The sequence below is a fragment of the Streptomyces sp. GSL17-111 genome (assembly GCF_037911585.1).
Classification (GTDB): domain Bacteria; phylum Actinomycetota; class Actinomycetes; order Streptomycetales; family Streptomycetaceae; genus Streptomyces.
In genome coordinates this window covers 3,452,638-3,683,323 of sequence record NZ_JBAJNS010000001.1, presented here as the reverse complement: position 1 = coordinate 3,683,323, position 230,686 = coordinate 3,452,638, and the positions used below count along the sequence as shown (strand labels likewise).

Sequence of the window (230,686 nt, the reverse complement as noted above, 5' to 3'; positions counted from 1 at the left end):
AGCGCGCGACGACGGGACGGCGACGAACGGCCGAGAGCGGACGGCCGAAGACGACAAGCGACGAGGACGAGAGCAGGAGGCGAAGCACCTTTGAGTACGGGACCCGGAGCACACTCCGCACCCGCACCGAACGTTCCCGACACCACCGACACCACCGACACGCGAGCCACCGAACCGGAGCCGCCGAAGCCGCCGAAGCCTTCGAAATCCCCGAAGACCTCGATGTTCAGCTCCCTGCGGGTCCGCAACTACCGCCTCTTCGCCTCCGGCCAGCTGGTCTCCAACATCGGCACCTGGATGCAGCGCATCGCGCAGGACTGGCTCGTGCACAGCCTCACCGGCTCGGCCACCGCCGTCGGTCTCACCGTCGCCCTGCAGTTCCTGCCCATGCTGCTCTTCGGCCTCTACGGCGGCGTCATCGCCGACCGGTACGACAAGCGGCGGCTGCTGCTCCTCACCCAGGTCACGATGAGCCTCACCGGCCTCGCCCTCGCGGCCCTGACGCTGACCGGCTCGGTGCAGGTCTGGCACGTCTACGGGCTCGCCTTCGCCCTCGGCCTCATCACCGTCGTGGAGAACCCGGCCCGGCAGACGTTCGTCGCCGAGCTGGTCGGCCCGAGCCAGCTGCGCAACGCCGTCTCCCTGAACTCGGCCAACTTCCAGTCCGCCCGGCTCGTCGGCCCGGCCGTCGCCGGTGTGCTGATCACCGCCGCCGGCAGCGGGTGGGCCTTCCTCGTCAACGGCCTCTCCTTCCTCGCACCCATCGCCGCCCTGCTGCTGATGCGCCGAACCGACCTGTCCCCCGCCGAGCCCGTGCGGCGCGCCCGGGGCCAGCTCCGCGAGGGACTGCGCTACGTGCGCAGCCACCCCGAGCTGATGTGGCCGATCATCCTCGTCGGCTTCGTCGGCACCTTCGGCTTCAACTTCCCGATCTGGCTCACGGCCTTCACCGAGCGCGTCTTCGACCAGGGCGCGGGCGTCTACGGGCTGCTCAACGTGCTCATGGCCGCCGGTTCGCTGACCGGAGCGCTGCTCGCCGCCCGCCGCAGCACCTCCGGGAGGCGCCTGCTCGTCGGCTCCGCCGCCCTCTTCGCGCTGCTGCTCGGCCTCGCCGCCGTGACGCCGTGGTTCTGGGTCTTCGCCGCCCTCATGGTGGCCATCGGCGTCATGGGGCTGACGTTCAACGTCACCGCGAACTCCAGCGTCCAGCTCGCCACCGACCCCGCGATGCGCGGCCGGGTGATGAGCCTGTTCATGATGGTGTTCATGGGCGGCACCCCGATCGGCGGACCGCTCATGGGCTGGATCACGGACACCTACGGACCGCGCGTCGGCCTCCTCGCCGGCGCCTTCCTCTCGCTGCTGGGCGCCGTGCTCGTGGGCCTGGCCCTGGCCAGGGCGGCGGGCCTGCGGCTCAGCATGGACCTGCGACGCGGCAGCCGCCGGGTGGCCTTCGTGCCGCGCGAGACGCGCGAGCCGCTGCCCGTCTCCCCAGTGGCCGGGCCGACGACCCCGGCGCCCGCCGCACCGGCCCGGGTGGGGGCGTCCCGGTGAGACTCTTCGCCGCGCTGATGCCGCCGCCGGACGTCGTCCGCGCCCTACGGCGGCAGGTCGATGAGCTGCGCGCGCTCCCGGGCGCGGACGCGCTGCGCTGGACGCAACCGGAGGGCTGGCACGTCACCCTGGCCTTCTACGGCGAGGTGCCCGACACCGCCGTGCCCGAGCTGGAGGCCCGGCTGGAGCGGGCCGCCCACCGCCGCGCACCCCTCGCGCTGCGGCTGCGCGGCGGCGGGCGGTTCGGCGACAGGGCCCTGTGGGCCGACGTCGCCGAGGACGTTCCCGGAGCGCGCGCCGAGCTCGCGCACCTGGCCGGTGCGGCAGCGGCGGCCGGACGCCGGGTCGGGGCGCCCGGCAGCGAGCACGGCCACCGCCCGCACCTCACCCTGGCCCGGGTCCGCCGGGGCGCGCCGACGCCGCTGGCCCCCTTCACCTCCGCGCTGGCCGACTTCGCGGCCCCGGCCTGGCCCGCCGACCGGCTCACGCTCGTCCGCAGCAGCCTGCCGCGCTCCGGCGTGCCCGGGGAGCAGCCGCACTACGACGAGCTGGCGTCCTGGCCGCTCGGCGGCTGATCGGGCCGCCCGCCCGGCGGCGGGCCCGGGCCGCTACCGTGGAAGGGTGAACGCCAAGATCAGAACGCGTGTCGTGACGCTCGGCCTCGTCGTGATGTTCGCCGTCGTGGCCGTGGCCGCCGCCTTCGGCCACTGAAGTCCGCCCCACCGCTGACGGCCGCCCCGGTGCGGGCGGGGGCGGACGGGTGCCCACCCCCGCCGCTCGGGCGGATCACCAGGCGAAGGCCTCCGGAGAGGGGCCCGGGCCGGGGAAGATCCCGTCCAGCTCCGTCAGCAGCTCCTCGCCCAGCTCCAGCTCCACCGCGCGCAGCCCGGAGGCCAGCTGCTCCTGCGTGCGCGGGCCGACGATCGGCCCGGTCACCCCGGGACGGCTGAGCAGCCAGGCGAGGGCCACCTCACCCGGCTCCAGGCCGTGCTTCTCCACCAGGTTCTCGTAGGCCTGCACCTGCTCGCGCAGGGCCGTGTCGCGCAGGGCGTCACCGGACCGGCCGGACGTCGAGCGGGCCGCGCCGCCCGACCTCTCCTTGCGGATCGCCCCGCCCAGCAGCCCACCGTGCAGCGGCGACCAGGGGATGACGCCGAGTCCGTACGCCTGCGCCGCCGGGATGACCTCCATCTCGGCCCGCCGCTCGGCGAGGTTGTAGAGGCACTGCTCGCTCACCAGGCCGAGGGAGCCGCGCCGCGCCGCCGTCTCGTTGGCCTGGGCGATGTGCCACCCGGCGTGGTTGGAGGAGCCGGCGTAGAGGATCTTGCCCTGCTGCACGAGGACGTCGACGGCCTGCCAGATCTCCTCCCACGGCGTCCGCCGGTCGACGTGGTGGAACTGGTAGACGTCGATGTGGTCGGTGCGCAGGCGGCGGAGACTGGCGTCCACGGCCCGGCGGATGTTCACCGCCGACAGCCGGTCGTGGTTGGGCCAGCTCTCACCGTCCACGCCCATGTTGCCGTAGACCTTGGTGGCGAGGACGACCTTCTCCCGGCGGTCGGGGCTGCCCGCGAGCCAGGAGCCGATGATCTCCTCGGTGCGTCCCTTGTTCTCGCCCCACCCGTAGACGTTGGCCGTACCCAAAGATCAATTTCGTCGCCGTGATCCGAGCTGCGTACTGTCACCTCGTGTGCACGATGAGTGCCACAGGGGAGAGGGAGAACAAGCATGGCGAGAGTTCTGGGTGTGGTCCGTCTGTCGCGGGTGTCGGACGAGACCACGTCACCGGAGCGTCAACGTCGGTCCATCCAGCGATGGGCCGATCAGGAGGGGCACATCGTTGTGGGGTGGGTCGAGGACATCGACGTGTCCGGCGGCGTCGAGCCGTGGAGGCGCCCGGAGTTCGGCAAGTGGCTTCCCTCGACCATCGGGAAGGAGACCAGCGCGATCGAGCAGCGGATCGCGATGGAGGAGTCGCGCGCCGATGAGTACGACATCATCTGCGCGCTGAAGATCGACCGTCTCTCACGGCGGGTGCTCCACGTGCACACCCTCCTGGAGTGGTGCGAGAAGACCGGTAAAGAGGTCGCGACCGTTGAGGACGGGATCAACCTCAACACGCAGATGGGGAAGCTCCTCCTCAGCCTGATTGCGTCCTTCGCGGAAGGGGAGCTCGACGCCATCAAAGCGCGGGCCAAGTCCTCGTACAACCACCTGGTGAAGGAGGGACGCTGGCGCGGCGGCCGCACTCCGTACGGCTACCGCGAGGAGAAGCAGGAGACTGGCGACGGGTGGAAGCTCGTCCCTGACGGTTACGGGACCGACACGGCCGGGACACTTCGTGAGATCGTCCACCGTCTCATTGCGGGCGAGTCGGCGAACAGTATCGCGCAGTGGCTCAACGAGGACGTGTCAAGGACCCCGACTTCACTCGACGCTCAGATGATCCGCAACGGCAAGCCCCCGAAGGGGAGCCGGTGGACCGCTGCCAACACGGCCAAGGTCGTGCGCTCCCGCTGCGTCCTGGGGCAGATGGAGGTATCCGAGGAGACGATGGTCGACAGGAAGAAGACGAAACGACGCCGGGTCGTCCGGGACGCGGACGGTCAGCCACTCCAGCGTGCGGAGCCTCTGATCACTCATGAGGAGTGGGAGCTGGCCAACAAGAGGCTGGACGAGAACACCAGCAAGCGAAACGGCAGCCGCAAGGGTGGGTCGCCCTTGCTCCGGGTTGCGTTCTGCACATGTGGGGAGCCGGCATATATCGCCCCCGGCCGTAGCTGGCCCTACTACCGCTGCGCCTCCCGTACCACGCACAAGCCGTGTCCGACCGGAGGTTCTGGCTCAGCTTTCGTGCAGTGGCCACGGTGAGTGACGGCTGAGCGTCTCCGGGCGGTATGCGAAGTCGCCCGAAAATGGATGGTGGTCAGTGCAGCTGGGCTGATAGTCCGGGCCGTGGAAGACGTTGCACTGCAGCTGAAGGAGCTGTTGTTCCCGACGATCGCGGACATCGCGGTGCGGTCGGTGGACGTGGATATCGAGAACGTGCGCCTTGACGCGCAGTGCACCACGGCCGGCGCTGACTGCCCGAAATGCGGAGTCTGCTCGACCCGGGTTCACAGCTCCTACCTGCGGTTTCTCGCTGATGTCCCGAGCGCCGGACGAAGCGTCGTACTCCAGCTGCGGGTCCGGCGGTTCCGGTGCGGGAACACCAAGTGCCCACGTCGGACGTTCGTGGAGCAGATATCCGGTCTCACCCGCAGGCACGGCCAGCGCACCGAACGACTGCGTTCCATCCTGACGGCAGTCGGCCTCGCCCTGGCTGGTCGAGCCGGTGCCCGCCTGGCTGCCGTGCTTGGCATGTCCGTCAGCCGGAGCACAGTCTTGCGCCTGGTCGAGGCGCTGCCCGAGCCGAAGGTGCCGATGCCTCGGGTGGTCGGCGTTGATGAGTACGCCACCCGTAAGGGCCGCCGCTACGGCACTGTCCTGGTAGACGTCGAGACCCGTCGTCCGATCGATCTCCTGCCTGATCGAGAGGCATCAAGCCTGGCCGCCTGGCTCGCACAGCGGCCGGGGATCGAGGTCGTCTGCCGGGATCGCGCGCCGTTCTTCGCGGAAGGCGCCACCGCCGGGGCACCCCAGGCGACGCAGGTCGCGGACCGTTGGCACTTGTGGCACAACCTGGGGGAAGCCGCTGAGCGGGCGGTGGCCCGCCACCGCCAGTGCCTTCGGATTCTGGTCCCCGATCCCGTGGCGAAGGCCGACGAACCGGCGCCGCCCGAGGAGAAGACGGAATCGCCATGGCGGAGCGAGCGGTTCGCCAACCGCGTCCGAGCCCGGCATGCCACGGTCCACGCGCTGCTGGAAGCCGGCCACAGCCGCCGATCCATCGGGCGTCAGCTCCAGATGACCCACCGCACCGTCAAGAGCCTCGCCGACGCTGCGAAGCCGGAAGACCTCTTCCGTGGCCAGTGGCAGCACAACAGGACCTCCGTCCTCGACGAGTACAAGCCCTACCTGGACCAACGTTGGGACGAGGGCTGCACCAACGCCTGGAAGCTCTGGGAGGAGATCGTTCCATTGGGCTATCGCGGCAGCTACGGCCGGGTCAGCGCCTACCTGCGAGAGAAACGCACTTCGCCACGGCCGGTCACCGCGCAACCGCCGGCACCCCGCGTGGTGACGAGATGGATCTTCAGCCGACCCGAGGCGCTGACTCAAATCGAACAGCTCAGGCTCAAGGCCGTCCTGGCCAATTGCCCCGAACTCGATGCCCTGACCGGTCATGTCCGGGCCTTCGCCCACATGCTTACCGAACGCCAGGGTGAACGACTCCCTCAGTGGCTCGACGCCGTCCGCCAGGACGACCTGCCCAGCCTCCACACTCTCGCGGCCGGCATCGACCGAGACCGCGACGCGGTCATCGCCGGCCTGACGCTGCCCTGGAACTCCGGAGTCGTCGAAGGACACGTCAACCGGATCAAAATGCTCAAGCGCCAGATGTTCGGCCGCGCAGGCTTCGGCCTTCTTCGTAAACGGGTCCTGCTCGCCCCGTAGTCGTGTTGTCAGTGCCTGATGCGAGGATCCGGGCGACCATACACAAGGAGATCAGCATGGGCACCTGGGATACCGGTCCCTTCGACAACGACACAGCCGCGGACTTCGCCAACGCGCTCGACGATGCCGAGCCCGAGGCGCGTGAAGCCCTGATCCGAGGTGTCCTCGTCCGGACGATCGATGCAACCGGCTATCTCATGGAAGCGGAAGAGGCGGTGGCCGCCGCCGCTTTGATCGCGGCGCAATGCCCGGGAGGCGAGCCCGTCGACATGTCCTACGGCCCGGAAAAGCCCATGCCCCTGTTCCCTTCCGACCTTCGGGTAATCGCCGACCAAGCCCTCACCCGCATCGTCGACGACGAAGATGGGCCGGCCTCAAACTGGGTCGACCCGGAGGACTGGAAGCAGTGGCGAGCCATACTGACGCGCCTTCGCGCAGTGCTTGCTCCGCCACCCCCGTCCCTTGCTCTCTTCGACGTACAGCCGTAACGGTGCGTCACTCAGCACGGAAGCTGAGCCAGAACCCGACCGGAAGCAAGGGCATCGCGGCGCACGCCCTGGAGGACGCCGTGGAAAAGGCGTTCCTCCTCGCTGCCGGGGACGTCGAGATCGTCCGGAAGGTCTTCCGGCCGGGCGTGGACCACACGCGCGACATCGAGGAGGTGAACCGCGCCCTGTCGGACCTGAGGGAGGACCGCGAGGCGGGTCTCTACTCTAGCGAGCTGGGCAAGCAGGAGTACCGGGAGGCCTACAAAAGGTTGGACGCGCGACGTGAGCAGCTCATCGCGCAGCCCACGCGCCCTGACGCCTGGGAGGAGTTCCCGACAGGAGAGACCTACCGGGAGCGGTGGAGCACGTTGTCGACCCAGCACGAAAAGGGCAGGGAGCTACGCGCCGCAGGGGTCAAGGCCGTCATCCATGCCAAGCCGATTCCCGGGATGACCGCCGCGCAGCTCATGGCTCCCGATGGCCATGACGGGATGTGGCAACACCCGGTCGAGAGGGTTCAGGTTCTGATCCCGGTGGACATCAAGCAGCGTCTGCGCAGCATGGCGGCGGTGCACAGCGAAGGCTGACCGACAACTGCACGTGACGAGGTGGCTGTCAACTTTGGCCATGGCCGCCCGTGGGGCGCAATCTCCCAGCGCGAGTACCAGCGCACGGCGCAACACCTCGGAACCGAGACTGGGGAGGCCGTCCGTCGTGAACGAGGACGTGCTGACCGTGGCTCGGGCGAGGAAGGCGGAGGGAGAAGGCGTCAGCTCCGTCGCCAAGGCTCTGGGCGTCCCCCGGGCCGCGTTGTACCGCCCACCTCTGAGACGACTCCAGACGACGGCACCGGATGCCCTTGCTTTAAGCGGGCTCGAAGCAGTTGGCTTGTGGCCCATGGAGTACACGCACCTCGGGCGCACCGGACTCAAGGTCAGCCGACTCGTTCTCGGCACGATGAACTTCGGTCCGCAGACAGACGAATCAACCAGCCACGGCATCATGGACGCCGCTCTCGACGCAGGTCTGAACTTCGTAGACACGGCCAACGTCTATGGGTGGGGTGAGAACAAGGGCCGCACAGAGGAGATCATCGGTACGTGGTTCGCCCAGGGTGGCGGGCGGCGCGACAGGACGGTCCTCGCCACCAAGGTGTACGGGAACATGGCGGGCGACGGGGACGTCTGGCCCAACCACGACAAGCTCTCCGCGGTAAACATCCGCCGTGCCGTCGAGGCCTCCCTCAAGCGGCTGCAGACCGACTACATCGACATCTACCAGTTCCACCACATCGACCGGTCGACGCCGTTCGAAGAGATCTGGCAGGCGATCGACGTTCTGGTCCAGCAGGGCAAGATCCTCTACGCGGGGTCATCCAACTTTCCCGGCTACAAGATGGCCCAGGCCAACGAGGCCGCCGCCCGGCGCGGGTCGTACGGCCTCGTCAGCGAGCAGTGCCTCTACAACCTCGCTGAGCGCCGCGCCGAGATGGAGGTCATCCCAGCCGCGCAGGACTACGGCCTCGGTGTCATCCCCTGGTCACCGCTGCACGGAGGGTTGCTGGGCGGCGTTCTCAAGAAGGAAGCCACGCAGGGGCGCCGGGCGAGCGGGCGCGCTGCCGACGCGCTCAAGGACGCCAAGACACGCGAGCAGATCCAAGCGTACGAGAACCTCCTCGACAAGCACAGCCTGGAGCCCGGTGAAGCAGCGCTCGCCTGGCTACTGACTCGCCCCGGTGTTACCGGCCCCATCGTCGGCCCCCGCACGCAGGAGCAGTTGAACTCGGCTCTGCGTGCGCTGGAGTTGGAGCTGAGCGACGAACTGCTGACGTCTCTGGACGAGATCTTCCCCGGCCCCGGACCGTCTCCTGAAGCCTTCGCGTGGTGAGGTAGCGGGTCCGTGCAACCGGCCGTCGCCTCTGCTTGCCCTCGAAGCGAGTTGGAGGCGGCGGCTTCGTCGTTTCCGCTCGGGTTCCACAGTTGCCGGTGAGCGTCAGTGATGCGTGCCGCCAGCCAACTGAAGCGCACCGGGGGCAAGACCCCACCCCGACGGCGGGCCACCGGGTCCCGCCTCAGTCGCGGGGGAACTCGCCGGTGGAGAGGGTCAGCCCGACGGGAGTGTCCCCGAGGTCGACGTCCACGCCGAAGTCGACGGTCAGCTCGCTGGCGTAGTCCCCGTCCTTGGGCTGCGTGAAGACCCGGCAGCGGCCGACGTACGGGTCGACGACGAGGTAGACGGGCACCTTCGCCGTCGCGTAGGCGGCCTTCTTCGGGCCGTAGTCGTTGACGGCCGTTCCCTTGGAGATCACTTCGGCGACGAACTCGACGTCCTCGTGCCGCCAGCGGCCCTCGGGCGTCTTCGTCGCCCCCTCGACGAAGGCCGCGACGTCGGAGGCGAAGCCGTTGAGGTGCCCGGGGAAGTCGATGCGGACGTCGGAGGCGGTGCGGCTCTGCGGGTACCGGGCGAGTAGCTGTTCGACGAGGCCCAGGGTGATCTCCCAGTGCGTCTGCCGCTGCGGGAACAGGAAGACGTTCCCCTCGACGATCTCGACCTTGAATCCCTCGGGGACGGGCATCCGTTCCAGCCGCTCGAACCACTCGTCGAGGCTGAGTTCGTCGCTGTCCGCCATAGCGGTCCTGTCATCGTGCAGTGCGATGGTCACCGTGGCGCTCCCCTCCGCCGCCGCGTGGTCGCGGCGGCCGCGCGGTACAACGATACGCACGGCGACGGGGTCACGCCGGGACGGCGGGGGCGGGTTCGGCCTGTGCGGTGTAGGGCGCGCCGAGGGCGAAGGCGGCGTGGAGGGCGGCGGCGAAGGCGGCGGCCAGCCGGTGCTCGCCGGGGGCGGCCGGGTGGGTGCCGTCGTAGGTGTCGCGGGCCAGGTCCCAGTCGGCGGGGGGCGTTGCCAGGACCAGGGGCGCGGCGGGCGTCGTCAGTTCGGCGACGAGGGCGGCGAGGAGGGTGTTGAAGCGGGCGACCTCGGCGGCGAAGGGCGCGTCGGTGACGGCCCGCACGTTGGGTATGACGGGCAGGACGACGGCCCGGATCGCCGGGTCGGCGCGGCGCGCCTCGGTGAGGAAGTGGCGGGCGTTGCGGGCGGTCTGCTCCGCGTCGGTGTAGAAGCCGAGGTCGATGAGGCCCAGTGAGACGAGCAGGATGTCGGGGCGGTGGGTGCGGACGGCGTCGGCGATGACGTCCTTGTGGTGCAGCCAGCCCTCGCCCCACCCGGCGAGGTGGCCGCGTGCGCGGGTGGGGAAGGCCGGTTCGGCGTAGTGGTGGGAGCCCTCGTGGAGTGCGTCGCGGGGGCCGACGAGGTCGGCGGGCTCGGCGGCCTCGCGCAGGTGGGCCCACAGGCGGTAGCGCCAGGTGTGGTCACCGGCGCTGCCGATCGTCATCGAGTCTCCGACTGGCATCAAACGCACCCGGCACATTCTGCCGCGCACCCGCCCTGACCTGCGGCGTGATACCGGTCACGCCGTGCGGTAGGCAGCGGGCGGGGTCCGCCCGGCGGTCGCGGGGCGCTACATTCGGATCATGCGTCGACAGTCGCCCGGCCGGTGGCCGGGAAGCACCGGTGCCACCCGGGCGGCGGCCGGGCACGTTCCGGCCGGGCGGACAGGGGGTGGGCGGCGGAGGCCGCCGGTGCGCGGGGCCGTGGTGGCCCTCGGCACGGCGGGCGCGCTGCTGGTCGCGGCGGCCGGCGCGGTCGCGGCGGACGAGCCCGGGTTCACCGTTCAGGACCCCCGGATCACGGAGGCGAGCGGCCTGGCCGCCAGCCGCGCGCACCCGGGCGTGTACTGGACGCACAACGACAGCGCGAACGCGGCCGAGCTGTTCGCGGTCGACGGCGCGACGGGACGGACGCTCGCCACGGTGACGCTCACGGGTGTGGCGGGCCGGGACATGGAGGCCGTCTCCGTCGGCCCGGACGGCGACCTCTACGTGGGCGACATCGGCGACAACCTCGGCGGCACCTGGCCGCACGTGTGGATCTACCGGTTCGCCGAACCGGCCGAGCTGACGGACACGACGATCGAACCGGCCGTCCACACCGTGCAGTACGCCGACGGGCCGCGCGACGCCGAGTCGCTGGCCGTGCACCCGCGGACCGGGCGGGTCTACGTCGTCGGGAAGCGGGAGGGCGGGGACGGCCTGTACGCCGGGCCCGAGGAGCTGTCGACCGAGGGCGTCAACACGTTCACCCGGATCGCGGACATCGACCTGTGGGCCACGGACGCGGCGTTCTCCCCCGACGGCAGCCGGCTGGCCGTGCGCAGCTACTTCGGCGGCCGCATGTACGCGTGGGAGGGCGGCGGGCCGCGCGAGATCGGGCGGCTACCGGTGCCGATACAGCGGCAGGGCGAGTCGCTGGCGTTCACACCGGACGGCCGGACGGTGCTGTTCGGTTCGGAGGGCGAGGGCGAGGAGGTGCGCGCCGAGGAGCTGAGCGGCGAGCTGCTTCCGGAGGACGTGCGACGGGCGGAGGGTGACGCGGGGGACACGGGCGCGGCCGGGGACGGCGGCGGGAGCGGCGCGGCGGGCGAGGACGGCGACCGCGACGTGGACGGCGACAGCGTGGCCCTCGGTGGCGCCGGGCTCGCCATCGCGCTGGCCGTGTGGATCGCGGTGCGCGGTGGACGGCGGCGCCGGAGCGGCTGACGTCCGCCGGACGGGCCGGCGCACGCGGGGCGACTCGCGCGGGCGGGCCGCCCGTCAACCGGTCTCGGGGCACGCCCCCATGGCCGCGCCGAGGGTGTGCGCGGCGTCCGGCTGCGCGCCCGGGTCGTGGGCGCGGGCGTCGATGACGGCGGCGAACCCGTCCAGGAGGGGCGTCAGGCCGAAGGCCAGGATGTCCAGGCCGTCGGAGTCGAAGACGTCGGCGGGCAGCCCGGCGACCTCCGGGTAGGCGCCGCTGGACATCGCCGCGTTCAGGAACGGGGTCTGGGCGCTCCAGAACTCCTCGTCGCTGACGCCCGACTGTTCGGCGGACTGTCGGGCCAGGACGACCATGCGGGCGGTGCCGGTGACGAAGTTGTCGATCGTCACCAGCATCGAGACCTTCTCCCGGCCGGTCAGGCCGAGGCCGCGGAGCCCGGCGAGCGCGGCGTCGAAGGCGGCGAGGGAGCGGGGGCCGAGTACGGGCCGCGTCTGGTTGATCTGCAGCAGCCAGGGATGGCGCAGGAAGAGGTTCCAGGTCCCCTGGGCGACGAGCTCCAGGGTGGCGCGCCAGTCCCGGTCCTCCCGGTCCCCCTGGTCCACGCCCTCGGTGAGCGGGCCCTGGACGTGGTCGAGCATCAGGTCGAGCAGCTCGCCCTTGCCCGGCACGTAGCGGTAGAGCGACATCGTGCCGACGCCGAGCCGGGCGGCGACCTTCCGCATGGAGAGGGCCGCGAGCCCCTCCTCGTCGGCCAGTTCGACGGCGGCGGTGACGACGGCCGCCACACTCAGCCCCGGTTTGGGCCCGCGTGAGGGCGGTTCGTCGGTGCCCCACAGGAGGGCCATGCTCCGGCTGAGGTCGCCGCTTCCGGTGTGTTCCGTCGTCGCCATCGTGTCGAACATCGTAAGCCTCCGCGTCCCCCCGAACCTCTCTGCGTATGGTGTACGCTGTTTTAACTGAGTACATCGTACCCAGTTTTCACCGTTCAAGGGGGAGCTCCGTGCACCACGATCGACCGACCGACCACGCGGTCCTCGCCGAGGGGCTGCACAAGCGCTACGGCACGGGCCCGTCCGCCAAGCCGGCGCTGAGCGGCTTCGACCTCGCCGTCCCCGCCGGGTCGGTGTACGGCCTCCTCGGCCCCAACGGCGCGGGCAAGACCACGGCCGTCCGCATCCTCGCCACCCTGCTCACGGCCGACGGCGGCCGGGCCCGGGTCGGCGGCTACGACGTGGCGACCCAGCCGCGCCTGGTGCGGCGTCAGATCGGCTTCACCGGTCAGTACGCGGCGGTGGACGAGATCCTCTCCGGCCGGCAGAACCTGGAGATGTTCGGCCGCCTCTTCCACCTCCGCCCGGCCACCGCCCGGGCCCGCGCGCGGGAGCTGCTGGAGCAGTTCCGGCTCACCGACGCGGCGGACCGGGTCGTCTCCGGCTACAGCGGCGGCATGCGGCGCCGACTCGACCTGGCCGCCTCCCTCGTGCTCGCCCCGAAGGTGCTCTTCCTCGACGAGCCCACCACCGGGCTCGACCCCCGGGCGCGCAACGAGGTCTGGGACGCCGTGCGCGAGCTGGCCGCCTCCGGCACGACCGTCCTGCTCACCACCCAGTACCTGGAGGAGGCCGACCGGCTCGCCGACCGCGTCGCCGTGATCTCCGCACCCACCGGCGAGGGCGGCCGGACCATCGCCGACGACACCCCGGAGGCCCTGAAGAACCGCATCGGCGGGGACCAGGTCGAGGTCGTCGCCGCCGGGCCCGAGCACCTGGCGGCCGTGGAGAGGGTGGTCGCGCGGGTGGGCCGCGCCGCGCCGCGCACCGAGACCGAGGCGCTGCGGGTCAGCGCGCCCGTCGCCGACCGGGTCGACGCCCTCACCGAGGTGGCCCGGCGGCTGCGGGACGAGGCGGTGGACGTCGTCGACCTCGGCGTACGGCGCCCCACCCTCGACGAGGTCTTCCTGCGGCTCACCGGCTCCCCCGCCGAGAACGCCCCCCGCCCCGACACCGACCGCACGCACCAGGAGGTCCCCGCAGCATGAGCCTCACCCTCGACCCCGTGCGGGAGGACGGCCCCGGGCAGCGGCTGCGCTGGGCGCTCGCCGACTGCTGGACGATCGTCCGCCGCGAGCTGACGCACCTCGTCCGCCAGCCGACGATCATCGCCTGGCAGCTGGGCTTCCCGATCGTCTCGGTCCTGCTGTTCGTCTACGTCTTCGGCAGCGCCATGGACGTCGGCGGCACCACGGACTACAAGGACTTCGCGATGCCGGGCATGTTCACCATGACCATGGCCTTCGGTTTCATGAACACCGCCATGGCCGTCGCCGTCGACAAGGACCGGGGCGTCATCGACCGGTTCCGCTCCATGCCGATGGCCCCCTCCGCCGTCGTCACCGGCCGAGGCGTGTCCGACGTGCTGCACGCCGCGCTCGACCTCGCCGTCCTCGCGGGCATCGCTCTGGTCATCGGCTGGCGGCCGGGCGGCGGGATCGCGGCCGCCCTGGGGGCGTTCGCGCTGCTGCTGGTGCTGCGCTTCGCGCTCATCTGGGTCGGCGTCTGGATCGGGCTGCGGGTGAAGAACCAGGAGTCGGCGGGCAACCTGTTCGCCCTGGCGTTCCCCTTCGGCATGATCTCCAGCGTCTTCACACCGCCGTCGATGATGCCCGACTGGCTCGGCGCGATCGCCATGTGGAACCCCGTCTCCTCCACGGCGGGCGCCGTGCGGGAGCTGTTCGGGCAGCCCATGGTGACGTCCGGGGGCAGCTGGATCGAGACGCACCCGCTGCTCATGGCCTTCGTCTGGCCGGTGGTCGTCACGGCGGTGTTCCTGCCGCTCGCCGTCCGCACCTACGGCGGGCTGTCCCGGTAGAGGGCTGTCCCGGTAGGCGCGCCGTTCCGGGCCGCCGGACACGCGCGAGGGGCCCGTCCGGGCGGACGGGCCCCTCGCCGACGAACGTCGTCAGAGGTTCTCGATCACGTAGTCGACGCACCGGGTGAGCGCCTCGACGTCCGAGGGCTCGACGGCCGGGAACATCGCCACCCGCAGCTGGTTGCGGCCCAGCTTGCGGTAGGGCTCGGTGTCGACGATGCCGTTGGCCCGCAGCACCTTCGCGACGGCGGCGGCGTCCACCTCGTCCGCGAAGTCGATGGTGCCGACGACCTGCGAGCGCTGCGCCGGGTCGACGACGAACGGCGAGGCGTACTTCACGTCCTCCGCCCAGCCGTACAGGGCGCGGGCCGAGGTGGCCGTACGGCGCACGGCCCAGTCCAGGCCGCCCTGCCCGTTGATCCAGTCGAGCTGGTCGGCGAGGAGGAAGAGCGTGGCGAGCGCCGGGGTGTTGTACGTCTGGTTCTTGCGCGAGTTGTCGATCGCCGTCGGCAGGTCGAAGAAGGCCGGGATGTGGCGGTCGCTCGCGGCGATCCGCTCCGCCCTCTCCAGCGCGGCCGGGGAGAACACCCCGATCCACAGGCCGCCGTCCGCCGCGAAGGACTTCTGCGGGGCGAAGTAGTAGACGTCGGTCTCGGCGATGTCCACGGGCAGGCCGCCCGCGCCCGACGTCGCGTCCACCAGCACGAGCGAGCCCTCGTCCGCACCCGGCACGCGCGACAGCGGCGCGGCGACACCGGTGGAGGTCTCGTTGTGGGTGAAGGCGTAGGAGTCGACGCCCGCCTCGGCGCGCGCCTCCGGGTGCGTCCCGGCGGGCGACTCGACGACGCTCGGCTCGGCCAGCCACGGCGCCAGCTTGGCCGCCTTCGCGAACTTCGAGGAGAACTCGCCGAAGGACAGGTGCTGCGAGCGGTGCTCGATGAGCCCGTGCGTCGCGATGTCCCAGAAGGCGGTGGAGCCGCCGTTGCCCAGGACCACCTCGTAGCCCTCGGGCAGGGAGAACAGCTCGCGCACGCCGTCGCGGACCCGGCCGACCAGGTTCTTCACCGGAGCCTGGCGGTGCGAGGTGCCCAGCAGCGACGTGCCGGTGGCGGCCAGGGCGCTGAGCGCCTCGGTCCGCACCTTGGAGGGGCCCGAACCGAAGCGTCCGTCGGCGGGCTTGATGTCAGCGGGAATCTGGATCTCAGCCACGGGCCGAGCCTAACGGCTCGGTAGCCGGGCAACGGTGCTGTCCGGGGGCTGAGACGGCGGTCGCGCGCCGGGCGCGCGACCGACGCTCGTCCTTCGCTCCTCCGTCACGCGTCAGTCGAACCAGCGGGCCACCGTCAGCTCGCGCGTACGCTCCGGATCCTCCAGCAGGGCGGCCACTTCGAAGCGGCGCGGCCAGGCGCCCGCGGCCCAGGCCAGCCCGGCGGCGACGCCCTCCAGCGTGGCCGCGTGCAGCCCGCCCTCCCGGGTGAACCGCCAGTCCAGCTCCACGCCGTCGACGAGGAGTTCGTCGTGCTCGGTGTAGGAGTCCGGCGTCTGCGGGCCCAGCAGCGCGCCGACCCCGTCCGGCACCTCGCGCACCGCGCCGCCCGTCGGGGCGGGGGCGGGCAGGGCGTCGCTGAGCAGGCCGACGTCCAGGACGGACGCCAGCCGCGCGGCCAGCGTCGGACGCACCGGCAGCAGCGCGCGGCCCGCCGCGAGCGGCAGCAGGTCCGGGGCGTCGGCGACGAGCGCGCCCGCCGCGTCGACGACCCGCACCCGGCCGTCCACCACGGCCCGGACGTCGTCGGGGAGCGTCACCTCGTCGGGATCGAGCTCGGCCAGCAGGGTGTAGAGGCCGTGGAGCTGGGCCGGGCCCACCGGCAGCTCCGGGTCCGCGAGCCGCCCCAGCAGCTCGGCGGCGCCGCCCGGCTCGTCCAGCAGCGCGGCGGCCGACGTGCGGACGCCGAGCGCGTGCAGGAGGGCCGGGTCGTCGAAGCCCCGCGCGTCGGCCTCCTCGTACAGCCCGGCCAGCAGCGGGTCACCGCCCGCCGCCCGCAGCCCGGCCGGACGGCGGCCGTCCAGCACCGGATGCCCGCGCAGCCACCAGGCGGTGTAGGGCCGGACGGTCTCGGCCGTGCCGTCGGGCAGCAGGACGCGCACCGGCGTGGTCAACGCGTCCCGCAGCGGCGGCCGGGACAGCAGCGCGAGCGCCTGCGGCCACCGGTCGTCGTCCACCAGATCGAGGTCACGGACGGCCAGCAGCTCGGTGACGACCGGCGGCACGGGGGTCTCGGGCAGCTGGTCGAGCACGTCCTCGCACCACACGTCGACGACGTCGAGCAGCCCGGCGTCGTCGGGCTCCGCGTAGTCCGAGTCGCGCGGGTCGAGCTCGTCCGGGTCCAGGACGACGTCGGCCGCGCGGACCAGCGGGAAGCCGGCCAGCACCCCTACGGCCGTCAGCGTCTGCTCGCCCCAGCGGTCCGCCAGCCCGCCGTCGCAGACGGGAAGTTCACCCGCCCGGAGGACGGCGGCGAAGGCGCTGCCCGGATACACCAGCTCACCGGCCGGGGCCGGCTCACCGTCCTCGTCGGGCAGGGCGAGCGCCCCGAGCCACGGCTCGTCGCCGGGCGCGAGCCCCGCGTCGCGGACCAGGCCGAGCACGAGGTCGGCCAGCTCCTCCGCGTCCAACGCCGTGTCGTCCTCGTCCCACACCTCGTCGGCGTCGAGCGAGGCCGCGACCGCCGCGCGCACCTGCGGGGTGGTGAGGACGGCGCGCGGCGTGGCCGGGACGGCGCCCAGCTTCTCCAGCAGCGGATGCGCGGCCTCGGCGTGCGCCACCTTCAGCCCGAGCCGCGCCAGCCGGTCGGCCCCGGCCAGGTCGGGCAGCGGCAGCAGCACCTGCCGGGGGCCGATCGTCGTGCGGCCGTCGGCGAGCGGGACGGGCAGGCCCGTCAGCCGGTCGGGGTCCACCCCGGCCAGCGAGTCGTACAGCCGCCGCCACCACGCCGGGTCGCGCTCGACCCCGGCGAGCCGGTCGATGATCTCGCCCAGCGGGATGCGCGGCACGTCCAGCGTGCGCAGCTCGGTACGGCGTTCCAACCCGGCGGGCAGCAGGCTGGGGAACAGCTCCGCCAGCACGTCCACCGTCGCCGCCCCGGCGCCCTCGGCGATCTCCGCGTCCCGGGGCCGCAGCACGTGCGGCTCGCCGTCGTCGTCCTTCCCCGCACTCGGCAGGAACGGCACCCCCGGCAGCCGCTCCAGCAACCGCGCCCGCAGCGCGCCGTCCAGCTCCCCCCGGCCCAGCGGCCCGGGAACGAGGTCGATGACGCCCGGGTCCACCGGGTGCCACGCGCGCAACAGCTCGGTGTAGGTGTCGGCCACCCGATCCAGCAGGAAGTCCGTCAGCGGCCCCGGCGCCGTGTGCCGCCGGGAGGACTCCAGCGGGAAGGAGGCGATGAGCAGCGCGGGCAGCCCCAGCGGTTCGTCGGTGGGCGTCGGCGCGTGCACCACGGGCTCCGTCGCCGGACGCACCGGCGCCCCGGCGGCGTCAGCGTCGACGGGGACCGCCCACGTCACCGACCACGTGGGGCGGCGGCGCTCCTCCACCGGACGGTCCGCGAGCAGCGCCGCGTCGGTCGCCCCCCGCGCGGAGGCCACGCGCCAGCGGCGTCCCCCGATGACGGTGTACGGGCCGTCCTGGCGGCGCGTCAGGGTGCGCTCGCCCTCCGGCGTGTCCACGACGACCTCGTCCAGCCCCGGCAGGGCCAGCAGCAACGCGTCGTCCACCCCGTCCAGCAGCCGCGTCGCCAACTCGTGCGCGGCGGCGTCCCGCAGCGGCAGCACGACGGCCGTGTCGTACCCGGCGGGCGCCTGGCCCTCGGCGGCGAACGGCAGCCGCAGCAGCGGCACGTGCCCGTCCCGGCGCCGCAGCTCCTCGGCCAGCCCCGGCACGGCGGCGGCCAGTTCACGCGCCTCGGCCAGCGACCAGCGCACTCCCCCGCCGTGGCTGACCACGGCCGGTTCGTCACTGATCGTCAGCACGGCGGCGAACCCGACGCCGAACCGGCCGACCGTGCCGGCCTCGTCCCGCTTCGCGGACGCCCGCAGCGTCGCCAGCGACTCCACCCCGGCCGCGTCCAGCTGCGCCCCGGTGTTCGCCGCGACGAGCGTGCCGTCCCGGAGCGTCAGCCGCAGCCGGCCCGGCACCCCGGCGCGGGCCGCCGCGTCCGCCGCGTTCTGCGCCAGCTCCACGACGAGCCGGTCCCGGTAACCGCCGAGCGCCAGCTCCTCCTCGGCGTTGGCGTCCTCCCGGAACCGGGCGGGCGAGGCCGCCCACGCCGCCAGCACACGCCGCCGCAGTTCCCCGGCCCCGAACACATCACCGTCCATGCGGCCGACCGTACCGCTCCCCGACCCCGCCCCCTCCGCCGGAGGGGCCCGTCAGCCCTCCGGCGTGGCCGAAGCGGTCGGCGCGGGCCCCTCGATGTCGGCGGCGTCCGGGAAGTCCAACGCGTTCCGGCACCCGAACCCCTCAGCCGCCCTCTCCGCAGACGCGAGGAGGACGGAGAACGTGATCTCGAGGTTCAAGGCAAAAAGATGCTCGACGAGTTTCCCCTCAACCGTTCGAAGCTCGGAGGATTCATCGACCTGGCACAGGAATCGAATCTTGGACACACTGGGGTCGGGACGGCCACCGGCGATGATTTGAATGTCCTCTCCCGCACCGTAAACGTATCCATCCACATCGCTGCGCCGCTGACCCGGAGGAACATATTCATCACCGACATTCGCCCACACATAGGACATGGTGAATTTCAAGGTCTCATCATCAGTTCGACGAATAGAGCAGAATTCTCCTGGAAGCTGCACCGCTCCATTAGTCAGCTCTTCGATTTTTTCCGGGTTGAAGGTTCCCCTCTCTTCGATATGCGCTATAACGCGCGCATCGAATATTCCGTGACACAAGGCACGGATATCCACTTCAGCATCATCGCTTGATTCTCTGGTGCAACCGACGAGGGAGACGAGAAGGAGGACGACACACAGCAATTTCTTCATCATCAGTCTGCATCCAGATCCTCGGCGATCACTTGCCCATTGGTGTAAGCAGCCGCAGCCTCAGTATTCATCTCAGTGCCATCAGATACCTCGTGAATCTCCTGATAAGCGTAGCCGTTGCTCCAGGCCATCATCCGTCCCCTACTGCGGAACTCCTCAGAGGTCAGGCCCGCATCGACTGAGAGATTCTTCTCGCCTTCCTTCACGTTCTCGGCGATCTCGTTGCCGAAGTACGTGTCGAACGCCTTGACGCCCGCGTCAACGGCCAAGGGGACCGCGACGGCTGCGGCCACACCCGCGCCGGGGCCCGCTGCAGCGGTCACCCCGAGGAACGCGGCGGCGCTCACTCCCACACTGACACCGTATTTCTGCCACGAGGAGGCTTCCTCTCGCGCCTTGTTCGCCTCGTCCGCCTTGCCCTTGAAGTCCTCTTCGATCTGCGAGGTGCGCGCCTCATCGAGGACTCCGTGGTTGTACGCGCCTACGTTCTGCGCGTTGCGCGCCATGGCCGAGTCGTCGCCCTGCGCCTCCATGAGGCTTGCGGTGTAGGCGTGCTGCGCCACGGAGAGCGTCTCGTAGCCGCCCTCGTGTCGACCCACGTTGTAGAGGAACCTTCGGGCCGCCCCTTCGTCCAGGGAGATGTGGCCGGGCTCTCCTCGCTCGAACAGGTTCGCTCGGTCCTCGGGGTTCATGGGGCCGCCGTAGGGCGCGACGCCCCAGGCCAGGTCGTCGATATAGCCCGCGCCCATTTCGGCGAGGCTGTTGATCACGCCGGGGCGCTTTTCCACGAAGTCGGGGGTGTTGGCGACGGTGATGGCCACCTGCTCCATGACGTTGGCCGTGGCGTCGTCGCGCTGGAGGCCCACCTCGCGGTAGGGGACACCCAGCGTCGCCGACTCCAGGGCGCGGCCGAGCTCGTCGTAGGCGTAGCCACGTCGGGGGTCCTCGCCCTCCACCGGGTCGTGGGGCCAGTCACGTTCCAGGAGGAGGTATCTGAGGTCGTCGTCCAGCGCCTTCTCCCATTTGTCCTTGCGATAGTCCTCGTCCCAGTCCGGGGCCTGGAAGAACTCTTTGGAGGCTTCCGGGTTGTTACCCAGGGCCGTCAGGAAGCCGGCCATCGGGTCGTTGCCCTTGTCGGTGCCACCGACGTTCAGGTAGTGGGGCTCGACGCCGAGGGTCCAGACGTACTTGCTGTCCGCCTTCTTCTCGAAGTCGATGAGTTCCCGGCCGTAGGACTGGAGGAAGTCGGAGTCGTAGTCCCCCTCGTGCATGAGGCTGCTCAGCACCTGGAAACCGTAGGGGGTGCGAGCCTTCACCGGGTCGGCACCGGGGTTGGTGGGAGCGATCACGCGTTCGGCGCCCAGCTCGATGATGTCCTTCTTCCACTCCCGCATCTCCGGGCTCCCGGAGTGGGTGGCCGTCGCCAGGGTGTGGCCCAGGGACTCCTGCAGCCGGGTGAGGATCTTCTCCTGCTCCTTGCTCCGGTCCTGGTCGGCGGTGACGCCGGACCAGAACTCCAGGACGCCGCGCGGCCCGGCTTTGAGGGCCACCTGCTCGGCGAAGAACGGGTCGCCCTCGCGTCGGCTCAGGGTCCTGTTGAGTTGCCGGAGGTCCGCGGGGCTGGCCGCGGTGCCCTCGGCGAGGATGCGGGTGACGACCTCGGCGTCGCGGGCCGCCTGGCGCCTGCCCTCCGCCGCCGCCTCGACGCTGTCGTAGGTGCCCGCGTTGAAGCCCTGTTCCCGTCCGTTGCGGTCCTGCGTCAGGGCCCAGTGCAGGGCCTCGTCGGCGTCCGTGGCGTCGTTGACCGCGGCCCGGACCCGGGTGTTGTACCCGCTGACCGTTTCGGCGTAGAGCCGTTGCCGGCTGCCGTCGTCATCGTCGGCGGCGGCGGTCGCGGAGAAGGAGACGACGCCCTGGGCGGAGATGCTGAGGTTGCGGTCCTCCTCCACCTCATTCCGGACCGCCCGCGCCCGCTTCTGCGCGGATCTGAACGCCTCCAGTGCGCTTTCCAGGAGCCGGTGGATGGCGCCCGCCTCGTCCTCGGCGGCGAGGAACTGAGCGGTGACGGCGTCCAGCTTGACGAAGGCGGCGTCGGCCGTCTCCCCCGTCCAGTCGGAGCCGCGCAGCCGTCCGGCCACCTTGCCGTCGAACTCCCGGCTGATCGTGTTGAACTGGCCGGGCAGGTTGCGCCACTTCACGACGGCCTCGTCCAGCGGGCCCAGATCGGCGCTCGTCAGGTCCTGGTAGGTCACCATCCCCCCGCACACCCCCTCCGCATCGAGCCGTCACCCCTTGGGGACGTCGATGCCCTTCGCGTTGTCGGCCTGGGCGAGGTCCTCGGTGCGCATCAGCCCGGCGGCGTTCCGCAGGCTCTGGGCCACGCCCCGGTCCATCAGCTCGTCCAGGTGGGTCGTCTGCTCCGACCACCGCTCCTGGAAGACGGGGATCGCCCCGGCCGCGCTGAAACCGCTGAGGCCCTCGGGGATCCGCCCGGTCTCCCGCAGCGTGGCGTCGTCCGCCCGGCGCAGGGCGTCGCGGACCGTGTCGGCCTCACCGGCCCGGTTCTCCAGCAGGCTCGGGGTGACCTTCAGCTTCGGTCCGGGCGCCCCGCCACCGCCGTCGATCGGCGCCGCTCCCGCCAGGCGCAGCTGGGCGTGCTCGTGCAGCCTGGCCCACTCCTCCTCGAAGGACATCGCTCCCCGCATCTCCCCTCCGCGTTCGGCGCGTGCCGCGTGGCCGCCCGGCTACGCGGCGTGCGGGCGCCACTCTAGCGCCGCAGGGCGACGTCGTTCGGCGGAACGAACCGCTCCGGCGCGGGGAGGAAACGGGATGGGGTCAGCTGCCGGTTTCGCCGGGTTCGGTCTCCGTGGCGGCGTCCGGGGCCGGGGTGTCGTGCAGCGGCAGCGCGTCGACCCTGGTCTCGTCGATCACCGGCGGCGGGGGCTGCGGCGGCGTCGGCATGACGGCCGCCTCGGAGTGCCCGCCGCAGCCGTAGCCGAAGGAGACGACGCGGCCGTCGGCGGGGGCGTACTCATTGGCGCACACCCCGAAGGCCTGCTTGAGCGAACCGGCGAGCGGCACGAGGAAGCCGCAGGTCTGGCAGGAGGCGGGGGCGGCCTGGGCCATCGGCGTGCGGGGGCCGAAGTCGTCCTCCCAGCGCTCGGCGGCCAGGTGGAGGCCGAGCCGGGAGAGGACGCGGGCGCGGCGCAGGCCCAGTTCGTCGGCGACGGCGCCGATCTCGACGGGCCGGGGCGCGGTGGGCGGCTCCTCGGCCACGACGGAGTTGGGCGGCGGGGCGTCCTCGTCGGTGTAGCCCTGTTCGAGGCGCAGGTCGTCGGCCTCGGTGGGCAGGAGGTCGCCGGTGCCGAGGTCGCCGGGGCGCAGCCGTTCGCTCCACGGCACCCACTCGGGGGCCAGCACGGCGTCCGGGCCGGGCAGCAGCACGGTCTCGTCGAGGGTGACGACGCGGGCGCGGGAGGCGCGGGCGACGGTGACGGCCCAGCGCCAGCCCCGGTAGCCGAACTCCTGGCACTCGAAGAAGTGGGTCACGACGCGGTCGGCGTCGGCCACGGCCCCGAGGTAGTCGCCGACCGTCCCGGGGTGGGCGGCCTCGGCCGCGGCTTCGCGGGCGAGTTCCACTGCCTCGGCGCACAGCCGGTCGGGGGTACGGCTTCGCATCGCAGCACTCACAGCAATCGTCTCTTCCCTACGCCTTGTCGCGCCTGCGCGCACGACAGGAGCCGCGTGTTCGCCGTGGGGGGACGGAGCGGACCGGTGGACCGCTGCGACGTACCCGCGCCGGGGACACACAGGGGACGATGCCGTACGGGGCGCGCTGTGCACCCACGCTACCCCACCACTCCGCCGGGCAACCGCGCGAGGCGGTCGCCGACCGTCCGGCAGAGGTCCCGTTCAAGGCGCGCGCGGTGGGGCACACTGACGACGTGACTGACGAAGTGGGGGGCACGCGCCTGACGGACGGAGCTGGACGGCCGAAGCGCACCGGCACGCGGCTGCGGCCCGCGCCGCCGGTGCCGCAGGCTCCCGCGGGGGACGGGGACGGCGTCGGGACGGCGCGACGTCCGGGCGTGGCGCGGCGCGTCGCGCGGGGCTTCGGGCGGGCCGTGCACCGCCCTCCGGCCGCGCTCGGGCGCGGCATCCGCCGGGCGACGCACGCGCAGGGCGCCGGGGAGTCGGGGCTCGGCAAGCTCACCGAGCTGCACATGATCAACTCGGCCGGCGACATGCTCATCACGATCGCGCTGGCCTCCACCATCTTCTTCTCCGTCCCCACCGGCGAGGCGCGCGGCCGGGTGGCCCTCTACCTGGCGGTGACGCTGGCGCCCTTCATCCTGCTGGCCCCGGTGATCGGGCCGCTGCTGGACCGCATCCCGCACGGGCGGCGGGCCGCGATGGCCGGGGCGATGCTCGCCCGCGCGCTGCTGGCGCTCGCGCTCTCGGGGGCGGTGGCGGACGGCGGGCTGGAGCTGTATCCGGCGGCGTTGGGCGTGCTGGTGGCGTCGAAGGCGTACAACATCGTGCGGTCGGCCGTCGTCCCACGGCTGCTGCCCCCGCGCATCTCACTCGTCAAGGCGAACTCCCGCATCACCCTGGCCGGTCTGCTGGCGACGGGGGCGGCGGCTCCGGTGGGTGCCGGGCTGCACCAGTTGGGTCCGCAGTGGCCGCTGTACGGGGCGTTCGCCGTGTTCATCGTCGGGCTGTTCCTGGCGTTCACCCTGCCCCACCAGGTGGACTCGGCCAAGGGCGAGGCGCGCGCGCAGCTGGCGGCCGACCGGGGCGAGCCCGAGCCGTGGCTGGCCAAGCACAGCCCGGGCCACCGGCGCCGGTCCGAGGAGCGTCCCGGGCTGCGGACGGTCGGGGCCTCGGTGTTGAACGCGCTCATCGCGAACTCCTCGGTGCGCGCGCTGTCGGGGTTCCTCACCTTCTTCCTGGCCTTCCTGCTGCGCGAGCATCCGCTGGACGGCCACGGCGCCGCGTTCTCGCTGGGCCTGGTGGCCGTCGCGGCGGGTACGGGCAACGCGCTGGGCACGGCCGTCGGGGCGTGGCTGCGGGCGCGGGGTCCGGAGATCATCATCGCGACGGTGCTGGGGCTGGCCCTGACCGCGACGGTGGTGGCGGCCGTGCGGTACGACATCGTGACGGTGACGGCGGTGGCCGCGTGCGCGGGGGTGTGCCAGGCGCTGGCGAAGCTGTCGATGGACGCGCTCATCCAGCGCGACGTGCCCGAGCAGGTGCGCACCTCGGCGTTCGCCCGTTCGGAGACGCTGGTGCAGATGTCGTGGGTGGCGGGGGGCGCGGTGGGCATCGTGCTACCGCTGATCGGGACGCTCGGCATGGCCGTGGGCGCGGGCCTGATCGCGGCCGGGGCCATCGCGTCGGTGCGCGGGCTGCTGGGCGCGGCCCGCCGCGGCACGCCGCACCCCCGCGTCGCCTGAGGGACGCGGGGCGATAGCCTGCCCCCCATGACCAGCATGCTCTCCCGGCCCCGGGGCCGTCACACCCGGGCCCTCGCGGCGGCCGGCGCCGCCTTCGCGCTCGTCGCCCTGTCCGCGTGCGAGAAGCCGACGCCGATGACGACGGTCACCGTCGGCTCGGACAGCGTCTACGCCGAGGCGGCCTGCTACAACGACGGCAAGAAGCTGACCGAGGAATCCTTCGCCACGTGCGTCGAGGACGCCAAGGAGGCCCCCTCCATCTCCATCGACCGCAACGACAGCATCAAGGTCGGTGTGGAGCCGGACGTCGCGGAGCGCGGCTGGCAGATCTGGCTGGAGGGCCAGCCGTTCGACGCGTTCGCCGACTCCACCTACCAGTCGGTCGACGCCTCGATCATCGTGCAGGCCCTGCAGCGCGGCGGTCAGGAGGTGGACAGCGTCAACATGTCGATCGTCGAGACGCCGCTCCCGGACGCCGGTGAGCAGCAGGCGCAGCCCGGCTACTACGGCGTCTGGAACTTCGAGCTCGAACTGAGCGAGTAGCACGTCCCGGTTCCGGCGAGCGTGAACGTGCGCGTCCTGGTCGTCACCGCCGTCCCGCCCGAGCGGGACGCGGTGACCCGTGCCGCGCCGTGCGCACCGCAGCCGGTCGAGCTGCCGGGCACGGCGGAGCTGCACCGCGTCGTGTGGACGGTGCCGGGGCCGCCGGGCGCGGAGGTCGAGCTGGACGCGCTGGCGGCGGGGGTCGGTCCGGCCGCCGCCGCGGCGGGGACGGCCACGGCGCTGACGGCCGCCGTGCTGGCGGGCGCGCCGTACGGGCTGGTCGTCTCGGCGGGCATCGGCGGCGGCTTCGGGCTGGCGCCGGGCCGCGCCGTGGTGGCGTCGCGGATCGTCGCGGCGGACCTGGGCGCGGAGACGGCCGAGGGGTTCCTGCCCGTGACGGAGCTGGGTTTCGGCACCTCCGTCCACCTGCCGCCGGCCGGGGCGGCGGGCGAGCTGGCCGGGGCCGTGGACGGCGTCCTCGGGCCCGTGCTGACCCTCTCCACCGTCACCGGCACCGCGCAGGGCGCCGCCGAGCTGGTCCGGCGGTACCCGGACGCGGCGGCCGAGGCGATGGAGGGCTTCGGTGTGGCGGAGGCCGCCGCCGGGTACGGCGTCCCGGTGCTGGAGGTGCGGACCGTCTCCAACGCCGTGGGCCCCCGGGACCGGGCGGCGTGGCGCGTCCCGGAGGCCCTGTCGGCGCTGACCGGGGTGTTCCGTGCCGCCGCACCACTGCTGGGGACGTGGACGACGTCCGGGATGCCGAGGGGATCGCATGGCTGACACGCAGGGCTTCGCGGAGGGCCACGCGGAGGGCCGCGGGGAGGGCCACGGGGAGCCGCTGGCGGTGGCGTACTCGCCCTGCCCCAACGACACGTTCGTCTTCCACGCCTGGGCCCACGGGCTCGTACCGGGCGCGCCCCCGATCGACGTGACGTTCGCGGACATCGACGTCACCAACGGGCTGGCCGAGCGGGGGGCCGCGTGCCCCTTCGACATGCTGAAGATCTCCTACGGGCAACTGCCGTACGTGCTGGATGAGTTCGCGTTGCTGCCGTGCGGCGGGGCGCTGGGGACGGGCTGCGGCCCGCTGGTGCTGACCCGCGAGCCGGGCCGGGCGCTCACCGGGGGCACCGTCGCCGTGCCGAGCGAACGCTCCACCGCCTACCTGCTGTTCCGGCTGTGGGCGGCGGCCGAGGTGCCCGGCGGCATCGGGAAGATCGTGGTGCTTCCGTTCCACGAGATCATGCCCGCCGTGCGGGACGGCTCGGTCGACGCGGGTCTCGTCATCCACGAGGCGCGCTTCACCTACGGGCGGTACGGGCTGCACAAGCTGGCCGACATGGGCGAGCACTGGGAGAGCACGACGCGGCTGCCCATCCCCCTCGGCGCGATCGTCGCGCGCCGCTCGCTGGGCCCGGAGCGGCTGACCGCCCTCGCCGACGCCGCCCGTGCCTCGGTGCACAGGGCCTGGGACGACCCGGCGGCGTCGCGGGCGTATGTGCGGGAGCACGCGCAGGAGATGGACGACGCGGTGGTGGACCAGCACATCGGCCTGTACGTCAACGAGTTCACCGCCGGCCTGGGCGAGGCCGGGTACGCCGCCGTGCGCGGCCTGCTGACGCGCGCCGCCGCCGAGGGCCTGGTGCCGCCCCTGGCGCCGGACGCCCTGCGCCCGTGACGCGGCGCGCCTAGCGGGCCCGGCCGGGAGCCCGGGAGGGAGGGCGCGCGGAAGCGCGAACGGGGCACGCCGCAACGACGTGCCCCGGGAAACCGTCGCGCGGTCAGACGTCGAGCTGGTCGGCCACCGCGCGCAGCATTCCGGCGATCTTCGCCCCGTGCTGCTTGTCCGGGTAGCGCCCCCGCTCCAACTGCTGCGAGACGCCGTCCAGCAGCGTCGTCAGGTCCTGCACGATGGACGCCAGTTCGTCCGGCTTGCGGCGCTGCGCCGCCGCGACGGACGGCGCCGGGTCGAGCAGGGTGAGGGACAGCGCCTGGTCACCCCGCTGTCCGGCCACGACGCCGAACTCCACCCGCTGGCCCGGCTTCAGGGCACTGACGCCGCTCGGGAGCACGGAGGAGTGCACGAAGACGTCGCCGCCGTCGTCACGGGAGAGGAAGCCGAAGCCCTTCTCGCTGTTGAACCACTTGACCTTGCCGGTAGGCACGTCTGTCCTGTCCTCGCACTCGTGTGGCATCCGGATAACAGTCCGGCGGGCCGCTCTCGACCCGCCGTACCCAAGATTAATCTCCCCCTGCCCGGTGACAAGAGGCCACCGGAGAGTCAGCGACGGTCAGGACCGTGCACAGGTGCACCGGTCTTACCCTGGACGGGTGACCACTACACCTTCCGCTTCCTCCCCCGCGCCGGACGACGGGCGCCGGCCCGGGGACGTGCTGATCCGTGTCGGGATGGTCGTCTTCACGCTCGGGGCGCTGGCGACCGTCATCACGTTCCTCCCGCTGTTCCTCGGCACCGAGCCCTTCCCGACGGCGGCGTACGTGCTGTCCATGCTCATGGGGGTCGGGTTCGCGCTCGCCGGAGCCGGCTTCCTGCGCGGGGTGGCGGCGCAGCGGCGGGCCGCGCGCCGCCACGGTCAGGCGACGCCCGAGGGCTCGCCCGGGTAACCGTCCTCCGCGTGGTGGGCGGCCAGCCAGGCCGGGAACGCCTCCAGGCCGGGCAGGACGGCGTCCGCCCCGGCCGCCCGCAGCTCCTCGGCGGAGCAGGGCCCGGTCGTGACGGTGACCGACACCGCTCCGGCCGTCCGCGCTCCGCGCACGTCGCCGACGTGGTCGCCGACGTAGACGTGCGCGCCGTGCTCACGCAGCGCCGCCGCCTTGGCCTCCGCCCACAGCCCGCCGGCCAGCGCGTCGGGCAGCAGCCCGAGGTGGTCCAGGTGCAGCTTGGCGTGCGGCTCGTTCTTGGCCGTGACGACGAGGGTCCGGCCACCCGCCGCCCGGACGGCGGCCAGCGCGGCGTGGGAGCCGGGCAGCGCGCGGGAGGCCGCGATCGCGTGGTCCGCGTACAGCTCGCGGTAGCGCACCGCCGCCGCCGGGACGTCTCCGGCCGGGAACCAGTACGCCAGCTCCGTCTCCAGTGGGGGCCCGAGCCGGCTCACGGCGAGGGCGCTGTCGATGGGGGTGCCCGTCTCGGCGGCCAGCAGGTCGTAGACCGCCTTGATGCCGGGTCGGGTGTCGATGAGGGTCATGTCCAGGTCGAAGCCGACGGTGACGGCCTCCGGGGTCAGCTCGGGCATGCCGTCCATTGTGCGGGCCGCCCCCGTCACCCGTACGGGCCACCCGGAAGCCGGTGGACCGCACGCCCGGTCTCAGCCCCGGACGCGGCGGGCGCGCCAGAGGAGGAACACCGCGGAGGCCAGGGCGGCGGCGCGCACGAACCACGGGTAGCTCTCCTGAAGCACGTCCCCGAGCGCGCCCTCGGGCACGGGCTCGCCCCAGCGGCCCGTCGTACGGCCCCACAGCCAGACGGCGCCGCCGCCCGCGACGAGCGCGGGCATGCCGAGGACCGCCCACTTGCGCTCGGCGAGCGGCAACCGGGGCGACCACCAGGCCACCAGCCACCCGGCGGCGAGCGCCAGGAGGGAGCCGAGGACGGTACCGGCCACGAGCGCCGCGACGGCCAGCAGCTCCACCGGGCCACCGACGCGCGCCACGCCCGTGCCCCCCACCGGGACGGGCACGCGGGCCAGCCGCCGCAGCCGGGCCCACCGGCCGGCCGGTGGCGCGGGCTCCTCCGCCCCGGCCGGCTCCGGCGGCGCTCCGGACGGCCCGCCCTCCCGCGCCGGTGGCTCCTTGCTCAGGGGCACCTGGCCGGGCAGCGCCTCGCCCGGCAGCGCCTGGCCGGGGACGAGCTTGGGGGCGTCGCCGTCGGCCGTGGGCGGCACCAGCATCTCGGGGATCTCGATGCCGCCGACGAAGCCGTCGACGTGGCCGCCCCCGGTCTTGGCGAAGGGGCCGCCGTCGCCGACCCACCACTGCGGGTCCGCCGCCTCGGGGGGCAGCTCGTCCATGCCCACGAGGTGCGGCGGTGTGGGGCCACTCGGGGCGGGCGGCTCCGGCCGGGGCGCACGGCGGCGGCGGGTACGGCCGGACGACGGCCGGTCGGCGGACTCGGCGGACTCCTCTGCGGGACGCGGCACCGGGACGCCGCCCCCGCCGCGCGCCGCCGCGACCACGTCCTCCGGTTTGCCGAAGCGGCCGAGGATGCGCCGGACCTCCGCCACGGACTCCACGCTGCCCTCGGCCCGCATGCGTTCGATACCCGCCCGCAACTCGCCGACCAGCCGCGCCCGTTCGGCCGCCGTCATCGTCGTTCTGTGCGCCACGTCGCCGACCCGGCTGAGGTAGTCGAAGACGAGCTTCTCACTCTCGATCCCCACGCCCCGACCGTACAGGGCCGGGCCCGGTACCGTGGGTGGGATGACCCGTGAGACCGCCGCGCCGCGCACGCTCGCCGACGAGCTGCGCGGCAGGCCCGACGACGCGCTGGCCGAGCTGCTGCGGGCCCGTCCGGACCTGCTCTCACCGGTCCCCGGCGACGTGACGCAGCTGGCCACCCGCGCCGCGACGCGGGCCTCCGTCGTCCGCTCGCTGGAGCGGCTGGACCGCTTCGCGCTCCAGACCGCGCAGGCGCTGGCCGTGGCGCCCGACCCCTGCGCGCGCGAGGAGCTGGCCGCCCTCCTGCCGGGCGGGGAGGAGGCGTTGCCGGACGCGCTGGCCGCCCTGCGGGTGCGGGCGCTGGTGTGGGGCCCGGACGCACAGCTGCGGCTGGTCCGCACCGCCCGCGAGGTGCTGGCGCCGTCGGGGGCGGCCCCGTCGCCGACCGGCCTGGGCCCGACGCTGGCGGAGGCGGCGGCCGGGATGTCGCCCGGCCGGCTCCAGGAGATCCTGGCGCACGCCGGGCTGCCGACGACCCACGACCCGGTCAGCGCGCTCGCCGCGCTGACCGCGCTGTTCACCGACCGGGACCGGCTGGCGGCCCTCCTGGAGCAGGCGCCCGCCGGGGCCCGCGAGGTCCTGGGCAAGCTCGTGTGGGGCCCGCCGCTGGGCACCCTCGGCGGCACGGCGGCCACCGACGGCGGCACCGCCGACGGCGCCGCCACGGCCCCCGTGCGCTGGCTGCTCGACCGGGGGCTGCTGCTGCCCGCCGGGCAGGGCGGCGGCCGGACGGTCGTCCTGCCGCGCGAGGTGGCCCTGCACCTGCGCGGCGGCCGGGCGCACCGCGAGCTGGAGCCCGTCCCCCCGAAGGTCGGGGTCGGCCGCTCGCACGAGGTGCGCACGGTGGACACCACGGCGGCGGGCCAGGCGTTCACCGCGCTGGCCACCGTCGAGGAGCTGCTGGCGGGCTGGGAGCGCCTCCCGCCGCCGGTGCTGCGGGCGGGCGGCCTGGGCGTGCGGGACCTGAAGCGGACCGCCGTGGCGCTGGACCTGCCCGAGCCGGCGGCCGCGTTCTGGGTGGAACTCGCCTACGCGGCGGGCCTGCTGGCCTCCGACGGGGAGGCCGACGAACGGTACGCGCCCACCCCCGTCGCCGACCGGTGGCGGGACCTGCCGCCGCAGGAGCGCTGGGCGCGGCTGGTGGCCGCCTGGCTTCCCGCCACCCGCGTCCCGGGGCTCGTCGGCAGCCGGGACGCGAAGGGGCGGGCGCTGGCCGCGCTCGGCCCCGGCCTGGACCGGTCCCTGGCCCCCGAGGTGCGCCGCCGGGTGCTGAAGCTGCTGGCGGAGCTGCCGGAGGGCGGCGCCCCGCTGCCGGACGACGTGCTGGCCCGGCTGCGCTGGGAACGCCCCTCGCGCGGCCCCGAGGAGCTGCGGGCGCGGCTGTGTGCGGCGGCGTTGCAGGAGGCGGAGCTGCTCGGGCTGACCGGCCGGGGGGCGCTCGCCGGGTACGCACGCGGGCTGCTCGCCGTCCGCACGGCCGACGCCGGGACCGCCGACGCCCGGACCGTCGACACCGGGACGGCCGACGCCCGGACGGCCGATACCCGCGCGGCCGACGCCTGGGCGGACGCTGCGGACGCCGCCGCCGCGCGGCTCGCCCCGCTGCTGCCCGAGCCGCTGGACCACGTCCTGCTCCAGGCCGACCTGACGGCCGTCGCCCCCGGCCCGCTGGAACGCCCGCTGGCGGACGCGCTGGCGGTGCTGGCCGACATCGAGTCCAAGGGCGGCGCGACCGTCTACCGCTTCACGCCCGCCTCGGTGCGGCGCGCCCTGGACGCCGGGCGTTCGGCCACCGACCTGCACGCCTTCCTCGCCGCCCACTCCCGCACCCCCGTGCCGCAGCCGCTGACCTACCTCGTCGACGACGTGGCCCGGCGGCACGGCAGGCTGCGGGTCGGCGCGGCCTCCGCCTATGTGCGCTGCGACGACGCCGCCCTGCTGGCGGAGATCATGGCCGACCGGCGCTCGGCCGCCCTCGGCCTGCGGCTGCTCGCGCCGACGGTCCTGGCCGCCACGGCCGAGCCGGGCAGACTGCTGGAGACGCTGCGGGAGATGGGGCACGCCCCGGCCGCCGAGTCGGCCGACGGGGACGTGCTGATCGCCCGCGCCGGCGCTCACCGCACGCCCCCGCGCACGGCGCCCGAGCCGGTGCCCGAGGGACCGCCGCCGCCGAGCCCGACCCTCCTGGCGGCGGCCGTGCGGGCCGTCCGGGCGGGTGACCTGGCCGCCACCGCGCCCCACCGGGCGCCGGGCGGCACCTCGCCCACGGGCGAGCCGCCGCGCACGACGTCGGCCGACACCCTCGCCACGATGCAGTCGGCGGTGCTGACGGGGACGGCGGTGTGGATCGGCTACGTCAACGCGGACGGCGCGGCCAGCCAGCGCGTCATCGCGCCCGTCCGGGTCGAGGGCGGCTTCGTGACCGCCTACGACCACACGGCCGACGAGGTCCGCACCTTCGCCCTCCACCGGGTGACGGGCGTCGCCGAGCTGGCCGACGACTGATCCCCCGGTCGGACGCCGGATCTCAGGCCCCGGCCTCCGTCAGCAGGGCGTAGCCGGTCAGGCCGAGGGAGCTGCGACGGCTCCAGCTGCGGGCCGCGAGGACGGCGACGGCCGTCCGGGTCGCCCGGTCGAAGCCGAGGAACGCCTCGTGGCCCGACGTCGCACCAGGGTGGTAGAAGACGTCGCCGTCCCGGAACCAGGTCAGGGTGTGGGTCTGCCGGGGCCGCAGACCCCGCCGCAGGACCGGCCGGGTCACCTCCCGCAGCGCGGCGGTGAGCGGCGTCCGCTCCGGCGCGAGGTGCGCCTCCAGGAAGGTCAACAGGTCGTGCGGAGTGGCGCGGACGGCCCCCGCCGGGGCGAAGCCGCGCATGACCAGCGGCGGCACGGGCGTCGTGCCGTCCCGGCGGTGGCCCACGGCGTCCCGGCCGGGCGTCCCCGGGTGCAGGCCCGTGTTGCCGAGCCCGAGCGGCCCGAGGACGTGGTCGGTGAGCAGGTCGGCGTAGGAGGTGGCCGTCGTGCGGGCCAGGGCCTGCCCGAGCAGGGAGACGCCGAAGTTCGAGTACCACCAGCGGCTCCCCGGCCGGTGCCGGACGCGGGCGCGCGCGAAGGCGTCCAGCAGGTGCCCGGTGTCGTACTCGGCGTAGGGGTTGGTGCGCCAGGCGGGGACGGCGCGGCGCAGGAACTCCGCGTCGTGCGGCAGCCGGGGCAGCCCCGAGGTGTGGGTCGCCAGGTGGGTGAGGGTGATGGCGTCCCGGTGCGGGTCCGGCCGGCTGGGTGGCAGGTGCGCCACGACGGGGTCGTGGGCACCGACACGGCCCGCGTGCGCCAGCGCCGCCATGAGCAGCACCGTGTACGTCTTGGACGCCGACCCGATCTCGTACCGCAGCCGCTCCCGGTCGGCGTGCCGGGCGGGGCCGTGGCCCCCGCTGTGCACGAAGCGCTCCCCGTCGCGGCTGACGGCGACGACGACGTCGGGCCCGTCCAGCGTCCGCACCGCCGCCCGCACCCGCTCCTCCCAGCCCGCCGCGTCGGCCCGGCGCGGCGCCCCGACGGCCGGGGCCGGCCCGGCCATCACGCCGGGCCCGCCGGGAGCGCCGCCAGGGAGCGGGAGGTGGCCATGACGGAGGCGAACGCGGCGACGAGGGTGGGGTGGTGGAGGAGGTCGAACAGCTCGGCCGGGTCGGCGGCCTCCGGCATCCCACCCTCGATCGGCATAGCCCCGCTCCCGTCCTGGGCGGCCGCGTAGCGCCGCCAGACGTCCTCCTCCAGCGCCGGCTGCGGCAGACAGGCGTCGACGACGAGGAGTTCACCGAGCAGGTCCCAGTGCCCGCGCTCGGCCCAGTCCTCCAGCCAGGTGGGCAGCCACAGGCCGAGGTAGTCGGCGAGGTCGGACGGCAGCGCCTCGGGACGGGAGCCCCAGCGCGTGAGGTGGAAGACGGTGTGGGTCACGTCGTAGCCGATGTGGTAGCCCAGTGTCCACGGCTCCGGCCGCTGCCCCAGCCAGGTGCGGCGCGTCGCCTCGGCGATGGCCAGCGAGGGGCTCAGTCCGGCGCGTTCCTCGGTGACGGAGAAGCCGAGCCGGCGCACCGGCAGCATCTCCAGCGCGGCCCAGCTCCGCAGGGCACGGCCGTGGGCGATGCCGCGCTCCAGCCCCGGGTGGCGGCGGCCGTCCCCCCGGAACGGCGCGTACACCTCCAGCGGCATCGGGCTGAGCGGCTCGTCCCGCTGGACGCGGTCCAGGACGGCGCCGCCCTCCAGCACCTCCTCCCAGGCGAAGTCGAGGAGTTCGCGGGCCAGCCGGGCCTGCCGGCTGCCGGCGACCCCCTCGCGGAAGAGGGCCGTGCCGATGACGGCCAGCTCGCCGACGGGCTTGAGGCGGCCCAGGTCCGGCACCTCGCCGGGCTCCAGGCTGAGCCGGAAGTGCCGCCGGTGGTCGGACAGCCACTCCAGGGCCCGGACACCGACGTCGTGCAGGAGCTGGGGGCGGGTCGTCACGGTCGGCCTCCGGCGGACGGGCTGAGGACGGCGGGATCGGAAGCGGCGGGGGCTGCGGGGTCGGGCGTGGCGGGGGCTGCGGGGGTGCGGCCGGGGGCGAGGGTGAGGGCGGCGGCGAACACGGCGACCAGCGTGGGGTGGTAGCAGGCGCGGAAGGCGGCCTCGTCGGTGGCCCTCGGCGCCGGGCCGCGTGGCGCGACCACCCCGTCCGGGCCCTGCGCCGCCGCGTAGGCGGCCCACTCGGCCTCGGCGGGCGGCGGCTGCGGCAGGCAGGCGCGGACGGCGAGCAGCTCACCCGCCAGATCCCACGCCTCCTCCTCCAGGCAGGCCACCGTCCACGCCGGGAGCCAGGCCGCGAGGTGGCCGCGCACGTCGGCGGGCAGCAGCTCGGGGGCCGCGCCCCACCGGGTGACGTGGAAGACGTGGTGGGTGGCCGCGTACCCCGACCGGCTCTCGAACGCCCACGGCTCCGGCAGCCCGCCGAGCCAGGTGGCCGCCGCCACCGCCGCCGGGTCGGCGTGCGGGTCGAGGCCCAGTCGGCGCTCGGCGCCCAGCACGGCCAGCGTGCGCGTCGGCTCCCGCTCGGTGGAGCGCCACGACCGGGTCGCGGCGGCCGACCGCGCGAGCGCCTCGAAACCCGCGTGCCGACGGCCCGTCCCCGCGAACGCCGCGTACATCTCCAGGGGATAGGTGGCGTGCGGCTCGGCCCGGGCGAGGGCGAGGAACAGCTCCCCGCGCCCGGCCACCTCCCACGCCGCCTCCAGCAACTCCCCGGCCAGCGCGTGCTCCTGACCGCCGAGAGCGGTGCGGCCCAGGACGGCGGCCATCAGCTCCGCCAGCTCACCCAGCGGCTTGACGGTGACGTCCGGCTCGGCCCGCTCGGCCGCGTCCGGCGGCGGACGGAACCGCTCCCGGTGCGCGGACAGCCAGCCCAGCGCCCGGCGCAGCACGCCCGCCTGGACGCTGTCCTCGGTCGGGGCGCTCGGGGTCTCGCTCGGGGCGTCCGTGGGCCCGTCGGCGGCACTCATGCCGGGGCCCTGCGGACCGGCGCCGTCACCCGCATGAGCTGGGCGGCCCGCACGTGCAGGGCGACGCGGGCGTCGTCGGCGGCCCCCATGTGGTGGACGAAGTCCAGCCCGGCGTCCAGGCCCAGCGTCGTCGGCACCCCCGGGACGAGGGCGAGCCAGCGACCGAGCCCCGCCGCCTGGAGCCAGTCGCGGCGGCGGACGGCCCGCACGAAGCCGCGCCCGAGGTCCACCGGACGCTTGGCGGCCCCCGTGGCCAGCGCCGACTCCACGCCGGGGACGGCCAGCGGGGCGAGCTGGGCCATGCGGTGGGCGAGGCGCGGCCACGGCTCCCCCGCCACCCAGTCGGCGTCCGGCTGCGTCTCCCGGACGCCGCGCCCGGTCAGCGTCCGCAGCGCCTCGGCGAGCCCCCAGTGGCTCCACGCGGACGCCGCCGTCGCCTCGGGCGGGGGCGGGTAGGCGTCGCGTGCGGTCTCGGCGAGCGCGACGTCGGCCGGCGCGGCCGCGGCCCCGTACAGCAGGGCGGGGGCCAGCGCGTCCGCACCGAGCACCCGGACGCACGCGACGAGCAGCGGGTCGTTCGCGGACAGCGCGACCGACCCGGCGAGATCGGGGACGGACAGGTGATCGCCTCCGCCCGCGAGGGCGGAGGCAATCACCGAAGCGGTGTTCTGCACCGCGTCCGGCAGTCCGGACGCGGGCGACGGTGCTTCAGCCACGAGCGGTCAGCTCATCCCTTCTTCGGCCGCGGGGCGGGCGGAGAAAGGAGGACCGCACCGGCGAGCAGCAGCAGCCCGGCGCACTCACTGGTGTCGCGGAACGTACCGTCGGCCTCGGTCGCGTTCAGGGCCGCGTCCACGTCCTGTGCGAGCGCTTCCCTGGTGGCCTGGTCGGTCAGCGGTTCGTTGAGCGGCAGCATTGGATCATCCCCTTCGGGTTCGTCCCATTTGTACCTCTCGTCTATTGAGACCTCTGCCGCATCCACCCGCAACAGCACCCCCGCCCGGACGGCCCACCGCCCGGCCCGTTCGCGCATGAGGGGATCAGCGCTGTGGCGGGACACCGTGCCGGGCGGCCCGCAGACACTCCACGAGGTGGTCCACGTTGGTCCACGGGTTGTCGGACCACCCGCCGGAGCCGCGCCGCCTCAGCTCCTCCGCCCGCGTGCGAGCCTGCGGGTACCCGGCCCGCAGCGCCTCGTACTCCAGGTGCTTGCGCGACGTGACGTAGCCGCACCCACCGCTGTGCTCCAGCGCCTGCTGCATCTGCGCCGACGTGTGATAGGCCGTCACCGGTGCACTGTGCAGCAGCAGCCACAGCTCGAAGCACGGGTTGCTGTAGGCGATGGCGACGCCGTTCCGGTCGGCCAGCCTGCGCGCGGCCTCCAGCGAGGACTGGGCCACGGGGGCCTCCACGTCCACGACGCACCAGACCTCGTCGTAGGGGGTGTACCGGTCCGCTGCGGACCTCGGGGCCCGTTCCTGGTGCGCGATCGCCGCCTTCACCAAGGACTTCGGCTCACCGTGCTCGCCGCCGATGCAGATCGAGACGGGCAGGGCCCGCAACTCGCTGCGCAGCCCTTTGAAGTACTGGTTCTCGGTGCACTCGCCCTCGCAGTAGATGAGGAACCTACGCTGCTCCGGGCGCACGCCCTTCTTCCGCTTCAGCGGCTTGCCCCGCCCCACCCGCACTCCCACCTCGGCAGGCCGCGGCCAGGGACCGCAGCAGATCGTCGTCCAAATACGGCACGGCCCCGTAACGCCCCGCCAGGTAGCGCTTCTCCAGGTTCTCGCCACCCTGGTCACGCACGCGGAACTCGGTCATCGGGAAGAGCCGGGTGGCCAGCGAATCCGGGTCCTTCTCCGTGAACCACACCTGGTCGCGGTAGAGCTCGGTGCGCGCGTTGCGGCCGAGAAGGCCCGCCTCGTGGGTGCTGAACACGAGCTGCGCCCCGGTGCGGTTCGTCTCCGGCGACTGGAACATGCCGACGAGCGCGTCCACGAGATACGGGTGGAGGCGCGCGTCCAGTTCGTCCACGCACAGCACCGCGCCGCTGGCCAACGTGGTGATCACCGGCCCGACCAGCCCGATCCACGTCCGCGTGCCGCTGGACTCCTCCCCCAGACCCAGGCGATACGTCCCGCCCGTCGCCCGGTGCTCGACCAGCACGTCCTGCCGGGCCTGAGCCACCCTCACCTTGTCCCCCAGCGCCTCGCGCACCGCACGGGTCAGCCGCTCGTGCGCCGCACGTGACTCCTCGTCCGGCTCTTCGACCCGCAGGCCGGACACGCCCAGGTCGGCGTAGGTGAGCAGGGTGAGCACGGACCCACCGTCCTCCCGGGACGAGCCGTCCAGACACAGCCGCACCGTGTGATCGAGCCGGGAGGCGAAGTCCTCGTCCGTGGCCATGCGCATGCCCGACTGGAACCAGCGGTAGACCCGGCCCAGCTGTGGATGGCCCTGAGCGGCGGCGACGGACAGATAGAGGCTGTTGGGCCGTAGCAGCTCCGAGATGACCTTCCGGTGGCCCGTGAGCCACCGGCCGAAGGCAACGGGCTCACCCCGTTTCCGTTCGTACAGCCGACGCGCCCTCGCCTCCGGGTAGTAGTACAGCCATTCCTCCCGGACCTCGACGTCGTCCACGGAGAAGCCGTACTCGTGCCGCACCCCGTCGAGGGCGAAGTCCATCACGAAGGTGCTGGGGAACGAGGAGGGCCGCTCCCGCAGGGCGAAGGGCCGTCTCGGCACGCCGCCGCTGGGGTCCCACCGCCGGAACGAGGAGAGGATCGCCGCCCTCATCCAGCCCATGGCGTCGATCACGTTCGACTTGCCGGAGGCATTGGTTCCGTAGATCGCCGCGACGGGGACGGCCCGGTGCCCACCGCCCGCGATCTCACCCTCCGCCCTGCTCTCATGCCGGTCGGTCGCGACGAGTGAGAGCTCCTGCTCATCGCGCAAGGAGGCGTGGTTCGTCACCTGGAAGCGAAGCAGCACGACGGCTCCAAGCATCGGACGGTGTCGTTTGGTGGGCGGTATCGTCAAAGTTTGACGATACCGCCCACCAAACGACACTGCCTAGGCCACAGACTCCAACGAGTGACGCCCTCCTCCGTGGGCAAGGGCACACCCTGCGGGAGGGCGGACTCGGGCGCGCTGTGCGAGAGACTGGAAAGTCGACCGATCCCACGCGTGAGGACCGAACGGTGAACAGTGGCCCCCTGATCGTCCAGAGCGACAAGACGCTCCTGCTCGAGGTCGACCACGAGCAGGCCGACGCCTGCCGCCGCGCCATCGCCCCCTTCGCGGAGCTGGAGCGCGCCCCCGAGCACATCCACACCTACCGGCTGACCCCGCTGGGGCTGTGGAACGCGCGGGCGGCGGGGCACGACGCCGAGCAGGTCGTCGACGCCCTCGTCACCCACTCGCGCTACCCCGTTCCCCACGCGCTGCTCGTCGACATCGCCGACACCATGGACCGCTACGGGCGGCTGAGCCTGTCCAAGCACCCGGCGCACGGCCTCGTCCTCCAGACCACCGACCGGCCGGTGCTGGAGGAGGTGCTGCGCTCCAAGCGGATCAAGCCCCTGGTCGGCGAACGCATCGACGCCGACACCGTCGCCGTGCACCCCTCCGAGCGCGGCCAGATCAAGCAGGCCCTGCTCAAGCTCGGCTGGCCCGCCGAGGACCTCGCCGGCTACATCGACGGCGAGGCCCACCCCATCGCGCTCAAGGAGGACGACTGGGCGCTGCGCCCCTACCAGAAGCAGGCGGTCGAGGGCTTCTGGCACGGCGGCTCCGGCGTCGTCGTGCTGCCCTGCGGCGCGGGCAAGACGCTCGTCGGCGCCGGGGCCATGGCCGAGGCCAGGGCGACGACGCTCATCCTCGTCACCAACACCGTCTCGGCCCGCCAGTGGAAGCACGAGCTGGTGCGCCGCACGTCGCTGACCGAGGACGAGATCGGCGAGTACAGCGGCACGAAGAAGGAGATCCGGCCGGTCACCATCGCCACCTACCAGGTGCTGACGACCAAGCGGAAGGGCGTCTACCCGCACCTGGAGCTGTTCGACTCCCGCGACTGGGGGCTCATCGTCTACGACGAGGTGCACCTGCTCCCCGCGCCCGTCTTCAAGTTCACCGCCGACCTCCAGGCCCGCCGCCGCCTCGGCCTGACCGCGACCCTCGTGCGCGAGGACGGCCGCGAGTCCGACGTCTTCTCCCTCATCGGCCCCAAGCGCTTCGACGCGCCCTGGAAGGAGATCGAGGCGCAGGGCTACATCGCCCCCGCCGACTGCGTCGAGGTCCGCGTCAGCCTCACCGACTCCGAACGGCTCGCCTACGCCACCGCCGAGACCGACGAGAAGTACCGCTTCTGCGCCACGACGCCGTCCAAGCTCCGCGTCACCGAGGCCCTGGTCCGCCGCCACCGGGGCGACCAGACCCTCGTCATCGGCCAGTACATCGACCAGCTCGACGAGCTCGGCGAACGCCTCGGCGCCCCCGTCATCAAGGGCGAGACCAGCAACGCGCAGCGCGAGAAGCTCTTCGACGCCTTCCGCGCCGGGGAACTGTCCGTCCTCGTCGTCTCCAAGGTCGCCAACTTCTCCATCGACCTGCCCGAGGCGACCGTCGCCATCCAGGTCTCCGGGACGTTCGGCTCCCGCCAGGAGGAGGCCCAGCGCCTCGGCCGCGTCCTGCGCCCTAAGGCCGACGGCCACGAGGCGCGCTTCTACTCCGTCGTCGCCCGCGACACGGTCGACCAGGACTTCGCCGCCCACCGCCAGCGCTTCCTCGCCGAGCAGGGCTACGCCTACCGCATCATCGACGCCACCGACCTCCCCGAGCCGGACGCCACCGAAGGCGCGTGACGCCGCGCCACCCGCTCAGGTGTCGAGCGTCGCACCCAGGTAGAGCAACATGCCGAAGAGTACGAGGAAGAACAGGGCCGCGAGGACGGCCATGATGCTCCCGGCGATGGCGAGACCGCGCCCGCCGCGCTGATCCGGCACGACCCACCCGAGGAGGACGAACAACAGGCTCGGCGCGCAGAGGAACAGGAACGGATGGGTACCCAACGAGGACCCCAGGGCCAGCAGCGGCACGTCCACCACCGCCCCGAGCACGGAGGCGGTCACCCGGGCCCGCCGCCCTGACCGGACCGGCACGGTCGACGGCGCAGCCCTCCGGTCGTCGCCGGTACCCGCTGCGGACGCTGACGAGAATGCACTCATACGCCCATCCCACCGAACACCGGCTTCCCCGGACATCCGTGCTGATACTCAGGAGCTCCCGCGCCCGGGCTCAGAGGTGAAGCCGACGAACGCGGCCCACGCCTGCGGCCTCAACGACAGCACCGGGCCGGACCGACGCTTGGAGTCCCGCACGTGCACGGCGCCGGGACACTCCGCAACCTCGACGCACTCACCGCCAGCGCTTCCGCTATAGCTGGACGTGTGCCAGGCCATGGCGACCTCTACGCACTCACCGCCCTCACCACTGCTGTAGCTGGACTTGAACCAATCGAGTCGCGCATCGGCCCGCCCAGGCTGTCCGCCCATCAGTGTTCTCCCAGCAACTGTGCGATGAAGGTCATCGACTCACGTGGTGTGAGTGCCTGTGCTCGGATGATGCCATAGCGCGCCACAATGCCCTGGACTTCCGCTCGGTCAGTAACGAGCGTGCTCCTGGCCTGGGCTTCGAGATACGCGACCTGGTCACCGTCGGGCCGGTGGATGACGGTGAACGGTCCATCCAGTCCTGCGTGGTCCTCCACGTCGAGCGGCATGACCTGGACCTCCACAGTGCGGCGCTGAGCCACCCGGAGGAGGTGCTCCAACTGCCGACGCCACACAGTGCGGCCACCCAACGGGCGGCGGATCACTGCCTCGTCGACAACGAATCCGAAAAGAGGCTGAGGCTTGCCGGCGAAGACCTCCTGTCGTTCGATGCGCGCCGACGCTCGCTGCTCGACCACGTCATCGGCTAGCGGAGGGCGCATCATACCGATGACCGCCAATGCGTACTCGTCGGTCTGCAAGAGCCCCGGTACCGCCTGCGTGGCATACACGTGGATCTCGGTGGCGTTCGCCTCCAACTTCGCGGCATCACGGAAGAACGGTGGGTATTTAGCCCTCTTGACCTCCTCCTTCATCTCCAGCAGTACGCCGCCCGCGTCCAGGACATCGTCGGCCTTGTCGATGAACGTCGGCGGTGGAATGCGCCGACCCTGCTCGTAGGACGCGATGGTCGACACCGAGTACCCGGTCGCGGCGCCGAGTTCCGAACGCTCCATGCGGGCTCTCAGTCGCAATCGCTTGAGTTGGCGTCCGAAGACGGACAGGATGCCTGCACTCGGCTCGTGGTCAGCCTGGGTTCCGTCTTCGGTCGGCTCTTCGCTCATCCACGCCACCTCCACTGCCGCCAACGCGGCCCCGCGCGGCAGGTCACTCCGCACGGCTCGTACAGATGCCAGGCGCCCGCGTACCAGCACCGCCGGTACCCGCGTGCGGACATCACGTTACGCACCTATGGTCGATTGCTCTCAAGAAATCGTAAAATCCCCTGATGAGAGGGCTTCTCATTGGCGCTGCCCGCACAGGAATGACGTGACACACCTACGCGGGTCGCCGCTGGCGTACCACCGCATGTCGTAGGCACTTCACCTCTCGCCACGGAACGTTGCCAGGGGAGAACCTGCGGTGTATGGACCACATGAACGCCCACACGCACCGGGCGGTTGAGACCACTGCCGGGACGCCCGCCGTGCGGCGTTTCGGGATGCAGTTCACCTCCACGCCACGCGGGGCAAGGCTCGCACGGCGGCTGGTGTCACACCGACTGGACGAGTGGGGGCACCCCTACACGTCATCGGTCAACGAGACCGTGACGCTGATCGCGGCGGAGCTCGTGAACAACGCCGTGCGCCACGGGCACGTGCCGGGACGGGACTTCCGGCTTCAGCTCACCGATCACGCCGGCGTCGTTCGCGTCGAGGTGAGCGACGTGCGGGACGAGCGGCTGCCGGAGCTGTCCGGTCGGCAGCCGCCCGACAATACCGAGGGCGGTCGGGGCCTGTACCTCGTCGCTCAACTCGCCTCGGCCTGGGGCACCCGCCCCCGCGCCGCCGCACCGGGCAAGACGGTCTGGGCCGAACTCTCCACACCCCCGGCGTAGGCACTCTGCCCCCGTGCCACCTCACATGCGCAGCAACACGTAGGTCGGATACGGCAGGACGGCCCCGCCCCCCATGCACCGCTCAGAGGTCCCGACGTAGCGGAACCCGGCCTTCGTCAAGACACGGCCGGAGGCAGGGTTGGCGGGGTGGTGCTCGGCTTCCAGTCGGTCAAAGCGGACCACGGTGAAGGCGAAGGTCGCAGCCCGCTCCGTCGCCTCGGTGGCGTAGCCGTGACCCCATGCCGCCTCGCAGAGAATGTACCTGAGCGTGCCCGTGTGGCAGGAGCGTCGACTGAGGGCGATCTTGCCGACCAAGACGTCGTCAGCGACGATGCCCCAACTCCACCGCGTGCGGGGGCTCTCGTCTGTCTCGGCGAGCGCTGAGCGAATCTTCTGCTGCGCCTGACTGTAGGTGAGTGCACTTCCGGTGGTGAATCGGATGGAGGCGCCGCTGTAGACATGCTGAAGGGCAGCGGCATCTTCGGGAACAAAAGGTCGCAGAATCACCACGAGTCGGCCAGTTCACCAGCAGTGGGGCGATCGGCGGGGTCGGGAGCCAGGCACGCGGTGATGGCTTCCTCGAATGCGGGAAAGGACCAGGGGCGGAGATCGCTCAACAGCGAGGTCGTGCCCTTGGAGATCGCACGTAGCTTTTCCAGCCGCTCGGTGACGTCGTCGTAGGCGACAGGGCGGTGGCCGGTCCAGCACCAGAACAGGGAGGCGCCCAGGCTCCAGATGTCGGCACTCGGCTGCGCTTGAATGTGCGTGTCCGCAGAGGTGTCGAGGATGGCCGCAGCGATCTCGGGAGCGGTGGTGTGGGTGAGCGCCCCACGGTAGGGCAGGCGCCGATGAGTACCGGGACCGCAGGCCGAGGCGTAGTCGATGACCGCCACGCGTCCGTGCTCGGTGACGAGCGTGTTGGTGGGCTGAACGTCGGCGTGGGCCCAACCGGCGGCGTGCAAGGGCGCCATTTGGGCGGCCCACGTGCGGAGCGCTGCGAGAAGCCAGGACCGGACCAAGGGGGAGTCTCCATCAGCGCCTCGCGCACCGGCGAAAGCCGGCCACAGGGGCGCCCCGTCGACCCAGCGCACCGCCAGCCACCGGCCGTCCCGCCACCCTCCCGCGTCGATGCGGTAGCCGGGAGGTAGCACTCCGGCCGTGGTGAGTCGGACCAAGTGGTCGTCCTCCTGGCGGATCTCTGCGGCCCGTTTCCGTGAGCCACCGCTATCGGGGTTGTTCGCCTTCAACGCCGCAGCACCGCGCGGCCCATGGACGTGCCAGGCCCGTGTGCCGCGCCGGTCGCTCAAGAGCCGGGCGGTGACAGGCTCTCCGACCCGCTCAGCGAGGACAGTGACGGCTTCTTCGGGAGCGGAAAGCACTTCGCCCATCTCCGGATCTCACTCCACTGTTGAGGGATGTGCTCGAACAGATTCCGACCGTCGTCCTGAGCACCGGCGAGTGCGTCGGCGAGTCTCGGAGTCGCGTCAAGAAACCCAGGATCACGCTGACGGACGGCAGCCCTTACGGCGAGGAACGAGACGGGTGCGACCGAGATTGGCTGCCCGGACCTGGAGGCTTCCTCCGCACCCTCGTGAAACTTGCCGAACATCACACCGACCGGTCCATAGATGTTCTTGAGTACCCAGTGTGGCCAGGTCAGCACGTCGTGGTGCCGGACGGTCGGCTCCGCGCCCATGACGACCACGTTCTCGCACCGGAGGAAGCCGTGCGCCCGGCTCAGCAAGGGACGGAGCCATTCAGCCGCCTGAGCGCCCGCGTGGAAGAGCTCCGCCTCCACCGCATCGGTCTCGCCCACGGCCCGGTAGACCGTCCAGTTCGTCAGGCCCCGGCGCAGGGACGGCTCCAGGTAAGGGCAGTGAGCGCTCATCTCCCGCAGGTACGCACCGACGTCCACAGTGGTCGGAGTAGCGGTACTGGCTTCGACGAGTCGCAGCGCCCCGGCGGTGGCCCGGGGCGCTGCGACAGCGGGGGTGGTCACTGGTCGTCGACCTGCGGGGCGGCGTCGTCGTCGCCGCCTCCGCCGATAGGGGAGCAGTCCCACTCGGCGACCACGGTGCCGCTCTGCCGGTAGCTGGCCTCGGCATCGTGGTTCACGACGCCCTGAGCGTCGGTGAACCAGATCTGCGGCAGCGGGCCGTACATCTCCTCGTAGGAAGTCACCCACCCGATCGGTCCGTGGCCGTTGTTCGCGACGTGGCGGATCGGCTGTCCAGCAGTCTCCTGGCACAGGGCCACGTACTGGGAGGTTGCCAACATCTTGTGCCACGCCGCGTCCACGGCAGGGGAGAACATCTCGGGCGCGCTCTGGCCATTCCTGAGGCGCTGCCCGGTGATGGACAGAAAGCGGCACAGCTCGGTCATCGCGGTGCTCATGGTGGTGTCCCTCTCGGTGCCGGTGGTACTGCGGCCCCGGACTGAGTGGGCCCGGGGTGGTGCCGGCGCCACAGACCCGGGTCTCAAGACTCGAGCGCTTGGCGGGACCACTGACGCTATGGAGACGTGGCGACGAGGCTCAACCATGTTGCGGATGATTGCGCCGCCATCACCCAAGTGACTCGAGTGCAGCCCGGATGAGCGAGCGAGCCGCATTGCCGTGAACGGCCATACCGGACAGGCGGGTGAAGGCACGGGCGTAGTCAGCGAGCTCCCGAGGCTGGCGGACATGAATGCCTGCGGTCAGCGTTTCGACGACGGTGTGCTGGTCGTCGTAGAGGTAGAACGCCTCCAGCGGCCACACCGTCCGCTGCGCCGCCTGCGGAATGATGCCGAGGGAGACGGAGGGCAGCGGCATCACAGTGAACAAGTGTTGAAGTTGGCCTGCCATCGTCTCGACGGTGCCGATACGCGAGTGGAGCACCCATTCCTCAAGGAGGACGACGAAGCGATGACCGCCTTGGTACAGGTATCGGCTCCGGGCCAGCCGAGCAGCAACAGCCTGAGTGACGTCGTCGGGGGTCCCCTGGAAGTCCGTGATGGCGTGCATCAGGGCTTCGGCATAGGGCGCGGTCTGGAAGAAGCCTGGAATGACGTTGGAGGTGTAGGCGCGGCAGAGGCGAGCGGCAGCGTTGCGTGTGAGGACTTCCTCCTGAACTCGACGCATTCCGTGGCGGTGCAGACGCCGCCATTCCATGTACATCGACTCCACCGCCCTTGCGACAGCGATGAGATCGTCGACCTGGTCGTCGGCGCCGCACGCCGTGCACCAGGCGCGGATGTCGGCGTCGGAGGGCACAGCCTTCGCGTGGAGAATGCGGGAGGTCTTGGCCGGATGCCAGCGGCACCGGGAGGACAGCTCGCGCCCGCTGACCCCGGCGTCTCTCATCAGATGAGCCAGCCGCACGGCGAGAGCTTCGCGTGCGGCTTGGGCGCTGGAGGAGGGGGAAGCGGGCACGGGCTGTCCGGTTGCTGAGTCAGACGGAATACTTCTCGTGCGGGATCGCACGCTCCCACACCACGGCGAAGGCGCGCGAGCACAGCGCGGCCACTGCAGGATCGTCGGTGCGTTCCTTAGGCGGGGTGGCCCAGTCGCCGTCGCCGGTCCAGTGGTTGAACTGCACGATCCGGTCATCCAACAGCCAGAAGTCGTTCCCCGGGAGTGGGATGTCGCTCGCGTGACGACGGGGCAGCCAACGCACTTCCTCTCCCGCCTGCCGGTTCAGCTGCGTGATGGCATGCTCGTAGCGGATGTAGTCGGTGACCGGTTCGGAGACGATTCGTGCGCGGCGCATCACTACGCCGCGGTCGACGGCCTCAATCACCAGCGGCATCCACTGCGGCCAGAACGATTGCGCCGGGTCGGTGTTGGCGACGCCGGTCCGCAGGAACGTCTCATAGTCTTCGGCCTCGTCCCCCACCGCGTAGGAGTCACGCATCTCCAGGTGAACAGCACTATGCCGAGTCGCGGCGAGCAGTTCAGCGAATGTCGCGGTGCTCAGCGACATCACACGCCTCCCTCAGGATCGGCACCATACGGGCCGGGATTCGGATGACACGCTCGTGAGCCGGGACGCCGAGGGTGTGGCCGGGAACCCACTGTGTTGAACCCACCAGGGCCAGGAGAAGTTCGTCGGCCTCCTCACCCTGAAGAACGACGTCCGCACTCTCCTCTTCCACCCACACTGTCGGTGATCCTTCACCACCGGTGTTCGGGTCCATCCCGACGAACCGTAACGCCATCGCCATCTCCTTTGCCGGGCCGCTTGCGGCCAGTTGAGAAGGACCGTCCCGTACCGTCCCGCAGCGGTCAAGTCCATGGCCTGATCAAGTGCGTACTTGGCAAGGAGGCAGATCGACACGTTTGCCGACCTCGCCCCTGAGGGGCCGCGCTGATCGGGGGGGGGAAGGGACGCCCAGCGGCGTCAGTCGGCCAACTCCGGTGGTAGTGGGGCGGCGTGGAGGAGGGTGAGGGCGGTGACGGCGCGGGTGAGGGTGACGTAGAGGCGGCGCAGGCCGGTGCGGGTGTCGGGTTCGCCGTCGACGATGGCGGCGGGCTCGTCGAGGACGACGGAGTCGTACTCCAGGCCCTTCGCGAGGGCGGCGGGGACGAGGGTGAGGCGGGCGGTGGGAGTCGTCTCCTCGCCGGGGTCGAGGTAGGGCAGCCCGGCGGCGTCGAGGGCGGCGGTCAGTTCGGGGAGGCGGGCGGCGGCGGCGATGAGGCCGACCGAGCCTTCGCGCGCGAGGGCTTCGCGGCAGGCGGCCACGACGGCGTCGGTCAGTTCGGCGGCGGGGACGGAGCGGACGGTGAAGTCGCCGGGGGACTCGCGGACGGACGTGGCGGGGGCCAGTTCGGGGGCGATGGCGGGCAGCAGGCGAGAGGCGTAGGCGATGACGTGCCGGGGGACGCGGAAGCCGCGCGTCAGTTCCTCGACGGCGGCGTCGGGCTTGCCCAGGTGGGCGAGGGCGTCGGACCAACGGGCGGTGGACCAGGGCGTGGTGCCCTGGGCGATGTCGCCGAGGACGGTCGCGGAGCCGGTGGAGCAGCGGCGGCCGACGGCCCGGTACTGCATGGGTGAGAGGTCCTGGGCCTCGTCCAGGACGACGTGGCCCAGGGAGGGCGTGCGGCTGACGAGGTCGCTCGCCTCGTCGACGAGGACGGCGTCGGCCGGGCTCCAGGGCGCGGACTTCACGCCGCGCGCGGGCTTCGGCCACAGCACGGCCTTCTGCTCGTCGGGCGTGAGGACGCCGTCGGCGTGGGCGGCGAGGAAGTCCGCGTCGGAGAGGAGCCGCAGGACGAGTTTGGCCGGGTCGACGGGCGGCCAGAGGGACTTCACCGTCGCCTTGACGGCGGCGTTGCGGGCCACCGTGTCCTGCACGCGGTCGTCGGGGGCCTCCCCGGCCCGCTCCATGCGGACGAGCACGGCGTGCGCGATGCGTTGGGGCAGGGCCTCGCGGGCGGCGGCGTAACGGATGCCGCGCGCCCGGAGTTCGGCCATGATGGCGGCCAGTTCGTCGGTGGCGACGCGCCAGCGCCGGGAGCCGCGCACGACGACGCAGGGCTCGTCCGGCTCGCCGACGTGGGACCACAGGGCGCGACGCAGCACCTCCGCCATGCGGGCGTCGCCCTTGACGGCCGCCGCCCGCGCGTCGTCCTCGCCGCGCACGGGGACGTGGGCCACCAGCGCGTCGACGGTGGACTGCCGTACCTGGAGCTCGCCGAGTGCGGGCAGCACCTGCTCGATGTAGCGCAGGAACGACGCGTTCGGACCGATGACGAGGGTGCCGGTGCGGGCCAGCCGCTCCCGGTGCGCGTAGAGCAGGTAGGCGACGCGGTGCAGGCCGACGGCGGTCTTGCCCGTGCCGGGGGCGCCCTGCACGCACACCGTGCCCTCGACGCCGGCGCGCACGATCTCGTCCTGCTCGGGCTGGATGGTGGCGACGATGTCGCGCATCGGACCGACGCGGGGGCGTTCGATCTCCCGCTGGAGGAGCGCCCCGGCCCGCTCGTCGGCGGCTGCGGGGTCGGTGAGGTGCTCGTCCTCGTAGGCGGTCAGTTCCCCGGCGGTGTAGCCGAACCGGCGGCGCAGCGCGACGTGCTGCGGGTCGCGCCGGGAGGCCCGGTAGAACGGCTGGGACACGGGGGCGCGCCAGTCGACGACCATGGGGTCGCCCGCCGCGTCGTGGACGTGCCGGCGCCCGATGTAGTAGCGGTGGCCCGCGTGGTCGCCCCCCTCGTAGTCGAGGCGGCCGAAGAACAGCGGGGTGTGGGCCAGGTCGGCGAGGGCGGCGATGCGCTCGCCGACCTGCGCCTGGAGGACGGCGGCGTTCACCCAGTTGGCGGCCACGTCGCGGATGTCGAGGGCTTCGACGTCGGCGCGCATGGTGCGCAGGGCGGCTCGGGACGCGGTGAGGTGGGTCTGCTCGGCGTGGAGCGGGCCCTCGGCGGGGGCGGGCACGGGGAAGGGCCTCCGGTGGTCTGCGGTGCGGGTGGGAGGCGCCCGGTACCGACCGGACGCGGTCCTCCCCGGACCGGGAGGCGGCAAGACGCGCGATCATACCCGCTCCCGTCGCCCGGACGAACGGATTGCGCCGGCGCCCCCGCTGCCGCAGCCGCGCAGCCGGGTGCGGCCCGGTGCGGGGACGGGGGCGGGGACGGGGGCCCTCAGGCCGGGGCGGCGAGCGCGCGGGTCAGCCGGGGGCGCAGCAGCCAGCCGGTGGCGACGGCTCCGGCGATGAGCAGGCCGCCCGCGACGAGCGCGGCGCGCGCCCCGGCGACCTGCATGAGGACGCCGATGAGCGCGGGTCCGGCGAGGCCCCAGCCGGTACTGGCGCTGCGCCAGACGCCGAGGACGCGACCGCGCAGGTGCGGCGGCGGGTCGGTCTGGAGGACCGTCGTCCCGGCGGTGTCGGAGACCGACTCCAGCACGGCCATCGGGGCGACGAGGAGGACGAGGACGGCGAGGCTCGGGGAGAGGCCCGCCGCGACCTGGAGCAGCGCGCCGCAGGCGGCGAGCGCGCCGACCAGCCGCACGGACGGGTTCGTCAGCCGCCCGGCGAGTACGGCGCCCACGATGCCGCCCACGGCGAGGACCGTCGCGACGGTGCCGAAGGACGCGGCGTCGCCCGCCAGCGGTCCGGTGACGAGCACGACGAGCGTCAGCGAGTAGTTGCGGCCGAAGACGGCGCTGATCCCGGTGACGCAGGCCAGCGCCACCAGCCGGGGCCGACGCAGAAAGAACGCCAGGCCGTCGCGGCTGTCGCGCCCCGCCGAGCGCCGCTTCCCGCCGCCCCCGCCGCCCGCGCCGCCCGCTCGGCCCGGGGGACGCGCGGGTGCGCTCTGTTCGGCCTCGCGGCTGGGGTGCAGGCGCAGGAAGGGGATGACGGCGGCCACGACGAGGAACGACAGGCCGTTGGCCGCGTAGGCGGCGGACGTGCCGAAGACCCCGACGGCGGCACCGGCGGCGGCGGTGCCGAGGAGGCGGCCGGAGCTGCTGGCCACGGAGCCGACGGCGATGGCCGAGGGCACGTCCTTGACCGGGACGAGGTCGTTGCCGAGCAGGGAGCAGGCGGGCGAGTCGACGGTGGCGATCAGGCCCGTCAGGAAGCCGAGGGCCATGAGCACCGGCAGCGTGACGAGGTCCATGACGAGGAGCGCGGCGGTGAGGAAGGCCACCAGGGCGAGGACGGCCTGGCTGACGGACGCGGTGAGCCTGCGCGGCCAGCGGTCGACGGCCGCGCCGCCCGCGAGGCCCAGCAGCAGGCCCGGTGCGGCCTGGACGGACAGGTTCAGGCCGGTGGCGGCGGCGGAACCGCTGACCTGGAGGACGAGCAGGTTCTGCACGGTCAGCTGCATCCACGTGCCCGCGTTGGACACCAGGTTCGCCCCGGTCCACCACCGCATGCTGCGGTGCCGCAGGGAACGCCAGGGCGCCCGGTCCCGCCGGGGCGCGGGGGACGGCGGACGGCGCGGCGGCTCAGGCCACGGCTGCGACGGCTGCGACGGCTGCGGGACGTCGGGCGGCGGCGCGGTGGTGGTCGGGCGGGGCTCGGCGGAGGGCCGGGGCGCCGGGATGACGGCGGTGAGCCGGTCGGGGCGCGGCGCCGGGGCGGGGCGCGGGTGAGGCACGGGCCGCACGGCGGCGGGGCCGGGTTCCGGCAGGGGAGGGCGAGGGTTCATGGCGGAGGGGGTGCGGGGAACGGGACCGCACGGGTCGGTGGCAGGGCGCCTCGAGGGGCGTCGGCGCACCGGCACGAGGTGGGGAGCCGTAGACCGCCCGGCCCGCAGGGTCAGAGGCGTCCGGCTCGGCGTCCCATGCTCACAGACGCTCCCCGGCAGCGGGAGGACGCCACCGCGCCGAACGCCGCCGGGCGGGGTCAACACACGTCGCGCCAAGGGAGCTTGACGGCTCTATGCCGTTGCTCACAGGTCGGTTTCGGAGGGCCGGGGAACGCCGGTCACGGGCGTCGTCGTCGCTCCGGACGGTCTCGGGGGACGGCCGCCGCACGACCGGTGTGGTCCCGGAACGCGGCCGGGTTGGGCCGGACGGCGGGCGCGCACGTGCGCGCGTACGGCGGCGAGGGGAGTCTGCGACCGAGGCACTGTGCACGAGAACCCGGGAGTGGAGCGGAGCGAGGCGATGGCCACCGTGGAGGGCGAAGCGCGGGTCGGTATCTCACGGCCGGGGAGTATCCGGCTACCGGGCATCGTGCTCGGCGTGGGGCTGGGCGGGTTCGTCGACGGCATCCTGTTGCACCAGGTGCTCCAGTGGCATCACATGCTCAGCAGCACCGACACGGACAACGTCGGTGTCCCGTACTACAACCCGGACACCGTCTCCGGTCTGGAGATGAACACCGTGTGGGACGGGCTCTTCCACACGGTGTGCTGGCTTGCCGTGCTGTTCGGCCTGGCCGTGCTGTACTCGCGCGTCACCCACGACCGGCGCCGGGTGTGGACCTCCCGCGTGCTGTGGGGCTGGGTCCTGGTCGGCTGGGGCGTCTTCAACCTCGTCGAGGGCGTCGTGGACCACCACATCCTGGGCATCCACCACGTCTACGCCGGAGACGGCCGGCTCTGGTGGGACATCGGCTTCCTCGTCCTGGGCGCCCTCCTGGTGGCCGGCGGCTACCTGCTCCAGCGCGGCGGCCGGCCCGTCGACCCGGGCGCCCCCACCGCAGGTCACGAGCACGGGCGCGCCTGATGGGCCACCACGACGCGGGCGGCGGCCTCGGCGGCACCCTGGAATGGCTGCTGCCCGCGCTCGTGCTCCTCGCCGCTGCCGGCGCCTACCTGCTGCTCGCCCGCCGAGCGCACCACCGCAACCCGGCTCTGGGCTGGAGCCGGTGGCGGACGGCCGGCTTCCTGACCGGCGTCGTTCTGCTCGGCGTGGCACTGCTGCCGCCCGTGGCCCCCTTCGCGCACGAGGACTTCCGCGGCCACATGGCCCAGCACATGCTCATCGGCATGTACGCGCCCCTCGGGCTCGTCCTGGCTGCCCCGGTCACCCTCCTGCTGCGCACCCTGCCCGCAGCCCGAGGACGGCAGCTGACCGCCGTCCTGCACAGCACGCCCGCCCGCGCGGTCACCCACCCCGCCGTCGCACTGGTCCTGTCCACGGGAAGCCTCGCGGTTCTCTACTTCACCCCCCTCTACAACGCGGTCACGAGCACCCCGGCGGCCCACTGGCCGCTGCACCTGCACTTCCTGCTCTCCGGCTGTCTCTTCGCCCACGTGATCGCCGGGCCCGATCCCGCGCCGGCCCGGCCGACGGTGCGGGCACGGCTGGTCTGTCTCGGCGTCGCGATCGCGGGGCACGCGGTGATCTCCCAGCTGATGTACGGCGGCTTCCGGGTCGACATCCACGCCCCCGTCGCTCAGGTCCGGGCGGGCGCCGAGATCATGTACTACGGCGGCGACATCGCCGAACTGCTCCTGGCCGGTGCCCTGGTCGCCACGTGGCGTCCCGAGCCCCGGCGGGCGGCGATGCGCCAGGCCGCCGCCCGCCGGGAGGCGACGGCAGCCGCCTGAGCGTGCCGTCCGGCAGGATCGCCGGCCGAAGGAGTCTCCGGTGTGAGCCGCGTCCTGCCTCGGCGGCCCCTACGGGGTCGCTACACCCGTCGGTGGGGTTTCGCCAGTGGAGGGACGGGACCTTCGGCCGATGCGCGGGGGGCGTGCACTGCGCATGCTGGAGGCATGAGTACCGCATCTGTTACCCCCGCGATGGGCGGACCGGGTGACGGCGGTCGGTCGCCGTCACGTGCGCAGGGCGCCACCGCGGTCGGCCACACCGAGCACCACCCGCCGCACCGGCTCGGCAACGCGCTGCGGGCGGTCCGCGTCTTCGTCTCCTCGGCGTTCCGCGTGGCGGTGCTGGGTGAGACGGACGAGGCCCAGCACCCCGCCGCGCACCGCCCCCGCTGACGCGGGCCCGCCCACCGGCCGTCGGCGTGCGCGCCCGGGCCGGGTGGACGACGTGCGCCGCTCCGGGGCGGTGGTCAGCCGTCCAGGACCGTGCGCCACTGCCGGACCGCCGGGGCCTCGACGGGCGCGGACCAGCCGCCCGGCCGTGCGGCGCCGCCGATGTGGAAGGCGTCGACCCCCGCGTCGCGCAGGATCGGGACGTGCGGGAGGGCCAGCCCGCCGCCAGCCATGACGCGCGGCTCGTAGCCCAGGTCGCCCCGGGCCGACCGGCGTGCCTCGGCCCGCAGGACGTCGAGCCCGGCCGTGACGCCGGCGGCCGACCCGGCGGTGAGGTAGCCGTCCAGGCCGGGCAGCTCGGTGAGTGCCTTGCGCAGGGCCGCCCGGTCGGTGCTGTGGTCGATGGCGCGGTGGAACGTCCAGCGGCAGCCGTGCAGGACGTCGAGCAGGCCCCGGACGGCGGCCAGGTCGGGGCCGCCGGTCGCGTCGAGGAAGCCGAACACGAACTCCTCCGCCCCGGCGGCGCGCAGGGCGGCGGCACGGTCGCGCAGGGCGGCGCGGTCGACGGTGTCCCCGGCCGCGAAGCCGTCGGTGGCGCGCAGCATGACGCGCACGGGGATGCGGACGGCGGCGCGGACGGCGGCGAAGGTCTCCAGGGACGGGGTCAGGCCGTCCGCCGCGATGTCGGTGACCAGTTCGAGGCGGTCGGCCCCACCCGCTTCCGCCGCCACCGCGTCGTCGGCGGAGAGCGCGATCACCTCAAGGATTGGTCTAGACATGTGGGTTAGAGTGCCACACCCGTCCCTGCAGCGGTAGCCCCGCCCGCACCATGGATGCCATGTCCGAGACGCACCCCGCCTCCGCCGCCCTCCTCCTCCGCTGGAACGCCACCCTGACCGCCGCCCGCAGCGGCGACGCCGGCGGCGAGCCCGGCGGCGACGCCGACGCCGCCCCCGACCCCGAGCCCTACGGGCGGGACCTGCTCCGCCGCTGGGCGGAGCCGCACCGGCGCTACCACACGACCGACCACCTCCTGGCCGTCCTGGACCGCGTCGACGAACTGGCCGGGCACGCCGCCGACCCCGAGGCCGTCCGGCTCGCCGCCTGGTTCCACGACGCCGTCTACCGGCCCGACCGCAGCGAGAACGAGGAGCGCAGCGCCGGCCTCGCCCAGCGCGCCCTCCCCGAGGCCGGGGTCGGGCCCGCCCGCACGGCGGAGGTGGTCCGGCTGGTCCGGCTCACCGTCACCCACGACCCGGCGCCCGGCGACCGCGACGGCGAGGTGCTGTGCGACGCGGACCTCGCCGTCCTGGCCGGCTCCCCGGGCGCGTACGCCGCCTACGCGGCGGCCGTGCGCGCCGAGTACGCGTTCGTGCCCGACGAGGCGTTCACCGCCGGGCGCGCCGACGTGCTCCGACAGCTCCTCGCCCTGCCCCGGCTGTTCCGCACCCCGCACGGCGCCGCGCGCTGGGAGGCCCCGGCCCGGCACAACCTCGGCACCGAGCTGGCGCTCCTCGACGCCCGCGCCTGAGCCCGGCCGCGACGCGCCCGCCCGCGACCGGCCGGGCGCGTCGCGCGGCGACCGGCCGGGCGCGTCGCGCGGGCGCCTCACCCCGTGACGTCCAGGCCGGGGGCGTCCAGGTCCTGCTCCGTCCAGATGGTCTTGCCGGTGCGGGTGTAGCGCGTGCCCCAGTGCCGGGCGAGCTGGGCGATGAGGAAGAGGCCGCGCCCGCCCTCGTCCTCGGCGGCGGACTGGCGCAGGTGGGGGGAGGTGTGCCCGCAGTCGGAGACCTCGCAGACGAGGGTGCGCCCGTCGCGGATCAGCCGGAGCTGGATGGGCCCGTCGGCGTAGCGGACGGCGTTGGTGACCAGCTCGCTCACGATCAGCTCGGTGGTGAAGCCCAGCACGTCCATGCCCCAGCGTTCGAGCCGGCGGGAGGCCACCTTGCGGGCGTCGGCCACCGTCGCCGGGTCGGCCTCCAGGTCGTGGACGACGACCTGGTCCGGACCGAGCCGGTGGGTCCGGGCGACGAGGAGCGCCGCGTCGTCGGTGGCCGGGCCGGGGGGCAGCGCCGTCACGACGCGTTCGCACACCGCGTCCAGGTCCTCGGTGCCGTCGGCGGCCAGGGCGTCGTGCAGCGCGTCGAGCCCGGCGCCGAGGTCGTGGCCGACGCCCCGCACCAGGCCGTCGGTGAACAGCGCGACGACGCTGCCCTCGGGTAGCTCGGCCTCCGTCCTCTCGAACGGCAGCCCACCCACCCCGAGCGGCGGCCCCGGCTCCAGCTCCAGGGTGGTCACGCGGGCGTCGGGGGTGCGCACGACCGGGGCCGGGTGCCCGGCGCTGGCCGCCGTCAGGTGCCCGGACACGGGGTCGTAGACGGCGTAGAGGCAGGTCGCGCCCCAGCTCCCCTCCTCGGCCGACGCCGCCGAGGGGTCCTCCTCCGCCTCGGCCGTGCTCTGCCCGACGACGTCGTCGAGCCGGGCCAGCAGCTCGTCCGGGGCCAGGTCCAACCGGGCCAGCGCGCGGACCGTGGTGCGCAGCCGCCCCATCGTCGCCGCCGCCCGCAGACCGTGCCCGACGACGTCGCCGACGGCCAGGGCGACCCGCGTCCCGGAAAGGGGGACGACGTCGAACCAGTCGCCGCCGACCCCGGCCCGCGCGTCGGAGGGCAGATAGCGGTGGGCCACGTCGACGGCGGTCCGCTCGGGCAGGTTGCGCGGCAGCAGGCTGCGCTGGAGCGTCAGGGCGGCGTCGCGCTCCCGGGTGTAGCGGCGGGCGTTGTCCACGGCGACGCCCGTCCGGGCGACGAGCTCCTCGGCCAGCACCCGGTCGTCGTCGGCGAACGGCTCCGGGCCCGCCCGCAGGAACAGCGCCGCGTCGAGCACCGTCCCGCGCGCCCGCACCGGGACGGCCAGCACCCACCGGAACTCCGCCCGCCAGGCCCGTCCCGCCGGGTCCGTCGTCGCGTACAGCAGCGAGCTGCCGAGCGCCATGCAACGCACGGCGGGCGTGCTCGCGGCCAGCGGCTCCGTCACCTCACCGCCGCGTACGACGGCCTCCCCGGCGGCCGTCCGGCTCGCCGCGCGGCACAGCCCGACGTCCCCGGCGAGCAGCCCGTCGCGCCCCTCGACCGGCTCCCTCAGCAGGTGGACGTCGACCCGGTCGGCCAGCCGGGGCACCGCCAGCGCGGCCAGCTCCTGGGCGGTCCGGGTGGCGTCCAGCGTCGTGCCGATCCGCGCGCTGGCCTCGTTGAGCAGGACGAGCCGCTCCTGCGCCGCGTAGCGGTCGGTGATGTCGACGGACTCCTCGCAGACGCCCAGCGCGTTCCCGGCGGCGTCCCGCAGCAGGAAGTACGAGCACGACCACACCCGCTCGTCCTGCGGCGTCGCGGGCAGCCCCGCCCGGTAGTGCAGGTCGATGACGGGTTCGCCGGTGGCCAGCACCCGGCGCATCACCTCGGCCAGGGTGCGCGGGTGCTGCGGGCTGATGATCTCCCCGCGCGGCCACACCTCGTCCAGGGGCACCCGCGCGTACGTCGAGACGGCCGAGCCCAGCTCGTGGCCCGCGCGGGCGTTCACCCACACGGGGCTCAGCGAGGTGTCGTAGATGCCGAGCCCCACCGGGGACTCGTTGACCAGGCTGCGCAGCATCGCCTGCCGCGTCTGCCACGCCTGGAGGTCGTCCGCGTCGGCCATCAGGACGATCCGGGCGGGCGCCCCCTCCCGCGCCGACTCGGTGAGCGGGGCCGCCACGAGCGCCACCCGCAGCGCTCGGCCGTCCCGGTGCGTTAGGCGGAAGACGCGGAAAACGCTGCCCGCCAACGCGTCCAGCTCGGCGGGCCCGCCGGAGCCTCCGGGCCCGCCTCGATCCCCGGCGCCGTCCCGGCCCGCACCGGCGAACAGGTCCGTGAACGGGCGGCCCGTCACCTCGGCCGACTCGTGGCCCAGCAACGCCCGGGCCGCGGGGCTCCACCCGACGACCCGGCCCCGGGCGTCCAGCACCGCCACGGCCGCGACCCCGGCGTCCAGCGGACCCCGCAGGTCGTGTTCGGAGGCCCTCGCATCACTCATCGCACCGACCCGCCTCCGTTCGTCCCCTCCCATCCTCACCGCGCCCCCACCGGACCACCAACCGCGCCTCCCCCACGCGGCGCAGTGCGGCCGCCCGGCGGACCGGCGCCGCGCCCGGGCAGGTGGCACCCTCGGGACCATGGAACTCCTCGAAGCGTTCGACCGCGCCCTGAGCTCCTTCGACGGCCGCGTCCGCGAGGTGCCGGACGACCGGTGGACGGCGGACACGCCGTGTACGGAGTGGTCGGTGCGGGACGTGGTCAACCACGTGACCGGTGAGCACCTGTGGGCGCCGTGGCTGCTGCGCGGCGCCACCCTGGCCGAGGTCGGGGACCGCTTCGACGGCGACGTGCTCGGCCCCGACCCCGTCGGCGCGTGGGCGCAGGCGGCCGCCGCCTCCCGCCCGGCCTTCCACCGCCGGGGCGCGCTCGCCGGCACCGTCCACACCACCGGGGGCCCGACGCCCGGCCACGAGTACGCCTGGCAGATGACGCTGGACCTGGCCGTGCACGGCTGGGACGTCGCACGCGGCGCGGGCGTCGACGCCGGGCTGGACCCGCAGCTGGCGGCCGAGCTCCACGACCGCTTCGCCGGGCTCATCCCCGCCTGGCAGGACGCCGGGATCTTCGCCCCCGCCGTGGACGTCCCCCGCGACGCCCCCGCCGCCGACCGCCTCATCGCCCTCACCGGCCGCCGACCGTAGAGCCGGGGGTCGGGGTCCGGTGCCACGCGCGGCCCCGGTCGCGTGGGGGTCTCGCTTCTTACCGGGCGGTAAGGAAAGATGGCGACCGACCACGGACCGGCGGCGGACGGAGGCAGCGGTGACGGTTCCGGAGAAGCTGACCACGGTGCACACCTTCGGGGACGACGCGCTCGGCGAGGACGACGCCGTCGGGATCGCCGCACGGATCCGGCGCGGGGAGGTCGGCGCCGCCGAGGTGGCGCGGGACGCCGCGGCCCGGGTGCGGGCGGCGGACGCGGCGCTCGGCGCCGTCCGGATCCACCACGACCCGCCCGCCCCCGCCGTGAGGCCGGGCGGCGCGTTCGCCGGGGTGCCCACCCTCGTCAAGGACAACACCGACTACCTCGGCCTGCCGACCGGGCACGGCAGCGCCGCGTTCACGCCACGGGCGGCCCGGCGGCACGCGCCCTTCGTCCGGCAGTTCCTCGGCACGGGCGTCACGGTGCTGGGCAAGACGCGACTGCCGGAGTTCGGGTTCAACGCGACGACGGAGTTCGAGGACGCCGAGCCCGTCCGCAATCCGTGGCACACCGGCTATTCGGCCGGGGGCTCGTCCGGCGGCAGCGCCGCCCTCGTCGCCGCCGGCGCGGTACCCGTCGCGCACGCCAACGACGGCGGCGGCTCGATCCGCATTCCCGCCGCCTGCTGCGGCCTGGTCGGCCTGAAACCGACGCGGGGGCGGCTCGTGGCGAACGCGCAGAGCCGCCGCCTGCCCATCGACATCGTCTGCGACGGCATCGTCAGCCGCTCGGTGCGGGACACGGCGGCCTTCCTCGCCGCCGCCGAGACGCACTGGCGCAACCCGGAACTGCCCCCGCTCGGCCTGCTGGAAGGGCCCAGCGGGCGGCGGCTGCGCGTCGGGCTCCTGCTGGACTCGCCGACCGGTGCCGTCACGGACGCCGCCACCCGCGCCGCCGTCTCCGACACCGCCGCGACGCTGGAGCGGCTCGGCCACCGCGTCGAACCGGTGCGCATCGCCGTCGACCCCCGGTTCCGGGACGACTTCCTCACCTACTGGGGCCTGCTGTCGTTCCTGATCGGCGCGACGGGCCGGAGCCTCGGCACGCACTTCGACCGCTCCCGCATGGACGGGCTCAGCCGCGGCCTGCGTGCCGACTACCTGCGGGCGGCGCACCGCACGCCCGCGGTGCTGCGGCGGCTGCGACGCTCGCGGGAGGCGTACGCGGCGGCGCTGCGCGGGCACGACGTCGTCCTGACGCCCGTCCTCGCCCACACCACGCCGCCGCTCGGCCACCTCAGTCCGGCCGTGCCGTACGACACCCTGATCGAACGGATCTCGGCCTACGTCGCGTTCACCCCGCTGAACAACGTCGTCGGCACCCCGTCCGTCTCGCTGCCCGCCGCGACCACGACGGACGAGGGACTGCCGGTCGGCGTCATGTTCTCCGCCCGGCCCGGCCACGAACGGACGCTGCTGGACGTCGCGTTCACCCTGGAGGCCGAACGCCCCTGGCCGCGTGTCCAGGACGCCGCCGGGCACTGACCGGGCGGGCGCTCAGGCCGCCCCGGCGGAGCGGTCGACGTACTCGAACACCGAGCCGTCCGGATGGCGGGCCACGACGGCCCGTCCGATCGGCGTGGCCTGCGGGCCGACGACGATGTCAGCTCCGACGGCGGCCAGTTCGGTGACGGCCTGCTCGACGTCCCGCACGGCGAGGGTCGCGGTGATGCGGCGGAGCACGTCGACGTGCGCGGGCGGCCCGCTCATCAGCATGAACGGGCCGACGGCGGCGGCCTCCACCGGCCCGTTGCTGAACCGCATCCCCTCGGTGCCCGTCAGCCGCTCGTACACCGGGACGGCGGCGTCGAGGTCGTCCACGCAGACCCGCAGTGTGGTACCCAGAATCTCCATGGGTGCGAGCGTAGGGCGTCCGGCGCCCTCCCGTTCAACTTCCCTGTGGAGAAAGCCGGTTCGCGCCGGGTGGGGCGTCAGGGCAGGTGCGGGTGCGGCGCCGGGTCCGGGCCGTCGTCGCAGACGAGGAGAAGGACGCTCGCCCGCTCCTCGCTCAGCGAGCGGACCTTGTGCGGCGCGGTGGCGCGGAAGTAGACGGAGTCGCCCGGGTCGAGCTCCACGGAGCGGCGGCCGAGGAGGAGCTCGGCCCGGCCCGCGTGGACGAAGAGGAACTCCTCCCCGGGGTGGTCCCGGAAGGGCGTCGCCCGGACGTCGTGCGGCGGGTAGAGCATGAACGGCGTCATGCGCTTGGCGCCGGCCCGCAGCGCGATGCCCTCGTAGCGCGAACCGGGCTCGTCGCCGGGCGTGAGCGGCCGGCGCTCTCCCGCCCGGGTGACGGTGACGTCGGTGAGCTCGTCGGCGTCGGCGAACAGGGTGTCGAGGGGGACGCCGAGGGCGCGGGCCAGTGCGGCGCTGACGGCGATCGACGGCGTGCTCTGCCCCCGTTCGACCTTGGACAGGTAGCTCTTGGTCACGCCCGCCCGCGCGGCCAGGGCCTCCAGGGTCATCAGCCGCTCCTTGCGCAGCTGCCGTACCCGATTGATCACTGCTTCTTCCCCTTCGCCCACCCCGCCGGAGCCGTCGGCGGGGCCTGCGCATCCTACGTGCCGCACCCTCGGCCGACCTCCCGGCGTGTCACCGCTTCCTTCATGACACAAGGTGTCCTATAGTGAACACAGTTTCCTGCGGCGCCGGTCCCCGGCGTCGCGTCCACCGGACGTGCCCGCACGCCATCGAGGAGAGAACCGAGGAGAGATTCGGCCATGACCACCACCCTGCGCGAGACGAAGGACGCCCTCGTGCGCCGCGCCCAGCGGCAGATGAAGGACCACTTCGGCGACTCGCAACTCACCACCCGGCAGAAACTCGCCCTGACCTGCCGCATCCTGTTCGACGGCGGCCACGACGCGGGCCTCGCCGGCCAGATCACCGGCCGGGGCGAGGAGCCGGGCACCTACTGGACCCAGCGGCTCGGCCTCGGGTTCGACGAGATCACCGAGGACAACCTGCTCCTGGTCAACGAGGACCTGGACGTCCTGGAGGGCGAGGGCATGCCCAACCCCGCCAACCGCTTCCACTCCTGGATCTACCGGGAGCGCGAGGACGTCAACTGCATCGTCCACACCCACTCCCTGCACACCGCCGCCCTGGCGATGCTGGAGATCCCGCTCGTCGTCTCCCAGATGGACACGACGCCCCTCTACGAGGACTGCGCCTTCCTGAAGGACTGGCCGGGCATCCCGGTGGGTAACGAGGAGGGCGAGATCATCGCCTCGGCGCTGGGCGACAAGCGGGCCGTCCTGCTCGCCCACCACGGCCAGCTCGTCGCCGGAGGCACCGTCGAGGAGGCGTGCCACCTGGCGCTGCTCATCGAGCGGGCCGCGAAGCTCCAGCTCCTGGCCATGGCGGCGGGCACCGTCCAGCCGCTGCCGCCGGAGCTGGCCCGCGAGGCACACGACTGGACGTCCACCGACCGGCGCCACCAGGCCAACTTCGCCTACTACGCACGCCGCGCCCTGCGGAACCACCCCGACTGCCTCACCGAAGGGACCACCGCCCGATGACCACGCCGCCCCTCTCGGGGATCATCGCCTACCCCGTCACCCCCTTCTCGCCGGAGGACGGCGAGCTCGACCCGGCCGCCCTGCACCGGCTGACCGACGACCTCGTGACGGCCGGCAGCCACGCCGTCGCCCCGCTCGGCAGCACCGGGGAGAGCGCCTACCTCCGGGAGGACGAGTGGGACGCCGTGTGCGCCACCGTGCTCCAGACGGTGGACGGCCGCGTGCCGACCCTCGTCGGCGTCTCGCACTGGAGCACCGCGACGACGGTGCGCCGGGCCCGCCACGCCGCACGCCACGGCGCCACCGCGATCATGGTGCTGGCCCAGACGTACTGGAAGCTGACCGGGCCCGAGCTGGAACGGCACTTCGCCACCGTCGCCGGGGCGACCGACCTGCCCGTGATGCTGTACAACAACCCGGCCACCAGCGGCGTCGACCTGCCGCCCGAGACCATCGCCGCCCTGGCCCGGAAGATCCCGAACCTGACGATGGTCAAGGAGAGTTCGGGCGACGTGCCCCGGTTCTCCGAGATCCTGGACCGGTCGGAGGGGACGCTGTCGGTCTACAACGGCAACAACCCCGTCGCGCTCGACGCGTTCCGGGCCGGCGCCGCCGGGTGGTGCACCGCCGCACCCTGCCTGGTCCCCCGGTGGTGCCTGGAGCTGTACGACGCCGCCCGCGACGGATCGGCCGAGCGGGCGGACGCCCTGCTCGCGGCCCTGCTGCCGTTCCTGCGGTTCATCGTCGGCCACGGCCTGCCCCGCACCATCAAGGCGGGGCTCACCCAGCTCGGCCGCCCCGTCGGCCCGCCCCGGCCGCCCCTGCTGCCGCTGCCGGCGGCGGAACGGCGGGAGCTGGCCGAGCTGCTGGACCGGCTCGGCTCCCACCCGCTGCCGGACGGCGCGCCCGACGGCGCGCCGGTCACCGCCGGCTGAGCCGGCCCCGCCGGGCGGCGCGCCCCGCCGCCCGGCGGTCCCGCCCCACCCCGCCGCCGGTGCGGCGGCACCAAGGAGCACGCCCATGCACCCGCACACCCCACCGGTCCCCGGCCCACCGGGCGCCCCCGACGCCGCACCCGAGCCGCTGCTGCGCCGGACGCTGCGGCGGCACGCGGCCGGCGTCACCGTCGTCACCGTGCCCGGCCCGGCCGGCTTCACGGCCACCTCGTTCACGTCCCTGTCCCTGCGCCCGGCCCTCGTCTCCTTCTGCGTGGCCACCGCCTCCTCGGCGGCGCTCGCCGTGGCGCGGGCCGACCGCTTCGCCGTCCACCTGCTCGGCGTCGACGACGCGGCGCTGGCCGAGCGCTTCGCCCGCAGCAGCGCCGACCGCTTCGCCGGGACGCCGTACGCGTACCGGGACGGCGGTCTGCCCGTCCTCGGCACGGCGCCCGTCTGGCTCGCCGCCCGCGTCCGGGCCCGCCACCCGGTGGGCGACCACCTGCTCGTCGTCGGCGAGGTCGAGGCCGGTGCCGTCCGCACGGTGACGCCCCCGCTGGTGCGCCACGCCGGTGCCTACACGACCACCCACTCCCCGGCCGACGTCACCGCGGGTCCGGCGGTGACGAGGGGACCGGGCGGCCCTTGGGACGGCGCAGCCCGGCGGCCGTCAGCAACCGGACCAGGTCGCGGCTGCTGACCTCCGCCGCCCCCGCCCGGACGGCGTCGGCGTAGCGGGTGGAGGGGATGTCGTAGTGGTCGCCGTCGAAGGCACGCCGCGGCGCGCCCAGGTCGGCGGCGAAGGCGTGCAGCTCGGCGAACGAGACGTCGCTGATCAGGTGCGACCACATCCGGCCGTGCCCCGGCCAGGTCGGCGGGTCGATGTACAGCGTCACCCGCGCGCCCCCAGGGACCCGACGGGCGCGACGGCCCGTGCCGTCTTCCCGCAGACCCAGTGCGGGTCCTCGCCGAGCTCCGGTTCGACGTCCAGCGCGTGCGGGTCGGCGTCCCCGCACAACGGGCACAGCGGCCAGCGTCCGTACCGCTCCAGCAGGGCGTCCTGGACGTCCTGCGCGACGAGGCCCGGCAGGTAGACGGCGCCCTGCGGCCACTGCCCCACCCACCAGCGGCGGTGCACGACGGCGTCCTCGACCAGGGTGACGGTGTCGGCCCCGGCCACGTCGAGGGCCGCCAGGTCGGCGAGGATCAGCGCGCGCGCCGTGTGGAGGGCGGCCTCGGTGTCGTTGGCGTCCATGCCTCCCATTGGAACGCATCGCGCGGGACGTCTTGACGGACCCCGTGGCCGAAAATAGCTTTCGTCGCATGAGGAGTGTCATGAAGGAAACTTTCACCGGCCGGACCGGGCCGCCCCCGCAGGGCCCGCAGCCGCCACGCGGGCAGCAGCCCCCACGCGGGCAGCAGGCTCCGGCACGACGCTCGGGTACGCCCGGCGCCCAGCGGCCGGACCCGGCGGCGCTGGCCGCCAAGGTCCGCACGCTGGCCCCGACGATGACCCGCTCGATGCAGCGCGTGGCCGAGACGGTGGCCGGTGACCCGGCCGGGTGCGCCGCCCTGACCGTCACCGCCCTCGCCGAGCGGACCGGCACCAGCGAGGCCACCGTGGTGCGCACCTCCCGCGTCCTCGGCTACCCCGGCTACCGCGACCTGCGGCTCGCCCTCGCCGGGCTCGCCGCGCAGCAGGCCTCCGGGGCGGCGCCCGCCGTCACGGCCGACATCGCCGTCGACGATCCCATCGCGGACGTCATCGCCAAACTCGCCCGCGACGAGCAGCAGACCCTCGGCGACACCGCCGCCACGCTCGACCCGGCGCAGGTGGAGGCGGCCGTCGCCGCGCTGGCCGCCGCCCGCCGGATCGACGTGTACGGCAGCGGCGCCTCCGCCCTCGTCGGCCAGGACCTGGCGCAGAAGCTCCTGCGCATCGGCCTCATCGCCCACGCGCACGCCGATCCGCACCTCGCCGTCACCGGCGCCGTCCAGCTGCGCCCCGGGGACGTGGCCGTCGCCGTCACCCACTCCGGCCGCACGATCGACGTCATCGAGCCCCTGCGCGTGGCCTTCGACCACGGCGCGACGACGGTGGCGCTGACCGGCCGCCCGGACGGCGAGGTCACCCAGTACGCCGACCACGTCCTGACGACGTCCACCGCACGCGAGACCGAACTGCGTCCCGCCGCCATGTCGAGCCGGACGAGCCAGCTGCTCGTGGTGGACTGCCTGTTCGTGGGCGTCGCCCAGCGCACCTACGACGCCGCCGCCCCCGCCCTCGCCGCCTCCTACGAGGCGCTCGCCCACCGCCACTCCCCCGCCCAGCGCTGACGCCCGGGCACCGGAGGCCCGACGCAGGATGAGCCGTTGCCGACGGAAGAGAGCCCTCCTCGCATGACCGCAGAACGGGAGCTGCGCGCGCAGCTCGACGCGCTCACCACCGAGGCGTTCCGCCCCGACCTCGCCGAGATCGACCGGCTGCCCACCCTGGAGATCGCCGGTCTCATGAACGGCGAGGACGCGAGCGTCCCCGCCGCGGTGGCCGCCCGGCTGCCGCAGATCGCCGACGCCATCGACGCCGCCTCCCTGCGGATGGCCGACGGCGGGCGCCTGGTCTACGCGGGCGCCGGGACGGCCGGGCGGCTCGGGGTCCTGGACGCGAGCGAGTGCCCGCCGACGTTCAACACCGCGCCCGGTGCCGTCGTCGGCCTCGTCGCGGGCGGCGCCGACGCGTTCGCGACCCCTGTCGAGGGCGCGGAGGACCGTCCGGAGCTGGCCGCCGCCGACCTCGACGCGCTGAAGCTCTCCGCCGCCGACACCGTCGTCGGCGTCTCCGCCTCCGGACGCACGCCCTACGCCGTCGGCGCCGTCCGGCACGCCCGCGCGGTGGGCGCCCTGACGATCGGGCTCGCCTGCAACGCGGACTCCGCGTTGGCGCGCGCGGCCGACCACGGCATCGAGATCGTCACCGGTCCCGAGCTCCTGACCGGCTCCACCCGGCTGAAGGCCGGCACCGCGCAGAAGCTCGTCCTCAACATGATCTCCACGATCACCATGATCCGGCTCGGCAAGACCTACGGGAACCTGATGGTCGACGTCCGCGCCTCCAACGCGAAGCTCCACGCCCGCTCGCGCCGCATCCTGGCCCTGGCGACGGGCGCCGACGACGCGGCCATCGAGGCCGCCCTCGCCGCCACCTCCGGCGAGGTCAAACCCGCGCTCCTGATGCTGCTGACCGGCACCGACGCCGCGACGGCCACCCGTCTCCTCGCCGAGACGGGCGGCCACCTGCGCCCCGCCCTCGACCCCACACGCGGGTGACGCCGGGGGCGGTGCGTCGGTCGGGGCGCGCGCGTCAGACGGGGGTCACGGGCTGCTGGAGCTCCGTCACCCAGCCCCCGGCGTCCTCGGGGCACGCCAGGGTCACCTCGCGCGGCGGGCCCAGGGGGCGGTGGCCGCTCGCCTCGACCCAGCGGGCCAGGGCCTGCACGCTGGTCATCACCTCCGCCATGGGGCCGCGGTGCACGAGCGTCGCCGCCCGTTCCAGGGCGGGCAGGTCCACCACGGTGACGCCGGAGGACGGATCGGGTGCCGCCGGGACCGGCAGAGCGGCGTGGACGGTCACCGGGCCGTCGTGCTCCTCGTAGAAGGCGACGGCCGGGCCGCACGGGCGGACCCCGGCGGCGTCCAGGCGCCGGCACAGCTCGTCGAAGAGCGTCCGGACGACGGGGCCGATGGCCTCCGGCTCGAAGGTGTCGGCGGTGGCGGTGAGTTCCGCCACGCGGACGGCGGGGACGGTTTTGATCACGATGTCGTCGGACGGCATGCTTCCCTCGTTCTCGATCGACCGGAGCCTCGCCTCGACCTGCGTCAGCCGGGCGGCGTCGGCCGCCATGGCCGCCGCGAGTTCCGCACGGCGCAGCCTGAGCATGCCGCGCAGCTCCCGCGCGTCCACCTCCTCGTCGAGGACCGCGCGGACCTGCTCCAGGGTGAAGCCGAGGTCCTTGAGCGCGATGACCCGGTTGAGGCGGGCGAGCTGCGCCGCCTCGTAGAAGCGGTAGCCGCTGTGCGGGTCGACGTGGGCGGGGCGCAGCAGCCCCACCGCGTCGTAGTGGCGCAGCATGCGCACCGACACGCTGCCGTACGTGGCGAAGTCTCCGATACCGAACATGACGCCCTCACTCCACGGTCTGACACGGTGGCAGGGTCAAGCACCGAGATGCGGCTCGGTGACGAGAAGGCCGGTGCGGCCGGTGCGGCGGGCCTCGGCCATGGCGGCGACGCGGCGGTAGGCGTCGCGCGGCATGAGGCGTTCCCAGGTGGCCCACTCCTCGACCGCGTGGTGGTGGTGCTCGTCCGGGTCGAGCCGGATGCCGGCGATCTGCCGCTCGGTGAGGGTGCCGCCGTCGAAGCAGAAGCCGACCTTGGCGAGCGGCGCGTCCCGGGAGTCGGAGCGGGCGTAGTGCATGAGGAGGAGCGGGAGGGGGCCGGTGAGGCGCAGCCCGGTCTCCTCGTGGGTCTCGCGGACGGCGGTGTCGAACGGGTCCTCGCCGGGGTCCATGTTGCCGCCGGGCAGCTGCCAGGAGCGGGCCCCGAAGACGGAGCGGAGCTGGACGACGCGGCCGCGCCCGTCGGTGAGGAAGACACAGGCGTAGACCGTCGCCTTGGGGAGCGTGGCCAGGTAGTCCGCCTGGGAGAGGGGGAAGGGGCGTCCGGTGGAGGACGCGTCGCGCATCGTGGTCATGGGACCACTCCTATACCCGAACGGCCGCCGACACGGGGCCGTTCACCGTTCAGGCGATCTTGGCGCAGGTCGGCTGACGTGGGAAGGTGTGCGCTCCGCTGGACGGGGCAGGGGCACGACGGAGCTAAGGTTTGGCGCGGAGAAACAGCTTCGGGCTGAGAACGCTGATTCGGAGTGCTGCCATGGGCGAGAACGCCGCACCGTCGCCGCGCCGTGCCGACGCCGCCGCGCGGTCGGCGGCCGAGGTCACGGAGCTGCTTGAGGTGCTGTGGGAGCGGGGCAGGGACGCCGTGTCGTCCTCGCCGGTGTCCGCCTCCCAGCTGCGCGTGCTCTACAGCCTGGACCGCGAGGAGGGCATCAACCTCCGCACCCTCGGCACGCTGCTCGGTTCGGCCCCGTCCTCGGTGAGCCGGTTGTGCGACCGGCTGTCCGCGCTGGGGCTGGTGGAGCGGGCGCCGAGCCCGGTCAGCCGACGGGAGCTGGAGCTGCGGCTGACGGACACCGGTCGGGCCTACCTGACGGACCTGCGACGGCGCCGCGAGGAGGTGCTGCTGGCGGCGATCGACGCGATGCCCGAACCGGCACGGACGGCGCTCGCGGAGGGGCTGCGGGGTCTGCGCGACGCGATCCGGTCCACGGGCACGGGTTCGACGCGCGCCGTGCGGAGCCCGGCCCGGCCGGTCGAGGTGACGATCCCGGTGAGCCAGGACGGCCCGAGGACCACGGACGTCCCGGTGGCCCCCGACATCGCCGTGGCGCCGGACGTGCCGGTGGCCCCGGCCGCGGCCGCGACCGGCCCGGTCGGTCCGGACGGCCCGGACGGCGGCGAGGTCACGGCCGTGGCAGGCGCACAACCGTGACGAAGAAGTCGTCGATCTTCCGGATGGCGGCGATGAACTGCTCCAGGTCGACGGGCTTGGTGACGTAGGCGTTGGCGTGCAGCCGGTAGCTGCGCAGGATGTCCTCCTCGGCCGAGGAGGTGGTCAGCACGACGACGGGGATGTGGGTGAGGCTCTCGTCCGACTTGATCTGCTCCAGCACCTGCCGCCCGTCGTACTTGGGCAGGTTGAGGTCGAGCAGGATGAGGTCCGGGCGGGGCGCGCCCTCGTGGGCACCGCGCTGGTAGAGGAAGTCCAGCGCCTCCTGCCCGTCGCGGACGACGTGCAGGGTGTTGCCGATCTTGTTGTCCTCGAACGCCTCCCGGGTCATCAGCTCGTCGCCCGGGTCGTCCTCGACGAGCAGGATGTCGACGGGGGCGGGCTCGGCGGAGAAGGTCATCGGGTGGCTCCTGCTGCGTCGGGGGCGGCGGTGGTGTCCGGGGACGTCGGTGCGGGGAGGGACGGGCCGGAGCCCGCGGGGAGGGTGAAGCACACGCGGGTCCCCTCCGTGTGCGCGGTGTCGATCCAGATGCGGCCGCCGTGGTGCTCGACGATCTTCCGGCACAGGGCGAGGCCGATGCCGGTGCCGGCGTAGGCGTCGCGGCCGTGCAGGCGCTGGAAGATGACGAAGACCTTCTCGGTGAACTCGCCGGGGACGCCGATGCCGTTGTCGGTGACACAGTACGTCCACAGCCCCGACCCGTCACCGCCGACAGCGCCCTCACCGCCCTCACCGGCGCTTTCTGCGGCGCTTTCGGCGGGGACGGCCGCCCCCTCGGAGACGTCCGGGTCCGGGGGCCGTGCGGTGATGCGGACCACCGGGGAGCGGTCGGCGTGGCGGAACTTGACGGCGTTGCCCACGAGGTTCTGCCAGAGCATCGTCAGCAGCGTCGGGTCGCCGGTGACGCGCGGCAGCTCCGCCGGGCGTTCGACGCGTGCCCCCGTCTCCTCGACGGCGGTCGAGAGGTTGGCCAGCGCCTTGTCCAGCGCGCCGTCGAGCGGCACCGCGTCGCGGGCGTCGTGCAGGCGCCCGACCCGGGAGAAGGTCAGCAGGTCGTTGATGAGGACCTGCATGCGCTTGGCCCCGTCGACGGCGAAGTCGACGTACTGCCGGCCGCGCTCGTCGAGCTGTTCGCCGTAGCGCTTCTCCAGGAGCTGGCAGAAGGAGGCGACCTTGCGCAGCGGTTCCTGGAGGTCGTGCGAGGCGACGTAGGCGAACTGCTCCAGCTCGGAGTTGGAGCGGCGCAGCTCCTCCGTCTGGTGGTCGAGCTCGGCGGTGCGCCGGGCGAGGAGCTCCTCCCGGCTCCGGGCGGCGTCCAGCTCGGCGACGATCCGGCCGCGCATGGCCTCCACCGACTCCGCGACCTCGTGCAGGTCGGCGGGCCCGCCGGCGGGGATGTGGTGGGCGAAGTCGCCGTCGCCGACGCGCTGCACCGAGCGGCGCAGGGCGCGCAGCGGACGGGCCACCGCGTAGTGCAGCAGCACGGCGAGGGCGACACCGGTGATGACGAAGGCGGCGAGCACGCCGACGAACAGCCACAGGTGGGTCCTGCGGGTCTGCTCCAGCTCCTCGCGCGCCGCGTCGCGGGCCTCCTCCAGGTGCCGGTTCTGGTCCCGCCACGTGGCGCGCATCCGGTCGAAGGACTCCTTGCTGGAGCGCAGCTCGGCGGTGACGGCGGCGGACTGCGGGTCGGCCCCCGCCGTGACGCGGCGGATCAGGGGCTCGGCGTGTTCCCGGCGCCACTCCGCCGCGAGCCGTTCGATCTCGGCCAGGTCTGCCGCGAGCGTCTCGTCGGCCCCGACGGTCGGGCGCAGCTGCCGCAGTGCGGCCTGCTCGGCGCGCAGCCCGCTGGTGTAGGGCTCCAGGAACTCCTCGTTGCCGCTGACGACGTAGCCGCGCACGCCGGTCTCCTGATCCAGCAGCGCCTTCTGCAGCCGGTACGCCTCCACCCGGGCGGGCTGCACCCGGTCCACGAGGTCGTCGGTCTCGGCGGCGGAACGGGACAGCACGACGCCGCCCCCGACCGTGGCGCCGATGACGAGCAGGAGGACGACACCGAGCACGAGGTGCAGCCAGGTCTGGACGCGCAGCCGCGGCCGGGACGTGGGGGTGGTGCTCAAGGGTTCTGCTCCCATTCCAGGTGGACGACGGCGATGTCGTCGGTGTGGCCGCCGTGGCTCTCGGAGAGGGCCCGGCTCTCCGTGATCAGGGCGCCCACGAAGTCCGGCCCGCCCCGGGCGGCGTGGGTGCGCGCGAGGTCCAGCAGGCCGCTCTCGCCCAGCCGCCCGCCCCGGTCGTCGACGCGGCCCTCGAAGAGCCCGTCGGTGAACAGGACGAGGGCGCCGCTGGGCGGCAGGTCCACGGTCTCCTCCGTCCAGGTGGCGAAGTCCACGGGGAGCAGGCCGAGCGCGGGTCCGCCGGCCGTCTCCACGAAGTGGACGTCCTCGCCCGGCGCGCCCCGCAGCATCAGCGGCGGGTGTCCGGCCCGGAGGATGCGGGCGGTGCCCAGGACGGGCCGAAGTTCGACGGCGGTGACGGTGGCGAAGATCTCCGGGCCGGTGCGCTCGGCCTCCAGCAGCTCCTGCATCAGGCGCAGCACCTCCGGGCCCTTCAGCCCGGCGAGGGTGAAGGAGCGCCAGGCCACGCGGAGGCAGACGCCGAGGGCCGCCTCGTCGGGCCCGTGCCCGGAGACGTCGCCGATCACGGCGTGCACGGTGCCGTCCGCCAGGCCGACGACGTCGTAGAAGTCGCCGCCGAGCAGCGCCTGGGCGCGGCTGGGCTCGTAGCGGGCGACGACGTCGACGCCGGGGCCGCGCAGCAGCGGCGAGGGCAGCAGGCCGCGTTCGAGGCGGGCGTTCTCCTGGGCGCGCAGCTGTCCGGCCTGGAGGGCGGCGGCGGCCTGCTCGATCTGCCGGCGCTGGACGGCGTACCGGATGGCGCGGCCCAGCGCTGCGGGCTCGATGAAGCCCTTGACGAGGTAGTCCTGGGCTCCGGCGGCCACGGCGGCGAGGCCGGCCTCCTCCTCGGCCAGACCGGTGAGGACGACCACGGCGGAGCCGGGCGCCAGCTTCAGCATCTGCTCGACGACGTCCACGCCGCGTCCGTCGGGCAGATGCAGGTCCAGCAGGACGCAGTGCGGCCGGACGGCGGTGTCCCGCAGGGTGTCCTCGGCCTCGGCCAGGGAGCGCGCGCGGTCGAGGTTGACGGTGACGCCGCTGTCCAGCAGCAGTTCCTCGACGAGGAGCGCGTCGCCGTCGTCGTCCTCCACGAGGAGCACGTCGGGGACGGTGATGACCTGCGCGGGGACGATACGGGAGCCGGCCGACGCCTGCATCCCGGCGACGTTCGCCATGAGCCCCTCCGGGCCCGGAGCACCCAGTGTGCTCGCCACTTCCCACCTCCGGCTCCGCATCCGCCCGCCTGTCGGTGCGGAGCGACGGACCAGAGCGTACTTGTCGCGTGCGAACTATTGCACCAGTCACCCGAACACCGGGCCCCGGGGTGTGAGAAACCTCCCCTTCGGCCGCGCGGGCGTGTTGGCGTCGGGAGGCAGGTTCCGAGGTGAGCCGGGGCGGGGAACAAGGGATGCTGTACCCGTGGGGCGGTCACGTGGGCGTGCGGGACGCCCAGGGTCCGGCAAGGGTGAAGCTTGCCCTTTAACAAGGGTTTACACTGGAAATTTGGCCGAAGGAGGCGAGGAGCGGAATGTTCAGTGACACCGACAGCATCACCCTGACGGACGTCGTCCGGACCCAGGGCTGTGCCATGCTGCGGGTCGCCGGAAAGCTCGACGTCTCCACGGAGCAGCAGCTCCAGGAGCACGCCGGGACGCTCGTCGACGCGGGCCACCACCACCTCGTCCTCGACCTGACGGCCCTGGCCTTCTGCGACTCCCGAGGGCTGAACTGCCTGCTCTCCCTCAACTGGCTCTGCCAGCGCCTCAACGGCGAACTGCTCCTCGCGGCCGTCGGGAGCCGGGTGCTCCAGATGCTGGCCCTGACCGGCACCCAGCACGTCTTCCGGTGCTACCCCACGCCGGGCGCCGCCCTGGCCGCCGTCCCGGCGGAGCACCGCCCGGTCTGGCCGCCGACGGACTGACGTCCACCAGCCGCCCGTGCGGGCGTCCGGCGGGCCTCAGGGCTCAGGGCGTCACCGCTCAGGCCGGGCTCAGGGCGCCAGGTAGGCCCGGTAGTTCCGTGAGCTCGACCAGTCGGGGAGCGCGTGCTCCGGCCAGTCGCGGGCGTACGCGGGCGGACGGTCGTCCCCGGCGACGAGGACGGCCACCGGCCGCCGGTCCGCCTCCTCCACCAGGCCCTGCGCCGTGATGCTGCCGTCGTGTCCACCGACCTGGCGCGAGTCGCACCCCGCCCGGTAGGCCACCCGCACCGCGTCGTGCCCGGAGACCACGCACGGCGGGCGCACCCCCAGCCGGTTCAGCTCCTCGGCGACGTCGGCCACCGCCTGCGCCGCCGCCCCGCTGCGCCGCACGGCGTCCCGCAGCACGGCCGCCTGCACCGCCACGTGCCCGACCAGACCGAGGACGACGACGAGGACGATCGCCGGACGCCACGGCGTGCGGGCGCGGAAGAGCCGGTGCAGGCACAGCGCCACCGGCAGCGCGAGCAGGGCGTAGGCGGGCAGCAGGAAGCGCGGGGCGGCGTAGTCGATGAGCAGCAGGTACGGCACGGAGAGGGAGAGCCCGGCGAGCGTGGCCAGGAGCACGGGCGCCAGCCGCCGCACCCGGACGGCGGCGATGACGCCCGCGATCACCGGCAGCGGCAGCAGCAGCCACCACACCGCCGTCACCGGGTGCTCCCACCCGATCGTGCACGGGCGGCACAGCGACCGGCCCGCGAGCGCCTTGGCCTGGTCGTCGAAGGCGAGGCTCCAGCCGAGGCCGCCCTGGATCTCCCCGGCCCGCTCCAGCCGGGTCAGGACGCCGCCGTAGTGCAGTTGGGCCTCCACCAGCCACGGCGCGGCCCCGAGCAGGGCGCCGAGCGCGAGGACGGCCAGCAGCAGCGGACGCCGCCAGGCCCGCACGTAGAGCGCGGCGGCCACCAGCGGTAGCCCCAGCCACGCCGCGTCCCCCGGCCGCAGCAGGGCGACGCAGGCGATGCCGAAGCCGAGGCCGGCGAACGCCCACGGGTCGCGGTGCCGGCCGTCGCGGGCGGCGCGGAGGAAGCAGCCGACCGTCGCCAGCGCCGCGAAGGCCACCCAGAGGTTGGGCATGATCTGCGGGCCGTAGAAGAGCGTGATCCACAGCGAGGAGAACAGGGCCCCCGCGAGCGCGAGCACGGGCGCGGGGAGCAACCCGCGCCACACCCACAGCGCCAGGAAGAGCGCGAGTCCGGACAGCACGGCGAGGTACAGCCGTACGGCCAGGACGGAGGAGGTCAGGGCGGCGACGGGCGCCACGAGGAAGCTGACGCCCCGGGCGCGGGGCGCGCTGAAGTAGGCCGTCGTGGCGTCCGGCCCGACCTGGCTGAGGTAGACCGTCTCGTCCCAGCCGAGCCCGAGCCCGGGCACCACGAAGACGAGCTGCACGGCCGTGAACGCGAGAGCGACGAGCCCGATCCACAGGCCGGGCCGCTCGGGCGTCGCGTCGTGCAGGCGCAGGGCGGCGCGGAACCGGGCCTCCTGACGGCCGGCCAGGGCCAGGGGCGATGACTGCATTGCGGAGCCCTCACACGTCGGGCGGGTGCGCTTTCCGGTGCCGCACCCGTGTACCCGCAACACTCGGGCGAACCCGTGCGCTCGGCCACACACCGGCCGCCGTCCGGCGTAAGCGCTCCCCCCGAAGGAGACGACGGCGGCCGGACGGGTCGTCCGGCCGCCGTCGCTGCGGCGTCAGCTCCGCGCGGTGACGCGCGCGGTGACGCGCGCGGTGACGCGCGCGGCGTCCCGCGCGGTGTCCGTCGGTGTGTCCGTCGGGGTGCTCCCGGACGGCTCCCAGCAGGCGACGCCCCGCAGCCCGGGCACGCGGTCGCGGGTGAAGACGGGGTCGAGGCCCGCGCGGCGCTGGGCCTGGTAGTCGCTCAGCAGCCGGAAGGCCACGACGGACAGCGGCAGGATCGTCAGCAGGTTCACCAGCACCATCGCGCCCATGGTGATGTCCGCCAGGTTCCACACGACGCTCACCGACCCCATGGCGCCCAGCACGGTGCAGCCGAGGACGACGACGCGGTACCCCGTCATGACGGAGCGGTTGCCGGTCATGAACTCGATGTTGGACTCGCCGTAGTAGTAGTTCCCGATCATCGAGCTGAAGGCCAGCATGAAGACGATGAGGGTCAGGGCGTGCGCGCCCCAGTCGCCGAGGGTGGCGGAGAAGGCGGACTGCGTGACGTCCGCGCCGCCGCGCTCGCCCAGCGAGGGGTTCGCGCTCAGCACGACGAAGGCGGTCATGGTGCAGACGACGAGCGTGTCGAAGTAGACGCCGAACGTCTGGACGAGGCCCTGCTTGACGGGGTGGCTCGTCTCGGCCGAGGCCGCGGCGTTCGGGGCGGAGCCCATGCCCGCCTCGTTGGAGAACATGCCCCGCCGCACGCCCTGGAGGATCGCGGTGCCGATGGCGCCTCCGGCGACCTCCCGCAGCCCGAACGCGCCGCCGACGATGTCTCCCAGCATGGCGGGGATCCGGCTCGCGTTGAGGACGACGATCACGGTGCCCAGGAGCAGGTACAGGCCCGCCATCAGGGGGATGAGCGTGGTCGTCACCTTCGCCAGGCGCTTGACGCCGAAGAAGACGGCGAGCGCGAGGAGGCCCGCGAGGGCGATGCCGAGGAGGAGCGGGAACCAGCCGGAGTCCACGCCGCCCATGGAGCCCTCCACCGCGACGGCGATCGTGTTGGACTGCACGGCGGTCAGCACGAAACCGAAGGTCAGGGTGATGAGGACGGCGAACAGCACGCCGAGCCAGCGTTTCCCGAGGGCGCGCTGCATGTAGTAGGCCGGGCCGCCCCGGTAGGTGCCGGGCTGCTTGCCGCGCACCTTGTAGAGCTGGGCGAGGACGGACTCGACGAACGCCGACGCACCGCCGACGAGGGCCATCACCCACATCCAGAAGACGGCGCCGGGGCCGCCGAGCGTGATCGCCGTGGCCACACCCGCGATGTTGCCGGTGCCGATCCGGGCGGCGGCGGAGATGGTGAACGCGCCGAAGGGGCTGACGCCCCCGGCGGGACGGTCCTTGAGGACCCGCAGCATGTCCGGCAGCAGCCGGATCTGGGCCCCGCGCGAGCGGAGGGTGAAGTAGAGACCGGCGACCGCGACGAGCGGGATCAGCAGATAGGTCCAGAAGACGTCGTTGACGTCGACGATCAGGGCGTCAAGCGTGCTCATGGGCGTGGTGCGTCCCGTCCTCGTGAGTCGGGTGGACTGTCCGGGGTCCGACGGCGGGACGGTACGGATCGCGTACGCGGGCCGGTCGGCTCACGGGAGGTTATCCAGGGCCGGACACGGCTGAACAGACGCGCCTGACGTGCGCATTCTCACAGAAAAGCGGCGATTCGGGAGGTTCCTCGGAAAAGCCGCTGGGGCGGCACCCGGTGAGGGTGCCGCCCCAGCGCCCCGGAAAGGGGAGGACGCTGATCCGCGGGGATCAGAAGTCCATGCCACCGCCCATGCCACCGGTCGGGTCGGCCGCGCCGGCGGCCGCCTTCTCCGGCTTGTCGGCGATGACGGCCTCGGTGGTGAGGAACAGCGCGGCGATCGACGCGGCGTTCTGCAGCGCCGAGCGCGTCACCTTGGCGGGGTCGATGATGCCTTCGGCGATCATGTCGACGTACTCGCCGGTGGCGGCGTTCAGACCGTGACCCGGGGTCAGGTTGCGCACCTTCTCCACGATGACGCCGCCCTCGAGACCGGCGTTGACCGCGATCTGCTTGAGCGGGGCCTCCAGGGCCAGCTTGACGGCGGCGGCACCGGTGGCCTCGTCGCCGTCCAGCTCCAGCTTCTCGAAGACGCTGGACGCCTGGAGCAGGGCCACGCCACCACCGGCGACGATGCCCTCCTCGACGGCGGCCTTGGCGTTGCGCACCGCGTCCTCGATGCGGTGCTTGCGCTCCTTGAGCTCCACCTCGGTGGCGGCGCCGGCCTTGATGACGGCCACGCCGCCGGCCAGCTTCGCGAGGCGCTCCTGGAGCTTCTCGCGGTCGTAGTCCGAGTCGGAGTTCTCGATCTCGGCGCGGATCTGGTTGACCCGGCCCTGGACCTGGTCGCTCTCACCGGCACCGTCGACGATGGTCGTCTCGTCCTTGGTGACGACGACCTTGCGGGCGCGGCCGAGCAGCTCCAGACCGGCGTTCTCCAGCTTGAGGCCGACCTCCTCGGAGACGACCTGGCCACCGGTGAGGATGGCGATGTCGCCGAGCATGGCCTTGCGGCGGTCGCCGAAGCCCGGGGCCTTGACGGCGACGGACTTGAAGGTGCCGCGGATCTTGTTGACGATCAGGGTGGACAGGGCCTCACCCTCGACGTCCTCGGCGATGATCAGCAGCGGCTTGCCCGACTGCATGACCTTCTCCAGGAGCGGGAGCAGCTCCTTGACGTTGCCGATCTTGGAGTTCGCGATGAGGATGTACGGGTCGTCGTAGACGGTCTCCATACGCTCCATGTCGGTCGCGAAGTACGCCGAGATGTAGCCCTTGTCGAAGCGCATACCCTCGGTGAGCTCCAGCTCCAGACCGAAGGTCTGGGACTCCTCGACGGTGATGACGCCTTCCTTGCCGACCTTGTCCATGGCCTCGGCGATCAGCTCGCCGATCTGGACGTCGGCGGCGGAGATGGAGGCGGTGGAGGCGATCTGCTCCTTCGTCTCCACGTCCTTGGCCTGCTCCAGCAGGGCGGCGGAGACGGCCTCGGTGGCGCGCTCGATGCCGCGCTTGAGCGCCATCGGGTTGGCACCGGCGGCCACGTTCCGCAGACCCTCGCGGACCAGTGCCTGGGCGAGGACGGTCGCGGTCGTCGTGCCGTCACCGGCGACGTCGTCCGTCTTCTTGGCGACCTCCTTGACGAGCTCGGCGCCGATCTTCTCGTAGGCGTCCTCGAGCTCGATCTCCTTGGCGATGGAGACACCGTCGTTGGTGATCGTGGGGGCGCCCCACTTCTTCTCCAGCACGACGTTGCGACCCTTGGGGCCAAGCGTGACCTTGACGGCGTCGGCGAGCTGGTTCATGCCGCGTTCGAGGCCGCGCCGCGCCTCCTCGTCGAACGCGATGATCTTGGCCATGTGAAGTGGTCCTCCCAGGACTGGGGTGGATTGCTCCGGACCGCGCTGGCGCCCGCGACGGACGGCCTGCGGGGCCTGGCGTTCCTTCCGCCGGGCCTCGCGGACCTCACCGAACCGGTCCTTCTTTTTGTCACTCTCACGTGCAGAGTGCTAAGCCCAATGATTAGCACTCGACCCCTCCGAGTGCAAGCGCCCCCGCATCGGGAGCGCCCCGGCGCCGCGTCCTCCGCCACGCCGGAGCGGCGGCGTGAACCGTTCCACCCCGGCCGCCGACTTACCGGTGACGTGCCGGTCGAGCAGCGGGAACACCGCACCGGCACGACGGAGAGAAGGAGGGTCGGGTGCACGAGGCCAAGGCCAAGGACGAGGACGAGGCCGAGGGCGAGGGCGAGGCCGAGGGCGAGGGCGAGGGCGGAGCCCTGCTGGTGGTGCGCTGCCAACTCGGGGAGCGGCAGGCGTTCACCGAGCTGGTGCGGGCCTGGCACGGCCCGCTGTGGCGGTACCTGCGGGCCATGACCGGCGGGGACGGCGTCGCGGACGACCTCGCGCAGGAGACGTGGATCGGCGTCCTGCGGGGGCTGCCGAAACTGCGGGAGCCCGGCCGGTTCGCGCCCTGGTTGTTCACCATCGCGCGACGCGCCCTCGCGGATCACCTCCGGCGCAGCCGCGCGGCGCCGCTCGGGCCCGTGGACCTCGCCGACGCACCCGAGGTGACGGCCGAACCGGGGGACTTCCCGGGCGACGTCCTGGACCGGCTGGAGGTCCACGCCGGGCTGGCGGCCCTGCCGCCCGCCGAACGCGAGGTGCTGGTGCTGTTCCACCTCGCGGACCTGCCGACGGCCGCCTGCGCCGACGTGCTCGGCGTTCCGCCGGGCACGGTCAAGAGCCGGCTCTTCCGCGCCCGCCGCATGCTGCGCGACATCCTGACCGAGAGGGGTCACGACCGATGAACGAGAACGACCGCCGCATCCCGGGCGACCGTCGCACGGCACCCCGGGAGGTACCGGAGGAGTTGGCGCGCACGCTGGCGCGCGAGACCTCGCTGGGACGCCGGGTGCGCCACCTCGCGACCGGCCTCGTCGGGGGCTGCGGGGCCGCGCTGCTGACACTGCTGTGGGCGACCGAGCCGACGCCGCTTCCGGTGCGGACCCGCGTCGCGTTCGCCGGGCTGATCGCCGTCGGCCTGGCCTGGGCCGCCCTGGCCTGCTGGACCCTGACGCGGCGTCACCCGCTGTACGGGGCCGACCGGGTGCTTGCGGCGGGCGTCGCGCTCGCCGCCACCTCCGCGACCGCGCTGGGCGCCGTCGTCCTCACGGCCGTGCGGGGAACGGCCGCCCTGGCCGTGGGCACGGGGCTGACCGGCGCCCTCGCGGTGACGGCCGCGGCGCTGCTCCTGGGGCGGGCCCGGAGCCGTCGACGGGCCCTGCTGCGCCGGCGCGACGCCCTGCGGGCGGATTCCCGGACGGCGGGCTGACGGGGCGTCAGCGGATCGGGGAACGCCGAAGGGCCCGGCTGCGGCCGGGCCCTTCGAACGTGTGGTGTGTGGCGGTCGTCGCTCAGGCGCTGAGACGGACCATGTCCGCCTGCGGCCCCTTCTGCCCCTGCGAGATCTCGAACTCGACCCGCTGCCCTTCCTCAAGGGTGCGGTAGCCGTCCATCTGAATCGCGCTGTAGTGGACGAACACGTCCGCACCACCGTCGACCGCGATGAAGCCGTAGCCCTTCTCCGCGTTGAACCACTTGACGGTGCCCTGAGCCATTCCTAACTCCCCTATTACTGGCCCTTGCACGAGCCCGCACTCCGCGGACCCGGGTCAGAGTCACCCCCTGGGTCGTGAGGGTGTTGTGCGCCGGAACGCGTCGACCGCCGCTGAATGTATCTGGATGAACGCCCTGTGCAACAGGTCAATCAGACGAGAAATCCGCACAGGACACATCGGTCGACAACGGGCACACGGCATCGAACCGGTGCGATTCCGGCCGGGCATAGCCGGGCCAACGCGACAAAAGTCCCTGCGCTTCGGGCAGAACTTGGCGCACAACTTGTCGTTGTGTGTCACATCCGAAAGGGGGTTCGGGGCACACCCTACCGCTTCGCGGAAGTCGGAACGCACCCTTCCGGTTAGCGGAGCCGCGCGACGGGTCGCGCGCCGGGCCACCGCCGCCCGGGACGCCGTGCGGAACGCCGTGTGGTCCCGCACCCGGAAGGGGCGGGACCACACGAACGGGACGCGGCAGGACGTGCCTTACACCGCACCACCGGCGACGGCGGGGATGATGGAGACGCCGGCGCCGTCCGGGGTCGGCGTCGCGAGGCCCTCGGCGAAGCGGACGTCGTCGTCGTTGACGTAGATGTTCACGAACCGGCGCAGCTTGCCGGTGTCGTCCAGCACGCGGGCGCTGATGCCCGTGTGGTTCTTCTCCAGGTCGGCCAGCACCTCGCCGAGGGTCGCGCCCTCGGCGGCGACCTCGGCCTGACCGCCGGTGTAGGTGCGCAGGATGGTCGGGATGCGGACGTTGACGCTCATGTGCGGTTCACCTTCGTGGGTCGTGGGTGCGGGGTTCAGGCCAGGCCGGCGGCGCGGAAGGCGTCCAGCGAGGGGCGGATGACGGCGCTCGGCCCGGTCGTCGGCGCGACGGCGTCCAGCGTCTTCAGGCCGTCACCCGTGTTGAGGACGACGGTCGTCAGGGTGGGGTCGAGCAGGCCGTCCTCGATCAGCTTGCGGGTGACGCCCACCGTCACCCCGCCCGCCGTCTCCGCGAAGATGCCCTCCGTGCGGGCCAGCAGCTTGATGGCGTCCACGACCTGCGCGTCGGTGACGTCCTCCACGGCGCCGCCGGTGCGGCGGGCGATGTCCAGCACGTAGGGGCCGTCGGCCGGGTTGCCGATGGCGAGCGACTTGGCGATCGTGTCCGGCCGCACCGGGCGCACCACGTCGTGGCCGCCCTTGAAGGCCTGGGAGACCGGCGAGCAGCCCTCGGCCTGGGCGCCGAAGATCCTGTACGGGCGGTCCTCGACGAGCCCGAGCGCGATCAGCTCGCGCAGCCCCTTGTCGATCTTCGTCAGCTGGGAGCCGGAGGCGATGGGGACGACGAGCTGGTCCGGCAGGCGCCAGCCGAGCTGCTCGCAGATCTCGTAGGCGAGCGTCTTGGAGCCCTCGGCGTAGTAGGGGCGCAGGTTGACGTTGACGAACCCCCAGCCCTCACCGGCCGGGTCGCCGATCAGCTCGCTGCAGAAACGGTTCACGTCGTCGTAGGTGCCCTCGATGCCGACGAGGTCGCCGCCGTAGACGGCGGCCATGACGACCTTGCCCTGCTCCAGGTCGTGCGGGATGAAGACGCACGAACGCAGCCCGGCACGGGCCGCCGCCGCGCCGACGGCCCCGGCCAGGTTGCCGGTGGAGGAGCAGGAGAGCGTGGTGAAGCCGAAGGCGCGGGCGGCCTCGACGGCGATGGCGACGACGCGGTCCTTGAAGGAGTGCGTCGGGTTGCCGGAGTCGTCCTTGACGTGCAGCTCACCGGTGACGCCCAGCTCCGCCGCCAGGCGGTCGGCGCGCACCAGCTTGGTGAAGCCCGGGTTCAGGTTGGGCTTGGCGGCGACGTCGGCGGGCACCGGCAGCAGCGGGGCGTACCGCCAGATGTTGTCCGGGCCGGCCTCGATCCGCGCGCGCAGCGCCTCCGGGTCGCCCTCCGGCAGCTCGTAGGCGATCTCCAGCGGGCCGAAGCACGCCGTACAGGCGAAGTGCGGGCCCAGCGGGATGCGCTCGCCGCACTCGCGACAGGACAGGGCGACCGCCGGCCCCAGGGGGACGCGGGGGTGCGCGGAGTCGGATGCGGTGGTGCTTGCGACCGTGTTCACAGCCATGGAGGCGAGGCCCTTTCTCCTCATCTTCCCCACGACGACCTTCGCCGCAGGACGGAATTGGCACCTTCCCCACGGCGGCTTCGCCCCGAAATGAACCGGAATGACGTAATGACGCGCGGGAGGGTTGCCGGGGCTTCAACGGGCCGTTCCCTCTGCCCCTCTGGATGAGCTCTATGGCGCTTGTCAGGCGCGTTTGTCGGCGGCGACGCGCCCCGACATGCGGAGGTCACGTGCGCTGTTCAAGACTGTAACCGACGGCCCCGAGGGTGGATGGGGCCGTCCGAACCGCGAGACGCGGGATTTCGCGGCCGACGTCAGGAGGCGGACACGTGCTGGACGAGGTCGAGAGCTGGCTGCACCGGCGCTCCTGGAGCGCCGAGGAACGCCCGCTGGCCGGGCTGCTGGCCGCCAAGCGGGCGGCCGGGGCGCGCGGCAGCGTGAGTGTCGTCCTTCCCGCGCTGAACGAGGAGGCGACGGTCGGCGAGATCGTCGCGACGATCCGTGCGGAGCTGATGACGGCCGAGACCCCCCTCGTCGACGAGCTGGTGGTGGTCGACTCCGGCTCCACCGACCGGACGGGGGACGTGGCGGCGGCGGCCGGCGCGAAGGTCGTCCACCGCGACGCGCTGCTCCCCCGCGTTCCGGCGGTACCCGGCAAGGGCGAGGTGCTGTGGCGCTCGCTGCTGGCCACCAGCGGCGAGATCGTGTGCTTCATCGACGCCGACCTGCGGGACTTCCGCTCCCGGTTCGTCTCCGGCATCGTCGGCCCGCTGCTCACCGACCCGGAGTTGCAGCTGGTCAAGGCGATGTACGACCGGCCGCTCGGGGACAGCCCGGCCGGGGGCGGCCGCGTCACCGAGCTGGTCGCCCGCCCGGTGCTGAACCTGCACTGGCCACGGCTTGCGGGCTTCGTGCAGCCGCTGGGCGGGGAGTACGCCGCCCGCCGCTCGCTGCTGGAACGGCTGCCCTTCCCCGTCGGCTACGGCGTCGAGCTGGCCCTCCTCGTCGACTCCCTGCACGCGGTCGGGCTGGACGCGCTGGCCCAGGTGGACGTCGGCGTCCGCAAGCACCGCAACCAGGACGGGCAGGCCCTCGGCCGGATGGCGGCGGCCATCTACCGCACCGCGCAGCGGCGCATCGCCCGCGCCCCGCTCACCCACGCCGAGCTGACCCAGTTCGCCCGCGAGGAGGCCGGCGGCTTCGCGCCCCGCACGCACCCGGTGGACACGGAGGAGCGGCCGCCCATGGGCACCGTGCCGGAGTACACGGCCGCCCGCCAAGCGGCGTGACCGGGCCTTGCCCGGTCCAGGTCCGGGCATGGCGGGGTGGAGCGGGGCGGGGTCCCGTGACCGATTTCCGCCCGGCCGGGGCCCGCGGCAACCGCACGGCCGTTTGAACGACGCTCGATGCGGATACGCTCGCCGCATGGTCGCCGAGTCCCGCGTGCCCCAGGTCCTGGTCGCCTCCAATCGAGGTCCGGTCTCCTACGCGATCGCCGAGGACGGGTCGCTCTCCGCGAAACGCGGCGGCGGCGGCCTCGTCTCCGGGCTCTCCGCGATCGGGCCCGAGGCGGACGCCGTGTGGGTCTGCGCCGCCCTCGGCGAGGGCGACCGCGAGGCCGCCCGGCGCGCGGACGGGCTCCTGCCCCGGGAGGACACCGGCGGGCAGCGGGTGCGGATGCTCGACATCCCCGCCGAGACCTTCGCCGACGCCTACAACGGCGTCGCCAACTCGGTGCTGTGGTTCGTGCACCACATGCTCTACCAGACGCCGCTGGAGCCCGCGTTCGACACCGCCTTCGCACGGCAGTGGGGGGCGTACGAGGCGTACAACACCGCCTTCGCGCAGGCGCTCGCCCACGACGCGGAGGAGGGCGCGGTCGTCCTCGTCCAGGACTACCACCTGACGCTGGTGCCCGAGCTGCTGCGCTCCCTCCGCCCCGACCTGCGCATCGGGCACTTCTCGCACACCCCGTGGGCGCCCGCCGACTACTACCGGATGCTGCCCGACGCCACCGCCGCCGCCGTCCTGCGCGGCGTGCTCGGCGCGGACCGGGCGGCCTTCCTGACCCGGCGCTGGGCCGAGGCGTTCGCCGCGTGCTGCGCCGACGTGCTGGGTGCGACGGTCGAGTCCTCGGACGGGGACCTGCGCGTCACGTACGCCGGGCGCACGACGCGCGTCGGCGTGCACGGCCTGGGGGCCGACGCCGACTTCCTGCGCGAACGCGCCCACCGGCCCGACGTCGACGAGCGCGGAGCGGCGCTGCGGGCGCAGGTCGGCGAGGGCCGCCGGACCATCGTGCGGGTGGACCGCACGGAGCTGTCCAAGAACATCGTGCGCGGCCTGCACGCCTACCGCAGGCTGCTCACGGACCACCCCCAGTGGCGCGAGCGCGTCGTGCACGTGGCCTTCGCCTACCCCTCCCGGCAGGACCTGGCCGTCTACCGCGCCTACACGGCCGAGGTCTCCCGCGTCGCCGAGGAGATCAACGCCGAGTTCGGCACCGAGGGCTGGACGCCGGTCGTCCTGCACGTCAAGGACGACTTCGCCCGCTCCCTGGCCGCCTACCGAATGGCGGACGTCGCGCTGGTCAACCCCATCAGGGACGGCATGAACCTGGTCGCCAAGGAGGTGCCGGTCGTCTCCGACGAGGGCTGTGTGCTGGTGCTCTCGCGGGAGGCGGGCGCCGCCGCCGACCTCGGTGAGGACGCGATCCTGGTCAACCCCTACGACGTCGGCGCGACGGCCCGCGCCCTCGCCGACGCCCTCGCCGTCCCGCCCGGGGCGCGGGCGGAGGGGACGAAGCGGCTCGCCGCCGCCGCGACGGCACTGCCGCCCCGCGACTGGTTCCTGGCCCAGCTCACCGCGCTGCGCGAGGACTGAGCCCGGGCGGGTCGGCCGCCCGGCCCGCCCGGGCCACCCGAAATCCCCGCGCGGGCCGTCCCCGCCGGCGCTACTCTCGGCGCTCATGAGCTGGCTGCCCGACGCCTTCGTCCACCCGGTCCACGTGCCCGTGCCGGGCACCGCGCTGCACCTGCGGCCGATCCGGGAGTCGGACGCCCCGATCGACTACCCCGCCGTCATGGGCTCCCGCGAGCGCCTGTGGGAGGTCTTCGGCCCGGCCTGGGGCTGGCCCGCCGAGACGATGACCTACGAGGAGGACCGCCTCGACCTGCTGCGGCACGAGCGGGAGATCGCCGCACACGAGTCCTTCAACTACGCGCTGCTGAACGAGGACGAGACGGCGCTGCTCGGCTGCGTCTACATCGACCCACCCGAGCGCACCGGCTCCGACGCGGACGTGTCCTGGTGGGTGGTGGACGAGCTGGCCGGGAGCGAGGCGGAGCGCGCGCTCGACGCCCTGGTGCCGCGCTGGATCGCCACCGCCTGGCCCTTCCGGCGGCCGCGCCACCTCGGCCACGACCTCACCTGGGCACAGTGGCTCGCTCTGCCGCCCGCACCCTGACGGCCCGCAAGCTTGACCGCCCGCACGACGCGTTACCCGTCCGGCTCGACGAGCGCGGCCAGCAGGGCCGCGACGCCCGCCGGACCGGGCACGACGACGTCCGCCCGCTCGGCGAGTGCGGGCACCTCGGGGGCGGCGCCGACCAGCAGGGTCGGCCACCCGTCGGCGCGGCGCCGTTCGAGTGCGGCGAAGGCCGCCAGATCGCCCAGGTCGTCGCCCGCGTAGAGCACGGGACCGGCGTCCCGCTCGGCCAGGTAGGCGGTCAGGGCCACGCCCTTGTCCATCCCCGGGGGCCGCAGCTCCAGGACGAAGCGGCCCGGTTCGAGGTGGAGTCCGTGGCGGGCGGCCAGCTCGGCCAGCGGCGCGCGCAGCGCGGCGAACGCGCCCGCCGGGTCGGCGGACCGCCGGGTGTGGACGGCGACGGCCAGCCCCTTGTCCTCCGTCCTGACGCCCTCCGGGGCGCCGAGCCCGGCGAGGAGGCCGGGCAGTTCGGCGCGGACGGCGGCCACGCCCGGCTCGGGTGGGGGCGCCGAGAAGGTACCCGTCGCGGCGTCCCAGCGCTCGGCTCCGTAGGCGCCGAGAACGGTCAGCCCCTCCAGCCCCGGCACATCGGCGAAGCCCCCGTACCGCACGGCGACCTCGGCGGGACGCCCGGTGACGACGGCGATGCCCGCCAGCCGGGGGCCGAGCCGGGCCAGCGCGGGCAGGACGTCGGGGTGCGGCCGGGCGTCCTCGGGGTCGGGCACGATCGGTGCGAGCGTGCCGTCGAAGTCCAGGGCGACCACGGAGCGGCCCGGCTCGGCCCGGAGGGCCGCCAGCCCGGCCCGGCCGGCGGGGGTGATGGTGTGCGCGTCGAAGCGGACCATGGGCGCGAGACTACCGGCGGCGGCGCTGGGCGTCCCGCACGCGCCGGAGCCGGTTGACCGTCACCGGGTCGTGGGCGAGTGCGCGGGGGTCGTCGAGGAGGGCGTTGAGCAGCTGGTAGTAGCGGGTCGGCGAGGTGCCGAGCCGCTCGCGTATCGCCCGCTCCTTGGCGCCGGGTCCCGGCCAGCCGCGCCGCTCGACGGCGAGCACGGCCGCCTCCCGCGTCGTCAGGCCGTACCCCTGCGGCTCCCCGGCCGGGCTCTCGCACCCGTTCTCCGCCGGGCGTCCGTCCGCCCGCTCCCCTGTGCCCTCCGCCATGGCCCACACCGTAGTGCGTGGGTATGACAGCCGGTCCCCGGTCGCGGAAACGGTTCAGCGCAGGGCGCGGTAGCGGCCCTGGTAGTAGGTGAGCGGCTTGCCGTCGACGCCGGGCACCTCGGCCGTGAGGACGCGCGCCACCAGCAGCGTGTGGTCACCGGCGAGGTGCCGCTGCTCGGTGCGGCACTCCAGGTGCGCGAGCGCGCCGTGGACGAGCGGCGCCTGCGCCGTCTCCCCCCGGGTGTGCGGCAGCTCGCGGAAGAGGAGGTGGTCGCTCAGCCGGCCCTTCATCGCGAACCGGCCGGCCGTCTGGCGCTGGTTCTCGGCGAGCAGGTTGGCCGCCCACAGGTCGCGCCGCTCCAGCAGCTCGTCCATCCGCGAGCCGGTGCGCACACTCAGCAGCACGAGCGGCGGGTCGAGGCTGACGGAGAGGAACGCCGTCGCCGTCATGCCGACGTAGGCGCCGCGCGGTCCGTCCTCCGGGTCATAGGCCGTCACCAGCACGACACCGGCGGCGAGCCGCGCCATGGCCGCCCGGAACTGCTCCTCGTTCACCCCTCCAGCATGGGGGACGGCGCCGGGGGCGGAGCGGTCGGCCGGGCCCGGCCGGTGGGTCCCGGCATTGGCGGCGGCGCGGTGGGCTGCGGGCGGAGCTGTCGGATACACGCTCCGGACGGTAACGAGCGGCACCGCCCGACCGCATCGGGCGGGGGGACCAGACGGGTCCTACGACCCGGGTCGGGGCCCTCCTCCGGGCCCGCGTCCGCGCGGCGCCGCCGCCCCGCGCGACCTGCGGATACCCACGCACGGTGAGTTCCGGACAGCCTCTTGTGACATGAGTCACAGATGAGATTAATTGTTGACCCTGTGTACCGAGTGAGGAGCAGCCTGTGATTCAGTGGCGGGGACACTCGGACGAGTGGCATGTCGGATCAACGAACGAGCCACGGGGGAGGCAGATGGACACCGACTCTGAGCCGTACGTCCGCCTCACCACGCTGCGCCGTCTCCACCAGTCCGTGGCTCAGCTGAACACCGCCCGCAGCCTCGCCGACACCCTCCAGACGGTCGCCGACGGCGTCGTCACGGGCCTCGGCTTCGAGATGGCGGCGGTCAACCTCGTCCGTCCCGACGGCGACCTCGTCGTCGCCGCCGTCGCCGGGAGCACCGGTGCCGAGGCGATGATGGCCGGGCGCGTCGGCTCCCGCGCCTCCTGGGAGCGCCGGCTCGCGATGGGCGAGGCCTGGGGGGAGCTGCGTTTCGTCCCGTACACCGAGGGCTGGGTGCTCGACGACGACGACGTCCCCCAGTGGCACACCCCCGGCCCCGCCCCGCGCTTCGCCGACGAGTGGCACCCCATGGACCGGCTCTTCGCCCCCATGTACACGGCCGACGGCGACCTCCTCGGCGTCATATCCGTCGACAAGCCCCGCAACGGCCGCCGCCCCGGCGCCTGGGGGTGCGAGGCCCTCCAGATGTACGGCTTCCAGGCCGCCATCGCCATCAGCAACGCCCGGCTGCGCGCCAACATGCAGCGCGCGCTCGTCCGGCTGGAGCGCGAGCAGCAGGCGCTGCGGGCCAGCGAGGAGAGCTTCCGGGCCGCCTTCGAGTACGCGCCCAGCGGCATGGCCATCGCGGAGATGGGCGGCGACCAGCACGGGCGGCTCATCAAGGCCAACGACGCCCTGTGCCGCCTCCTCGGCCGCACGGCGTCGATGATGCGCCGCTACTCCTTCTCCGACCTCGTCCACCCCGAGGACATCGGCACCCTGCTGCGCACCGCCGCCGAGGGCGGCCGGGCCGAGCTGCGCATGAGCCGCAGGGACGGCAGCTACGTGTGGGTGTCCCTGCGGAACTCGGTCGTCGCCGACGTCGCCGACGGGCCGCGCTTCCTGCTCACCCACGTCGAGGACATCGAGGAGCGCAAGCGGCACGAGCTGCACCTGCGCCACCGGGCCAGCCACGACTCCCTGACCGGGCTGCCCAACAGCGCCGAGCTGCGCGCCCGGCTCAGCGCCCGGCTCTGCGAACGCCCGGCCCTGTCCTCCGTGCACACCGGTCCGGACCCGGACGCCGACCCGGCCTGGGCGGACGTCCACGAGATGGTGGCCGTCTTCCCCGACCTGCACGGTGTCGGCGGGGGCCCCGGCTCGGACGGTCCGTTCGTCCCGCCGCCGGTCGGGCCCGGGTTCGACCACCACGTCCACCTCACCGCCCCGTCGGGCGAGGACCCCTCGGACAAGGGCCTGGCCGTGCTCTTCTGCGACCTGGACGGCTTCAAGTCGATCAACGACCGCTTCGGGCACCACTGCGGTGACGCCGTCCTGGTCGAGGTCGCCCGACGGCTGGCGGGCGCCGTCCGCGACAACGACACCGTGGCCCGGCTCGGCGGCGACGAGTTCGTCGTCCTGGCCGACGGGCTCGCGTCCGCCGACGCGAGCGACCTCGCGGTGCGGCTGCGCAACGCGATCATCCCGCCGATACGCGTCGACGGCCGCCAGGTGCGGGTCGGCGCGAGCTTCGGCATCGGATGGGCCTCCTGTGGAGAATCCGTGGAGGAGATTTTGCAGTCGGCGGACCAGCGGATGTACGTCGAGAAACGTTCCAGGTCAAAGGGGCACCGGAGAGCCGGGTAGGGGTGTTCGCCCCAGGACGTCCCCGCCCGCCGTCCCTCGAACGGGGTAGGCTGCGCGAGGTCAGCTACTGCCGTATGAGGAGAACAGGGGATGACCGCCGGTCATAACGGTACGACTCCGCCGGAGGGCGACGACCCCTTCGGCTACCTGTACCGCCAGGAAGGCGGCGCCCCCGGCGCGGCCCCGCAGCAGGGCGTCCCCCGCACCTCCTACCAGCAGGTCCGCCCGGTGGGCGAGCGCCGCTACGGCACCCCGCAGGGCTCCCCGGCGCAGCCGCCGCAGGGCCACGGCGGCGGGTACGGGTATCCCCCGCAGAACCCGCAGGGCGCCCACGGCGGGACGGGTGGTTACGGCTACCCGCCGCAGGCCTCGCCCGAGGCCGCCTATCCGAACGCCCACTACGCGGCCCCGGAGACCCAACCCGGCGGCCGTGCGGCGACGCGCGGGACGGGCCGGCCGGGACCGGGACACGGTGGCGGGCAGCGCCGCAACGGGCTGCTCATCGCCGCCCTCGCGGTCGTGGGCGCCGTTCTCGTCGGCGTGGGTGCGGCCGTCGCGTTCTCCGGGGACGACAACGACAAGGCGGGGGCGAACTCCGCCACTGACGGCGAGCGGCAGCCGGGCTCCGACGACCCGGAGCCGAAGGACGACGCCCCGAAGGACGAGGACGAGCAGGACGGCGAGGTCGAACTGCCCACGGAGGACGCCTCCAGCCTCCGCCTCGACAACGGCCCCGTCGTCGCCGGCGACATCCCCGGCTCCCGTGCCGAGGACGGCAAGTACGTCGCCGGTCTGAACAAGCCCGGCGCGACCGTGACCTGGACGACCGAGGTGCCCGAGGCGGGCAAGTACACCGTCTTCGTCGGCTACACAGTGCCCGGAGCCGACGCCAACGCGAGACTCGCCATCAACGGAAAGCCCAGCAACCGACCGCTCAACTTGAAGAATTGGGCGAACGCCGAGCCCGACGCATGGGAAAAGGGCTGGACGCGTACCTTCGCCTGGGTGGAGTTGCAGGACGGGCAGAACACGATTCAGGTCTCCTGCGCCGAGGGCAATGCCTGCGAGTTCGCCATGGACCGAGTGTGGCTGAAGGCCGGACACGTGGAGAAGTAGACGCCTCACCGAACCGATGAACGCGCGGCGGCCCTGAGGGTTCGCCGCGCGTTCGCCTACTTGACCAGGAGCGTCAGACGCCGTTCCACGGAGCCGTGCAGTAGTTGAGCAGCCGACTGCCCTCAAAGTTCGCGACCTGAACCGTCATCGTGAACATGCCACCGTCGTAGCTGGCCCGAGTTCTCCAATGCTTGGTATTCCCGTAGCCATCGTAATTATGGCGCCAAGGCCAGTACTTCACGTTGCCATTGTAATCCCCCGTCACGAACCGAATAGCCGGATGATGCCCGTCCGCTTTCGTGTCCTTTACGAAGAGATCCAATGGGTCGACCAAAGTTGGGTTACGGGGATTCCCATCCCAGATACCGTAAGCCCCACTTGTGGAACAACTTGCGCTTTCAGCGTGCGCCTGCCCCGGAACCAGCAGCGCAAGGGCCGTGGCAGCAGCACCCACAAATGTCACTTTCGCTCTTACCTGCATGCCGCAGAACACTCCTTCTACAGTCGGTTATGTCCATGACAGCACATGTGGCGCTTCTGGGTCAGGAGAACGTCGCGATCGGCCCCAGCCCTACGGCTTCACCACCCACGCCCCCCGGCGGAGCACCGCGCGGACGGTGAACGCCGCGTCGAGCGCGACGAGGTCGGCGTCCAGGCCGGGGGCGATGGCGCCGACGCGGTCCGCGCGGCCGAGCAGCCGGGCCGGGGTGGTGGACACGGCGCGCACGGCGTCCTCCACGGGGATGCCGTCCTCCGTCACGGCGCGGCGCAGGGCCGCGTCGAGGGTGAGCGTCGAGCCCGCGATCGAGCCGGGCGTGCCGTCGTCGGTGGCGATGCGGGCCACGCCGTCGACCACGTCCACGTCCAGCGGGCCGAGGCGGTAGCGGCCGTCCCCGAACCCGGCGGCGTCCATGGCGTCGGTGATGAACGCGGTGCGGTCGCGGCCCGCGCGGGCGAAGGCCAGCCGGAGCGCGGCGGGGTGCAGGTGCGTCCCGTCGTTGATCAGCTCGACGGTCACGCGCTCGTCCTCCAGGAGGGCGGCGATGGGGCCGGGGGCCCGGTGGCCGAGCGGCGGCATGGCGTTGAACAGGTGCGTCGCGACGGTGGCGCCGGCGTCGATCGCCTCGCGGGTCTGCTCGTACGTCGCGTCGGTGTGGCCGACGGCGGCGATGACGCCGTGCTCGACGAGGACGCGGACGGCGTCCAGCCCGCCGGGGCGTTCCGTCGCGAGGGTGCACATGGCGGCCGTTCCCCGGGCCGCGTCGACCAGCTTGCGCACCTCGGCCGGGTCCGGGTCGCGCAGCAGCGCCTCGCTGTGCGCGCCCTTGCGGCACGGCGAGATGAACGGGCCTTCGAAGTGGACGCCCGCCAGGTCGCCCTGCTCGACCAGCTCGGAGAGCAGCCCGGCCTGCCGGGCGAGGGTGTCCAGGTCGCCGGTGACGGTGGAGGCGACCAGCGTCGTCGTGCCGTGCGCGCGGTGGGTGCGGACGGCGGTCAGCACGTCCTCGGGCGTCCCGGAGGTGAAGGACGCGCCGCCGCCGCCGTGGTTGTGCAGGTCCACGAACCCCGGCACCAGCCAGTGCCCGGCGAGGTCGACGTCGGCGGGGTCCACAGCGGAGGCCGGGGCGGCGTCGACGGCGGTGATCCGCCCGTCCGCGACGGTCACCCGGCCGCCGTCCAGCACCCCGTCCGGCGTGACGACACGGGCCCCGGTGAGGGTGAGCTGCTTCGTCATCGGGTCGCGACCTCCGCGGAGAGTAGGTCCCAGGCGAGGAGTCCCGCGCCCAGGCAGCCGGCGGCGTCCCCGAGGGCGGCCGGAACGATCAGAGGGGTGCGCTGGAACGTCACGGCGGCATCGACGGCCTGACGCAGCGGCGTGAAGAGGGTGTCACCGGCCTCCGCGAGGCCCCCGCCGATGATCAGCGTGCGGGGGTCGAGCAGGGTGACGGCGGTGACCAGGCCCGCCGCGAGGGCGTCCACGGCCTCCTGCCACACGGCCACGGCGCGCGGGTCGCCTGCGACGACGGCCCGCGCGGCGTCGGCGGCGGTGGCGGTCGCGTCGCCGCTGGCCCGCGCCCAGGCCCGGCCGACGGCGGAGGCCGAGGCGAGCGTCTCCAGGCAGCCGCGCTGGCCGCAGCCGCAGGCCGGGCCGTCCGGACGGACGACGACGTGGCCGATCTCCCCCGCCCCACCGTGCGCACCGGCCTCCACCCGGCCGTCGATACCGATGGCTCCGGCGATGCCGGTGCCCAGCGGTACGAAGAGGAAGCGGTCCACGCCGGCCCCCGCGCCGATGCGGCCCTCGGCCAGCCCGCCGGTGCGGACGTCGTGGCTGAGGGCGACGGGCAGACCGAGGTGCTCGGCGAGGAGGTCGCGCAGGGGCAGGTCCGTCCAGCCCAGGTTGGAGGCGAAGCGCACGACGCCGGCCGGCTCGTCGAGGATGCCGGGCACCGCGACACCGGCCGCGGCGGGGGCCCGGCCGTACCGTTCGGCGCCGGCGCGGGCGAGGTCGGCGGCGAAGCCGAGCACGGCGGCGGTGACGGCCTCCGGGCCCCGGCCGCGGTCGGTGGGGCGACGGGCTTCGTGCAGCAGGCCACCGTCCGGGCCGACGAGGGCGGCCTTCATACCGGTGCCGCCCACATCGAGGGCGATGACGTAGTTCACGGGGCCAGTGTCGCCCGAAGGACCCCAAGAGGTCTAGTCCACTGGTCCAGGGAGCCGTGATCGTTCGGGTGAGACGGGCCGGGCGGTCAGTCCCAGCCCTTGCCCTGACGGCCCCGCTTCACGTCGCCGCGCATCCGCTTGCTCCGCAGCCGCCGCTCCTTCGCGCCGCGCGAGACCTTCCGCGCCTTGCGGGCGGGGCCCGGCGGCGCGGTGGCCTCCGCGAGCAGCGACGCCATCCGGACGGCGGCCGTCTCCCGGTTCCGCCACTGCGAGCGGTGCTCGCTCGCCCGCACGGTGAGGACGCCGTCCCGCAGCCGCTCGGCGAGGCGTTCGAGCGCGCGCTCCTTCCACACCTGCGGGAGCGCCGAGGTGCGGGCCAGGTCGAAGCGCAGCTCCACCTGGCTGTCGGTGGTGTTCACGTGCTGGCCGCCCGGCCCGGAGGACTTCGAGAACCGCCAGCTCAGCTCGGCCTCGGGAAGGGCCACGGAACCGCGGATGACGTAGGGACCGGACATGCGTTTCATGATTCCCCCTCCGCCGATCGGATGCACGGTCTTTTCACCGGACCAGGAACCTGCGCATACCCGCCTGACGTTGGGGAAGTGCAGGTACCGTCGTCGACGTAGACGAGAATCGCTAACGAAAGGGACTGATCCCATGGCTGTGAGCCTTTCCAAGGGCGGCAACGTGTCGCTCTCCAAGGAGGCCCCGGGTCTCACCGCGGTGACGGTCGGCCTCGGCTGGGACGTCCGCACCACCACCGGCACCGACTTCGACCTGGACGCGAGCGCCATCGCGGTGAACGCCGAGGGGAAGGTCCACTCGGACGGGCACTTCGTCTTCTTCAACAACACGGCCTCGCCCGAGCAGGCGATCGTGCACACCGGTGACAACCGCACCGGCGAGGGCAGCGGCGACGACGAGCAGATCAACATCAACCTCCAGACGCTGCCCACCGAGATCGACAAGATCGTCTTCCCGGTCTCGATCTACGACGCCGAGTCGCGGAGCCAGAACTTCGGCCAGGTGCGGAACGCCTTCATCCGCATCATCAACCAGGCGGACCAGAAGGAGATCGCCCGCTACGACCTCAGCGAGGACGCGGCGACGGAGACCGCTATGGTCTTCGGCGAGATCTACCGCAACGGCGCGGAGTGGAAGTTCCGCGCCGTCGGCCAGGGCTACGCCTCGGGTCTGACGGGGATCGCCCAGGACTTCGGCGTCAACGTCTGACGCGGCGGGAAGAAGGGGCCAGACCGGCGGTCTGGCCCCTTCTGTCATGTTCCGGCGTGTCCTGCCATGTACCGCTGAGTCCGGCTGAGTACCGCTGAGCCCGGAAAAGTTCTGCCGGGTCCGAACAGTCAAGGAGATGTGACGTGCAGGGGAACGCGAGCACATGGGAAGCCTTCTGGCGGGAACGGCCGGTGGAGGACGGCGCGACGCTGTGGGACGTCGATCCGGCCGAGGCCGTGGAACGGCAGCTGCCCGTCCTGCGTGACTGGTTCACGCCCGGCCTGCCGGTGGCGGACGTCGGGTGCGGCAACGGGCGTCAGACCGGGGCACTGGCCGCGCACTTCGAGCGGGTGCTCGGCTACGACGTCTCGGCCTCCGCGCTGGAGGCCGCACGCCGGCTCCACCCGCACCCCAACGTGGCCTACCGGGAGCTGGACCTGTGCGACCGGGGCGCGGCGGCCCGGCTGCACGCGGAGTTCGGGGACCAGAACGTCTACGTCCGCACCGTCCTGCACCAGCTGCCGGACGGGCTGCGGCAGTCCGCCGCCGACTCACTCGCGGCGCTGCTGGGCGAGCGGGGGCACGGCTACGTGATCGAGCTGGCGCCGGAGGCGTCCGAGCTGTTCGCGGCCTGGCCCCGGACGGGCGAGGGCCCCTCGAAGCTGGACGACATCCTCGCGGCCGGGCTCGTCCCGGCCCGGATGGCACCGGGCGAGCTGGAGAAGGTGCTCACCGGCGCCGGACTGGAGCTGGTGGAGACCGGCGGCTTCCTCGGCAGCAGCGTCGAGTCGGGCGACGCGGGCGCGTTGACCGTGCCGATGCGCTACGCCCGCGTGCGGCGGGGAGGTGACCGTGCGGACGCCGAGTGACGCGTACGGTTCCGCCGAGCAGATACGCGCCGTCCGGGCGGCCGATCCGCTGCGGGCCGACCCGGTCTGTGCCCGGCTGCCGGACATGAACGCGCGGGCCGACCTGTTCGCGCTCACCGGGGCGCTGCGCGGGCTGCTGCCCGACGCCGCCCGCCTCGGAGGGTTCACCCGCGACGAGTGCCTCGCCGCGATGCGGGACCTGGGAATCGTCGCCGGGTCCGTCAAGCGCCACGGCGTCCAGCCGGGCCGCGTCGTCCCGGAGCTGATGCCCGTCCTGCGGGAGCTGGGCCGGCGCACCGACATGGTGCCGCGCGACACGGTGCTGCACTACTGCGTGTGGAACCCGACTGGCGAGCGGCGGCGCACCTACACCGGTGAGGCCCCCGAGCACGTGCTCCAGGACGCCGTGCGGCAGGCCTTCCCGAGGCTGCACGCCGCGCTGGAGCTGGGCGAGGAGCTGAGCCGCACGGAGCCGTGGGAGCCCGCCTTCGCCCCGCTCGTCCACGGGATCGGCGCGCACACCACGGTGATGGTCGACGTCATCGACCAGGTGGCCGCGGACGTCAGCCCGGAGTTCTTCGCCCGCACCATGCGCCCCTACTTCGAGGAGTTCAGCGTCGACGGCCTCCCCTACCTCGGGCCGGCGGCGGCGCAGGTGCCGCTGTGGCTCGTCGACGAGGTGGTGTGGCTGTCCGACGCGGGCGTCGACGAGTACGAGCAGTTCGTGCTGGACTCGGTGCCCTACGGGCTCCCGCGCTGGCGCGCGCTCCACGCCGGCTGGCACGGCGCGCCCTCGGCGGTGGGCCGGCTGCTGACGGCCGCCGACGGCCCGCGCAAGGACGCCGTGCGGGCCGGTGCGGCGGCGCTCGTCGACCTCCTGCGGACCGTCACGACCTTCCGCGGCCGGCACCTGCGCATCGCCCGCGCGGCCTACGGGGAGGACCTGCGCCTGTACCCCGTGGGCAGCGGGGGCGGCAGCGTCGACCTGCTCCAGGAGGTGCTGCTGCTCACCCGGCAGAACGCCCGGCTGGCCCGGGAGCGGGCCGCCGACCCCACGCCGACACCAGCGGCACGGAGAGGGTGACGAAGCCGGGGTCGGCCAGCTCCGCCAGCACCTGCTCCACCACCTCGGCCGGAGCGAGGCCCTGCGCCAGGATCGGCTCCCGCAACCGGCGGAAGGTGAGCCGGTAGAACTCCGCGGCGGGCGTTCCGCCCCGGATCGCGCCGCCGTCCACGACGGCGTCCACGTCCGTCAGCCCCCGGGCGGCGAGCGCGGACGGCATCCAGTGCCCGAAGCGCCCGTCGCAGCCGTGGCCGCCGAGCACCGCCACCACCGCGTCGTGCACCAGCTGAAACCTTTCAGCAGAGGTGCGCGGCGCGGTCGGCGGCGCGGGGCGGTCGACGTCGAACTCCGACAGCAGCACGCACCCGCCCGGCGCGCACAGCTCCACCAGCCCGTCGAGCACCTCCGCCCGCTCCGGCAGGTGCGAGAGCACCATCCGCGCGTGCACCAGGTCGAACCGCTCCCCCACCGGCGGCCCGTCCGCCACGATGTCGTGCTCCCGGACCTCGACGTGGGCGGGCAGGTCCGCCGCGCGCAGATGCCGGACGTCCCGGTCCAGGGCCACGACCCGCCCGCGCTCCCCGACCAGCCCGGCCAGCAACCCGCTGACCTCGCCACCGCCCGCCCCCACGTCCAGACACGACGCCCCCGGCCGCACCCCCACCGCGCGCACCGCGCGCTCGGTGGCCGCCGCCCAGAACTGCGCGAGGCGTCCCAGCCGCTCCCGCTCCTCGTCCCACTCGGCCCCGAACGTGTACGTGTTCCCCGTCATCGCGTCCCCTCCGTGGTCGGCTCCCGGCGAACCTACCGGGCGGTCCCGCGACGCCCGGGGCCAGGGGGACGCGTCCGGCCCGGCGGGATGACGCCGCGTCAGCGGAACGCGGCGGCGCCGCACTCGAACCGGTGAGCGACGGGCGCGCGGGCGGGGCGTGCGAGCATGGGCGGGTGATCGACCTGGGCTACTCGCTCTCCCGACGCTTCCCCGACCCGCCGCAGACGCGGTACGGGCAGGCGGACGTCCGGACGCTGCGGCACGACCTGTTCTGCGGCGACGTCTACCTCGCCGACGTGGACGCCGACCGGGAGCTGGCCACCGCCTGGGGCTGGGTGCCGGTGCTCGACTTCGCCTGGGCCCTGTGCGACATCGTGGAGCGGCTCGACCGCGACCCCCTCGGCAGCCGGGCGTCCCGGCCCCAGCGCGCCGAGCTGGACTTCACCGAGTCCGCCGACCGGCTGCGCTTCACGCGGCGTTTCGGCTGGGTGGAGATCACCGCCGACTGGGCGCCGGACGAGGCGCCGCTGAGCTTCTCCCACCGCGAGCTGCGCCGTGAGGCCCGCGACTTCCTCCACGACCTCGTGGCCGACCTCGTCGACCTGCACGGCGAGCTCGGCGACAACCCCGTCGTCTGGGACCTCCAGGCCCGCTTCCCCCGCGTGTGAGTCGCGCCCGACCCGCCGGTGCGTCACGGCTCGACCCGGACGCCGAGGTGTCCGGCGAACGCGGGGGCGAGATCGAGCAGCTGCGTCGGCGTGATCGTCGCCCCCGCCAGCCGCTCCACCCCGCGCACCAGCGACAGCTCCGCCAGCTCGCGCAGGTCCACGTCGGCGAGCACCGCACCCCGCAGGTCCGCGTCGCGCAGGACGCAGTCCCGGAACGCCACCCGCGTCAGCGTCGCCCCCGCCAGATCCGGCTCCACGAGCACGCACCCCTCGAAGGTGACGTCGGTCAGCGTGGCCGAGCGCAGGTTGACGTAGTCGAGCTTGCCGCCGCGCACCCGCACCCGTGACAGGTCAGCGCCGTGCAACAGCACGCCGCCCAGCCGGGGGTCGGCCCACTCCACGTCCCGCACCCGCGCGTCCGCCAGGTCGGTGCCCACGCCCCGGACGCCGTCGAGCACACAGTCCGTCAGCCGCGCCCCGCGCAGCCCCGCCTCGTCCAGCGTGACGTCGCGCAGCGCGCAGTCCAGGAACCGCGCGCCCGGGGCGTCGGCACCGGTGAGGTCGAGGGAGGTGAAGACCTCCCCGTCGTAGTCCCCCTCCGGCTCCAGCGGTCCGTCGTGCGGACGCAGCTCGGGCAGGGAGACGGCGGGCGGGCGGGGCGGCTTCGGACCGGTACGCGACGTCATGCCCCCACCCTGCCGCGCCGCACCGACATCCCGTCCGCCGACGACCCCGGCCGTCACTCCCCCTGCGCCTGCGCCGCGTGGTCGTCGCGCAGCCGCGCCACCAGGGCGCGCAGCTCGGGCAACGCGTCGTAGAGCGCCTGCCCCGGGCAGTCCGTGTCGTAGCCGTCCCGGTGCCCCGCGATCACGTCCAGGGTGACGTCCGTGCCCTCCGGGTAGCGGCTGGCGTCGTTCGTCGACTCCATCCGCACCCGCCCCCTCGGGTCCACCTCCCGGCCCAGCTTCCACGCCGCCACCGCCGCGATCGCCTCCAGCATCGGACGCGGCACCTCCTCGCCCTCCCCGAACCGGCCGAGCGCCGCTATCCCCAGGCTCCGGGTGTTGAAGCCCTTGGTGTGCGCGCCCAGCACCGTCCGCCGCTCACTGTCGGCCCGGCCCTCGTAGACGGTGCCGCACCGGTCGACGACGAAGTTGTAGCCGAGGTCGTCCCACCCGCGCCCCTCGATGTGCTGCCGCTGCATCTCCCGCAGCAGTCCCGGAACGTCCCGCTCGCAGTCGTACCCGTTCGGATGGTTGGTGTGGTGCACGAACACCGCCTCCGCCGGACGGGTGTACGCCGGCTCCTCCCGCACCGCCGCCTCGTCCGCGTGCCACACCTCCCGCCCCACCACGGGCGGCTTCGGGGCCGCCGGGCCCGTCACGGGCGCACGCGCGTCCCGCTCCGGAGCCTCCTCCCGCCACTGCGGGGCGCTCCAGGTGAACACCAGCGCCAGCGGCAGCACCGCCGCCGCCCGCGCGAGCCTGCTCGGCCTCATGCCGCCCACGGTCGCCCGGCGGCCCCCGTCCCCCCAGCCGGGGACACCCGTTCGGGTGACACGGCGACGGCGGACGCCCCTCCCGGGACCGGCGCGTCACCGGGCGTGCAGCACCGTCCGGCCGCCGTCCTCCGCCACCCGGACGTCGACCGCGCCGCGCAGACCGCCCCCGGCCAGCGTCAGCCGGTCGCCCGCCAGCGACACGCCCTCGCCGTCCTGGTCCAGCGGCACCGCGACGTACGCTCCGCCGTCCGGCCCCGGCATCCGGGCCACCGTCACGCCGTCCAGCGTCAGCGTCCCCGACTCCAGGACGAACCGGCCCCGACCGCCCGGCACCACCGCGTCGACCGGCAGCTCCTCCGTCGTGAACAGCCCCTCCCCCACCACCCGGCCGGATCCGGCGGGCAGCATCAACAGCGGACGGCCGTCGTCCTCCATCGCGCGCGTGAACGGACCGATCGCCCGTCCCAGCCGCTCGTTCCGCTCGGCCGTCGACCGCTCGACGGCCTCCCGCACCGCCTCCGGCACCGTCTGCCGCACCGGCTCCACGTCCGTCAGTTCCGTCAGCACCGCGTCCACCGGCGGCACGCCCTCGCGCAGCAGCCGCTCCTTGACGCCCAGCCCGAGCACGTCGGCGTTGAGCAGCGCCACCGTGCCGATCGCCCCCGCCTCCCCGGCAGGATCTTCGGCGGGCTCCCCGGCCAGCGGCCGCAACGTGGTCATCAGGTGCTCCGCCGGATCGTCCGCCGCCGCCATCGCCACCGCGTACCGCGCGAAGTACGCCGCCGCACCCACCCGCAGGTCCGCCTCCGCCGACCCCTTCGCCTCGGCCGGGAAGCGGCGCACCCACTGCTCGTTCCAGTACGCCGCCGCGGCCAGCCGCTCGGCCCGCTCCCCCGGCCGCTGGTAGGCGGCCAGCAGGCTGTCGTGGATCATCGCCCGCACCATCCGCGGCTCCGCCTCCAGCGGATACGTCTGCAACCGCTCCCCGCCCGCCGCCGCCGACGCGTCCTGCCCGGGCGGCACGAACGCCGCCCGCGTGGCCAGTGCGAACAACTCCAGCCCCGCCGCCACGGGGTCGTCCTGCGCCCGTGCCCCGGCAGGCGGCCGGACCACCACCGTCCGCTCACCCCGCCACGTCGTCCGCTCCGCGCCACCGGGCGCCGGAACGTCCACCCCCGCGCGCTCCAGGTCCGCCGCCCCGACCCGGCTCATGCCGACCGCGTCCACCAGCCACCCGCGCTCGCCGTCCGTCAGCAGTACGTGGTGCCCGGAGAGGTCCACACCCGGCCAGAGCGCCGCCGTCCGGGGCCACACCCGTGCGACGGCCGCCTGCACCTCGGCCGCCGGCCGGTCCAGCGGCCCCCGGGCGGACGGCGACGCCACGACGACCCCCTCCAGCCGGGGCCCACCACCGACGCACCCCGCGCACCCCACGAGGGCCAGCACCACGCAGGCCGCCACGGCCCGCACACTCCGCTTCCCGTCCACCCCCTCACCGTGCCGCCCCCACCCGGCACGCGCGCCCTCGCCGCCCCCACCCGGGTGACGACACCACTACGGCGCGGAGACGTCCCCGATCACCCCGACGAACGCGTCCCACGCCGCCGCCGGAAACACCAGCACCGGCCCCTCACGGCGCTTGCTGTCCCGCACCGGCGCCACTCCGGCGACACCGTCGGCTACCTCCAGGCAGTCGCCGCCCGACTCGTTGCTGTAGGTGCTCTTGCGCCACTGGACCGCGCTCAGGGCAACTCGCGGATTGCGCATGGTAGTCGTCCTCCATCACCTTGCGGATCATCGCCGACGAATCGTCGGGCCCGCTCAGGCCGATCACCGTCGGGAAGCGTAGGAACCCACCGTGGCGCAGGAAGGGCGCGCCGGGAAGCACCGGCGAAGAGCATGAGGGAGGACGACAGCGCACCGCGCGGGGTCATGGGAGATGTGCCACCGGGGAGGAGCGATGCTCCTCCCCGGTGTGAGGAGAGCCGCCTGTCGGATTCGAACCGACGACCACCGGATTACAAGGCCGGGACTCTAGCCAGGCTGAGCTAAGGCGGCAGACAAATCGCGACCACTCTACACACCCGGGCCGGCACGCTTCCCCTCGGTCCGGGGCCCGCGCGACGGGGCCGCGACGGGGTGGGTCAAGAGTCGGTTGCGCCGCTCTCAGGGTGCTGACAAATCGAACGCGGGCGGGTTAACGTCGCGGGAACGTTCACACTCCCGTGGACGACACCTCCCTTTACTCGGATCGTCCGGCACGTTCCTGCCGGTGAAGGAGCTACAACAGCATGGCTACGGTCACGTACGACAAGGCTTCCCGGATCTACCCGGGCAGCGAGAAGCCCGCCGTCGACCAGCTCGACATCGAGATCGAGGACGGCGAGTTCCTCGTCCTCGTCGGCCCCTCGGGCTGCGGCAAGTCCACGTCCCTGCGGATGCTCGCGGGGCTGGAGGACGTCAACGCGGGCGCCATCCGCATCGGTGACCGGGACGTCACCCACCTGCCGCCGAAGGACCGGGACATCGCCATGGTGTTCCAGAACTACGCGCTCTACCCGCACATGAGCGTCGCCCAGAACATGGGCTTCGCCCTCAAGATCGCGGGGGTGCCGAAGGCGGAGATCCGGCAGAAGGTGGAGGACGCGGCCAAGATCCTCGACCTCACCGACTACCTGGAGCGCAAGCCGAAGGCGCTCTCCGGCGGCCAGCGGCAGCGGGTGGCGATGGGCCGCGCGATCGTGCGTGAGCCGCAGGTCTTCCTCATGGACGAGCCGCTGTCGAACCTCGACGCCAAGCTCCGCGTCCAGACGCGTACGCAGATCGCGAGCCTCCAGCGGCGGCTGGGGATCACCACCGTCTACGTCACGCACGACCAGGTCGAGGCCATGACGATGGGCGACCGGGTGGCCGTGCTCAAGGACGGCCTGCTCCAGCAGGTGGACTCGCCCCGGCACATGTACGACAAGCCGGCGAACCTGTTCGTCGCGGGCTTCATCGGCTCCCCGGCGATGAACCTGGTGGAGGTGCCGATCACCGACGGCGGGGTGATGTTCGGCAACAGCGTGGTGCCGGTGGAGCGCGAGGCCGTGGCCGGGGCCGCCTCGAAGGGCGACAAGACGGTGACCGTGGGCGTGCGTCCCGAGCACTTCGACCTGGTGGACGGCGGTGCCCAGGGGCTGTCCAAGGACGAGCCGGCCGGGCTCGCCGTGACGGTGAACGTGGTCGAGGAGCTGGGCGCGGACGCGTTCGTCTACGGCACGGCGCACGTCGGCGACGAGACGAAGGACCTCGTCGTGCGGGTGAACGGCCGCGGGGTGCCGGAGAAGGGCTCGGAGATCCACGTGATGCCGCGCGCGGGCGAGTCGCACGTCTTCGCGACCTCGTCGGGCGAGCGGCTGAGCGACTGACGCCGACCGGACGACGCCGCAGGGGCTCGCACCCGACCGGGGCGGGCCCCTTCCGCGTGGGTCCTCCGGGAGGGGGAGCCCGGCGGGTGATGCGGGCGTGCACCCGTCATACGTCAACATGCTGCCCGTGAAACCACATTTTGTTCACTCATCAGAGTGACCGAATGTCGCCATTCAGCTACTCCTCGCTACCATCACACGGTGTGCCCTTCGCGGGCGCGCCCGTTCCGCCCCTGGCATCGCAGGGGACACCCGTTGCGAGGAAGACACCAGTGAATCAGGCAGTCCGCCGTATCGGCAGAAGTCTCGCCCTTGTCCTCCCGGTCGTTCTGGTTCTGTCCGGGACGCTGGCCGTGGCCCGTGTGCCGTGGTCGGGTGCGCCGTCCGAGTCGCAGATCCTGACGGCGTCGGCCGAGCGGGCGTCGTCCGGGCAGGAGACCAGGAAGCGTGCCCCGCACCAGGTGCTGCAGGACCGCCTGCTGACCGAGTTGCAGGAGGAGGACCCGGGGGTGGCCCTCTCCGGCCTCCAGCGGGCGGTGGACGAGCGGCCCTCGCTCGCCAAGCACTGTGTGGAGATCGCGCGGGCGCTCGGGCAGGCCGCCGTCCAGAAGTACGGCTCGGCGCAGCGGGCGCAGCGCTTCGCGCGCCCGGTGTGCGACACCTCGTTCGCGGCGGGCGTGGCCGACTTCCGCTGAGATGGCGGGGCCGGGCGGCCGTGGCCCGATAGCGTTCGGGGCATGGCAGACGATCCACGCGTTCATCCCACGCAGGCGGTGATCCTGGCCGGTGGCCAGGGCTCCCGGCTGCGGCCCTACACCGACGACCGGCCGAAGCCGATGATCGAGATCCCCGGGACCGGGGCTCCGATCATCGGCTTTCAGCTGTCCTGGCTGGCGCACGAGGGCGTCACGGACGTCGTCGTCTCGTGCGGCCACCTGGCGTCGGTGCTCCAGGAGTGGCTGGCGTCCGCGGAGCTGCCGCTGATCGGCGGGGACCCGGGCGCCGGGCCGCTGCGCGTGACGACGGTGGTGGAGCCGGAGCCGTTGGGCCGCGGCGGCGGCCTGCGGTTCGCCGCGCAGGCGCTCCCACGGGCGGACGAGCCGTGGTACGCGACGAACGGTGACATCTGGACGCGGTTCCCGCTGCGGGACATGGCCGCGTTCCACCACGAGCGGGGGGCGGTGGCGACGCTGGCGCTGGCCCGGCCCCGCATTCCCTGGGGCGCGGTGCGCACGGACGGCTTCGGGCGGGTGACCGACTTCATCGAGGCGCCGCCGACGACGTACGAGGTCAACGCGGGCGTCTACGTGTGCGCGCCAGAGTTCACGGCGCTGCTGCCGGAACGCGGCGACCACGAGCGGACGGCCTTTCCGCAGCTGGCGCGGGAGGGCCGGCTGGCGGGGTACCCGCTGCCGCAGGGGGCGTACTGGCGGGCCATCGACACCGCGAAGGACCTGTCGGAGGCGGCGAAGGAGCTGGCGCTTTCGGCGGAGGCCGAGCCCTCCGCACCGCCCGGCGGGGAGGCTCCGGCGGGCTGAGGCTCAGCCGCCTTCCGGGCCTGCGCGCCCGGGTGCGCAGGCCCGGAAGGCCGAAGAGCACGGCGAAGGGGCGGGGCCCGGAGATCGGGCCCCGCCCCTTCGCGCGTGGACGTCCGCCCCCGAGGTCGACGGGGGCCGGTGTGACGTCAGCCCAGCAGGCCGCCGAGCGCGCCGCCGCCGGAGGAGCCGTCCGAGCCGCCGGACGAGCCGCCGGAGGAGTCGTCCCCGCCGGTGTCGGACGTCCCGCCGGTGCTGCCGCCGTTCGTGCCAGGGGAGCCGGTGCCGCCGTCGTCGGCGGGGGGCTCCGGGGCGGGCGGAGGCGCGGGGGCCTCGGGGGCGGGCGGCGGCTGGGGCGCCTGCACCGTCTGGTCCTGGGTCGGGCCGTCCTGCTCGGTGGCGCTGCCCGTCCCGGCGGTCTCCTGGGCGGCACCCTCGCTGGGTGCGGCGCTGGGCCCGGCCGTCGGCCCGGCGGTGGAACCGGCCGTGGAACCGGCCGTGGGACCGCTGGTCGTGCCCTGGCTGGGCCGCGCCGCCGGGTCCTGCGGAAGCGGCGAGCCGGGCAGGTGGTTGCGGAGGGGGTCACCCGGCTCGGGCACGGTGGTGACCTCGGCGGAGCGCACCGCGCTGCCCAGCAGCGAGCCGACGAGCAGGGTGAGCCCGCCGATGACGGCGGCCATCAGCGATCCTCGGCGCAGGACGCGCCGCCGCAGGTCCCACAGCGACACCCGGGGGCCGAGCCGCCGCCACGCCTCGCCGGTCAGCCGGGCGTCGAGCGAGTAGACGGGGGCGCCCGCGATGACGAGGGGGGACCAGGCGGCGAGGTAGATGATGTCGGGCGCGTCGTAGACGGGGACGGTCCGCCAGCTGACGGTGACCAGCAGGGCCGCCGACAGCAGGGCGCCGACGGACGCGGCGACGCGCTGCCACAGGCCGAAGACGGTGAGGACGCCGACGAGGACCTGGAGGAAGGCGACGGTCAGTCCGGCCCCGACGGGGTGGGACAGCGCGAAGCTGTGGAGGGGCCCGGCGATGGCCCAGGGTTCGAGCGAGTTCAGCCAGCCCATCATGGAGCCGCGCGCGCCGCCGTCGAAGTAGACGGGGTCGGTGAGCTTGCCCATCCCGGCGTAGACGGAGATGAAGCCGAGGAAGATCCGCAGCGGGAGCAGGACGACGCCGAGGTTCATGCGGCGGCCGGGATAGTAGGCGTGCCGGGCGCGGTCGACGCCGTCGCGGGACGGGTGGCGGTCGTCCGAGGCGAGGTCGTATCGGCCGGCGTCGAAGGCCTCGGTGCCCTGGGCCGGGGTGTCCCAGGCGCCTTCGGCGGGGCGGACGCCGTCCAGCAATGGCCGACCGGACTCGGGTGTGCGGGGGCCGACGACGCCGGGCGGGACGGTGAGGTCCGGGGTGACCCGGGGCAGCACCTGCGTGGTACCGGCCGCGCGGCGATCCGGCCCGTCCCCCTGGGGCGGGACGGTGCTGAGGCCGCCGGGGCGTACGGCGTCCAGCAGCGGCCCGGCGGCGTCGCCGGGGGCGCTGCGGCCGCTCCACACCACGGGGGCGCGGCGTTTGAGGACGGTCGCGCCCCGGTTCGCCCCCGCGCCCGCGGCGGCGAGCCGGGGCGCGGTGGCCGGGCCGAGGGGGGCGGCGGCCGGGCTGAGGGGGGCGGCGGCTCCGGCGGCGGGGACGGCCGGGATCCGGGTGGTGTCCGCCGAGGCCAGGCTCTGCGGCTCCGGCGGCGTGGCGAGCTTCACCCGAAAGCTCACGTGGTTGACAATGACCTGCGCCGGGTCGCTCGGCACCTTGACGGAGCTGAGGATCGGCTCATCGTCGAAGTAGCCGCCCGGGCTTCCCCCGGTGGGCGTGCGGGGTGTTCTGGTGTCCACACTCATCTAACCGAGTGACGGACCTTTAGGACACTGCCTTGACCCCGCCGATCTGTCCGCGACCCGTCAAGGCCATCCCCGCCGGGCCGCGGACAGGGGTCAGCGGCGGCTCGTCCGGCGGCGGGACGCCTCGTACAGGGCGACGCCGGCGGCCACTCCGGCGTTGAGGGACTCGGCCTCCCCGGGCATGGGGATGCGCACGCGGACGTCGCACGCCTCGCTGACGAGCCGGGAGAGCCCCTTGCCCTCGCTGCCGATGACGATGGCGACCGGGCCGTCGAGCAGGTCCAGGTCCGTCAGCTCGGCCTCGCCGTCCGCCGCGAGGCCGACGACCATGAGCCCGGCCTTCTGGTAGCCCTGCAGGGCGCGGGTGAGGTTGGTGGCGCGGGCGACGGGGGTGCGGGCGGCCGTCCCGGCGGACGTCTTCCAGGCACCGGCCGTCATACCGGCCGCGCGCCGCTCGGGGACGACGACGCCGTGCCCGCCGAACGCCGCGACGGACCGGACGACGGCGCCGAGGTTGCGCGGGTCGGTGACGCCGTCGAGCGCGACGACCAGCGGGTCCTCACCGGCGTCGTGGGCGGCGGCGGTGAGGTCCTCGGGGTGCGCGTAGTCGTAGGGCGGGACCTGGAGGACGAGGCCCTGGTGGTTGAGCCCGTTCGTCATGCGGTCGAGCTCGGCCCGGGGCGCTTCCAGCAGGTGGATGCCGCCGCGGTCGGCGGCGAGCTTGAGGGCGTCGCGCACCCGGTCGTCGCTGTCGATGTACTGCTGGACGTACAGGGTCGTGGCCGGGACGCCGTCGCGCAGGGCCTCGAAGACGGGGTTGCGCCCGACGACGAGCTCCGCCGTGCCCTTGGGGCCGCCCCGGCGCGGCGCGGGACGGCCGGTGGCGCGGCGCGCGCGGGCCTGCGCGGCGCGCTGCTTGGCATGGCCCTTGCGCATCTCGGCGGGCGGGGTGGGGCCCTTGCCCTCCAGGCCCCGGCGCCGCTGGCCGCCACTGCCGACCTGCGCGCCCTTCTTGTTGGACGAGCGGCGGTTGCGCCGCTGGCTGTTGCCGGCCATGGGGTCCTTCTTTCCGGTGGTGCTGCGTGAAGTTCAGGGGTGCGGCGCGGGCGTCAGGACGCGCCGAGCTCCCAGCGCGGACCCTGCGGGGTGTCCTCGATGACGAGGCCGGCGCGGGAGAGTTCGTCGCGGATGGCGTCGGCCGTCGCGTAGTCCTTGCGGGCGCGGGCGGCCTGGCGCTGGTCCAGGACGAGGCGGACGAGGGAGTCGACGACGCCGTGCAACTGCTCGCCGCTCTCGTGCCCGGCGCCGTGCCAGTGCGGGTCCAGCGGGTCGAGCCCGAGGACGCCGAGCATGGCGCGCAGGTCGGCGAGGGCGGTGGCGGCGGTGTCCTTGTCGTCGGCGGTCAGGGCCGCGTTGCCCTGCCGGACGGTGGTGTGGACGACGGCGAGCGCCTGCGGCACCCCGAAGTCCTCGTCCATGGCCTCGGCGAAGGCGGCGGGCACCTCGGCGGCGGGCTCGACCGGGCCCGTCCGCTCGACGGCCCGGTGGATGAAGCCCTCGATGCGGGCGAAGGCCGTCTCGGCCTCGCGCAGCGCGTCCTCGCTGTACTCGATCATCGAGCGGTAGTGCGGCGTGCCGAGGTAGTAGCGCAGCACGATGGGGCGCCACTGCTTGACCATCTCGGAGACGAGGACGGAGTTGCCGAGGGACTTCGACATCTTCTCGCCGCTCATCGTCACCCAGGCGTTGTGCAGCCAGTAGGTGGCGAAGTCGTCGCCGTAGGCGGCGGACTGGGCGATCTCGTTCTCGTGGTGCGGGAAGACGAGGTCGACACCGCCGCCGTGGATGTCGAACGCGGAGCCGAGGTACTTGTGCGCCATGGCCGAGCACTCCAGGTGCCAGCCGGGGCGGCCGGGGCCCCAGGGGGTGTCCCACTGCGGCTCGCCGGGCTTGGCCGCCTTCCACATGGCGAAGTCGCGGGGGTCACGCTTGCCGGTCTCGCCCTCGGCGGACGGCTGGAGGAGGTGGTCGAGGTCCTGGTTGGACAGGGCCAGGTAGCGGTCGTAGGAGCGCACGTCGAAGTAGACGTTGCCCTCGGACGCGTAGGCGTGGCCGCTGTCGATGAGGGCGGCCATCATGGCGATCATCTCGGGGATGTGCCCGGTGGCGCGCGGCTCGTAGGTCGGAGGGAGGCAGCCGAGGGCCTCGTAGCCGTCGTTGAAGGCGCGCTCGTTCGCGTAGCCGATCGCCCACCAGGGGCGGCCCTGCTCGGCCGACTTCGTGATGATCTTGTCGTCGATGTCAGTGACGTTGCGGACGAACGTGACGTCGTAGCCCCGGTGGGTGAACCAGCGGCGCATGATGTCGAAGTTCAGACCGGAACGGATGTGCCCGATGTGCGGGGCGGCCTGCACGGTGGCACCGCACAGGTAGATCGAGACGCAGCCCTCGGTGAGGGGGGTGAAGTCACGGATCTGCCGGGAGCTGGTGTCGTACAGGCGAAGAGTCACCCGTCAAGGGTAGTAGACGCGGGCGGCTCCCCACGCGCTTCCGGCCGCGGGGCCCGGCGGCCCGCGGCCGCGAGCGCGTCGGGAGCCGCCGGGGTCCTGGACGTCCTCGGGCGCCCGGCGTCCGGCGTCCGGCGTCCGGCGTCCGGCGTCCGGCGTCCGGCTCAGACGAGCTGGCCCATGCCGACGACCTTGTCGGGGGTGACGCGGACGACGACCCGCTCGGGCTCCTGGGCCGCGCCCGGGTTGAACTCGCCGTACCTCTTCCCGACGTACTTCATCGACAGCTCGTCGATGAGCTCCTGGCCGCCCTCGGTCGTGATGGTGGCCCGGCCCCGGATCTCGGCGTACTGGTAGGGCCGCTCGGCGGGCTGCACGACGATGCTGATGCGGGGGTCACGGCGCAGGTTCTTCTCCTTGCGCCGCCCGAGCGTGGTGGAGAACACCACGTCGTCGCCGTCGCGCTTCACCCAGACCGGGGAGGCCTGCGGGCCGCCGTCCGGCTGGATGGTGGTGACGGTGATGAACACCTTGGTGTCCAGGAGCTGCTTGAGTTTGTCCGACAGCACGACTGCCATGGCCGCGCCCTCCCTTACGGTCCGTGCGGTGCGTGGGGGTGGTGACCTTCCACCCGTACCCACCCGAACGGCGTGTTCAAGCCCGCCATTCCGGGGACCGTCCCCGTCCGAGGCGCGCGTCGGACGGGGAAGCGCGCGTCAGACGGGACGGCGGTACACCAGTGCCGTGGCGATCGCGGCGAGGCCCTCGGCCCGTCCCGTCAGGCCGAGGCCGTCCGTCGTCGTTCCGGAGACGGCGACCGGCGCGCCCACGGCCTCCGCGAGCACCCGCTGCGCCTCGTCCCGGCGTCTGCCGATCTTCGGGCGCACACCGATGACCTGGATCGCGACGTTGCCGACGGCGAAGCCCTCCGCCCGCACGATCCGCGCCGCCTCCGTCAGGAGCGTGACGCCGGACGCCCCGGAGTACTCGGGCCGGTCGGTGCCGAAGTGGGTGCCGAGGTCGCCGACACCGGCGGCGGAGAACAACGCGTCGCACGCGGCGTGCGCGGCGACGTCGCCGTCCGAGTGGCCGGCCAGCCCGTCCCCGTCCGCCCACAGCAGCCCGGCGCACCACAGCGGGCGACCGGGCTCGAAGGCGTGGACGTCGGTGCCGATGCCGACGAGCGGCAGCGGGGGTGCGTCAGAAGCCATCCTTGGCCCTCCGTCGGGTGAGTACGGCCTCGGCGAGGAGGAGGTCCAGCGGCCGCGTGACCTTGAACGCCTCCTCGTGCCCGGGCACGACGACGACGGGCCGGCCCAGCCGCTCGACCAGCCCGGCGTCGTCGGTGGCGCCCTCGCCCTCGGCGGGGCCGGCGGCGTGGGCCTCGGCCAGCAGCGCCCGGTCGAAGCCCTGCGGCGTCTGGACGGCGCGCAGCAGGGCCCGCTCCGGGGTCCCCGTGACGGGCTCGGGCGTGCCGTCGCCGCGCGGATCGACCTGCTTGACCGTGTCGGTCAGCGGTACGGCCGGGACGACGGCGGGCGCGCCGGCCCGGACGGCGGCGATGACGGCGTCCACGGTCTCGGCCGGGACCAGCGGACGGGCGGCGTCGTGGACGAGGACGACCTCGATCTCCTCGGGGAGCACCGCCAGACCGAGGCGGACGGAGTCCTGCCGGGTGGCGCCGCCGGGCACGACCACGACGTCGGCGGTGTGGCCGGTGGGCGGCAGCGGGTGGGCGTCGAGGAGGTGGCGGACGTCGGTGGCCCCCTCCGGCGGGGCGACGACGACGATGAGGCCGACGTCCCGGGCCCGGGCCATGGCCCGGACGGCGTGGACGAGCATCGGCGTCCCGCCCAGCGTGCGCAGCGCCTTGGGCGCGCCGGGCCCGAGGCGGACGCCGCGCCCGGCGGCGGGGATGACGACGGCGGTGCGCGCCGGGCGGGGTGCCGGACGGTCGTCACCGTCGGACAGAGGCTCGGACATTGCTTGCGCGTTCAGGTTTGTGTCCTTGGCTGAGATGGGTATGGCACACAGCGTGCCGGGCGCGAGACCTTGGTCGGTCCCTTCCGTGACAACCGACCGGGTCGGCTGCCCGGGCCCGGCATTCCGGTCTTCAGGGAACAGCCCCGACGGCGCCGTCAGCGGTCCTCGCGGTGTCGGCGGTGCCAACGGACCACCAACGGACCCCCCGTGCTCGGGCATCCGGCCGAACGTCCGTGCCCGCGCCGGGAGTACCACCGCCGGGAGTTCGACGGCCGGGGCTCAGGCAAAATGCCGCAGCGCCCGAGGCGGACGGCCTTGCGGTCGTCACTCGGGCACCACGGCACAGTGCGCGTCGACGCGTCGTCCGTTCCGCGCGGGGCCCACCGGCGGGAACCTGCGGACGGGAACGGTCAGCGGCTCAGGAGGCTGAGTCGCTCAGGAGGCCAGGACCTCGTCGAGCAGCGCCTCCGCCTTGTCCTCGTTGGTGTTCTCCGCGAGGGCCAGCTCGCTCACCAGGATCTGCCGGGCCTTGGCGAGCATGCGCTTCTCGCCGGCCGAGAGGCCCCGCTCACGCTCACGGCGCCACAGGTCGCGCACGACCTCGGCCACCTTGATGACGTCGCCGGAGGCGAGCTTCTCCAGGTTCGCCTTGTAGCGGCGGGACCAGTTGGTGGGCTCTTCGGCGTACGGCGCGCGCAGCACCTCGAAGACCCGGTCCAACCCGTCCTGGCCGACCACATCACGCACGCCCACGAGCTCGGCGTTTTCCGCCGGCACACGAACTTCGAGGTCGCCCTGGGCGACCTTCAGGACCAAGTAGGTCTTGTCCACGCCTTTGATCTGACGAGTTTCGATGGCCTCGATCAGCGCGGCCCCGTGATGGGGATAGACCACGGTGTCGCCAACCTTGAACGTCATGTGACAGGTACCCCTTCCGTGGCTATCCAGGATAGCACGAGAAGGAGGGGCCCTGAATGGCATTTCCGCAGGTCAGGGCCTATCTCGGGGCTTGACAAGCACACCTGTACCGTGCTGCGACCCCGCCGTGCAACCGGGTATTCGCAGGTGGGGGCCCCTGTCACCGCTCCGCGAATCCAGCGGGTCGGACCCCCGAACCGGATTATGGGTGCCCGAAATGCCGGAATTTTTGGATGCCTGTTCGACGTCGGCAATTGATCACCCCTTCCCTTCGGCGGACGTTCACGCAACGCATCCGCGAACGCCGACCGAAGGGCGGGGAATGATCAATTCACGAGTTCCCCACCGCATTCGCCGACCGGTAATCCGGCCGGGGCCGCCGGTTCATTCCGGCCCGTCGGGCCGGACGGCCGCCCCGCCCGGACTGCTCGGGAGGGCCCGGGTGACAGGCGGGTCGGGTGCGGTGGCGTCATCCCGGGTCGGTACGCTGAGCCGCTGACAGACCCCTTCCGTCCTTCACCGCTAGGAGATGCGCCGCCGTGAGCAGCAGCCGCAGCAGCCTTCGACGCGGCGCCGTCGCCGCCGCCGTTCTCGCGCTCTCGTCCCTCTCGCTGGCCGGATGCGGCGCGGGTTTCGACGCGGGTACGAACCAGGTCCGCCCGGACAACGTCCAGGAGCGGGTCGGGAACATCGAACTGCAGAACGTCACCGTCATCACCTCGGAGGACGCCGACGGCCCGGCGAGCGTCACGGCCCGGATCTTCAACGGCGGCGACGAGGACGAGACGCTGGGCGGGATCAGCTTCAGCTCCGACGGCGGCACCGGCAGCTTCGTGCTGTCCGCGGCCGACGGCGGCTCGCTGACCGTCCCGGCGGGCGGGCACCTCATGCTCGGCGGCGAGGGCAACGCGTCCGCCGTCGTCCAGAACGCGGGCGAGCAGGACATCACCGACGGCGAGGCCCAGAAGCTCACCTTCGAACTGAGCGCCACCGGCGACATCGACATCCGCGCCCTGGTCTTCCCCGAGGACGTCATCACCTACGACCAGTGGGGCCCGTCCGCCGCGCCCTCCCCGGAGCAGGACGCCGCCGAGGGCGGGGAGTCCCCCGAGGCGGGGGAGTCGCCCGAGGGTGAACTGCCGGCGGAGGGTGAGGCGCAGGACGACGGCGCCGGGCTCGACGACACGGACGGCACCGACGACGCCACCGGCACGGACGACGCGGCCACCGGCGACGTCCCGGCCGACGGCGTCGAGTCCGCCCGCTGAGCCCGGGCGCCTGAGCCACTCGGCTGCCACACGGCGCGGGCCCTGACGAGAGCGGGCCCCGGCCGGATGATCGGATCATCCGGCCGGGGCCCGCTCTCGTCGTGGCCCGCGCGCTCACGCCCGGGCGCAGGCGCCTCAGGGCTCGAACTTGTAGCCCAGACCGCGCACCGTCACCAGGTAGCGCGGCGCGCCCGGGTCCGGCTCGATCTTGGCGCGCAGCCGCTTGACGTGGACGTCGAGCGTCTTGGTGTCACCGACGTAGTCCGCGCCCCAGACGCGGTCGATGAGCTGCATCCGCGTCAGCACCCGGCCCGCGTTGCGCAGCAGCATCTCCAGCAGGTCGAACTCCTTCAGCGGCAGGTCGACCTTGCCGCCGGAGACGGTCACCACGTGCCGGTCGACGTCCATCCGGACCGGCCCGGCCTCCAGGGCCGCCGGGGCGGCCTCCTCCGGGCCGTCCCCGCGTCGGCGCAGCACCGCGCGGATGCGGGCGACCAGCTCCCGCGAGGAGAAGGGCTTCGTGACGTAGTCGTCGGCTCCTATCTCCAGACCGACGACCTTGTCGATCTCGCTGTCCTTGGCCGTGACCATGATGACGGGCACGTTGCTCACGCTGCGCAGCTGACGGCAGACCTCGGTGCCGGGCAGGCCCGGCAGCATGAGGTCCAGCAGGACGAGGTCGGCGCCGTTGCGCTCGAACTCGTCGAGGCCGTCGGGCCCGGTGGTCGCGACGGCGACCTCGAAGCCCTCCTTGCGGAGCATGTACGACAACGCGTCGCTGAACGATTCCTCGTCCTCGACGACGAGCACTCGGGTCACGGGAGGACCTCCGGGGCTGAGAGTTGATCTTGGGTGTAGGTCTCGTAGGGCCGTCCCTTGACGGTGCCTTCCGCACCGTCGGTGTGGCGGGCGCGCCGGGAGCGGGTGCGCGGCAGGGCCGCTCCGCCGCCGGGCCCGTCCATCGGGCTGACGGGCTTGACCGGGCCCACGGGTTCGACGGGGTCGACCGGCTCGCCGGCCTCCTCGCCCTCGGGACCGTGGTAGTCCCCGGGCTCCTGGAGCGCTCCGCTGAGCCGGGTACGGCTGCGGCGGCTCTCCTCGGCCCGCTCCCGGGCCTGTCCGGCCTCGGGAAGTCGCAGGGTGAACGTGGAGCCCTGGCCCTCGGCGCTCCACACGGTGACCTCGCCGCCGTGCGAGGCCGCCACGTGCTTGACGATGGCCAGGCCCAGACCCGTCCCGCCGGTCGCCCGGGAGCGGGCCGGGTCGACGCGGTAGAAGCGCTCGAAGATGCGGTCCCGGTCCCGCTCGGAGATGCCGATGCCCTGGTCGGTGACGGCGATCTCGATCATGTCGCCCCCGGGCACGGCGACCCGGCGTGCGGCGATGCCGACGCGGGTCCGGGGCGGGGAGTAGTTCACGGCGTTCTCGACGAGGTTCCCCAGCGCCGCCGCGAGCTGCCCGCGGTGTCCGAAGACGTACAGGTGCTCCGCACCGGCCGTCGCCATCGTGATCTGCTTGGCCGCCGCGCCCTGTCGGCTGCGGTCGATGGCCTCCTCGATCAGGCCCTCGACGGCGACCGGCTCCGAGTCCTCCAGCGGGTCGTCGTTCTGCACCCGCGAGAGGTCGATCAGCTCCTGGACGAGGTTCGTCAGGCGCGTGGCCTCCTTCTGCATCCGCCCCGCGAAGCGCTCGACGGCCTCCGGGTCGTCGCTCGCGTCCATCACGGCTTCCGACAGCAGCGACAGCGCGCCCACGGGCGTCTTCAGCTCGTGGCTGACGTTCGCCACGAAGTCGCGGCGGATCGCCTCGATGCGACGCGACTCCGTCAGGTCCTCCACCAGCAGCAGCACCAGCCGGGAGCCGAGGGGGGCGACGCGGGCGGAGACCGCCAGGGCGTCCCCCCTGCCTCTGCGGGCCAGGTCCAGCTCGACCTGCCGTATCTCGCCGTCCCGCCGGGTCTCCCGGGCCATCTGCAGCATCGGGTCCACGGCCAGCCGCCCGCCGCGCACGAGGCCGAGCGCGTACGCGGCCGAGCTGGCCTTCACGACGGCGTCGCCCTCGTCCAGCACGACGGCCGAGGACCGCAGCACCGACAGCACCGTGTCGACGCCCGGCGGCAGCACCGGCTCCGTGTGCAGGGAGGACCGCGTGGGCCGACTCTGCTCCCGCTCGCTCCAGCGGAACGCGAGGACGGCGACGGCGCCGGTGCACACACCGGCGATCGCGGCCACTGCGGCGATCGCCGCGTTCACGTCCATGGCTTCAGATTAAGCGCGTCGAGCGAGCCCCTCCCAGACCTGCCGGGTCGGCTCGAACACTCGTCCCCCAGAGTTCACCGCCACGACCACGGTGGTTCACTGGGTGGGGAACATATGCCGCGAACCGGCACGAGCGTCCACTCCGCCCCTCGGCCGGACGTCCCGGAGGCCGCCCGCACGGCCCCCGGCGCCGCCGACGCCCAGAGTTCACCCGCGCGTCCGGAGTGGTTCACTTGGCAGGGCCACTGCGGACGCCTTGCCGCCCCAGCGTGGGAGCGTAGAACACCCGGCCCGCCGCGGGTCCGGACGCGGCACTTTTTGGCCAGAAGCGAGGGAAGGACCACCATGCGGGACGCCTACCACGAGGAGCTGGATGCGATCGGCGACAGCCTGGTCGAGATGGCCCGGCTCGTCGGTTCCGCGATCGGCCGCGCCACGACGGCCATGCTCGACGCGGACCTCAAGCTCGCCGAGAGCGTGATCGCCAACGACGACAAGGTCGACGAGCTCCAGCGCGACCTGGAGACGAAGGCGATCCAGCTCCTCGCCCGCCAGCAGCCCGTCGCCACCGACCTGCGCATCGTCGTCACCTCGCTGCGCATGAGCGCCGACCTGGAGCGCTCCGGCGACCTGGCCCAGCACGTCGCGAAGGTCGCACGCCTGCGCTTCCCCGACTCCGCCGTCCCGCGCGACCTGCACGCGACCATCCTGGAGATGGGCCAGCTCGCCCAGCGGCTCATGGCCAAGGCCGCCGAGGTCATCATCACCAAGGACGTCGACCTGGCCCTCCAGCTGGAGGCCGACGACGACAAGATCGACGACCTGCACCGCACCCTCTTCCAGCACCTCATGGACGACCGCTGGAAGCACGGCATCGAGACCGCCGTCGACGTGACGCTGCTCGGCCGCTACTACGAGCGCTTCGCCGACCACGCCGTCTCCGTCGCCCGCCGCGTCGTCTACCTCGTCACGGGCGACTACGCGGACGAGATCGACCCGGCCGCCGTCATCGCGGCCGCCGAGGAGCCCGCCGCCGACTGAGCGCGTGCCCCCACGCGCCGTTGATGCGCCCGCCGACGTCGCGGTTCCCTGGGAGGGCTGATGCTCAGCCCAGCTTCAAGGAGGAATGCCGTGCGGAACGCGCAGACCCCGGAACCCGAACGGAACTGCGGCTGCGGCCCCGGCTGCCAGTGCGGCTGCCAGGGCGGCGGACCCTGCAACTGCGGCGGCGGCTGCGGCTAGCCCCGACGAGTACGGCGGTGCCCCCGGTCGAACACCCGGCCGGGGGCACCGCCGTCCTGCACGCTCACCGCCGCCGCGCGACGGTCCCCACCGGCCTGCTCCGGGCCGTGGCGTCGCGTGACCGGTCGAGCAGGATGAGGGGTACGGCGGCCGCCGCGAGAGCGGCTCCGACCAGGCACACGGTGGTGAGGGCCGCCCCCTGGGTGAGGGCGGCGGCGGCGAGGGCGGGGGTGATGCTGATTCCCAGTTGGAACGCCGACACGGTGGTGGCACCGGCGAGGGTGGGCGCGTCGGCCGCGAGGGCGAAGACGCGTCCGAAGACGGCGGGGTTCAGCACGAAAGCGGCGATACCGAGCAGGAGGACGGTGGGCACCATCACCCAGGCGTGCCTGATCGCGGTGGCGATCACCACCGACAGGATCACGATCGCTGACGCACCCGTCAGAAGGGCGAGGTGCGGCCGCTGATCGGCGACCCGGCCACCGAGGGTCAGGCCGACGAAGGCGCCGGCCCCGAAGACCGCGAGCACCGCCGGGATCCACACCTCGGGCATGCCGGTGACGTCTTCGAGCAGGGCCGCCAGGAAGTTGAACGTGATCATGTACGCCGCGGTGGTCAGGATCGTGATCGCGTAGACGACCCACAGACCCGGTTGGCGCAGGGTGGCCAACTCCCGCGCCAAGCCGGGCCGCGTGGAGTCGGCGGAGTCGGGGTGGGCGGCGGGTAGCCCGAGCAGGCAACCGACGATCCCCACGACCGTGAGGGCGACGACGGCCCAGAAGCCGTCGCGCCACTCGGTGACGTGGCTGAGCAGCGTCCCTCCGGGACCACCGGCCACCATGGCCACACTGAGCCCGCTCACCACGACCCCGGAGGCGCGGGCCCTACGGTCCGGCGTCACCAGACTGATCGCGGTCACCGCCGCGACGGCGAAGAAGGCCGCGTAGGCGACGCCCGCGACCAGTCGCGTGGCCAGCAGGACCTCGTAGGTGCCCAGCTGTCCGACGGCGATGCTGACGGCGAAGACGCACTGGCTCGCCACCAGGGCGGTACGGCGTGGCCAGCGCAGGCTGAGCACGGCGAACGGTGGCCCACCGACCACGACCCCCAGCGCGAACGCCGTGATCAGGAACCCGGCGGAGGAGAGCGTGACGTCCAGGTCGGCGGCGACCGCCGGCAGTACACCGGCCAACAGGAACTCCGCACTGCCCATGGCGAACAGGCTGAAGCCGAGCAGGTACACCCCTGCGGGCAACCGCGTGGAGCGACCGCTCGGGGACGTCTCCGCCGTCGTGCCGACCATCAGTGCACGCCCCCGCCGTCGAGCCCGGCACGTGCGACGGCGGCGGACAACTCCTGGTCGAGCAGCCGGCCGCTCATGCTGATGGCGGCCGTCGAACCCGCTCCCGCGGCGGTGACGACCTGCGCTCGGGGGTTGACCACGTTCCCGGCCGCCCAGAGCCCGGGCACGTCCGTGGCCCCCTGGGAGTCGACGACGACCAGCCCACTCACCGGGTCCGTGGCGGCACCCAGCTTCGTCAGGATCGCGTCGTGCGGCACCGGGCGAGGCGCCACGAAGACGGCCTCACACAGCACGGTCCCGCCGGTGTCGAGCTCGATCGCGACGGCGTCCCCGCCCGCAGAGCCGGCAGGTGTCGCGACGCGAGTGACGTGCGCGTCGACCAGCCGTACGCCGTACGCCGCGAGGCGCCGCCGTTCGCCGGCGCCGACCTCGATGCCGTTGGTGCAGAACGTCACCGAGGAGCTGTAGCGGCGCATCAGCGCGGCCAGATGCGCCGACACCGCCGACGTCGTCGCCGTCGCCGGGTTGCCGAGCACGGCGATGTCGCGACCCCGCACCTCGTAGCCGTGGCAGTGGGGACAGTGGTGCACCGTGGACGCCCACCGCTCGGCGAGTCCCGGGACGTCGGGGAGCTCGTCCGTCAGCCCGGTCGCCACCAGCACGGACCGGGCCCGCAGGGCGCTGCCGTCGTCGAGCCGGAGCTCGAACGTGCCGTCCGACGTCCGCCGGGCGTCGACCACGCCCGCCCGCACGAGCGTCCCGCCGTAGCGATCCAGCTCGCTCCGGCCCCCGGCGACGAACTCCTTCGGCGCCATGCCGTCCCGGGTCAGATAGCCGTGCATGTGGTCGGCGGGCCCGTTACGGGGCTCGCCACCGTCCACGACCAGGGTCGCGAACCGTGCCCTCGCGAGCACCACTCCGGCCGACAGGCCGGCGGCCCCACCACCGATGATGACGCCGTCCCACAGTGTCGCCGCCTGCGACCCGGTCGTTGATCGCCGTGTTGCATCCATGCGGATCACCTCCACCGAGAGGATCGGCAGCGCTTTTCACTTTCGACAACATTCGTTGCCGGTTCCGGGACGCGCTGCTTGACTGCCGCCCATGGACGAGCAACCCAGCGTCAGTGCCGCGATCGAGCAGATCGCTCCCCGGCTACGCAGCGCCCGCGCGAAGAAGGGCGTCAGCCTGGCCGACCTCGCACGCACCACCGGGATCTCGACCAGCACCCTGTCCCGACTGGAGTCAGCGCAGCGCAAACCGAGCCTCGAACTCCTCCTGCCGATCACCGCCGCACTGGGCATCCCCCTCGACGAGATCGTCGCGGCACCCCGGATCCTCGACCCGCGCGTGCCCCAACAGCCCACCCGGAAGGACGGCCGCGTGCTGATCCCGCTCTCCCGCCAGCAGGGCGAACCCCGCGCGTACAAGATGACCATCCCGGCGCACGACAGCGAGCCGCACCTGCGGACTCACGACGGCTACGAATGGCTGTACGTGCTCCGAGGACGACTCCGCGTGAAGCTGAGCGACCAGGACTTCGTCATGGGAGCCGGGGAAGCCGCCGAGTTCGACTGCCGGATCCCCCACTGGTTCGGAGCCGCCGCACGCGGGAGCGTCGAGGTCCTCAGCCTCTTCGGCAAGCAGGGCGAACGCATCCACCTCCGCACCCGGCGGGGCTGACGGGGCACCGGCTCCGTCCTGCCGCGCCGGACTTCGTGGCACGGGGCTCGGGACCCCGGAGGGCAGGCGAATATGATGTGCTCGTGTCGAAGCCCGATGAATTGCTCGTCGACGTCGCCGCCCTGGTGGAGTCCGGGCAGAGCAACCAGATGTCCCTGACCGTGGTCACCGGTGGTGCTGTCATCACCGGTCGACTCGCTTCCGAAGCCGTGTGGAGGCAGAGGGTGTCGGAGGTGCTGACGGATTCAGCCCGCCTCAGCGAGTTCTCCGCCGCCTTCGGGGCCCCCACGCCGAGCGGACCGCCCACTCACCTGCACTTCCATGTCGCCCGCATCCTCCAGGGCACGGTGGGGATCCCGGAGACGGGCGGAATGTACCGTGTCGCGATCAAGGACATCAGCGCCTGGACCGTGGGCGACTTCAGCTACACCGACCACTGAGCCCACCCGGCGACAGCAACCCGCCACCGTTGCGGCCCGGCACGGCCCCCGGCCGGGCCGCAACGACCCCGAGACGACGACCGGCCCCCTCCCCGCGGGAAACCCGCAGGCAGGGGGCCGGCTCAGTGCCGCTTACTTCTTCTTGCCCTGGGTTTCGACCGCCCGCAGTTTGGGCCTGGTCAATGGGGGCTGCACCGCAACTGACCAGTGGTGCGGCGGCGGTTAGTGGTCGTTGCCTGTCGTTGCTTGTTGACCTCGGAGGTTCCAGCGAGGTTCCAGGACTCGGCCTGGATCGGGCCCGTGGCGGGGTGGAGTCTCACCCCTCCGGCGCCGCTAACACTAGCGGCAGGCGTCGCTAACGTTAGCGACCCCGCTAGCGGCCAGAACGGCAGATGACCAGCGCGTTAGCGGTTAGCGAGCCTTCTGAGTAGACCCCGAAACCAGGTCGCTCAGCACATCCCAGAGGCACGCCCCCCGTATTGCCGGGGAGGGGCAAGAAGGAACGGCCTACGGCCGCACGACCCTTGGCAGCTCGCTGCGCTCGCGCGGTGACCGCCGCACCGGGGTGAGCGTCCTTCCCCGTGGGGAAGGCCGTTCCGTGGTGACGTTAAGTACAGAGAGGCGTTCAGGGAGGCAGGGAGAAGTCCCTAACCGCCTCCCTCACTCCACTTCCCCGCTCTGAGCAGCGGGGACCACCGTTCAGGGAGGCAGGGAGGCCGCCCCCGAACAGCTCCCGAACCCCTTCAGGGGCTGGCTTCCGCACTCCCCTACCTCCCTCCCTGTCACACAAGGTGACGAAGCGGGCGAGTCGTCATCCTGCTGCTCTGTGTCGGCTCATCACGGCCTCTTAAGGCGGGGCAGCCAACCGTAGGGCCGCGATGCCCCCGCCTTAAGAGGCCGTTCTCCTCCTGTCCTAGAGAGTTGAGGGAAGCAGCGTCCGCAGCGTCCGCCGGGCATAGCTCAACCCCTCTGACCTGCGCCGTTCGCGTGGACGCTAGACGATTTGTTTAGCGTCCACCAGCGTCCGCAGCGTCCAGCCATGCTCTCCGACCAAAGCCCTGTTGCCGCAGGTCAAAGCCACTCCCGTGCGGATGGGTTGCGGACGCTGTGGACGCTGGTTCAAGCAAGAGGAGCACGGGCTCCCTGGCGCCGTCGTCGGTCCGCGCCGCCTGGTGCTCTTCTTGCTTGTGCGGTCGCGATGCGGCGCCGGTGCTACACCGCAGGTGCACGGCGCGCTTGGCCGCGTGGCCGTACCCGACCCGTACCCGCCTGTACCCGCACCGGGTACACCGAGTGGGAGGCCGTACCCGTAGGCGCACCGGGCCGGTTTCGCCGAAGCGCTGCGGCTTCGACCCGACCCGAAACCGGTTTCGGGCTCGATATCGGCCGATGCGACGCTTGACCTGCGGTGATATCGGGTTTCGACCACCAACCTCACCCCCGGAAACGGCCCTGCGTAGGCTCTTCCGACACTCCTCCGAGTCGGGACAGCGGAAAGAGACCACCACCCCGGGCGGCGGCGGTGGTCTCTTCAGGGCTGCTGTCGACCAGCGGAGCGGGAGGGCGCCCAAGGCGCACGGCGGCCGTCGCGCGCGAGCACAGCGAGCTGCCAAGGGTCGTGCGGCCGTGGCCGCTCCCTCTATGACTCTCCGAGCCCGGAAGGGGGGCTGGTGGGCTCTGCGCCTAGGATTCCGATGCCCGAGGCGCCACGAAGGTGAGCGCTGGGTGTGGGTCTCCCGCTTCCAACTGGTGCGCTCGCTGCCCAGTCTCAGACCACCCGAGGCGCTTGTAGAGACGGATGGCAGCCTCGTCTTTGGCTAGAACCTCCAGTTCGAGGGCAAGCCTTCTGGCTTGCGCAAACCCCTCCGCAGCCTGCACCAGGCGTTCACCCGCTCGGCGCCGCCGCGCCTCGGGGAGTACGAAGAGCCGCTCAAGCATTCCGGCCCGGCCGTCGCCCGAGCCACTGACGGCCACGTGCCCGACGATCCGCCCGGACAGCTCCGCCACCCAGGCAGCCATCAGCCCAGGCGGTGTCAGCCATTGCTCCGGCTCCGCTACGCCTTCCACGGGGTAGCCATCCGCTTCGTGCACCGCGACCAGGGCAGCCGCTGCCTGCGCCAGGTCGCCACTGTTCCGAGGACGAATGCACAGTGCTTCACCCGACGTGGCGTCGTTCATGGATGTGCCTCCGGTTCTCCGGTCACTGGACGGGAAGGTCGTACTTGAGCCCGGTCACGTCTGCCCTGTGAACATAGCGGGAGACCTCGAACGCTTCCCCCGCTTGGTCGAAGCTGGTATGCAGCACCTCCAGAACAGGCACTCCGGGGGACAGGTGCAACACGGCGGCCTCGACCGGGCTGGGCATCCGGGCAGTGATCTCGTCCCTGATGGTTGTCATGAAGTGCCCGAGATCTTCCAAGCGGCCGTAGATGCCGTTCGGGCCGGTCTTTGGCTGCATCAGGAGCGTCCCCTCCGCCTCGCTCCACTTGAGATACGTGGAGACGATCTGAACCGGCTCCTCGTCGGCGTAGTAGTGGTTCTCTCGGTGGACGACGCTGGCCGAGTCTCCAGGGACGCCGAGTCGCTCGGCCACGTCCTCGGGCGGCGCCTCATTTGCGATCGACACCACGTCGATCCGTGCTGTCTTGCCCTGCTTCTTGGCCTCTAGGCGGAACGGCGTCAGCCCACTCTCCCTGTTCTTAAGGGAGTAGCGATCGCTGCCAAACCGGAAGAGCCGTTGCGGTTCACGGACGAAGACGCCGCGCCCGTGCTCCGCCCTGACCAGCCCTTGCTCTGACAGTAGGCGGACTGCTTCGCGGGCGGTGTTCCGTGCTGTGCCGTACTGCTCGGCCAAAGTCCGTTCAGACGGCAACTTGGCGCCGGCGCGGAGCTCCCCGGACTCGATCGCGGCGCGCAGGGCCTGCGCGATACGCCTACTGGCGGGGGCGGGATGGGTCTGGCGGCTCTCGGGTGAAGTCATGACCCCAGCATACAACTGGCTCAAGCCAGTAGCTTGACGTCCCCGCAGTCGCCGTGCTCAACTGGCTCAAGCCAGTAACTGGCTCAAGCCAGCAGGGAGCGGCGTCTCCGACCAAGAAGCCCGCCGCTCCCCCACCCATCGAAGGGGCACTTCCATGATGCCTGGAACCGTGGCAGAACGTAGGGGCGAGCGGACCGCGTCTCGGGGCAATGGCCCCGGTGGGCGGAAGCTGGAGCGGGGCGAGACCATCGCTCTCACTCCCAAGCAGTCGGAGCGGCTTGCTGATCTGTACGAGGAGTTCGGCGGCCGCCGCCTGGAGACGTACGCGGTCCGCAAGCTGCTGAACCGTGGTGTCCAGCGGAGTCGCGCTACCGACCTGGCTGAGGACATCGTGCAGGACGTGTGGGTGGCCGTCGGCAGGGAGACCACCAAGCCGCTGATGGCGTCCGACGCGCTGAGCGAGGACGAGCGTCGGATGTTCCTGTTCGGCCGGGTCAAGGACGAGATCCAGCAGTACTTCCGGCGCCAGTCCTCCGGGGAAGCACCGGTCGACTGGACGGACCCCCAGATCTGCAACTGGCTGTGCCCGGCGCTGCCCGATGGTTGTGCGCGCACGACGCTGCCCGCCTACCTCGACGCCATGGTGTCCAAGCTGCCGGAGCGCGAGCGGACGGCCTTGCTGCTGCGGCTGGAGGGCATGAACATGCGGCTCGTAGCCGAACACGTCGGAGTCAGCTACCCGACCGCCAACCGGCTCGTGGAAACCGCCGTGCTGCTGATCCAGATCGACAACCCCCAGTTGTCGGCCGACCCCGTGCCGCTGGAGTCGCTTCCCAAGTGGGAGCGCGACGAGCTGGCCCACATGAGCGCGGCGCAGCGTGCCGCCCTGCTGCGCATGGACGAGACCTCCCGCCGGGCCCTGCTCCTGCACGTGGGTCAGGGACTGAACATCACCGAGGTGGCCCGGCGACTGGGAGTCCCGCGCTACCAGGTGCTTCCGGTGCTGGGTGCCTGCGCGACCGCACTGCGCACCCTGACCGCCGACGACATGGAGCAGGCAGCATGAGGCACGGTCACCCCCTCAACTCCGCGCGGCGGCGCGTGCGCAAGGAACAGCTCGCGCGCCGCCACGGGCAGCGCTGCGCGTACTGCCGTCGCTCGTTCACCGACCTGAGTGAGGCCACCTTGGACCACGTCGCGCCTCTGGCGCTGTGGCGGTCGTGGTCGGTCACCTCGCTCATGCTGGCCTGCGTCGACTGCAACCACCGCAAGGCCGACCGACTCCCGCTGTCCATCGCGCTGTTGCTGTGCGCGTCGGCCAGTCGCCCGCCGGTCACCGAGGTGGTCACCCGGATGTCCAGCGGCACGACCACCCCCGCCGCCGTGGAGCCCACGCCGCCCCGACTCACCGGCGCCACGACCAAGGCGTTGACCAGCGTGACGACCCGGGTCACACCCGGCGTCACGCCCCGACTCACGCTCGGCGTCTGGCGTCTGCTGGCCCAGCTCGCTCACGCCAACCAGCCGGTGTTCACGGCCGTTCAGTCGGCCAACTCGGGCGACGGGCAGTCGCCCTCTCACCTGCATGAATCGAACCGCCACGGTGGCCGCACACGGCTGCCGTCGGCCCGACTGGTCTGCCTGCGAACGCCCCGCTATAGGCGGTCGTGTGCAGGACCGACCGGAGAGGCGGTATCCGCGTGAACACCATGAACGCTCCCGTGAACGGATCGACCCGACCCGTGAACAGGACCGCCGACGGCGTGAACGCACGTCGGACGGCTGCCCCGGGCGGGGGCGGTGAGGACGGCAAGCCGCCGCCAGCCGCCGCGCGGATCGTGGCCATGGCGCGCGAGGAGTACCGGTTCGTCATGTCCACCGACGGCCGCCCGTACGCGGTCGCCTTGGACGGGGCGAACGTCGCCGTGCCTCTGCGGGGCAAGGCGGGGCTGAGGCAGCGTCTGGCACGGCGGTTCGCGGACGCCTACCCCGGTGAGGTGGCCTCACAGTCCGCGCTCGCGGACGCCATGACGGTGCTGGAAGGCATCGCGGAGGACAACGACCCGGTGCCGGTGAACCTGCGCGTCGGACGGGCCCCGGACGGCGCCATCGTGGTCGACCTCGGCAGTGCCGACGGCCGCGCGGTCGTGGTGTCCGGTCTCGGCTGGCAGGTCGTCGACCGCTCCCCGGTGCTCTTCCGCCGCTCGGGCGCCATGGCCCCTATGCCCGTTCCCGTGCTAGACGGTGACGGTCTGGCCAAGCTGCACGCGCTGCTGAACATGAACGAATCCACGTTCCGTCAGCTTGTGGCGTGGCTGGTGGCGGCATGGATTCCCGACATCCCGCACCCGGCCATTGTGTGCAAGGGCGAGCAGGGAACGGGTAAATCCAAGGCCGCGCAGATGTTCATCAACCTCGTCGACCCGTCCCCGGCCGCCAAGCGCAGTCAGCCGCGGGACGAGAAGGCGTGGTCCCGGCAGGCGTTCAGCTCATGGGCGCTGTGCCTGGACAACGTGAGCACGATCCCGCCGTGGCTGTCGGACACCTTGTGCAAGGCGGTGACCGGGGACGGCGTGGTCGACCGCGCCCTGTACACCGATGACGACGTGGTGGTTCTCACCTTCAAACGGGTGCTGGCCATGACCACCATCGACGCCGGGGCGCTCGCCGGGGACCTAGCCGAACGCGTGCTGCTGATGGACTTGCAGCTCATCGACGCCAACCGGCGTCGCTCGGAGGAGGAGTTGGACGCCACCTTCGAGGCGGTCCGCCCGGCCGTGCTCGGGGCACTTTTCGATGTGCTGGCCTGTGCGCTCGGGGTGCTGCCGTCGGTGCGGCTGGAGTCCATGCCGCGCATGGCCGACTTCGCCCGCGTGCTCGCGGCCGTCGACCAGACTCAGGGCTGGCGCACCCTGGACGACTACCTAGCCACCTCGGCGAACGTCGCCACCGATGCGCTGGAAGGTGACCCGTTCGCCATGGCCATCGCCGCTCTGGTGGACCAGGCGGGCACCTGGCAGGGCACGGCCGCCCAGTTGCTCGAAACGCTGCCTGTACCCGGCGCGGTCCGGCCGCCGACCTGGCCCAAGGACGCTACCCGCACCGGTGGACGCGTGAAGCGACTCGCCCCGCTGCTGCGGTCCATCGGCATCACGGTGGACGACACGAAACGTAGCCGGGACCGGCACCGGCACAAGCTGCTGATCCTCTCCCGTGCACCCGACGAGGAATCGTCCGCGTCTGCACCCGACCAAGGCTCTCTCTGGCCGGAGACAGCACCCACGGGGCAGGGCACGACGCCACCCGACCAGTCCTGACGTAGCCGGAATGCCTTCCGGGCCGGGCCGCAATCTAGCGGCCCGGACACGTCCAGCCTGCGGACGCTACAGCCGTCCAGTGTCCGCAGCGTCCGTTCCAGCGTCCGCACCCCTCACTACCTCTGACCTGCCCCAATGCGGCCGTGCGGACGCTGGAACGCTGCGGACGCTGGGATACACCAACTCTCTGGGACGGCGACCGACACCACTTCCACGCACCGCCCGACGGACACGAGGAGTCACCACCGCCATGGCCACCGACCACCCGACCGATTCGCGCGCCACCCTGCGCGGATGCCTCCCGGATCGCTACCTGACCCCAGAAGACCTGGTCACCATGTTCAGCCTCCCGAGCATCGAAACCGTCTACCAGTGGCGCCGCAAGCGCATCGGTCCTCCCGGCTTCCGCGTCGGCCGGTACCTGCGCTTCGACCCGGCGGCCGTCCGCACCTGGGTGACCGAACAGGCCGCCCTCGAAGACGCCGCCTGACCCCTCCCCCGACGGGGAGGCATCGCCGGAACACCACGGAAAGCGGCCCCTGAAAAGCCCCTCAGGAAGCCAGCAGGCACCCCCTTGTAGCCGCCTCCCTGAACGTCCGACCCCACCCCAGCGGCCCGCTAGACCTAGCACCTTTCCCCGCTAGGTCTAGCAGGGCCACTAGCACTCCCAACACACCCTGACCAGGCGGCTAGCACCTAGCGCCGTCCCCGCGCACACCAGAGAAACCGGCCGGACGAGCCCTACCGGACCCCCGCCCGACCGCTAGAGAAGGGAACAGCCCTCATGGCTGGCCACATCTTCGACCGCTGGATCAAGACAACCACCGACGCCGACGGCAAGACTGTCCGCGTCAAGACCAACCGCTACGGCACGGGGATGCGCTACCAGGCCCGCTACCTCACGCCCGACGGCAAGCGGAAGAACAAGTCCTTCCCCGACGGACAGAAGCGCCTCGCAGAGCAGTGGCTGAGCGCCATGCAAGCGGACGTGGCGCGCGGCGACTTCATCGACCCGAACGCGTCCCGTACGACATTCCAGGAGTTCGCGGAGAAGTGGCTCGCGAGCCAGAGCGGCGACCCCAACACCCGCGCCTCGATGGAGTCTCAGCTCAAGCTGCACGCGTTCCCGCGCATCGGGTCGCGTCAGCTCGGATCGTTCCAACCGAGCCACATTCGCGAGTTCGTGACCCAACTCGAAGAGACCGGCATGTCCGGCTCGTACGCCCGCGTCATCTTCTCGAACGTCCGCGCCGTGCTCTCTGCCGCTGTGGAGGACGGATGCCTACGCCGGAACCCCTGCAACTCGCACACGGTGACCCCACCGGCCATCGGTGCGCGCCGTGTCGTCCCCTGGGAGCCTGGGCGCGTCTTCGCCATGCGCGCCGCCATGGTAGAGCGCTTCCGCCCCATGGTCGACGTCGGTGCAGGGTGCGGCCTGCGGCAAGGGGAGATCCTCGGGCTGTCCGTCGATGACATCGACTTCGACAGCGGCACCGTGCACGTGGTGCAGCAACTCAAGCTGAGCCTGAGCAAGGCCGTGTTCGCGCCCCCGAAGGGCGGCAAGCTCCGTGACGTGCCGCTGCCCGACCCCGTGGCAGAGGCGCTCCAGGAGCACATTAAGCGGTTCCCGCCTACGGAGATCAAGCTCCCGTGGATGCGAGCGAACGGCCAGCCTGTGACGCGACGGCTCATCTTCACGGGCCCCAACGGTGGACACGTATGGCGTACGTCGCTGAACGAAGACCACTGGAAGCCCGCTCTCGCCAAGGCGGGCGTCATCCCGAAGGCCAAGAGCCGCGAGCACGCCGCTGCCCGCGAGCACGGCATGCACGCGCTCCGGCACTTCTACGCGTCCGTGCTATTGGACGCCGGAGAGAGCATCAAGGCGCTCGCTGAGTACCTCGGTCACTCGGACCCAGGGCTGACGCTGAAGGTGTATGCGCACCTCATGCCGAGCAGTCGGGAGCGGGCCCGGAAGGCTCTCGGGCGAGCACTTCGGCCGCAGGACCCCACGGGCTGAGGTTCCAGAGAGGTTCCAGAGCATGATCATGCCTCCCACCCGCGCCGTATGCGCAGGTGGGAGGCATGAACACGAAACCTACTTCTTCTTGCCCTGGTTCTTGACGGCTTCGATGGCGGCCTTGGCGGCCTCCGGGTCGAGGTAGGTGCCGCCGGGGTTCACGGGGCGGAAGGAGGCGTCCAGCTCGTAGGAGAGCGGGATGCCGGTGGGGATGTTGAGGCCCGCGATGTCGGCGTCGGAGATGCCGTCGAGGTGCTTGACGAGGGCGCGCAGGCTGTTGCCGTGGGCGGCGACGAGCACGACGCGGCCGGTGATCAGGTCCGGGACGATGCTGTCGTACCAGTACGGCATCATCCGGTGGACGACGTCCTTGAGGCACTCGGTGCGGGGGCGCAGCTCCGGCGGGATCATGCCGTAGCGCGGGTCGTCGCTCTGCGACCACTCGGCGCCGTCCTCCAGGACGGGCGGCGGGGTGTCGTAGGAGCGGCGCCACAGCATGAACTGCTCCTCGCCGAACTCGGCGAGGGTCTGGGCCTTGTCCTTGCCCTGGAGGGCGCCGTAGTGCCGCTCGTTGAGCCGCCAGGAGCGGTGGACGGGGATCCAGTGGCGTTCGCAGGCGTCCAGGGCCAGGTTGGCGGTGCGGATCGCGCGCTTCTGCACGGAGGTGTGGACGACGTCGGGGAGCAGGCCGGCGTCCTGCAGCAGCTCGCCGCCGCGAATCGCCTCCGTCTCTCCCTTGTCCGTGAGGTTGACGTCCACCCAGCCGGTGAACAGGTTCTTCGCGTTCCACTCGCTCTCGCCGTGGCGGAGGAGGATCAGCTTGTATGTCGCGTCGGCCATGGATGTCAGCCTAATGCGTGACCCCGTCGCCACCGGACGGCGTTCCGCCTGCCGGACGGGGGCCGGGTGGGTCGGTGAAGCGGGTGAAGCGGGTGAAGAGCGTGGCGTCGAGGACGGCGGCGCCGCCGGGGTCGTTGTTGAAGTAGACGTGGACGTCGGCGTCCGGGGGCCAGGTGTCGGCGATCCGGGCGGCCCAGGTGCGCAGGGCCTGCGGGCCGTACCGGGGCCAGGGGCGGGCGCGGCCGGCGTGGAGGCGGAGGTAGCCCCAGTCGGTGGTGCGCCACAGCGGGGTCGCCGGGTGGGAGGCACGGTCGGCCCAGCACAGGGCGGCGCGGTGGGCGGTGAGGACGTCGCGGATCTCAGGGGTCCACCAGGTGGGGTGCCGGGGTTCGACGGCGACGCGGACGGTCGGGGGGAACGCCGCGAGGCAGGTGTCGAGCAGGGCGGCGTCGGCGCGCAGGGTGGGCGGGAGCTGGAGGAGGACGGGCCCTAGCTTGGGGCCCAGCCCGGCGGCGTGCGCGAGGAGGCGGCGGACGGGTTCCTCGGGCTCCCTGAGGCGTTTGAGGTGGGTCAGGTAGCGGCTGGCCTTGACGGCCATGACGAAGCCGTCGGGCGTCCGCTCGCGCCAGTCGGCGAAGGTTTCGGCAGAGGGCAGGCGGTAGAAGGCGGCGTTGCTCTCGACCGTCGGAAAGTGCCGGGCGTACTCCTCCAGCCAGAGCCGGCCGGGCAGCTCCGGCGGGTAGAGGACGCCCTTCCAGTCCCGGTACTGCCATCCGGACGTTCCGACGATGACACCCATGCCCCCAGCATGCGCCTCACGACGACCGAGTGGGCGGCCGTGCGGGCGGCGGGATGGGGCGGTCGTGGATGCGGGGCGCGGCAACTGTGGGGTCCGGGCACATACGCGGCCGTGCGCGGGCTTCCTACGGTGTGGCGAGTTCGTGACGTCCGTGACACGTCCCCCCGTCCCCGCACATCGCCTGGAAGTGGTGCACATGGCCTCCCCCGCAGCGGCTCCAGCGGCCCCCGCGAGCCTCAAACGCATCGTCGCCGCCAGCCTCATCGGGACCACCATCGAGTGGTACGACTTCTTCCTGTACGGCGCGGCCGCCGCGCTGGTGTTCAACCAGCTGTTCTTCCCCGACTCCGATCCGCTGGTCGGCACCCTGCTGGCCTTCCTGACCTACGCCATCGGGTTCGTCGCGCGGCCGATCGGCGCGCTGGTGTTCGGCCACTACGGTGACCGGCTCGGGCGCAAGAAGCTGCTCGTGCTGAGCCTGCTGCTGATGGGCGGCGCGACGTTCGCGATCGGCCTGTTGCCGACGCACGCCACGGTCGGGTCGGCCGCGCCGCTGCTGCTGACGTCGCTGCGCCTGGTGCAGGGGTTCGCGCTGGGCGGCGAGTGGGGCGGTGCGGTGCTGCTCGTCTCGGAGCACGGGGACGCCCGGCGGCGCGGCTTCTGGGCGTCGTGGCCGCAGACGGGCGCGCCCGCCGGGCAGCTCCTCGCGACCGGTGTGCTGGCCGCGCTGACGGCGCTGCTGAGTGAGGACGCGTTCCTGGCGTGGGGCTGGCGGGTGCCGTTCCTGCTGTCGGGGCTGCTGGTCCTCGTCGGGCTGTGGATCAGGATCTCGGTGGACGAGTCGCCGGTGTTCAAGGAGGCCCTGCGGCAGGCGGAGGAGCGCCGGGAGCGGTCGGCCGAGCCGGAGCAGCCGCCGCTGCTGGCCGTGCTGCGGCACCACTGGCGGGACGTGCTGGTGGCGATGGGCGCCCGTATGGCGGAGAACATCAGTTACTACGTCGTCACGGCGTTCATCCTCGTCTACGTCACCGACCAGCTGGACCTGTCCCGGCAGCTCGCGCTGAACGCCGTGCTCATCGCCTCGGCGGTGCACTTCGCGACGATCCCGCTGTGGGGCGCGCTCTCCGACCGGCTGGGACGACGGCCGGTGTACCTGATCGGCGCGGCGGGCGTGGGGCTGTGGATGTTCCCGTTCTTCGCGCTGATCGACACCCGGAGTTTCGGTGCGGTGCTCCTGGCCGTGACGGTGGGGCTGGTGCTGCACGGGGCGATGTACGCGCCGCAGGCGGCGTTCTTCGCCGAGCTGTTCGCCACCCGCATGCGGTACTCGGGGGCGTCGATCGGCGCCCAGTTCTCCTCGGTCGCGGCGGGGGCGCCCGCGCCGATGATCGCCACCGCGCTGCTGGCCGACTTCGACAGCTCCGTGCCGGTCTCCCTCTACGTCATGGCCGCCGCGGCGCTGACGGTGGTGGCCATCCTGTGCGCCCGGGAGACGCGGATGCGGGACCTGTCCGACGGCGACCCCGACGACGATGGGACGCCGGATCCGGCGGAGCCCACCGCGCCGGAGGGGACGTCAGCCGTCGAAGGCGCCCGAGAGGCGGTGCAGCCGAAGGGCTAGCTGCACCTCCAGGGCGCGGGCCGGGGACTGCCAGTCGTCGCCCAGCAGGTGGGCCACCCGGTCCAGCCGCTGGGCGACGGTGTTGACGTGGACGTGCAGGGCGTCCTTGGCCCGCACCGGGCTCATGCCGCTGTCGAAGTAGGCGGCGAGGGTGGCCACGAGTTCGGTTCCCCGGCGGTCGTCGTAGTCGAGGACGGGGCCCAGGGTGCGCCGGACGAAGCCGGTGACGTCGCGGGAGTCGGCCAGGAGCATGCCGAGGAAGCCGAAGTCCTCGGCGGCGGCCCCCTCGCCGTCCCGGCCCAGCAGCCGCATCGCGTCGACGCAGCGGCGGGCCTCGGCGTAGCGGGCCGCCACTTCGGCGGTCCCGGCGACGGGCGCGGCGGCGCCCACGGTGACGGGGGCGTGCACGGCGGCGCCGAGCTGTGCGGCGGTGCGACGGGCCAGGTCGCCGGGGGTGACGCCAGCGGGCAGCGGCAGCAGCAGGACGGTGCCGCCGTCGCGGGCGGCGGCCAGCCCGTGGGCGGTGGACGCCAGGTGGGAGGAGGCCGACCAGAGCCGCTGCCGGCCGTTGCCCTGGCCCCGACGGCCCCGGTGCTCGTGGCTCTCGGGGCGGGCGGCGAGGACGACGTGGGGGGATTCCAGGTCGGCGCCGAGCAGGGCGGCGCGCTGCCGCAGCAGGGCTGGACTCCGTTCGGGGGTGTCGAGCAGGTCGTCCAGCAGTTCGCCGCGCACGCGCTGCTCGGCCTCGGCGGCGGAGCGGCGGGCGAGGAGGAGGAGTGAGGTGACCATGGCGGCCCGCTCCAGGGTGCGCCGGTCGACGGGGTCCAGTGCGGGCCGGCCGTGCAGGACGAGGGCGCCCAGCAGTTCGCCGCCCGCCGCGACGGCCGCCGCCCACTCGCCCCCGCCACCGTCCCGGTCGTCCCCGGTGGCTGCGCCTCCCCGGGCGTCCTCGGTGGCCCCGGCGCGGACGGCGTGGCCCTCGCGGGCCGAGCGCTCGACGGCCTCCGTGGCGTCCTCCGGCTCCTGGAACTCCACCGGGCCGTCCAGGACGTGGGAGAGTGCGGCGGCCACGTCGGCCACCCCTCCCCCGCGCAGCACCAGCTCCGTCAGCCGGTCGTGCACCTCGCCGGCCCGCTCGATGGACTCGTTGGTGGCCTCCAGCGCCGCGAGCGCGGCGCGGGTCTCGGCGATGAGCCGCGTGGTGTCGATGGCGACGGCGGCGTGCGCGGCGAAGGAGGACAGCAGCGCGATCTGCTCCCGTTCGAAGACGCGGGCCCGCCGGTCGGCGGCGTAGATGACGCCGATGACGTCGCCGCCGAGCGTCAGCGGGACGCCGAGGATGGCGACGAGGCCCTCCTCGCGGACGCCGCCGTCGATGGCGCCGGTGTGCTGGAAGCGGCTGTCGCGGAAGTAGTCGTCGGTGACGTAGGGGCGGGCGGTCTGGGCGACGAGTCCGCCCAGGCCCTCGCCCATGCCGAGCCGCAGCTGCTGGAAGCGTGCGGAGACGGAGCCCTCGGTGACGCGCATGTAGGTGTCGCCGCGCTCGGGGTCGGTGAGGGTCAGGTAGGCGACCTCGGTGCCCAGCAGCGAGCGGGCGCGCTGCACGATGGCGCGCAGGACGGCGTCGAGGTCGCGCAGGCCGGCCAGGTCGTGGGCGGTCTCGATGAGCGCGGTCAGTTCGGCCTCGCGGCGCCGTCGGCCCTCCAGCTCGGCGCGCAGCCGCAGGGCGAGCAGCCGGTCGGGGGTGGTCGGCCCGTCGAACGCCTCGGCGGGGGCGCCGCCGACGAGGAGCCGGAGGTAGTCGGACGCGGTCGCGCCGCCGGACGCGTCGTGTGGCGCGGGCCCGTCGTGTGGCGCGGGCCCGTCGTGCGGCGGCGCGGACGGCTCGTGCGGCGGCGCGGGGGTGGCGCGGGTCGGGGCGGGCTCGTCGTGCATGGGCGTCAGTGTGCCGTCCAGCCGCCGTCCAGCGGGAGGGAGCTGCCGGTGATCACCGCGGCCTGCGGTGCGCACAGGTAGGCCACCGCCTCGGCGACCTCCTCGGGCTCCACCAGCCGCTTGACCGCCGAGTCGGTCAGCATGACGTCGGTGACGACGCGCTCCTCGGGGATGCCGTGCAGCCGCGCCTGGTCGGCGATCTGCCGCTCCACGAGGGGCGTGCGGACGTAGGCGGGGCTGACGCAGTTGGACGTCACGCCGTGCGCCGCGCCCTCCAGCGCCGTCACCTTGGACAGGCCCTCCAGCCCGTGCTTCGCCGACACGTAGGCGGCCTTGTAGGCGGAGGCGCGCAGCCCGTGCACGGAGGAGATGTTGACGATGCGTCCCCACTCCTGCCCGTACATGTGCGGCAGGGCGCCCCGGATCAGGCGGAAGGGCGCCTCCAGCATGACGGTCAGCACCAGCCGGAAGGAGTCCGGCGGGAACTCCTCCAGCGGGCTGACGACCTGCAGCCCGGCGTTGTTGACCAGGACGTCCACCCCGGCGGCGGCCTGCTCGGCGGCGGCCAGGTCGGTGAGGTCCAGCCGGACGGTCTCGACGGCGTCGGGTGCGGCCTGTTCGAGGGCGGCCAGCCCTTCGGCGTCGCGGTCCACGGCGCGGACCTTGGCTCCGGCGGCGGCCAGCCGCAGGGCGCAGGCGCGCCCGATCCCACTGGCGGCGCCGGTGACGAGCGCGGTGCGCCCGCCGAGGTCGAGGGTGACGGAGTGTGGCGTCATGTCCGGCAGGTTAGGTACGCGGCGGGCCGCTCCCGATGTGGCCGCCGTCCACACTTGCACCCGGTGATGTGGTGCAGCCCCACCCACCGGGTCGGGGTGACCTCCCAGGGACGCGTGCCCCGGGGGTCACCGGCCGGACGAGCGGGGGTGGCCGCCGGCCACGAGCACCGGCACCGTGGTCTGCCGTACCAGTGTGTGGGCGACGTCGCCGAGCAGTCGGCGGGAGAGCCCGCGCCCGTGGCTGCCGACGACGACGAGGTCGAGGCCCTGTTCCCGGGCGTAGCTGACGAGTGCCTGCGCCGGGGGGCCGGACAGGACGTCGTACTCCGTCACGCGCCCGCCGCTGCGCTCGGCGAGGGCGCTGAGGCGGCTCCGTGCGGCGGCGATGCTCGGGTCGTGCTCGTCCTCGGCGGCGTCGTATCCGACGACCTCGGCGGCGACGAGCGACTCCACGTACGGTCCGAACAGCTCGACGGCGAGGTCCAGGGCGGCGTGGGAGGCCTCCGAGCCGTCCACACCGACCAGCACCCGCAGTCCGCCCGGCCCGTGCGCGCCGGAGTCGGTGTGGGAGAGCAGGTCCGGTTGCCGCTGGACGCGCTCGCTCGCGGCGAGGGCCAGGAAGGGGCCGAAGACGACACCCATGACGGGCCACCACCAGTGACGGTGACCCCGGCGCGCCATCCACCAGGCGGTGAGCAGCCCGACGGAGATCCAGACCCCCACCACGATCAGGACGTACACGAGACCACTCATAGAGCGATCATTCTATGGCTTTTGCGGCTGATGTCCTTTCGACGCGCAGGCCGTGCGGGCCCGGTGGACGGCGGCGGCCACGGCCGTCGTCCCGGTGGGCGTGAGCAGGACGGAGTAGTGGTTGACGCCGGGCACCCGCTGGACGTCGACGCGCTGCGGGTCGAGGGCCGCGGCGGCCACCCGCCCGGCGTCGTACAGGCCCTGTGGCTCGTCCTGGAGTCCGCGTTCGGCCCACAGCAGGGTGGCGCGCACCCGGGGCCGGTGCAGGGCGGCGAGGACCTCCGGGTCGTGCAGGACGTCCGCGCCGTCGGCCCGCACGGCGTCCAGGACGCAGCTGCTGCGCAGGTCGGGCGGGGTGCCGACGAGATCCCGGTCGACGTAGGCCCGGACGCGGTCACTCCAGTGCGCCGCCAGTGCGGGTTGGGAGCGGAAGAAGGCGCGGTAGGCGTCCCGGTCGGGGAAGGTCATGCGCAGGCGCCGCATGGCGGGGCCGATGACGGCGTCGAGGAGCGCGTCGATGTCGGTGCCCTCGGGCGGGGGGAAGCCGAGGCCGCCGTCGACGAGGACGGCGTGCGGGAACCGCTCCGGGTGCCCGGCGGCGGCCAGCGCGGCGACGAACGCGCCCATGGAGTGGCCGAGGAGGACGACGCGGTCGTGGCCGAGGTGGCGCAGCAGCGCGAGGACGTCGGCCACGTGGGCGGCGAGGCCGTGGGGCCCCGGCAGGTGGGCGGAGCCGGCCCGGCCGCGCAGGTCGGGCGCGTACACCGGCACGTCGGGGCCGAGCGCCTCGGCGACGTCGGCGAAGGCGAGGCCGTTGACGGTGATGCCGTGGAGCGCCAGCACGGGCACGCCCGTCCCCGGCCAGTGGGTGACGGCGAGCCGGCCGCCCCGGACGGGCACGGCCAGCTCCCCGCGCGGACGCCCGGCCGTGCGCCCGGCGCTCACGCCGTCCTCCCGCGCCGCCGTGCGCGCAGGGACACCAGGCCGCCGGGGGCGGCGTAGACGGCGAGGACGAACAGCGTGCCGAGGATGAGCAGCGGCTCGGCGACGTCGGCGAAGGCGGCGAGCCGCTGGTCGAGGAAGGTGAACAGCGCACCACCGACGACGGGCCCCCAGCGGGTGCCACTGCCGCCGAGCACCACCATGACGAGAAGGGTCAGGGTGAACGTCGGCGTGCTGGAGTGCGGGGTCGCCCCGGCGGTGACGAGGAGGTGCACGGCGCCGCCCAGCACGGCGAGCGCGGAGGCGAGCACGAAGGCGCCCAGCTTGTACCGGAAGGGGTCGCGGCCGAGGACGGCGACGCGCTGCTCGTTGTCCCGGATCGCCTGCCACACCCGGCCCACCGGGCGGGCCGTGACCCACCACACGACGGCGGCGACCAGGGTGAGGTAGCCGAGCGCCAGCCAGTAGACATGGACGGTGTTGGCGACGCCCACGAACGCCTCCGGCACCCCGGCGGCGTGCAGGGGCAGCCCCTCCTCTCCGCCGGTGAGCCCGCCGGGGTTGCGGCCGACGAGGAGGGACCCGGCCTGGGCGAACGCGAGCGTCACCATGGCGAACCCGATGCCGCCGAGAGCGAGCGTGCGCAGGGAGATCGCGCCGAGGACGACGGCGGCGAGCGTGCCCAGCAGCAGGGTGAGGAGCGCCGCCGGAACGAGCGTGAGGCCCCACTCGGTCATGGCGAGCTGGGTGCCGTAGGCACCGCCCGCGATGTAGAGGGCGTGGCCGAAGGAGAGCAGCCCGGTGCGGCCGAACATGAGGTCGTAGCCCAGGGCGAGACCGGCGAACACCAGGCACAGTGCGAGGAGTTGCAGCGACCCGGGCGCGTTGAGCGGGCCGTCGAAGAGGACCGGTACCTCCAGCGCCGAGTAGGGCAGGAGGGCCAGCAGGAGGAACGCGGCGGCGGGGACGGCGGCGGGGCGCAGGGCCCGCCGCCGCGCCGGGCCGGGCGGCCCGGTCTCCCCGGGGGCCGGCGCGGTGGTCGGGGCGGACGTGACCGTCATGCGCGGCCTCCTTCGGTGCGGGTGGCGGGCGGCACGGGCAGCAGCCGCCGCAGCCGCTCGGCGGCCGACGGCGAGCCCGGCACCGGGCGGGCCAGGACGACGGCGGCCAGCAGCGCGACGACGGCCAGGTCGCCGTAGCCGCCCGCGTAGTAGTTGGCGTACTGCTGGGTGAGGCCGACGGCGAGCGCCGCGACGGCGACGCCGGTGAGGGAGCCGAGCCCGCCGATGACGACGACGACGAACGCGAAGACCAGCAGCCCCGTGCCCTGGTGCGGGGAGAGCGAGCCGAAGTACAGCCCGCCGAGGACGCCCGCCAGCCCGGCGAGCGCGCCGCCGAGGGCGAAGACGACGGTGAACGCACGGGTCACGTCGACGCCGAGCGCGGTCACCATGGCGCGGTCCTCCACCCCGGCCCGCACGACGAGCCCGTAGCGGGTGCGGTCCAGGAACAGCCGGACGCCCACCAGGACGGTCAGGGCGACGCCGATGAGCGCGAACCGGTTGACGGGGACCTGCGCGCCCAGCACGCCGACGGTGCCGGCCAGCGCGTCCGGCACCGGGAAGGTGCGGGCGTCCGCACCGGCGACCGTCTGCACGGCGGCGGGCACGGCCAGGGAGAGGCCGACGGTCACGAGGATCTGCTCCTTGGGACGCCCGTACAGCCGCCGGATGAGCACGAACTCGACGGCGACGGCGAGCGCGACCCCCGTCGCCGTGCCGACGAGCGCCGCGAGCAGCAGCCCGCCCATGCCGGGCACGGCGTCGGCCGTCGCCCAGGCGGTGTAGGCGGCGACGGTGAGGAAGGCGCCGTGCGCGAAGTTGAGCACGTCCATCAGGCCGAAGATGAGGGCGAGTCCGGAGGCGATGAGGAAGTACAGGGCGCCGAGGCCGAAGCCGGTGAGGGTGAGCAGGACGAAGGTGTCCATCAGGCGGCTCCTCCGCTGGGGGTCGTGGCGTGGCCCGGGCGGGCGCCGACGCCGAGGAGGGCCGTCGTCAGCTCCCGGTCGGCCAGCAGCTCGGCGGCCGGGCCGGTGTGGACGGTGCGGCCGGCGTCGAGCACGACGGCGTCCCGGGCGAGGCGGCGCACGAGGGCCAGGTTCTGCTCGACGAGCAGCAACGGCACGCGCCGCGCCGCCCGCTGAAGCACCTCCGCGACCTCGGTGACGACGCGCGGGGCGAGGCCCTTGGTCGGTTCGTCGACGATGACGAGCCGGTTGTCGTTGAGCAGGGTGCGGGCGATGGCCACCATCTGCTGCTGTCCGCCGGAGAGCGAACCGGCCCGCTGGGCGCGGCGGGCGCGCAGCTCGGGGAACAGGTCGTGCACGAGGTCGTAGTGGTGCGCGGAGCCGGGGCGTTCGGCGAGCTTCAGGTTCTCCGCGACCGTCAGCTGCGCGAACACCCCCCGGTCCTCAGGGGCGTAGCCGACCCCGCGCCGGACGGTGACGTGCGTCGGCTCGCCGGTGATGTCCTCGCCCGCGAGGGTGACGGTACCGGCGGTGACGCGCCCGCCGTCCGGCAGCAGCCCGAGGACGGCCCGCACCGTGGTCGTCTTGCCGACGCCGTTGCGGCCGAGCAGGGCGGTCACCCCGGCGGCCGGGACGGTGAAGCCGACGCCCTGGAGGATGCGGGAACCGGCGATCTCCGCGTGCAGTCCGGCGATCTCCAGCAGCGGCGGCGGGGGGACGGCGGCGTTCACAGGGCCTCCCCGACGTAGGCGTCCTGGACGGTGGCGTCGGCCATGACGGCGGCGGGGGTGCCGGCGGCCAGCAGCCGTCCGTGGTGCATGACGGCGACGCGGTCGGCCAGCCCCAGCACGATGTCCATGTGGTGCTCGACCATGAGCACGGTCCGTCCTTCCCCTTGGTGCAGCTCCCGCAGCACGGCGGTGAGTTCGGCCGTCTCCTCGGCGGCGACGCCCGCCATCGGCTCGTCCAGGAGCAGCAGCCGCGGCCCGTCCCCGGCCAGGGTGGGGGCGAGCAGCATGGCCAGTTCCAGCTTCCGCTTGTCGCCGTGGCTCAGCCCGGCCGCGAGGTCCCCGGCGCGGTGTTCCAGCCGGACGCGGGCCAGGAGCCGCGTCACCTCCCCCGGGGTGACGCGGCGGGCGCCGGCCGCGCGGGCGGCCAGCTCCGCGTGCTCGGCGACCGTCATGGTGGCGAAGACCGAGGAGGACTGGAAGGTGCGGGCGATGCCGCTGCGGGCCCGCCGGTGCGGGGGCAGCCGCGTCACGTCCCGGCCGTCCAGCAGGACGGCCCCGGCCGTCGCCCGGTGCACCCCGGAGACGAGGTTGAACAGCGACGTCTTGCCCGCGCCGTTGGGCCCGATGACGGCGAGGAACTCACCCTCGGGCACGGCGAGGTGGACGTCGTCGACGATGCGCACGGCGCCGATCCGCCAGCTCAGCCCGGCCAGTTCCAGCACGGGCGCGGCAGCCGTCACGGGGCCACCTTCTCCGGCTCCAGCGTGCGGGTGACGGAGGGCAGGTCACCGTCGAACGCGGCCTGGAACATGGGCTGGACGAGCGCGTGGTCCTCGGCGCGGACGCGGGTCGGCCCCTTCACCCCGGAGAACGTGAAACCCTCCAGGGCCTTCACCATGGCCTCGACGTCACCGTCCCGGCCGCCCGCTTCGACCGCCCGCACGACCAGCTGCGCGGCGGTGAAGCCGTCCGGGCTGAACAGGTCCTCCTCCCAGCCCTTCTCCTCGAAGTAGGCACGCATGGCGTCGGCTTCGGGGGTGTTCGTCGCGCCGGGCACGTAGTGGGCGAGGAGGGTGATCCGGTCGCGGGCCGCGCCGAAGGCCGGGTAGCCGGCCCGGATGTCCAGCCCGGTGACGACGGTGGCCTCCTCCAGGACGCCCTGCTGCTCGAGGGTGGACCACATCGACTGCGCGGTGTCCCCGGCCCACGCCACGAACACCATGTCCGGCCCGGCTGCGAGGACCTTGCGGGCGGTGGGCGTCAGGTCGGTGGCACCCGGCGGGGCGAGCACGGGGGTGACGGTCGTCCCGTCACCGCCCAGGACCTCCTCGACGGCGGCCGCGTTGGCCTGCCCGAAGGCGTTGTCCTGGGCGAGCACGACGACGTCCTTGCCGCCCTCGGCGCCCTCCTCGGCGGCCAGGATCTCCCGGGCCGTGACGACGTCCTGGTAGGTCTGGCGGCCCGAGCGGAAGGTGTAGTCGTTGATGCCGGTCAGGGCGTCGGTGGCGGCGGGGCCCGAGACGTAGAGCGTGCGGTTCTGCGCGGCGACGGGTGCGATCTGCGTGGCCACCCCGGAGACGACGGTCCCGGCGATGATGGGCACGCCCTGGCCGATGCGCTTCTTGACCAGCGAGACGCCCTTGGCCGGATCGCCCGCGTCGTCGTCCTCCAGGACGGTGATCCGGACGCCGTCCACCTCGCCGGTGCCGCCCGTCGCGTGGTCCAGCCCGGCCTCGAAGCCCTGGAGGTACTGCTCGCCGTAGCTGGCCAGCGGACCGCTCACGGAGGTCACCAGCGCGACCTTCACCTCGTCGGCGTCGCCCGCGCCCGCGCTCGCGCCGGGGCTCGCACAGGAGGCCGTCAGCGCGGCCGACGCGGCGAGCGCCACGGCGGCGAGCAGGGGACGCCGCCCGCCGCGCGGCGCACGGCGGACGGGGACGGCGGTCGATCCGGCAGCGGGTGGGCGGCGGCGTGCGGTCAAGGCGGCGAAGGGTCTGGGCATGACGGCGGGCTCCTCGTGGTGCGTGGCCTGCGCGGCGCGGGCCGCGACGGTGTGCTGACACGGCAGCCTCCGCCCCCCGGCACCGGCCAGCAATGTGCCCCGCGGCCACCGGAGGGCCGCGCGCGGTGTGCGCACGCCACGTTCGGGGAGCGCACGTCACGGCCCTACGGTGCGGGACACCCCCCGTCCCCTCCCCCCCACCTCCAGCTCCGCGAAGGACCCCTCAGGCCGAAGGATTTCCACGATGAGAGCTCCACGACCGCTCCGCCGGGCCGGCGCCCTGCTCGCCGCCCTCACCCTGCCCCTCGCGACGCTCACCGGCCTCGCCCCGTCCGCGCACGCCGCCGACCCCGCCCTGGAGCGCGTCACCGGATTCGGTTCGAACCCGGGCGCCCTGACGATGTACCGGCACCTGCCCGACGACCTGCCCGCCGGCGCACCCGTCGTCCTCGTGCTGCACGGCTGCGGCCAGAGCGCCGCCGAGTACGCGGGCGCCTCCGGGTGGCTCGGGGACGCCGGGACGAGCGGCTTCGCGCTCGTCGCCGCCCAGCAGGAGACCGGCAACAACGCCTCCCGCTGCTTCAACTGGTTCGAGCCCGGCGACACCTCGCGCGGCCGGGGCGAGGCCCTGTCACTGCGGCAGATGGTGGCGCACACCGTCGCCGCCGTCGACGCCGACCCGGACCGGGTGTTCGTCGCCGGGTTCTCCGGCGGCGGCGCGATGGCGTCCTCCGTGCTCGCCGCCTACCCGGACGTCTTCGCGGGCGGCGCGGTGCTCGCCGGAGTGCCGCACGGCTGCGCCACGAGCATGATCGGCGCCTTCAGCTGCATGAACCCGGGCGTGACGAAGTCCGCGGAGCGCTGGGGCGACCTCGTGCGCGCCGAGAACCCGGGGTACGACGGGCCCTGGCCGTCCGTCGCCGTGTGGCACGGCAGCGCCGACAGCACCGTGCGTCCCGGCAACGCCACGGAGTCCGTCAAGCAGTGGACCGACGTGCACGGCACGGACGCCACGCCCGACGGCTCCACCACGCTGCCGGGGAACGTCACCCGCACGACGTACGACGGCCCGGCGGGCGTCGCCGTCCGCCACTACACGGCGTCCGGGATGGGCCACGCCGTGCCCGTCCGGCCGGGCGAGGGCTGCGGCACCTCCGGCACCTACTTCGCGGACGTGCTGTGCTCGACGTCGACCATCACGGCCGACTGGGGCATCGGAGACGGGCCGTCGGACCCGGGCGACCCCGGTGATCCGGGCGACCCCGGTGATCCGGGCGACCCGGGTACGCCGGAGTGCGTGACGGCCAGCAACTACGCCCACTCCACGGCGGGCCGGGCCTCCGTCCGCTACGGCTACGCCTACGCCGTCGGCTCCGGCGACGCCCTCGGGCTGTGGAACATCTACACCCTCACCTCGCTCACCGAGACCCGTCCCGGCTGGTACGAACGCACGGCGGGCTGCTGACGTCCGCCCGGCGCTCCCGGGCCACCGCCCGGGAGCGCGCCGGCCACCGGTGCGTCGCGGTCACCACACGTCGCCGTCGCGCCAGTCGGCGGTCAGCTCCCCGGCCGGGTCCAGCGGGACGCCGGGGACGGGCAGGACGAAGACGCCCCCGTCGTCGTCCTCCGTGCGCACCCGGCCCCACGGCGTGAGCGCGTACGTCGGCCCCCGCCACACCTGCCAGCCCCGGGCCGTGTAGAACGGCAGCCCCGCCTCGGTGGAGGCCAGCGCGCCGAGGTCGTACGCCCGGCGCACCACGTCCTCCAGCCGGGCGAGGACGACGCCCCCGTACCCCGCGCGCCGCCGGTCGGCGCGCACCGCGACGCCCTCCACGTACCCGGTGCGCAGCGCCCGGCCGCCGTGCAGGAGCCGCCGCTGCACCACCGACCCGTGCGCCACCACGCGGTCGTCCTCGCAGACGAACGCGTGGACGCCGCCGAGTGCGTGCTCCCAGTCCTCGTCCGCGAAGTCGCCGTCGAAGGCCGCCATCACCATCTCGCGCGCGGCGCCGAGCAGCTCCGGCTCGCACTGCGCCGTGTGCGCCACCCGCACCACCACACCGTCCACCATGCGCGGCACGCTACCGCGCCCCCGGTCAGGCCGGTGTGCGGCTGACGGGGATCCAGATCTCGGCGTCGGCGGCGGCGCCGTCGTCGGACAGCCGGGTGCGCAGCAGCTCGGGCCCGGGGCGGGAGGCGTAGGGGTTGGAGGGGAACCACTGGGTGTAGACGTCGCGCCACAGGTTCTGGAGCGCGGCGGGGAACGGGCCGCTGCTGTCGAAGACGGCCCAGGTGCCGGCCGGAACGCGCAGGGTGTCCAGGCCGTCGAGGCCGTCCGGGCCGTCCGGCCCGCCCAGGTCGTCGGGGGTCCGCGACGTCACGGCGGCGTGGTAGTAGTCCAGTTCCGTACCCTCCGCCCGGCTGTCGGCGAGGTCGTCCGTGACGGCGACGACGCCGTGGGGCTCGGTGTCGGAGAGGGCCTCGATCCGGTCGATCGTCGCGGCGCCGAGGCCCCGGATGAACGCGGCGATGGCCGGGTTGACCCCCTCGTGGACGAGGGGGACACGGGCCTTCCCGCCCACGACGGTGAAGGCGTCCTTCTCCACGATGCGGTACCGCATGCTGCTACTCCCTTCGACGATGAGACGGAAGGACATCCGGGGCTGGGACTCCAGCGCCGCACCGCTTCTGCGGGCCTCGGCGGGTCCGACGCCGTGCAGGGCCCGGAACGCCCGCGCGAACGCCTCGCCGGACCCGTAGCCGTACCGGAGCGCGATCTCCAGCAGCGTCCGCTCGCCCGCCACCACCTCGGCGGCGGCGACGGTCAGGCGGCGCCTGCGGACGTACTCCGAGAGCGGCAGCCCCGCCAGCGCGGAGAACATCCGCCGCAGGTGGTACGGGGACGTCCACGCGATCCGGGCCAGCTCCTGCGGGTCGATCCGACCGTCGAGACGGTCCTCGATGTGGCCCATGGCCTCGTTCAGCCGCTCCAGCACCCCGGTCTCCTTCCCTTGCCTCACCTCACGCTAGGGACACGGCCGGGGCCCGCACCCGACATTCCGTGCCCGCTTCGATCGGGTGACGGCGCGGAACGCGGAATAAGGCCGGACGCGCCCGGGTTGGGGACGGTGTTCGGGAACGTCCGCCCCGACGGGTGGCCGCCCGGCGGTCCGGCCCGACGAGACCCGGCCCGCGCGGGGGGCAGGCCGGGCCCCGGCACGTGCCGGACGACGCGAAGGGGCCGGGCCGCTGGTGTGCGGCCCGGCCCCGGGGGGGGTGGCGCGTCAGGAGGACTGGGAGGACCCGGCCTCGGAGGACTGGGACGCCTCGGCACCGGAGGACTGCGAGGCGGCGGCCTCGGAGGGCTCCGGGGTGTTGGCCTCGCGCAGCAGGTCACGCACCAGGCGGTTCGCCTCGCGGACCTCGTCCGTGCGCATCCGGAGCTTGATCTTGCCGTTCTTCTTCATCTCGCCCGCCACCTCGAAGGTCTCCTCCTCGCCGGGGAGCGGGAGGGCCTGGCAGCCGGTGAAGTCCTTGCGCGGCAGCTGGCCGGTGAGGAAGTAGTTGATCACCGGCATGTCGACGCAGGTGGTGCCGTAGGGGAACAGGCCGTGGCTGCCCTCGTTGTCGACGCTGATCATCGCGGCGCCCGGCAGTCCCTTGGCGGTGGCGAGACCGCCCTCGTAGGCGGTGGCCGCGTCCAGCTCTGACTGCAGGACGATCACCTCGGGGAAGGTCTTCTTCTTCGCCTTCGGCATCCTGTTGTCGGTGGGCCAGTAGGCGCACAGCGGCGTGGAGTTGAAGGGCGCCATCAGCGGGGCGTGGCGCTCCTGCCGCTGGAGCCAGCGCTGCCAGTGGTCGAGGTTCTGGTTCCACTGGCCGTCCTGGCAGCGGATGGCCTCGAAGGTGGCGTCGAACGTCTCCGTGGCCGCCGCCGCGCCCGGTCCCTCCTGCTTGGCCGCCACGGCCTCCAGGATGTCGGCCTTCGCCTCGGCGACGAACGCGCGCTGGTCGGCGGTGAGGCGGTCGACGGCGAGGATGTTGTCGATGACCGTCTCGACGGCCTGCTCCTCGGTGCCCTCCTCGGGGATGCCGTCCGCCGCGATGGCGGCCACGGCGGAGGCGGCCGTCGGGTACTGGTCGGTGCTGTACATGGCGGGGATGATGTAGTACGCCATGAAGAGCTGGCCGATGAACTCGCGTGTCCCGCCGGCACGTTCGAAGTGCTCACGGATCTTCATCGGGTCGGTGCCCTGGCCGTAGACGTCGTCGTGGCGGGCCATGTACGGCAGCAGGGCCTCCTGGAACTGCCGGTCACGGCTGGGCGGCTGGAGGTCCCAGGTGCGCTCCAGGGAGCGCTCGGTGACGTCGGTGGAGGAGTCGAGCAGGAAGCGGTGCGACGTCCCGGGGAACGTCGCCGCGTACCAGGTGCCGAGCCAGGTGCCGTAGGAGTAGCCGATGTAGCTCATCCTCGGCTCGCCGAGCAGGACGCGGATGAAGTCCATGTCGTAGGCGGTCTGCTCGGTGGTGATGAAGGGGGCCAGGCCGCCGTCCATGCAGCCCTCGACCTTGGCGCGGTTCACGGCGTCCTGGTCCGAGGGGTCGTCCGGGACGGTGTAGGTGCACGTGAGCGGCGTGCTCTGACCGACGCCGCGCGGGTCGAAGCCGACGAAGTCGTAGTACTCGGCCAGTTCGGGGGCGCGCTGCGCCATGGCCGCGCCCCACGGCAGACCGGAGCCGCCGGGCCCGCCGGGGTTGACGAGGGCTATGCCCTGGCGGTCGCGGTCGTCCCGGTCACTGGTCTGCGTGCGGGATATGCGCACGTCGATCGTCTTGCCGTTGTCGGCGTCGTGCCAGTCGAGCGGCATCTGGACGGTCGCGCAGGCGAGCCCCTCGACGGTGCGCAGGCTGTCGGCCCGCTCCTTCTCCAGGCCGGGGAAGGCGCACGTCTCCCAGTCGATCTCCTGGTCGGTGAGGGCTCCGGCCAGTGCGGCGGTGTCGGGATCGGCCGACTTCGGAGCAGCCTGTGCGGCCGGGGCGGCGGACGCCTGTCCCGCGCCCAGCGGCGTGACGAGCAGGGTGGCGGCGAGGGCCGTCGCGGTGGCGCCCAGGGCGCGGCGCGCGGGGAGGCGTCTACGAGCAGACACGCAGGGTCCTTCCGGGTAGGGGGTCGCCCCGGCCCGGGTACGGTCCGCCGGGCGGGAGCGTCGCGTCACCCTGACCGGCGGCGCCACCTGCGCGGAAGCCTGCGGACCTGTCGGGTTCCCGTCATGACGGGTTTCCGACAACCGTTCGGTGTCAGAGCCAGCCGCGCCGCGCGGCCTGCACCCCGAGCTGGAACCGGGTGCGCGCGCCGAGGAGTTCCTGGAGTCGGCTCACCCTGCGGTGGACGGTGCGCTGGCTGACGCCCAGGTCACGGGCGATGGCCTCGTCGGTGGAGCCCGCGCTGAGGAGGGCCAGCAGGCGCTGGGTGTCGGGGCTGGGCTCCGAGCCGACGGGTACGCCGGCGCGGCCGGGCACGGCGCCGACGGGGACCGCCAACCGCCAGAACGCCTCGAACAGTTCGATGATCGCGTCCAGCAGCATGGAGGGGTGCACGAGCAGCGCCATCACACCGTGACCCGAGCGCGGCGGCACGGAGATGAGGGCGCGGGAGGAGTCGGCGATGACGAGCTTCATCGGGACGCCGGGGAACGCGCGGGCGTTCTCCCCGGCCCGGACGGCCTCCTTCAGGGAGCGCAGCCCGACCTCCGTCTGCAGGAAGGCGGCGTCGTAGACGACGTGGTAGGCCACGCCGCGTTCCATGGAGGGCAGTTGCGCCGGGTTCGGCCCGACCTCCTCGGGGCGCAGGTAGGAGCCCCGCTCGAAGCCCCGGATCCGCTCCCGCGCCTCGGCCTGCATGGCCTCGAAGGTGCCGACGACGGCCTCCTCGCCCTCCAGCACCTCGGCGAACTGGGCGCCCGCCCCGGTGTGGACGGTGTACAGGCGGGAGAGGTCGTCGGCGCTCTGCCGCGCCCGGACGGCCTCCAGCTCGCGCTCCGCCGCCCACCGCTCCAGGGCGAGGCGCGGCGGCCGGACGCGGAGCGCGCCGTCGGCGTCGCGGGCGAGGAGGCCCAGCCGCTCCAACTCCGTCAGGTGTCGTGCGCGGCCCTCGGCCGCGTCGGCGTCGGCGTCGGCACCGTCGACGGCCCCGGCGCCCGGGGCGCGTCCGCCCAGCAGCGCCCGGTACAGCGCTTCGGCCTCCGGCGTCAGGCCGCGCCCGGGCGGTTCGGGCGGCGGCTGCGGCCCGGGCGGCGGTGCCGGCCCGGGCTCCGGCGGCTGGGACATGGCGGTCACTCCCCCGGTGTGTGGCTCCGCCCGCGAGCCTATCGGGCGCCCCGCACGCCGCCCCGCACGCCCCGGCCCGAGTCCGCGCAGGTCCGGCCCCCTGCGGGGGGGTGTGGGCCCGGCGGCGGGAGGCGTCAGCGGCGGCGGAGGGTGGAGACCAGGGCGCGCGTCACGATCGGCGGGAGGAGGTCGACCGCCACGCTACGGACGGCGCCGAGCAGCCCCCGGGGCCTCGGCGCGGGCCGGGCGGCACGGCGTGCGGGCGCGGCGGACGCCGGGGTGGCCGCGGTGGCGGCACCGGCGTGCCGGGAGGCGGGCTGCGGCGGCTCCGCGACCCCCTTGCGGGCCTTGACGCGGATCAGCGGGTGCTCGGCGACGGACTGCTCCTCGTACCACAGGTCCTGCTGACCGGAGAGCCATTCCAGCAGGTCGGCGCGGACGGGCTCCGGGTCGCCCCACGTCCCGTAGAACTTGTTGCCGCTGACGCAGACGGGCTGGAGCCGCCCGACGAGCACGGCCTCCCAGGTGGCGGCGGCCACGCCCGGGCAGTGCTCGGAGCGGTAGTCGTCGAGGGCGACGATCCCGTGCGGGGCGAGCATGGCGCCGACGGCCTCGATGTCGCCGCGCACGTGCTCGTACAGGTGGGAGGCGTCGATGTGGGCGAAGCGGCAGCTCGCGTCCGGGACGTGGTCGCGGATCACCGAGGTGAGGCCCTGCACGACGGTCGGCAGCTCGTCGTGGAAGGAGAGGTAGTTGGCCTCGAAGGAGCGGCGGCTGAGCGTGGCGTAGGAGGTGCGCATCTCGAGGGCGTTGGCCGCGTCCTCGGCCGGGGCGTCGAAGAGGTCGCAGACGGTGAAGCGGTCGCCCGGGCGTTGCCGACCGCCCAGGAAGATCGCGCTCTTGCCCAGGTAGGAGCCGAGCTCCAGCAGGTCGCCGGGTTCGCCGAGGCGTTCCTGGCGGTTGAGGAACCAGGCGAAGAGGTGCTGGTCGGCGGTGAAGAACCAGCCCTTGACGTCGGCGAGCCGCGCCGGGCGGGGCAGCGTGCCCTCCGGAGCCTCCGCCGCCGGGGCCGTGGTCGCGGCGGCGGACGGGGAGGGCTGTGCGGGCGTGGCGCTCGTTGCCGTCATCGGCTATCCGTCTCCGTGCGGGTCGGGAGGACGTGCGGGCAGCACGGAGCCCCAGACGGTCACGACGACGTGCCCGACCGTGATCTCCGCGTTGCGGGATCGTGACTCGGGACCCTACCCCCGCCGTCCCGGACCGGGAAGACGTGCGCCGGGCGCACCCCGGTCCCGCGGCGGTGTTACTCGCGGTTCTCCCCGGTCAGACGGGTGAAGGCGGCCAGATTCCGGGTGGACTCCCCACGGGAGGTCCGCCAGGCGTACTCGCGCTTGATCGCCCCGGCGAAGCCCAGCTCCAGCAGGTGGTTGAACGAGCCGTCGGCGTTCTCCAGGACGGTGCCGAGGATGCGGTCGAGCTCCTCGGGGGTGACGGCGGCCAGCGGCAACCGTCCGACGAGGTAGATGTCCCCGAGGTGGTCGATGGCGTAACTCACCCCGTACAGACGGGTGTTGCGTTCCAACAGCCAGCGGTGTACGCCCTCGTGGTTCTCGTCGGGGTTGCGGATCACGAACGCGTTCACGGACAGGGAGTGCGCGCCGACGATGAGCTGGCACGTGGTGGAGAGCTTGCGCGTGCCGGGCAGGGTGACGACGTAGGTGCCCGGCTTCGGCGACTCCCACTCCAGCTCGGCGTCGGCGAGCGTCTGCTCGATCACTGCGGCGGCGTCAGACATGCAGCGATCGTAGGCGACCTCGCCGCGCCGCGAGCGCGTCGGCGTAGACGTCGGCGGTCCTGCGGGCGGCGGTGGCCCAGCCGAAGCCCCGCGCGTGCTCCGCCGCCGCCACGCCCATTCGGGTGACGCGGTCCGGTTCGGCGGCGAACCGGCGCAGGGCGCGGGCGTAGTCCGCCGGGTCGTGCCCGGCGACGAGGTAGCCGGTCACCCCGTCCCGGACGGCCACGGGCAGCCCGCCGACGGCGGCGGCCACCACGGGCGTGCCCGAGGCCTGCGCCTCGATGGCCACCAGCCCGAACGACTCGCTGTAGGACGGCATGACCAACACGCTCGCCGCCCGGTACCAGTCCGCCAGCGCCTCCTGTCCGAGCGGCGGCCGGAACCGGACGACGTCCGCGATGCCGAGCTTCGCCGCGAGCTTCTGCAGCCCCTCCGGCCGGGCCATCCCGCTGCCGGACGGGCCGCCGACGACGGGCACGACCAGCCGTCCGCGCAGCCCCGGGTCCTCCTCCAGCAGGAGGTGCACCGCGCGCAGCAGGACGTCCGGGGCCTTCAGCGGCTGGATGCGGCCCGCGAACAGCGGGACGAGGGCGTCCTGCGGCAGGCCCAGCCGGGCCCGCGCGGCGGCCCGTCCGTCGGCGGGGCGGAAGCGCGTCAGGTTGACGCCCGGGTGGACGACGGCGGTGCGGGCCGGGTCGGCGTCGTAGTACCGCGTCAGCTCCCCGGCCTCCTCGGCGGTGTTGGCCACCAGCCGGTCGGCGGCCCGCACGATCTGCGTCTCCCCGATGACGCGGGCCGCCGGTTCCGGCGCGTCCCCCTCGGCGAGCGCCGCGTTCTTCACCTTCGCCATCGTGTGCATCGCGTGCACCAGCGGCACGCCCCAGCGCTGCGCGGCCAGCCAGCCCACGTGCCCGGACAGCCAGTAGTGCGAGTGGACGAGGTCGTAGTGGCCGGGCCGGTGCCGGGCCCACGCCTGCATCACCCCGTGCGTGAACGCGCACAGCTGCGCCGGGAGCTCCTCCTTCTTCAGCCCCTCGTAGGGCCCCGCGTCCACGTGCCGCACCAGCACGCCCGGCGCCAGCTCCACGGCCGGCGCGAGCCCGCCGGTGGTCGCGCGGGTGAAGATCTCCACCTCGATGCCGAGCTGGGCCAGCTGCCGGGCCAGCTCCACGATGTAGACGTTCATCCCGCCCGCGTCCCCCGTACCGGGCTGGTGCAGCGGCGACGTGTGGACGCTGAGCATGGCGACGCGGCGGGGCACCCTGCCGGGAAGCCCCAGCCGCCGTCCGAGCCTCGTGACGTACGAGCTCACCCTGTGCTCTCCCTACGGCCGGCGGTCTGGCGGACTCCTGGTACGGCTGTTCCTCCGGGCGGCAACGCCGAACGGTTGCCCGCTCTTCCCGATTTTGCCCAAACGTGACCTGCGGCACGGACCCGTACGCTTGCCTCCATGCCCTCGCCCGCCGCTTCCCGCCCCCGGCGTCCGGTGGGGACCGTCACGCGCGGCACGACCAACCCGAACCGGCTGCGCCGCATGGACCGCTGGATCGCCGTCACGCACGCCCCCGCGCTGCGCCGCGCCGCCGCGCCGCTGGCCGTCGACCTCGGCTACGGCGCCGCTCCGTGGACGGCCGTCGAGCTGCTGGAGCGGCTGCGCCGGGTCCGGGCCGACGTCCGCGTCACCGGCGTGGAGATCGACCCCGACCGCGTCGCCGCCGCCGAGCCCTACCTGCGGGACGGGCTGAGCTTCGTGCGCGGCGGGTTCGAGGTGCCGCTGCCGGAGCGGCCGACCCTGATCCGCGCGGCGAACGTCCTGCGGCAGTACCCGGAGGCCGACGTCCCCGCCGTCTGGGCGCGGCTGTGCGCACGGCTGGCCCCGGACGGGCTGCTGATCGAGGGCACCTGCGACGAGATCGGCCGCCGCCACGTCTGGGTCGCCCTCGGCCCCGAGGGCCCGCGCACCGTGACGTTCGCCGCCCGCCTCGCGACGCTGGGCCGCCCCTCCGACCTGGCCGAACGCCTCCCGAAGGCGCTGATCCACCGCAACGTCCCCGGCGAGGCCGTGCACGCCTTCCTGACCGACTTCGACGCCGCCTGGGCCACCGCCGCCCCGCTGGCCCCGCTCGGCGCCCGGCAACGCTGGATCGCCGCCGTCCGCGCCGTCTCGGCCCGCTGGCCCGTGACCGACACCGTCACCCGCTGGCGCCAGGGCGAGATCACCCTCCCCTGGACGGCCCTCGCCCCGCTGGGCGCGGCGCGCGCCTGAGCGGCGTCACCGGCCGAGGGCGGCCAGGGCGGCGTCGAGCAGGGCGCGGTCGCGGGGGTGGGTGAGGACGAGCCGGGCCCGGTCGGGCGGCAGCCAGGCGACGCGGTCGATCTCGCGGCTGGGGACGAACGTCCCGGACACCGCCTCGGCGACCCAGTAGTCGACCGTCTTCGGGCGTCCCTCCACCGTGTACCGCTCGGTCGGGAGCCGGGCGCCCAGGACGCATTCGGCTCCCGTCTCCTCGCGGACCTCGCGCACGGCCGCCGCCTCGGCGCTCTCGCCCGGGTGCAGCTTGCCCTTGGGGTGGGACCAGTCGTCGTACTTCGGCCGGTGGACGAGGGCGACGTCGACGGTTGCCGTGTGGCGCTGCGCGCGCCACAGGACGCAGCCGGCCGCGCGGACGGGTGCGCCGCGCGGCGCGGGGTCAGACGTGGAGGGGTGCATGATCGGCGCCTCCCGAGGGGTGCCAGACGCGGCAGAACGCCAGCCGTGCGGCCTCCACCTCGTGCCGCTGGTCGGCGTGCAGGACGCCGAGCGCGTAGGCGGTGGCGGGGGCGATGCGGGGCGTGCGGCCCGCCGAGGCGGCGGCAGCGGCGGCCTCCGCCGCCTCGCGGTGCCGCCGCAGGTGGCGGGCGGCCGTGGTCAGCGGGGGGCTCTCCTCGCCCATGACCTCCTGGGCGTAGCGGACCTGCCGCAGCAGCGTGCCGACGTGGTGCCAGGCGCCGTCGTAGCGGTCCTCGGCGACGGTGAGCGTGTGGGCGAGGGCGCCCGGCCCGAACGGCAGCGAGTCGACGGCGTCCACCAGCCGCCGGTGGGCCTGTTCGGCGCTCGGCCGCAGGACGACCGCGGCGGGCCGCGCTCCGTCGTCGGCGGCCGTCCCTCCCGTGGCTCCACCCGCGAGCTCGCCCGCCAGCGGCACCTCGGAGGCCAGCACGGCGACGGCGTCGGCGACCGCGTGGAAGCGGCCCGAGCCGAGGGCCTGGAGCGCGGCGGAGTGGGCGCGGGTGCGGAGCAGCGTGAGCTGGCGTTCCAGCAGGGCCCCGGCCCGGGCGGCGCCCACCCCGGGACGTCCGGCGGTGCGCGTGCCGTCCGGCTCACCGGGTGCCGAGGAGAGCCGGTGCAGCGCGGCCAGCAGCCGTTCCAGCCGGTTGCCGTAGTCGTACTCGCGGGTCAGCAGCTCGGAGAGCCAGTTCAGCTCCCCGGCGAGTTCGTCGGCCCAGGCGGTGTCGAGCAGCCGCCGGAAGGTGTGCAGGGTGCCGCTGATGCGGCGGGCGGCGCGGCGCAGGTGCCGGACGGCCTGGGCCGCCTCGGCCGCGGCCTCGGCGCTGCCGGCCGTCTCCTCGTGCATCCGCAGGGCCCGCAGCAGCTCGGCGGCCTGGTGGTGCAGGTAGCCCGCCAGCAGTTCGCCGGCGGTCCCGCCGACGGCGGGCGGCTTCTCCCCCTCCGTCCCGCCCGGGCCCGGCCGCTCGGCGCGGGGCCCGGGGGCGTGCGGCACCAGGGCGCGCGGTGCCGCGGCGGCCGGCGGCGTGGTGCCGCCGGCCGTGAGGTCATGTCGTGGGGCCACGTCGGCGCCTCCGGGCGTCGATGAGCATTTCCTGTACGTTGCGCAGCGGCCGGCCCTCGGGGTCGGTGGCCCGGCGGGTCCAGTCGCCGTCGGGGCCGAGGTGCCAGGAGGCGGTGGCGTCGTCCACGCCGGTCTCCAGCAGCCGGTTGAGCGCCGCCCGGTGGGCGGGGTCGGTGACGCGCACGAGCGCTTCGATGCGGCGGTCGAGGTTGCGGTGCATGAGGTCGGCGCTGCCGATCCACACCTCCGGATCGCCGCCGGCGCCGAACGCGAAGACGCGGGAGTGCTCCAGGAAGCGGCCGAGGACGCTGCGGACGCGGATGTTCTCGCTGAGCCCGGGGACGCCCGGCCGCACGGCGCATATCCCGCGCACCCACAGGTCCACGGGCACCCCGGCCCGGGAGGCCCGGTACAGGGCGTCGATGACGGCCTCGTCGACGATCGAGTTGACCTTCATCCGCACGAAGGCGGGGCGCCCGGCGTGGTGGTGGGTGATCTCCTTGGTGATCCGGGTGACCAGGCCGTCCCGCAGCGACTTCGGCGCGACCAGCAGCCGCCGGTAGGTCTCGCGCCGCGAGTAGCCGGAGAGCCGGTTGAACAGGTCGGAGAGGTCCGCGCCGACCTGCGGGTCGGCCGTCAGCAGGCCCAGGTCCTCGTACAGGCGGGCCGTCTTCGGGTGGTAGTTGCCCGTGCCGACGTGCGCGTAGCGGCGCAGCTGGTCGCCCTCCTGCCGCACGACGAGGGAGAGCTTGCAGTGGGTCTTCAGCCCCACCAGGCCGTAGACGACGTGGCAGCCGGACTCCTCCAGCTTGCGCGCCCACTTGATGTTGGCCTGCTCGTCGAAGCGCGCCTTGATCTCGACGAGCACGAGCACCTGCTTGCCGGACTCGGCGGCGTCGATGAGCGCGTCGACGATCGGCGAGTCGCCGGAGGTGCGGTAGAGGGTCTGCTTGATCGCCAGGACGTCCGGATCGGCCGCCGCCTGCTCCAGGAACGCCTGCACGGAGGTGGAGAACGAGTCGTACGGGTGGTGCAGGAGGACGTCCCGCTCCCGCAGCGCGGCGAAGATGTCCGGCGGCGACGCCGACTCCACCTCGGCCAGGTCCCGGTGCGTCCCGGCGATGAACTTCGGGTAGCGCAGCTCGGGGCGGTCGATGCGGGCGACGATCGCCGAGAGGCCGGAGAGGTCCAGCGGCCCCGGCAGCGGGTACACCTCGGACGCGGAGACCTTCAGCTCGCGCACCAGCAGGTCCAGCACGTACGGGTCGATGGACTCCTCGACCTCCAGCCGCACCGGCGGCCCGAAGCGGCGCCGCATCAGCTCCTTCTCCAGGGCCTGGAGAAGGTTCTCGGCGTCGTCCTCCTCCACCTCCAGGTCCTCGTTCCGGGTGACGCGGAACATGTGGTGGGCCAGCACGTCCATCCCGGGGAACAGCTCCTCCAGGTGGGCGGCTATCACGTCCTCCAGCGGCACGTACCGCTGCGGCGACGCCTCCAGGAACCGGGACAGCAGCGGCGGCACCTTCACCCGGGCGAAGTGGTTGTGCCCGCTGACCGGGTTGCGCACGACGACCGCGAGGTTCAGCGACAGCCCCGAGATGTAGGGGAAGGGGTGCGCCGGGTCGACCGCGAGGGGCGTGAGCACGGGGTAGATCTGCTGCCGGAACAGCGTGAAGAGGCGCGCCTGCTCCTTCTCGGTGAGCTCCGCCCAGCGGATCAGGTGCACGCCCTCGTCGGCCAGCGCCGGGGCGACGTCCTGCTGGTAGCAGGCCGCGTGCCGGGCCATCAGCTCACGCGACCGCGTCCAGATCAGCTCCAGCACCTCACGCGGCTGGAGCCCGGACGCCGAGCGGTTGGCGACGCCCGTCGCGATGCGGCGCTTCAGCCCCGCGACGCGGACCATGAAGAACTCGTCGAGGTTGCTGGCGAAGATCGCCAGGAAGTTGGCGCGGTCCAGCAGCGGGACGCTCGGGTCCTCGGCCAGCTCCAGTACCCGCTCGTTGAACGCCAGCCAGCTGCGCTCCCGCTCCAGGAAGCGGCCCTGCGGCAGGTCGGCGGCGTCCTGGGCGTCGGCGTCGTAGGAGTCCGGCTCCGAGTCCAGGTCCGGATCCATGGCACCGGCCAGCGCGCCGACGCCGAGCGTGGGGACGTTCACGGCGTGCGGACGGGAGGCGGCGATCGACCCCACGGACGGCTGGACGCCCTCGGAGGTACCGGACGGCTGGGCGGAATGCGCGGACTGACTCATTCCCCCATTCTTCCGCCCTTCCGTGACAGGCCGCACGGGCCGCCCCACGGGCCCGTGCGGCCGTTCGGGCGAGCGCAGCCGTGCGGGCACGCCGGGCTGCGCGGTCCCCTCGGGGACGCCCGTCGGCCTGCCGTGCGGTTGCTGCATTCCGCGATGCTCGCAACCGAGTCTGAATCGCCGGTTACGCAGGCATGACGGACGGGCGTCCACCAGGGTCCCCCCACACCCCACGCGCCCCCGTGCCACGCACCACGCGAAGCCCCCCGCACCCGACAGAAGTCACCCCGTCACCTTCCGTCACGGCGACCCGGGATGATGCGGGGTGCGTCGGGTCAGGGGCGCGCGGGGGCAGGGGTGGCGCGGGGCGGGCGTCAGGTCTCGGTGCGGTACATGAGGTCGACGGCGTGGGTGCGGAAGCCGATGCGTTCGTACACGGCCAGGGCGGGCGCGTTGTCGGCGTCGACATACAGCATCGCCACGGGCATGTGCCGGGCGACGGCCAGGTGCCGCAGCCCGACGGTGGTGAGCGCGCGGCCGAGGCCGCCGCCCTGGGCGCCGGGCACGACGCCGACGACGTAGACCTCGCCGAGCTGCTCCTTCTCGTGGACCTTCGTCCAGTGGAAGCCGACGATCTCCTCGGTGCCGACCGCACCGGAGGGGCGCACGGCGAGGAAGAAGCCCTCCGGGTCGAACCACGGCTCGTTCTTGCGGTCGTCGAGGTCGCGCTGGAGGAGGGAGCCCTGTTCCGGGTGGTGGGCGAAGGCGGCGGCGTTGGCCTCCAGCCAGGCCGCGTCGTCCTTGCCGGGGGCGAAGGTGCGCAGGGAGACGCCGGGGGGCAGCTCGGCCTCGGGGAGGGCGTCGGCGGCCAACGGCATGCGGAGCTGGCGGAGTTCGCGGAAGAGGGTGAGGCCGAGCGTCTGCGCGAGGTGCCGGGCGGCGGCGTGCCCGCCGTGCGCCCACAGCCGCAGCCGGCGCCCGGAGGCGTTCAGCAGGGCGAGGCCGAGCGCCCGGCCGTAGCCCTGCCCACGGTGGGCGGGGTGGACGACGAGTTCCCCGGCGGGGGCTTCGACGGGGTCGGTCTCCTCCAGCTGGCCGTAGCCGACGAGTTCGCCGCCGGAGCGGACGAGGAAATGCGTGACACCCGGACGGTGTCCGCCGCGCAGTTGCAGTCTTCCCTGTTCGGACACCGCGGCCTGGCCGTCGGTGCGGGCCGCCGCCTCGATGAGGGCCAGTGCCTCGCCGACGACCTCGTCGGACACCCGGTCTGTCACCACCACGTCACTCATGGGACCGAAGCGTACGCCCGCAGATCGCCACCTGCTGGTTACCGCACGGCTCCTGACACGCTACGCGCGTTGACCGTAGGCTTCCGCTTGCTCGAACAGCGTCAACCCGACCCTCCGCGAAGGGGACACCCATGCCCACAGCACCCGGTACCGCCTCCGGGCGACGGATGCCGCGCAGACTCGCCGCGACCGCGGCGGGCCTCGCCGCCACGCTCGCGCTCGGCGCGGCCGCCCTCCCGTCCGCCCAGGCCGCGCCCGAGCAGCACGGCGACCGGCCCGGCAAGCCGGGCCACGGCCGTGTCGTGGACCTCCAGGTGCTGGCCGTCAACGACTTCCACGGCCACCTGGAGCCGCCCACGGGCTCCTCGGGCCGCGTCACGCACGAGCACCACGACGGCACGACGGAGCAGATCGACGCAGGCGGCGTGGAGTACCTGGCGACGGCGCTGCGCGAGGCCCGCCGGGGCGAGCGCCACTCGGTGACGGTCGCGCCCGGCGACGTCGTGGGCGCCAGCCCGCTGCTGTCGGGCCTCTTCCACGACGAGCCGACCATCGAGGCGATGAACGCGCTCGGCATGGACGTCGTCGGCGTCGGCAACCACGAGTTCGACGAGGGCCAGGAGGAGCTGAAGCGGCTCCAGCGGGGCGGCTGTCACCCGGTGGACGGCTGCTACGCCGAGGGCCGGACGTTCGAGGGCGCCGACTTCCCGATCCTGGCCGCCAACGTGGTGCACGAGGACACCGGTCGGCCGTTGCTGAAGCCCTACACGGTGCAGAAGATGCGCGGCGTCAAGGTGGGCTTCATCGGCGTCACCCTGGAGGGCACGCCCGACATCGTCTCGGCGGAGGGCATCAAGGGCCTGAAGTTCCTCGACGAGGCGGAGACCATCAACCGGTACACGAAGGAGTTGCGCCGCAAGGGCGTCAACGCCGTCATCGCCCTCGTCCACGAGGGCGGTTACCCGGCCTCCCCGGCCTACAACGCGGACTGCGACGCCTCGGGCGGCGGCGTCTCCGGCCCGATCGTCGACATCGCCGCGCGCACGGACGCCGGGGTGGACGCGCTGGTCACCGGCCACACCCACCAGCCGTACGTGTGCAGCCTGCCCGACCCGAAGGGCAACGACCGCCTGGTGACGTCCGCCGCCTCCTACGGCCGTCTCTTCACCGAGCTGAACATGGAGTACGACCGGCGCACCAAGGACATCGTGCGCGCCTCGGTCACCGGGACGAACCACGTGGTGGACCGCGAGCAGCCCAGGGCGCGGGACCTCACCGGGCTCATCGACCGGTGGAAGGAGCTGGCCGCGCCGGTCGCGAACCGGCCGATCGGGCACGTCTCGGAGGACATCACCGCCGACCGCACCGTGCCGGAGACGCCGCTCGGCGACCTCATCGCCGACGCCCAGCTCGCGCACGCCCGCACCCAGGACGAGGCGACCGACCTGGCGCTGATGAACCCCGGCGGCATCCGCGCCGACCTCACCTACGCGGCCTCCGGCTCCGAGGGCGACGGCGTCGTCACCTACGCCGAGGGCTACACCGTCCAACCCTTCACGAACACCGTCAACATCGTGTCTCTGACGGGTGACCAGCTGCTCGCGGTCCTCCGTGAGCAGGTCAGCGGGGCGAACGCCGACGCGCCGAAGATCCTCCAGGTGTCGGACGGGTTCACCTACACGCTGGACCTGACACGGTCCGGCGCCGAGCGCGTCGTGGCCGACTCCGTCCGGCTGAACGGCGAGCCGCTGGACGCCGACCGCACCTACCGCGTGGCCGTCAACTCCTTCCTGGCCGGGGGCGGTGACGGCTTCGCGACGCTGGCCCAGGGGACGGACCCGCTGGTCGGCGGCGACGACCTGCGCGCCCTGGAGGAGTACCTGCTCGCGCACTCCTCCGCGGCCGACCCGCTGGACGCCCCCGCGGCGGACCGCATCACCGTCGTCGGCTGACGGCCGGCCTCACGGACGGGGCCCGGCTCCCCTCCCGGCAGGGACGGGGGAGCCGGGCCGTCGTCGTCCGGCGCACCGGCGGGGACGTCGGACGACGGGCGCGTCCGACGGCGGGTCAGGCGCCGTAGGGGCGGCGGGCGCGGGCCTCGCGCAGCGCGTCGGCCCACCAGTCGAGCTGGGCGAGCATGCCCTTGGCGGCCCGGGCCGCCGCCTCGCCGTCCTGGGGCTGCCCGTCCTGCCCGAAGGCGTCCCAGGCGTTGTGGAAGCTGAGCGCGTCCCGCACGGTCAGGGTGTGCATCTCGGGGAAGACCTGCCGCAGGTGCTCGGCGGCCCGGATGCCGCCGCCCTGGCCGCCGTAGGAGACGAGGCCGACGGGTTTGGCCTGCCACTCCTCGCGGAACCAGTCGATGGCGTTCTTCAGGGCGGCGGGGTAACTGTGGTTGTACTCGGGGGTGACGACGGCGAAGGCGTCCGCGTCCGCCAGCCGCCGGGCGAGCTCCTGCTGGTGGCGGACGGTCTCCGGGTCGGTGTCGCCGCCCCGGCTCGGCATGACCAGCGGCAGCGGGTGCGCGGCGAGGTCGATGACGTCCACCTCGAACACGCCGTGTTCACGCGCCTGTTCGGCGAACCAGGTGGTGACGGTCGGGCCGAAGCGGCCCTCCCGGACACTTCCGGTGATGACGGCGAGGCGCAGCGCGGGCTTGGACATGGCGGTCTCCTGACGATTCGGCTGGCTGGGTCGGAGCGTTCGTGCTGCGGAACCGATGAGAGCGGAACCGATGAGAAGAGACTGCTTCTTCAACTCGGCTTCAAGTCAACTACTCTTGGGCCTCATGCCAACCGTCTCCTGGAAGACGCAGGAACTCAGCGTCGGTGAGGTGGCCGCCCGCAGCGGCGTGGCCACTTCCGCCCTGCGCTACTACGAGCGCCACGGGCTGATCCACAGCCGCCGGACGAGCGGCAACCAGCGCCGCTACACCCGTGACACCCTGCGCCGCGTGGCGTTCATCCGCGCCTCCCAGCGCGTCGGCATCTCCCTGGACCGCATCCGCGCCGCCCTGGACCTGCTGCCGGAGGGGCGGACGCCGAGCCGGGAGGACTGGGCGCGGGTCTCCGAGGGGTGGCGCTCCGACCTGGACCTGCGGATCAAGCAGCTGCAGGAGCTCCGGGACGACCTCGACGACTGCATCGGCTGCGGCTGCCTGACGCTGAAGAACTGCGGGCTGGTGAACCCCAAGGACGTCGCCGCCGAGTCGGGTCCGGGGCCGCGCGGCCTCACCTGCGGCTGAACGCGGCGCCGCAGGCGGGGGCGCCGCAGCCGGTGCGGAGCTGCGGCTACGCGCAGCCGCAGCTGCGCCGGACGACGAGCGCGGAGGGGAACTGCCGCAGCCGCTCCCGGCGGGTGCCGGGGCCGCGCGGCGCCTCCTCCAGGACGAGGTCCACGGCCGCCCGGGCCATGCCGGGGCGGTCGGAGGCCACCGTCGTCAGCGGCGGGTCGGTGAGGGCCGCCTCCTTGACGTCGTCGAACCCGGCGACGGCCAGCTCGCCCGGCACGTCGATGCGCAGCTCGCGCGCGGCCCGCAGGACGCCGATGGCCTGGTCGTCCGTGGCGCAGACGATCGCGGGGGGACGGTCGGGCCCGGCCAGCAGCTTCAGGGCGACCTCGTACGCGTCGTAGCGGTTGTAGGGCGCCTGGAAGAGACGGCCGTCGGTCGACCGGCCCGCCTCGCGCATGGCCCGGCGCCAGCCCTCGACGTGGTCGGTGACCGGGTCGCCGACGACGGGGGTCGTCTCGACGCCACCCAGGCAGGCCACGTACGCGTACCCGTGCTCGAGCAGATGGCGGGTGGCCAGGTGGGCACCGCCGACGTCGTCCGTCACCACGGCGACGTCCTCGATGGCCTCGGGGCGGCGGTGCAGCAGGACGACGCGCGCGTCCCACGCCTCGATCTCGGCGGCGGCGTGCTCGCTGGGCCCCTGGCTGACCAGGATCAGCCCGGAGACGCGCATCCCGAGGAACGCGCGCAGGTAGTGCACCTCGCGCTCGTCGAGGTAGTCGGAGTTGCCGACGAGGACCATCTTTCCGCGCTCGGCCGCCGCGCGTTCCACGGCGTGCGCCATCTCCGCGAAGAACGGCTGCCGGGCGTCGGGGACGATCATGCCTATGAGGTCGGTTCGCCGGGAGGCCATGGCCTGCGCGACGCGGTCCGGCCGGTAGCCCAGCTCGTTGATGGCCGCGAGCACCCGCTCCCGGGTGGCCGGCGCCACCGGACGCGGTCCGTTGTTGATGACGTAGCTGACCACCGCGGTCGAGGTCCCCGCCAGCCGTGCCACATCGTCCCGCGTCACCTTCGCCACGGCGGCAGTCTACGCGGGGGGACCGCCGGGCCGTCACCCCCCGGGGCCGCGGCCTGCGGGGGCGGTCGGCCCAGGAGCAGGGCGAGGGTGTGCCGTGACGGAGGGACTTAATGACGCGCTCATGGAAAGTACAGAACTCTCACACGCATGGGAAGAAGTAACGCTGGAAAGACTCAGGGAGCCACCCGGACCCCCTCACCAAAAGGTGAAATACGGGAGCAAGCTGACTTCACTGCATCCCGACACCAGCGTTATCGGATCGTTCCCGTCGTTACATCTGTTCCCATCAACCCTTCATCTGTAACGTCCGCTCGGAAAGGTCCGGCGACCCACCGCCGGGCAGGCACACCCGAAGGGACCCCGCGATGCCCCGCGCCTCCTCCCGCCGTACCGCCACGGCTCTGTTGTCACTGGCCGGCCTGATCGCTCTCTCCGCGTGCGGCGGTGAGGGGGAGTCGTCCGACGGCGGAACCTCGGCCGCCGACGGGACGACGATCGCCGGGGTACGGATCGAACAGGACGACGCCCTCCACGCGGCGCTGCCGACCTCCATCAGAGAGGCCGGCGAGGTGCGCGTCGCCACCGACGTGCCGTATCCGCCGTTCGAGATGTTCGTGCAGGAGGGGGACTCCCAGCTCACCGGCCTCGACTACGACCTCGGTCAGGCACTCGCCGCCAAGCTCGGGGTCGACTTCACCTTCACCCCGCAGAAGTTCGACGGGATCGTGCCCGCCATCCAGGCCGGCAAGTTCGACGTCGCCATGTCGGCCATCACGGACACCGAGGAGCGCCAGGAAGTGGTCGACTTCGTCGACTACTCGGTCTCCGGCTCCGGGATCCTCGTGGCCGAGGGCAACCCGGAGAAGATCCGTTCCCTGGACGACCTGTGCGGGAAGAAGGTCGGCGTCCAGGCGGCGACGAACCAGCTCGACCTCCTGGAGGGCCACCAGAGCGCGTGCGAGGAGGCCGGTCGGCCGGAGATCGACATCCGCGGCTACCCGAAGGACTCCGACGCCCAGCTCGCACTGCGCTCCGGCCAGGTCGTCGCGGACGTCCTCACGAAGCCGGCGGCCGGCTGGACCGCGAAGACCGCGGACGACGGGAAGGCGTTCGACCTCGTCGAGGACCCGGCCGCCACCGGCGGTTACAACGCCACCCCGAACGGCATCGCCGTCACGAAGGACCTGCCGGAGCTGACCGAGGCCATCCGGCTGGCGCTCCAGCAGCTGATGGACGAGGGGACGGCCGAGAAGATCTTCGCCGAGTACGGCGTCGCCTCGATCGCCCTGGACGAGGCGACCGTCAACGCCGGGAAGGAGTGACGATGCCACCCGCTTCCGTGGCCCCGGAGGCCACTGCCGGCTCCGGGACCCGGGCGTCCGCGGAGCTCACCGTCATCCGGACCCCGCACTGGGGGCGCTGGCTCGCGGCGGCCGTCTCGCTCGTCGCGCTCGCCTCGCTCGTCGGTTCGCTGGCCCGCAACGACAACCTCCGCTGGGACGTCGTCGGCGCGTACCTGTTCACCGACCTGGTCTTCGAGGGCCTGCTGACGACGCTGTGGCTCACCGTCGGCGCCATGGCACTGGGACTCGTGCTCGGCGTGCTCCTCGCGGTGATGCGCCTGTCCCGCAACCCGGTGCTCTTCGGCCTGTCGGCGCTCTTCGTCTGGCTGTTCCGCGGCACTCCGCTGCTCGTGCAGATCATCTTCTGGGGCTACGCGGGAGCCCTGTACCAGCAGCTCATCGTGGGCATCCCCTTCACCGACGTCGTCCTCTTCCAGGCCGACACCAACACGCTGCTGACCCCCGTCGTCGCCGCGCTGCTGGCCCTCGCCCTGCACGAGGCCGCCTACGCCAGTGAGATCGTCCGCGCCGGCATCCAGTCGGTCGACGCCGGGCAGACGGAGGCCGCCCACTCCCTGGGCATGCGGCCCGCCCTCACGATGCGACGCGTCGTCCTGCCGCAGGCGATGCGGGTCATCATCCCGCCGATGGGCAACGAGACCATCAACATGCTGAAGATGACCGCGCTGGTCTCGGTCATCTCCGCGCACGACCTGATGTCCAACATCCAGGCCGTCTACGCGCAGAACTACCAGGTGATCCCCATGCTCGTGGTCGCTTCGCTGTGGTACCTCGCCCTGGTCTCCCTGCTGAGCGTTCCGCAGTCCTGGCTGGAGCGGCGCTACGGCAGGGGCGTGGTCCGCTCGTCGGCGCCCTCCCTCGCCCAGCGCCTCCTGCGCGGCACCTTCCCCGTGGGCGGGCGCGGGCGTGCGACGGCGGGCACCCGGACGGCGGGCACGCAGACGGCGGCGCGGGACGAGGACGGGAAAGGACGGTCCGAGCGGTGAGCGTTCCCATGGTGCACGCGGAGGGCGTGCGCAAGCAGTTCGGCCGGCTCGAGGTGCTCAAGGGCATCGACCTGGTCGTGGAACGGGGTGAGGTGTGCTGTCTGCTGGGCCCCTCCGGCTCCGGGAAGTCCACGTTGCTCCGCTGCGTCAACCACCTGGAGAAGGTCGACGGGGGACGGCTGCGGGTGGACGGCGAACTCGTCGGCTACCGGCAGCAGGGCGACCGTCTGTACGAACTGCGCGAGCGGGAGGTCGCCGGGCGCCGGCAGGACATCGGCATGGTCTTCCAGCGCTTCAACCTGTTCCCGCACATGACCGCTCTCGAGAACGTGATGGAGGCCCCCGTGCACGTCGCCGGGGTCCCCAGGGGGGCGGCGCGGGAGGAGGCGCGTCTCCTGCTGGAGCGGGTGGGCCTGGCCGATCGCGGCGGCCACTACCCGGCGCAGCTCTCCGGCGGTCAGCAGCAGCGGGTGGCCATCGCCCGCGCGCTGGCCATGAAGCCCAAGCTGATGCTCTTCGACGAACCCACCTCCGCGCTGGACCCCGAACTGGTCGGTGACGTCCTGGAGGTGATGCGCCGGCTGGCCGCCGACGGCATGACCATGGTCGTGGTGACCCACGAGATCGGCTTCGCCCGGGAGGTGGCGGACACCGCCGTGTTCATGGACGAGGGCGTCGTGGTGGAGGCGGGTTCTCCCGAGCGCGTCCTCGGCGATCCGACGCAGGAGCGCACCCGGGCGTTCCTGTCGAAGGTCCTGTGAGCGCCGCCGACGGCCGGTGGCCGCTGCCCGCCGAGGAACTGCTCGCCCTCGCCGCCGCCCGGCGGCAGCGGTTCCTGACGGATCTGGCGGAACTGGTCGCCATCGACTCCGGTTCCTACAGCCGGACCGGAGTGAACCGGGTGGCCGACTGGACGCAGGCCCGACTGCGGGACGCCGGCTTCCGCGTGGAACGACACAGTCCGTCGGACGTCCACCCGCCTTTGCCGGAAGGGCCGGGAGGCGTGCCGGACACCGGCGACGTCCTCGTCGCCCGCAAGCGGGGCGTCCTGCCCCGCGAGGCCGGCGGGCGACGCGTCCTGCTGGCCGCCCACATGGACACCGTCTTCGACGACGGGACGGCGCGGGACCGCCCCTTCACCGTCGTCGGCGACCTCGCCCACGGGCCGGGGGCCTGCGACGACAAGGGCGGCCTCCTGGCCGGTCTGACGGCGGTGGAGCTCCTCGCGGCAGCGGATCACCGGCAGTACGAGGAGATCGTCTTCCTCGCCACCCCGGACGAGGAGATCGGCTCGCCGGTGAGCCGGCCGGTCACCGTCGCGACCGCGGAGGGTGTGGACTACGCGCTGGCCCTGGAGTGTGCGCGGGAGAACGGCGACCTCGTCGTCTCCCGCAAGGGCGTCGCCGACTTCCACGTCACGCTCACCGGGCGGGCCGCGCACGCCGGGATCGAGCCGGAACGGGGCGCCAGCGCGGCGCTCGCCGCGGCCCACCTGGTGGTGGACCTCCAGGCCCTGAACGACCGGTGGGACGACGTCAGCGTCAACGTCGGGGTGATCCGGGCCGGAAGCCGGACGAACATCGTCTGCCCCGAGGCGGAGGTACGCGTCGAGGTGCGGTCCCTGACCTCGGCGGGACTGCGCCGCGCCGCGTCCGCCATCCATGAGACCGCCGCCGCGACGTGGGTCCCCGGCACGACGGCACGGGCGGTCCAACTGGATCTGTGCCCACCGATGGAGGAGACGCCGCAGTCCCGGGTGCTCCTCTCGCGGGCACGGGAGCTGGGGCACCGGCTCGGGCTGGAGTTCGGGGCCGCCGTGACCGGCGGGGTGGGGGACGCCAACCTGATCTCGGGGGCGGGAGTGCCCACGCTGGACGGGCTGGGCCCGGTCGGCGGCGCCGACCACACCCCGGAGGAGTGGCTCCAGGTCAGCTCGGTGCCCCCTCGGGTGGCCCTCCTCGCCGCGTTGATCGCCGATCTCGGACACGCCCGCACCACCTGACGCCTCGATCTCGCCCCTGCACCGGAAAGGTTCCGCATGTCCTCTTCGTTCCTTCCGCGCCGCCGGTTCGTCGCCGGCGGCGCGGCTTCCCTCGCCACGCTCGCCGCCACACTCCCGTCGCCCGCTCACGCGACGTCCCCGGCGTCGGCCCGGGGCCGTCGTGCGGGCAGCCTCGTGCTGGTCGGCGGCGCGCTGAAGTCCGACAACACCCGCGTCTACGGTGAGATCGTCGCCAGGGCGGGCGGTCCGCGCGCCCGTATCGGCGTCCTCACCGCCGCCTCGGTCCCCGCGAGCCAGGACCCGTACCGTGACGATCCCGAGCGCTGCGGCAACTCCGAGTGCAACGGCGCCTACTACGTCGACCTCCTGAAGCGGCACGGAGCGGGCCACGCCGCGTGGATCCCGGTGGACCTCGACCACGTGGCCGCCGCCGACGACCCGGAGGTGGCGCGCGAGGTCGCGTCCATGACCGGGTTCTTCCTCGGCGGCGGCGATCAGTTCCGGTACGTCACCACCCTCCTGCACGGCTCCGACCACACCGACACGGAGGTGATGACGGCACTGCGCCGACGGTTCGAGGAGGGCGCCGTGGTCGCGGGCACGAGCGCGGGCGCCCAGATCGCCTCGGGCCCGCACATGGTCACCGGCGGCGAGTCCTACGAAGGTCTGCGGGACGGCAGCGCACCGGGGTGGTTCGCCGACGCCACCGTCCTCGGCCAGTGGCCGGCCGGCGGGTTCGGGTTCCTGGCCGGCGGGCTCGTCGACACGCACACCGGCGCGTACGGGCGCGAGGGCCGAGCCCTGCGTCTGGCCTCGGACGTCGGCCGGAACCGGGTCTTCTGTCTGGAGGAGAACACGGCCCTGGTCGTCGAGCAGGCCGGCACCGACCGGGAACGCATGCGCGTCGTCGGCGAGCACGGCGTCGCCGTACTCGACCTCCGCCGGGCGCGTGCCGCGACGGGGGACCGCGGCTGGTCCCTCGACGGTGCGCGCTACAGCCACCTCACCGACCAGGACCGCTACCTGCCGGCCGGGTGGCACGTGGCGCCGGGACCCGGCGCCCGCAGACTCAGACCGAGCGGCACGGAGGCGGTCCCCGAGAACGGCGACGTCTTCTCCTCGCTCCGCAACCCGGACCCCGTCCCCTACTCCTTCCTGCGCACCGCCCGCGCCCTCGCCGCGACCCGTGCCCAGAACCGCGCCGTCGCCACCACCTGGGAGGAGGACCCCCGATTCACCGTGACCCTGAGCAAGGGACCGGACTTCGCGGCCTGGACCCGGGACGGCACCACCGCCGACACCCTGGTGAACCTGGGCGTGGCCGTCACCCCGGCCTGACGCGGCCGAACTCCGGGGTGGCCGGACACGGAGACCGGCCACCCCGGCGCAGGGGCCCGTCGCCCGCCGCCCGCCGACCGTTAGGCTCCCGTTCGGGCCCCACTCGCGCGCTTCCGGAAGGTCCCCACCATGGCCACAGGCGCTCTCGCCGACGAGATCAGGCACAAGCTCGGCGACCTCAGCCCCGCCGAACGCAAGGTCGCCCGCGTCCTGCTCGCCGGATACCCGTCGGCCGGCTTCGAGACGGTGGCCACCCTCGCCGAACGCGCCGCCGTCAGCGCTCCGACGGTCCTGCGCTTCGTCAACCGGCTGGGCTACCGGGGCTTCCCCGACTTCCAGGCGGCGCTGCGCGCGGAACTCGCCGAACGGACCGCCTCCCCGCTCACGTTGTACGAAACGAGCGGATTCGGCCGATCCGCCGCGGAGGAGGACGACGCGGAGGGCGCACCGCTCATGCAGCGGTGCGCCCGGGTCTTCGCCGACGCGGTGCACCGCACGTTGGCCGAGATCCCCCCGCACGACTTCGACCACGCCGTGCGGCTGCTCACGGACCGCAGACGCCGCATCACCCTGACCGGCGGGCGCTTCACCCGGGTGCACGCCCAGTACCTCGGCCTGCACCTGATGCAGGTGCGCGACGACGTCCTCCTCCTGCCGGACCGTGCGGTGGAGCGCACCGCCCACCTGGCGACGCTCCAACGCCGGGACGTGCTGGTCGCCTTCGACTACCGGCGCTACGAGGAGGACACGTCCGTGCTGGCCCAGTGGACACGGGAGCACGGCGGCAAGGTGATCGTGTTCACGGACACCTGGCTGTCACCCGCGGCGACCCACGCGGACGTCGTCCTGCCCAGCCACGTCACCGCGCCCTCCCCCTACGACAGCCTCGTGCCCACCCTCGCGGTGATCGAGACCCTCGTCGCCGGGGTCCTGACCACGCTCGGGACGGAGGCCCACGACCACCTGCTCCGGTCCGAGGACACCGCACGGCGCCTCGGACTGTACTGACCGCCTTGTCCCGGCGCGTGCCTCACCTGCGGTCGGCGCGGCCCTGCCCGGCGGCGTCCCGCGCGACGCGCTCGGCCTCCTCGGCGACGGCGGCCGCCCCGGCGTGCTGGGCCTGCTGGCCGTTCTTGCCGTGCTTCAACGACTTGTCCGGCTTCTCCGGCGTGACGAACCGGTAGCCGACGTTGCGCACGGTGCCGATCAGCGACTCGTGCTCGGGGCCCAGCTTGGCCCGCAGCCGCCGCACGTGGACGTCCACCGTGCGGGTGCCGCCGAAGTAGTCGTAGCCCCAAACCTCCTGGAGGAGCTGGGCGCGCGTGAAGACCCGGCCGGGGTGCTGGGCCAGGTACTTGAGCAGCTCGAACTCCTTGAAGGTCAGGTCGAGCACACGGCCCTTGAGCTTGGCGCTGTAGGTGGCCTCGTCCACGGAGAGATCGCCGTTGCGGATCTCCATCGGGCTGTCGTCCACGGTGAGCTGCTGGCGGCCGAGCGCGAGCCGCAGCCGGGCCTCCACCTCGGCCGGTCCCGCCGTGTCGAGGAGGACGTCGTCGACGCCCCACTCGGCGGTGACGGCCGCGAGGCCGCCCTCGGTGACGATCAGGACGAGCGGGCAGCCGGGCCCGGTGGAGCGCAGCAGCTGGCACAGGGAGCGGACCTGCGGCAGGTCGCGGCGCCCGTCGACGAGGATGACGTCGGCCCCGGGGGTGTTGATGAGGGCCGGTCCCTCGGCGGGGGCGACCCGGACGTTGTGCAGGAGCAGTCCCAGCGCTGGGAGCACTTCGGTCGACGGCTGCAGGGCGTTGGTCAGGAGGAGAAGCGAGCTCATGACGGTGAGTCCTTCCTCGGTCCCATCGAGGGCGTCTGGCGGAGCTGCGGGGTGCCCCAAAACACGAAAAGGACCCGGAGGCGACACTGCCCGAGTCCTTCTGCGTCCCAAGAATAGCCGAAAGGGTGCACTCCGGCAGCCCTGTGTAACCGAAGCCACTCCTTCCGTGGTCCCCCGGCGCTCCCCGGACGCTCCCGTTCCGCAACCCCGCTCCGCCCCGCCGGACGGCCCGTACGCGGCCCCCACGCGGCCCGTGCGCGCGTACGGCGGGGCGGGGCGGGGTGCGGACGTGCCGCATGATGGTGGGCGGCACATCACACCGGGCCGGCACTGCTGGGAGTCATGACATGTCCGCACAGGGAACGATCCGCTACTGGGCGGCGGCGAAAGCCGCTGCCGGGGTCGCGGAGGAGGGCTACGAGGCCGCCACGCTGGCCGAGGCGCTGGACGGGGCCCGGGCCCGGCACACCGAGCGGCCGGAGTTCGCGCGGGTGCTCCAGCGCTGCTCGTACCTGGTGGACGGCGACCCGGTCGGCACCCGTCCGCACGGAACGGTTCCGCTCAGCCAGGGCGGCACGGTCGAGGTGCTCCCGCCGTTCGCCGGGGGGTCGCGGTGAGCCTGCCCGAGGACCCCTACGGCCACCGGCGGCCCCACCCGGCCCCGATGACGGACGCCGCGACGGACGCGCCCACGCCGGGTGCCGCCCCGGCGGCCGGTGTGCCCCCGCAGGCACGGACGGCGCAGGCCGCCGCCGTGGCGGCCCGCCCACCGGCGTCGGGCGGCCGGGGACGGCGGCGCAAATCCGCCTCCCGGCACGGCCCCGGCGGCGTCGCCGAGCGCACCGGCAGCCCGATCATCGAGCCCGGCCTGGAGCCCGCCGCCCTCACGCTCGTGCTGGCCGCCCTGCTCGCGGTCACCGCGCCGCTCGGGAACCTCGCGGTGCTGGTGCCGCTGCTGCTGCTCCAGGCCCTGACGGCGGCCGGCTGGTACCGGCTGAACGGCATGTGGCCGGCGCGGCAGGGCATCGCGCTGGCCTTCCTGGCGGGCGTGAGTGCGGACGTGGCGCTGCTCGCCGCCCCGGGCGAGCACACGGACACCGCGCTGCTCGGCACGCTCGGCATCTGGGTGCTGCTGGTGCTGCTGCTCCAGCTCCGCAACCACAGCGCGCCCGAGGAGCGGCTCCACGCGCTGACGGCGGGCGTCGCGGCGACCGTGCTCACCGTCTTCGCGGCCGGGTTCCTGGCCACGGTCGACGTGCGCTGGGAGGCGGTGACCGCCGGGGCGGCGGCCGTCGGCGCCGGGGTGCTGCTGCGCGCGCTGCCGCTGCCCGGCCCGCTGACGCTGGTGCTGGCCCTGTCCGGTGCCGTCGGCGCCGGCGTGGCCGCCGGGCGGGTCGCGGGGCTCGACGGGACGGGGTTCGCCGCGCTCGTCGGCGTCACGGCCGGGGTGTGCGCGCTGGTGGGGCTGCGGGCGGCGAGCTACGACTGGCCGTCCCGGTTCGTCCACCGCACCGCCGGGGTGGCGCTGCCACTGGCGCTGGCGGCCCCCGCCGTGCACGTCATGGCGGTCCTGGCCTGAGCGCGGCGCCCGCACGCGGGGGTCGGGGCGTGGCCTGATCACGCACTGGGCCCGGCCTCGGCGTGCCCTCCGCCGGGCAGGAGCCGCCGGTTAGGATCGCACGAGTCGAACAGGGGGGCTGCCGACCATGCCACGCGGACTTCGCATCACTCTCGTCATCCTGCTCGTACTGGGTGGCCTGTTCGTCGGTGTGGACCGGCTCGCGGTGCACTACGCCGAGGGCCGGCTGGCCGACGAGGTGAGATCGGCCCGCAGCGCCGAGGAGGTCGAGGTCTCCATCGGCGGGTTCCCCTTCCTGACTCAGGTCGCCGGGCGGGACCTGGAGTCCGTCGACATCACGATCAGCGGGATGACCACGGCCAGCGGGGAGCGCACGCTGGAGGTCCAGAAGTTCGACGTCCGGGCCCGCGACATCGCGCTGAACAGCAGCTACTCCGGGGGCGTGGCCGAGGAGGCCACCGGCACCGCGTACCTGACGTACGAGGACCTGAGCGCGGCGGCCGACGAGGGCGTGTCCCTCGCCTACGGCGGCGAGGCCCAGGGCGGCGAGAGCAAGGTCGAGGTGACCGGCAGCGTGCACGTCCCGCTGCTGGACCGCACGATCGAGCGGTCGACGACGAGCACGATCAGCGTCGAGAACGGGGACACGATCCGGCTGCACGCCGACGAGGTGCCCGGCGAGGGCATCCCCGGCGTGGAGGAGCTGATCCGCGAGAAGATCGACTACACCCGGCAGATCAACGGCCTCCCGTCGGGCGTCGCACTGACCGGCATCAGGGCCACGGAGGACGGCGTCGAGGTGGCGTTCTCGGGCAGCCGGGTCAGCGTCACCGGCTGAGCGCGGGGCGCGGCCCGTGGCGGGGGCCGTCCGGACCGTCGTCCATCATGTGGGACGAGCGCCGGCCCCATGGCGAGACGGCCACCGCGGCCCCTTCCTCCGCGCCGGGCGGGACCCCGACCTCACCCGTCACGCATCCCACAGTGCGGACGATCGCGTCTCGCCATACGGAACGCCGGTGACACACACCGCCGCCGTCCTTACGATCGACGACATGACCCGACAGGCGGACCTCACCAAGCGCCGGACAGTCGACCTGTGCCGCGTCGCCGCCATGCTCTGTCGTCCCACCGCCTGACGGCCCACCGCCGTCGGCCGGCACCGGCCGACCAGGCGTGGAGTGCCCGGCTTCCGCCCCGCACCGGGCCGCCGCCCCCGCTCTCGGCATCCGCACCGCACGTGCGGCGCGCACCGACGCGCACCCGCCTCGGACCGTGCCGCACGCCGCACACCACACGCCGCATCGCACCCGCCAGCACCGCCCACGCGGCGCACACACCCGCACCGCACCGCAGTACCAACGCCCCGGAGGAGATTTCATGAGCCGCAGTGACGTCCTGGTGGACGCCGACTGGGTCGAGGCCCGCATCGACGACCCGAAGACGGTCATCGTCGAGGTCGACGAGGACACCTCGGCCTACGAGAAGAACCACATCCGGAACGCGGTCCGGATCGACTGGAAGACGGACCTCCAGGACCCGGTGCGCCGTGACTTCGTCGACCAGGCCGGCTTCGAGAAGCTGCTGTCCGAGAAGGGCATCGGCAACGACGACACCGTCGTCCTCTACGGCGGCAACAACAACTGGTTCGCGGCCTACGCCTACTGGTACTTCAAGCTCTACGGCCACCAGGACGTGAAGCTCCTCGACGGCGGCCGCAAGAAGTGGGAGCTCGACTCCCGCGACCTGGTCGCCGAGGTGCCCACCCGCCCGGCCACCGCCTACAAGGCCAAGCCCCAGGACACCTCCATCCGCGCCTTCCGCGACGACGTGGTGGCCGCCATCGGCGCGCAGAACCTCGTCGACGTCCGCTCCCCCGACGAGTTCAGCGGCAAGCTGCTCGCCCCGGCCCACCTGCCGCAGGAGCAGTCGCAGCGCCCCGGCCACGTGCCGAGCGCCCGCAACATCCCGTGGTCGAAGTCGGCGAACGACGACGGCACCTTCAAGTCGGACGACGAGCTGAAGGAGCTGTACGAGGCCGAAGGCGTCGACCTGGGCAAGGACACCATCGCCTACTGCCGCATCGGCGAGCGCTCCGCCCACACCTGGTTCGTCCTGCACGAGCTGCTGGGCCAGGAGAACGTCAAGAACTACGACGGCTCCTGGACGGAGTACGGCTCCCTCGTCGGCGTGCCGATCGAGCTGGGCGCCGCGAAGTAACCCCGTTCCGTCCCTTCCCGATCGACCCGAGGACACCCACATGTGCGGAGCACAGGCAGGCGGCCCCGACGCCTCCACCATCAAGCCCGGTGAGACCACGATCCAGGGCAACGTGACCCGCGACGGCGAGCCCGTCACCGGCTACGTGCGGCTGCTGGACTCCACCGGCGAGTTCACCGCCGAGGTCCCCACGTCCGCGACCGGCCAGTTCCGGTTCTACGCGGCCGAGGGCACCTGGACCGTCCGCGCCCTGGTGCCGGGCGGCACGGCGGACCGGACCGTCGTCGCCCAGCAGGGCGGCGTGGCGGACGTCGCCATCGCCGTCTGAGCCGGCTTCGGCACGGACACACGGCACGCGAGGCCGAAGGGCCGCACCCCGGGGTTGGACGCCAGGGGGTGCGGCCCTTCGCCGTGCGGCCTGCCTTGCGCGGCCTGCGCTGTGCGGCTTGCGCTGCGCGGCCGACGTTGCGGCGCGGGGGCTCAGTACACGAGGGCCTGGGCGCCGGGGGCCATCGCCTCGCTGACGAAGACCTGCGCGCCCGCGATGCGCACGCCCTCCAGGACGTCCTTCTCCTCGATGTCCCGCCGCGCGGCGCACTGCGTGCACAGCGTGATCCGACCGCCGGCCTGGATGCCCGCGATCAGCTCCGGCAGCGGGGCCGCGTGCGGCAGCTCGAACTCGGCCGCCCGTCCGGGGAGCGCGAACCACGCCGACTCCCCCGTCAGCCACAGCGAGACCTCCACCCCGCTGGCCGCCGCCACGGCCGCCACCGTGAACGCCTGCGAGCACCGCTCGGGGGCGTCCGCCCCGGCCGTCACCTTGATCACGAGCTTCTTCGCGTCTGCCATGGGCTCACCGTAGACCGCGCGGCGGACCTCACAGCGCCACACCCCGCCCCGGCGACTAGACTCGGGCCCGGCCGCATCGTCCACCCAAGAAGCAGCGCAAGGAGCGCCCCGTGCTTGAGGCATTCTTCATCGCCCTGATGGTCCTGGTCGTCCTCGGGACCGGCGCCTTCTCGCTCCTCGTCGTGAAGAAGCTGTTCCAGGGCCAGCGCTGACCCGCTGCCCGCCGACCCTTCGAACCCGAACCAGCGAGCGTCTGAACCCTTCATGATCGAGATTCCCTCGGACCTGCACCCCGACCTCGTCCCCCTGGCCTTCCTCCTCGGCCGCTGGACGGGGGCGGGCGTCGCGGACTTCCCCGGCGCCGAGCAGTGCAACTTCGGCCAGGAGGTCGCCTTCACCCACGACGGCCGGGACTTCCTGGAGTACGTCTCGCACTCCTGGGTCCTCGACTCCGAGGGCGCCAAGGTCCGCCCGCTGGAGACGGAGACCGGCTACTGGCGCGTCCGCCCCGACCGTCGCGTCGAGGTGGCCATGATCCGCGACCAGGGCATCGCCGAGATCTGGTACGGCGAGCTGGCCGAGGGCAAGCCCCAGATCGACCTGGCCACCGACGCCGTCGCCCGCCTCGCCTCCGCCGAGGAGTACAGCGGCGGCAAGCGGCTCTACGGCTACGTCAAGGGCGACCTGATGTGGGTCGGCGAGAAGGCGACCCCCGAGACGCCGCTGCGCCCCTACATGTCGGCCCAGCTGAAGAAGGTCGTCGACCCCAGCGAGTGGGCGAAGGACCTGAAGGACCTCCCCGACGACGGCATCGCCTTCTTCAAGTAACCCGCCCGGGGCCCGGGTGGCCCGGGCCCCGGCGCCGCGTTCCCCGGCGCCCTCGTCGCAGCTCAGCCGTCGCGTCTCGGCCCGGACATAGGCGGGGAACACCTCCTCGACCACCGGCACGACGTCGCGTTCCGAGTGGGAAAGCGCCGCCACGACCGTCCGAACGGTGGCGCCGTGACGCCGCCGGAACCACCCCGTGCTGCGCTGACCCCCGCCGCCCGTCCTCACGCTCACAGGCTCCCCGCCGTGCGCCGTCCCGGGCTGGTCCGCCACATTCCCCCCTGCCGACCCGCTCAACGGCGGCCCCGGTCGTCCCTACGACGATGCTGTCGAATCCTCTTCCGCAGCGACCTCGACCCATCCGACCAGGCACACCTCGCCAAGGTCCAACCGTCTTCGTCGACGGACAGAGCGGATACGCCCAGACGACCAGGGCGCGTGCAGCGGCCAGTGTTCTGGCCAGCCCGGGTGGCACGTCTTAGGCTCTTTCGTGCGAGTAACCCGCATAGAATGCCCTAAGAGAGTGATTCAGTCCTTGTCTCGCCAGGAGGTAGGCCGTGCTACTCAGCTTCCGGGTGGCCAACCATCGATCCATTCGTGACGAACAAGAGCTCTCCCTGGTCGCCACGGAGATTAATGAGGGAACGGCGCGGGACACGGGCGTCCGCTCGGAGGGCAGACACGTGTCCGTGCTGCCGACCGTCGGCATCTACGGAGCCAACGCCTCGGGGAAGAGCAACGTGCTCTCCGCCCTGCGCTTCATGCGCACGGCGGTGCTCGACTCGTTCGCGGACTGGGGCAGGTCACCACGCATTCCGAGAGAGCCGTTCGCGCTGGCAGCTGAGGCACAGGAGGAGACGAGCCTCTTCGAAGTGGATCTCCTCCTCGGAAAGCGGCGTGTGCGGTACACGTACGGCTTCGAACTCTCGGATGACCGGGTGGAGGCTGAGTGGCTCCACGCCTACCCCTCCGGACGCCGCCAGGTCTGGTTCGATCGCGAGGCAGGACGGCCCGAGTACGAGGGGGGAGAGGTCCGCTTCCCCGGAGCGGGCTTGAAAGGCCACAAGGACCTGATCAGGGAATCCACCCGCCCTGACGCGTTGCTCCTGACGGTCGGGGCGACGCTGAACCATCCGCAGCTCTCGGCGGTTCACCGGTGGTTCGTGGACAACCTGTGGCTGGTATCCCCTCACAGCGAGGTCGAGGCCCGCACCGCATGGACGCGTGAACGGATCACCGATCCCCGAAGCGGCTCAGAACTGCGCGAGCGTCTCGTCGCGCTCCTGTCCGCAGCTGATCTCGGAGTCACCGGCATGACGATCGACCCCGAGACGGGAGAGGTGCGGCTGCTGCACCAAGGAAGCGGCACCGAAGCGCAGCCGCTCGACTTCCTGGAGCAGGAGTCGTTGGGCACGCAGGCCTGGTTCGCCTTTCTCGGCCCGCTCCTGCACGTGCTCGAGCGTGGCGGCGTCCTCCTCGCCGACGAGCTCGACTCCAGCCTGCACTCCTTGCTCGCCGCCGAGGCCATCCGCCTCTTTCACGATCAGGAAGCCAACCCACATCCCGCACAGCTGGTCTTCACCACCCACGACGCCACGCTCCTCGGTCCCTCCGTGGCAGAGCGGCCACTCGCCCGGGACCAGGTGTGGATCACGACGAAGAGCACGTCGGGGGAGACCCACCTGTACCCCCTCACGGCAGCGCGAAAGGCCCGCCGTGACGAGAACCTGGAACGCCGCTATCTGCACGGGCACTACGGCGGGGTACCGCGTCTGACCAGTGGGGAGCTCGGCCGCCATATCGCCACGCTCGAGCAGATGCGAGCCTCGGCGTGAGCGGGGCGGCCAAGAAGGGCCGCATCGGCGGGACCGGTCGCAGCCAGCCGGGCAGCCGCCGTCGGCGCCGAAACCCTGACGGCCCACCCGCGCCACTGCGCCGGTCACCGCAGTCGTATCCGGACGAGTCCCGACGGGTGATCTACGTGGCAACGGAGGGCGAGAAGACGGAACGCGACTACATCGCCCTACTGAACAAGCACTACGGCGAGCGGGAGGGCCAGAAGTTTCGCCTGAAGCACTGCAACGCGGGACGCGGCCTCCGCCCTACGGAGACTGTCGATCTTGTGATCGCCACGGCGGCAGACCCGGACGACGAGAAGTGGGCACTCTTCGACCGGGACAGCGAGGACCAGCGCGACGACGACATTCCGGAAGCCATGCGCAAGGCTGCCGCAACAGGTGTGCAGGTAGCGCTGTCCCACCCGTCCTTCGAGCTCTGGCTGCTCCTGCACTTCCAACAGTTCACCAGCCAGGAGGGCGGACGGAACAGCACGGTCCTCGACCGCCTCCGCGCGCATCGGGACGCGAAGGGCTTCCAGGACTACGACCAGCAGTCAGGCGACCGAGGTAAGGGGCTGGGCGGCCAGCGTGGCAATTCGCTCGTGGGAAGGGAACGAGCAGCCGTGCGCAACGCCCGCAAGCTCGTATCCCTGTGCCCGTACGGCAGCTGTTCCCCGAAAGGCGCCGACTTCTCTCCGATCCGAGAACCGCGCGCCGAGTCGCCGCAGGTTTGGAGGCTCCGTAGCGGCCACGCGGCATCCTGCGACCCGCTGAAGCGTGATCCGTCGTCCGATGTCTGGCGGTTGCTCGCCGCCCTCGGGATCGGCACAGAGGACCAGCAAGAAGCCTGACCGGCGTCCGGGGCGGGGAGCTCACGGGGGAGTGGGGAGTGACGTGAGCGGTTCAACACGCGTGTGACCTCCACGGCGCACCGTGTGACGTGATGGACTCGGCTCGGGTTCGACGACGCACCCAGCGCGGCCCGTGCTGCGCGGACGGCGGCGGGGTATGCGTGGTCAGGGCACGTGCGACACGTGAACGGAAACCCTGCCGTCCCGCCCGCACGCGAGCCCTCATGCCTTCACCCGATCGAAGGGACCGATGAGCCATGTTCCGCAAGGTGCTGGTCGCCAACCGCGGCGAGATCGCCATCCGCGCGTTCCGCGCCGGCTATGAACTCGGGGCGGGGACCGTCGCCGTGTTCCCGCACGAGGACCGCAACTCGCTGCACCGGCTCAAGGCCGACGAGGCCTACGAGATCGGGGAGCCCGGCCATCCGGTACGGGCCTACCTCTCGGTCGAGGAGATCGTGCGCGCGGCGCGGGAGGCGGGGGCCGACGCCGTCTACCCGGGGTACGGCTTCCTGTCCGAGAACCCCGACCTGGCGCGGGCGTGCGCGGCGGCCGGGATCACCTTCGTCGGGCCGGACGCGGAGACGCTGGAGCTGACCGGCAACAAGGCGCGCGCGGTGGCCGCCGCGCGGGCGGCGGGCGTCCCCGTCCTCGGCTCCTCGGAGCCCTCGACCGACGTGGACGAGCTGGTGCGGGCGGCCGAGGAGCTGGGCTTCCCGGTGTTCGTCAAGGCCGTGGCGGGCGGTGGCGGTCGCGGCATGCGGCGCGTCGAGGACCCGGCGACGCTGCGGGACTCGATCCGGGCCGCCTCCCGGGAGGCCGAGTCCGCCTTCGGGGATCCGACGGTGTTCCTGGAGAAGGCCGTCGTCGAGCCCCGGCACATCGAGGTGCAGATCCTCGCCGACGGCGAGGGCAACGTCATTCACCTCTTCGAGCGCGACTGCTCGCTCCAGCGCCGCCACCAGAAGGTCATCGAGCTGGCCCCCGCCCCGAACCTCAGCCCCGAGCTGCGGGAGCGGATCTGCACCGACGCGGTGAACTTCGCCCGTGAGATCGGGTACCGCAACGCGGGCACCGTCGAGTTCCTGCTCGACCGCGACGGCAACCACGTCTTCATCGAGATGAACCCGCGCATCCAGGTCGAGCACACGGTGACCGAGGAGGTCACCGACGTCGACCTCGTCCAGTCGCAGCTGCGCATCGCGGCCGGGCAGACGCTCGCCGACCTCGGCCTCTCCCAGGACAGCGTGTACCTGCGCGGCGCCGCGCTCCAGTGCCGCATCACCACCGAGGACCCGGCCAACGGCTTCCGCCCGGACACCGGCAAGATCAGCGCCTACCGCTCCCCCGGCGGCTCCGGCATCCGCCTCGACGGCGGCACCGCCCACGCGGGCACCGAGATCAGCGCGCACTTCGACTCGATGCTGGTCAAGCTGACCTGCCGGGGCCGCGACTTCCACACGGCCGTCGGCCGCGCCCGGCGTGCCGTCGCCGAGTTCCGTATCCGGGGCGTGCAGACGAACATCCCCTTCCTCCAGGCCGTCCTGGACGACCCGGACTTCCAGGCCGGACGCGTCACCACCTCGTTCATCGAGCAGCGTCCGCACCTGGTGACCGCCCGGCACTCCGCCGACCGGGGGACGAAGCTGCTGACGTACCTGGCCGACGTCACCGTCAACAAGCCGCACGGGGAGCGCCCGCAGGTCATCGACCCCGTGAGCAAGCTGCCCGCGCTGCCCGCCGGGGCCCCGCCCGCCGGTTCCAAGCAGAAGCTCACCGAGCTCGGCCCGGAGGGCTTCGCGCGCTGGCTGCGCGAGTCGCCGACGCTGGGCGTCACCGACACCACCTTCCGCGACGCCCACCAGTCGCTGCTCGCCACCCGGGTGCGGACCAAGGACCTGCTGGCGGTCGCCCCCGCCGTCGCGCACACCACGCCGGAGCTGCTGTCCCTGGAGTGCTGGGGCGGCGCGACGTACGACGTGGCCCTGCGCTTCCTCGCCGAGGACCCGTGGGAGCGGCTCGCCCAGCTGCGCGAGGCCGTCCCCAACATCTGCCTCCAGATGCTGCTGCGCGGCCGCAACACCGTCGGCTACACCCCGTACCCGACGGACGTGACGAACGCCTTCGTCGAGGAGGCCACGGCCACCGGCATCGACGTCTTCCGCATCTTCGACGCGCTCAACGACGTCGGCCAGATGCGGCCCGCCATCGAGGCGGTGCGGGAGACCGGCTCGGCCGTCGCCGAGGTCGCCCTGTGCTACACCTCCGACCTGTCCGACCCGGGTGAGAAGCTCTACACCCTCGACTACTACCTGCGGCTGGCCGAGCAGATCGTCGAGGCGGGGGCGCACGTGCTCGCCGTCAAGGACATGGCGGGCCTGCTGCGCGCGCCGGCGGCCGAGAAGCTGGTCTCCGCGCTGCGCCGCGAGTTCGACCTGCCGGTGCACCTGCACACCCACGACACCGCCGGTGGCCAGCTCGCCACCTACCTCGCGGCCGTCCGGGCCGGGGCGGACGCCGTCGACGGCGCCGTCGCCTCGATGGCGGGCACGACCTCGCAGCCGTCGCTGTCGGCCCTCGTGGCCGCCACCGACCACAGCGAGCGGCCCACCGGCCTCAGTCTGCAGGCCATCGGCGACCTGGAGCCGTACTGGGAGAGCGTGCGGAAGATCTACGCGCCCTTCGAGGCGGGCCTCGCCTCCCCGACCGGCCGCGTCTACCACCACGAGATCCCCGGCGGGCAGCTCTCCAACCTGCGCACGCAGGCCATCGCCCTCGGCCTCGGCGACCGGTTCGAGGAGATCGAGTCGATGTACGCCGCCGCCGACCGCATCCTCGGCCACCTGGTGAAGGTGACGCCGTCCTCCAAGGTCGTCGGCGACCTGGCCCTGCACCTCGTCGGGGCCGGGGTCTCCCCTGCCGACTTCGAGGCGGAGCCGCACACGTTCGACATCCCCGACTCCGTCATCGGCTTCCTGCGCGGCGAGCTGGGCAACCCGCCCGGCGGCTGGCCCGAGCCGTTCCGCAGCAAGGCGCTCCAGGGCCGCGCGGAGCCCAAGCCCGTCCAGGAGCTGTCCGACGAGGACCGGGAGATGCTGGAGAAGGACCGCCGCGCGGCGCTCAACCGGCTGCTCTTCCCCGGCCCGACGAAGGAGTTCACGACCCACCGCGAGGCGTACGGCGACACCAGCGTCCTCGCCAGCAAGGACTTCTTCTACGGCCTGCGCCCGGGCCACGAGTACGCCGTCGACCTGGAGCCGGGCGTCCGGCTGCTCATCGAGCTGGAGGCCATCGGCGAGGCGGACGAGCGCGGCCTGCGCACCGTGATGTCCACGCTGAACGGGCAGATCCGGCCCATCCAGGTACGGGACCGGTCCGTCGCCTCGGACGTACCGGCCACCGAGAAGGCCGACAAGGCGAACCCGGGCCACGTCGCCGCGCCGTTCGCCGGTGTCGTGACCCTCGTGGCCGTCGAGGGCGACAGCGTCGAGGCGGGCGCGACGCTCGCCACGATCGAGGCCATGAAGATGGAGGCGGCCATCACCGCCCCCAAGGCGGGCACGGTCGGGCGGATCGCCGTCAACGCGATCCAGCAGGTGGAGGCCGGCGACCTCCTGGTCGAGCTGACGTAAAGCCCCGTCCCCCGTTGCGGGGTGGCGGCCCGTGGGCGGCCACCCCGCAACCGGAGCGGGGGCCCGTCCCGAGGGCCCTACGCGCGGCGCGGGACGGGGATGACGTAGCGGCTGAACAGCAGGTCGCGCAGGACGTCGTCACCGCCCTCGACGATCGAGACGTAGCGCACGTCGCGGACGAGCTTCCCCACGGGGTGCTCGTCGGTGTAGCCGAGCCCGCCGAACATCTCGGAGCCGACGGAGGCCACGTCCCAGGCCGCCTGGCCGCAGAACATCTTCGCCGTCAGGGCGGTCTTGAGCGTGCCCTGCCGGGCGAAGACGGCCGCCGCGTTCGGCTCCGCCATCGCGGCGTCGTAGTCCCGGGCGGCGCGCAGGCAGTGGCCCTTCATGACGTCGATCTGCATCTCCATCTGGCCCAGCTTCTGCGCGAAGACCGGGCTCTGGAGGAGGGTGCCGTCGCGGAACGGCTTGTTCTTGGCGTAGGTCATGCAGTGGTCGCGGATGCGCCGGGCGATACCGACGGCGGTCGTCGCGATGAGGATGCGGCTCGCGTTGAGGCCGATCTCCAGCAGCCGCAGCCCCGAGCCCTCCAGCTGGTTGGCCTTCGGCACCCGGCAGCCGTCCAGCCGCACCTGGTAGGTGTGGGAGGCGCGCAGGCCGATGACGTCCCACCGCTTGACGATCTCCACCCCGGGGGTGTCCCTGGGCACGAGGATCGCGTGGTGCTCCTCGGGGTTGTCCGCCGCCTGGGCGACGACCACGAGGAAGTCCGCGAAGTCGGTGTTGGTGGAGAAGTACTTGTCGCCGGTGATGACGAGCTCGTCACCCTCCCGGGAGACGACCGTCTCCATCTTGTTCAGCTCGCTGCCGGCGTTGCGCTCGCTGCCGAGCGTCGCGCAGAAGGTGCCGCCCTCGGCCATCGGCCTGAGGTAGCGGGACTTGAGCTCCTCCGAGCCGTAGAGCTGCACCATGCTGGTGCCCAGGACGGAGATGAACAGGGTGAACGCCACCCCGGCGTCGCCGTACGCGATCTCGTTGACGATCTCGACGCCGTCCTCCAGGCCCAGCCCGCGTCCGCCGTACTCCTCGGGCAGCCACCAGTTGGCCAGGCCCGTCTCGCGGAACGCCTCGTACACCTGGTGGGGTTTGTCGGTCAGGGCGTCCAGGTGCTCGGTGTCGCCGCTCAGTTGCTCCTTGACGAACCGGCGGACGGTCTTGAGGTCCTCTGTCTTCATCGTCCTTGTCCTCACTCGGCGAACACTCGTTCGATCAGGTCGTCGACGTCCATGGTGTCGAACTCCTCGTCCGCAGCGTCCTCGGCGTCCTCGGCGTCGGCGGCGTTCTCGCCGTCCCGCTCCTCCGCCGCGTCCTGGGTGAACAGCAGGTCCCACAGGCGTTCGGCCAGGGCCGCCGGGGTCGGGTAGTTGAAGATGACCGTCGCCGGGATCTGGATGCCGGTGTCCTGCTTGACCTGGTTGCGGAACTCCACACCGCTCAGGGAGTCGAAGCCGATCTCCTGGAACGACATGTCGGCGTCGATGTCGTCGGCGTCCGGGTAGCCCAGCACCTCCGCCGCGGTGGACAGCAGCAGGCTCCGCAGCTCGTCGACCTGCTCCTCCTGCGACAGCCCCGCCAGCCGCGCCAGCACCGGGGGTTCGGCGACCTCGGCGGCGGGCTGGGGGCGCGAGTCGACCATGTCCCGCAGCAGCACGGGAACGGTGTCCCGCTGCCGCAGCGCCTCCCGGTCCAGGGCGACGGGGACGACCGTGGCCGGCTCCCGCGTGAGCGCGGCGTCGAACAGGGCCGTGCCCCTGGCGGCGGACAGCGGGACCATGCCGCCCCGCCGGAAGCGGCTCAGGTCCGCCTCGGACAGCGTGCCCGCCATGCCCAGCTCCCACGGGCCCCAGGCCAGGGAGAGCGCGGGCCACCCCTCGGCCCTGCGGCCGGCCGCGACGGCGTCCAGGAACGCGTTGGCGGCGGCGTAGTTGGCCTGTCCGGCGTTGCCGAGCGTGCCGACGACCGAGGAGTACAGGACGAAGGCGGTCAGCCCCAGGTCCCGCGTCAACTCGTGCAGATGCCAGGCGGCGTCCGCCTTGGGAGCGAACACCCGGTCGAGCTGCTGCGGCGTCATGGACTCCGCCACGGCGTCGTCCAGCACGCCCGCGAGGTGGACGACGGCGGTCAGCGGTGCCGTCTCCGGGACGCGCGCCACCTGCTCGGCCAGCGCCTCCCGGTCGGAGACGTCACAGGCGGCCTGGGTGACGACGGCGCCGAGCGCGGTCAGCTCCTCGGCCAGTTCGGCGGCTCCCGGGGCGTCCGGTCCGCGTCGGCTGAGCAGCAGGAGGTGGCGCACCCCGTGCTCGGCGACGAGGTGCCGGACGGCCAACCGGCCCAGCGCACCGCCGGCGCCGGTGACGAGCACCGTGCCCCCGGCGTCCCACGCCGGAGGCGCGGCCTGCGCGGACCGCGCGGGCGCGGCGACCAGGCGCGGTACACGGACGAGGCCGCCCCGGACGGCGAGCTGCGGCTCGGCGACGACGTCGAGGGTCTCCAGCGTGCGCAGGGACTCCTCCGTCCCGTCCGTGTCGACGAGCGCGAACCGGCCCGGGTGCTCGGCGAGCACCGCGCGGACCAGACCCCACACCGCCGCGCCGGACGGGTCCGGCGTCTCGTCGGCGGAGACGGCCACGGCCCGCCGGGTGACGATCACCAGCGGCCCCCGCCCGGGGGTCTTCGCACGCAGTCGCTCCTGCACCCGGGCGAGCACGTCCTGGGCGCACCGGCGCGCCGCCGCCGGGACGTCCTCGCGCGCGTCCGGCTCGACGTGCAGGAACTCCGCGCCCGCCGTCGCGCTTCCGGCTCCGGCCGCCTCGGGCCGTGCCGTCCACTCCACGGTGTACAGGTCGTCGGCGGCGGTGGCACCGGTGAGCTGCTCGACGGAGGCCGGCATGAGCGCCAGGGAGTCGACGGTCAGCACCGGCCGGCCGTCCGTTCCGGTGATGCGCAGCGACACCTCCTGCGGGCCCTTGCGGGTGATCCGCACGCGGAGTTCGGCATCGGCCGGCCCGTGCAGGGTCACCCCCGACCAGGCGTAGGGCAGCAGGGTCACACCCCCGGCGTCCGAGGCGTCCGCGAGCAGCGACAGCATCGGGTGCAGCGCGGCGTCGAACGCGGCGGGGTGCAGTCCGAACCGGCCGGTGGCGTGCGGGACACCGGCGGGGAGCCGGATCTCGCCGTAGACCTCCTCCTCCCCGCGCCACAGGGCCGTCAGCCCCCGGAAGGCCGCACCGTAGCCGTAGCCGCGCCCGGCCAGCTCCGGGTAGAAGACGTCCGGTGCGACCGGGGCGGCGCCCTCGGGCGGCCACACCGGCTCGGCGTCGTCCTGCGGGGACGCCGGTGCGGTGGCGGAGAGAGAGCCGGTGGCGTGCCGGGTCCAGGAGCGGGGCGGGGCGGTGGCCGCCCGCGAGTAGATCCCGATGCTGCGTCGCCCGGACTCCTCCGGTGCGCCGAGGACGATCTGGAGCAGCACCTCCTCCTCGTCCAGGATCAGGGGCGCCTGCAGGGTGAGTTCCTCGACGCCCCACCCGTCGGCGGCCCGGCCGCCCCCGTCCGGTGCGTCGACGCCCAGGGCGTGGAGCGCCATCTCGACGAAGGCGGCGCCGGGGAAGACCGTGTTGCCGAAGACGGCGTGGTCGGCCAGCCAGGGGTCGTCGGCCAGGGAGACCCGGCCGGTGAGGACGAGTTGGTCGCCGACCGCGAGGTCGGTGGAGGCGAGGAGGAACGGGTGCTCGACGGCGGTGAGCCCCGCGCCGGTGACCTCGGCCCCGGCGCTCGGGCGCTCCGCCCAGTACCGCTGGCGGTCGAAGGCGTAGGTGGGCAGTTCGACGTGGCCCCCGGTGACGCCGAGGGCCGCCAGGTAGGCGCGCCAGTCGACGGGCACGCCCTCGACGTGCAGCCGGGCCAGCGCCTCGGCCGTCGAGCGGGCCTCGGAGCGGTCCTTGCGCACGAGCGGGACCGCCCGCACCCGGGGCGCGGTCTCGGCGAGGGTCTCCTGCGCCATGGCGGACAGCACCCCGTCGGGGCCGACCTCGACCAGGATCCCGGCGCCGGCCGCGACGGCGGCGCGGACGCCGTCGGCGAAGCGCACGGCCTCCCGCACGTGCCGCACCCAGTACTCGGGCCGCTCCAGCGCGCCCTCCTCGGCGAGGGCGCCCGTGACGTTCGAGACGACCGCGAGGCGCGGCGCCGCGTAGGACACCGTCCGCGCCACCTCCTCGAACTCCGCCAGCATCGGTTCCATCAGCGGCGAGTGGAAGGCGTGCGAGACCCGCAGCCGGGTCGTCTTGCGGCCCTGGTCGGCGAAGACCGCCTCCACCTCGGCGACGGCGTCCGCCTCCCCGGAGACGACGGTGGCCAGCGGCCCGTTGACGGCGGCGACCGACACCGCGTCCTCCAGGCCCGCGAGTTGCTCGCGCACCTCGTCCTCCGGAGCCTGGAGGGCGACCATCGCCCCGCCGCGCGGCAGCGCCTGCATCAGCCGGCCCCGCGCGGCCACCAGCCGGGCCGCGTCGGCCAGCGGGAACACCCCGGCCACGTGGGCGGCGGCCAGTTCGCCGATCGAGTGCCCCACCAGCACCGAGGGGACGACGCCGAGCGACTCCAGCAGCCGGAAGGCGGCCACCTCGAAGGCGAAGAGCGCGGGCTGGGTCATGCCCGTCTCGTCCAGGAGCCGCGCCGCCTCGGTGTCCTTGGCGGCCGTCACCACGTCGTCGATCCGGTGCTCCAGCAGGGGATCGAGTTCGGCGCAGACCTCCTGCCACGCCTTGGCGAACGCGGGGAAGGTGGCGATGAGTTCGGTGCTCATGCCCAGCCGCTGGCTGCCCTGCCCGGAGAACAGCACACCGACGGGGAGATCGGCGGCGGCGGTGCCGCCGGAGACCACGCCGGTGGTCCGCTCCCCCCGGGCCAGTGCCGCCAGCCCGGACAGCAGTTCTCCGCGTCCGGAACCGAGGACCACGGCCCGGGTGTCGAAGTGGGTCCGCCGGGTGGCCAGACCCAGGGCGACGCCGGACACCGGCGGCGCGGGCTCGGCGGAGGCCGCGTCCAGGAGCCGCTCGGCCTGGCCGGTCAGCGGGCCGGCGCCGCGCGCGGAGAGCAGCCACGGCACGACTCCGGCCGGCTCGGGCTCGTCGGCCGGCGGGGTGGGCACGGGGTCGCCCTGCTCGATGATCACGTGGGCGTTGGTGCCGCTGATGCCGAACGAGGAGACTCCGGCGCGCCGGGGGCGGCCGGCGTCCGGCCAGGCCCGTTCCTCGGTGAGGAGTTCGACCGCGCCCGAGGACCAGTCGATGTGCCGGGACGGCTCGTCGGCGTGCAGCGTGCGCGGCAGCACGCCGTGCCGCATGCCCATGATCATCTTGATGACGCCGGCGGCGCCCGCGGCGGCCTGGGTGTGCCCGATGTTGGACTTCACCGACCCCAGCCACAGCGGCTTCTCGCGCTCCTGGCCGTAGGTCGCCAGCAGCGCCTGGGCCTCGATGGGGTCGCCCAGCGTGGTGCCGGTGCCGTGCGCCTCCACGGCGTCCACCTCCGCCGGGGACAGCCCGGCGGCGTCCAGCGCCCGCCGGATCACCCGCTGCTGCGAGGGCCCGTTGGGCGCGGTGAGGCCGTTGCTCTCGCCGTCCTGGTTGATCGCGCTGCCCCGCAGCACGGCCAGCACGCGGTGGCCGTTGCGCCGGGCGTCCGAGAGGCGCTCCAGCACGAGCACGCCCACGCCCTCGGACCAGCCGGTGCCGTCGGCGGCGTCGGAGAACGCCTTGCAGCGGCCGTCGGGCGCCAGCCCGCCCTGCCGGTCGAACTCCACGAACATGCCCGGTGTCGACATGACCGTGACGCCGCCCGCCAGCGCCAGGGAGCAGTCCCCCGCGCGCAGCGACTGGGTGGCCAGGTGCATCGCCACCAGGGACGAGGAGCAGGCGGTGTCCACCGACACCGCCGGGCCCTCAAGGCCCAGGGCGTAGGCGACGCGTCCGGAGACGACGCTGGTGGCGCTGCCGGTCAGGGCGTGGCCGCCCAGATCACCGGGCACGTCGTCGAGTTGGGGCAGGTAGTCCTGGGCCATGGCGCCCATGAAGACGCCCGTGCGGCTCCGGCGCAGGGCGGCGGGATCCTGGCCGGAGGACTCCAGCGCCTCCCAGACGGTCTCCAGCACCAGCCGCTGCTGCGGGTCCATCGCCAGCGCCTCGCGGGGGCTGATCCGGAAGAAGGCCGCGTCGAAGTCCCCGGCGCCGTCCAGGAATCCGCCCTTGCGGGGGAAGTCCGCACGGGGGTCGAGCCGCCAGCCCCGGTCCTCGGGGAATCCGGAGATCGCGTCCGTGCCCCCGGACACCAGACGCCACAGGTCCTCGGGCGAGGAGACACCACCGGGCAGCCGGCAGCTCATGCCGACGATCGCCACCGGGTCGTCGGCCGTCGCTTGCCCGCCGGCCTCCCCGGTCCGGTGGTCGTCCTCGGGGCCGGAGAGCCGCTCACGCAGCCGCCGCACGAGCGCGGTGGGCGTGGGGTGGTCGAAGAGGAGCGAGGCCGGCAGGTGCAGGCCGGTGGTGCGCGCCAGCCGGTCCCGCAGCTCGACGGCGGTGACCGAGTCGAAGCCCTGCTCCTTGAACGTGGCGTCCGCCTCCACGGCGGCGGGGTCGCCGAGCCCCAGCACGGCGGCCGCCTGCGCGCGGACCAGCGCCCACAGCTCCCGCTCGCTCAGCTCGGCGGGGCCGTCCTCGACGGAACGGGCCGGGTCGGCGGCGGCCACCGTGGCGGTGGTGTCGCCGGCGGCGGTCGTGGCCGGGGACGGCAGACCCTGCGGCAGGGTGCCGTCACCGGTGACCCAGTAGGGCTGCCGCTGGAAGGCGTAGGTGGGCAGGTCCACGCGGCGGGCGCCCGGGAAGAGGGGGAGCCAGTCCACCGCGAGGCCCTGGGCGTACAGCTCGGCCATGGACCGCAGCAGCCGCCCGGGCTCGTCCTCCCGCCGCCGCAGCGTGCCCTGGACCACCGCGTCGGGCACGGTGTCCGAGATGGCCATCGTCAGCACCGGGTGCGGGCTGACCTCGACGAACACGCCGTGTCCGTCCCGCGCCAGCACCTCGACGGTCTCCGCGAAGCGCACCTCCTGGCGGAGGTTGCGGTACCAGTACTCGGCGTCCATGTCCCGTACGTCGATCCGGCCGCCGGTGACCGTGGAGTAGAACGCGACGCCGGTGTCGGTGGTCGCGATGCCTTCGGCGGCCCGCAGCACCTCGTCCCGGATGGCCTCGACCTGGGCGGAGTGGGAGGCGTAGTCGACGGGGATGACCTTGGCCCGGATGTCACGTGCCTGGCAGTCGGCGACGACGGCGTGCACCGCCTCCTCGGTGCCCGAGACGACGACGGCGTGGGGGCCGTTGACGGCGGCCACCGACACCCGTTCCCGGTCCACCTCCGCGGCGGGCATGGCCAGCGACGCCAGCGTGCCCTTGCCGGAGAGACCGGCGTTGATGGCGAGGCTGCGCCCGACCGACAGCCGCAGCCCGTCGGCCGTCGAGATGATGCCGGCGGCGCAGGCGGCGGCGATCTCGCCCTGGGAGTGGCCGACGACGGCGTCGGGCACCAGGCCCGCCGCACGCCAGGTCTCGGCCAGGGACACCATCACGGCGAACAGGGCGGGCTGGACGACGTCCACCCGCTCCAGGGCCGTCCCGTCGTCCAGGACCTCGCGCAGCGACCAGTCCACCAGGCCGTCGAGCAGCCGCTCGCACTCGGCCATCCGGGCGGCGAAGACCGGGGAGGAGTCCCACAGGCCCCGGGCCATGCCGGCCCACTGCGAGCCCTGTCCGGGGAAGACCCACACCACGCGGGAGGGGGCCGCCGCCGCGCCCTCGACGACGTGTGCCGAGGGCTCACCGGCCGCCAGCGCGGACAGGCCGGTGACCAGGTCGTCGCGGTCGGCGGCGAGGACGACGCCACGGTGGCGGAGCGCCGAACGGGTCGTCACCGTGGAGAGGCCGACGTCCGACGGCCGCAGGTCCGCGTCGCCCGCCACCCGGTCCCGCAGCCGCTCGGCCTGCGCGCGCAGGGCGGCCGGGGTGCGGCCGGAGACGACCACGGGGACCGGGCCGTGGGGGCGCGCGGTGGGTTCCGGCTCCGGAAGGGGGTTCGGCGCGGCGGCACCGGGAGCGACGCCGGGAGCGGCACCGGGAGCAACACCGACAACCAGGTGGCAGTTGGTGCCGCCGACGCCGAACGAACTGACCCCGGCGACCCGGTCCTCGCCCGTCCACGCCCGGGTGGCGGTGTTGACGCGCAGTTTCCAGGTGTCCATGGGGATGTCGGGGTGCGGCTCCCGGTGGTTGAGGGTGGCCGGGAGCAGGCCGTGCTTCATCGACAGCCCGACCTTGATCAGCCCCACCACGCCGGAGGCGCCGTCGAGGTGGCCGATGTTCGTCTTCACCGAGCCGACCAGCAGAGCGTCCTCGGGCCGGCGCGAGGCGCCGAGGACGGCGCCGAGGGCGCCGGCCTCCACCGGGTCACCGGCGCGGGTGCCGGTGCCGTGCAGCTCGACGTATCCGACCCGCTCCGGCTCGACCCCCGCCCGGGTGTGCGCCGCGCGCAGCAGGGCCTGCTGGGCGCGGCCGTCGGGGACGGTCAGGGCCTCGCCGTCCCCGTCGTGGTTGACCGCGCCGCCCAGCACCACGCAGTAGACCGGGTCACCGTCGGCGACGGCGTCCTCCAGGCGCTTGAGGACGACCACGCCCGCGCCCTCGCCGCGGACGAAACCGTTGGCCCGCGCGTCGAAGGTGTAGCTGCGCCCGTCCGGGGACAGGGCGCCGGCCCGGGCCAGTGCGAGGGTGCTGTCCGGCACCAGGTTCAGGTGGACGCCCCCGGCCAGCGCCAGCTCCGAGGCTCCGGTCAGGAGGCTCTGGCAGGCCAGGTGGACGGCGACGAGGGAGGAGGACTGCGCGGTGTCCACGGTCATGCTCGGCCCGTGGAAGCCCAGTTGGTGGGAGATCCGGTTGGCGATCAGGCCACGGCTCAGCCCCGCGAGGGAGTGGTGCGAGAGCGCGCCCAGTCCGTGCCGGGGGACGAGTGAGGCGTAGTCGTCCCCGGTGGCGCCCAGGTAGATCGCGGTGGAACTGCCCCGCAGGGAGTCCGGTGCGGTGCGGGCGTCCTCCAGGGCCTCCCAGCTCAGCTCCAGCGCCAGGCGCTGGCGCGGGTCCATGGCGGCGGCCTCGCGCGGGGATATGCCGAAGAAGGCGGCGTCGAAGTCGGCGACCCGTTCGACGAAGCCTCCCCGGCGGTACGGCGCGAGGTCGTCGACGTCGTACCACCGGTCGGCGGGCGCCTCGGTGATGGCGTCCACGCCGTCGTGCAGCAGCTTCCAGTAGGCCCGGAGGTGGTCCGCCCCCGGAACCCGGCACGACATCCCGACGACGGCGACGGCCTGCCCGACGGAGTCGCCGGTTCGCCGTTCGACCTGGTTCACGTGCATCAGTTCAGACCTCTCCCAGCCAAGGAAGCTCAAGGGTTGTCGCGGATCCGGACGCGCGGTCCGGCGGGGCGCGCCCAGGGACGGCGCGCGGGGGACGGTCGGCGGACGACGGTTCAGAAGAGGCCCTGCGCCCGCAGCTTCGTGGCCACCTCGACCAGGTGGTCCATCTGCTCCTCGGTGTGCGCCGCGTTGACGATGATGCGCAGCACCGCCTGGCCGCGCCGTGCGGCGGGGTACAGGTAGGGCGGGACCCGGATGCCGTGCTCCAGGAAGGCCCCGTAGACCTCGACGCACTTGCGCTCGTCGCCGATGATGACGGAGCTGAAGCAGGTCTCGGTGTCAGTGATCGGCAGCTCGGCGTCGAGCAGCTTCTTCCGGAAGTTGGCGACCTTCTCCAGGTAGTCGTCGACGATCTGCGGCTCCTTCTCGGAGAGCAGCCGGGTGATGTAGGCGGTGCCGGCCGCCGCCGGGGCGGACATGCCGGCCGTGAAGGAGCCGGTGCCGGAGAGGAGTTCGAACGCCTGGATGGCGTCGCGGGGCCCGGCGACCAGACCGCCTTCGAGCCCGACGGCCTTCTTCATCGACACCATGATGAAGTCGGCCTGCCGCAGGCCCTCGTACTCCCGCGCGAACTTGCGGTGCTCCGGGCCGTAGACGAGGAAGCCGTTGGCGTCGTCGACGAACGACAGGGCGCCGTACCGCCGGCACACCTCGACCATCTCGTGCAGCGGGGCGACGGTGCCGTCGATGGAGAACACGGACTCCAGGACCACGACGACGCGCTTGCCCTGCTGCTCCTTGAGGACCTCCTCCAGGCTCTCGACGTCGTTGTGGCGGAAGGAGAAGAGACGTTCGCCGAACTTGAGGCCCTCGGCCGCCTTCCACAGGGACCAGTGCGCGTCCCGGTCGTACACGAAGACGGTGTCCCGGTTGACCATCGCCAGGCCCGGCATGAACGACTGGGTGTTGGCCAGGGCGTTGATGAAGCCGATGTTCGCGACGGTGCCCGTCGCGAAGCTGATGGCGGCCTCCTTGCCCAGGTAGGCGGCGACCGTCTCCTCCATGTCGAGGTGCGGCGGCGTGACGCCCTGCACGATGCGCGAACCACCGCTGCCGAGGCCGTACTGCCGGGTGGCGTCGACGAGGACGTCCATGACGTCCTCGCGGCGCTGGAGGTCGAGGAAGTTGACCGAGGCGAAGTTCGTCATCAGCTCGTCGGTGCCGTGCTGTGCGCCCGGAAGGATGCTGGACACCGGCGGGCCGCTGATGCCGAGCGCCCGTATGCCTTCGGCGAACTTGTTGAAGTTCCAGCCGGCCATGGAAGTCATCGTTGGTAAACCTCGTGCATTCTCGTTACTGGTTCGTTGAGCTGGTGGATGGGACGTGCGGTGCTCAGCGGTACTTGGGCCAGTTGCGCCCGATCGAGCGAATGAGCTGCGGGTACACCACCGTCCGCCGAATGGGCTTGATGCCGGCCATGTAGGCCTTTCCGAAGGCCCCGTTGGGCTTGACGAGCGCCGCCATCTGGCCTCGGTAGCCGTCCTTCTCCCCGTCCCCGTCCGGGACCCACCCGATGTGCAGGAGCGCGTGCACCGTGCGGTTGGCGAGCTCGGCGGTCCACTCCCGGTCGGTCTGGTAGACCGAGAAGAAGGGGACGACCTTCAGGTCGGGGCCGCGCGGGCCGGTGCGGAGGTCCTCCGGCAACCGGTCCCGCAGCGAGCCCACCCGGTTGCCCAGGCCCGTCTCGCGCCGGTCCCAGCCGAAGAGCTTCCCGAGCCGCCAGCGGATCGCGAAGAGGGTGCGCACGGCGACGTCGGAGATCTCGTCATCGTCGTCCGACGTGAACTGCCGCACCAGCCGGTCGAGGTCGTCCGGGCCGCCCGGGGTGGGCAGCGCCCACACGTCCTCCAGCTCGAAGTCGCCGGTGAACTCGTGGATGCGCCAGGGCTGTTCGGTGTGGGCGCTGGTGGGGAGCCGCATGTCGGGGGCCTTCCTCGGGGTCTGTCGCGGGGTCAGCTGACCGTATGTCCGGCCAGGTCGGCGCGGCCCGCCCTGGGACGGAGCGCGAGGCGGGTGCCCTGCCGCGTCGTCATGGTCACGGTGCGGCTGCGCGGCCCCTCCGGCCTCATGTCCTCGCGGTGCAGTTCGCAGGAGGACAGCACCTCCCGCAGGACGGCCTTCATCTCCAGGATCGCGATCCGGTCGCCCAGGCACCGGGTGTGACCGCCGCCGAACGGGATCCAGGTGTGGGCGCTGGGCTTGACGCCCTCCCAGCGCTCGGGCCGGAACCGGTCGGGCTCCGGGTAGATGTCCGGGTCGTGGTGCACCAGGTAGCCGCTCGCCCACAGGTGTGCGCCCGGCTCGTAGCGCACGCCACCGATCTCGATCGGCTTCATCACCTCGCGGGGGATGATCTGCGGGGTCGGCGGGTACATGCGCAGCACCTCGTGGACCGTCCCGGTCAGGTAGGCGTCGCCCTCCCCCGCGTCGATCTCCGCCACCAGCCTCTCCAGCGCGGCCGGTTCCCGGCTCAGGCACTCCAGCGCCCAGCAGATGGCGGCCGAGGTGGTCTCGGTGCCGGCGAGGAACATGGTCATGATCTCGTCGCGCAGCTCGACCGCGCTGAGCGGGGAGCCGTCCTCGCGGGTGATCCCGAGCATCACGGAGAGCATGTCGTCGCCGAACTCGCCGGAGTCCATGCGCTCGCGCACGGCCTGGGCGATCAGGGCGTCCGCCCGGGCCCGGTTCTTGAAGAAGCGGTCGAGCCCCAGGGGCCGGACGGCTCGGAGCATCCTCACCGCGAACGGCGACATCGTGTGCGTCTCGATCATGGAGGAGATGCGGCGGTTGAGACTCAGCATGTCCCAGACGACCTCGAACAGCTCGTCCCAGCAGGACGGCACGGCCTTGCCGAAGACGACCTCACGGATCACCTGGATGGTGAACCGGTGGATGTACGGGTACAGCGCGACGACCTCGCCGCGCGGCCACGTGGCCACGATGCGCTCGGCCATCTCACCGACCGACGCCTCGATCCGCTTGTGCGCGTCACCCTTGATGCTGGGCAGGATCTGCTTGCGCCGTGCCTTGTGCTCCTCCTCGTCCAGCCAGGCGAGTCCCGTCTGCCCGATGAACTTCTCCAGCGCCGCGCTGCCGTTCCCGGTGTGCAGGACGGTGCGCGGGGCGAGGAACATCGCCTTCACCTCGTCCGGGTCGGAGATCACGTAGATCGTGCTGCCCTTGGGCATGATCTTCAGCTCGAAGCGCTTGCCGTACTGCTCGCGGCACTTGAGCATGAACGACGCGGGGTCGCGGAAGAGCTTCAGCCCCTGGTAGAGCATCGGGGACCGCGGCCCCGGCAGGGAGGCGGCGGGTACGGCCTCCCGCGCGGGTGTGTTGACAGTGCTCATGACTTCTCTCGTCCCTTTCGTGGCTCGGACTACCGCTGGGTGTGGGCGGCTGCCAGGTCGCGGAGCTTGTCGAGCAGACCGGCCTCGCGCAGCTCGTCGATCGGGATGGCCGTCAGCAGGGCGCGGATCTCGGCGTCCTCCGGCGTGCCCTCCGCCGGCGTCGGCTCCGCCGCCGCGTCCGCCGCCTCGACGCCCTCCTCGGCCCCGGCGAGCGTCAGCAGCTGCCGAGTGATGGCCAGGGCCGACGGGTGGTCGAACACGAGGGTCGGCTCCATCTGCATGCCCGTGGCCCGGCTGAGCCGGTTGCTCAGCTCGACCGCGCTCAGCGAGTCGAAGCCGTACTCCTGCAGCGGGCGCTCCGGTTCGACGGCGTCCGCGGCGTCGTGCCCGAGGACGGCGGCGACCTGCGTCCGCACCAGGTCGAGGACCAGCGCCTCGCGGTCGGCCTCGGCCACGCCCGCGAGCCGCTTAGCCAGGGACTCGCCGGCCTCGGGCCCCTGGGCGGGCGCCCGCACGAGACCGCGCAGCAGCGGCGGCAGCATCCCGGCGGCGGCCTGACCGCGCAGGGCCGGCGCGTCCAGCTTCACCGGCGCGAGCAGCGGCAGGTCCAGGTCGAGTGCCTGGTCGAGGAGGTCCAGTCCGAGTTCGGCGGAGAGCGGACGGACCCCCATGCGCTGGAGCCGTGCGAGGTCGGTCTCGTCGAGCTGACCGGCCATCCCGGCCTCGCTCGCCCACAGGCCCCAGGCCAGTGAGACGGCCGGGAGGCCCTGCGCGTGCCGCCGCGCGGCGAGGGCGTCGAGGGAGGCGTTCGCGGCGGCGTAGTTGGCCTGCCCGGGGCTGCCGATCAGTGAGGCCACCGAGGAGAACAGCACGAACGCGGACAGGTCCATGGCGGAGGTGAGCTCGTGCAGGTGCCACGCCGCGTCGGCCTTGGGCGCCATCACCCGGTTGACCTGGTCCGGCGTCATCGACTCGACCACGCCGTCGTCGAGCAGGCCGGCCGCGTGGACGACGGCGGTGAGCGGCTCCTCCAGCGATCCGAGGAGGTCCGCCAGCCCGTCCCGGTCGGATACGTCACAGGCCGCGATCCGCACCGAGGCGCCGAGCGCCTCCAGTTCGGCGGTCAGCTCGGACGCGCCGTCGGCCGCCGGGCCCCGGCGGCTGACCAGCAGCAGCTTCTCGACGCCGTGCCGCCCGGCCAGGTGCCGGGCCACCTCGGCGCCCAGACCGCCGGTGCCGCCGGTGATGAGGACGTGGCCCTTCAGGTCCGGCGCCGCCGGAACCGTCAGCACCACCTTGCCGATGTTGCGACCCTCGCGCAGGAAGCGGAACGCGTCCTGGCTCTGCCGCACGTCCCAGGAGCGGACCGGCGAGAGCTTCAGCGCGCCCTGGTCGAACAGGCCGAGCAGCTCCCGCAGCATCTCCTGGAGCCGGTCCGGGCCGGACTCCATCAGGTCGAAGGACCGGTACCGCACGTCCGGGTGGTCGCCCGCCACGGTCTCCGGGTCGCGGATGTCGGCCTTGCCCATCTCGACGAACCGGCCGCCGCGCGGCAGCAGGTCCAGGGAGGCGTCGACGAACTCACCGGCGAGCGAGTTGAGGACGACGTCCATGCCGGCCCCGTCGGTGGCCGCCAGGAACGCCTCCCGGTAGCCGAGGTCGCGCGAGGACGAGATCCGCTCCTCCGGGACACCCAGGCCCTGGACCGCGTGCCACTTCGGCCGGCTCGCGGTCGCGAACACCTCCGCCCCCAGGTGACGGGCGAGCTGCACGGCCGCCATGCCGACGCCACCGGCGGCGGCGTGGACGAGCACCCGCTCGCCCGCCTGCAGTCCGGCGAGGTGGACGAGTCCGTAGTAGGCGGTCAGGTACACCACCGGCACGGAGGCCGCCTCGGTGAACGACCACTCCTCGGGCATCGGGGCCACCATCCGGCGGTCCACCACGGCGAAGGGGCCGAAGGAGTCGCCGACCAGGCCGAACACGCGGTCGCCCGGCGCCAGGTCGGTGACCTCCGCACCCGTCTCCAGCACGATGCCGGAGGCCTCGGTGCCCATCTCCGCCTCACCGGGGTACATGCCGAGCGCGATCAGCACGTCGCGGAAGTTCAGCCCCGCCGCCCGCACCGCGATCCGCACCTCGCCCGGGGCGAGCGGGCGGCCGGCGTCCGACGGCAGGATCGTGAGGTCGTCGAGCGAGCCCTTGCGCCCGACCGACAGCTTCCACGGGCCCTCGGGCAGCGCACCGGCGCGGCCGAGGCGCGGGGCCAGGAACCGCCCGTCGCGCACGACGACCTGCGGCTCGTCGAGTTCGCTCAGCGCGCCCCAGTCCGGCTCGTCATCGCCGTCCAGGTCCACCAGCAGGAAGCGTCCGGGGTGCTCCGACTGGGCGCTGTGCACGAGCCCCCAGACCGCCGCCTGCGCGACGTCCGGCGTCTCGGTGCCGACGGCGACCGCACCCCGCGTCACGACGACCAGGCGGGCGTCCACGAGCCACTCGCTGCCCAGCCACTGCTGCACCAGCTCCAGCGCGGCCGCCGCGGCGCTCCGCGCCGCCGCGTCCACGTCCCCGGCCGGGGTGTCGACCGAGGCGAGCGCGAGGTCGGGCGCCTTGGCGCTCATGGCGATCTCGTCCTCGAGCGCGTACACGTTCACGAACCGCTCGCCCGACATCGGCAGGTCACCGAGGACCGCGAGCCGGACGTCCCGCCGCCCGGTGGCCGGGACCGTGGCCCAGTCCACCTGGTACAGCGAGCGCTGGGCGCCGCCGCGTCCGGCGCCGAGCTGCGCCGGGTCCACGGGGCGGACGGCCAGCTTGGCCACGCTCACCACGGGCTCGCCGGTCTCGGAGGTGACGGTGATGCTCACGGCCGACTCACCGGCCGGGGCGATCCGCACCCGGCCGCGCGTCGCGCCGCTCCTCCCGAGCCGGACGCCCGACCACGAGAAGGGCAGGCCCACCGGGTCGCCGGGGCGCACGTCCAGCATGCCGCCGTGCAGGGTGGCGTCGAACAGCGCGGGGTGGATGCCGAAGCCGGTGCCCGGCATGTCGTCGGCGAGCGCCACCTCGGCGTAGAACTCCTCGCCCGCACGCCACACCTGGCGGACGTTGCGGAAGGTGGGCCCGTAGTCGAAGCCGATGTCGGTCAGCAGGGCGTACAGCTCGTCGGCGGGCACGGCCTCGGCGGCCGGGGGCCACTCGGCCGGAGCGGCGGGCGCGGCGGGCGCGTCGGGGGCGAGGTGTCCACGGGCGTGACAGGTCACCTCCGGTGCCTCGTCGTCACCGCCGAACTCGGGGCGCGAATAGACGGCGACCTCGCGGCGCCCCTCCGCACCGGCCGGGCCGACGGCGACCCGCACGAGCCGGGTCACGCCCTCCGCGAAGGCCATCGGGGCCTCCAGGACGAGATCGTCGAGCACCGGGCAGTCGACCTCGCGGCCGGCGGCCATGGCCAGCTCGACGAGGCCCGTGCCGGGGATGATCGTCGTACCGAGCACGACGTGGTCGCGCGTCCACGGGTGGCTGTCGGTGGAGACCCGGCCGGTGAACAGCCACTCGTCCCGGTCCCCCACCTGGGCCCCACCGGCCAGGATCGCGTGCTCGACCGCGCCCAGGCCGACCGCCGCCGCGTCACCGGAGGCACCGCCCGACTGCCAGTACCGCTCGGCCCGGAAGGCGTAGGTCGGCAGGGCGACGCGCCGGGCGGCCGTCCCCGCGTAGAAGCCGGACCAGTCGACCGGCACCCCGGCGACCTGGGCCGCGCCCAGGAAGCGGGCGAAGGTCCCCGCCTCGGAGTGCTTGGCCCGCAGTGCGGCCGCGAACACGGCGTCGGAGCCGGTGTCGACGCACAGCCGGGCCATCGCCGTCAGGACGGCGTCGGGGCCGAGCTCCAGGAAGCGGCGGACGCCCAGGTCGTGCAGCGTCCGCACGCCGTCGGCGAACCGGACCGCCTGCCGCACATGCGCCACCCAGTAGTCGGCGTCGCACATCTCCGACGACACCGGCTTCCCGGAGACGTTGGAGACGATCGGGATGCGCGGCTCGGAGAACCGCAGCCCCTCGGCGACCTCGCGGAACTCCGCCAGCATGGGCTCCATGCGCGGCGAGTGGAACGCGTGCGACACCCGCAGCCGCGTCGTCCTGCGCCCGTCCCAGCGCGGCAGCCACTCCTCGACGGCGTCGGCGTCGCCGGAGACGACGACGGCCCGGGGGCCGTTCACGGCCGCCAGGTCGAGCCGGCCCTCGAAGCCGGCCAGGGACTCGACGACCTCGGCCTCCTCGGCCTGGACGGCCACCATCGCCCCACCGGCGGGCAGCGCGCCCATCAGCCGGCCGCGCGCGACCACCAGGGCGCAGGCGTCCTTCAGGGACAGCACCTCCGCCACGTGGGCGGCGACGATCTCGCCCACCGAGTGGCCGATGAGGTAGTCCGGGCGGATTCCGCACGCCTCCGCCAGGCGGTACAGCGCGACCTCGACGGCGAACAGGCACACCTGGGTGAACGCGGTCGAGTCCAGCAGGGCCGCGTCGTCCGAGCCCTCCTCGGCGGCCAGCAGCTCCCGCACCGACCGGCCGACCAGCGGGTCCAGCTCGGCGCAGACCTCGTCCAGCGCCTCGGCGAACCGGGTGTGCCGCTCGGCGAGTTCGGCGCCCATCCGGGCCCGCTGGGAGCCCTGGCCGGTGAAGAGGACGGCCGTGGTGTCGCCGACCGGGCGGCCCTCGACCACCGCGGTGGCGGGCTCGCCCGCCGCCAGGGAGGCCAGGCCCGCCAGCAGCTCGTCGCGGGTGGACGCCACCACGGCCGCGCGGTTCTCCAGGTGCGCCCGGGTGGTGGCGGCGGTGAGCCCCACGTCGGCCGGGGTCGGCCCGGGCCGCTCGGCGAGGTGGGCGCGCAGCCGCTCGGCCTGGGCACGCAGCCCGGCCTCGCCACGGCCGGAGACCAGCACCGGCACCGGACCGGCCGGTCGGCCGGTCTCGGCCTCGGTCTCGGCCGTGTCCTCGGCGGGGGCCTCCTCCAGGATCACGTGCGCGTTGGTGCCGCTGACACCGAACGACGACACGCCCACGCGGCGCGGCTGCCGCGCGGCGGGCCACGGGCGCTCCCGCGTCAGCAGCTCGACGGCGCCGGACTCCCAGTCGATGTGCGGGGAGGGCTCCTCCACGTGCAGCGTGCGGGGCAGCGTCTCGTGCCGCATGGCCTGCACCATCTTGATGACACCGGCGACACCGGCGGCGGCGGAGCTGTGGCCGATGTTCGACTTGATCGAGCCGAGGTACAGCGGATCGCCCGCCCGCTCCCGGCCGTACGTCGCCAGCAGGGCACGCGCCTCGATCGGGTCGCCCAGCGTGGTCCCCGTGCCGTGCCCCTCGACGGCGGCCACCTCGGCCGGGGCGAGGCCCGCGTTCGCCAGGGCCGCGCGGATGACCCGCTCCTGGGCGGGGCCGTTCGGCGCGGTCAGGCCGTTGCTCGCGCCGTCCTGGTTGACCGCACTGCCGCGCACGACGGCGAGCACCCGGTGGCCCTTGCGGCGGGCGTCCGAGAGCCGCTCCACCACGAGCAGCCCGGCGCCGTCGGAGAACCCGGTCCCGTCGGCCGTCGCCGCGTAGGACTTGCAGCGCCCGTCCGGCGCCAGGCCGCGCTGCCGGCTGAACTCCTGGAACAGGAACGGCCCCGCGAGGACGGTGACGCCGCCGACGAGCGCCATCGAGCACTCGCCCGAACGCAGCGCCTGCGCCGCCAGATGCAGCGCGACCAGGGACGAGGAGCACGCCGTGTCCACCGACACGGCCGGGCCCTCCAGGCCCAGTGTGTAGGAGATCCGGCCGGAGACGACGCTCGTCGACTTGCCGGTGAGCCGGTAGCCCTCCAGCTCCGGCGACTGGTCACCGTAGTCCGAGGTGATCACACCGCAGAAGACCCCGGTGTCGCTGCCGCGCAGGGAGGTCGGGTCGATCCCGGCGCTCTCCAGGCCCTCCCACGCCGCCGTGAGCATCAGCCGCTGCTGGGGGTCCATGGCCAGCGCCTCGCGGGGGCTCACACCGAAGAACTCGGCGTCGAACCCGGCCGCGTCCTCGACGAAGCCGCCGCCACGGGTGGTCACCTTGCCGGGCTGCTCCGGGTCCGGGTCGTAGAGCCGCTCGGCGTCCCAGCCACGGTCGCCGGGCATGTCGGAGACGGCGTCACGGCCCGAGGCCACCAGCTCCCACAGGTCCTCGGGGGAGCTCACCCCGCCGGGATAGCGGCAGCTCATCCCGACGATGGCCAGCGGCTCGCCGGCCTGGGCGCGGATGCGCTGGTTCTCCTGCCGCAGGCGCTCGGTCTCCTTGAGCGAGTCCCGGAGTGCCTCGACGAGCTCGTTCTGTCCGATGGTCATGAGTGGTTCACCTTCGTGTCGGGACGCCCCGGGGCGTCACCTTGGTGTCGGGACGCCTTAGGGGCGAGCGCGTTGGGCTCGTTGCACACGTGCGGGTGCTTCCGGTGGGTGGAGGTCATGCGGTGTCCCCCCGGGCCATGCGGACGAGGTCCGCCGCGTCCATGTCGTCGATCGACACGGCGGCCGCCCCCTCGGCCGGAGCACCGGCGTGCGAGGCGTCGTCGGCCAGGGAGCGCAGGGTGTCGAGCAACCCGGCCTGGCGCAGCCGGGCGACGGGGATGGAGGCCACCAGCGCGCGGATGTCGTCGTCCTCCGACCGGGAGCCCGCCGCCCCCGCCTCCGGCGCCACGACCGAGACGAGATGCTCGGCGATCGCGGCCGGGGTCGGGTGGTCGAAGACCAGGGTGGCGGGCAGGCGCACGCCGGTGGCCTGCGCCAGCCCGTTGCGCAGCTCGACCGCGCTGAGCGAGTCGAACCCGAGCTCCTTGAACGCCCGGCCGGGCTCGACGGCGTCCGCCGACGCGTGGCCGAGGACGGCGGCGACCTGGGCCCGCACGACGTCGAGCACCACCCGCGCCCGGTTCGCCTCGGCGACCCCGGCCAGCCGCTGGGCCAGCGAGCCGCCGCCGGTCCGCTGGACCGGTGCGAGGCCGCGCATCAGCGCGGGCAGCATGCCGCCGCGCGCCTGGGCCCGCAGGGTGGGCAGGTCCAGCCGCATCGGGGCGAGCAGCGCGGCACCGGCCGTCAGGGCCTGGTCGAACAGGGCGAGGCCGAGCTCCGTGGAGATCGCGCCGACGCCCATGCGGGCCAGCCGGGCGAGCGCGGCCTCGTCCATGTCCCCGGTCATGCCGGTGGAGTCGGCCCACAGGCCCCAGGCGAGCGAGGTGGCGGGCAGGCCCCGGGCCCGGCGGGCGGCGGCGAGCGCGTCCAGTGCGGCGTTGGCCGCCGCGTAGTTCGCCTGGCCCGGGCTGCCGATCAGCGCCGCCGCCGAGGAGAACAGGACGAACGCCGACAGGTTCGTCCCTGCGGTCAGTTCGTGCAGGTGGAGGGCGGCGTCCACCTTCGGCCGCATCACCCGCTCGACCTGCTCCGGGGTGAGCTGGTCGACCACTCCGTCGTCGAGCACCCCGGCCGTGTGGACGATCATCGTCAACGGCCGGTCCAGCGAGGCCAGGAGCTTGGCGACCTCGTCCCGGTCCGACACGTCGCAGGCGAGCACCCGGGCGTCGCAGCCCGCCGCGCTCAGCTCGGCGACGAGGTCCGCGGCGCCCTCGGCCGCCGGACCACGGCGGCTCACCAGGAGCAGACGCCTGGCCGCGTGCGCCGTCGCCAGGTGCCGGGCGGCCAGCGCGCCGAGACCACCGGTGCCACCGGTGATCAGCACCGTGCCGTCGGGGTCGAAGGACACCTCGGTGCCCCGGTCCACCGCGCGCACCAGCCGGGGCGCGAGCACCCGGCCGCCGCGCACCGCGACGCGGGGCTCGTCCAGCCCGGCCAGCGACGCCCACACCGGCTCGGCCACCGGCTCGGCCGCGTCGGCGTCCACGAGCATGAACCGGCCCGGGTACTCGGCCTGCGCGCTGTGCACCAGGCCCCAGACCGCGCCCTGGGCGACGTCGGCCGACTCGCCGTCCACGGCCGCCGCGTTGCGGGTGGCCACGACGAGCCGCGCCGCACGCAGCGGCTCGCTCGCGAGCCACCGCCGCACCAGCTCCAGGGCGCCGACCGCGCTCACGCGCGCCGCGTCGGCGGTCGCGTCGCCCGGGGCGCCGCCACCGGCCGCGGCGAGCACGAGGTCCGGCACCGGGGCACCGTCGACGAGCGCCTGTTCCAGGGCGGCGAGATCGGCGAACCGCTCACCGGGCGCCGTCAGGTCCCCGAGGACGGCGATCCGCACGTCCCGCGACGCCGCCGGGGAGGCCGTCGGGGAGACCGCCGTCCACTCGACGCCGAAGAGCGACTGGGCCGCGTCCCGCTGGGCGTTCGCCAACTGGGCGGGCTCGACCGGTCGCATGACCAGCCGCTCCATGCTCAGCACCGGCTCCCCCTGCTCTCCGGTGATGTCGACGCGGAACGCCGAGTCACCGGCCGGGGTGATGCGGGCCCGCACCCGGGAGCGTCCGGTCTGACCCACGCGCACCCCGGTCCACGAGAACGGCAGCACGGCCGCGACGTCCTCTCCCTGCTCCAGCAGCGACCCGTGCATCGCGGCGTCGAAGAGGGCGGGATGCACGCCCCAGCCCTCGCCGCCGGTGTCCTCCGGCAGCGCCACCTCGGCGTAGACGGTGCCGTCGGCCGGGTCCCCGGCCCGCCACACCGCGCGCACGCCGTGGAACATCGGACCGTAGGCGTAGCCGAGGTCGGCCATGCCGCCGTAGAGGTCCTCCACCGAGGCGGGGCGCGCGTCCTGCGGCGGCCACACCGTCTGCCACTGCGTCTGGGACTGCGTCTGCGACTGGGGGGACGGCTCGTCGTCCCGCGCCAGCCGGCCGCGTCCGTGGCAGACGGTCTCGGGCCGCTCGTCGTCCGTGCCGCGCTCCGGGCGGGAGTACAGCGCCACCTCACGGCGGCCGTCCTCCCCGGCGGGGCCGACGGTGACCTGGAGCTGCCGGGTCACGGACGGGTCGAGCAGCAGCGGTGCCTCCAGCACCAGTTCGTCCAGCACCGGTGTCTCCACGTGCCGCCCGGCGGCGAGGGCCAGTTCGACCAGGGCCGTGCCGGGGACGATCGTGGCCCCGAGGACGACGTGGTCCCGCGTCCAGGGCTGGGTGTCGGTGGAGAGACGGCCGGTGAACATCCACTCGTCCCGGTCGCCGACCCGCACCGCACCGGCGAGCATCGGGTGGTCGACGGTCCCGAGCCCGGACGCGGTCGCGTCCCCGGCTCCGAGGCCGCCGGAGGGGGCGAGCCAGTAGTGGCGGCGCTGGAAGGCGTAGGTCGGCAGCTCGACGCGCCGGGCGCCCGGGAAGCAGGCGTGCCAGTCCACCGGCACCCCGGCGGCGTGCGCGCGGCCCAGGAAGCCGGCGAACGTCTCCGCCTCGGGGTGCTTGGCCCGCAGGGCGGGGAGGAAGACCGTCTCGGCGCTCTCGGCACCCTCGGCACCCTCGGCGGTGTCGGCGTCCAGGCACTGGCGGGCCATCGCGGTGAGCACCGCGTCCGGCCCCAGCTCCAGGAACCTCCGGACCCCCAGACCGTGCAGCGTCGTCACGCCGTCGTGGAAGCGCACGGCCTGCCGCACGTGCCGCACCCAGTAGTCCGCGTCGAAGGCGGACACCGGCTCACCGGTCACGTTGGAGACGACCGGAATCCGAGGCTCCGCATACCGCAGCCCCTCGGCCACCGCGCGGAACTCCGCCAGCATCGGCTCCATGTGCGGGGAGTGGAAGGCGTGCGACACCCGCAGCCGCGAGGTCCTGCGGTCCCGCCAGGACGGGAGCCACTCCTCGGCGGCGTCCTCGTCACCCGAGACGACCACGGCGCGCGGCCCGTTGACGGCCGCGATCTCCAGCCGGCCCTCGAACCCGGCCAGCGACTGAGCCACCTCCGCCTCCGTGGCCTGCACCGCGACCATCGCCCCGCCGGTGGGCAGGGCGCCCATCAGCCGGCCCCGGGCGACGACCAGGGCGCACGCGTCGGGCAGCGACAGCACGCCCGCCGCGTGCGCGGCGGCCAGCTCACCGACCGAGTGGCCGATCAGGTAGTCCGGAGGCACCCCGAGCGACTCGAGCAGCCGGAACATCGCGACCTCGACGGCGAACAGCGCCACCTGCGTGAACTCCGTGGCGTCCAGCTCGCCGCCGGCCTCGGCCAGCAGCTCCCGCACCGACCGGCCGACCAGCGGGTCCAGCTCGGCGCACACGGCGTCCAACGCCCGGTCGAACGCCGGGAACGCGGCCGCCAACTCCAGCCCCATGCCCGGCCGCTGCGATCCCTGCCCGGTGAACAGGAAGGCCGTGCGGCCACCGACCGGGGAGACGCCGGCGCTCACCGCCGCCAGGGCGGTCAGCAGTTCCTCCCGCTCCCGGGCCACCACCACGGCACGGCGCTCCAGCAGGGCCCGCGTCGTCACCGCCGTGAACGCCACATCCGGGACGGACAGCTCCGGCCGCGCGAGGAGATGCGCCCGCAGCCGCTCCGCCTGGGCGGACAGGGCCTCGTCGTTCCGGGCGGAGAGCACCACCGGAAGCGCACCGCTCGGCGCAGCGGCCCCGTCCCGCCCGTCCCCGACGGGCGCCGGCTCCTCGGCGGGCGCCTCCTCCAGGATCACGTGCGCGTTGGTGCCACTGACGCCGAAACTCGACACGGCCGCACGGCGCGGACGCCCCGGGGCGGTCCACTCCCGCGACTCCGTCAGCAGCTCGACGGCGTCGGGCCGCCAGTCGATGTGCGGGGAGGGCTCGTCCGCGTGCAGCGTCGCGGGGAGCGTCCCGTGCCGCATGGCCTGCACCATCTTGATCACACCGGCGACACCGGCGGCGGCGGAGCTGTGGCCGATGTTCGACTTGATCGAGCCGAGGTACAGCGGCGCGTCCTCCCGCTCCCGGCCGTAGGTGGCCAGCAGCGCCTGGGCCTCGATCGGGTCGCCCAGCGTGGTGCCCGTGCCGTGGCCCTCGACCGTGTCCACGTCGGAGGGCCGCAGGTCGGCGTTGGCCAGCGCCGCGCGGATGACGCGCTCCTGGGCCGGGCCGTTGGGCGCCGTCAGGCCGTTGCTCGCGCCGTCCTGGTTGATCGCACTGCCCCGGATCACGGCCAGCACCCGGTGGCCCCGGCGCCGGGCCTCGGAGAGCCGCTCCACGACGAGCAGGCCCAGCCCGTCCGAGAAGCCCGTCCCGTCGGCGGAGGCCCCGTAGGCCTTGCACCGGCCGTCGGGGGCGAGACCGCGCTGCCGGCTGAAGTCGATCAGGAGGTTCGGCGCCGCCATGACGGAGACCCCGCCGACGAGCGCCATCGAGCACTCGCCCGAACGCAGCGCCTGCGCCGCCAGATGCAGCGCGACCAGGGACGAGGAACAGGCCGTGTCCACCGACACCGCGGGCCCCTCGAGGCCCAGGCTGTAGGCGACGCGTCCCGAGGCCACGCTGGTCGTCGTGCCGGTCAGGTGGTACCCGTCGGTCTCCGGGCGGACGGAGGCTCCGTAGCCGGAGTTCACCGCACCGCAGAACACACCGGTGTCGGTGCCGCGCAGGGAGGCCGGGTCGATCCCCGCGTTCTCGAACGCCTCCCAGGACGCCTCCAGCAGCAGGCGCTGCTGCGGGTCCATGGCGAGCGCCTCGCGCGGGCTGATCCCGAAGAAGTCCGCGTCGAAGTCACCGACCCCGTCGACGAATCCGCCGGCGCGGGTGTAGAGGGTGCCCGGCCGGTCCGGGTCCGGGTCGTAGAGCCGCTCCAGGTCCCAGCCGCGATCGGTGGGCAGCGGGCTCATCGCGTCGCGGCCCGAGGCCACCAGCTCCCACAGCTCGTCCGGCGAGGTCACGCCACCGGGGTACCGGCAGCTCATCCCGACGACGGCCAGCGGCTCGTCGGCGTCCGTCCGGGCGGGACGGCTCCGCGGCGCCGGGCGCGTCTCCTCGACGGCCCCGCCGATCTCGGCCAGCAGCAGCCGGGCGACGGCGACCGGGTTCGGGTGGTCGAACACGAGCGTGGCGGGCAGCCGCAGTCCGGTGAGCCGGGAGAGGCGGTTGCGCAGTTCGACGGCGCTGAGCGAGTCGAAGCCGAGCTCCCGAAAGGCCCGTTCCGCGTCGATCGCGGCGGGGGAGGCGTGTCCGAGCACGGAGGCGATCTGCGCGAGCACCAGCTCCAGCACGACCTGCTCCCGGTCGGCCTCGGGGACGCCCGCGAGCCGTCGGCTCCACGACCCGCCCCCGTCGCCGGCCCGCGCCGGGGCCCGCACCAGGCCGCGCAGCAGCGGCGGCAGCAGGCCCGCCCTCGCCTGGGCACGCAGCACGGCCGGGTCCAGGGTGACGGGCGCGAGCAGCGCGGCGTCCGCCCGGAGGGACAGGTCGAACAGCTCCCGTCCGCGTTCGGCGGTGAGCGCGGTGACGCCCATCCGCTCCAGCCGGGCGAGTTCGGTCTGCTCCAGCTCCCCGGTCATGCCGGTGGCGTCGCCCCACAGCCCCCAGGCGAGCGCGGTGGCGGGCAGGCCCTCCGCGCGGCGGGCCGAGGCGAGCGCGTCCAGAGCGGCGTTGGCCGCCGCGTAGTTCGCCTGACCGGGGCTGCCGATCAGGGCGGCGACCGAGGAGAACAGCACGAAGGCCGACAGATCGGCGTCTGCGGTCAGTTCGTGCAGATGCAGGGCGGCGTCCACCTTCGGCCGCAGGACGCGGTCCACCTGCTCCGGGGTGAGCTGCTCGACCACACCGTCGTCGAGCACGCCCGCACTGTGGATCACCGCGGTGAGCGGTCGGTCCACCGACGCCAGCAGCGCGGCCAGTTGCTCCCGGTCCGCGACGTCACACGCCGCCACCCGGACGCTCGCGCCCTCCGCCTCCAGCTCGGCGACGAGCTCGCCGACCCCGGGGGCGTCGGCACCACGGCGGCTCACCAGCAGCAGGTGGCGGGCACCGTGCCGGGTCACCGCGTGCCGGGCGAACAGGGCGCCGAGACCACTGGTACCGCCGGTGATCAGCACGGTGCCGTGCGGGTCCAGCGGCGCCGGGACGGTGAGCACGACCTTGCCGACGTTGTGGCCCTCGCGCAGGAACCGGAAGGCCTCCTCGCCCCGGCGCACGTCCCAGGTCCGCACCGGCGCGTGGGTCAGCACACCGCGCTCGAACAGCGCGATGATCTCGGCCAGCATCTCCCGGAGACGGTCGACCCCGGCGGCCTCGAAGGTGTCGAACGACGTGTACCGCACGCCGTGGTGCTCCCGGACCACGGTCTCCGGGTCCCGGAGGTCGGCCTTGCCCATCTCGACGAACCGCCCGCCACGGGGCAGCAGATCCAGCCCCGCGTCGACGAACTCGCCCGCGAGCGCGCCCACGACGACGTCCATGCCGGAGCCGTCGGTGGCCTCCAGAAACGCCTGCCGGAAGCCGAGGTCGCGCGAGGAGGCGATCCGGTCGGCGGGCACGCCCAGCGCGCGCACGGCGTCCCACTTGGCCGGGCTCGCCGTGGCGAACACCTCGGCCCCGAGGTGACGCGCCAGTTGCACGGCGGCCGTTCCCACACCGCCGGCGGCGGCGTGGACGAGGACCTTCTCGCCCGGCCGCACCCCGGCGAGGTCCACCAGGGCGCAGTACGCCGTGAGGTGGGCGACCGGCACGGCGGCCGCCTGCGCGAAGGTCCATCCCGCCGGGATCGCGGTGACCAGACGCCGGTCGGCGACCGCGAGGGGCCCGAAGGACTCCAGGACGCAGCCGAACACGGAGTCGCCCGGCGCCAGGTCCGTCACATCGGAGCCGACCTCGACCACGACGCCCGCCGCCTCGCTGCCCAGCGGCACGTCGCCCGGGTACGTCCCGAGCGCGATCAGCACGTCACGGAAGTTCAGGCCCGCGGCCCGGACCGCGATCCGCACCTCCCCCGCACCGAGCGGCCGGGCACCGTCGGACGGCACGACGGCCAGGTCCTCCAGCGAGCCCTTCCGCCGGGTCGACAGCCGCCACGCGTCGTCGGACGGCACGGCCGGGACCCGGGCCAGGCGCGGGGCCAGCACTTTGCCCTCCCGGAGGGCGAGCTGGGGCTCGTCGAGGTCGAGCAGCGCGCCCCAGTCGGGCGCCTCGTCGCCCCCGGCGGCCGGGCCTCCCACGTCCACGAGCACGAACCGGCCCGGGTGCTCGGACTGGGCGCTGCGCAGCAGACCGCACACCGAGGCCTGGGCCGGGTCGGCCGACTCGTCCGCGCCCCCGGCGGCGACACCGCCACGGGTGACCACGACGAGCCGGGAACCGGCGAAGTGCTCCCCGGCCAGCCACCGTTGGACGAGCGCCAGCGCCTCCGCCGCCACCGAGCGCACGGCGGATCCGTCGTCGCCGTCACCGCCGAGGGTGGCGACGACCGCCTCGGGTGCGGCCGCTCCGGCCGCGAGGTCCTGCGCCAGCGCGTCGAGGTCCGGGTGGTCCGTACCGAGCACGGCCACGGCGGCCGGGCGCGGCGTCGTCTCGACGGGGGTCCAGGTGAGCTGGAACAGCGCGTTCGCGTGGGCGCCCCGGGCCCGGTCGAGCTGCCCGGGCTCCACGGCCCGGAACACCAGCTTGTCCATGCTCATGACCGGCTCGCCCTGTTCGTCGACGACGTCGACGCGCAGGGTGGACTTCCCCGTGTTGGCCACGCGCACCCGGGCCGTGGTGGCCGGGGTCGAGCCGATGCGGACGCCGGACCAGGAGAACGGCAGAACGACCGACTCCCCCGGCTCCTTCTCCAGGAGCCCGCCGTGCATGGCGGCGTCGAGGAGCCCGGGATGGACGGCGAAACCGCCGCCGTCCGCACCGTCCGGGAGCGCGATCTCCGCGTACACCTCGTCCCGCGCACGCCACACCGAGCGCACACACTGGAACAACGGACCGTAGTCGTAGCCGAGATCGGCCATGCCCTCGTACAGCGCGTCCACCGAGGCCTGCTCCGCCTCCTCCGGCGGCCACACCTCCTGCCACGCGGCCCGCCGCACGGTGGCGGGCTCGGACTCCGGCGCGAGCCAGCCCCGCCCGTGGCACGTGGGCTCGGTCGGCTCGTCGTCCTCGGCCGTCTCCACAGCGGAGAAGACGGCGACCTCGCGGCGGCCGTCCTCCCCGGCCGCCCCGACGGTGACCTGCACCCGCACCGTCGCGTCCGCGTCCAACAGCAGCGGGGCCGCGAGCACCAGCTCGTCGAGTACGGCGCAGTCGAGGTGGCGCCCGGCGGTCACGGCCATCTCGGCCAGGGCCACGCCCGGCACGACGACACTGCCGAGGACCTCGTGGTCGCGCGTCCAGGGCTGCGACTCCTGGGAGAGGCGCCCGGTGTAGACCCACTCGTCGCGGTCGCCGACCGGCACGGCCGCGACCAGCACCGGGTGCTCCACCCGGCGCTGCCCGGCGGCCGACGCGTCACCGGAACCCGTCGCCGAGCTCTGCCAGAACCGTTGGCGCTGGAAGGCGTAGGTGGGCAGGGGGACGCGCTGGGCGCCGGTGTCGGCGTAGTACGCCGCCCAGTCGACGGCCACTCCGGCCGTGTGCGCCTCGGACAGGGAGGTGACGAAGCGGCGCAGGCCGCCCTCGTCCCGGCGCAGGGAGCCCACGGTGGCCGCCCGACCCTCGACCGTCTGCTCGACGGCCATGGTCAGCACCGGGTGCGGGGACATCTCCAGGAAACACCCGGCACCGTGGTCCAGCAACGCCCGGACGGCGGGCTCGAAGCCGACCCGGCCCCGCAGGTTGCGGTACCAGTACCCGGCATCCATCGTCGCGGTGTCGATGAAGCCACCGGTGGCCGAGGAGTAGAACGGCACCGTGCCGGAGACCGGCCTCACCGGGGCCAGCGCCTCCAGCAGCTCCGCCTCGATCGCCTCCACGTGGTCGGTGTGCGAGGCGTAGTCCACCGCCACCCGGCGGGCCCGCACCCCGTCCGCCTCACAGACGGCCCGCAACTCATCCAACGCGCCCGGCTCACCCGCGACCACCACCGAACCCGGACTGTTCACCGCCGCGACCGACACCCGGCCCGCATACGACGCGAGCAACTCCTCCGCCCGCTCCACCGGCAGCGAGACCGACATCATCCCGCCGTGACCGGCCAGCCGCTCCAACACCAGACGGCTGCGCAACGCCACCACCCGCGCACCGTCCTCCAACGACAACCCACCCGCCACACACGCAGCAGCGATCTCCCCCTGCGAATGACCCACCACCACCGACGGCTCCACACCGAAGGACCGCCACAACGCCGCCAGCGACACCATCACCGCCCACAACGCAGGCTGCACCACATCCACCCGCTCAAGCGACGGCGCACCCGCAACCCCACGCAACACATCCTCAAGCGACCACTCCACAAACGGAGACAGCGCCTCCGCACACTCCGCCAACCGCGCCGCGAACACCGGCGAAGCATCCAGCAACTCCACCGCCATACCCACCCACTGCGCCCCCTGCCCCGGGAACACAAACACCGACTTGCCACCCACAGCACGGCCCTCGACGACGGAGTCGGAGGGCTCACCCGCCGACAACGCAGCCAGTCCGGCCAGCAGCTCATCCTGATCAGCGGCCACCACCGCGGCACGGTGCTCCAGATGCGCCCGCGTCGTGGCGGCCGAGAAGCCGACGTCCACCAGCGGAAGCTCCGGCCGCGCGGTCAACAGCGCCCGCACCCGGTCGGCCTGCTCCCGCAACGCCGCCTCACTCCGCGCCGAGACCGGCACCGGCACCGGCACCGGCACCGGCACCACCGACGGGGAGACGCCCTGGTCACCCTCCTCGACGGCCTCCGGCTCCTCGGCGGGGGCCTCCTCCAGGATCACGTGCGCGTTGGTGCCACTGACACCGAACGACGACACCGCCGCCCGACGCGGACGACCCGACGCGGGCCACTCCCGCGCCTCCGCCAGCAGCTCCACCGCACCCGACTCCCAGTCCACATGCGGAGACGGCGCATCGACGTGCAAGGTCTGCGGCTGCACTCCGTACCGGAGCGCCTGGACCATCTTGATGACGCCGGCCACACCGGCGGCCGTGGAGCTGTGGCCGATGTTGGACTTGATCGAACCCAACCGCAGCGGCTCGCCGTTGCGGTCCCGGCCGTAGGTCGCCAACAGCGCCTGCGCCTCGATCGGGTCACCCAGCTTCGTCCCCGTGCCGTGACCCTCCACCACGTCCACATCGGAGGTGCCCAGACCCGCGTTCGCCAACGCCTGCCGAATCACCCGCTCCTGCGACGGACCGTTCGGCGCCGTCAGACCGTTGCTCGCACCGTCCTGATTCACCGCACTGCCGCGCAGCACCGCCAACACCCGGTGCCCCTTGCGCCGCGCCTCCGACAACCGCTCCAACACGACGAGTCCGAGCCCGTCGGAGAAGCCGGTGCCGTCCGCGGACGCGGAGTACGCCTTGCACCGTCCGTCCGGCGACAGCGCCCGCTGGCGGCTGAACTCGACGAAGAGGAAGGGCCCGGAGAGGATGGTGACGCCGCCGACCAGCGCCATCGAGCACTCGCCGTCCCGCAGGGCACGCGCGGCCAGGTGCAGTGCGACGAGGGACGAGGAGCACGCCGTGTCGACCGACACCGACGGCCCTTCCAGCCCGAGGGTGTAGGAGATCCGGCCGGACACCACGCTGGAGGTCGAGCCGGTCAGTCGCAGTCCCTCGATCTCCGGCAGGCTGCCCGCAGGGCCGACCGCGTAGTCCGAGGAGCCGACACCGCAGTACACGCCGGTGTCGCTGCCGCGCAGGGACGTCGGGTCGATGCCCGCGTCCTCGAAGGCCTCCCAGGCCGCCTCCAGCAGGAGCCGCTGCTGCGGGTCCATCGCGGTGGCCTCGCGCGGGCTGATCCCGAAGAACTCGGCGTCGAAGTCGCTGACACGGTCGACGAAGCCGCCGACCCGCGCGTAGGCCTTGCCGAGCTGTTCGGGGTCCGGGTCGTAGAGGCCCTCCAGGTCCCAGCCACGGTCGGTGGGCATCGGCGTCATGCCGTCGCGGCCCTCGGCGACGAGCTCCCACAGCTCCTCGGGCGAGGTCACGCCACCGGGGTAGCGGCAGCTCATGCCCACGATCGCCAGCGGCTCGCTCGCCCGGTCCTCGTACTCGCGCAGCCGCTCCCGCGCGTCGGACAGGTCGACGGCCATCTTCTTCAGGTAGCGGACGAGCTTTTCCTGCTGCGGCTCGTTCTGGGGGCCGGTGCCGGCCATGCTCACGTCCTTATCCCTCGTCATGCCTCACCGAACTCCGCGTCGATCAGGCTGAAGACTTCGTCCACGGATTCGGCGGCCTCGATCCGCCCGCTCGTGCTCTGGCCGGTGCCCGCGAGGGCCGCGGCCAGCGTGCGCAGCCGTCCGGCGACCCGCTGCTTCTCCTCCGTCGCCGCCTCGGCCAGCAGGTTCTCGAGCTTGTTGAGTTCGGCGTCGAGGGACGGCTCCGCCTCGCCCCCGCCGAGTTCGGTCAGCAGCAGCCGGGCGACGGCCGCCGGGGTCGGGTGGTCGAAGATCAGCGTCGCGGGGAGCCGGACGCCGGTGGCCTGGGTCAGCCGGTTGCGCAGTCCCACGGCACCGAGCGAGTCGAAACCGAGGTCCTTGAAGGGCCGCTCCGCACCGATCGCGGCGCCCCCGTCATGGCCGAGGACGGCCGCCGCCTGCGTGAGGACCAGATCCAGCAGGACCTGCTCGCGCTCCGCCTCGCCGACCTCGGCGAGCCGCACCGCCAACGACCCACCCGCCGGCTCCGCCGGGCGGGTCGGCACCCTGGCCAGGCCGCGCAGCAGGGCGGGCAGCATCCCGGCCCGGGCCTGCACCCGCAGCGCGGCCGGGTCGAGCCGCACGGGCGCCAGCAGCGCCGTGTCCGCTCCGAGCGACTGGTCGAACAGCGCCAGCCCCTCGTCGTCGGAGAGCGGCACCGCGCCCATGCGCTCCAGCCTGGCCAGCTCCGCCTCGCCCAGGTCGCCCGCCATGCCGGCGGTGTTCGCCCACAGGCCCCAGGCGAGGGACGTCGCGGGCAGGCCGGACACCCGCCGCAGCTGCGCGAGCGCGTCCAACGAGGCGTTCGCCGCCGCGTAGTTCGCCTGCCCCGGACTACCGATCAACGGCGCGACGGACGAGAACAGCACGAACGCCGACAACTCCATCCCGGCCGTCAACTCGTGCAGGTACCACGCCGCGTCCAGCTTCGGCCGCATCACCCGGTCCACCTGCTCCGGCGTCAACGACTCCACCACACCGTCGTCCAACACACCGGCCGCATGCACCACACCCGACAACGGACCGTCCAACGACTCGAACAGTGCCGTCAGTCGGTGCCGGTCTGCCACGTCGCACGCCGCGACCCGGACCTCGGCGCCCCGTGCCTCCAGGTCCGCCACCAGCTCACCGACGCCGTCGGCCGCCGGACCCCGGCGGCTCACCAGCACCAGACGCTTGACGCCGTGCCGCTCCACCAGGTGCCGCGCGAACAGCGCGCCCAGCCCGCCCGTGCCACCGGTGACCAGGACCGCGCCCCCGGTGTCGACCGTGGGCGGCTCGCCGACGGCGGCCCGGCCCAGGCGCGGCGCCAGCAACCGGCCCTCGCGGACCGCGACCTGCGGCTCCTCCAGGTCGAGCAGCGCGCCCCAGTCGGGTACGCCGCCCCCGTCGTAGTCGATCAGGGTGAAGCGGTCCGGGTGCTCCGACTGGGCGCTGTGGACCAGACCCCACACGGGTGCCTGCGCAAGCTCGGGCGTCTCGTCCCGGACGGCGACCGCGCCCCGCGTCACGACCATCAGCCGCGCCTCGCGCAGCGGCTCGCTGGCCACCCAGCGCTGGACGAGCGTCAACGCGCGCAGCGCCGTCGCCCGTGCGCACGCGGCCGGATCACCGGCCCCGGCCGCCGTCTCCACGGCGGTCACGACGACGTCCGGTGCGGTCGCGCCCTCGGCGATCGCCTTCTCCAGGTCGGCCAGATCGGCGTAGCGATCGCCCGGCACGCCGAGCTCACCGAGCACCGCGACGTGCGCGGACGTCGCCGTACCGGCGGGGACGTCCACCCAGTCGATCCGGTGCAGCGACCGGCGACCGCTCCGCCGCGCGGCTTCGAGCTGCGCCTGTTCGACCGGACGGACGTCCATCCGGGACACCGCCGCGACCGGGGTGCCGTCCTCGCCGGAGATCTCCAGCCGCAGCGCGGTCTCGTCGGCCAACCCGACCCGCACCCGCAGCCGGGTGCTCCCGGAGCTCTCCAGCCGAATGCCGGACCAGGAAAACGGCAACCCGCCCTCGGAGCCGGGGCGGTAGAGCATGCCCAACCCACCGTGCAGCGCCGAGTCGAGCAGCGCCGGGTGGACGGCGAAGCCCTGCGCGGAGCCCGCGACCTCGGGCAGCACCAGTTCGGTGCACACGTCGTCCCCGACCTGCCAGGCCGACTGGACGGCCCGGAACGCGGGACCGTAGTCGAAACCGGCGTCGGTCAGGTGCGCGTGCTTGTTCACCCGCCGGTACAGCTCGTCCACGTCGATCGGTTCGGCTCCCGCAGGCGGCCACTGCACCGGCGACGCCGTCACCGGCTCGCCCTCCGCGGCCAGCCAGCCCCGGCCATGGCAGGTGGCCTCGCCCGGTCCGTCGTCGTCGACGCTCTCGGGGCGGGTGAAGACGGCGACCTCGCGGCGGCCGTCCTCCCCGGCCGCCCCGGCGGTGACCTGCACCTGCACCGTCGCGTCCTCGTCCAGCAGCAGCGGGGACTCGATCACGAGCTCGTCCACGACCGGGCAGCCGACCTCGCGCCCGGCGGTCAGCGCCATCTCGACCAGCGCCGCACCGGGGACCAGCACCATGCCGAACACGATGTGGTCACGCGTCCACGGCTGGGCGTCGATCGACAGGCGGCCGCTGAACAGCCACTCGTCGCGGTCGCCGATCCGTGCCGCCGCAGCGAGCACCGGGTGGTCGACCCGACCGAGCCCGGCAGCCGTGGCGTCCGCCGAGCGGACCCCCGGCGTGAGCCAGAACCACTCGTGCTGGAAGGCGTAGGTGGGCAGGGGGACGCGCTGGGCGCCGGTGTCGGCGTAGTACGCCGCCCAGTCGACGGCCACTCCGGCGGTGTGGGCCTCGGACAGGGAGGTGACGAAGCGGCGCATCCCGCCGTCGTCCCGGCGCAGGGAGCCGACCACACCCACGCGGTCCTCCGCGCCGTGGGCCTGGGCGGTCTGCTCGACGGCCATGGTCAGCACCGGGTGCGGGGACATCTCCAGGAAGCACCCGGTGCCGTGGTCGAGCAGGGCGCGGACGGCGGGTTCGAAGCCGACCCGGCCCCGCAGGTTGCGGTACCAGTACCCGGCGTCCATCGTCGCGGTGTCGATGAACCGCCCCTCCACCGAGGAGAAGAAGCGCACCCGACCCGACTGCGGCGTCACCGGGGCCAGCGCCTCCAGCAGCTCCGCCTCGATCGCCTCGACGTGGTCGGTGTGGGAGGCGTAGTCCACCGCCACCCGGCGGGCCCGCACCCCGTCCGCCTCACAGTCGGCCTGCAGCTCGTCCAACGCGCCCGGATCACCGGCGACCACCACCGAACCCGGACTGTTCACCGCCGCGACGGACACCCGGCCCGCATACGACGCGAGCAGTTCCTCCGCCCGCTCCACCGGCAGCGAGACCGACATCATCCCGCCGTGACCGGCCAGCCGCTCCAACACCAGACGGCTGCGCAACGCCACCACCCGCGCACCGTCCTCCAACGACAACCCACCCGCCACACAGGCAGCGGCGATCTCCCCCTGCGAATGACCCACCACCGCGGAGGGCTCCACACCGAAGGACCGCCACAACGCCGCCAGCGACACCATCACCGCCCACAGAGCGGGCTGCACCACATCCACCCGCTCAAGCGACGGCGCACCCGCAACCCCACGCAACACATCCTCAAGCGACCACTCCACAAACCCCGAAAGCGCCTCCGCACACTCCGCCAACCGCGCCGCGAACACCGGCGAAGCATCCAGCAACTCCACCGCCATACCCACCCACTGCGCCCCCTGCCCCGGGAACACAAACACCGACTTCCCCGCCAGCTGCCGTCCTTCGACCACCAGCTCCGACGGCTCACCCGCCGCCAACGAAGCCAGCCCGGCCAGCAACTCATCCCGATCAGCGGCCACCACCGCCGCACGATGCTCCAGATGCGCCCGGGACAACGCCGCCGAGAAGCCGACGTCCACCAGCGGAAGCTCCGGCCGCGTCGCCACCTGCGCACGCAACCGCTCGGCCTGGGCCCGCAGGGCCGCTTCGCCACGCGCCGACACCACGACGGGCACCACCGAGGGCGCGACCGAACCGTCCGCTGTCGAAGCCCGCTCCTCGGCGGGGGCCTCCTCCAGGATCACGTGCGCGTTGGTGCCACTGACACCGAACGACGACACCGCCGCCCGACGCGGACGACCCGACGCGGGCCACTCCCGCGCCTCCGCCAACAGCTCCACCGCACCCGACTCCCAGTCCACATGCGGAGACGGCGCATCGACGTGCAACGTCCGCGGCAGCACCCCGTGGCGCATGGCCTGCACCATCTTGATGACGCCCGCCACACCGGCGGCCGCCGACGTGTGGCCGATGTTGGACTTGATCGAACCCAACCGCAGCGGCTCACCGTTGCGGTCCCGGCCGTAGGTCGCCAACAGCGCCTGCGCCTCGATCGGGTCACCCAGCTTCGTCCCCGTGCCGTGACCCTCCACCACGTCCACATCGGAGGTGCCCAGACCCGCGTTCGCCAACGCCTGCCGAATCACCCGCTCCTGCGACGGACCGTTCGGCGCCGTCAGACCGTTGCTCGCACCGTCCTGATTCACCGCACTGCCCCGCAGCACCGCCAACACCCGGTGCCCCTTGCGCCGCGCCTCCGACAACCGCTCCAACACGACCAGACCGACGCCCTCCGCGAACCCCGTGCCGTCCGCCGAGGCCGAGTACGCCCGGCACCGTCCGTCCGGCGACAGCGCCCGCTGGCGGCTGAACTCGGTGAGCAGGTAGGGGCCGGCCATCAGCGTCACCCCGCCGGCCAGGGCCATGGAGCACTCGCCGGAGCGGACGGCCTGGGCGGCCAGGTGCAGCGCGACCGCCGACGAGGAGCACGCCGTGTCCACCGAGGTGGACGGCCCCTCCAGCCCGAGGGTGTAGGAGATCCGGCCGGACAGGACGCTGGTCGTGGTGCCCGTCAGTCGGTAGCCCTCCAGCTCCGAGGACGTCATGCCGGCGTAGTCGGTCGTCACGGCGCCGCAGTACACGCCGGTGTCGCTGCCGCGCAGGGACGTCGGGTCGATGCCCGCGTCCTCGAACGCCTCCCAGGCCGACTCGAGGATCAGCCGCTGCTGCGGGTCCATGGCGAGGGCCTCGCGCGGGCTGATGCCGAAGAACGCGGCGTCGAAGTCGCCCGGGCGGCGCAGGAATCCGCCGCCTCGGGTGTAGACCGTGCCCTCGTGGTCCGGGTCGGGGTCGTAGAGCCGTTCGACGTCCCAGCCCCGGTCGGTGGGCAGCCCGCTGATGGCGTCGCGCCCCGAGGCCACCAGCTCCCACAGCTCCTCGGGCGAGGTCACGCCGCCGGGGTAGCGGCAGCTCATGCCCACGATCGCCAGCGGCTCGTCGGCCGGTGCCGTGTGCCGGGGCCCCGCCACGGGCCGCGCCTCGGCGGCGGCCGGGGCGACCTCGGTGAGCAGCAGTCGGACGACGGCCGCCGGGGTCGGGTGGTCGAAGATCAGCGTCGCGGGGAGCCGCACTCCGCCGCTCTGGGTGAGCCGGTTGCGCAGTTCCACCGCGCCGAGGGAGTCGAAGCCGAGATCCTTGAACGACCGCTCCGGGTCGATGGCGGTCGCCGAAGCGTGACCGAGTACCGCCGCGACGTGGTGCAGCACGAAGTCCCCGGCCACCCGCTCGCGGTCGGTCTCGGGGACCGTGGCCAGGCGCTGGGCCAGCGATCCGGAGTCGCCCCGCCGGGCCGGCATGCGGACGAGGCCGCGCAGCAGGGCGGGCAGCGTCCCGGCGCGGGCCTGGTCGCGTAGCGCGGCCGGGTCCAGCCGCACCGGGGCCAGCAACGCCGCGTCGGCGCGCAGAGCCTGGTCGAAGAGTGCGAGCCCCAGGTCGTCGGAGAGCGCGCCGACCCCGGTGCGTTCCAGCCGCGCGCGGTCGGTCTCGTCCAGCGAGCCCGCCATGCCGCGCTGTTCGGCCCACAGGCCCCAGGCCAGGGACGTCGCGGGCAGGCCGGACGCCCGCCGCAGCTGCGCGAGCGCGTCCAACGAGGCGTTCGCGGCCGCGTAGTTCGCCTGCCCCGGACTACCGAGCAGCGCCGCGACCGACGAGAACAGCACGAACGCCGACAACTCCGTCCCGGCCGTCAACTCGTGCAGATGCCACGCCGCGTCCAGCTTCGGCCGCATCACCCGGTCCACCTGCTCCGGCGTCAACGACTCCACCACACCGTCGTCCAACACACCGGCCGCATGCACCACACCCGACAACGGACCGTCCAACGAGCCCAGTAGGGCCGCGAGCTGGTCCCGGTCGGCCACGTCGCAGGCCGCGACGCGGGTGTGGGCGCCGTGTGCCTCCAGCTCGGCGACCAGGTCGTCGACGCCCTCGGCCGCGGGTCCCCGGCGGCTCACCAGGAGCAGGTCCCGGGCCCCGTGGCGTTCTGCCAGGTGGCGCGCGATGAGCGCGCCCAGCCCGCCGGTGCCTCCGGTGATCAGAACGGTCCCGTCGAGCTCCGCGCCCGCGCTGTCGGCAGGGGTGACCCGGGTCAGCCGGGGTGCGAGCATCCGACCCGCACGCACGGCGAGTTGGGGCTCCTCCGCGTCGAGGACGGCGCGCCAGTCCGGGTGGTCCCCGGCGGTCTCGACGTCGACCAGGACGAACCGGCCCGGGTGTTCGGACTGCGCGCTGCGCAGCAGGCCCCACAGCGCGGCCTGGGCGACGTCGGGCGTCTCGGCGTCGTCGGGGGCGACGGCGCCCTCGGTGGCGAGCACCAGGCGCGTCGCACTCAGCCGCTCGTCGGTGATCCAGCGCCGCACCAGGGCGAGGGCGTTCGGCACGAGGCCGCGCGCCGCCTCGGCCGGGTCCATCGCCGGGCGCTCACCCCGCCCGAGGGCGGCGACGGGCACCACGACGGCGTCGGGGAGGCCGGTGTCGTCGGCCGACGCCTGTTCCAGAACGGCGTCCAGGTCGGCGTCCAGCTCGGTGGGTCCGTGCGTCCCGAGGACCGCGATCTCCGCCGCCGCGCCGGTGGCCCCGGCGGGGACCGGCTCGGCGGCGACCGGCGTCCAGGTCAGCCCGTGGAGCGCGTGGTGGGCGCCGCGCTGGGCGCCGTCGAGCCGGGCCTGCTCGACCGGGCGGACCACGAGGGAGCCGATCGTGACGACCGGCGCGCCGGACTCGTCGACGGCGTCCAGGTGGAGCGCGCTGTCGCCCGCGGCGACCGAGCGGACGCGCAGGCGGGTGGCGCCCGGGCGGTCGAGCCGGACGCCGGTCCAGCTGAACGGCATGCGGTGCTCGCCGCTCTCGCCGCCGGTCACCAGGCCGACGCCGCTCTGCAGGGCGGCGTCGAACAGCGCCGGGTGGATGCCGAACCCGGCGGCCTCGGTGCCGTCGGGCAGTTCGACCTCGGCGTAGGAGGTGTCGCCGTCCCGCCACGCGGCCCGCACGCCCTGGAAGGCGGGGCCGTAGTCGTAGCCGATGGCGGCCAGGTCGCCGTACAGCGCGTCGACGGCGACGGGTTCCGCGCCCGCGGGCGGCCACTGCGCCGGGAAGTCACCCACCGGGGCCGTCTCCGGGGCGAGCACGCCGCGTGCGTGGCAGACCGCGTCACCGCCGGATTCGGGGCGGGTGTGGACGGCGACGTCCCGACGACCGTCGTCGGTCGGCTGCCCCACCGTGACCTGGACCTGGAGGGCGAGCCCCTCCGCCAGGATCAGGGGCGCCTCCAGCACGAGCTCGTCCAGCGTCGGGGCCCCCGTCTGTCGTCCGGCGGCGAGGGCGAGTTCGACGAGCCCGGTGCCGGGCACGACCATCGTGCCGAGGAGCAGGTGCTCGGCGGCCCACGGCTGGGTCTCGGTGGACAGCCGACCGGTGAACAGCCACTCGTCGCGGTCGCCGATCCGCACCGCGCCGGCCAGGATCGGGTGCGTGACGGCGCTGAGCCCGGCGGCGGTCACGTCCGTGGGGCCGGTGCCGGGGTTCATCCAGTAGCGCTCGCGCTGGAACGCGTAGGTCGGCAGGTCCACCGTCCGGGCGCCGCTGTTCCGGTAGAACTCCGCCCAGTCCACGGCGGCACCGGCGGCGTGGGCCCGGCCGAGGAAGCCGGCGAAGGTCGCCGCCTCGGGGTGCCGGGCGCGCAGGGCGGGGAGGAGCACAGCGGCGGCGCCCTGGTCGGGCCGCGCGTCGAGGCACTGGCGCGCCATGGCGGTCAGGACCGCGTCCGGCCCCAACTCCAGGAAGCGGCGGACGCCCAGGTCCCACAGCGTCGCGATGCCGTCGGCGAACCGGACGGCCTGCCGGACGTGCCGCACCCAGTACGCCGCGTCGAACGCGGAGACGGGCTCACCGGTCACGTTGGACACGATCGGGATGGTCGGCGCGTGGAACTCCAACCCCCGGGCGACCGCTTCGAACTCGGCCAGCATCGGTTCCATGCGGGGCGAGTGGAAGGCGTGCGACACCCGGAGCCGGGAGGTCTTGCGTCCCTCCCAGCCCGGCAGCCACTCCTCGACGGCGTCGGCGTCGCCGGAGACGACCACGGCGCGCGGGCCGTTGACGGCGGCGATCTCCAGCCGGCCCTCGAAGCCGGTCAGGGACGCGGCGACCTCGGCCGCGTCGGCCTGGACGGCCACCATCGCGCCGCCCGCCGGGAGCGCGCCCATCAGCCGGCCGCGCGCGGCCACGAGCGTGCAGGCGTCGCGCAGCGACAGCACGCCGGCCACGTGGGCCGCCGCCAGTTCGCCCACCGAATGCCCGATGAGGTGGTCGGGCCGCGGGCCCAGCGACTCGACCAGCCGGAACAGCGCCACCTCGACCGCGAACAGGGCGGCCTGGGTGTACTCCGTGGCGTCCAGGCTGCCGTCCTCGGTGGCCAGCAGTTCCCGCACCGGGCGGCCCAGCAGCGGGTCCAACTCGGCGCAGACCTCGTCCAACGCCTCGGCGAACCGGGGGAACTCCTCGGCCAGTTCCAGACCCATCCGGGCGCGCTGCGAGCCCTGTCCGGTGAACAGGAACGCCGTCCTGCCGCCGACGGCCCGGCCCCCGGGCTCCTCTGCGGCGACGGCCGCCAGACCGGCGAACAGCTCGTCCCGGTTCGAGGCGACGACGACCGCCCGGTCGTCCAGCAGCGCCCTCGTCGTCGCCGTGGCGTGGCCGACGTCGGCCGGGGTCAGCTCGGGACGGTCGGCCAGGTGTGCGCGCAGCCGCTCCGCCTGCGCGCGCAGGGCCGCCGTGCCGCGGCCGGACAGCAGCACCGGGACGGCCGCCGGGGGCCGGACGTCCTCGCCGGGCGCCGCCGCCTCGGCGGGCACCTCCTCCAGGATCACGTGCGCGTTGGTGCCGCTGATGCCGAACGACGACACACCGGCCCGCCGGGGACGGCCCGAGGGCGTGGCCCAGGGGCGCCGGTCGGTCAGCAGCTCGACGCGGCCCGCGTTCCAGTCGACGTGCGGGGACGGCTCGTCCACGTGCAGGGTCGACGGCAGCACGCCGTGGCGCATGGCCTGCACCATCTTGATCACACCGGCGACGCCGGCGGCGGCCGAGGTGTGTCCGATGTTCGACTTGATCGACCCGAGGAACAGCGGATCGTCGGTCCGCTCGCCGCCGTAGGTCGCGAGCAGCGCCCGGGCCTCGATCGGGTCGCCCAGGGTCGTCCCCGTGCCGTGGCCCTCGACGGCGTCGACCTCGGCCGCGCTCAGGCCCGCGTTGGCCAGGGCCGCCCGGATCACCCGCTCCTGCGAGGGCCCGTTCGGCGCCGTCAGACCGTTGCTGGCGCCGTCCTGGTTGACGGCGCTGCCCCGCACGACCGCGAGGACCCGGTGCCCGTTGCGGCGGGCGTCGGAGAGCCGTTCGACGACGAGCAGGCCGATGCCGTCGGCGAAGCCGGTGCCGTCGGCGGAGGCCGCGTAGGCCTTGCACCGGCCGTCGGGGGCCAGGCCGCGCTGGCGGCTGAACTCGAGGAACAGGAACGGGCCGGCGATCACCGTGACCCCGCCGACGAGCGCCATCGAGCACTCCCCCGCCCGCAGCGCCTGCGCGGCCAGGTGGATCGAGACGAGCGAGGAGGAGCAGGCCGTGTCCACGGTGACGGCCGGGCCCTCAAGACCCAGGTTGTAGGCGATCCGTCCGGAGATCACGCTGCTCTGGGTGCCGCTCAGCCGGAAGCCCTCCAGCTCGGGCCGTCCCGCGCCGCCGTAGTCCGAGGTGACCGCGCCGCAGAAGACACCGGTGTCGGTGCCGCGCAGGGACGTCGGGTCGATCCCGGCGTTCTCGAACGCCTCCCAGGCCCCTTCCAGCGCCAGCCGCTGCATCGGGTCGATCGCCAGCGCCTCGCGCGGGCTGATCCCGAAGAAGTCGGCGTCGAAGTCGCCGACGCCGTCGACGAAACCGCCGGCCCGGGTGGACACCGTGCCCGGCTGCTCGGCGTCGCCGCCGTGCAGCCGCCCCAGGTCCCAGCCGCGGTCGGTGGGGAAGGCCGTCATCGCGTCCGTCCCGGACTCGACCAGCTTCCACAGCTCGTCCGGCGACGTCACCCCGCCCGGGTACCGGCAGCTCATGCCGACGATGGCCAGCGGCTCGGTGTCGCGGTCCTCCAGCTCCCGCACCCGGCGGTTGGCCGTCCGCAGCTCGGTGGTGACCTTCTTGAGGTAGGTGCGCAGCTTCTGCTCGTCCGTGTGGGCGTTCATGCCGACCCGAGCTCCTTGTCGATCAGATCAAACATCTCGTCGTCGGACACCACGTCCAGGCCGTCGTCCGCTTCCGCCGCTTCCTCGCCGGTCCCGCCGTCGACGCGGCTGAGCACGGCACGCATGCGGTTGCTCAGGTAGCGCAGCCGCGGCTCGATCTCGGCCAGCCCGCTCTCGTCCTCGGCGACCCGGATGAGGAGTTCCTCCAGCCCTCGGAGCTGCTCGTCGAACGGCGAGCGCTGCTCCTGCGCCGCCGCCCCGCCGGCGTCCCCGCCGACCTCCTTGAGGAGCAACCGCGCGACCTGCGTCGAGGTCGGGTGGTCGAAGACGAGCGTGGCGGGCAGCCGCAGGCCGGTGCTCCGGCTCAGGCGGTTGCGCAGTTCCACCGCCGCCAGGGAGTCGAAGCCCAGCTCCTTGAACGGCCGGTCGGGGTCGACCTCGGCTCCGGAGGCGTTGCCCCGCACGGCCGCGACCTGCGTCTGCACCAGCTCCAGGACGACGTCCTCGCGGTCCAGCTCGGCGACGCCCGCGAGCCGTTCGGCCAGCGACCCGCCCACGGCACCGGACCGCCGGGCCGGGGTGCGGGCCAGGCCGCGCAGCAGGGCCGGCAGCATGCCGTCGCGGGCCTGCGTCCGCAGCGCGACGGGGTCCAGCTGCACCGGCACCAGCAGGGCCGAGTCCGAGCCGAGGCTCTCGTCGAACAGCTCCAGGCCGAGTTCGGCGGAGAGCGCGCCGACGCCGGTCCGCCGCATCCGGGCGAGGTCCGCCTCGTCCAACTCGCCGGTCATGCCCGTGGAGTCGGCCCACAGACCCCAGGCCAGCGCCGTGCCGGGCAGCCCGGCCGCTCGGCGCAGGTGGGCGAGCGCGTCCACGGCGGCGTTCGCGGCCGCGTAGTTCGCCTGCCCCGGATTGCCGAGCTGGGCGGCGGCCGAGGAGAACAGCACGAACGCGGACAGGTCCATCCCGGCCGTCAGCTCGTGCAGGTTCCACGCCGCGTCGAGCTTCGGGCGCATCACCCGGTCGACCTGTTCCGGCGTCAGGGACTCGATGACGGCGTCGTCGAGGAGGCCGGCGGAGTGCAGGACGGCGGTCAGCGGCCGGTCCAGCGAACCGAGCAGCTCGGCCACCTGCTCCCGGACCGCGACGTCGCAGGCCGCGACCCGGACGTCGGCACCACGGCCCTCCAGGTCGGCCACCAGCTCGGCCACCCCTGCGGCGGCGGGCCCACGGCGGCTGACCAGCAGCAGCCGCCGCGCCCCGTGCCGCTCGACCAGGTGCCGCGCGAAGAGCGCGCCCAGGCCGCCGGTACCGCCGGTGATCAGTACGGTGCCCTCCGGGTCCAGCGGTGCCGGAACGGTCAGCACGACCTTGCCGACGTTGCGGCCCTCGCGCAGGAAGCGGAACGCCTCGCGGCCACGCCGCACGTCCCAGGCCCGGATCGGGGACGGCGTCAGGACACCCTGCTCGAAGAGCGCGGAGATCTCCGTCAGCATCTCCTGGATGCGCTCGGGGCCGGCCTCCATGAGGTCGTAGGAGCGGTACCGGACTCCGGGGTGGGACTCCGCGACGGCCTCCGGGTCCCGGATGTCGGTCTTGCCCATCTCGATGAACCGGCCGCCTCGCGGGAGCAACTCCAGGGAGGCGTCGACGAACTCACCGGCGAGCGCGTCCAGGACGACGTCCATCCCGGCGCCGTCGGTCGCGCCCAGGAACGTCTGCCGGAACTCCAGGTCGCGTGAGGACGCGATGCGTTCGGCGGCGACGCCCAGGGCACGCACCGCCTCCCACTTGGCCGGGCTCGCGGTGGCGAACACCTCGGCGCCGAAGTGCCGCGCCAGCTGCACGGCGGCCATGCCGACGCCACCGGCGGCGGCGTGCACCAGCAGCCGCTCCCCGGAGCGCAGACCCGCGAGGTCGACCAGCCCGTAGTAGGCGGTCAGGTACACCACCGGCACGGCGGCGGCCTCGGTGAAGCCGAGGCAGTCCGGCATCGGCACCAGCGTGCGGCGGTCGGCCACGGCCACCGGGCCGAACGCGTCGGTGACCAGGCCGAAGACCCGGTCCCCCGGCCGCAGGTCCGTCACTCCGGAGCCCACGTCGAGCACGACGCCCGCCGCCTCGCTGCCCAGCGGCGCGTCTCCGGGGTACATGCCGAGTGCGATCAGCACGTCGCGGAAGTTCAGACCCGCGGCCCGCACCCCGATCCGGACCTCGCCGACGCCCAGCGGACGGTCGCCCTCGGAGGGCATGACCGCCAGGTCCTCCAGCGAGCCCTTCCGGACGGTGCCGAGCCGCCACGCCCCGTCGGGTGTGCCGCCGGGGACCCGCGCCAGCCGGGGCGCCAGCGTCCGGCCGTCCCGCACCGCGAGCTGCGGCTCGTCCAGGGCCAGCAGCCCGCCCCAGTCGGGCTCGTCGCCCTCGTCCAGGTCCACCAGCAGGATCCGGCCGGGGTGTTCGGACTGCGCACTGCGCACCAGGCCCCACACCGGGGACGTCGCCACATCCGGCGACTCGTCCCCGGCGGCGACCGCGCCCCGGGTCACGACGGCCAGCCGGGGCTCGCCGGGCCACTCCAGGGCCAGCCACCGCTGCACCAGCGTCAGCGCGTCGGCCGCCACGGCGCGGGCCGCCTCGTCCGGACGGCCGGGCGAGGCGTCGACCTCGGCGAGCACCAGGTCCGGCGCCTCGGCGCCCTCGGAGAGCGCCTGGTGCAGCGCGTCCAGGTCCGCGTGTTCGGCGCCGAGCCGCAGCACCCGTGTGGGGACCGAGGGGGTGGCGGCGAGCTCCGTCCAGTCCACCTGGAACAGCGAGTTCTTCGTGCCCCGGGCGCCGTCGAGCTGCGCCGGGTCGAGGGGGCGGAGGCCGAGCGCGCCGACGGCGGCGACCGGCGTCCCGTCCTCGCCCACGACGTCGACCCGCAGGGCGGAGCCGTCGGCGGGCGCGATCCGTACCCGCGCCCGGCCTGCTCCGGCGCGGCCGAGCCGCACCCCGGACCAGGAGAACGGCAGCTCCACCGAGGAGCCGGGCGTCTTGGACAGCAACGCGCCGTGCAGCGCCGCGTCGAACAGGGCCGGGTGCACGGCGTGGCCCCCGGTCCCGGCGTCCTCGGGCAGCGCGACCTCGGTGTAGACCGTGTCGCCGACCCGCCACGCGGCCCGGACGCCCTGGAAGAGGGGACCGTAGTCGAGGCCGATGTCCGCCATGCGCTCGTAGAACGCGCCCACGGCCACCGACTCCGCGCCCGGGGGCGGCCACTGCGCCGGGAAGGGCTCGGCGGGCGCCGCCTCGGCGGCCAGTCGGCCGCGACCGTGGCAGACCGCCTCCCGCTCCTCGTCCTCGCCGCCCTCGGGGCGGCTGTAGATCGCCACTTCCCGGTGACCGTCGGCGTCGACCGGGCCGACGATCACCTGGACCTGTGCGCCGTCGGCGTCGGCGAGCACGAGCGGGGCTTCCAGCACCAGCTCGTCGAGCACCGCGCAGCCCAGGTCGCGTCCCGCCGCCAGGGCCAGGTCGACGAGTGCGGTCCCCGGCACGAGGACGGTGCCCAGCACCGCGTGGTCGCGGGTCCAGGGCTGGCCCTCCTGGGAGATGCGCCCGGTGTAGACCCACTCGTCGCGGTCGCCGACCGGCACGGCCGCGACCAGCACCGGGTGCTCCACCCGGCGCTGCCCGGCGGCCGACGCGTCACCGGCCCGGTTGCCGCTCGGGGACAGCCAGAACCGCTCCCGCTGAAACGCGTACGTGGGAAGCGCGACCCGCCGTCCGGCGGCGTGGAGCGGCCCCCAGTCGACGGCCACTCCGGCCGTGTGCGCCTCGGACAGGGAGGTCGCGAACCGCCGCAGGCCGCCGTCGTCACGCCGCAGGGACCCCACCGTGGCCGCCCGACCCTCGACCGTCTCCTCGACGGCCATGGTCAGCACCGGGTGCGGGGACATCTCCAGGAAGCACCCGGCACCATGGTCCAGCAACGCCCGGACGGCGGGCTCGAAGCCCACCCGGCCCCGCAGGTTCCGGTACCAGTACCCGGCGTCCATCGTCGCGGTGTCGATGAACCGCCCCTCCACCGAGGAGAAGAAGCGCACCCGACCCGACTGCGGCGTCACCGGGGCCAGCGCCTCCAGCAACTCCGCCTCGATCGCCTCCACGTGGTCGGTGTGCGAGGCGTAGTCCACCGCCACCCGGCGGGCCCGCACCCCGTCCGCCTCACAGACGGCCTGCAGCTCGTCCAACGCGCCCGGATCACCCGCGACCACCACCGAACCCGGACTGTTCACCGCCGCGACCGACACCCGGCCCGCATACGACGCGAGCAACTCCTCCGCCCGCTCCACCGGCAGCGAGACCGACATCATCCCGCCGTGACCGGCCAGCCGCTCCAACACCAGACGGCTGCGCAACGCCACCACCCGCGCACCGTCCTCCAACGACAACCCACCCGCCACACACGCAGCAGCGATCTCACCCTGCGAATGACCCACCACAGTGGAAGGCTCCACACCGAAGGACCGCCACAACGCCGCCAACGACACCATCACCGCCCACAACGCAGGCTGCACCACATCCACCCGCTCAAGCGACGGCGCACCCGCAACCCCACGCAACACATCCTCAAGCGACCACTCCACAAACCCCGAAAGCGCCTCCGCACACTCCGCCAACCGCGCCGCGAACACCGGCGAAGCATCCAGCAACTCCACCGCCATACCCACCCACTGCGCCCCCTGACCCGGGAACACAAACACCGACTTGCCACCCACAGCACGGCCCTCGACGACGGACTCCGACGGCTCACCCGCCGAGAGCGCCCCCAGACCGGAGAGCAGGGCACCGCGGTCGGTGGCGACCACGACGGCACGGTGCTCCAGATGCGCCCGCGTCGTGGCGGCCGAGAACGCCGTGTCCGCGACCGACACCTCCGGCCGCGCGATCAACAGCGCCCGCACCCGGTCGGCCTGCTCCCGCAACGCCGCCTCACTCCGCGCCGAGATCGGCACCGGCACCACCGGTGACGTGACCTCGGGGGTCTCGGTCGGCGCCGCCTCCTCGGCGGGCGCCTCCTCCACGATGACGTGCGCGTTGGTACCGCTGATACCGAACGAGGACACGCCCGCCCGACGCGGACGCGCGGGCGCCGGCCAGTCGTGTGCCTCGTTCGGCAGCCTGATGGCCCCGGGGGACCAGTTCACGTGGGGCGACGGCTCGTCGGCGTGCAGCGTGGGAGGCACCACGCCGTTCCGCATGGCCATCACCATCTTGATGACGCCGGCGGCTCCCGCGGCCGCTTGGGTGTGCCCGATGTTGGACTTCACCGAGCCGAGCCACAGCGGGCCCTCGGTGCGCTCGCGGCCGTAGGTGGCCAGCAGGGCCTCGGCCTCGATCGGGTCACCGAGCCGCGTGCCGGTGCCATGGCCCTCGACCGCGTCGATGTCGGACGGGCGCAGCCCCGCGTTGGCCAGGGCCGCCCGGATCACCCGCTCCTGCGAGGGCCCGTTCGGCGCCGTCAGACCGTTGCTCGCGCCGTCCTGGTTCACGGCGGCGCCCCGCACCAGGCCCAGGATCCGGTGGCCGTTGCGGCGTGCGTCCGACAACCGCTCCAGCAGGAGCAGGCCCGATCCCTCGCCCCAGCCCACGCCGTCGGCGGTGGCGCCGTACGCCTTGCACCGGCCGTCCGCCGAGATGGCGCGCTGGCGGCTGAACTCGACGAAGATGCTGGGCTGGGACAGCACCGTGACGCCGCCGGCGACGGCGAGGGAGCACTCCCGCGACCGGAGGGACGCGCACGCCTGGGCGATGGCGACCAGTGAGGCCGAGCACGCCGTGTCGACGGTGACGGCGGGGCCCTCGAAGCCGAACGTGTAGCTGATGCGGCCGGAGGCGACGCTGGCCGCGGAGGAGATCATGAGGTATCCCTCGATCTCCTCGCGCCGGTCGCTCATTCCGGCGATGACCTGGTAGTCGGAGTACATCGTGCCGATGAAGACGCCGGTGTCGCTGCCGCGCAGCGTCGTCGGGTCGATGCCGGCGTCCTCGAAGGCCTCCCAGGTGCCCTCCAGCAGGACCCGCTGCTGCGGGTCCGTGGCCACGGCCTCCCGGGGCGTGACACCGAAGAAGTCGGCGTCGAAGTCGGCGACCTGGGGGGCGAAGCCACCCTCACGGGTGTAGGCGGTGCCGGGGTGGTCCGGGTCGGGGTCGTAGAGGTGGTCCAGGTCCCAGCCCCGGTCGGTCGGGAACTCCGAGATCGCGTCGCGGCCGGACGCCACCAGGTCCCACAGCTCCTCCGGTGACGTCACCCCGCCGGGGAAACGGCAGCTCATGCCCACGATCGCGAGGGGCTCACTGGCCCGGTCCACCAGTTCCTGGTTCTGGCGACGGAGGCGTTCCGTCTCCTTGACCGACTTCCGGAGCGCTCCAACGAGGTCGTTCTTGTCGGTGGCCACAGTTACGCCCTCCCGCCCGGACGCGGTGAGGCGACCAGGATTTCGACTGCTTTCATGCCACGTACTCTCCGTCTCGGGCCGCCGGATCGCGGTCGGCCATCAACTGGCCGCAGGCCACGTGACCCGCCGGGCCGAGAAGAATTCCGGTAGCGGTCGGTTCGGGAGATCCCGAACCCACGCGCCGTCGCCGCACGGAAACGCTTCGACCCGCTGCCATCCGCCAGGTGAATCGCCGCCTGGACGTCGGCGATTCACCTGGGGGATGGCGCCTTCAGCCATCCATGCGCGCGACGAGCTCGTCCCTCAAGCCGCGTCCGAGGCTCAGCGTGCCAAAGGCCGGGACGGCACAACGAACCGATAGCAGGGAGCTGCCACGGCCGGAGCGCCCTATCACGGAGCATCAGCGAGCGGGTGCGGTGCGTCACCGGTTGCGCACTTCTCGCGCATCAAACTGCCACGTCGGGGGTGGCGGGACGGCACCTCGTACAGGGACCCGGCCCCCTCGGGAAGGCTTTCGCGGCCGGTGGCAGCAAGGTGCCGCACCAGACCCCCGACCGTCCTCGCCGCCCCTCCCGGACCGGCGTGGACGGCTCCGCGTAGCAGCAACCGGACGCGATGGGGCCCGGGTTACGGCCGGGCCGCCGACGTGTGGTCGCGGCGGGGTAGGTTTCCTGACCGATCAGAGGATCTTCGTCGGTGACAGCGATCCGCCTCAGGACTCGTCCGGTTCGCCGGCACCGTCGCACACGAGGGGGCGGAAGTGGCGCGCGACAAGAACTGGGTCCGGCCGGGCGATCATGTGATCGTGACCGGGGGCTCCAGCGGTATCGGGCTGGCCCTGGCCGGCGAGTTCGCCGCCCGGGGAGCGGTCGTCTCGCTGCTCGCCCGGAGGCCGGCGGGGCTCGCGACGGCTGCGGAGTCGCTCCGGGCGGCCGGTGCGACGGTGCACACGCGCAGCGTCGACGTGACCGACCGCGACGCCGTGACGGCCGCCGTCGAGGAGCTGGAGGAGGAGGCCGGGCCCTGCGCGGTGCTGGTGACCTCGGCCGGCCAGGCGCGGCCGGGCGCGTTCCTCGAACTGCCCGACGACGTCTTCCGAACCATGATGGACGTCGACTACTTCGGCACCCTCTGGGCGGTCCGCGCGGTGGCTCCCGGCATGACACGGCGGGGTCGTGGGACGGTGGTCACGATCGCTTCGGCGGCCGGGTTGATCGGGGTGTACGGATACACGGCCTACGGCGCCGCCAAGTTCGCCGTGCGGGGCCTGACGGAGGCGCTGCGCGGCGAGTTGGTCCCGCACGGCGTGCGGGTCTCCTGCGTCTTCCCCCCGGACGTGGACACCCCGCAGCTGGCGGAGGAAAGTCAGTGGAAGCCGGCCGAGACGGCTGCCATCGCGGGCATCGTCAAGCCGCTCCAGCCGTCGGCCGTCGCCCGGGGCATCATGCGCCGACTGGACCGGGGGCAGCCCGTGATCTGCCTGGACGGATTCAGCCGAGCGCTCGCCACCTGGGGCGGAGTCCTCGCCCCGGTGCTGCGCCGCTACATGGACGGCCGGGTGCGTGCGGCCCGGCGGACGGCCGGGGGCCCGGCCGTCCGCACCACCACGGCCGACTGACCGCCGGGCCCGGTCTTCTGGCACGCGGCCAGCGGCAAAGGGCCTCGGTCGCGGACCAGGAAGGGGTGGGGTGCCGCACGGTGTGCGGCACCCCACCCCTTACGTTCACCAGTCCGCGACGGCTACCGCGCTGCGGCGGCCGCCAGTTCGTCCCGGCCTTCGTCGTCGGCCTTCGCGGCCTCGGCGTCGATCTGCGCCTTGGTGCGGGCGTTGCGCAGCAGACCGAAGCTGACCAGGGCGAACAGCCCGACCGTGATGCCGCAGACGACCGCGCTGGCGTGGAAGCCGTCCATGAAGAACGCGAACGCCCGCTCGGCGAGCGGTCCGCCCACCTCGGGCGGCGCCTCGGCGGCGACGGCCATCGCGCCCGGGAGCGTCTCGACGGCCGCTTCGGCGGCCTCCGGAGAGAGCCCGTCGGGTACCGCGTCCTCCATGTTGTTGCGGTAGACGGCGGCACCGACGCTGCCGAGCAGGGCGATACCGAGGGAGATGCCGAACTCCATGGCCGTCTCGGACATCGCCGCGGCCGAGCCGGAACGCTCCGGGGGCGCGGTGCCGAGGACGAGGTCGGTGCCGAGCGCGAACACCGGACCGAGCCCGCTGAACAGCACGATCATCGCGATGACCAGAGCGGACAGGCCGTCGTCCGCGCCGACCCCCAGCAGCATGAAGTACCCGGTCGCGGAGATCGCGAGACCGCCGCCGACCAGGAATCCCGGCCGGACCCACCGCACGAGCGCCGGGGAGGCCGCGGCCGTCACCATCATCACGAACGCCGAGGGCAGCATCCACAGACCTGCCTCCATCGGACCCTGGTCCTTGATGAGCTGCAGGTACTGGGAGATGAACAGATACACACCGCCGACCACGCCGACACCGACGAGGAGCATCAGCAGCGTGGCACTGAACTCGCTGTTGCGGAACAGGCTGACGTCGAGCAGCGGCTCGGTCAGTCGCTTCTGTCGCATGACGAACAGCACGCCGAGCAGCAGACCGGCGACCAGCACGGCCAGCGGCAGGGCCTGCAGTCCGTCCTCGGCGAGCTCCTTGATGCTCCAGATGACCGGGATCACCGACGCGAGCGACAGCCCGACGCTCACCAGGTCCAGCTTGTGCGCGGACGGCGACTTGTACTCCGGCAGCAGGAACGGCGCGGCCACCAGGAGCAGGACCATGACCGGGACGGCGAGCAGGAACACCGAGCCCCACCAGAACGACTCCAGCAGCAGCCCACCGACCGGCGGGCCGATGGCGATGCCGGAGGAGACGCACGCCGCCCAGATCGCGACCGCCTGCGCCCGCTGCTTGGAGTCGGCGAACATGTTGCTGATCAGCGACAGCGTCGACGGCATGAGCGTCGCGCCGAAGAAGCCGAGGAGGGCACGCGCCGCGATGAGCATCTCGGCGCTGTTGGCGTAGGCGGCCACGAGTGAGGCCACCGCGAACCCGGCCCCACCGATCATCAGCAGCCGACGGCGGCCGATCCGGTCACCGAGGGTGCCCATCGTGATGAGGAAGCCGGCCAGCAGGAAGCCGAAGATGTCGATGATCCACAGCGTCTGGTTGGCCGAGGGCTGCAGGTCGGCACCGAGGTGCGGCAGCGCCAGGTAGAGAACGGTGACGTCGACGGACATCACCAGAGTCGGGAGGGCGAGCACCGTCAGGCCGAGCCACTCTTTCGCCCCCGCCTTCCGTCCCTGCGCAGGGGTGGTTGCGTCCATCGTGTGAAGCCTCCGTTACCTCGCGGCGCCGTGGCGATCGCGGTCTCACTTATGGGGGGGCAAGGGTTTCCGGCCGTTCTCCCAGCTCACGACAGGGTTAGCCCACGGGGAGGCTAGTGCCGTGAACCCGCTGACAGACGGGACGCGGACTCTCGTGGCAGCAACCTGCACGCACGTCCCGCCGTGGTGTGACGGCGGCCACGGCCGGTCGTCCCCCAGGGGCCGACGGCGCCGGGAGGAGGCATGAAGCTGTCAACCGGGCAGCGCGCCCCGACCGGGGGGGGTCGGCCCGTCACGACCCCCTCCCCCCGGTGCGGGCTGCGGAGCCGCCCGGAGACCGGTCGGCGCGCAGGCCGGCCTCCTCGGAGAGGAGACCCAGCTCGGCGGCGCGCACGCCCGCCTGGAAGCGGGAGTTGGCGCCGAGCACGGTCATGATCTCCGCGACGCAGCGGCGATAGGTGCGGATGGAGATGGACAACTCCCGGGCGGCGACCTCGTCGGTCACCCCGGCCCGCAGACACTCCAGGATCCGTGCGGGCGACGTCGTCCGGCCGGCGTCGCAGAACTCGACGCGGTCCTCCATGGCCACCGACTGCCACCACAGCCCCTCGAACAGCGTGTCCAGGGCCCGGATGACGCTGGTGGCGCGGATGACCGAGGCCTGTCTCCCGGCCGCGGACGGAGCGGCCACCATCGCGGCCCGACCGTCCACCAGCAGCACCTGCAGCATCGGCACCCGGGCCACCCGGACCTCGGTGTTCGGCCGCTCCAGCACCGCCGAGTCGAGCAGGCCCACGCTCAGCATCCCCGACGTGCACAGTAATCGCAGGTGGACGTCCGGCCCGGCGGTCAGCAGGTGGTCGCAGACGGCCTGCGCCGCCTCCAGGTACTCGGCGTCCGCGAGCAGGATGTCGACGGTCGCCGACGCCCCGG

General features: G+C 73.5%; 183 protein-coding genes, 1 tRNA gene, 3 pseudogenes and 1 riboswitch (1 of these 188 cut by a window edge). Of the genes and pseudogenes, 75 read left to right on the top strand and 112 right to left on the bottom strand.

All coding sequences use genetic code 11. The features are described 5' to 3' along the window. Positions 1 to 90: 90 nt before the first annotated feature. Positions 91 to 1,554 (top strand): MFS transporter, encoded by a 1,464-nt coding sequence (locus V6D49_RS16385; RefSeq protein ID WP_340560559.1) that lies wholly within the window; start codon positions 91 to 93, stop codon positions 1,552 to 1,554. After that, a complete protein-coding gene (gene thpR / locus V6D49_RS16380) occupies positions 1,551 to 2,129 on the top strand; it encodes an RNA 2',3'-cyclic phosphodiesterase (protein WP_340560558.1) in 579 nt (192 codons plus the stop codon). Before V6D49_RS16385 ends, thpR begins: the two co-directional genes overlap by 4 nt. 211 nt (positions 2,130 to 2,340) lie before the next feature. Here thpR and V6D49_RS16375 read toward each other — a convergent pair. Further along, positions 2,341 to 3,192: pseudogene (locus tag V6D49_RS16375) on the bottom strand (aldo/keto reductase); the annotation flags it as partial. Between the two features lie 90 nt (positions 3,193 to 3,282). On the opposite strand from V6D49_RS16375, the gene V6D49_RS16370 reads away from it, so the two are divergent. The 5 genes from V6D49_RS16370 (at position 3,283) to V6D49_RS16350 (ending at position 8,486) form a co-directional block, all read left to right on the top strand. Next, positions 3,283 to 4,425 carry a recombinase family protein gene (locus V6D49_RS16370; protein ID WP_340560557.1) on the top strand — a complete coding sequence of 381 codons (1,143 nt, stop codon included), beginning with the start codon at positions 3,283 to 3,285 and terminating at the stop codon, positions 4,423 to 4,425. 84 nt (positions 4,426 to 4,509) lie between these two features. Beyond that, positions 4,510 to 6,111, top strand: a complete 1,602-nt coding sequence (locus tag V6D49_RS16365; RefSeq protein WP_340560556.1) for an ISL3 family transposase — start codon at positions 4,510 to 4,512, stop codon at positions 6,109 to 6,111. A 56-nt stretch (positions 6,112 to 6,167) separates the two neighbouring features. Beyond that, positions 6,168 to 6,599, top strand: coding sequence for a DUF4259 domain-containing protein (locus V6D49_RS16360; protein ID WP_340560555.1), 432 nt, complete (start codon positions 6,168 to 6,170; stop codon positions 6,597 to 6,599). A 2-nt stretch (positions 6,600 to 6,601) separates the two neighbouring features. After that, a complete protein-coding gene (locus tag V6D49_RS16355; RefSeq protein WP_340560554.1) occupies positions 6,602 to 7,186 on the top strand; it encodes a hypothetical protein in 585 nt (194 codons plus the stop codon). 310 nt (positions 7,187 to 7,496) lie between these two features. Further along, entirely contained in the window at positions 7,497 to 8,486 is a 990-nt protein-coding gene (locus tag V6D49_RS16350) for an aldo/keto reductase (RefSeq protein WP_340560553.1), read from the top strand. Between the two features lie 184 nt (positions 8,487 to 8,670). Here V6D49_RS16350 and V6D49_RS16345 read toward each other — a convergent pair whose 3' ends face one another. Together V6D49_RS16345 and V6D49_RS16340 are read right to left on the bottom strand one after the other, a co-directional pair. After that, positions 8,671 to 9,228, bottom strand: a complete 558-nt coding sequence (locus V6D49_RS16345; protein WP_445330648.1) for a Uma2 family endonuclease — start codon at positions 9,226 to 9,228, stop codon at positions 8,671 to 8,673. 103 nt (positions 9,229 to 9,331) lie between these two features. Then, positions 9,332 to 10,030 carry a GDSL-type esterase/lipase family protein gene (locus V6D49_RS16340; RefSeq protein ID WP_340564080.1) on the bottom strand — a complete coding sequence of 233 codons (699 nt, stop codon included), beginning with the start codon at positions 10,028 to 10,030 and terminating at the stop codon, positions 9,332 to 9,334. Positions 10,031 to 10,241: 211 nt separating this feature from the next. On the opposite strand from V6D49_RS16340, the gene V6D49_RS16335 reads away from it, so the two are divergent. Next, the gene (locus tag V6D49_RS16335) at positions 10,242 to 11,258 is read left to right on the top strand and encodes a hypothetical protein (protein ID WP_340560552.1); all 1,017 of its coding nucleotides are present in this window, start codon (positions 10,242 to 10,244) and stop codon (positions 11,256 to 11,258) included. A 54-nt stretch (positions 11,259 to 11,312) separates the two neighbouring features. Here V6D49_RS16335 and V6D49_RS16330 read toward each other — a convergent pair whose 3' ends face one another. Further along, complete coding sequence (locus tag V6D49_RS16330) at positions 11,313 to 12,158, bottom strand: TetR/AcrR family transcriptional regulator (RefSeq protein WP_340560551.1); 846 nt, start codon at positions 12,156 to 12,158, stop codon at positions 11,313 to 11,315. A gap of 98 nt (positions 12,159 to 12,256) precedes the next feature. Between V6D49_RS16330 and V6D49_RS16325 the strand changes: the two genes are divergently transcribed. Both V6D49_RS16325 and V6D49_RS16320 read left to right on the top strand, forming a co-directional pair. Continuing rightward, complete coding sequence (locus tag V6D49_RS16325; RefSeq protein WP_340560550.1) at positions 12,257 to 13,294, top strand: ATP-binding cassette domain-containing protein; 1,038 nt, start codon at positions 12,257 to 12,259, stop codon at positions 13,292 to 13,294. Further along, positions 13,291 to 14,124 carry an ABC transporter permease gene (locus V6D49_RS16320; protein WP_340560549.1) on the top strand — a complete coding sequence of 278 codons (834 nt, stop codon included), beginning with the start codon at positions 13,291 to 13,293 and terminating at the stop codon, positions 14,122 to 14,124. The genes V6D49_RS16325 and V6D49_RS16320 overlap by 4 nt, the downstream gene beginning before the upstream one ends. Before the next feature lie 90 nt (positions 14,125 to 14,214). Here the strand turns inward: V6D49_RS16320 and serC are convergent, their stop codons facing one another. From serC to V6D49_RS16290, 6 genes are all read right to left on the bottom strand, one after another. Next, a complete protein-coding gene (gene serC, locus V6D49_RS16315) occupies positions 14,215 to 15,333 on the bottom strand; it encodes a phosphoserine transaminase (protein ID WP_340560548.1) in 1,119 nt (372 codons plus the stop codon). A gap of 111 nt (positions 15,334 to 15,444) precedes the next feature. Further along, positions 15,445 to 18,501, bottom strand: a complete 3,057-nt coding sequence (locus V6D49_RS16310; protein ID WP_340560546.1) for a sacsin N-terminal ATP-binding-like domain-containing protein — start codon at positions 18,499 to 18,501, stop codon at positions 15,445 to 15,447. Between the two features lie 51 nt (positions 18,502 to 18,552). Further along, the gene (locus V6D49_RS16305) at positions 18,553 to 19,173 is read right to left on the bottom strand and encodes a hypothetical protein (RefSeq protein WP_340560544.1); all 621 of its coding nucleotides are present in this window, start codon (positions 19,171 to 19,173) and stop codon (positions 18,553 to 18,555) included. Beyond that, the gene (locus tag V6D49_RS16300) at positions 19,173 to 21,425 is read right to left on the bottom strand and encodes a DUF6571 family protein (protein ID WP_340560543.1); all 2,253 of its coding nucleotides are present in this window, start codon (positions 21,423 to 21,425) and stop codon (positions 19,173 to 19,175) included. The genes V6D49_RS16305 and V6D49_RS16300 overlap by 1 nt, the downstream gene beginning before the upstream one ends. Positions 21,426 to 21,455: 30 nt before the next feature. After that, complete coding sequence (locus V6D49_RS16295; protein ID WP_340560542.1) at positions 21,456 to 21,875, bottom strand: hypothetical protein; 420 nt, start codon at positions 21,873 to 21,875, stop codon at positions 21,456 to 21,458. A gap of 130 nt (positions 21,876 to 22,005) precedes the next feature. Continuing rightward, positions 22,006 to 22,848 carry a DUF3027 domain-containing protein gene (locus tag V6D49_RS16290; protein WP_340560540.1) on the bottom strand — a complete coding sequence of 281 codons (843 nt, stop codon included), beginning with the start codon at positions 22,846 to 22,848 and terminating at the stop codon, positions 22,006 to 22,008. A 410-nt stretch (positions 22,849 to 23,258) separates the two neighbouring features. Here V6D49_RS16290 and V6D49_RS16285 point away from each other — a divergent pair, with 410 nt between their 5' ends. The 4 genes from V6D49_RS16285 to V6D49_RS16270 are packed head-to-tail and all read left to right on the top strand — an operon-like array spanning position 23,259 to position 26,847. Then, on the top strand, positions 23,259 to 24,626 hold the full coding sequence (locus V6D49_RS16285) for an MFS transporter (protein ID WP_445330647.1): 1,368 nt from the start codon (positions 23,259 to 23,261) through the stop codon (positions 24,624 to 24,626). Between the two features lie 27 nt (positions 24,627 to 24,653). Continuing rightward, positions 24,654 to 25,169, top strand: a complete 516-nt coding sequence (locus V6D49_RS16280) for a DUF2771 domain-containing protein (protein WP_340560538.1) — start codon at positions 24,654 to 24,656, stop codon at positions 25,167 to 25,169. Between the two features lie 27 nt (positions 25,170 to 25,196). Beyond that, positions 25,197 to 25,949, top strand: coding sequence for a futalosine hydrolase (locus tag V6D49_RS16275; RefSeq protein WP_340564075.1), 753 nt, complete (start codon positions 25,197 to 25,199; stop codon positions 25,947 to 25,949). Then, positions 25,942 to 26,847 (top strand): 1,4-dihydroxy-6-naphthoate synthase, encoded by a 906-nt coding sequence (locus V6D49_RS16270; RefSeq protein WP_340560536.1) that lies wholly within the window; start codon positions 25,942 to 25,944, stop codon positions 26,845 to 26,847. Before V6D49_RS16275 ends, V6D49_RS16270 begins: the two co-directional genes overlap by 8 nt. A 103-nt stretch (positions 26,848 to 26,950) precedes the next feature. Here the strand turns inward: V6D49_RS16270 and V6D49_RS16265 are convergent, their stop codons facing one another. Further along, positions 26,951 to 27,334: a cold-shock protein gene (locus tag V6D49_RS16265; protein ID WP_191210264.1), complete on the bottom strand. Its 384-nt coding sequence runs from the start codon at positions 27,332 to 27,334 to the stop codon at positions 26,951 to 26,953. A gap of 166 nt (positions 27,335 to 27,500) precedes the next feature. Between V6D49_RS16265 and V6D49_RS16260 the strand changes: the two genes are divergently transcribed. Beyond that, on the top strand, positions 27,501 to 27,794 hold the full coding sequence (locus tag V6D49_RS16260; RefSeq protein ID WP_431781038.1) for a hypothetical protein: 294 nt from the start codon (positions 27,501 to 27,503) through the stop codon (positions 27,792 to 27,794). Here the strand turns inward: V6D49_RS16260 and V6D49_RS16255 are convergent. Together V6D49_RS16255 and V6D49_RS16250 are read right to left on the bottom strand one after the other, a co-directional pair. Then, positions 27,764 to 28,423 carry an HAD family hydrolase gene (locus tag V6D49_RS16255; protein WP_340560534.1) on the bottom strand — a complete coding sequence of 220 codons (660 nt, stop codon included), beginning with the start codon at positions 28,421 to 28,423 and terminating at the stop codon, positions 27,764 to 27,766. The genes V6D49_RS16260 and V6D49_RS16255 overlap by 31 nt on opposite strands. 72 nt (positions 28,424 to 28,495) lie before the next feature. Then, positions 28,496 to 29,566 carry a hypothetical protein gene (locus V6D49_RS16250; RefSeq protein ID WP_340560533.1) on the bottom strand — a complete coding sequence of 357 codons (1,071 nt, stop codon included), beginning with the start codon at positions 29,564 to 29,566 and terminating at the stop codon, positions 28,496 to 28,498. 40 nt (positions 29,567 to 29,606) lie between these two features. Here V6D49_RS16250 and V6D49_RS16245 point away from each other — a divergent pair, with 40 nt between their 5' ends. Beyond that, positions 29,607 to 32,129 carry a helicase C-terminal domain-containing protein gene (locus V6D49_RS16245; RefSeq protein ID WP_340560531.1) on the top strand — a complete coding sequence of 841 codons (2,523 nt, stop codon included), beginning with the start codon at positions 29,607 to 29,609 and terminating at the stop codon, positions 32,127 to 32,129. Between the two features lie 22 nt (positions 32,130 to 32,151). Here the strand turns inward: V6D49_RS16245 and V6D49_RS16240 are convergent, their stop codons facing one another. The 7 genes from V6D49_RS16240 to V6D49_RS16210 form a co-directional block, all read right to left on the bottom strand. After that, a complete protein-coding gene (locus V6D49_RS16240; protein ID WP_340560529.1) occupies positions 32,152 to 33,201 on the bottom strand; it encodes a serine hydrolase domain-containing protein in 1,050 nt (349 codons plus the stop codon). Beyond that, positions 33,201 to 34,124 carry a DUF6895 family protein gene (locus V6D49_RS16235; RefSeq protein WP_340560527.1) on the bottom strand — a complete coding sequence of 308 codons (924 nt, stop codon included), beginning with the start codon at positions 34,122 to 34,124 and terminating at the stop codon, positions 33,201 to 33,203. Before V6D49_RS16235 ends, V6D49_RS16240 begins: the two co-directional genes overlap by 1 nt. After that, entirely contained in the window at positions 34,121 to 35,152 is a 1,032-nt protein-coding gene (locus V6D49_RS16230) for a DUF6895 family protein (RefSeq protein WP_340560525.1), read from the bottom strand. The genes V6D49_RS16235 and V6D49_RS16230 overlap by 4 nt, the downstream gene beginning before the upstream one ends. Then, a complete protein-coding gene (locus V6D49_RS16225; RefSeq protein WP_340560523.1) occupies positions 35,149 to 35,868 on the bottom strand; it encodes a hypothetical protein in 720 nt (239 codons plus the stop codon). Before V6D49_RS16225 ends, V6D49_RS16230 begins: the two co-directional genes overlap by 4 nt. Positions 35,869 to 35,879: 11 nt before the next feature. Beyond that, a complete protein-coding gene (locus tag V6D49_RS16220; protein WP_191210257.1) occupies positions 35,880 to 36,068 on the bottom strand; it encodes a hypothetical protein in 189 nt (62 codons plus the stop codon). 124 nt (positions 36,069 to 36,192) lie between these two features. Next, the gene (locus tag V6D49_RS16215) at positions 36,193 to 36,798 is read right to left on the bottom strand and encodes an RloB family protein (RefSeq protein WP_340560521.1); all 606 of its coding nucleotides are present in this window, start codon (positions 36,796 to 36,798) and stop codon (positions 36,193 to 36,195) included. Next, on the bottom strand, positions 36,779 to 38,158 hold the full coding sequence (locus V6D49_RS16210) for an AAA family ATPase (protein WP_340560519.1): 1,380 nt from the start codon (positions 38,156 to 38,158) through the stop codon (positions 36,779 to 36,781). Before V6D49_RS16210 ends, V6D49_RS16215 begins: the two co-directional genes overlap by 20 nt. 194 nt (positions 38,159 to 38,352) lie before the next feature. Between V6D49_RS16210 and V6D49_RS16205 the strand changes: the two genes are divergently transcribed. After that, positions 38,353 to 40,014 carry a DNA repair helicase XPB gene (locus V6D49_RS16205; RefSeq protein ID WP_340560517.1) on the top strand — a complete coding sequence of 554 codons (1,662 nt, stop codon included), beginning with the start codon at positions 38,353 to 38,355 and terminating at the stop codon, positions 40,012 to 40,014. A 15-nt stretch (positions 40,015 to 40,029) separates the two neighbouring features. On the opposite strand, the gene V6D49_RS16200 is transcribed toward V6D49_RS16205, so the two are convergent. The 3 genes from V6D49_RS16200 to V6D49_RS16190 form a co-directional block, all read right to left on the bottom strand. Further along, positions 40,030 to 40,281, bottom strand: a complete 252-nt coding sequence (locus tag V6D49_RS16200; RefSeq protein WP_340560515.1) for a hypothetical protein — start codon at positions 40,279 to 40,281, stop codon at positions 40,030 to 40,032. A 144-nt stretch (positions 40,282 to 40,425) separates the two neighbouring features. Beyond that, complete coding sequence (locus V6D49_RS16195) at positions 40,426 to 40,704, bottom strand: DUF397 domain-containing protein (RefSeq protein WP_340560513.1); 279 nt, start codon at positions 40,702 to 40,704, stop codon at positions 40,426 to 40,428. Next, positions 40,704 to 41,546 (bottom strand): helix-turn-helix domain-containing protein, encoded by an 843-nt coding sequence (locus V6D49_RS16190; RefSeq protein ID WP_340560511.1) that lies wholly within the window; start codon positions 41,544 to 41,546, stop codon positions 40,704 to 40,706. The genes V6D49_RS16195 and V6D49_RS16190 overlap by 1 nt, the downstream gene beginning before the upstream one ends. A 302-nt stretch (positions 41,547 to 41,848) precedes the next feature. Between V6D49_RS16190 and V6D49_RS16185 the strand changes: the two genes are divergently transcribed. Further along, positions 41,849 to 42,319 (top strand): ATP-binding protein, encoded by a 471-nt coding sequence (locus tag V6D49_RS16185; RefSeq protein ID WP_340560510.1) that lies wholly within the window; start codon positions 41,849 to 41,851, stop codon positions 42,317 to 42,319. A gap of 21 nt (positions 42,320 to 42,340) precedes the next feature. On the opposite strand, the gene V6D49_RS16180 is transcribed toward V6D49_RS16185, so the two are convergent. From V6D49_RS16180 to V6D49_RS16140, 9 genes are all read right to left on the bottom strand, one after another. Continuing rightward, entirely contained in the window at positions 42,341 to 42,829 is a 489-nt protein-coding gene (locus V6D49_RS16180) for a GNAT family N-acetyltransferase (RefSeq protein ID WP_340560509.1), read from the bottom strand. Further along, entirely contained in the window at positions 42,823 to 43,281 is a 459-nt protein-coding gene (locus V6D49_RS16175; RefSeq protein ID WP_340560508.1) for a protein kinase domain-containing protein, read from the bottom strand. The genes V6D49_RS16180 and V6D49_RS16175 overlap by 7 nt, the downstream gene beginning before the upstream one ends. Before the next feature lie 341 nt (positions 43,282 to 43,622). Then, on the bottom strand, positions 43,623 to 44,318 hold the full coding sequence (locus V6D49_RS16170; protein ID WP_340560506.1) for a DUF6875 domain-containing protein: 696 nt from the start codon (positions 44,316 to 44,318) through the stop codon (positions 43,623 to 43,625). After that, positions 44,315 to 44,713, bottom strand: coding sequence for a hypothetical protein (locus tag V6D49_RS16165; RefSeq protein WP_340560504.1), 399 nt, complete (start codon positions 44,711 to 44,713; stop codon positions 44,315 to 44,317). Before V6D49_RS16165 ends, V6D49_RS16170 begins: the two co-directional genes overlap by 4 nt. 169 nt (positions 44,714 to 44,882) lie before the next feature. Next, complete coding sequence (locus V6D49_RS16160; RefSeq protein WP_340560502.1) at positions 44,883 to 45,731, bottom strand: helix-turn-helix domain-containing protein; 849 nt, start codon at positions 45,729 to 45,731, stop codon at positions 44,883 to 44,885. 19 nt (positions 45,732 to 45,750) lie between these two features. Beyond that, positions 45,751 to 46,281, bottom strand: coding sequence for a DUF6879 family protein (locus V6D49_RS16155; protein WP_340560500.1), 531 nt, complete (start codon positions 46,279 to 46,281; stop codon positions 45,751 to 45,753). Beyond that, entirely contained in the window at positions 46,253 to 46,516 is a 264-nt protein-coding gene (locus tag V6D49_RS16150; protein ID WP_340560498.1) for a hypothetical protein, read from the bottom strand. Before V6D49_RS16150 ends, V6D49_RS16155 begins: the two co-directional genes overlap by 29 nt. A gap of 182 nt (positions 46,517 to 46,698) precedes the next feature. After that, a complete protein-coding gene (locus V6D49_RS16145; RefSeq protein WP_340560497.1) occupies positions 46,699 to 48,732 on the bottom strand; it encodes a HelD family protein in 2,034 nt (677 codons plus the stop codon). A 206-nt stretch (positions 48,733 to 48,938) separates the two neighbouring features. After that, a complete protein-coding gene (locus V6D49_RS16140; protein ID WP_445330646.1) occupies positions 48,939 to 50,177 on the bottom strand; it encodes an MFS transporter in 1,239 nt (412 codons plus the stop codon). Positions 50,178 to 50,913: 736 nt separating this feature from the next. Between V6D49_RS16140 and V6D49_RS16135 the strand changes: the two genes are divergently transcribed. The 3 genes from V6D49_RS16135 to V6D49_RS16125 all read left to right on the top strand — a co-directional run bounded on the left by V6D49_RS16135 (position 50,914) and on the right by V6D49_RS16125 (position 52,697). Further along, on the top strand, positions 50,914 to 51,477 hold the full coding sequence (locus tag V6D49_RS16135; protein ID WP_340564072.1) for a DUF2243 domain-containing protein: 564 nt from the start codon (positions 50,914 to 50,916) through the stop codon (positions 51,475 to 51,477). Beyond that, entirely contained in the window at positions 51,477 to 52,304 is an 828-nt protein-coding gene (locus V6D49_RS16130; protein WP_340560494.1) for a cytochrome c oxidase assembly protein, read from the top strand. Before V6D49_RS16135 ends, V6D49_RS16130 begins: the two co-directional genes overlap by 1 nt. 165 nt (positions 52,305 to 52,469) lie before the next feature. Next, on the top strand, positions 52,470 to 52,697 hold the full coding sequence (locus V6D49_RS16125; RefSeq protein WP_445330535.1) for a hypothetical protein: 228 nt from the start codon (positions 52,470 to 52,472) through the stop codon (positions 52,695 to 52,697). Positions 52,698 to 52,771: 74 nt separating this feature from the next. Here the strand turns inward: V6D49_RS16125 and V6D49_RS16120 are convergent, their stop codons facing one another. Continuing rightward, positions 52,772 to 53,473, bottom strand: a complete 702-nt coding sequence (locus tag V6D49_RS16120) for a copper homeostasis protein CutC (RefSeq protein WP_340560492.1) — start codon at positions 53,471 to 53,473, stop codon at positions 52,772 to 52,774. 59 nt (positions 53,474 to 53,532) lie between these two features. On the opposite strand from V6D49_RS16120, the gene V6D49_RS16115 reads away from it, so the two are divergent. After that, positions 53,533 to 54,225 (top strand): HD domain-containing protein, encoded by a 693-nt coding sequence (locus V6D49_RS16115; RefSeq protein WP_340560491.1) that lies wholly within the window; start codon positions 53,533 to 53,535, stop codon positions 54,223 to 54,225. 77 nt (positions 54,226 to 54,302) lie between these two features. On the opposite strand, the gene V6D49_RS16110 is transcribed toward V6D49_RS16115, so the two are convergent. After that, a complete protein-coding gene (locus tag V6D49_RS16110) occupies positions 54,303 to 56,765 on the bottom strand; it encodes a SpoIIE family protein phosphatase (protein WP_340560489.1) in 2,463 nt (820 codons plus the stop codon). Positions 56,766 to 56,904: 139 nt separating this feature from the next. Between V6D49_RS16110 and V6D49_RS16105 the strand changes: the two genes are divergently transcribed. Next, positions 56,905 to 57,468 carry a TIGR03086 family metal-binding protein gene (locus tag V6D49_RS16105; RefSeq protein ID WP_340560487.1) on the top strand — a complete coding sequence of 188 codons (564 nt, stop codon included), beginning with the start codon at positions 56,905 to 56,907 and terminating at the stop codon, positions 57,466 to 57,468. A gap of 118 nt (positions 57,469 to 57,586) precedes the next feature. Then, positions 57,587 to 59,011, top strand: a complete 1,425-nt coding sequence (locus V6D49_RS16100) for an amidase (protein WP_340560485.1) — start codon at positions 57,587 to 57,589, stop codon at positions 59,009 to 59,011. A gap of 12 nt (positions 59,012 to 59,023) precedes the next feature. Here V6D49_RS16100 and V6D49_RS16095 read toward each other — a convergent pair whose 3' ends face one another. Both V6D49_RS16095 and V6D49_RS16090 read right to left on the bottom strand, forming a co-directional pair. Then, a complete protein-coding gene (locus V6D49_RS16095) occupies positions 59,024 to 59,380 on the bottom strand; it encodes a VOC family protein (protein ID WP_340560483.1) in 357 nt (118 codons plus the stop codon). 77 nt (positions 59,381 to 59,457) lie between these two features. Next, positions 59,458 to 60,027, bottom strand: a complete 570-nt coding sequence (locus V6D49_RS16090) for a helix-turn-helix domain-containing protein (protein WP_340560481.1) — start codon at positions 60,025 to 60,027, stop codon at positions 59,458 to 59,460. Between the two features lie 216 nt (positions 60,028 to 60,243). On the opposite strand from V6D49_RS16090, the gene V6D49_RS16085 reads away from it, so the two are divergent. The 3 genes from V6D49_RS16085 (at position 60,244) to V6D49_RS16075 (ending at position 62,679) form a co-directional block, all read left to right on the top strand. Continuing rightward, the gene (locus tag V6D49_RS16085; protein WP_340560479.1) at positions 60,244 to 61,044 is read left to right on the top strand and encodes an aldolase; all 801 of its coding nucleotides are present in this window, start codon (positions 60,244 to 60,246) and stop codon (positions 61,042 to 61,044) included. Continuing rightward, positions 61,041 to 61,979 carry a dihydrodipicolinate synthase family protein gene (locus V6D49_RS16080; RefSeq protein ID WP_340560477.1) on the top strand — a complete coding sequence of 313 codons (939 nt, stop codon included), beginning with the start codon at positions 61,041 to 61,043 and terminating at the stop codon, positions 61,977 to 61,979. The genes V6D49_RS16085 and V6D49_RS16080 overlap by 4 nt, the downstream gene beginning before the upstream one ends. A gap of 85 nt (positions 61,980 to 62,064) precedes the next feature. Continuing rightward, positions 62,065 to 62,679, top strand: coding sequence for a flavin reductase family protein (locus V6D49_RS16075; RefSeq protein WP_340560476.1), 615 nt, complete (start codon positions 62,065 to 62,067; stop codon positions 62,677 to 62,679). Here V6D49_RS16075 and V6D49_RS16070 read toward each other — a convergent pair. Next, entirely contained in the window at positions 62,585 to 62,875 is a 291-nt protein-coding gene (locus V6D49_RS16070) for a DUF4031 domain-containing protein (protein WP_340560474.1), read from the bottom strand. The genes V6D49_RS16075 and V6D49_RS16070 overlap by 95 nt on opposite strands. Then, positions 62,872 to 63,234, bottom strand: a complete 363-nt coding sequence (locus V6D49_RS16065; RefSeq protein WP_340560473.1) for a hypothetical protein — start codon at positions 63,232 to 63,234, stop codon at positions 62,872 to 62,874. The genes V6D49_RS16070 and V6D49_RS16065 overlap by 4 nt, the downstream gene beginning before the upstream one ends. Positions 63,235 to 63,314: 80 nt before the next feature. On the opposite strand from V6D49_RS16065, the gene V6D49_RS16060 reads away from it, so the two are divergent. Continuing rightward, positions 63,315 to 64,316 carry a MurR/RpiR family transcriptional regulator gene (locus V6D49_RS16060; RefSeq protein ID WP_340560471.1) on the top strand — a complete coding sequence of 334 codons (1,002 nt, stop codon included), beginning with the start codon at positions 63,315 to 63,317 and terminating at the stop codon, positions 64,314 to 64,316. Between the two features lie 63 nt (positions 64,317 to 64,379). Next, positions 64,380 to 65,306 (top strand): N-acetylmuramic acid 6-phosphate etherase, encoded by a 927-nt coding sequence (murQ, locus tag V6D49_RS16055; RefSeq protein WP_340560469.1) that lies wholly within the window; start codon positions 64,380 to 64,382, stop codon positions 65,304 to 65,306. 34 nt (positions 65,307 to 65,340) lie between these two features. Here the strand turns inward: murQ and V6D49_RS16050 are convergent, their stop codons facing one another. Both V6D49_RS16050 and V6D49_RS16045 read right to left on the bottom strand, forming a co-directional pair. Beyond that, positions 65,341 to 66,156, bottom strand: a complete 816-nt coding sequence (locus V6D49_RS16050; protein WP_340560467.1) for a MerR family transcriptional regulator — start codon at positions 66,154 to 66,156, stop codon at positions 65,341 to 65,343. 36 nt (positions 66,157 to 66,192) lie between these two features. After that, the gene (locus V6D49_RS16045; protein ID WP_340560465.1) at positions 66,193 to 66,729 is read right to left on the bottom strand and encodes an NUDIX hydrolase; all 537 of its coding nucleotides are present in this window, start codon (positions 66,727 to 66,729) and stop codon (positions 66,193 to 66,195) included. A 182-nt stretch (positions 66,730 to 66,911) separates the two neighbouring features. Here V6D49_RS16045 and V6D49_RS16040 point away from each other — a divergent pair. Continuing rightward, a pseudogene (locus V6D49_RS16040) lies at positions 66,912 to 67,385 on the top strand (MarR family winged helix-turn-helix transcriptional regulator); the annotation flags it as partial. Positions 67,386 to 67,560: 175 nt separating this feature from the next. Here V6D49_RS16040 and V6D49_RS16035 read toward each other — a convergent pair. Genes V6D49_RS16035 through V6D49_RS16025 form a run of 3 tightly spaced genes read right to left on the bottom strand, consistent with a single transcriptional unit; the run spans position 67,561 to position 70,942 of the window. Then, complete coding sequence (locus tag V6D49_RS16035) at positions 67,561 to 68,007, bottom strand: response regulator (RefSeq protein WP_340560464.1); 447 nt, start codon at positions 68,005 to 68,007, stop codon at positions 67,561 to 67,563. Beyond that, positions 68,004 to 69,743: a sensor histidine kinase gene (locus tag V6D49_RS16030; protein WP_445330534.1), complete on the bottom strand. Its 1,740-nt coding sequence runs from the start codon at positions 69,741 to 69,743 to the stop codon at positions 68,004 to 68,006. Before V6D49_RS16030 ends, V6D49_RS16035 begins: the two co-directional genes overlap by 4 nt. After that, positions 69,725 to 70,942: a PP2C family protein-serine/threonine phosphatase gene (locus tag V6D49_RS16025; protein ID WP_445330645.1), complete on the bottom strand. Its 1,218-nt coding sequence runs from the start codon at positions 70,940 to 70,942 to the stop codon at positions 69,725 to 69,727. The genes V6D49_RS16030 and V6D49_RS16025 overlap by 19 nt, the downstream gene beginning before the upstream one ends. Before the next feature lie 371 nt (positions 70,943 to 71,313). Here V6D49_RS16025 and V6D49_RS16020 point away from each other — a divergent pair, with 371 nt between their 5' ends. Continuing rightward, positions 71,314 to 71,706, top strand: a complete 393-nt coding sequence (locus V6D49_RS16020) for an STAS domain-containing protein (RefSeq protein WP_340560459.1) — start codon at positions 71,314 to 71,316, stop codon at positions 71,704 to 71,706. A 69-nt stretch (positions 71,707 to 71,775) separates the two neighbouring features. Here the strand turns inward: V6D49_RS16020 and V6D49_RS16015 are convergent, their stop codons facing one another. The 3 genes from V6D49_RS16015 to groL all read right to left on the bottom strand — a co-directional run bounded on the left by V6D49_RS16015 (position 71,776) and on the right by groL (position 76,837). Then, complete coding sequence (locus V6D49_RS16015) at positions 71,776 to 73,281, bottom strand: hypothetical protein (protein ID WP_340560457.1); 1,506 nt, start codon at positions 73,279 to 73,281, stop codon at positions 71,776 to 71,778. Positions 73,282 to 73,455: 174 nt separating this feature from the next. Next, positions 73,456 to 74,949, bottom strand: coding sequence for an alanine/glycine:cation symporter family protein (locus V6D49_RS16010; RefSeq protein WP_340560455.1), 1,494 nt, complete (start codon positions 74,947 to 74,949; stop codon positions 73,456 to 73,458). 259 nt (positions 74,950 to 75,208) lie between these two features. Continuing rightward, complete coding sequence (gene groL, locus V6D49_RS16005) at positions 75,209 to 76,837, bottom strand: chaperonin GroEL (protein WP_191210226.1); 1,629 nt, start codon at positions 76,835 to 76,837, stop codon at positions 75,209 to 75,211. A gap of 341 nt (positions 76,838 to 77,178) precedes the next feature. On the opposite strand from groL, the gene V6D49_RS16000 reads away from it, so the two are divergent. Both V6D49_RS16000 and V6D49_RS15995 read left to right on the top strand, forming a co-directional pair. Beyond that, on the top strand, positions 77,179 to 77,787 hold the full coding sequence (locus V6D49_RS16000) for an RNA polymerase sigma factor (protein ID WP_340560454.1): 609 nt from the start codon (positions 77,179 to 77,181) through the stop codon (positions 77,785 to 77,787). Next, a complete protein-coding gene (locus tag V6D49_RS15995) occupies positions 77,784 to 78,311 on the top strand; it encodes a transmembrane transport protein (RefSeq protein WP_340560452.1) in 528 nt (175 codons plus the stop codon). The genes V6D49_RS16000 and V6D49_RS15995 overlap by 4 nt, the downstream gene beginning before the upstream one ends. Positions 78,312 to 78,393: 82 nt before the next feature. Here the strand turns inward: V6D49_RS15995 and V6D49_RS15990 are convergent, their stop codons facing one another. The 3 genes from V6D49_RS15990 to thrC all read right to left on the bottom strand — a co-directional run bounded on the left by V6D49_RS15990 (position 78,394) and on the right by thrC (position 80,702). After that, the gene (locus V6D49_RS15990; RefSeq protein ID WP_004929928.1) at positions 78,394 to 78,597 is read right to left on the bottom strand and encodes a cold-shock protein; all 204 of its coding nucleotides are present in this window, start codon (positions 78,595 to 78,597) and stop codon (positions 78,394 to 78,396) included. Between the two features lie 486 nt (positions 78,598 to 79,083). After that, positions 79,084 to 79,365, bottom strand: coding sequence for a MoaD/ThiS family protein (locus V6D49_RS15985; RefSeq protein ID WP_340560450.1), 282 nt, complete (start codon positions 79,363 to 79,365; stop codon positions 79,084 to 79,086). A gap of 35 nt (positions 79,366 to 79,400) precedes the next feature. Further along, entirely contained in the window at positions 79,401 to 80,702 is a 1,302-nt protein-coding gene (gene thrC, locus V6D49_RS15980) for a threonine synthase (protein ID WP_340560448.1), read from the bottom strand. Positions 80,703 to 80,719: 17 nt separating this feature from the next. Beyond that, positions 80,720 to 80,873: riboswitch (SAM riboswitch) on the bottom strand. A 158-nt stretch (positions 80,874 to 81,031) separates the two neighbouring features. Here thrC and V6D49_RS15975 point away from each other — a divergent pair. The 3 genes from V6D49_RS15975 to V6D49_RS15965 all read left to right on the top strand — a co-directional run bounded on the left by V6D49_RS15975 (position 81,032) and on the right by V6D49_RS15965 (position 84,168). Further along, positions 81,032 to 81,991, top strand: coding sequence for a glucosyl-3-phosphoglycerate synthase (locus V6D49_RS15975; protein WP_340560446.1), 960 nt, complete (start codon positions 81,032 to 81,034; stop codon positions 81,989 to 81,991). A gap of 136 nt (positions 81,992 to 82,127) precedes the next feature. Beyond that, positions 82,128 to 83,585 (top strand): alpha,alpha-trehalose-phosphate synthase (UDP-forming), encoded by a 1,458-nt coding sequence (locus tag V6D49_RS15970; protein ID WP_340560444.1) that lies wholly within the window; start codon positions 82,128 to 82,130, stop codon positions 83,583 to 83,585. 85 nt (positions 83,586 to 83,670) lie between these two features. Then, positions 83,671 to 84,168, top strand: coding sequence for an N-acetyltransferase (locus V6D49_RS15965; protein WP_340560442.1), 498 nt, complete (start codon positions 83,671 to 83,673; stop codon positions 84,166 to 84,168). 32 nt (positions 84,169 to 84,200) lie between these two features. Here V6D49_RS15965 and otsB read toward each other — a convergent pair whose 3' ends face one another. Genes otsB through V6D49_RS15950 form a run of 3 tightly spaced genes read right to left on the bottom strand, consistent with a single transcriptional unit; the run spans position 84,201 to position 86,016 of the window. After that, positions 84,201 to 85,034 (bottom strand): trehalose-phosphatase, encoded by an 834-nt coding sequence (gene otsB / locus V6D49_RS15960; RefSeq protein WP_340560440.1) that lies wholly within the window; start codon positions 85,032 to 85,034, stop codon positions 84,201 to 84,203. Between the two features lie 10 nt (positions 85,035 to 85,044). Beyond that, on the bottom strand, positions 85,045 to 85,350 hold the full coding sequence (locus tag V6D49_RS15955) for a DUF3263 domain-containing protein (RefSeq protein WP_340560439.1): 306 nt from the start codon (positions 85,348 to 85,350) through the stop codon (positions 85,045 to 85,047). Between the two features lie 54 nt (positions 85,351 to 85,404). Then, a complete protein-coding gene (locus tag V6D49_RS15950) occupies positions 85,405 to 86,016 on the bottom strand; it encodes a flavin reductase family protein (protein ID WP_445330533.1) in 612 nt (203 codons plus the stop codon). 293 nt (positions 86,017 to 86,309) lie between these two features. Here V6D49_RS15950 and cdgB point away from each other — a divergent pair, with 293 nt between their 5' ends. Both cdgB and V6D49_RS15940 read left to right on the top strand, forming a co-directional pair. After that, positions 86,310 to 87,986 (top strand): diguanylate cyclase CdgB, encoded by a 1,677-nt coding sequence (cdgB, locus tag V6D49_RS15945; RefSeq protein ID WP_340560438.1) that lies wholly within the window; start codon positions 86,310 to 86,312, stop codon positions 87,984 to 87,986. Between the two features lie 90 nt (positions 87,987 to 88,076). Continuing rightward, positions 88,077 to 89,102: a hypothetical protein gene (locus V6D49_RS15940; RefSeq protein ID WP_340560436.1), complete on the top strand. Its 1,026-nt coding sequence runs from the start codon at positions 88,077 to 88,079 to the stop codon at positions 89,100 to 89,102. Between the two features lie 73 nt (positions 89,103 to 89,175). On the opposite strand, the gene V6D49_RS15935 is transcribed toward V6D49_RS15940, so the two are convergent. The 4 genes from V6D49_RS15935 to arfB all read right to left on the bottom strand — a co-directional run bounded on the left by V6D49_RS15935 (position 89,176) and on the right by arfB (position 92,281). Continuing rightward, entirely contained in the window at positions 89,176 to 89,583 is a 408-nt protein-coding gene (locus V6D49_RS15935) for a hypothetical protein (RefSeq protein ID WP_340560434.1), read from the bottom strand. Between the two features lie 90 nt (positions 89,584 to 89,673). Beyond that, entirely contained in the window at positions 89,674 to 90,837 is a 1,164-nt protein-coding gene (gene nagA, locus V6D49_RS15930; protein ID WP_340560432.1) for an N-acetylglucosamine-6-phosphate deacetylase, read from the bottom strand. Beyond that, positions 90,834 to 91,766 (bottom strand): ROK family protein, encoded by a 933-nt coding sequence (locus V6D49_RS15925; RefSeq protein ID WP_340560430.1) that lies wholly within the window; start codon positions 91,764 to 91,766, stop codon positions 90,834 to 90,836. Before V6D49_RS15925 ends, nagA begins: the two co-directional genes overlap by 4 nt. Before the next feature lie 86 nt (positions 91,767 to 91,852). Further along, positions 91,853 to 92,281, bottom strand: a complete 429-nt coding sequence (gene arfB, locus V6D49_RS15920; protein WP_340560429.1) for an alternative ribosome rescue aminoacyl-tRNA hydrolase ArfB — start codon at positions 92,279 to 92,281, stop codon at positions 91,853 to 91,855. 142 nt (positions 92,282 to 92,423) lie between these two features. Here arfB and V6D49_RS15915 point away from each other — a divergent pair, with 142 nt between their 5' ends. From V6D49_RS15915 to V6D49_RS15905, 3 genes are all read left to right on the top strand, one after another. Further along, positions 92,424 to 92,999 carry a TerD family protein gene (locus V6D49_RS15915; protein ID WP_340560428.1) on the top strand — a complete coding sequence of 192 codons (576 nt, stop codon included), beginning with the start codon at positions 92,424 to 92,426 and terminating at the stop codon, positions 92,997 to 92,999. A 143-nt stretch (positions 93,000 to 93,142) separates the two neighbouring features. Next, the gene (locus V6D49_RS15910) at positions 93,143 to 93,868 is read left to right on the top strand and encodes a class I SAM-dependent methyltransferase (protein WP_340560426.1); all 726 of its coding nucleotides are present in this window, start codon (positions 93,143 to 93,145) and stop codon (positions 93,866 to 93,868) included. Further along, positions 93,852 to 94,952 (top strand): monodechloroaminopyrrolnitrin synthase PrnB family protein, encoded by a 1,101-nt coding sequence (locus V6D49_RS15905; protein ID WP_340560424.1) that lies wholly within the window; start codon positions 93,852 to 93,854, stop codon positions 94,950 to 94,952. The genes V6D49_RS15910 and V6D49_RS15905 overlap by 17 nt, the downstream gene beginning before the upstream one ends. On the opposite strand, the gene V6D49_RS15900 is transcribed toward V6D49_RS15905, so the two are convergent. After that, positions 94,876 to 95,703: a class I SAM-dependent methyltransferase gene (locus V6D49_RS15900; protein ID WP_340560422.1), complete on the bottom strand. Its 828-nt coding sequence runs from the start codon at positions 95,701 to 95,703 to the stop codon at positions 94,876 to 94,878. The genes V6D49_RS15905 and V6D49_RS15900 overlap by 77 nt on opposite strands. Positions 95,704 to 95,876: 173 nt before the next feature. Here V6D49_RS15900 and V6D49_RS15895 point away from each other — a divergent pair, with 173 nt between their 5' ends. Beyond that, entirely contained in the window at positions 95,877 to 96,371 is a 495-nt protein-coding gene (locus V6D49_RS15895) for a hypothetical protein (protein ID WP_340564064.1), read from the top strand. 23 nt (positions 96,372 to 96,394) lie between these two features. Here V6D49_RS15895 and V6D49_RS15890 read toward each other — a convergent pair whose 3' ends face one another. The 5 genes from V6D49_RS15890 to V6D49_RS15870 all read right to left on the bottom strand — a co-directional run bounded on the left by V6D49_RS15890 (position 96,395) and on the right by V6D49_RS15870 (position 99,930). After that, a complete protein-coding gene (locus V6D49_RS15890) occupies positions 96,395 to 97,057 on the bottom strand; it encodes a pentapeptide repeat-containing protein (protein ID WP_340560420.1) in 663 nt (220 codons plus the stop codon). A 53-nt stretch (positions 97,058 to 97,110) separates the two neighbouring features. Beyond that, positions 97,111 to 97,869 (bottom strand): peptidoglycan recognition protein family protein, encoded by a 759-nt coding sequence (locus tag V6D49_RS15885; RefSeq protein ID WP_340560418.1) that lies wholly within the window; start codon positions 97,867 to 97,869, stop codon positions 97,111 to 97,113. Positions 97,870 to 97,965: 96 nt separating this feature from the next. Beyond that, positions 97,966 to 99,360, bottom strand: a complete 1,395-nt coding sequence (locus V6D49_RS15880; RefSeq protein WP_340560416.1) for a hypothetical protein — start codon at positions 99,358 to 99,360, stop codon at positions 97,966 to 97,968. 66 nt (positions 99,361 to 99,426) lie between these two features. After that, on the bottom strand, positions 99,427 to 99,639 hold the full coding sequence (locus tag V6D49_RS15875; protein ID WP_340560414.1) for a DUF397 domain-containing protein: 213 nt from the start codon (positions 99,637 to 99,639) through the stop codon (positions 99,427 to 99,429). Positions 99,640 to 99,855: 216 nt separating this feature from the next. Continuing rightward, positions 99,856 to 99,930, bottom strand: a tRNA-Thr gene (locus V6D49_RS15870). Between the two features lie 233 nt (positions 99,931 to 100,163). Here V6D49_RS15870 and V6D49_RS15865 point away from each other — a divergent pair. The 3 genes from V6D49_RS15865 to V6D49_RS15855 all read left to right on the top strand — a co-directional run bounded on the left by V6D49_RS15865 (position 100,164) and on the right by V6D49_RS15855 (position 102,820). After that, the gene (locus V6D49_RS15865; protein WP_340560413.1) at positions 100,164 to 101,282 is read left to right on the top strand and encodes an ABC transporter ATP-binding protein; all 1,119 of its coding nucleotides are present in this window, start codon (positions 100,164 to 100,166) and stop codon (positions 101,280 to 101,282) included. A 272-nt stretch (positions 101,283 to 101,554) separates the two neighbouring features. Further along, positions 101,555 to 101,977: a hypothetical protein gene (locus tag V6D49_RS15860; protein WP_340560412.1), complete on the top strand. Its 423-nt coding sequence runs from the start codon at positions 101,555 to 101,557 to the stop codon at positions 101,975 to 101,977. A 42-nt stretch (positions 101,978 to 102,019) separates the two neighbouring features. Then, positions 102,020 to 102,820 carry a nucleotidyltransferase family protein gene (locus V6D49_RS15855; protein ID WP_340560411.1) on the top strand — a complete coding sequence of 267 codons (801 nt, stop codon included), beginning with the start codon at positions 102,020 to 102,022 and terminating at the stop codon, positions 102,818 to 102,820. A 146-nt stretch (positions 102,821 to 102,966) separates the two neighbouring features. On the opposite strand, the gene V6D49_RS15850 is transcribed toward V6D49_RS15855, so the two are convergent. From V6D49_RS15850 to V6D49_RS15820, 7 genes are all read right to left on the bottom strand, one after another. Beyond that, the gene (locus V6D49_RS15850) at positions 102,967 to 104,709 is read right to left on the bottom strand and encodes a DoxX family membrane protein (protein WP_340560410.1); all 1,743 of its coding nucleotides are present in this window, start codon (positions 104,707 to 104,709) and stop codon (positions 102,967 to 102,969) included. A gap of 93 nt (positions 104,710 to 104,802) precedes the next feature. Further along, positions 104,803 to 105,765, bottom strand: a complete 963-nt coding sequence (gene rlmB, locus V6D49_RS15845) for a 23S rRNA (guanosine(2251)-2'-O)-methyltransferase RlmB (RefSeq protein ID WP_340560409.1) — start codon at positions 105,763 to 105,765, stop codon at positions 104,803 to 104,805. Between the two features lie 53 nt (positions 105,766 to 105,818). After that, the gene (cysS, locus tag V6D49_RS15840; protein WP_340560408.1) at positions 105,819 to 107,219 is read right to left on the bottom strand and encodes a cysteine--tRNA ligase; all 1,401 of its coding nucleotides are present in this window, start codon (positions 107,217 to 107,219) and stop codon (positions 105,819 to 105,821) included. 161 nt (positions 107,220 to 107,380) lie between these two features. After that, positions 107,381 to 107,794 (bottom strand): PPOX class F420-dependent oxidoreductase, encoded by a 414-nt coding sequence (locus V6D49_RS15835; RefSeq protein ID WP_340560407.1) that lies wholly within the window; start codon positions 107,792 to 107,794, stop codon positions 107,381 to 107,383. A gap of 138 nt (positions 107,795 to 107,932) precedes the next feature. Further along, entirely contained in the window at positions 107,933 to 108,427 is a 495-nt protein-coding gene (ispF, locus tag V6D49_RS15830) for a 2-C-methyl-D-erythritol 2,4-cyclodiphosphate synthase (RefSeq protein WP_340560406.1), read from the bottom strand. Further along, entirely contained in the window at positions 108,417 to 109,199 is a 783-nt protein-coding gene (ispD, locus tag V6D49_RS15825) for a 2-C-methyl-D-erythritol 4-phosphate cytidylyltransferase (protein WP_340560405.1), read from the bottom strand. The genes ispF and ispD overlap by 11 nt, the downstream gene beginning before the upstream one ends. 435 nt (positions 109,200 to 109,634) lie before the next feature. Further along, positions 109,635 to 110,117, bottom strand: coding sequence for a CarD family transcriptional regulator (locus V6D49_RS15820; RefSeq protein ID WP_031508181.1), 483 nt, complete (start codon positions 110,115 to 110,117; stop codon positions 109,635 to 109,637). 539 nt (positions 110,118 to 110,656) lie between these two features. Here V6D49_RS15820 and V6D49_RS15815 point away from each other — a divergent pair. Continuing rightward, positions 110,657 to 111,385: a DUF461 domain-containing protein gene (locus V6D49_RS15815; protein ID WP_340560404.1), complete on the top strand. Its 729-nt coding sequence runs from the start codon at positions 110,657 to 110,659 to the stop codon at positions 111,383 to 111,385. 135 nt (positions 111,386 to 111,520) lie between these two features. On the opposite strand, the gene V6D49_RS15810 is transcribed toward V6D49_RS15815, so the two are convergent. Together V6D49_RS15810 and V6D49_RS15805 are read right to left on the bottom strand one after the other, a co-directional pair. After that, positions 111,521 to 112,204, bottom strand: a complete 684-nt coding sequence (locus tag V6D49_RS15810; RefSeq protein ID WP_340560403.1) for a response regulator transcription factor — start codon at positions 112,202 to 112,204, stop codon at positions 111,521 to 111,523. Next, positions 112,201 to 113,643: a sensor histidine kinase gene (locus V6D49_RS15805; RefSeq protein ID WP_340560402.1), complete on the bottom strand. Its 1,443-nt coding sequence runs from the start codon at positions 113,641 to 113,643 to the stop codon at positions 112,201 to 112,203. Before V6D49_RS15805 ends, V6D49_RS15810 begins: the two co-directional genes overlap by 4 nt. Positions 113,644 to 113,988: 345 nt before the next feature. Between V6D49_RS15805 and phoU the strand changes: the two genes are divergently transcribed. Then, positions 113,989 to 114,684, top strand: a complete 696-nt coding sequence (gene phoU / locus V6D49_RS15800; RefSeq protein ID WP_340560401.1) for a phosphate signaling complex protein PhoU — start codon at positions 113,989 to 113,991, stop codon at positions 114,682 to 114,684. A 265-nt stretch (positions 114,685 to 114,949) separates the two neighbouring features. Here phoU and V6D49_RS15795 read toward each other — a convergent pair whose 3' ends face one another. Next, positions 114,950 to 116,188 (bottom strand): MFS transporter, encoded by a 1,239-nt coding sequence (locus tag V6D49_RS15795; protein ID WP_340560400.1) that lies wholly within the window; start codon positions 116,186 to 116,188, stop codon positions 114,950 to 114,952. After that, the gene (locus V6D49_RS15790) at positions 116,188 to 117,201 is read right to left on the bottom strand and encodes an NAD(P)/FAD-dependent oxidoreductase (protein ID WP_340560399.1); all 1,014 of its coding nucleotides are present in this window, start codon (positions 117,199 to 117,201) and stop codon (positions 116,188 to 116,190) included. The genes V6D49_RS15795 and V6D49_RS15790 overlap by 1 nt, the downstream gene beginning before the upstream one ends. 91 nt (positions 117,202 to 117,292) lie before the next feature. On the opposite strand from V6D49_RS15790, the gene V6D49_RS15785 reads away from it, so the two are divergent. Continuing rightward, the gene (locus V6D49_RS15785) at positions 117,293 to 117,871 is read left to right on the top strand and encodes a helix-turn-helix domain-containing protein (protein WP_340560397.1); all 579 of its coding nucleotides are present in this window, start codon (positions 117,293 to 117,295) and stop codon (positions 117,869 to 117,871) included. 83 nt (positions 117,872 to 117,954) lie between these two features. After that, entirely contained in the window at positions 117,955 to 118,311 is a 357-nt protein-coding gene (locus V6D49_RS15780; RefSeq protein WP_340560396.1) for a hypothetical protein, read from the top strand. 1,683 nt (positions 118,312 to 119,994) lie between these two features. On the opposite strand, the gene V6D49_RS15775 is transcribed toward V6D49_RS15780, so the two are convergent. Together V6D49_RS15775 and V6D49_RS15770 are read right to left on the bottom strand one after the other, a co-directional pair. After that, positions 119,995 to 120,489, bottom strand: a complete 495-nt coding sequence (locus V6D49_RS15775) for a GNAT family N-acetyltransferase (protein WP_340560394.1) — start codon at positions 120,487 to 120,489, stop codon at positions 119,995 to 119,997. A gap of 22 nt (positions 120,490 to 120,511) precedes the next feature. Then, complete coding sequence (locus tag V6D49_RS15770; RefSeq protein WP_340560392.1) at positions 120,512 to 121,291, bottom strand: GntR family transcriptional regulator; 780 nt, start codon at positions 121,289 to 121,291, stop codon at positions 120,512 to 120,514. Between the two features lie 169 nt (positions 121,292 to 121,460). Here V6D49_RS15770 and V6D49_RS15765 point away from each other — a divergent pair, with 169 nt between their 5' ends. The 5 genes from V6D49_RS15765 (at position 121,461) to V6D49_RS15745 (ending at position 126,628) form a co-directional block, all read left to right on the top strand. Then, complete coding sequence (locus V6D49_RS15765; RefSeq protein WP_340560390.1) at positions 121,461 to 122,357, top strand: sigma factor-like helix-turn-helix DNA-binding protein; 897 nt, start codon at positions 121,461 to 121,463, stop codon at positions 122,355 to 122,357. Next, positions 122,354 to 122,995, top strand: a complete 642-nt coding sequence (locus V6D49_RS15760; protein ID WP_340560388.1) for an HNH endonuclease — start codon at positions 122,354 to 122,356, stop codon at positions 122,993 to 122,995. The genes V6D49_RS15765 and V6D49_RS15760 overlap by 4 nt, the downstream gene beginning before the upstream one ends. A 167-nt stretch (positions 122,996 to 123,162) precedes the next feature. Continuing rightward, positions 123,163 to 124,608 (top strand): ATP-binding protein, encoded by a 1,446-nt coding sequence (locus V6D49_RS15755; RefSeq protein WP_340560386.1) that lies wholly within the window; start codon positions 123,163 to 123,165, stop codon positions 124,606 to 124,608. Between the two features lie 250 nt (positions 124,609 to 124,858). Beyond that, positions 124,859 to 125,098 carry a helix-turn-helix transcriptional regulator gene (locus V6D49_RS15750; RefSeq protein WP_340560384.1) on the top strand — a complete coding sequence of 80 codons (240 nt, stop codon included), beginning with the start codon at positions 124,859 to 124,861 and terminating at the stop codon, positions 125,096 to 125,098. Positions 125,099 to 125,392: 294 nt separating this feature from the next. Next, positions 125,393 to 126,628 (top strand): tyrosine-type recombinase/integrase, encoded by a 1,236-nt coding sequence (locus tag V6D49_RS15745; protein ID WP_340560382.1) that lies wholly within the window; start codon positions 125,393 to 125,395, stop codon positions 126,626 to 126,628. Positions 126,629 to 126,706: 78 nt separating this feature from the next. Here V6D49_RS15745 and V6D49_RS15740 read toward each other — a convergent pair whose 3' ends face one another. Continuing rightward, positions 126,707 to 127,468: a phosphoglyceromutase gene (locus V6D49_RS15740; protein ID WP_340560381.1), complete on the bottom strand. Its 762-nt coding sequence runs from the start codon at positions 127,466 to 127,468 to the stop codon at positions 126,707 to 126,709. Between the two features lie 10 nt (positions 127,469 to 127,478). Then, positions 127,479 to 128,267: a DUF72 domain-containing protein gene (locus V6D49_RS15735; protein WP_340560380.1), complete on the bottom strand. Its 789-nt coding sequence runs from the start codon at positions 128,265 to 128,267 to the stop codon at positions 127,479 to 127,481. 196 nt (positions 128,268 to 128,463) lie between these two features. Here V6D49_RS15735 and V6D49_RS15730 point away from each other — a divergent pair, with 196 nt between their 5' ends. Further along, the gene (locus V6D49_RS15730) at positions 128,464 to 129,888 is read left to right on the top strand and encodes an MFS transporter (protein ID WP_340560378.1); all 1,425 of its coding nucleotides are present in this window, start codon (positions 128,464 to 128,466) and stop codon (positions 129,886 to 129,888) included. Here V6D49_RS15730 and V6D49_RS15725 read toward each other — a convergent pair. The 9 genes from V6D49_RS15725 to V6D49_RS15685 form a co-directional block, all read right to left on the bottom strand. Continuing rightward, positions 129,844 to 131,823 (bottom strand): helix-turn-helix domain-containing protein, encoded by a 1,980-nt coding sequence (locus V6D49_RS15725; RefSeq protein ID WP_340560377.1) that lies wholly within the window; start codon positions 131,821 to 131,823, stop codon positions 129,844 to 129,846. The genes V6D49_RS15730 and V6D49_RS15725 overlap by 45 nt on opposite strands. A gap of 5 nt (positions 131,824 to 131,828) precedes the next feature. Then, complete coding sequence (locus V6D49_RS15720; RefSeq protein WP_340560375.1) at positions 131,829 to 132,599, bottom strand: 3-hydroxybutyrate dehydrogenase; 771 nt, start codon at positions 132,597 to 132,599, stop codon at positions 131,829 to 131,831. A gap of 126 nt (positions 132,600 to 132,725) precedes the next feature. Beyond that, positions 132,726 to 133,352: a universal stress protein gene (locus V6D49_RS15715; RefSeq protein ID WP_340560374.1), complete on the bottom strand. Its 627-nt coding sequence runs from the start codon at positions 133,350 to 133,352 to the stop codon at positions 132,726 to 132,728. A gap of 12 nt (positions 133,353 to 133,364) precedes the next feature. Then, on the bottom strand, positions 133,365 to 134,297 hold the full coding sequence (locus tag V6D49_RS15710; RefSeq protein ID WP_340560372.1) for an alpha/beta fold hydrolase: 933 nt from the start codon (positions 134,295 to 134,297) through the stop codon (positions 133,365 to 133,367). Further along, positions 134,294 to 135,355, bottom strand: a complete 1,062-nt coding sequence (locus tag V6D49_RS15705) for a branched-chain amino acid ABC transporter permease (RefSeq protein WP_340560371.1) — start codon at positions 135,353 to 135,355, stop codon at positions 134,294 to 134,296. The genes V6D49_RS15710 and V6D49_RS15705 overlap by 4 nt, the downstream gene beginning before the upstream one ends. Next, the gene (locus tag V6D49_RS15700) at positions 135,352 to 136,281 is read right to left on the bottom strand and encodes a branched-chain amino acid ABC transporter permease (RefSeq protein ID WP_340560369.1); all 930 of its coding nucleotides are present in this window, start codon (positions 136,279 to 136,281) and stop codon (positions 135,352 to 135,354) included. The genes V6D49_RS15705 and V6D49_RS15700 overlap by 4 nt, the downstream gene beginning before the upstream one ends. Next, entirely contained in the window at positions 136,281 to 137,051 is a 771-nt protein-coding gene (locus V6D49_RS15695; RefSeq protein WP_445330532.1) for an ABC transporter ATP-binding protein, read from the bottom strand. Before V6D49_RS15695 ends, V6D49_RS15700 begins: the two co-directional genes overlap by 1 nt. Next, positions 137,048 to 137,791: an ABC transporter ATP-binding protein gene (locus V6D49_RS15690; protein WP_340560367.1), complete on the bottom strand. Its 744-nt coding sequence runs from the start codon at positions 137,789 to 137,791 to the stop codon at positions 137,048 to 137,050. Before V6D49_RS15690 ends, V6D49_RS15695 begins: the two co-directional genes overlap by 4 nt. After that, positions 137,788 to 139,053, bottom strand: a complete 1,266-nt coding sequence (locus V6D49_RS15685; RefSeq protein WP_340560365.1) for a substrate-binding domain-containing protein — start codon at positions 139,051 to 139,053, stop codon at positions 137,788 to 137,790. Before V6D49_RS15685 ends, V6D49_RS15690 begins: the two co-directional genes overlap by 4 nt. 244 nt (positions 139,054 to 139,297) lie before the next feature. Between V6D49_RS15685 and V6D49_RS15680 the strand changes: the two genes are divergently transcribed. Further along, positions 139,298 to 140,518 (top strand): extracellular catalytic domain type 1 short-chain-length polyhydroxyalkanoate depolymerase, encoded by a 1,221-nt coding sequence (locus V6D49_RS15680; protein WP_340560364.1) that lies wholly within the window; start codon positions 139,298 to 139,300, stop codon positions 140,516 to 140,518. 60 nt (positions 140,519 to 140,578) lie between these two features. Here V6D49_RS15680 and V6D49_RS15675 read toward each other — a convergent pair whose 3' ends face one another. From V6D49_RS15675 to mshA, 7 genes are all read right to left on the bottom strand, one after another. Beyond that, on the bottom strand, positions 140,579 to 141,124 hold the full coding sequence (locus V6D49_RS15675) for a GNAT family N-acetyltransferase (protein ID WP_340560362.1): 546 nt from the start codon (positions 141,122 to 141,124) through the stop codon (positions 140,579 to 140,581). Positions 141,125 to 141,149: 25 nt separating this feature from the next. Then, a complete protein-coding gene (locus V6D49_RS15670) occupies positions 141,150 to 142,049 on the bottom strand; it encodes an AraC family transcriptional regulator (protein ID WP_340560360.1) in 900 nt (299 codons plus the stop codon). A 288-nt stretch (positions 142,050 to 142,337) separates the two neighbouring features. Further along, complete coding sequence (locus V6D49_RS15665; RefSeq protein ID WP_340560358.1) at positions 142,338 to 144,200, bottom strand: alpha/beta hydrolase; 1,863 nt, start codon at positions 144,198 to 144,200, stop codon at positions 142,338 to 142,340. A gap of 151 nt (positions 144,201 to 144,351) precedes the next feature. After that, positions 144,352 to 145,380 carry a helix-turn-helix transcriptional regulator gene (locus V6D49_RS15660; protein WP_340560356.1) on the bottom strand — a complete coding sequence of 343 codons (1,029 nt, stop codon included), beginning with the start codon at positions 145,378 to 145,380 and terminating at the stop codon, positions 144,352 to 144,354. A 134-nt stretch (positions 145,381 to 145,514) separates the two neighbouring features. Further along, positions 145,515 to 146,507, bottom strand: coding sequence for a class I SAM-dependent methyltransferase (locus V6D49_RS15655; protein WP_340560354.1), 993 nt, complete (start codon positions 146,505 to 146,507; stop codon positions 145,515 to 145,517). 176 nt (positions 146,508 to 146,683) lie between these two features. Continuing rightward, positions 146,684 to 147,175, bottom strand: a complete 492-nt coding sequence (locus V6D49_RS15650; RefSeq protein WP_340560352.1) for a type III secretion system chaperone family protein — start codon at positions 147,173 to 147,175, stop codon at positions 146,684 to 146,686. Further along, positions 147,168 to 148,487 carry a D-inositol-3-phosphate glycosyltransferase gene (mshA, locus tag V6D49_RS15645; RefSeq protein ID WP_340560351.1) on the bottom strand — a complete coding sequence of 440 codons (1,320 nt, stop codon included), beginning with the start codon at positions 148,485 to 148,487 and terminating at the stop codon, positions 147,168 to 147,170. Before mshA ends, V6D49_RS15650 begins: the two co-directional genes overlap by 8 nt. A 138-nt stretch (positions 148,488 to 148,625) precedes the next feature. Between mshA and V6D49_RS15640 the strand changes: the two genes are divergently transcribed. After that, positions 148,626 to 149,441 carry a class I SAM-dependent methyltransferase gene (locus V6D49_RS15640; protein ID WP_340560350.1) on the top strand — a complete coding sequence of 272 codons (816 nt, stop codon included), beginning with the start codon at positions 148,626 to 148,628 and terminating at the stop codon, positions 149,439 to 149,441. Between the two features lie 6 nt (positions 149,442 to 149,447). On the opposite strand, the gene V6D49_RS15635 is transcribed toward V6D49_RS15640, so the two are convergent. The 4 genes and pseudogenes from V6D49_RS15635 to mshD all read right to left on the bottom strand — a co-directional run. Continuing rightward, positions 149,448 to 149,885 (bottom strand): NUDIX hydrolase, encoded by a 438-nt coding sequence (locus V6D49_RS15635; protein WP_340560349.1) that lies wholly within the window; start codon positions 149,883 to 149,885, stop codon positions 149,448 to 149,450. Beyond that, positions 149,866 to 151,005, bottom strand: coding sequence for a CHAD domain-containing protein (locus V6D49_RS15630; protein ID WP_445330531.1), 1,140 nt, complete (start codon positions 151,003 to 151,005; stop codon positions 149,866 to 149,868). The genes V6D49_RS15635 and V6D49_RS15630 overlap by 20 nt, the downstream gene beginning before the upstream one ends. Continuing rightward, the gene (locus V6D49_RS15625) at positions 150,989 to 153,253 is read right to left on the bottom strand and encodes an RNA degradosome polyphosphate kinase (RefSeq protein WP_340560348.1); all 2,265 of its coding nucleotides are present in this window, start codon (positions 153,251 to 153,253) and stop codon (positions 150,989 to 150,991) included. The genes V6D49_RS15630 and V6D49_RS15625 overlap by 17 nt, the downstream gene beginning before the upstream one ends. 398 nt (positions 153,254 to 153,651) lie before the next feature. After that, positions 153,652 to 154,539 (bottom strand): annotated as a pseudogene (gene mshD / locus V6D49_RS15620) (mycothiol synthase); the annotation flags it as partial. A 131-nt stretch (positions 154,540 to 154,670) separates the two neighbouring features. Between mshD and V6D49_RS15615 the strand changes: the two are divergent. Beyond that, a complete protein-coding gene (locus V6D49_RS15615) occupies positions 154,671 to 156,491 on the top strand; it encodes a bifunctional metallophosphatase/5'-nucleotidase (protein ID WP_340560344.1) in 1,821 nt (606 codons plus the stop codon). A gap of 115 nt (positions 156,492 to 156,606) precedes the next feature. On the opposite strand, the gene V6D49_RS15610 is transcribed toward V6D49_RS15615, so the two are convergent. Beyond that, positions 156,607 to 157,200, bottom strand: coding sequence for an NADPH-dependent FMN reductase (locus V6D49_RS15610; RefSeq protein WP_340560343.1), 594 nt, complete (start codon positions 157,198 to 157,200; stop codon positions 156,607 to 156,609). A gap of 124 nt (positions 157,201 to 157,324) precedes the next feature. Here V6D49_RS15610 and soxR point away from each other — a divergent pair, with 124 nt between their 5' ends. Next, positions 157,325 to 157,780 carry a redox-sensitive transcriptional activator SoxR gene (gene soxR / locus V6D49_RS15605; RefSeq protein WP_340560342.1) on the top strand — a complete coding sequence of 152 codons (456 nt, stop codon included), beginning with the start codon at positions 157,325 to 157,327 and terminating at the stop codon, positions 157,778 to 157,780. A gap of 46 nt (positions 157,781 to 157,826) precedes the next feature. On the opposite strand, the gene V6D49_RS15600 is transcribed toward soxR, so the two are convergent. Then, a complete protein-coding gene (locus V6D49_RS15600; protein WP_340560341.1) occupies positions 157,827 to 158,849 on the bottom strand; it encodes a LacI family DNA-binding transcriptional regulator in 1,023 nt (340 codons plus the stop codon). Between the two features lie 365 nt (positions 158,850 to 159,214). Here V6D49_RS15600 and V6D49_RS15595 point away from each other — a divergent pair, with 365 nt between their 5' ends. The 6 genes from V6D49_RS15595 to V6D49_RS15570 all read left to right on the top strand — a co-directional run bounded on the left by V6D49_RS15595 (position 159,215) and on the right by V6D49_RS15570 (position 165,547). Beyond that, on the top strand, positions 159,215 to 160,171 hold the full coding sequence (locus V6D49_RS15595) for an ABC transporter substrate-binding protein (protein WP_340560340.1): 957 nt from the start codon (positions 159,215 to 159,217) through the stop codon (positions 160,169 to 160,171). A 2-nt stretch (positions 160,172 to 160,173) separates the two neighbouring features. Then, positions 160,174 to 161,199 (top strand): amino acid ABC transporter permease, encoded by a 1,026-nt coding sequence (locus V6D49_RS15590; RefSeq protein ID WP_340560339.1) that lies wholly within the window; start codon positions 160,174 to 160,176, stop codon positions 161,197 to 161,199. Positions 161,200 to 161,207: 8 nt separating this feature from the next. Continuing rightward, the gene (locus tag V6D49_RS15585) at positions 161,208 to 161,960 is read left to right on the top strand and encodes an amino acid ABC transporter ATP-binding protein (protein WP_340564055.1); all 753 of its coding nucleotides are present in this window, start codon (positions 161,208 to 161,210) and stop codon (positions 161,958 to 161,960) included. Next, positions 161,957 to 163,201 carry a M20 family metallopeptidase gene (locus tag V6D49_RS15580; RefSeq protein WP_340560338.1) on the top strand — a complete coding sequence of 415 codons (1,245 nt, stop codon included), beginning with the start codon at positions 161,957 to 161,959 and terminating at the stop codon, positions 163,199 to 163,201. The genes V6D49_RS15585 and V6D49_RS15580 overlap by 4 nt, the downstream gene beginning before the upstream one ends. 36 nt (positions 163,202 to 163,237) lie before the next feature. Next, entirely contained in the window at positions 163,238 to 164,539 is a 1,302-nt protein-coding gene (locus tag V6D49_RS15575; RefSeq protein WP_340560337.1) for a cyanophycinase, read from the top strand. Between the two features lie 129 nt (positions 164,540 to 164,668). Further along, the gene (locus V6D49_RS15570; protein ID WP_340560336.1) at positions 164,669 to 165,547 is read left to right on the top strand and encodes a MurR/RpiR family transcriptional regulator; all 879 of its coding nucleotides are present in this window, start codon (positions 164,669 to 164,671) and stop codon (positions 165,545 to 165,547) included. A 22-nt stretch (positions 165,548 to 165,569) separates the two neighbouring features. Here V6D49_RS15570 and V6D49_RS15565 read toward each other — a convergent pair whose 3' ends face one another. Continuing rightward, positions 165,570 to 166,370, bottom strand: coding sequence for a response regulator transcription factor (locus tag V6D49_RS15565; RefSeq protein WP_340560335.1), 801 nt, complete (start codon positions 166,368 to 166,370; stop codon positions 165,570 to 165,572). Positions 166,371 to 166,717: 347 nt separating this feature from the next. On the opposite strand from V6D49_RS15565, the gene V6D49_RS15560 reads away from it, so the two are divergent. The 5 genes from V6D49_RS15560 to V6D49_RS15540 all read left to right on the top strand — a co-directional run bounded on the left by V6D49_RS15560 (position 166,718) and on the right by V6D49_RS15540 (position 170,494). Then, on the top strand, positions 166,718 to 166,987 hold the full coding sequence (locus V6D49_RS15560; protein WP_340560334.1) for a MoaD/ThiS family protein: 270 nt from the start codon (positions 166,718 to 166,720) through the stop codon (positions 166,985 to 166,987). After that, positions 166,984 to 167,949, top strand: a complete 966-nt coding sequence (locus V6D49_RS15555) for a hypothetical protein (protein ID WP_340560333.1) — start codon at positions 166,984 to 166,986, stop codon at positions 167,947 to 167,949. Before V6D49_RS15560 ends, V6D49_RS15555 begins: the two co-directional genes overlap by 4 nt. A gap of 127 nt (positions 167,950 to 168,076) precedes the next feature. Further along, complete coding sequence (locus V6D49_RS15550; RefSeq protein WP_340560332.1) at positions 168,077 to 168,787, top strand: LmeA family phospholipid-binding protein; 711 nt, start codon at positions 168,077 to 168,079, stop codon at positions 168,785 to 168,787. 539 nt (positions 168,788 to 169,326) lie between these two features. Then, complete coding sequence (locus V6D49_RS15545; RefSeq protein ID WP_340560331.1) at positions 169,327 to 170,166, top strand: sulfurtransferase; 840 nt, start codon at positions 169,327 to 169,329, stop codon at positions 170,164 to 170,166. Positions 170,167 to 170,206: 40 nt separating this feature from the next. Next, positions 170,207 to 170,494, top strand: coding sequence for a DUF1416 domain-containing protein (locus V6D49_RS15540; protein WP_191210144.1), 288 nt, complete (start codon positions 170,207 to 170,209; stop codon positions 170,492 to 170,494). 152 nt (positions 170,495 to 170,646) lie between these two features. Here V6D49_RS15540 and V6D49_RS15535 read toward each other — a convergent pair whose 3' ends face one another. Further along, positions 170,647 to 171,015, bottom strand: a complete 369-nt coding sequence (locus V6D49_RS15535) for a DsrE family protein (protein WP_340560330.1) — start codon at positions 171,013 to 171,015, stop codon at positions 170,647 to 170,649. Between the two features lie 264 nt (positions 171,016 to 171,279). Here V6D49_RS15535 and V6D49_RS15530 point away from each other — a divergent pair, with 264 nt between their 5' ends. The 4 genes from V6D49_RS15530 (at position 171,280) to V6D49_RS15515 (ending at position 178,164) form a co-directional block, all read left to right on the top strand. Further along, on the top strand, positions 171,280 to 171,843 hold the full coding sequence (locus V6D49_RS15530) for an FABP family protein (protein ID WP_340560329.1): 564 nt from the start codon (positions 171,280 to 171,282) through the stop codon (positions 171,841 to 171,843). A gap of 557 nt (positions 171,844 to 172,400) precedes the next feature. Next, positions 172,401 to 173,678, top strand: a complete 1,278-nt coding sequence (locus V6D49_RS15525; protein WP_340560328.1) for an AAA family ATPase — start codon at positions 172,401 to 172,403, stop codon at positions 173,676 to 173,678. A gap of 137 nt (positions 173,679 to 173,815) precedes the next feature. Further along, positions 173,816 to 174,532: an RloB family protein gene (locus tag V6D49_RS15520; RefSeq protein WP_340560327.1), complete on the top strand. Its 717-nt coding sequence runs from the start codon at positions 173,816 to 173,818 to the stop codon at positions 174,530 to 174,532. A gap of 257 nt (positions 174,533 to 174,789) precedes the next feature. Further along, complete coding sequence (locus V6D49_RS15515; protein ID WP_340560326.1) at positions 174,790 to 178,164, top strand: pyruvate carboxylase; 3,375 nt, start codon at positions 174,790 to 174,792, stop codon at positions 178,162 to 178,164. A gap of 77 nt (positions 178,165 to 178,241) precedes the next feature. On the opposite strand, the gene V6D49_RS15510 is transcribed toward V6D49_RS15515, so the two are convergent. From V6D49_RS15510 to V6D49_RS15470, 9 genes are all read right to left on the bottom strand, one after another. Beyond that, on the bottom strand, positions 178,242 to 179,399 hold the full coding sequence (locus tag V6D49_RS15510; protein WP_340560325.1) for an acyl-CoA dehydrogenase family protein: 1,158 nt from the start codon (positions 179,397 to 179,399) through the stop codon (positions 178,242 to 178,244). A gap of 11 nt (positions 179,400 to 179,410) precedes the next feature. Then, positions 179,411 to 187,681: a type I polyketide synthase gene (locus V6D49_RS15505; protein WP_340560324.1), complete on the bottom strand. Its 8,271-nt coding sequence runs from the start codon at positions 187,679 to 187,681 to the stop codon at positions 179,411 to 179,413. 113 nt (positions 187,682 to 187,794) lie between these two features. After that, positions 187,795 to 189,009: an aminotransferase class I/II-fold pyridoxal phosphate-dependent enzyme gene (locus V6D49_RS15500; protein WP_340560323.1), complete on the bottom strand. Its 1,215-nt coding sequence runs from the start codon at positions 189,007 to 189,009 to the stop codon at positions 187,795 to 187,797. Positions 189,010 to 189,073: 64 nt separating this feature from the next. After that, positions 189,074 to 189,661, bottom strand: coding sequence for a DUF2867 domain-containing protein (locus V6D49_RS15495; protein ID WP_340560322.1), 588 nt, complete (start codon positions 189,659 to 189,661; stop codon positions 189,074 to 189,076). Between the two features lie 32 nt (positions 189,662 to 189,693). After that, positions 189,694 to 191,091 (bottom strand): cytochrome P450, encoded by a 1,398-nt coding sequence (locus V6D49_RS15490; RefSeq protein WP_340560321.1) that lies wholly within the window; start codon positions 191,089 to 191,091, stop codon positions 189,694 to 189,696. 29 nt (positions 191,092 to 191,120) lie between these two features. Continuing rightward, on the bottom strand, positions 191,121 to 197,465 hold the full coding sequence (locus V6D49_RS15485) for an SDR family NAD(P)-dependent oxidoreductase (protein WP_340560320.1): 6,345 nt from the start codon (positions 197,463 to 197,465) through the stop codon (positions 191,121 to 191,123). A gap of 115 nt (positions 197,466 to 197,580) precedes the next feature. Then, the gene (locus V6D49_RS15480; RefSeq protein WP_445330530.1) at positions 197,581 to 209,289 is read right to left on the bottom strand and encodes an SDR family NAD(P)-dependent oxidoreductase; all 11,709 of its coding nucleotides are present in this window, start codon (positions 209,287 to 209,289) and stop codon (positions 197,581 to 197,583) included. A gap of 14 nt (positions 209,290 to 209,303) precedes the next feature. Continuing rightward, positions 209,304 to 219,977, bottom strand: a complete 10,674-nt coding sequence (locus tag V6D49_RS15475; RefSeq protein WP_340560318.1) for a type I polyketide synthase — start codon at positions 219,975 to 219,977, stop codon at positions 209,304 to 209,306. Continuing rightward, positions 219,974 to 226,414, bottom strand: coding sequence for an SDR family NAD(P)-dependent oxidoreductase (locus tag V6D49_RS15470; protein ID WP_340560317.1), 6,441 nt, complete (start codon positions 226,412 to 226,414; stop codon positions 219,974 to 219,976). The genes V6D49_RS15475 and V6D49_RS15470 overlap by 4 nt, the downstream gene beginning before the upstream one ends. Positions 226,415 to 227,219: 805 nt before the next feature. Here V6D49_RS15470 and V6D49_RS15465 point away from each other — a divergent pair. Further along, the gene (locus V6D49_RS15465) at positions 227,220 to 228,032 is read left to right on the top strand and encodes an SDR family oxidoreductase (RefSeq protein WP_340560316.1); all 813 of its coding nucleotides are present in this window, start codon (positions 227,220 to 227,222) and stop codon (positions 228,030 to 228,032) included. Between the two features lie 122 nt (positions 228,033 to 228,154). Here the strand turns inward: V6D49_RS15465 and V6D49_RS15460 are convergent, their stop codons facing one another. Both V6D49_RS15460 and V6D49_RS15455 read right to left on the bottom strand, forming a co-directional pair. After that, positions 228,155 to 229,753, bottom strand: a complete 1,599-nt coding sequence (locus V6D49_RS15460; protein ID WP_340560315.1) for an MFS transporter — start codon at positions 229,751 to 229,753, stop codon at positions 228,155 to 228,157. A gap of 292 nt (positions 229,754 to 230,045) precedes the next feature. After that, on the bottom strand, positions 230,046 to 230,686 hold the 3' portion of the coding sequence (locus V6D49_RS15455) for a helix-turn-helix transcriptional regulator (protein ID WP_340560314.1). Its footprint extends 214 nt past the window's final position; only the last 641 of its 855 coding nucleotides appear in the window; its start codon lies off the right edge, out of view; it ends in the stop codon at positions 230,046 to 230,048.

Excerpts from the sequence above, each read along its gene's own strand:
- V6D49_RS16370 (WP_340560557.1), top strand. The coding sequence starts at position 3,283 with ATGGCGAGAGTTCTGGGTGTGGTCCGTCTGTCGCGGGTGTCGGACGAG.
- V6D49_RS16360 (WP_340560555.1), top strand. The coding sequence starts at position 6,168 with ATGGGCACCTGGGATACCGGTCCCTTCGACAACGACACAGCCGCGGAC.
- V6D49_RS16350 (WP_340560553.1), top strand. The coding sequence starts at position 7,497 with ATGGAGTACACGCACCTCGGGCGCACCGGACTCAAGGTCAGCCGACTC.
- V6D49_RS16345 (WP_445330648.1), bottom strand. The coding sequence starts at position 9,228 with ATGGCGGACAGCGACGAACTCAGCCTCGACGAGTGGTTCGAGCGGCTG.
- V6D49_RS16340 (WP_340564080.1), bottom strand. The coding sequence starts at position 10,030 with ATGTGCCGGGTGCGTTTGATGCCAGTCGGAGACTCGATGACGATCGGC.
- V6D49_RS16330 (WP_340560551.1), bottom strand. The coding sequence starts at position 12,158 with ATGTTCGACACGATGGCGACGACGGAACACACCGGAAGCGGCGACCTC.
- V6D49_RS16320 (WP_340560549.1), top strand. The coding sequence starts at position 13,291 with ATGAGCCTCACCCTCGACCCCGTGCGGGAGGACGGCCCCGGGCAGCGG.
- V6D49_RS16310 (WP_340560546.1), bottom strand. The coding sequence starts at position 18,501 with ATGGACGGTGATGTGTTCGGGGCCGGGGAACTGCGGCGGCGTGTGCTG.
- V6D49_RS16305 (WP_340560544.1), bottom strand. The coding sequence starts at position 19,173 with ATGATGAAGAAATTGCTGTGTGTCGTCCTCCTTCTCGTCTCCCTCGTC.
- V6D49_RS16300 (WP_340560543.1), bottom strand. The coding sequence starts at position 21,425 with ATGGTGACCTACCAGGACCTGACGAGCGCCGATCTGGGCCCGCTGGAC.
- V6D49_RS16295 (WP_340560542.1), bottom strand. The coding sequence starts at position 21,875 with ATGCGGGGAGCGATGTCCTTCGAGGAGGAGTGGGCCAGGCTGCACGAG.
- V6D49_RS16290 (WP_340560540.1), bottom strand. The coding sequence starts at position 22,848 with ATGCGAAGCCGTACCCCCGACCGGCTGTGCGCCGAGGCAGTGGAACTC.
- V6D49_RS16280 (WP_340560538.1), top strand. The coding sequence starts at position 24,654 with ATGACCAGCATGCTCTCCCGGCCCCGGGGCCGTCACACCCGGGCCCTC.
- V6D49_RS16270 (WP_340560536.1), top strand. The coding sequence starts at position 25,942 with ATGGCTGACACGCAGGGCTTCGCGGAGGGCCACGCGGAGGGCCGCGGG.
- V6D49_RS16255 (WP_340560534.1), bottom strand. The coding sequence starts at position 28,423 with ATGCCCGAGCTGACCCCGGAGGCCGTCACCGTCGGCTTCGACCTGGAC.
- V6D49_RS16245 (WP_340560531.1), top strand. The coding sequence starts at position 29,607 with ATGACCCGTGAGACCGCCGCGCCGCGCACGCTCGCCGACGAGCTGCGC.
- V6D49_RS16240 (WP_340560529.1), bottom strand. The coding sequence starts at position 33,201 with ATGGCCGGGCCGGCCCCGGCCGTCGGGGCGCCGCGCCGGGCCGACGCG.
- V6D49_RS16230 (WP_340560525.1), bottom strand. The coding sequence starts at position 35,152 with ATGAGTGCCGCCGACGGGCCCACGGACGCCCCGAGCGAGACCCCGAGC.
- V6D49_RS16220 (WP_191210257.1), bottom strand. The coding sequence starts at position 36,068 with ATGCTGCCGCTCAACGAACCGCTGACCGACCAGGCCACCAGGGAAGCG.
- V6D49_RS16210 (WP_340560519.1), bottom strand. The coding sequence starts at position 38,158 with ATGCTTGGAGCCGTCGTGCTGCTTCGCTTCCAGGTGACGAACCACGCC.
- V6D49_RS16195 (WP_340560513.1), bottom strand. The coding sequence starts at position 40,704 with ATGGGCGGACAGCCTGGGCGGGCCGATGCGCGACTCGATTGGTTCAAG.
- V6D49_RS16190 (WP_340560511.1), bottom strand. The coding sequence starts at position 41,546 with ATGAGCGAAGAGCCGACCGAAGACGGAACCCAGGCTGACCACGAGCCG.
- V6D49_RS16185 (WP_340560510.1), top strand. The coding sequence starts at position 41,849 with ATGGACCACATGAACGCCCACACGCACCGGGCGGTTGAGACCACTGCC.
- V6D49_RS16165 (WP_340560504.1), bottom strand. The coding sequence starts at position 44,713 with ATGAGCACCGCGATGACCGAGCTGTGCCGCTTTCTGTCCATCACCGGG.
- V6D49_RS16155 (WP_340560500.1), bottom strand. The coding sequence starts at position 46,281 with ATGTCGCTGAGCACCGCGACATTCGCTGAACTGCTCGCCGCGACTCGG.
- V6D49_RS16150 (WP_340560498.1), bottom strand. The coding sequence starts at position 46,516 with ATGGCGTTACGGTTCGTCGGGATGGACCCGAACACCGGTGGTGAAGGA.
- V6D49_RS16140 (WP_445330646.1), bottom strand. The coding sequence starts at position 50,177 with ATGCGGTGGTGGACCGGGGCGAACCTGGTGTCCAACGCGGGCACGTGG.
- V6D49_RS16135 (WP_340564072.1), top strand. The coding sequence starts at position 50,914 with ATGGCCACCGTGGAGGGCGAAGCGCGGGTCGGTATCTCACGGCCGGGG.
- V6D49_RS16130 (WP_340560494.1), top strand. The coding sequence starts at position 51,477 with ATGGGCCACCACGACGCGGGCGGCGGCCTCGGCGGCACCCTGGAATGG.
- V6D49_RS16125 (WP_445330535.1), top strand. The coding sequence starts at position 52,470 with ATGAGTACCGCATCTGTTACCCCCGCGATGGGCGGACCGGGTGACGGC.
- V6D49_RS16120 (WP_340560492.1), bottom strand. The coding sequence starts at position 53,473 with ATGTCTAGACCAATCCTTGAGGTGATCGCGCTCTCCGCCGACGACGCG.
- V6D49_RS16115 (WP_340560491.1), top strand. The coding sequence starts at position 53,533 with ATGTCCGAGACGCACCCCGCCTCCGCCGCCCTCCTCCTCCGCTGGAAC.
- V6D49_RS16110 (WP_340560489.1), bottom strand. The coding sequence starts at position 56,765 with ATGAGTGATGCGAGGGCCTCCGAACACGACCTGCGGGGTCCGCTGGAC.
- V6D49_RS16105 (WP_340560487.1), top strand. The coding sequence starts at position 56,905 with ATGGAACTCCTCGAAGCGTTCGACCGCGCCCTGAGCTCCTTCGACGGC.
- V6D49_RS16095 (WP_340560483.1), bottom strand. The coding sequence starts at position 59,380 with ATGGAGATTCTGGGTACCACACTGCGGGTCTGCGTGGACGACCTCGAC.
- V6D49_RS16085 (WP_340560479.1), top strand. The coding sequence starts at position 60,244 with ATGACCACCACCCTGCGCGAGACGAAGGACGCCCTCGTGCGCCGCGCC.
- V6D49_RS16080 (WP_340560477.1), top strand. The coding sequence starts at position 61,041 with ATGACCACGCCGCCCCTCTCGGGGATCATCGCCTACCCCGTCACCCCC.
- V6D49_RS16075 (WP_340560476.1), top strand. The coding sequence starts at position 62,065 with ATGCACCCGCACACCCCACCGGTCCCCGGCCCACCGGGCGCCCCCGAC.
- V6D49_RS16065 (WP_340560473.1), bottom strand. The coding sequence starts at position 63,234 with ATGGACGCCAACGACACCGAGGCCGCCCTCCACACGGCGCGCGCGCTG.
- V6D49_RS16060 (WP_340560471.1), top strand. The coding sequence starts at position 63,315 with ATGAAGGAAACTTTCACCGGCCGGACCGGGCCGCCCCCGCAGGGCCCG.
- murQ (WP_340560469.1), top strand. The coding sequence starts at position 64,380 with ATGACCGCAGAACGGGAGCTGCGCGCGCAGCTCGACGCGCTCACCACC.
- V6D49_RS16050 (WP_340560467.1), bottom strand. The coding sequence starts at position 66,156 with ATGTTCGGTATCGGAGACTTCGCCACGTACGGCAGCGTGTCGGTGCGC.
- V6D49_RS16045 (WP_340560465.1), bottom strand. The coding sequence starts at position 66,729 with ATGACCACGATGCGCGACGCGTCCTCCACCGGACGCCCCTTCCCCCTC.
- V6D49_RS16035 (WP_340560464.1), bottom strand. The coding sequence starts at position 68,007 with ATGACCTTCTCCGCCGAGCCCGCCCCCGTCGACATCCTGCTCGTCGAG.
- V6D49_RS16030 (WP_445330534.1), bottom strand. The coding sequence starts at position 69,743 with ATGGGAGCAGAACCCTTGAGCACCACCCCCACGTCCCGGCCGCGGCTG.
- V6D49_RS16025 (WP_445330645.1), bottom strand. The coding sequence starts at position 70,942 with ATGCAGGCGTCGGCCGGCTCCCGTATCGTCCCCGCGCAGGTCATCACC.
- V6D49_RS16020 (WP_340560459.1), top strand. The coding sequence starts at position 71,314 with ATGTTCAGTGACACCGACAGCATCACCCTGACGGACGTCGTCCGGACC.
- V6D49_RS16015 (WP_340560457.1), bottom strand. The coding sequence starts at position 73,281 with ATGCAGTCATCGCCCCTGGCCCTGGCCGGCCGTCAGGAGGCCCGGTTC.
- V6D49_RS16010 (WP_340560455.1), bottom strand. The coding sequence starts at position 74,949 with ATGAGCACGCTTGACGCCCTGATCGTCGACGTCAACGACGTCTTCTGG.
- groL (WP_191210226.1), bottom strand. The coding sequence starts at position 76,837 with ATGGCCAAGATCATCGCGTTCGACGAGGAGGCGCGGCGCGGCCTCGAA.
- V6D49_RS15995 (WP_340560452.1), top strand. The coding sequence starts at position 77,784 with ATGAACGAGAACGACCGCCGCATCCCGGGCGACCGTCGCACGGCACCC.
- V6D49_RS15990 (WP_004929928.1), bottom strand. The coding sequence starts at position 78,597 with ATGGCTCAGGGCACCGTCAAGTGGTTCAACGCGGAGAAGGGCTACGGC.
- V6D49_RS15985 (WP_340560450.1), bottom strand. The coding sequence starts at position 79,365 with ATGAGCGTCAACGTCCGCATCCCGACCATCCTGCGCACCTACACCGGC.
- thrC (WP_340560448.1), bottom strand. The coding sequence starts at position 80,702 with ATGGCTGTGAACACGGTCGCAAGCACCACCGCATCCGACTCCGCGCAC.
- V6D49_RS15970 (WP_340560444.1), top strand. The coding sequence starts at position 82,128 with ATGGTCGCCGAGTCCCGCGTGCCCCAGGTCCTGGTCGCCTCCAATCGA.
- V6D49_RS15965 (WP_340560442.1), top strand. The coding sequence starts at position 83,671 with ATGAGCTGGCTGCCCGACGCCTTCGTCCACCCGGTCCACGTGCCCGTG.
- otsB (WP_340560440.1), bottom strand. The coding sequence starts at position 85,034 with ATGGTCCGCTTCGACGCGCACACCATCACCCCCGCCGGCCGGGCCGGG.
- V6D49_RS15955 (WP_340560439.1), bottom strand. The coding sequence starts at position 85,350 with ATGGCGGAGGGCACAGGGGAGCGGGCGGACGGACGCCCGGCGGAGAAC.
- cdgB (WP_340560438.1), top strand. The coding sequence starts at position 86,310 with ATGGACACCGACTCTGAGCCGTACGTCCGCCTCACCACGCTGCGCCGT.
- V6D49_RS15940 (WP_340560436.1), top strand. The coding sequence starts at position 88,077 with ATGACCGCCGGTCATAACGGTACGACTCCGCCGGAGGGCGACGACCCC.
- V6D49_RS15935 (WP_340560434.1), bottom strand. The coding sequence starts at position 89,583 with ATGCAGGTAAGAGCGAAAGTGACATTTGTGGGTGCTGCTGCCACGGCC.
- nagA (WP_340560432.1), bottom strand. The coding sequence starts at position 90,837 with ATGACGAAGCAGCTCACCCTCACCGGGGCCCGTGTCGTCACGCCGGAC.
- arfB (WP_340560429.1), bottom strand. The coding sequence starts at position 92,281 with ATGTCCGGTCCCTACGTCATCCGCGGTTCCGTGGCCCTTCCCGAGGCC.
- V6D49_RS15915 (WP_340560428.1), top strand. The coding sequence starts at position 92,424 with ATGGCTGTGAGCCTTTCCAAGGGCGGCAACGTGTCGCTCTCCAAGGAG.
- V6D49_RS15900 (WP_340560422.1), bottom strand. The coding sequence starts at position 95,703 with ATGACGGGGAACACGTACACGTTCGGGGCCGAGTGGGACGAGGAGCGG.
- V6D49_RS15890 (WP_340560420.1), bottom strand. The coding sequence starts at position 97,057 with ATGACGTCGCGTACCGGTCCGAAGCCGCCCCGCCCGCCCGCCGTCTCC.
- V6D49_RS15885 (WP_340560418.1), bottom strand. The coding sequence starts at position 97,869 with ATGAGGCCGAGCAGGCTCGCGCGGGCGGCGGCGGTGCTGCCGCTGGCG.
- V6D49_RS15875 (WP_340560414.1), bottom strand. The coding sequence starts at position 99,639 with ATGCGCAATCCGCGAGTTGCCCTGAGCGCGGTCCAGTGGCGCAAGAGC.
- V6D49_RS15865 (WP_340560413.1), top strand. The coding sequence starts at position 100,164 with ATGGCTACGGTCACGTACGACAAGGCTTCCCGGATCTACCCGGGCAGC.
- V6D49_RS15855 (WP_340560411.1), top strand. The coding sequence starts at position 102,020 with ATGGCAGACGATCCACGCGTTCATCCCACGCAGGCGGTGATCCTGGCC.
- V6D49_RS15850 (WP_340560410.1), bottom strand. The coding sequence starts at position 104,709 with ATGAGTGTGGACACCAGAACACCCCGCACGCCCACCGGGGGAAGCCCG.
- rlmB (WP_340560409.1), bottom strand. The coding sequence starts at position 105,765 with ATGGCCGGCAACAGCCAGCGGCGCAACCGCCGCTCGTCCAACAAGAAG.
- V6D49_RS15835 (WP_340560407.1), bottom strand. The coding sequence starts at position 107,794 with ATGGCAGTCGTGCTGTCGGACAAACTCAAGCAGCTCCTGGACACCAAG.
- ispF (WP_340560406.1), bottom strand. The coding sequence starts at position 108,427 with ATGGCTTCTGACGCACCCCCGCTGCCGCTCGTCGGCATCGGCACCGAC.
- ispD (WP_340560405.1), bottom strand. The coding sequence starts at position 109,199 with ATGTCCGAGCCTCTGTCCGACGGTGACGACCGTCCGGCACCCCGCCCG.
- V6D49_RS15820 (WP_031508181.1), bottom strand. The coding sequence starts at position 110,117 with ATGACGTTCAAGGTTGGCGACACCGTGGTCTATCCCCATCACGGGGCC.
- V6D49_RS15805 (WP_340560402.1), bottom strand. The coding sequence starts at position 113,643 with ATGGACGTGAACGCGGCGATCGCCGCAGTGGCCGCGATCGCCGGTGTG.
- phoU (WP_340560401.1), top strand. The coding sequence starts at position 113,989 with ATGCGGGACGCCTACCACGAGGAGCTGGATGCGATCGGCGACAGCCTG.
- V6D49_RS15795 (WP_340560400.1), bottom strand. The coding sequence starts at position 116,188 with ATGGTCGGCACGACGGCGGAGACGTCCCCGAGCGGTCGCTCCACGCGG.
- V6D49_RS15790 (WP_340560399.1), bottom strand. The coding sequence starts at position 117,201 with ATGGATGCAACACGGCGATCAACGACCGGGTCGCAGGCGGCGACACTG.
- V6D49_RS15785 (WP_340560397.1), top strand. The coding sequence starts at position 117,293 with ATGGACGAGCAACCCAGCGTCAGTGCCGCGATCGAGCAGATCGCTCCC.
- V6D49_RS15775 (WP_340560394.1), bottom strand. The coding sequence starts at position 120,489 with ATGAACGACGCCACGTCGGGTGAAGCACTGTGCATTCGTCCTCGGAAC.
- V6D49_RS15770 (WP_340560392.1), bottom strand. The coding sequence starts at position 121,291 with ATGACTTCACCCGAGAGCCGCCAGACCCATCCCGCCCCCGCCAGTAGG.
- V6D49_RS15760 (WP_340560388.1), top strand. The coding sequence starts at position 122,354 with ATGAGGCACGGTCACCCCCTCAACTCCGCGCGGCGGCGCGTGCGCAAG.
- V6D49_RS15755 (WP_340560386.1), top strand. The coding sequence starts at position 123,163 with ATGTCCACCGACGGCCGCCCGTACGCGGTCGCCTTGGACGGGGCGAAC.
- V6D49_RS15750 (WP_340560384.1), top strand. The coding sequence starts at position 124,859 with ATGGCCACCGACCACCCGACCGATTCGCGCGCCACCCTGCGCGGATGC.
- V6D49_RS15745 (WP_340560382.1), top strand. The coding sequence starts at position 125,393 with ATGGCTGGCCACATCTTCGACCGCTGGATCAAGACAACCACCGACGCC.
- V6D49_RS15740 (WP_340560381.1), bottom strand. The coding sequence starts at position 127,468 with ATGGCCGACGCGACATACAAGCTGATCCTCCTCCGCCACGGCGAGAGC.
- V6D49_RS15735 (WP_340560380.1), bottom strand. The coding sequence starts at position 128,267 with ATGGGTGTCATCGTCGGAACGTCCGGATGGCAGTACCGGGACTGGAAG.
- V6D49_RS15730 (WP_340560378.1), top strand. The coding sequence starts at position 128,464 with ATGGCCTCCCCCGCAGCGGCTCCAGCGGCCCCCGCGAGCCTCAAACGC.
- V6D49_RS15725 (WP_340560377.1), bottom strand. The coding sequence starts at position 131,823 with ATGCACGACGAGCCCGCCCCGACCCGCGCCACCCCCGCGCCGCCGCAC.
- V6D49_RS15720 (WP_340560375.1), bottom strand. The coding sequence starts at position 132,599 with ATGACGCCACACTCCGTCACCCTCGACCTCGGCGGGCGCACCGCGCTC.
- V6D49_RS15715 (WP_340560374.1), bottom strand. The coding sequence starts at position 133,352 with ATGAGTGGTCTCGTGTACGTCCTGATCGTGGTGGGGGTCTGGATCTCC.
- V6D49_RS15705 (WP_340560371.1), bottom strand. The coding sequence starts at position 135,355 with ATGACGGTCACGTCCGCCCCGACCACCGCGCCGGCCCCCGGGGAGACC.
- V6D49_RS15700 (WP_340560369.1), bottom strand. The coding sequence starts at position 136,281 with ATGGACACCTTCGTCCTGCTCACCCTCACCGGCTTCGGCCTCGGCGCC.
- V6D49_RS15685 (WP_340560365.1), bottom strand. The coding sequence starts at position 139,053 with ATGCCCAGACCCTTCGCCGCCTTGACCGCACGCCGCCGCCCACCCGCT.
- V6D49_RS15680 (WP_340560364.1), top strand. The coding sequence starts at position 139,298 with ATGAGAGCTCCACGACCGCTCCGCCGGGCCGGCGCCCTGCTCGCCGCC.
- V6D49_RS15675 (WP_340560362.1), bottom strand. The coding sequence starts at position 141,124 with ATGGTGGACGGTGTGGTGGTGCGGGTGGCGCACACGGCGCAGTGCGAG.
- V6D49_RS15660 (WP_340560356.1), bottom strand. The coding sequence starts at position 145,380 with ATGTCCCAGCCGCCGGAGCCCGGGCCGGCACCGCCGCCCGGGCCGCAG.
- V6D49_RS15655 (WP_340560354.1), bottom strand. The coding sequence starts at position 146,507 with ATGACGGCAACGAGCGCCACGCCCGCACAGCCCTCCCCGTCCGCCGCC.
- V6D49_RS15650 (WP_340560352.1), bottom strand. The coding sequence starts at position 147,175 with ATGTCTGACGCCGCCGCAGTGATCGAGCAGACGCTCGCCGACGCCGAG.
- V6D49_RS15640 (WP_340560350.1), top strand. The coding sequence starts at position 148,626 with ATGCCCTCGCCCGCCGCTTCCCGCCCCCGGCGTCCGGTGGGGACCGTC.
- V6D49_RS15635 (WP_340560349.1), bottom strand. The coding sequence starts at position 149,885 with ATGCACCCCTCCACGTCTGACCCCGCGCCGCGCGGCGCACCCGTCCGC.
- V6D49_RS15625 (WP_340560348.1), bottom strand. The coding sequence starts at position 153,253 with ATGAGTCAGTCCGCGCATTCCGCCCAGCCGTCCGGTACCTCCGAGGGC.
- V6D49_RS15615 (WP_340560344.1), top strand. The coding sequence starts at position 154,671 with ATGCCCACAGCACCCGGTACCGCCTCCGGGCGACGGATGCCGCGCAGA.
- V6D49_RS15610 (WP_340560343.1), bottom strand. The coding sequence starts at position 157,200 with ATGTCCAAGCCCGCGCTGCGCCTCGCCGTCATCACCGGAAGTGTCCGG.
- soxR (WP_340560342.1), top strand. The coding sequence starts at position 157,325 with ATGCCAACCGTCTCCTGGAAGACGCAGGAACTCAGCGTCGGTGAGGTG.
- V6D49_RS15595 (WP_340560340.1), top strand. The coding sequence starts at position 159,215 with ATGCCCCGCGCCTCCTCCCGCCGTACCGCCACGGCTCTGTTGTCACTG.
- V6D49_RS15590 (WP_340560339.1), top strand. The coding sequence starts at position 160,174 with ATGCCACCCGCTTCCGTGGCCCCGGAGGCCACTGCCGGCTCCGGGACC.
- V6D49_RS15585 (WP_340564055.1), top strand. The coding sequence starts at position 161,208 with ATGGTGCACGCGGAGGGCGTGCGCAAGCAGTTCGGCCGGCTCGAGGTG.
- V6D49_RS15575 (WP_340560337.1), top strand. The coding sequence starts at position 163,238 with ATGTCCTCTTCGTTCCTTCCGCGCCGCCGGTTCGTCGCCGGCGGCGCG.
- V6D49_RS15570 (WP_340560336.1), top strand. The coding sequence starts at position 164,669 with ATGGCCACAGGCGCTCTCGCCGACGAGATCAGGCACAAGCTCGGCGAC.
- V6D49_RS15565 (WP_340560335.1), bottom strand. The coding sequence starts at position 166,370 with ATGAGCTCGCTTCTCCTCCTGACCAACGCCCTGCAGCCGTCGACCGAA.
- V6D49_RS15560 (WP_340560334.1), top strand. The coding sequence starts at position 166,718 with ATGTCCGCACAGGGAACGATCCGCTACTGGGCGGCGGCGAAAGCCGCT.
- V6D49_RS15550 (WP_340560332.1), top strand. The coding sequence starts at position 168,077 with ATGCCACGCGGACTTCGCATCACTCTCGTCATCCTGCTCGTACTGGGT.
- V6D49_RS15545 (WP_340560331.1), top strand. The coding sequence starts at position 169,327 with ATGAGCCGCAGTGACGTCCTGGTGGACGCCGACTGGGTCGAGGCCCGC.
- V6D49_RS15540 (WP_191210144.1), top strand. The coding sequence starts at position 170,207 with ATGTGCGGAGCACAGGCAGGCGGCCCCGACGCCTCCACCATCAAGCCC.
- V6D49_RS15535 (WP_340560330.1), bottom strand. The coding sequence starts at position 171,015 with ATGGCAGACGCGAAGAAGCTCGTGATCAAGGTGACGGCCGGGGCGGAC.
- V6D49_RS15530 (WP_340560329.1), top strand. The coding sequence starts at position 171,280 with ATGATCGAGATTCCCTCGGACCTGCACCCCGACCTCGTCCCCCTGGCC.
- V6D49_RS15515 (WP_340560326.1), top strand. The coding sequence starts at position 174,790 with ATGTTCCGCAAGGTGCTGGTCGCCAACCGCGGCGAGATCGCCATCCGC.
- V6D49_RS15510 (WP_340560325.1), bottom strand. The coding sequence starts at position 179,399 with ATGAAGACAGAGGACCTCAAGACCGTCCGCCGGTTCGTCAAGGAGCAA.
- V6D49_RS15505 (WP_340560324.1), bottom strand. The coding sequence starts at position 187,681 with ATGCACGTGAACCAGGTCGAACGGCGAACCGGCGACTCCGTCGGGCAG.
- V6D49_RS15500 (WP_340560323.1), bottom strand. The coding sequence starts at position 189,009 with ATGACTTCCATGGCCGGCTGGAACTTCAACAAGTTCGCCGAAGGCATA.
- V6D49_RS15495 (WP_340560322.1), bottom strand. The coding sequence starts at position 189,661 with ATGCGGCTCCCCACCAGCGCCCACACCGAACAGCCCTGGCGCATCCAC.
- V6D49_RS15490 (WP_340560321.1), bottom strand. The coding sequence starts at position 191,091 with ATGAGCACTGTCAACACACCCGCGCGGGAGGCCGTACCCGCCGCCTCC.
- V6D49_RS15485 (WP_340560320.1), bottom strand. The coding sequence starts at position 197,465 with ATGACCATCGGACAGAACGAGCTCGTCGAGGCACTCCGGGACTCGCTC.
- V6D49_RS15475 (WP_340560318.1), bottom strand. The coding sequence starts at position 219,977 with ATGAACGCCCACACGGACGAGCAGAAGCTGCGCACCTACCTCAAGAAG.
- V6D49_RS15460 (WP_340560315.1), bottom strand. The coding sequence starts at position 229,753 with ATGGACGCAACCACCCCTGCGCAGGGACGGAAGGCGGGGGCGAAAGAG.